The sequence below is a fragment of the Pseudoalteromonas sp. 31A1 genome (genome assembly GCF_011378815.1).
GTDB lineage: Bacteria > Pseudomonadota > Gammaproteobacteria > Enterobacterales > Alteromonadaceae > Pseudoalteromonas > Pseudoalteromonas arctica.
The window spans coordinates 192,612-354,188 of the sequence record NZ_WTKY01000002.1; the positions used below are offsets into that span (position 1 = coordinate 192,612).

Annotated in this window: 124 protein-coding genes, 1 tRNA gene and 4 pseudogenes (1 of these 129 cut by a window edge); 88 read left to right on the top strand and 41 right to left on the bottom strand. The window is 39.2% G+C overall.

The features are described 5' to 3' along the window. Both fghA and GQR52_RS03275 read right to left on the bottom strand, forming a co-directional pair. A protein-coding gene (fghA, locus tag GQR52_RS03270) for an S-formylglutathione hydrolase (protein ID WP_165727438.1) crosses the window boundary here: on the bottom strand, positions 1 to 575 show its 5' portion. It extends 268 nt beyond the left edge of the window; 575 of the gene's 843 nt are visible here — the first part of the coding sequence; its start codon is at positions 573 to 575; its stop codon lies off the left edge, out of view. Between the two features lie 72 nt (positions 576 to 647). Beyond that, entirely contained in the window at positions 648 to 1,769 is a 1,122-nt protein-coding gene (locus GQR52_RS03275) for an S-(hydroxymethyl)glutathione dehydrogenase/class III alcohol dehydrogenase (RefSeq protein ID WP_007375333.1), read from the bottom strand. 134 nt (positions 1,770 to 1,903) lie between these two features. On the opposite strand from GQR52_RS03275, the gene GQR52_RS03280 reads away from it, so the two are divergent. From GQR52_RS03280 to hflX, 7 genes are all read left to right on the top strand, one after another. After that, on the top strand, positions 1,904 to 2,776 hold the full coding sequence (locus tag GQR52_RS03280; RefSeq protein WP_197119183.1) for a LysR family transcriptional regulator: 873 nt from the start codon (positions 1,904 to 1,906) through the stop codon (positions 2,774 to 2,776). Between the two features lie 147 nt (positions 2,777 to 2,923). Next, positions 2,924 to 4,141, top strand: a complete 1,218-nt coding sequence (locus GQR52_RS03285; protein WP_165727440.1) for a lipoprotein-releasing ABC transporter permease subunit — start codon at positions 2,924 to 2,926, stop codon at positions 4,139 to 4,141. Then, a complete protein-coding gene (gene lolD, locus GQR52_RS03290; RefSeq protein ID WP_165727441.1) occupies positions 4,134 to 4,832 on the top strand; it encodes a lipoprotein-releasing ABC transporter ATP-binding protein LolD in 699 nt (232 codons plus the stop codon). The genes GQR52_RS03285 and lolD overlap by 8 nt, the downstream gene beginning before the upstream one ends. Continuing rightward, positions 4,822 to 6,066 carry a lipoprotein-releasing ABC transporter permease subunit gene (locus GQR52_RS03295; RefSeq protein ID WP_165727442.1) on the top strand — a complete coding sequence of 415 codons (1,245 nt, stop codon included), beginning with the start codon at positions 4,822 to 4,824 and terminating at the stop codon, positions 6,064 to 6,066. Before lolD ends, GQR52_RS03295 begins: the two co-directional genes overlap by 11 nt. A gap of 117 nt (positions 6,067 to 6,183) precedes the next feature. Further along, positions 6,184 to 6,657, top strand: coding sequence for a DUF1456 family protein (locus GQR52_RS03300; RefSeq protein WP_002960721.1), 474 nt, complete (start codon positions 6,184 to 6,186; stop codon positions 6,655 to 6,657). Between the two features lie 373 nt (positions 6,658 to 7,030). Beyond that, on the top strand, positions 7,031 to 8,383 hold the full coding sequence (gene gdhA, locus GQR52_RS03305; protein WP_165727443.1) for an NADP-specific glutamate dehydrogenase: 1,353 nt from the start codon (positions 7,031 to 7,033) through the stop codon (positions 8,381 to 8,383). A gap of 198 nt (positions 8,384 to 8,581) precedes the next feature. Further along, positions 8,582 to 9,931 (top strand): GTPase HflX, encoded by a 1,350-nt coding sequence (hflX, locus tag GQR52_RS03310; protein ID WP_010554468.1) that lies wholly within the window; start codon positions 8,582 to 8,584, stop codon positions 9,929 to 9,931. Positions 9,932 to 10,031: 100 nt separating this feature from the next. On the opposite strand, the gene GQR52_RS03315 is transcribed toward hflX, so the two are convergent. Both GQR52_RS03315 and GQR52_RS03320 read right to left on the bottom strand, forming a co-directional pair. Next, positions 10,032 to 11,765 (bottom strand): AMP-binding protein, encoded by a 1,734-nt coding sequence (locus tag GQR52_RS03315; protein WP_165727444.1) that lies wholly within the window; start codon positions 11,763 to 11,765, stop codon positions 10,032 to 10,034. Positions 11,766 to 11,949: 184 nt separating this feature from the next. Then, positions 11,950 to 12,396: a DUF3010 family protein gene (locus GQR52_RS03320; protein ID WP_007582681.1), complete on the bottom strand. Its 447-nt coding sequence runs from the start codon at positions 12,394 to 12,396 to the stop codon at positions 11,950 to 11,952. Positions 12,397 to 12,751: 355 nt separating this feature from the next. On the opposite strand from GQR52_RS03320, the gene thrS reads away from it, so the two are divergent. The 10 genes from thrS (at position 12,752) to GQR52_RS03370 (ending at position 23,414) form a co-directional block, all read left to right on the top strand. After that, complete coding sequence (gene thrS / locus GQR52_RS03325) at positions 12,752 to 14,662, top strand: threonine--tRNA ligase (protein WP_007582683.1); 1,911 nt, start codon at positions 12,752 to 12,754, stop codon at positions 14,660 to 14,662. Between the two features lie 59 nt (positions 14,663 to 14,721). After that, complete coding sequence (gene infC, locus GQR52_RS03330; RefSeq protein ID WP_002960714.1) at positions 14,722 to 15,282, top strand: translation initiation factor IF-3; 561 nt, start codon at positions 14,722 to 14,724, stop codon at positions 15,280 to 15,282. A 212-nt stretch (positions 15,283 to 15,494) separates the two neighbouring features. Continuing rightward, on the top strand, positions 15,495 to 15,695 hold the full coding sequence (gene rpmI, locus GQR52_RS03335) for a 50S ribosomal protein L35 (RefSeq protein WP_002960713.1): 201 nt from the start codon (positions 15,495 to 15,497) through the stop codon (positions 15,693 to 15,695). Between the two features lie 15 nt (positions 15,696 to 15,710). Next, on the top strand, positions 15,711 to 16,070 hold the full coding sequence (rplT, locus tag GQR52_RS03340; RefSeq protein ID WP_002960711.1) for a 50S ribosomal protein L20: 360 nt from the start codon (positions 15,711 to 15,713) through the stop codon (positions 16,068 to 16,070). 487 nt (positions 16,071 to 16,557) lie between these two features. Further along, positions 16,558 to 18,375: a M14 family metallopeptidase gene (locus GQR52_RS03345; RefSeq protein WP_165727445.1), complete on the top strand. Its 1,818-nt coding sequence runs from the start codon at positions 16,558 to 16,560 to the stop codon at positions 18,373 to 18,375. 1 nt (position 18,376) lies between these two features. Continuing rightward, complete coding sequence (locus tag GQR52_RS03350; protein WP_024592375.1) at positions 18,377 to 19,018, top strand: MBL fold metallo-hydrolase; 642 nt, start codon at positions 18,377 to 18,379, stop codon at positions 19,016 to 19,018. A gap of 107 nt (positions 19,019 to 19,125) precedes the next feature. Beyond that, on the top strand, positions 19,126 to 19,584 hold the full coding sequence (locus GQR52_RS03355; protein WP_007375323.1) for an Lrp/AsnC family transcriptional regulator: 459 nt from the start codon (positions 19,126 to 19,128) through the stop codon (positions 19,582 to 19,584). A 128-nt stretch (positions 19,585 to 19,712) separates the two neighbouring features. Further along, a complete protein-coding gene (locus GQR52_RS03360; protein ID WP_010554472.1) occupies positions 19,713 to 21,269 on the top strand; it encodes a SulP family inorganic anion transporter in 1,557 nt (518 codons plus the stop codon). 251 nt (positions 21,270 to 21,520) lie between these two features. Further along, positions 21,521 to 22,597, top strand: a complete 1,077-nt coding sequence (locus GQR52_RS03365; RefSeq protein WP_007582687.1) for a histidine kinase — start codon at positions 21,521 to 21,523, stop codon at positions 22,595 to 22,597. Then, entirely contained in the window at positions 22,590 to 23,414 is an 825-nt protein-coding gene (locus tag GQR52_RS03370; RefSeq protein ID WP_007582688.1) for a LytTR family DNA-binding domain-containing protein, read from the top strand. Before GQR52_RS03365 ends, GQR52_RS03370 begins: the two co-directional genes overlap by 8 nt. A gap of 68 nt (positions 23,415 to 23,482) precedes the next feature. Here GQR52_RS03370 and pyk read toward each other — a convergent pair whose 3' ends face one another. Next, a complete protein-coding gene (gene pyk / locus GQR52_RS03375) occupies positions 23,483 to 24,919 on the bottom strand; it encodes a pyruvate kinase (protein WP_007582689.1) in 1,437 nt (478 codons plus the stop codon). A gap of 377 nt (positions 24,920 to 25,296) precedes the next feature. On the opposite strand from pyk, the gene gndA reads away from it, so the two are divergent. Continuing rightward, on the top strand, positions 25,297 to 26,670 hold the full coding sequence (gndA, locus tag GQR52_RS03380) for an NADP-dependent phosphogluconate dehydrogenase (protein WP_165727446.1): 1,374 nt from the start codon (positions 25,297 to 25,299) through the stop codon (positions 26,668 to 26,670). Between the two features lie 69 nt (positions 26,671 to 26,739). Here gndA and ansA read toward each other — a convergent pair whose 3' ends face one another. Both ansA and sppA read right to left on the bottom strand, forming a co-directional pair. Then, positions 26,740 to 27,750 carry an asparaginase gene (gene ansA, locus GQR52_RS03385; RefSeq protein WP_165727447.1) on the bottom strand — a complete coding sequence of 337 codons (1,011 nt, stop codon included), beginning with the start codon at positions 27,748 to 27,750 and terminating at the stop codon, positions 26,740 to 26,742. Positions 27,751 to 27,832: 82 nt separating this feature from the next. Continuing rightward, positions 27,833 to 29,698 carry a signal peptide peptidase SppA gene (gene sppA, locus GQR52_RS03390; RefSeq protein ID WP_165727448.1) on the bottom strand — a complete coding sequence of 622 codons (1,866 nt, stop codon included), beginning with the start codon at positions 29,696 to 29,698 and terminating at the stop codon, positions 27,833 to 27,835. 219 nt (positions 29,699 to 29,917) lie between these two features. Here sppA and GQR52_RS03395 point away from each other — a divergent pair, with 219 nt between their 5' ends. The 7 genes from GQR52_RS03395 to GQR52_RS03425 all read left to right on the top strand — a co-directional run bounded on the left by GQR52_RS03395 (position 29,918) and on the right by GQR52_RS03425 (position 35,295). After that, positions 29,918 to 31,879, top strand: coding sequence for an NADPH-dependent 2,4-dienoyl-CoA reductase (locus tag GQR52_RS03395; RefSeq protein WP_165727449.1), 1,962 nt, complete (start codon positions 29,918 to 29,920; stop codon positions 31,877 to 31,879). Between the two features lie 93 nt (positions 31,880 to 31,972). After that, positions 31,973 to 32,656, top strand: a complete 684-nt coding sequence (locus GQR52_RS03400) for a DoxX family protein (protein WP_007582701.1) — start codon at positions 31,973 to 31,975, stop codon at positions 32,654 to 32,656. 130 nt (positions 32,657 to 32,786) lie between these two features. Next, complete coding sequence (locus GQR52_RS03405; RefSeq protein WP_165727450.1) at positions 32,787 to 33,335, top strand: NAD(P)H nitroreductase; 549 nt, start codon at positions 32,787 to 32,789, stop codon at positions 33,333 to 33,335. 203 nt (positions 33,336 to 33,538) lie between these two features. Next, the gene (locus GQR52_RS03410; RefSeq protein WP_007582705.1) at positions 33,539 to 33,916 is read left to right on the top strand and encodes a hypothetical protein; all 378 of its coding nucleotides are present in this window, start codon (positions 33,539 to 33,541) and stop codon (positions 33,914 to 33,916) included. A gap of 158 nt (positions 33,917 to 34,074) precedes the next feature. Further along, a tRNA-Ser gene (locus tag GQR52_RS03415) sits at positions 34,075 to 34,165 on the top strand. A 53-nt stretch (positions 34,166 to 34,218) separates the two neighbouring features. Beyond that, a complete protein-coding gene (locus GQR52_RS03420) occupies positions 34,219 to 34,605 on the top strand; it encodes a hypothetical protein (protein ID WP_165727451.1) in 387 nt (128 codons plus the stop codon). A gap of 69 nt (positions 34,606 to 34,674) precedes the next feature. Next, positions 34,675 to 35,295 carry an FKBP-type peptidyl-prolyl cis-trans isomerase gene (locus tag GQR52_RS03425; protein ID WP_165727452.1) on the top strand — a complete coding sequence of 207 codons (621 nt, stop codon included), beginning with the start codon at positions 34,675 to 34,677 and terminating at the stop codon, positions 35,293 to 35,295. A 158-nt stretch (positions 35,296 to 35,453) separates the two neighbouring features. Here the strand turns inward: GQR52_RS03425 and GQR52_RS03430 are convergent, their stop codons facing one another. Beyond that, positions 35,454 to 37,823 carry a TonB-dependent receptor gene (locus tag GQR52_RS03430; RefSeq protein WP_165727453.1) on the bottom strand — a complete coding sequence of 790 codons (2,370 nt, stop codon included), beginning with the start codon at positions 37,821 to 37,823 and terminating at the stop codon, positions 35,454 to 35,456. A 439-nt stretch (positions 37,824 to 38,262) separates the two neighbouring features. Between GQR52_RS03430 and GQR52_RS03435 the strand changes: the two genes are divergently transcribed. From GQR52_RS03435 to GQR52_RS03465, 8 genes and pseudogenes are all read left to right on the top strand, one after another. Further along, positions 38,263 to 40,590, top strand: a complete 2,328-nt coding sequence (locus GQR52_RS03435) for a beta-galactosidase (RefSeq protein WP_165727454.1) — start codon at positions 38,263 to 38,265, stop codon at positions 40,588 to 40,590. Further along, a complete protein-coding gene (locus tag GQR52_RS03440; RefSeq protein ID WP_240914447.1) occupies positions 40,577 to 41,350 on the top strand; it encodes an SMP-30/gluconolactonase/LRE family protein in 774 nt (257 codons plus the stop codon). The genes GQR52_RS03435 and GQR52_RS03440 overlap by 14 nt, the downstream gene beginning before the upstream one ends. Positions 41,351 to 41,394: 44 nt before the next feature. Continuing rightward, positions 41,395 to 42,669, top strand: coding sequence for a transposase (locus GQR52_RS03445; RefSeq protein WP_346774276.1), 1,275 nt, complete (start codon positions 41,395 to 41,397; stop codon positions 42,667 to 42,669). 80 nt (positions 42,670 to 42,749) lie between these two features. Then, positions 42,750 to 42,965 (top strand): annotated as a pseudogene (locus tag GQR52_RS20480) (SMP-30/gluconolactonase/LRE family protein); the annotation flags it as partial. Between the two features lie 316 nt (positions 42,966 to 43,281). Next, positions 43,282 to 44,391, top strand: coding sequence for a mandelate racemase/muconate lactonizing enzyme family protein (locus GQR52_RS03450; RefSeq protein ID WP_165727455.1), 1,110 nt, complete (start codon positions 43,282 to 43,284; stop codon positions 44,389 to 44,391). Between the two features lie 446 nt (positions 44,392 to 44,837). Next, a complete protein-coding gene (locus GQR52_RS03455; protein WP_165727456.1) occupies positions 44,838 to 46,010 on the top strand; it encodes a cytochrome P450 in 1,173 nt (390 codons plus the stop codon). A gap of 60 nt (positions 46,011 to 46,070) precedes the next feature. Further along, positions 46,071 to 46,379 carry a 2Fe-2S iron-sulfur cluster-binding protein gene (locus tag GQR52_RS03460; RefSeq protein ID WP_165727457.1) on the top strand — a complete coding sequence of 103 codons (309 nt, stop codon included), beginning with the start codon at positions 46,071 to 46,073 and terminating at the stop codon, positions 46,377 to 46,379. Between the two features lie 16 nt (positions 46,380 to 46,395). Beyond that, positions 46,396 to 47,673 carry an FAD-dependent oxidoreductase gene (locus tag GQR52_RS03465; protein ID WP_165727458.1) on the top strand — a complete coding sequence of 426 codons (1,278 nt, stop codon included), beginning with the start codon at positions 46,396 to 46,398 and terminating at the stop codon, positions 47,671 to 47,673. Here the strand turns inward: GQR52_RS03465 and GQR52_RS03470 are convergent. Further along, entirely contained in the window at positions 47,659 to 48,513 is an 855-nt protein-coding gene (locus GQR52_RS03470) for an AraC family transcriptional regulator (protein ID WP_240914448.1), read from the bottom strand. The genes GQR52_RS03465 and GQR52_RS03470 overlap by 15 nt on opposite strands. A gap of 36 nt (positions 48,514 to 48,549) precedes the next feature. Between GQR52_RS03470 and GQR52_RS03475 the strand changes: the two genes are divergently transcribed. The 4 genes from GQR52_RS03475 to GQR52_RS03490 all read left to right on the top strand — a co-directional run bounded on the left by GQR52_RS03475 (position 48,550) and on the right by GQR52_RS03490 (position 52,963). Beyond that, positions 48,550 to 49,659 carry a Zn-dependent alcohol dehydrogenase gene (locus tag GQR52_RS03475; protein WP_165727459.1) on the top strand — a complete coding sequence of 370 codons (1,110 nt, stop codon included), beginning with the start codon at positions 48,550 to 48,552 and terminating at the stop codon, positions 49,657 to 49,659. A gap of 11 nt (positions 49,660 to 49,670) precedes the next feature. After that, a complete protein-coding gene (locus tag GQR52_RS03480; protein ID WP_165727460.1) occupies positions 49,671 to 50,489 on the top strand; it encodes an alpha/beta hydrolase-fold protein in 819 nt (272 codons plus the stop codon). A gap of 11 nt (positions 50,490 to 50,500) precedes the next feature. Further along, positions 50,501 to 52,423, top strand: coding sequence for a beta-agarase (locus GQR52_RS03485; protein WP_165727461.1), 1,923 nt, complete (start codon positions 50,501 to 50,503; stop codon positions 52,421 to 52,423). A gap of 225 nt (positions 52,424 to 52,648) precedes the next feature. Then, positions 52,649 to 52,963 (top strand): hypothetical protein, encoded by a 315-nt coding sequence (locus tag GQR52_RS03490; protein ID WP_165727321.1) that lies wholly within the window; start codon positions 52,649 to 52,651, stop codon positions 52,961 to 52,963. On the opposite strand, the gene GQR52_RS03495 is transcribed toward GQR52_RS03490, so the two are convergent. After that, on the bottom strand, positions 52,934 to 53,320 hold the full coding sequence (locus GQR52_RS03495; protein ID WP_007586180.1) for a YkgJ family cysteine cluster protein: 387 nt from the start codon (positions 53,318 to 53,320) through the stop codon (positions 52,934 to 52,936). The genes GQR52_RS03490 and GQR52_RS03495 overlap by 30 nt on opposite strands. A 663-nt stretch (positions 53,321 to 53,983) precedes the next feature. Here GQR52_RS03495 and GQR52_RS03500 point away from each other — a divergent pair. Further along, positions 53,984 to 54,412, top strand: coding sequence for a hypothetical protein (locus GQR52_RS03500; protein ID WP_007586178.1), 429 nt, complete (start codon positions 53,984 to 53,986; stop codon positions 54,410 to 54,412). A gap of 136 nt (positions 54,413 to 54,548) precedes the next feature. Here GQR52_RS03500 and GQR52_RS03505 read toward each other — a convergent pair whose 3' ends face one another. Further along, entirely contained in the window at positions 54,549 to 55,532 is a 984-nt protein-coding gene (locus GQR52_RS03505; RefSeq protein ID WP_165727462.1) for an alpha/beta hydrolase, read from the bottom strand. A gap of 500 nt (positions 55,533 to 56,032) precedes the next feature. On the opposite strand from GQR52_RS03505, the gene GQR52_RS03510 reads away from it, so the two are divergent. Continuing rightward, positions 56,033 to 58,498, top strand: coding sequence for a ricin-type beta-trefoil lectin domain protein (locus tag GQR52_RS03510; protein WP_165727463.1), 2,466 nt, complete (start codon positions 56,033 to 56,035; stop codon positions 58,496 to 58,498). A gap of 140 nt (positions 58,499 to 58,638) precedes the next feature. Here GQR52_RS03510 and tnpA read toward each other — a convergent pair. Next, positions 58,639 to 59,034: pseudogene (tnpA, locus tag GQR52_RS03515) on the bottom strand (IS200/IS605 family transposase). A 38-nt stretch (positions 59,035 to 59,072) separates the two neighbouring features. On the opposite strand from tnpA, the gene GQR52_RS20485 reads away from it, so the two are divergent. Continuing rightward, positions 59,073 to 59,546 (top strand): helix-turn-helix domain-containing protein, encoded by a 474-nt coding sequence (locus GQR52_RS20485; protein ID WP_240914449.1) that lies wholly within the window; start codon positions 59,073 to 59,075, stop codon positions 59,544 to 59,546. Continuing rightward, positions 59,498 to 60,298 carry a transposase gene (locus tag GQR52_RS20490; RefSeq protein WP_346774277.1) on the top strand — a complete coding sequence of 267 codons (801 nt, stop codon included), beginning with the start codon at positions 59,498 to 59,500 and terminating at the stop codon, positions 60,296 to 60,298. The genes GQR52_RS20485 and GQR52_RS20490 overlap by 49 nt, the downstream gene beginning before the upstream one ends. A gap of 227 nt (positions 60,299 to 60,525) precedes the next feature. On the opposite strand, the gene GQR52_RS03525 is transcribed toward GQR52_RS20490, so the two are convergent. Together GQR52_RS03525 and GQR52_RS03530 are read right to left on the bottom strand one after the other, a co-directional pair. Further along, positions 60,526 to 61,629, bottom strand: a complete 1,104-nt coding sequence (locus GQR52_RS03525; RefSeq protein ID WP_165727464.1) for a 6-bladed beta-propeller — start codon at positions 61,627 to 61,629, stop codon at positions 60,526 to 60,528. Between the two features lie 77 nt (positions 61,630 to 61,706). Beyond that, positions 61,707 to 62,480, bottom strand: a complete 774-nt coding sequence (locus GQR52_RS03530; protein WP_007378079.1) for a phytanoyl-CoA dioxygenase family protein — start codon at positions 62,478 to 62,480, stop codon at positions 61,707 to 61,709. Between the two features lie 235 nt (positions 62,481 to 62,715). Between GQR52_RS03530 and GQR52_RS03535 the strand changes: the two genes are divergently transcribed. The 8 genes from GQR52_RS03535 (at position 62,716) to pbpC (ending at position 78,550) form a co-directional block, all read left to right on the top strand. Then, complete coding sequence (locus tag GQR52_RS03535; protein ID WP_165727465.1) at positions 62,716 to 63,483, top strand: IclR family transcriptional regulator; 768 nt, start codon at positions 62,716 to 62,718, stop codon at positions 63,481 to 63,483. Between the two features lie 251 nt (positions 63,484 to 63,734). Next, positions 63,735 to 66,506, top strand: a complete 2,772-nt coding sequence (locus GQR52_RS03540) for a TonB-dependent receptor (RefSeq protein WP_165727466.1) — start codon at positions 63,735 to 63,737, stop codon at positions 66,504 to 66,506. Between the two features lie 80 nt (positions 66,507 to 66,586). Further along, positions 66,587 to 68,140 (top strand): tryptophan halogenase family protein, encoded by a 1,554-nt coding sequence (locus GQR52_RS03545; RefSeq protein ID WP_165727467.1) that lies wholly within the window; start codon positions 66,587 to 66,589, stop codon positions 68,138 to 68,140. Positions 68,141 to 68,163: 23 nt separating this feature from the next. Then, positions 68,164 to 68,886 (top strand): SapC family protein, encoded by a 723-nt coding sequence (locus GQR52_RS03550; RefSeq protein WP_165727468.1) that lies wholly within the window; start codon positions 68,164 to 68,166, stop codon positions 68,884 to 68,886. 220 nt (positions 68,887 to 69,106) lie between these two features. Beyond that, positions 69,107 to 69,586, top strand: a complete 480-nt coding sequence (locus GQR52_RS03555) for a hypothetical protein (RefSeq protein WP_165727528.1) — start codon at positions 69,107 to 69,109, stop codon at positions 69,584 to 69,586. Between the two features lie 27 nt (positions 69,587 to 69,613). Continuing rightward, a complete protein-coding gene (locus tag GQR52_RS03560) occupies positions 69,614 to 70,207 on the top strand; it encodes a DUF1287 domain-containing protein (protein ID WP_165727469.1) in 594 nt (197 codons plus the stop codon). Between the two features lie 65 nt (positions 70,208 to 70,272). Further along, positions 70,273 to 76,197, top strand: coding sequence for an alpha-2-macroglobulin (locus GQR52_RS03565; protein WP_165727470.1), 5,925 nt, complete (start codon positions 70,273 to 70,275; stop codon positions 76,195 to 76,197). After that, positions 76,178 to 78,550, top strand: coding sequence for a penicillin-binding protein 1C (gene pbpC, locus GQR52_RS03570; RefSeq protein WP_165727471.1), 2,373 nt, complete (start codon positions 76,178 to 76,180; stop codon positions 78,548 to 78,550). Before GQR52_RS03565 ends, pbpC begins: the two co-directional genes overlap by 20 nt. 281 nt (positions 78,551 to 78,831) lie before the next feature. On the opposite strand, the gene GQR52_RS03575 is transcribed toward pbpC, so the two are convergent. After that, the gene (locus GQR52_RS03575; RefSeq protein WP_149605600.1) at positions 78,832 to 79,446 is read right to left on the bottom strand and encodes a GntR family transcriptional regulator; all 615 of its coding nucleotides are present in this window, start codon (positions 79,444 to 79,446) and stop codon (positions 78,832 to 78,834) included. Positions 79,447 to 79,617: 171 nt separating this feature from the next. Beyond that, positions 79,618 to 81,957, bottom strand: coding sequence for an agarase (locus GQR52_RS03580; protein ID WP_165727472.1), 2,340 nt, complete (start codon positions 81,955 to 81,957; stop codon positions 79,618 to 79,620). A gap of 326 nt (positions 81,958 to 82,283) precedes the next feature. On the opposite strand from GQR52_RS03580, the gene GQR52_RS03585 reads away from it, so the two are divergent. The 10 genes and pseudogenes from GQR52_RS03585 to GQR52_RS03630 all read left to right on the top strand — a co-directional run bounded on the left by GQR52_RS03585 (position 82,284) and on the right by GQR52_RS03630 (position 98,774). Further along, positions 82,284 to 83,879: an MFS transporter gene (locus GQR52_RS03585; RefSeq protein WP_165727473.1), complete on the top strand. Its 1,596-nt coding sequence runs from the start codon at positions 82,284 to 82,286 to the stop codon at positions 83,877 to 83,879. Further along, the gene (locus tag GQR52_RS03590) at positions 83,876 to 84,814 is read left to right on the top strand and encodes a sugar kinase (RefSeq protein ID WP_165727474.1); all 939 of its coding nucleotides are present in this window, start codon (positions 83,876 to 83,878) and stop codon (positions 84,812 to 84,814) included. Before GQR52_RS03585 ends, GQR52_RS03590 begins: the two co-directional genes overlap by 4 nt. 9 nt (positions 84,815 to 84,823) lie before the next feature. Continuing rightward, positions 84,824 to 85,906: a glycosyl hydrolase gene (locus GQR52_RS03595; protein WP_165727475.1), complete on the top strand. Its 1,083-nt coding sequence runs from the start codon at positions 84,824 to 84,826 to the stop codon at positions 85,904 to 85,906. Positions 85,907 to 85,918: 12 nt separating this feature from the next. After that, entirely contained in the window at positions 85,919 to 86,974 is a 1,056-nt protein-coding gene (locus GQR52_RS03600) for a UDP-glucose--hexose-1-phosphate uridylyltransferase (RefSeq protein WP_165727476.1), read from the top strand. Continuing rightward, positions 86,971 to 88,125, top strand: coding sequence for a galactokinase (galK, locus tag GQR52_RS03605; protein ID WP_165727477.1), 1,155 nt, complete (start codon positions 86,971 to 86,973; stop codon positions 88,123 to 88,125). Before GQR52_RS03600 ends, galK begins: the two co-directional genes overlap by 4 nt. Positions 88,126 to 88,135: 10 nt before the next feature. Beyond that, the gene (gene galE / locus GQR52_RS03610; RefSeq protein WP_165727478.1) at positions 88,136 to 89,164 is read left to right on the top strand and encodes a UDP-glucose 4-epimerase GalE; all 1,029 of its coding nucleotides are present in this window, start codon (positions 88,136 to 88,138) and stop codon (positions 89,162 to 89,164) included. Between the two features lie 67 nt (positions 89,165 to 89,231). Continuing rightward, positions 89,232 to 91,571, top strand: coding sequence for an alkaline phosphatase D family protein (locus GQR52_RS03615; RefSeq protein WP_165727479.1), 2,340 nt, complete (start codon positions 89,232 to 89,234; stop codon positions 91,569 to 91,571). A gap of 210 nt (positions 91,572 to 91,781) precedes the next feature. Further along, the gene (locus GQR52_RS03620) at positions 91,782 to 95,252 is read left to right on the top strand and encodes a TonB-dependent receptor (protein WP_165727480.1); all 3,471 of its coding nucleotides are present in this window, start codon (positions 91,782 to 91,784) and stop codon (positions 95,250 to 95,252) included. Between the two features lie 547 nt (positions 95,253 to 95,799). Beyond that, complete coding sequence (locus tag GQR52_RS03625; RefSeq protein WP_165727481.1) at positions 95,800 to 98,163, top strand: alkaline phosphatase D family protein; 2,364 nt, start codon at positions 95,800 to 95,802, stop codon at positions 98,161 to 98,163. A gap of 114 nt (positions 98,164 to 98,277) precedes the next feature. Further along, positions 98,278 to 98,774, top strand: a pseudogene (locus tag GQR52_RS03630) (helix-turn-helix domain-containing protein). A gap of 70 nt (positions 98,775 to 98,844) precedes the next feature. Here GQR52_RS03630 and GQR52_RS03635 read toward each other — a convergent pair. After that, positions 98,845 to 100,803, bottom strand: a complete 1,959-nt coding sequence (locus GQR52_RS03635; RefSeq protein ID WP_165727482.1) for a CRTAC1 family protein — start codon at positions 100,801 to 100,803, stop codon at positions 98,845 to 98,847. A gap of 290 nt (positions 100,804 to 101,093) precedes the next feature. On the opposite strand from GQR52_RS03635, the gene GQR52_RS03640 reads away from it, so the two are divergent. The 3 genes from GQR52_RS03640 to aldA are packed head-to-tail and all read left to right on the top strand — an operon-like array spanning position 101,094 to position 104,365. After that, a complete protein-coding gene (locus GQR52_RS03640) occupies positions 101,094 to 102,116 on the top strand; it encodes an alcohol dehydrogenase catalytic domain-containing protein (protein ID WP_165727483.1) in 1,023 nt (340 codons plus the stop codon). 31 nt (positions 102,117 to 102,147) lie between these two features. Next, positions 102,148 to 102,912, top strand: a complete 765-nt coding sequence (locus GQR52_RS03645; protein WP_033016439.1) for a 2,5-didehydro-3-deoxy-L-galactonate 5-reductase — start codon at positions 102,148 to 102,150, stop codon at positions 102,910 to 102,912. A 4-nt stretch (positions 102,913 to 102,916) separates the two neighbouring features. After that, positions 102,917 to 104,365, top strand: a complete 1,449-nt coding sequence (gene aldA / locus GQR52_RS03650) for an aldehyde dehydrogenase (RefSeq protein WP_165727484.1) — start codon at positions 102,917 to 102,919, stop codon at positions 104,363 to 104,365. An 87-nt stretch (positions 104,366 to 104,452) separates the two neighbouring features. Here the strand turns inward: aldA and yfaE are convergent, their stop codons facing one another. From yfaE to ubiG, 5 genes are all read right to left on the bottom strand, one after another. Continuing rightward, a complete protein-coding gene (gene yfaE, locus GQR52_RS03655; RefSeq protein WP_165727485.1) occupies positions 104,453 to 104,725 on the bottom strand; it encodes a class I ribonucleotide reductase maintenance protein YfaE in 273 nt (90 codons plus the stop codon). Beyond that, entirely contained in the window at positions 104,725 to 105,855 is a 1,131-nt protein-coding gene (gene nrdB, locus GQR52_RS03660; protein ID WP_165727486.1) for a class Ia ribonucleoside-diphosphate reductase subunit beta, read from the bottom strand. The genes yfaE and nrdB overlap by 1 nt, the downstream gene beginning before the upstream one ends. A 65-nt stretch (positions 105,856 to 105,920) precedes the next feature. Further along, positions 105,921 to 108,203, bottom strand: coding sequence for a class 1a ribonucleoside-diphosphate reductase subunit alpha (gene nrdA / locus GQR52_RS03665; protein WP_165727487.1), 2,283 nt, complete (start codon positions 108,201 to 108,203; stop codon positions 105,921 to 105,923). A 1,065-nt stretch (positions 108,204 to 109,268) separates the two neighbouring features. Then, positions 109,269 to 109,949 (bottom strand): HAD-IA family hydrolase, encoded by a 681-nt coding sequence (locus GQR52_RS03670; RefSeq protein WP_165727488.1) that lies wholly within the window; start codon positions 109,947 to 109,949, stop codon positions 109,269 to 109,271. Further along, positions 109,949 to 110,659, bottom strand: a complete 711-nt coding sequence (gene ubiG, locus GQR52_RS03675; protein ID WP_165727489.1) for a bifunctional 2-polyprenyl-6-hydroxyphenol methylase/3-demethylubiquinol 3-O-methyltransferase UbiG — start codon at positions 110,657 to 110,659, stop codon at positions 109,949 to 109,951. The genes GQR52_RS03670 and ubiG overlap by 1 nt, the downstream gene beginning before the upstream one ends. Positions 110,660 to 110,836: 177 nt before the next feature. On the opposite strand from ubiG, the gene gyrA reads away from it, so the two are divergent. The 10 genes from gyrA to GQR52_RS03725 all read left to right on the top strand — a co-directional run bounded on the left by gyrA (position 110,837) and on the right by GQR52_RS03725 (position 121,641). After that, positions 110,837 to 113,536, top strand: coding sequence for a DNA topoisomerase (ATP-hydrolyzing) subunit A (gene gyrA, locus GQR52_RS03680; protein WP_165727490.1), 2,700 nt, complete (start codon positions 110,837 to 110,839; stop codon positions 113,534 to 113,536). A 151-nt stretch (positions 113,537 to 113,687) separates the two neighbouring features. Then, positions 113,688 to 114,770, top strand: coding sequence for a 3-phosphoserine/phosphohydroxythreonine transaminase (serC, locus tag GQR52_RS03685; protein WP_165727491.1), 1,083 nt, complete (start codon positions 113,688 to 113,690; stop codon positions 114,768 to 114,770). Beyond that, entirely contained in the window at positions 114,770 to 116,047 is a 1,278-nt protein-coding gene (gene aroA / locus GQR52_RS03690; RefSeq protein WP_165727492.1) for a 3-phosphoshikimate 1-carboxyvinyltransferase, read from the top strand. The genes serC and aroA overlap by 1 nt, the downstream gene beginning before the upstream one ends. A gap of 106 nt (positions 116,048 to 116,153) precedes the next feature. Beyond that, the gene (gene cmk / locus GQR52_RS03695; RefSeq protein WP_165727493.1) at positions 116,154 to 116,864 is read left to right on the top strand and encodes a (d)CMP kinase; all 711 of its coding nucleotides are present in this window, start codon (positions 116,154 to 116,156) and stop codon (positions 116,862 to 116,864) included. Positions 116,865 to 116,960: 96 nt separating this feature from the next. Then, positions 116,961 to 118,628, top strand: coding sequence for a 30S ribosomal protein S1 (gene rpsA / locus GQR52_RS03700; protein ID WP_002961176.1), 1,668 nt, complete (start codon positions 116,961 to 116,963; stop codon positions 118,626 to 118,628). A 67-nt stretch (positions 118,629 to 118,695) separates the two neighbouring features. Then, complete coding sequence (ihfB, locus tag GQR52_RS03705) at positions 118,696 to 118,983, top strand: integration host factor subunit beta (RefSeq protein WP_007583054.1); 288 nt, start codon at positions 118,696 to 118,698, stop codon at positions 118,981 to 118,983. 21 nt (positions 118,984 to 119,004) lie between these two features. Next, positions 119,005 to 119,286: a LapA family protein gene (locus tag GQR52_RS03710; protein ID WP_024600249.1), complete on the top strand. Its 282-nt coding sequence runs from the start codon at positions 119,005 to 119,007 to the stop codon at positions 119,284 to 119,286. A 2-nt stretch (positions 119,287 to 119,288) separates the two neighbouring features. Next, the gene (gene lapB / locus GQR52_RS03715) at positions 119,289 to 120,425 is read left to right on the top strand and encodes a lipopolysaccharide assembly protein LapB (protein ID WP_165727494.1); all 1,137 of its coding nucleotides are present in this window, start codon (positions 119,289 to 119,291) and stop codon (positions 120,423 to 120,425) included. Between the two features lie 43 nt (positions 120,426 to 120,468). Continuing rightward, positions 120,469 to 121,173, top strand: coding sequence for an orotidine-5'-phosphate decarboxylase (pyrF, locus tag GQR52_RS03720; RefSeq protein WP_165727495.1), 705 nt, complete (start codon positions 120,469 to 120,471; stop codon positions 121,171 to 121,173). 93 nt (positions 121,174 to 121,266) lie between these two features. Next, positions 121,267 to 121,641: a hypothetical protein gene (locus GQR52_RS03725; RefSeq protein WP_165727496.1), complete on the top strand. Its 375-nt coding sequence runs from the start codon at positions 121,267 to 121,269 to the stop codon at positions 121,639 to 121,641. Positions 121,642 to 121,684: 43 nt separating this feature from the next. Here GQR52_RS03725 and GQR52_RS03730 read toward each other — a convergent pair whose 3' ends face one another. Both GQR52_RS03730 and GQR52_RS03735 read right to left on the bottom strand, forming a co-directional pair. Next, positions 121,685 to 122,518, bottom strand: a complete 834-nt coding sequence (locus GQR52_RS03730; protein WP_024590152.1) for a S1-like domain-containing RNA-binding protein — start codon at positions 122,516 to 122,518, stop codon at positions 121,685 to 121,687. Between the two features lie 2 nt (positions 122,519 to 122,520). Then, entirely contained in the window at positions 122,521 to 123,849 is a 1,329-nt protein-coding gene (locus tag GQR52_RS03735) for a DEAD/DEAH box helicase (RefSeq protein WP_165727497.1), read from the bottom strand. A gap of 208 nt (positions 123,850 to 124,057) precedes the next feature. Between GQR52_RS03735 and GQR52_RS03740 the strand changes: the two genes are divergently transcribed. From GQR52_RS03740 to GQR52_RS03750, 3 genes are all read left to right on the top strand, one after another. Next, complete coding sequence (locus GQR52_RS03740; RefSeq protein WP_165727498.1) at positions 124,058 to 125,065, top strand: rhodanese-related sulfurtransferase; 1,008 nt, start codon at positions 124,058 to 124,060, stop codon at positions 125,063 to 125,065. Between the two features lie 147 nt (positions 125,066 to 125,212). Beyond that, entirely contained in the window at positions 125,213 to 127,108 is a 1,896-nt protein-coding gene (locus tag GQR52_RS03745) for a DUF294 nucleotidyltransferase-like domain-containing protein (RefSeq protein WP_165727499.1), read from the top strand. 3 nt (positions 127,109 to 127,111) lie between these two features. Next, positions 127,112 to 127,822 (top strand): 3'-5' exonuclease, encoded by a 711-nt coding sequence (locus tag GQR52_RS03750; RefSeq protein ID WP_165727500.1) that lies wholly within the window; start codon positions 127,112 to 127,114, stop codon positions 127,820 to 127,822. A 258-nt stretch (positions 127,823 to 128,080) separates the two neighbouring features. Here GQR52_RS03750 and GQR52_RS03755 read toward each other — a convergent pair whose 3' ends face one another. After that, complete coding sequence (locus GQR52_RS03755; protein ID WP_165727501.1) at positions 128,081 to 129,661, bottom strand: BCCT family transporter; 1,581 nt, start codon at positions 129,659 to 129,661, stop codon at positions 128,081 to 128,083. An 893-nt stretch (positions 129,662 to 130,554) separates the two neighbouring features. On the opposite strand from GQR52_RS03755, the gene egtB reads away from it, so the two are divergent. Beyond that, a complete protein-coding gene (gene egtB, locus GQR52_RS03760) occupies positions 130,555 to 131,826 on the top strand; it encodes an ergothioneine biosynthesis protein EgtB (protein ID WP_165727502.1) in 1,272 nt (423 codons plus the stop codon). Then, positions 131,823 to 132,797 carry an L-histidine N(alpha)-methyltransferase gene (gene egtD / locus GQR52_RS03765; protein WP_010552853.1) on the top strand — a complete coding sequence of 325 codons (975 nt, stop codon included), beginning with the start codon at positions 131,823 to 131,825 and terminating at the stop codon, positions 132,795 to 132,797. The genes egtB and egtD overlap by 4 nt, the downstream gene beginning before the upstream one ends. 20 nt (positions 132,798 to 132,817) lie before the next feature. Here the strand turns inward: egtD and GQR52_RS03770 are convergent, their stop codons facing one another. The 6 genes and pseudogenes from GQR52_RS03770 to pxpB all read right to left on the bottom strand — a co-directional run bounded on the left by GQR52_RS03770 (position 132,818) and on the right by pxpB (position 137,912). Then, a complete protein-coding gene (locus GQR52_RS03770) occupies positions 132,818 to 133,723 on the bottom strand; it encodes a PhzF family phenazine biosynthesis protein (protein ID WP_165727503.1) in 906 nt (301 codons plus the stop codon). Next, the gene (asnB, locus tag GQR52_RS03775; protein WP_024598933.1) at positions 133,707 to 135,380 is read right to left on the bottom strand and encodes an asparagine synthase B; all 1,674 of its coding nucleotides are present in this window, start codon (positions 135,378 to 135,380) and stop codon (positions 133,707 to 133,709) included. Before asnB ends, GQR52_RS03770 begins: the two co-directional genes overlap by 17 nt. A 153-nt stretch (positions 135,381 to 135,533) precedes the next feature. After that, on the bottom strand, positions 135,534 to 136,202 hold the full coding sequence (pcp, locus tag GQR52_RS03780) for a pyroglutamyl-peptidase I (protein WP_165727504.1): 669 nt from the start codon (positions 136,200 to 136,202) through the stop codon (positions 135,534 to 135,536). Continuing rightward, a pseudogene (locus GQR52_RS20670) lies at positions 136,195 to 136,302 on the bottom strand (DUF979 family protein); the annotation flags it as partial. The gene pcp and the pseudogene GQR52_RS20670, both read right to left, overlap by 8 nt. Positions 136,303 to 136,324: 22 nt before the next feature. Further along, a complete protein-coding gene (locus GQR52_RS03790; protein WP_165727505.1) occupies positions 136,325 to 137,254 on the bottom strand; it encodes a biotin-dependent carboxyltransferase family protein in 930 nt (309 codons plus the stop codon). After that, positions 137,247 to 137,912, bottom strand: a complete 666-nt coding sequence (pxpB, locus tag GQR52_RS03795; protein ID WP_165727506.1) for a 5-oxoprolinase subunit PxpB — start codon at positions 137,910 to 137,912, stop codon at positions 137,247 to 137,249. Before pxpB ends, GQR52_RS03790 begins: the two co-directional genes overlap by 8 nt. 249 nt (positions 137,913 to 138,161) lie before the next feature. On the opposite strand from pxpB, the gene msrA reads away from it, so the two are divergent. Together msrA and GQR52_RS03805 are read left to right on the top strand one after the other, a co-directional pair. Then, entirely contained in the window at positions 138,162 to 139,451 is a 1,290-nt protein-coding gene (gene msrA / locus GQR52_RS03800) for a peptide-methionine (S)-S-oxide reductase MsrA (RefSeq protein WP_165727507.1), read from the top strand. A 139-nt stretch (positions 139,452 to 139,590) separates the two neighbouring features. Next, a complete protein-coding gene (locus GQR52_RS03805) occupies positions 139,591 to 140,367 on the top strand; it encodes an amino acid ABC transporter substrate-binding protein (protein ID WP_165727508.1) in 777 nt (258 codons plus the stop codon). 471 nt (positions 140,368 to 140,838) lie between these two features. Here the strand turns inward: GQR52_RS03805 and GQR52_RS03810 are convergent, their stop codons facing one another. The 9 genes from GQR52_RS03810 to GQR52_RS03850 all read right to left on the bottom strand — a co-directional run bounded on the left by GQR52_RS03810 (position 140,839) and on the right by GQR52_RS03850 (position 150,517). Beyond that, positions 140,839 to 141,720 (bottom strand): LysR family transcriptional regulator, encoded by an 882-nt coding sequence (locus GQR52_RS03810; RefSeq protein WP_165727509.1) that lies wholly within the window; start codon positions 141,718 to 141,720, stop codon positions 140,839 to 140,841. Between the two features lie 345 nt (positions 141,721 to 142,065). Further along, positions 142,066 to 142,722 carry a CoA transferase subunit B gene (locus tag GQR52_RS03815; protein WP_007580251.1) on the bottom strand — a complete coding sequence of 219 codons (657 nt, stop codon included), beginning with the start codon at positions 142,720 to 142,722 and terminating at the stop codon, positions 142,066 to 142,068. A 14-nt stretch (positions 142,723 to 142,736) separates the two neighbouring features. Beyond that, positions 142,737 to 143,435 (bottom strand): CoA transferase subunit A, encoded by a 699-nt coding sequence (locus GQR52_RS03820; RefSeq protein ID WP_165727510.1) that lies wholly within the window; start codon positions 143,433 to 143,435, stop codon positions 142,737 to 142,739. A 74-nt stretch (positions 143,436 to 143,509) separates the two neighbouring features. Beyond that, positions 143,510 to 144,406, bottom strand: a complete 897-nt coding sequence (locus tag GQR52_RS03825) for a hydroxymethylglutaryl-CoA lyase (protein WP_165727511.1) — start codon at positions 144,404 to 144,406, stop codon at positions 143,510 to 143,512. Next, positions 144,406 to 146,439, bottom strand: coding sequence for an acetyl/propionyl/methylcrotonyl-CoA carboxylase subunit alpha (locus GQR52_RS03830; RefSeq protein ID WP_165727512.1), 2,034 nt, complete (start codon positions 146,437 to 146,439; stop codon positions 144,406 to 144,408). Before GQR52_RS03830 ends, GQR52_RS03825 begins: the two co-directional genes overlap by 1 nt. A gap of 8 nt (positions 146,440 to 146,447) precedes the next feature. After that, positions 146,448 to 147,218, bottom strand: coding sequence for an enoyl-CoA hydratase/isomerase family protein (locus GQR52_RS03835; protein ID WP_165727513.1), 771 nt, complete (start codon positions 147,216 to 147,218; stop codon positions 146,448 to 146,450). 12 nt (positions 147,219 to 147,230) lie between these two features. Continuing rightward, positions 147,231 to 148,850 (bottom strand): carboxyl transferase domain-containing protein, encoded by a 1,620-nt coding sequence (locus GQR52_RS03840; RefSeq protein WP_165727514.1) that lies wholly within the window; start codon positions 148,848 to 148,850, stop codon positions 147,231 to 147,233. Positions 148,851 to 148,860: 10 nt separating this feature from the next. Then, complete coding sequence (locus tag GQR52_RS03845) at positions 148,861 to 150,036, bottom strand: isovaleryl-CoA dehydrogenase (RefSeq protein ID WP_165727515.1); 1,176 nt, start codon at positions 150,034 to 150,036, stop codon at positions 148,861 to 148,863. A gap of 46 nt (positions 150,037 to 150,082) precedes the next feature. After that, on the bottom strand, positions 150,083 to 150,517 hold the full coding sequence (locus tag GQR52_RS03850; RefSeq protein ID WP_024592405.1) for a MerR family DNA-binding transcriptional regulator: 435 nt from the start codon (positions 150,515 to 150,517) through the stop codon (positions 150,083 to 150,085). Positions 150,518 to 150,847: 330 nt separating this feature from the next. Between GQR52_RS03850 and GQR52_RS03855 the strand changes: the two genes are divergently transcribed. From GQR52_RS03855 to GQR52_RS03885, 7 genes are all read left to right on the top strand, one after another. Then, positions 150,848 to 152,029, top strand: a complete 1,182-nt coding sequence (locus GQR52_RS03855) for an acetyl-CoA C-acyltransferase (RefSeq protein WP_165727516.1) — start codon at positions 150,848 to 150,850, stop codon at positions 152,027 to 152,029. A gap of 124 nt (positions 152,030 to 152,153) precedes the next feature. Continuing rightward, positions 152,154 to 153,644, top strand: coding sequence for a CoA-acylating methylmalonate-semialdehyde dehydrogenase (locus GQR52_RS03860; protein ID WP_007376568.1), 1,491 nt, complete (start codon positions 152,154 to 152,156; stop codon positions 153,642 to 153,644). Positions 153,645 to 153,807: 163 nt separating this feature from the next. Then, entirely contained in the window at positions 153,808 to 154,965 is a 1,158-nt protein-coding gene (locus tag GQR52_RS03865) for an acyl-CoA dehydrogenase family protein (protein ID WP_165727517.1), read from the top strand. Positions 154,966 to 154,975: 10 nt separating this feature from the next. Beyond that, positions 154,976 to 155,767 (top strand): enoyl-CoA hydratase, encoded by a 792-nt coding sequence (locus GQR52_RS03870; RefSeq protein WP_024590175.1) that lies wholly within the window; start codon positions 154,976 to 154,978, stop codon positions 155,765 to 155,767. Next, entirely contained in the window at positions 155,767 to 156,909 is a 1,143-nt protein-coding gene (locus GQR52_RS03875; RefSeq protein WP_165727518.1) for an enoyl-CoA hydratase/isomerase family protein, read from the top strand. The genes GQR52_RS03870 and GQR52_RS03875 overlap by 1 nt, the downstream gene beginning before the upstream one ends. Positions 156,910 to 156,933: 24 nt before the next feature. Next, entirely contained in the window at positions 156,934 to 157,833 is a 900-nt protein-coding gene (gene mmsB, locus GQR52_RS03880) for a 3-hydroxyisobutyrate dehydrogenase (protein ID WP_165727519.1), read from the top strand. Positions 157,834 to 157,842: 9 nt separating this feature from the next. Then, the gene (locus GQR52_RS03885) at positions 157,843 to 158,613 is read left to right on the top strand and encodes an SDR family oxidoreductase (protein ID WP_165727520.1); all 771 of its coding nucleotides are present in this window, start codon (positions 157,843 to 157,845) and stop codon (positions 158,611 to 158,613) included. 75 nt (positions 158,614 to 158,688) lie between these two features. Here the strand turns inward: GQR52_RS03885 and GQR52_RS03890 are convergent, their stop codons facing one another. Then, the gene (locus GQR52_RS03890; RefSeq protein ID WP_165727521.1) at positions 158,689 to 159,651 is read right to left on the bottom strand and encodes an integron integrase; all 963 of its coding nucleotides are present in this window, start codon (positions 159,649 to 159,651) and stop codon (positions 158,689 to 158,691) included. Between the two features lie 233 nt (positions 159,652 to 159,884). Here GQR52_RS03890 and GQR52_RS03895 point away from each other — a divergent pair, with 233 nt between their 5' ends. Both GQR52_RS03895 and GQR52_RS03900 read left to right on the top strand, forming a co-directional pair. Then, entirely contained in the window at positions 159,885 to 160,304 is a 420-nt protein-coding gene (locus GQR52_RS03895) for a hypothetical protein (RefSeq protein ID WP_165727522.1), read from the top strand. Between the two features lie 571 nt (positions 160,305 to 160,875). Beyond that, complete coding sequence (locus GQR52_RS03900) at positions 160,876 to 161,319, top strand: hypothetical protein (protein ID WP_165727523.1); 444 nt, start codon at positions 160,876 to 160,878, stop codon at positions 161,317 to 161,319. The last annotated feature ends 258 nt before the right edge of the window (positions 161,320 to 161,577 follow it).

Below are 161,577 nucleotides of genomic sequence, written 5' to 3' on the forward strand. Positions count from 1 at the left end.
TTTCCTAAATAACCAGTAAATGCTTTTACACCCCAAGGGGATTCAATCGGGTTTACAATAGGGCTAAAAGCCGAGGCACTTACAAACGCAGTCGGGTTTTTAAGTGCAACCATTAATGCACCGTGCCCGCCCATAGAGTGACCACTAATTGCTTTTGTGCTTGTAATCGGAAAATGTTGTTCAATAAGTGCTGGTAATTCACTAACAACATAATCGTACATATTAAAATGAGTGTTGTAAGGAGCTTGCGTGGCATTTACGTAAAAGCCTGCGCCTTGTGCAAAGTCGTAGCTGTCTTCATTGGGGACGTTTTCGCCGCGCGGGCTAGTGTCAGGCGCTACAATAGCAATACTCAGCTCAGCTGCTTTTTTAAATGCGCCGGCTTTTTGCATAAAATTTTCGTCTGTACAGGTTAAACCTGATAGCCAATAAAGTACCGGTACTTTGTTTGTCTCACTTGCGCCAGGTGGTAAAAATACGGCAAAGCGCATAGTGCTATGTGTACTTTGCGAGCTGTGAGTATATTGTTTATGCCAACCGCCAGACACTTTTACACTTGAGATATTTTCTAACATACTTAATCCTTAAAAGCCGTAAACTTAAAAGTATTACGGCTTATTAATAAGCTATTTTACGAATGCAGTTTATTAGTAATGAATGACTGTACGAATACTTTTGCCTTCGTGCATTAAGTCAAACGCTTCATTAATATCTTCAAGGCCCATTGTGTGAGTAATAAAGTCGCTAAGAGCAAATTCACCCGCCATGTAACGCTCAACAATTTCAGGAAGTTGTGAACGGCCTTTAACGCCACCAAATGCACTACCACGCCATACACGCCCAGTTACTAGTTGAAACGGGCGGGTTGATATTTCTTGGCCTGCACCCGCCACCCCAATAATTACTGACTCTCCCCAACCTTTGTGGCAACACTCAAGCGCTGAGCGCATTACGTCAACATTACCGATACATTCAAACGAGTAGTCAACGCCGCCGTCTGTCATTTCAACAATAACTTCTTGAATTGGCTTGTCGAAATCTTTTGGGTTAATTAAATCAGTTGCACCTAGTTTTGTAGCTAAATCGAATTTAGTGGTGTTTATATCAACACCAATAATACGACCCGCACCGGCCATTTTTGCGCCAATAATCGCAGACAAACCAATACCGCCTAAGCCAAATATAGCAACAGTGTCGCCAGGCTTTACTTTAGCTGTGTTGGTAACTGCGCCCATGCCTGTTGTTACACCACAGCCGAGTAAGCAAATCTCTTCTAGTGATGCTTCTTTATTTACTTTAGCGAGTGAGATTTCTGGCAATACAGTGTACTCAGAGAACGTTGATGTCCCCATGTAGTGATAAATTGGTTGGCCATCTTTAAAAAAGCGTGTAGTGCCGTCTGGCATTAGGCCTTTACCTTGTGTTTCGCGCACGGCTGAACACAGGTTAGTTTTACCTGAAGTACACATTTTACATACGCCACATTCTGCAGTGTATAAAGGAATAACATGATCCCCAACTTCAACACTCGTTACGCCTTCGCCAACAGCATAGACAACACCAGCGCCTTCGTGACCTAAAATAGCAGGAAATATGCCTTCAGGATCTTGGCCTGATAATGTAAATGCATCGGTATGACACACACCTGTAGCGGTAATTTTTACCATTACTTCGCCTTTTTTAGGCATCATCACATCAACTTCTTCAACACTAAGTGGTTGATTAGGACCCCAAGCAATGGCAGCTTTTGATTTAATAAATTCAGACATGTGTTTTATTTCCTTTAACTGGCTATTAAAAAATAATTGTAGACCCAATTTGCTTGGGTGATGTGCTTATTGTATTTGTTTCTCAAATAATGATAATCTCAATTTTATTAAAACACTTTTACAGTATGGTAATAATGGCGCGTTGGGATGGAATAGATGAGTTTATAGCTGTAGGGGAGGAGGGTAGCTTTACTGCGGCTGCAAAAATGCTTGGGCTTTCGGTTGCGCATATTAGCCGCCATGTTACGGCGCTTGAGAAACGTTTAAATACCCAGCTTTTAACCCGTACTACTCGTAAAGTGGTTTTAACTAAAGAAGGCGAAGTGTATTTACATCAAATAAAGCACTTACAACATGCTATGGATGAGGCAACTCAAGGTCTTGCCACGCACCAAACTACACCAAAGGGTAAAATTAAGCTCACAGCCCCTGTTATGTATGGGGAAACGTTCATTATGCCTATAGTGCATAATTTTATGAAGGATCATCCCGAGGTAGAAGTTGTTGCCACACTAAGTAACGAGCAAGAAAACTTATTAGAGGGCGGATTTGATTTAGCAATAAGGCTTGGGCACTTAAAAGATTCGAGCTTAAAAGCGCGTAGGTTAAGTGCGCGGCGGTTTATTATGTGCGCGGCACCACAGTATTTAACGCGATTTGGTGAGCCGCATACTTTAGGCGAGCTAAACAGCCATGAATGTTTAATTGGGAATAGTAGCTACTGGCGCGTAAACGAAAATGGGCGCGATAAACACATTAAAATAGCGGGGCGGCTACAGTGTAATAGTGGTTGGGCGCTGGTGGATGGCGCAAAAAAGGGGCTCGGTATTGTACAGCTCCCAGACTACTACATTGAAAACGAAATTAACTCAGGGCAATTGGTGCCTATTTTAACACCCTATCAACCACAGCAAGAAGGGGTATGGGGCGTATATCCACCAAGGCAGTTTGTGGCCACTAATGTACGGGTATTGCTCGATTATTTAGTTAAAGGGCTGAAAACTTAACCGCGAATTAATGGTTAAATACATATTGCTGTAAATATAGCCAAGTATCAGATTTTTAAATTATTTCTTACATTTTACGCCATACCCAAAGGCACTTTTTTCGTGCTACTATTGCTCAATACTTTTACGATAAGTGTTAAAAATAATATGTTTCAACCGGTTAGCTTATTTATAGGGCTTAGATATAGTCGCTCCTCTAAAGGAAATGCGTTTATATCGTTTATTTCGTTTTTTTCTATTGCCGGTATCGCTATTGGTTTAATGGCATTATTTACGGTAAGCAGTGTAATGAACGGGTTTGAAAATAGCCTAAAAACCAATATGCTTGGACTTATTCCACATGTTGAAGTTAGCGCAGGTAAAAACACTGCCACCCAAATGAACACCCTTAAAACCGACCTCGAACAATCTCCTTATGTTGATCATGTAAGCTTATATCGCCACGGCGAAGCTATTGTGCAAACAAATAAAGACTTGCACGGCGTTTTATTACAAGGCCTTTATAACGACAGCGGTTCTTTGTATAAAATTACCGATAAAATAGTGCAAGGCGATTGGAAAACTGTATTAAACAAAAATTACAACATTGCTATAAGCCGTTATTTGAGTCGTAAATTAGGCGTTAGCGTGGGTGATAAGCTTCGCGTTATTATGCCTAATGCTTCAACGTATACACCTCTTGGGCGAGTACCCAGCCAGCGTTTATTTAAAGTTGCCGCAATATACGAAACCGGATCTGAGATAGATATGGCACTTGCGTTTACGAGTGGCGCTTCGCTACAACGGGTATTAAAGCTGGATAAAAACACCGCCCCAAATTTAAGTGTTTCATTGCACGAACCTTTCGAACTAGATGAATTTATTGAAGCAAGCCAACGTATTTTAAAAGATCACAATTACAGTGATTGGCGCAGTACCCAAGGTACTCTATTTGCAGCCGTTGCTATGGAAAAGCGCATTATGTCTATGTTGCTTGCCCTCATTGTATTGGTGGCTGTATTTAATATTGTATCGGCATTAACCATGATGGTAAGCGAAAAACAAGGTGAAGTAGCCATACTACAAACGTTAGGTTTAACACCTTCGCAAGTGCAAAAAGTGTTTATGGTGCAAGGCCTATATAACGGCGTAATTGGTACTGCAATAGGCGCATTTTTAGGTGTAATATTTAGTTTATATATAAATGAGCTACTTGCATTAGTGGGCTTAAACTTATTGGCGGGTATAGAGCTTCCGGTAAAATTTGATATTTTGAGTTTAGTAATAATAGCGTTTGCCAGTATTGCTATGAGCTTTTTAGCTACCTTATATCCTGCGCGTAAAGCCGCAAAAGTAAAACCAGCAGAGGTATTACGTTATGAATGATTTAGTAATTAGTTGTGAAAATTTAAGTAAGGTTTATCAAGATGGCAGCAACCAAGTTGAAGTATTAAAAGGCGTTGATTTAGCGCTTCAGCAAGGTGAAATGCTCGCTATTGTGGGGAGTTCAGGCTCTGGTAAAAGTACGCTTTTACACATACTTGGTACATTAGATACCGCAAGTTCGGGTAGCGCTAAAATCAAAAACCAAGAAGTTGCCAAGCTTTCGCGAACAGAGCAAGCCGCATTTAGAAACCAAAACTTAGGGTTTATCTATCAATTTCATCATTTATTAATGGAGTTTAGCGCGGTAGAAAACGTAGCTATGCCATTATTAATTAAAGGCTTAAGTGCAAAAGAGGCTAAAGTACAAGCGCTCGATATGCTCGAAAAAGTAGGCCTTGCACATCGCAGCTCGCATAAACCGTCTGCGCTTTCTGGTGGAGAGCGCCAACGCGTGGCAATAGCCCGTGCACTGGTTACTAAACCTGCGCTTGTGCTTGCTGATGAGCCAACCGGTAATTTAGATAAACAAAATGCGATTAAAATTTACGATCTAATTAACGAGCTAAACCAAAGTTTAAACACGAGTTTTGTAGTGGTTACACATGACTTAGAACTTGCCGATAAGCTGGGTAAAATAGCGTATTTAGATGATGGAAAACTAGCCATTAAAGAGTCGCAGCATGTTGCTTAGTGCATTTTTAAGTAAACGTTTTAGAGCCTATTCAGGCCACAAAGATGAAAAAAACGGCTTTGTTAGTTTTATCGCTAAAGCGTCGACTATTGGTATTTTATTAGGTGTCGCGGTTTTAATTGTGGCGCTGTCGGTAATTAATGGTTTTGAGCAGCAACTAGTACATAGATTGCTAAGTGTTGTGCCGCAGGTTGAATATGTAGCACCAAGTAGACCCATTGCAAATTGGTCGCAAAAAGTTGAGGATTTACAAACACAACCGCATGTAACAGGGGCTGCGCCATTTATTGCAGTGAATGGGATGGCGCAATATAAAAGCCAGCTAAAAGCGATAGAAATTCGAGGTGTTGAGCCATCGCTCGAGAGTAATGTATCGGCGGTAAACCAGTTTACCAGTGGTAAATTAGTGAGTCAGTTAGCCCTTGACGATGTAATTTTAGGTAAGCAAATAGTAAAACAGTTAGATGCAAGAGTAGGCGACAACATTACGTTACTTATTCCGCAAATAGGCCAAAAAGGTCAGTCATTATTAGCGCCTAAACGCGTAACACTTAACCTTGCAGGTGTTATAGAAATGGGAGGCCCCATTGATAGTACAGCTGCATTTATACATCTTAATAAAGCGCAGCAAACATTGGGTTACGATGAAACTCAAGTAACAGGGCTGCGGTTAAGTGTTGATGATGTGTTTTCGGCGCACCAAATAGCGCTAAAAGTGGGCCAAACTATTGACGACTACGTGTATGTTTCCAGTTGGTTCAGAACCCAAGGCAGCCTTTTTCAAGATATTCAAATGGTACGTACCATTGTTTATATTGTGGTGTTTTTAATTATAGCGGTAGCCAGTTTTAATATTGTGTCCTCTTTAGTGATGGAAGTACGCGAAAAACAAGGCAATATCGCAATTTTAAAAACCATGGGCGCGAAAGACAGTACTATTTTAGCCACCTTTGTAATGCAAGGCTTAATGCAAGCATTTGTAGGCGTGGCACTAGGAACACTAATTGGCGTGGTATTAGCGCTTAATATAAGTGAGCTTTTTACGTGGATAAGCCAATTATTTGGAGCCAATCCACTTGAGGGCGTTTATTTTATAGAGTTTTTACCAAGTAAATTAGTACTTGAAGACATTGGTATTACAGTGATTGTTACGTTTGTGCTTGCGATACTTGCCACTATTTACCCTGCATGGCAAGCAACGCGCGTAGATCCTGCCAAGGTGCTTGGTAACTAGGTATAAGAAGCTCAGATAAAAATTAATAGGGTGGTATTAGTAAACCTGTTAAACTAGGTGCTTATTTAAAATTAAGCAATAACTGCTTGGTTGCTATACCTCACTTTGGGATTTACTTTGACTAATAACGATATTTTACGCCGCATTCGCTACACTTTTAACTTAACTGATACTGCTATGGTCAATGTTTTTGCATCAGCAGAGCATACGGTCACCAAAGAGCAAGTAATTGCATGGTTAACTAAAGAAGGTGAAGAGGCTTTTACCCCAATAAGTGATACTGAGTTTGCTAGCTTTTTAAATGGGTTTATTAATACCCAACGTGGCAAACGCGAAGGTGAGCAACCAGAGCCTGAGAAGAAGCTAAATAATAATATTATTTTCATGAAGCTACGTATTGCTTTAAATATGAAAGCAGAAGATGTTATAGCAACACTTGCACTTGTTGATTTTGATTTAAGTAAACATGAGTTAAGCGCATTTTCTCGAAAAGTAGATAACAAACATTACCGTGTTTGTAACGATCAAATATTACGTTTGTTTTTAACTGGCGTACAAAAGCAGCACCGTCCAGAAGAGTCTGCTGAGTAACTGGTTTTAGCTAATTAGTTTTTAGTTAGTGGGTTTTTTGCGAGCGCAATGCAGTATAAAACCCATTAATTGTTATATTTTTAAACAAACCCACACCTAACCTAATACTTCTAAAATTCCCTTTTGAAAATATAAAAACTCACTTGGCACTGTTCCGTTTTTAAATTTGTGAATTTAAATTCATCTTTAATAAATAAAAATCAAACTTCCAATCAAAAATAATTCACGTAGCTCGCGTTAAACATCTCAATTTTTCATGCTAAGGTAATAGTTAATTATATTAAATTAAGACATTAAAGCATGAATCATAAACTTGATCACGTTTACTTTAACATCTGATAAATACTTTTATTATTAACACGGAAGAATAATTATGAATTATATCCATAGCACAATCGCACAATTAAAAAATAGTAGTCCTGCACAATGCGAGTTTTATCAAGCTGTTGAAGAAGTACTTGAATCACTCGAACCTATCTTAGAAAACTCAGAAAAATACAAAAAAAATGCCATTATACAACGCTTAGTTGAGCCCGAACGCCAAATTATGTTTAGAGTTCCCTGGGTTGATGACGAAGGCAATATTCAGGTAAATAAAGGCTACAGAATTGAGTTTAACTCTGCACTTGGCCCCTATAAAGGTGGCTTACGTTTTCACCCAAGTGTGAATGCCAGCATAATTAAGTTTTTAGGGTTTGAGCAAATATTTAAAAATGCTTTAACAGGTTTACCGATCGGTGGTGGTAAAGGCGGGGCAAACTTTGATCCCAAAGGGCGCTCAGATGCTGAAATAATGCGTTTTTGCCAATCATTTATGAGCGAGCTCTATCGCCATATTGGTCCTACAACCGACGTACCCGCTGGAGACATTGGAGTAGGGGCAAGAGAAATAGGTTACTTGTTTGGTCAATATAAGCGTTTGACTGGGCGCTATGAAGGTGTTTTAACAGGTAAAAGCTTATTGTGGGGTGGATCGCTTGTACGAAAAGAAGCCACTGGATACGGCGCTGTTTATTTTGCTGACTACATGCTGCTAGCGCGCGGCGATAGCCTACAAGGTAAGCGCTGCTTGGTCTCGGGCGCAGGTAATGTTGCTATTTATGCTATGGAAAAGCTTTATCAAATGGGGGCAACACCAGTAAGTTGCAGCGACTCTCGTGGCACTGTGTATCATGAATCGGGTATAGATTTAAATCTTATTAAATGTTTGAAAGAGCAATCGCGTGATTGCTTGAGCGTATATAAAAAAACTCACCCCGATGCTATTTATATTTCTGCAATTGACTACCCTAAAGATGGGCACGCTGTTTGGCGCTTTAATGCTGCCGCTGCTTTTCCGTGCGCCACACAAAATGAATTAACACAGGCAGACGCTAACGCATTATTATCCGGCGGTTGTTTATTAGTAAGTGAAGGCGCAAACATGCCTTCAACAAAAGAGGCTATTGATTGCTTTATTGCTGCAAAAATTGCGTATGGGCCAGGTAAGGCCGCCAATGCTGGCGGCGTTGCAACAAGCCAATTAGAAATGGCGCAAAATGCGAGCATGCAAAGTTGGACCTTTGAAGAAGTTGATGAAAAGCTAAAACAAATTATGAAAAATATATTTGTTACCGCTAACGACACCGCTACAGAATTTGGTGAGCCTGGAAACCTTTTATTAGGCGCTAACATTGCAGGCTTTAGGCGCGTTGCAGATGCAATGATTGAGCAGGGTGTCGTTTAATATTAAAGCTGAACAATAAGGCTTTAATATAATGTGATTTTAAAACTAGCCATAAAATTGAGTATATTATGGTTAGTTTTAAATATTAACGCCATTAGTGAACTATAACCCTATAAAGCTGGGCTATAACAGCGTAGGATCAAGTTACTTTCGAATGAAAATTAGGTTTGCACTTTAGGTGCATTAAGACAAAAAATTATGCAACTAACTGCAAAACCATCACTTCCTAATGCGTTACTTATTTCTATTAGTACACCACAATTTAAAGGTGACGAAGCAACAGAATCGCTTGCAGAGCTTGCTCGTTTGGTAACTACGTTAGGCTTTAAAGTAGTAGGTACACAATCGCAAAAGCAAAGTTCTACCCAAAAAGTTAATGTACTGGGCTCAGGAAAACTAGCTGAAATAGCACACCTTACCGGCAATAAAGGGATGGTTGAAAACGAGCAAGAAGATGATTTACTTGATGAAGACCCTTTAACCGAAATATCCTCAGAAATTCCATCAGACGAACTTGATTTTGCATGTGCTGATGTAGTGGTATTTGACTGTGATTTAACGCCTTCTCAACTGCGTAATGTTGAGAACCAGCTTGGTGTAGAAGTATTTGATCGCACCGGTATTATCATTGAAATATTTAGCCGTCATGCGCGTACTAAAACTGCAAAATTACAAGTTGAAATTGCTCGCCTTAATTATGTCGCGCCACGACTGCGTGAAACATCAACAGGTGATAAAGAGCGCCAAATGGGTAAAGGTGCGGGTGAAACCACACTTGAGCTAAATCGCCGTAAGGTGCGCGATCAGTTAGCAGAATTAAAGCGCGAACTTGTTAGTGTTCAAGATGTAATGATGGACAGACGTACGCAGCGCTCTGAGCTATTCTCAGTGGCTTTAATTGGTTATACCAATGCGGGCAAGTCATCAATGATGCGCGCAATTACAGGTAGTGATGTAGAAGGCGAAAATAAACTCTTTGCAACGCTAGATACCACTGTTCGCGCGCTGTATCCGATTACCCAGCCTCGTATATTGGTTTCAGATACGGTTGGTTTTATTAAAAAATTACCTCATGATTTGGTTGCTTCATTTCATTCAACGCTCGCTGAGGCACATGATGCGTCGTTATTGTTGTATGTTGTAGATGCTTCAGATCCTTCTTTTCGCTCACAACTTGAAGTAGTACATAAAGTACTGGCAGAAGTTGGGGTAGAAGGTAGCAAAAAATTATTAGTACTGAATAAGTCAGACCAATTAAGTACTGATCAACAGCAGTCGCTAATGGATGAGTTTCCTGATGCGATGATGACCTCTACGCGTAATCCAGATGATATTAGTAAATTGCACAAATATATTATTGGCATTGCTCATGAGGACATGATTGAAGAAGAGATTGTTATACCGTACACAGCCAAAGGTATCGTGGGCGAAATCCGATCGAGTATGAGTGTTGTTAAAGAAGAATATGAATACAGCCATATTAAATTAACAGTGCGCTCGAGTGCGATTGATTTAGAACGTTTAAAAAAGAGAATGTTAGATTTATAATAAATTTAGTATACAAAAAGCACAGCCAATTGGCTGTGCTTTTTAATCGTTACTTGAGGTAGATTTATTATTCAGAGTTCAGATTTTTTGTAGAGAAAAATTAGGAGAAGGCTTTGTCGCTTAGCTCTTCTTGCATTTGCTCACGCATTTTAAATTTTTGCAGTTTACCTGTTACTGTCATTGGATAGTTTTCTACAAAACGGATATGTCGTGGCATTTTAAAATAGGCTAGTTTGTCTTTTAAAAACTCACGAATTGCTTGCTCATCAAGCACAGCGTCTTCTTTTGGTTGGATCCAAGCGCACACTTCCTCGCCATACCTTTCATCTGTTATACCAAATATGGCAGCATCTTGAATGCCCGGGTAGGTGTAAAGCACTTCTTCTATTTCGCGCGGGTAAATGTTTTCGCCGCCACGAATAATCATATCTTTAATACGGCCAACAATAGTGACAAACCCTTCTGTATCCATGACACCTAAATCGCCAGAGTGTAGCCAACCGTTGTCATCTATTGTGGCTTTTGTTTTAGCATCGTCATTCCAATAGCAGCGCATTATACCTGCACCTTTACTACACACTTCGCCAGGTTGACCAATTTGTTGAATGTTACCCAACTCGTCAATAATTTTAACCTCGGTATGGGCAAGTGCGCGGCCAACCGTCGTTACTTGCCGCTCTATTGAAGAGTCTGTTTCGGTAATGTTGTTTATGGGGCTGCACTCAGTTTGCCCGTAAGCAATCAGTACTTGATGCATGTTCATTTGTGTTTGTACTTTGCGCATTACTTGCTCTGGGCATGTAGAGCCTGCCATTACACCCGTGCGTAAAGTACTTAAGTCATAATCGTTAAAATTACTTAGCTCAAGCTCACTAATAAACATGGTAGGTACACCGTGCAGCGCTGTACATCCTTCTTGTTGAACTACATCTAGTGTGGTTTTTGCATCAAACGAATCGTCTGGATAAATGGCTGCTGCACCTTTACTAACACACAACAAGCTACCCAATACCATTGCAAAGCAATGATATAACGGGATGGGGATACATAACTTGTCATCGCTCGTAAAGTGCATAGATTCGGCGACGAATAGCGCATTATTTAAAATGTTTTTATGAGTGAGCGTTGCGCCTTTTGGGTTACCTGTTGTGCCTGATGTAAATTGTATATTGATGTCTTGCTCAGCATTTAAGTTTGCACCTATTGCTTTTAATTCAAGCTCATGTGCTGATGTTGGCAAGTTAATAACATCATTAAAAGAGTACATACCAGGAGATGCTTCATCGCCAATGCGGATTATATTTTTAAGAGTGGGCAGTGCTTTTAAATTAAGTGTGTCTTTATCGCAAGTTGCAAGTTCTGGAGCCAAACCATTGAGCATTTCTAAATAATCACTGCCTTTAAAGTTTGATGCTGTGATTAGAGTAGAGCATTCAACACTATTTAAGGCGTATTGTAATTCGTTAGGGCGATATGCAGGGTTGATGCAAACCATTATTGCGCCAATTTTTGCGGTTGCAAATTGGGTTAAGCACCACTCAATATTATTAGGAGACCAAATACCAACACGCTCGCCTGGTTTCACGCCAAGTGCCAGCAACCCCATAGCAAGTTGATTAACTTCTTTTTGAAATTCTTTATACGTTAAGCGAATACCCTGGTGATGAACTACAACAGCTAACGCCTCTGGATTTTTGTCGACAATAAAGTCAAAGTACTCCCCGATAGTCGAATTTGTTAAAGGTGTGCTTTGTATACCTTTAAAATAGCTTTGCGATAACGGTAAGTGATTTGTTTGTTCTACTTCTTTTACCGCAATAGTGTGTGTGTGCATTGCTCTCTCCATGAAAATGTGTGTGAGTTATGTAAACTACAAAGTTAAAATAAACACATATTATCGACAAAGAGAAGTGCAGTTAGACTAATGTATTATTAGATTAATAAAATCTAATTATGTTTTTAGATACAAAAAAACGCGTCTTACACTGTAAGTACGCGTTTTTAAACGAGCAATAACTTTACATTTCGTCGCTGCGGTATGTTTTTTTCATTATGTAAACGTAAGCGTTTACAAATGCATTTTCTTGGTACTTTTTAAGACCAGTTTCTTCAAAATCAATAGGAATAGGATTACGCTTTACCTGTTCTTTAATTTCAGTTGTGGTAAATAAACGTACGTCTAAATTGTCGATTAATTGAATCGCAGTTTCCATTTTGAATCCCTTTGCGCTGCCAGCAAATTTACCTTTAGGCTGACGCTCACGGATTGCAACAGAATCAATTTGGTAATCTTGCATTAGTTTTGCAAAATCGAATTGAAATTTACGCATTACTTCAGTGTCGTTACCGTTACCTAAGGTAAAGCGTGTTTGGCGCACATCGCGAATATCAAATACGTCATTATCTTTACTTAAAATACAAAGTAGTACATCACTACCGGTAATTTCTACACCACATGTTCTCATGTCTATTCTCTAAAATAACTTAATTACGCAGTATTATACGCAACACACATTAAAATGCGAGTGTAGGTATAGTTGTAGGTGCGTAATTAGTGCGTTGATGCTTTTATATTTTAATGAAATTATTTTTTTTGCTCTAAAAGTTACATTTTGTGCTCAAAACGGGTGGATTTCACCCCTTAAAACTTGTAATTAAATGCGCAGCACGCGACAATATATCTTTGTAGTTGAATAGACTCTGCATCTACATTTATTAGTCAATGCTTATTCGTAAAAGCGTTGTCGAGTCATTCTCATTTAATTTATTAAAAATACACGTGATACATTGTAGGTGTCACCACTGTAGCAAGGATTTATAATGCCAGTTATTACTCTTCCAGACGGAAGTCAACGTAGTTTTGAAAACCCTGTAAGCACGCTTGATGTTGCAAACGATATTGGCCCTGGTTTAGCTAAAGCGACCATTGCGGGTCGTGTTAATGGCGACCGTGTTGATGCATGTGATTTAATTAGTGAAGACTCTCGTCTTGAGATCATTACCGCTAAAGACGATGACGGCCTTGAAATCATTCGTCACTCTTGTGCTCACTTAATTGGTCATGCAGTTAAGCAACTTTTCCCAGACGCAAAAATGGCAATAGGTCCTACCATTGATAACGGTTTTTACTACGATATCGATATGGAACATTCATTATCACAAGATGATCTTGAAGCAATTGAAAAGCGTATGTTGCAACTTGCAAAAACCAACTACGACGTAGTGAAAAAAACAGTAAGCTGGCAAGAAGCACGCGATACATTTGAAGCGCGTGGCGAAACATACAAAATAGAAATTCTGGACGAAAACATCGCTAAAGATGACCGCCCAGGGTTATATCATCACGAAGAATATGTAGACATGTGTCGTGGACCTCACGTTCCTAACATGAAATTTTGCCAAAACTTCAAAATAATGAAAGTTGCGGGTGCATATTGGCGTGGTGATTCAGAAAACAAAATGCTACAACGCATTTACGGCACAGCGTGGGGCGATAAAAAGCAACTTAAAGCGTATTTAAAACGCCTTGAAGAAGCTGAAAAACGCGATCACCGCCGTATTGGTAAAGCGCTTGATTTATGGCATTGGCAAGAAGAAGCGCCAGGTATGGTATTTTGGCACAACGATGGTTGGAGCATTTACCGCGAGCTTGAAGAATTTGTACGTGAAAAATTACGCGAATATGAGTACGAAGAAGTAAAAGGTCCAATGATGATGGACCGTTCACTTTGGGAAAAATCAGGTCACTGGGAAAAATATTCAGAAGCAATGTTTACCACTGAGTCTGAAAAGCGTGAATACGCGATTAAACCAATGAACTGCCCAGGACATGTGCAGATCTTTAACCAGGGTTTAAAATCGTACCGTGATTTACCACTTCGTATGGCTGAATTTGGTTGTTGTCATCGTAATGAACCATCAGGTGCACTACATGGTTTAATGCGTGTACGTGGCTTTACCCAAGATGATGCTCACATTTTCTGTACCGAAGAGCAGATAATGGACGAAGTTTCAGCGTGTATTAAGATGGTTTATGATACATATGAAACATTCGGATTTGAGAAGATTGTAGTTAAGCTATCTACTCGCCCAGAACAACGCATTGGTGAAGACCATATGTGGGATAAAGCAGAGCTTGCTTTAGCCGAAGCACTTAAGCTAAACGATATTGAATTTGATTATCTTCCGGGTGAAGGCGCGTTTTATGGTCCGAAGATTGAATTTACTTTATACGATTGTTTAGACAGAGCGTGGCAGTGTGGTACAGTGCAATTAGACTTTGCATTACCGGGTCGTTTAGGCGCTACTTATGTAGCAGAAAATAACGAACGTCGTACACCTGTAATGATACATCGTGCTATTTTAGGTTCTATTGAACGCTTTATTGGCATTTTAACTGAAGAGTATGCTGGTTTATTCCCGACGTGGCTTGCGCCAAAGCAAGTGGTAATTATGAATATTACCGATAAACAGGCTCCTTATGTTAAAGAAGTTGTACAAAAATTAAATAAACTTGGAATTAGAGCCGCTGCTGACTTGAGAAATGAGAAGATTGGCTTTAAAATCCGTGAGCATACACTGAAGCGTATTCCATACTTGCTTGTTGTTGGCGATAAAGAAGTTGAACAACAAGAAGTAGCAGTGCGTACTCGCACAGGTGAAGACCTAGGCAAATTTAATGTCGATGATTTTGTAGCTAAAATTAGCGAAGAAATTAAAAATCGACAGTAAAAATCGAGCGTGTAAGGCATTAACAAACAGCCAATTACACGCTTATATTATTGATATTCTTGGAGGAACGTACTATTAGAGGCGGCAAGAAAGGGCAACAAACAGCTCAAAAAAATCGTATTAACGAAGAAATTACAGCGCAAGAAGTTCGTTTAATTGACATTGAAGGCGAACAAGCTGGAATTCAGTCATTACAAGACGCGCAAACTATGGCCGATGCAGCGGGTGTTGATCTTGTTGAGATCAGTCCAAACGCTGAGCCGCCTGTTTGTAGAATCATGGATTACGGTAAGTTCATCTTTGAAAAAAGCAAAGAACTAAAAGAGCAGAAGAAGAAGCAAAAGCAAATCCAGATAAAAGAAATCAAATTCCGTCCTGGTACGGATGAAGGTGATTATCAGGTTAAGCTTCGCAACTTACGTAAGTTCTTAGAAGCTGGCGATAAAGCTAAGATTACTATCCGCTTCCGTGGTCGTGAAATGGCTCACCAAGAAATTGGTATAGAATTATTAAACCGTATCAAAGCCGATTTAGAAGAACTTGCAGTAGTTGAGTCTTTCCCAAATCGTGTTGAAGGTCGCCAAATGGTTATGATGATGGCGCCTGTTGCTAAAAAATAATTTTTAAGCGATAATACGCACCGAAATTAGCTCAGGTCTGCAAGTAATATGCGAATATTCACCTGAGTTAACCGGTATTAAAGTAAGATTGCGGCATTTATGCTGGGTCTTCACCGGAACATGGCAGTAAGTTAGGCCTAAAAGTGGAGCTATAGAAATATATCTCACGCCTGCTTACTAATTTAAAAGCAATACAATTTGGAGTTATTGCAATGGCTTATAAGCTAAAAAGTCACAGTGGCGCTGCTAAGCGTTTCAAAAAGACTGCTTCTGGCGGTTTCAAGCGTAAACAAGCGCATCTTCGTCATATTCTGACTAAGAAAACTTCTAAGCGTAAGTTACACCTACGTCCTAAGATGATGGTTCATAAAAATGACCATGGTCTAGTTTCACGTATGTTACCGTTCGCTTAATAGGGGTTTTTAGAAATGGCAAGAGTTAAACGCGGCGTTGTCGCACGTGCACGTCACAAAAAAGTTTTAAAACAAGCAAAAGGTTACTACGGAGCACGTTCACGTGTTTACCGCGTAGCTTTCCAGGCTGTTACTAAAGCGGGTCAATACGCTTACCGTGACCGTCGTGCGAAGAAACGTACTTTCCGTCAATTATGGATTGCACGTATCAATGCTGCTTCACGTCAAAATGGTCTGTCTTACAGCCGTTTTATCAATGGTCTTAAAAAGACATCTGTAGAAATCGATCGTAAGATCCTTGCAGATATCGCTGTTTATGACCAAGTTGCATTCGCAGCGCTTGTAGAAAAAGCAAAAGAAGGCCTAGCCGCTTAAGCTTTTTCATATAAGTATTAAAAAAGGAGCCTATGGCTCCTTTTTTTGTGCCTGTAATTTAATAACTTACACTTTTTTATAGCTGAGCTAAATTGGCTTTTTCAAATTAATACCCATCTACTTATATGAGCTCTATTTAGCGATAAAAAATTACGTTAGAGCAGGGCGAAATTCACTATTTAGTTGTTCTTGGCAATTGCTCCATCATTACTCACTCTCCTGGATCCATGCAGACGTATATCAGACATTTTTGACGCTGTTAGCGTCAGATGTAATCCCTTAAATTGATTAAGTATTTTTACGAGTTGGTATAAATAGTTATGTAATGAATTACTGTACATTAATAATGTTATATAGCCTTAAAAGACAGGTGTGAATGAGTGAGATGTAGTTGGCTGCATTTTTTTGTTGAATCACCGCAGTTTCCTCATTATAAAAAATTTAGTTGATATAATTTATATAATTAAGGCGTTTGTTAGAGAATTTTATGTTTGCAAGTTTACTATTTTTATCTGCAAGTGTGGCGTATGACGCACACTTACCTCCATTAATTGAGTGGCAGGGGAAAAGCGTAGAGCTTTTACAAAAACAAGGGCCGCTAACTACTGATTTTGAGCTGTCAGCAGGTGAAGCGTCGCCAGATTATGCAAATACAATGGCATTTGTTGATAGGTTAGTTGCTGCAAACCCTACTCAGTTTCAATCTCAAACCATTGGCTATAGTAATAGCAAGCGTGCAATAAAAATGTTGATTGCCAGTGAGCAAGGCTTTTTTGAAGCAAGGCAAATGGCTAATAGCACTAAGCCAACTATTTTTATCCAGGCAGGAATACATTCTGGTGAAATAGACGGTAAAGATGCCATGTTTATGTTACTCAGAGATATAGCGACGGGTAAGCGCCGTGACATTTTAAAAAAGGTAAACATATTATTTATTCCTATTTTAAATGTAGATGGACACGAACGTAGCAGTGCATTCAATCGCATCAATCAACGGGGCCCTACAAAAATGGGCTTTAGAACAAATGCTAATAACCTTAATTTAAATCGTGATTTTACTAAATTAGATACCCCAGAAGTTAGAAGTGTTCTAAAGGTTATTAACGACTACAACCCAAATTTATACATTGATGTACACGTAACCGATGGCGCAGATTACCAATACGATGTGACTTATGGCTACAATCCGGTATTTTCAAGCGAGTCGCCTGCGGTATCTGATGCACTAAACCAGTTTTTTAAACCTCTGATTGACGATACGCTAGCTAAGCAAGGGCACATGCCAGGGCCACTTGTTTTTGTTATGGACAAGCGCGACTTTAAAAAAGGATTAGCGGGATGGGTTGCTACGCCGCGCTTTTCAAATGGTTGGGGTGATTTAAAGTCATTACCGACTATTTTAGTTGAAAATCATTCATTGAAGCCTTACAAGCAACGTGTATTAGGAACTTACGTATTTTTAGATGGTGCTATTACTGCGCTATCAAAGCACAGTCATGAATTAGCTAATGCAGTAAAAAAAGAACAGGAATTTGTTCCTAAACAGTTAATAGTAAAGCGTGGCTATTCCAAGCAAGCTGATACGATTGCGCAGTTTAAAGGTATTGAGTATTCATCAAGCATGAATGCGCTCTCAGGCCAAAATGAAGTGAAGTATTTGGGTAAAGCACATACATATACCGACTTACCTATTTATTGGCAAAAAGATGTACAACATACAGTTGAAGTACCTAAAGCTTTTTTTATTCCGCCTGTATATCGCAATATTATTAAGAAACTAAAGTTACATGGTGTCTCTATTAATAAACTTGAAGGGGCAAACACACAGCCTTTAAAAGTAGCAAAGGTGGCAGACTACACGTTTGATAAAGCACCATTTGAAGGCCGTTTTAGAGTGTCAGCAAGTTTTGATTATGTCCCTGCTATAAATGTAGATTTAGATGGTTGGTATCAAGTCAATACTCAACAAAAAGCAGGTGAGCTTGCTGTGCATTTATTGCATCCTGAAGCACCAGATTCGTTTTTTGCATGGGGGGAATTTAATACTATTTTTCAGCGTACTGAGTATATGGAAAACTATGCACTAATTCCGTTTGCACGCCAAATGCTAAAAGACAATCCAAAGCTAGCGCTTAAGTTTGATGAAAAGCTTAAAGATAAATCGTTCGCAAGCGACGCTGATGCGAGACTAAACTGGTTATATGAGCAAAGTCCATTTTATGATCAAGCGTACTTAAAGTACCCAATATTGATGTCATTTGAAGAAGAAGTTGTTATTCCAGATCAAAAAAGTAAAGAAATCTAATATGCAAATTATAACCATACCCGTCACTGCATTTGCACAAAATAGTCGTATTATTTGGTGTAGTGAAACTAAACAAGCCGTAGTCATAGACCCAGGTGGCGACCCTGATAAAATAGTAGCTGCCCTTAATGAGCATAAACTAGAATTAAGTGCTATTTGGTTAACGCACGGGCATTTAGATCATGTGGGTGGGGCTGATATTTTACGTAATCAATTTAACGTACAAATTATTGGCCCACAAAAAGATGAGTACTTCTGGTTTGAAAACTTACCTATGCAAGCACAAATGTTCGGGTTTAAACCCATTGAGCCTTTTTACCCGGATATTTGGCTAAACCATAACGACACCGTTAGCGTAGGTAAACTTAGCTTTTTAGTGAAGCATTGCCCAGGGCATACACCTGGTCATATTGTGTTTTATCAACAAGACAATGAATGCGTTATTGTAGGTGATGTTATTTTTAAAGGCTCAGTAGGGCGAACTGATTTCCCTAAGGGGAATAGCGAACAACTTATAGAGTCGATTAAGACGCATATTCTAACCTTACCTGATAATACTAAAATATTGGCAGGGCATGGGAGCGACACTACGGTTGGATTTGAAAAACAAACAAATCCTTTTGTGAGTGGTAAGTTTGGTTAAGTTACTTATTTGAAGTTTGGTAAACTGCATAAAAATTAAAAATAAGCAGACTGAGTTTTAAAATGGTTGTATAATTTAACCAGTTTATTTGATAAATAAGAAATAAAATGTCTCTAAATCACGTAGATCGCCAAATATTGGCACTTTTACAACAAGATGCTAGTTTATCAACCGCAGAAATTGCTGATAAAGTAGGCTTGTCTCAATCTCCATGCTGGCGTCGAATTGCCAAGCTAGAGCAAGATGGTTATATAAAAAGCAAAGTGGCTCTTTTAGATGAGAAAAAACTTGGCTTTGATATGCTTGTATATGCACATGTGCGTTTATCAAATCACGGTAAAAAGAACCTTGCTGAATTTGAAAAACTTATAATGAGTTATGATCAAGTAACAGAGTGTTACACCATGGCTGGAACAATGGACTTTATGCTACGCATAATTTCACAAGGCATAGAAGGTTATGAGCACTTTGTACGCGATAATTTACTAAGCTTAGAATATGTACAAGAAGTACATTCTAATGTAACAATGACATGTGTAAAACGTAGTACTTCCCTCCCTTTATAAAAGCACTTCTTTTAAAAGCTAAACCTCTTTTAGTTTAGTTTAACCACATAATGACAATTGTTAACTGAGCGCTAATTTGGTAGAATTTAGCGCTTTTTTGATACCCATTACACCATTTGAGGAACTCAATGTTTAACTTACTCAGTAGGGCGCCTAGCTCTGCTAAAAACGATATTTTATCTGGATTAACTGTGGCGCTAGCCTTAGTTCCAGAAGCTGTTGCGTTTGCCTTTGTTGCAAATGTAGAACCTTTAGTTGGTCTATATGCCGCGTTTATCGTTGGTTTAATTACGGCTATATTTGGTGGCCGCCCTGGTATGATTTCAGGTGCAACCGGTGCACTAGCTGTTGTTATGGTAAGTTTAGTGCTTGATCATGGTGTTGAGTATTTATTTGCGACCGTATTGCTCATGGGCATACTGCAGATACTCGCGGGTGTATTTAAACTCGGTAAGTTTATCCGCATGGTTCCTCATCCGGTAATGCTTGGTTTTGTAAACGGCTTAGCTATTGTTATTTTTCTCGCTCAGTTAGGACAATTTAAAGTGCCTGATGGTATGGGCGGACAAGAATGGATGACGGGTAACCCGTTATATATTATGCTTGGTTTAGTGGCTTTAACGATGGCTATTATTCAGTTTTTACCTAAACTAACAACGGCTGTACCCTCTACATTAGTCGCTATTATTACAGTGACCGCTTTAGTTATTGGTTTGGATTTAGAAGCGCATACTGTAGTTGATTTCTTAAAAGGAATGACAGGCGACGAAGCTGCAACAATTGCAGGCGGTTTACCTCAGTTTCATATTCCTATGGTGCCGTTTACTTTCGAAACGCTACAAATTATTTTTCCTTATGCACTTATTTTAGCGGCTATTGGTTTAATTGAATCATTATTAACGCTTAGCTTAATTGACGAGATTACAGAAACTCGCGGTCATAGTAATAAAGAGTGTATAGGCCAAGGCGCTGCAAATATTACTTGTGGTATGTTTGGTGCTATGGGTGGTTGTGCAATGATTGGTCAATCAATGATCAACATTAACTCAGGTGGTCGTTCTCGCTTATCGGGTATAAGTGCTGCATTGATGTTGCTTGCGTTCATCATATTCGCTTCAAGCTTAATTGAGATGATCCCACTAGCTGCACTTGTTGGTGTTATGTTTATGGTTGTATTAGGTACGTTTGAATGGGCCAGCTTTAAAATGATGAAGCGTGTGCCTCTATCAGACGCTTTCGTAATAGTACTTGTATCGGGTGTGACTGTTATTACCGATTTAGCGATTGCAGTATGTGTAGGTGTTATTGTATCTGCATTAGTATTTGCTTGGCAGCATGCTAAGCACATATACACAACTAACTATATTGATGAAGAAGGCGCTAAAGTATATGAGTTACATGGCCCGCTTTTCTTTGGTTCAGTTAAAAACTTTGCAGAGTTATTTGATGTTAAAAATGACCCTAAAAATGTAATTGTTGAATTTAAGCATAGCCGCGTATCTGATCACAGTGCAATAGAAGCAATTGACACACTTGCTGATAAGTACACAAAAGCAGGTAAACAACTTCACTTACGTCACTTAAGTAAAGACTGTACGCAGTTGTTGCATAAAGCACGCGATTTGGTTGAAGTGAATGTGATTGAAGATCCAACATACAAAGTAGCATCAGACAAACTAGCTTAATTTACACAAAGCTATTTATATTTAAAAAGCGAAAGGTGAATAACCTTTCGCTTTTTTAGTGTATCTACTATTTGTTTGCGGTAAGACTATTAAAAAGCAAGGTAGGCTGTAGTGCTATGCAAACTCATAAATCTATATAATAAGACTATCTAATTTTATTAAAATTAGCCCTACATAGGTAAAAATAATAAAGAATAACAAGCGCCTATTTTATGGAATTAGTCTTTAACTATACGGAGTAAACATCTATTTTGAACTGGCAATCTTTAGTCGATAACAGACAGCGCTTTTTTTGGCTTTTGCAAATTGCAGGCTGGATTGGTTATGCGTTAGTAAATTATATTGGCTCTAAAGTATTTGAAATGCGTGATATATACGTATTTGTTATTTTATTAAATGCTTACGCTGGTTGCTTAATGACAGTACCGCTTAGGTATATTTACCGTAAAATTTGGAATGCCTCGCCTTGGGTATTAATGATTGTGGTATTTGGTGCCTCTTATGTAACAGGTACTTTATGGGCTGTCGTTCAAAAATTTAATTTGTGGGAAATATACCGCCATGGTTATAGACCAGAGGAGTGGTTTTATTACCTGCAGCAAGGTTTAGATTCGGTTTATATTATTTTATGTTGGAGTGGTCTGTACTTTGGCGTTAAATATTATCAGTTATTACAAAGTGAGCGACAAAAAGCACTAAAAGCCACAACTATGGCACACGAAGCGCAATTAAAAATGCTTAGGTATCAGCTTAATCCCCATTTTTTATTCAATACACTTAACGCTATTTCTACTTTAATTTTGGTTAAAGAAAACAAAGATGCTAACTTAATGGTAGCAAGGCTAAGTGACTTTCTACGTTATACATTAAATACCGATCCAATAAAGAAAGTACCGCTAGAGCAAGAGTTACATGCGCTCATGCTTTACTTAGAAATAGAACGTGTACGTTTTGATGAGCGATTAAAGGTAAATGTAGATATAAGCGAGCAAGCTAAAGAGGCTTTAGTACCGAGCTTAATTTTGCAACCTATTATAGAAAACGCGATTAAATATGCTATTGCCCATCTAACAGAAGGTGGAGTAATTGATATAAAAGCACAGGTATTTGCGAATGAGTTATTACTAGAAGTGGGCGACAACGGCCCAGGTACTGACATACTCGATGGCCAATTAGTTAACGCTCAAGGCGTAGGTGTCGCTAATACCAAAGATAGATTAAAAACGTTGTATGAAAATAATTATTCGTTTGTATTATCACATAATACGCCAAGTGGATTAAAAGTTAATCTGCGAGTACCTTTTGAGAAGGCTGTGAAAAATGACTAAAATAAAAACACTCATTGTTGATGATGAACCGTTAGCACGAAAAGGTTTAGCGGTAAGGCTCGAAGAATACTCTGATATTGAAGTAATTAAATTGTGTAGTTCAGGCGCTGATGCAATTGAAATGTGTCAAAGCGAGAAAATTGATTTGGTTTTTTTAGATATTCAAATGCCAGGTATGAATGGCTTTGAAGTAGCAAGAGCCCTTAGCGAAAGCTCAAAAGCATTACCAGCGATCGTATTTGTAACGGCCTTTGACCAGTTTGCTGTAAAAGCGTTTGAAATTCATGCTCTCGATTACATTTTAAAACCCGTTGATGATAACAGACTAAAACAGGCGGTAGAAAAAGTGCATACCTACTTAAAAACGCAGCAAGACAACGCCCATAAGAAAAAGCTAGCGAGTTTTGTAGCCGGTATTACTGGTAACAATTGCGAAGAAATACTTAAAAAATTAGCCACTGGCGATATGCTAACAGACAGACGTTACCCAGAATCGCTTGCTGTAAAAGAGCAGGGTGAAATTATACGGGTACCTGTAGCGACTATCCAATGGGTTGATGCAGCAGGTGACTATATGTGTTTACACTGTGAAGACGGACAAACGCATATTCTACGTAAAACAATGAAAGAGCTTGAGCAAGAGCTCGACCCTCAGTTATTTGTGCGTGTGCACCGCAGCGCAATAGTAAATACAAAACAAATTAGTAAACTGGTTACACAAGTAAGTGGTGAGTATTTATTAGTACTTGAAAATGGCCAAGAATTAAAAGTGAGCCGTAGCTACCGAGATAAGGTTAAAGCGGCATTAGCAAGTTAAAGCCAACGCTTTTATTACAGACACAAAAAATGCGAGCTAAGCTCGCATTTTTTATATTCGGCGTTTAATTACGCAACAGTTACAATTTTCATTGTGTTAGTTGCGCCCACAGTTTCCATTGAGTCACCGTGAGTAATGATTACTGTATCGCCAGACTGTAAAGACCCTTGAGAAACTAAAGTATCAAGCGCGGCTTTTACCATACCGTCTTTTTCAGTTTTTGTAGAATCAAAAAATACTGGGTAAACACCACGATAAAGTGCTGTTTGACCTAATGTACTGGCATGACGTGAAAGCGAGTAGATTGGTAAGCCTGAGCTGATACGCGACATTAATTTAGCCGTACTACCAGATTCAGTAAGTGTGATAATTGCTTTAACAGAATCTAAGTGATTAGCTGCATACATAGCAGAAAGCGCAATTGATTCAGCATTGTTAGAAAAGCGACTATCTAAACGGTGTTTAGAAACGTGCGTTTCTTTTTGCGATTCAGCGCCTAAACAAACGCGTGCCATAGTCGCAACTGTTTCTTCAGGATAATCACCTGCAGCTGTTTCAGCTGAAAGCATTACAGCATCTGTTCCATCAAGAACAGCATTTGCAACATCCATAACTTCTGCACGTGTAGGCATAGGGTTATCGATCATCGATTCCATCATTTGCGTTGCTGTAACTACAGTACGGTTTAATGAACGAGCACGACGAATAATTAGTTTTTGCTTGCCCATAAGAGCAGCATCACCAATTTCAACACCTAAATCACCACGAGCAACCATTACTGCGTCAGACGCTAAAATGATGTCATCAACAGCTTCTTGGGTTTCAACGGCTTCAGCACGTTCAATTTTAGCAAGTAACTGTGCTTTTGAACCAGCAGCTTCAGCAAGTGAGCGTACGTAGCGCATATCGTCGCCACTACGTGGGAATGATACGGCAATGTAATCTACGTCAATTTCAGCGGCAGTTATTAAATCTTCTTTGTCTTTTTCAGTAAATGCTGGAGCAGTTAAGCCACCACCTAAACGGTTAATACCTTTATTGTTAGATAAAACACCGCCAACAGTGACTGTACAATGCACTAAATGCCCAGCTACTTCATCAACACTTAATTGAATAAGGCCGTCATTTAGAAGTAGTAAATCGTTAGGGCTTACATCGTTAGGTAATTCTTTATAATCAATACCTACAGAGTTTATGTCGCCTTCGCCTTTTTCCATTTTTGCATCAAGGGTAAATTTTGCACCCACAGCAAGCGTTACTTTACCTTCTTTAAAAGTAGAAACGCGGATTTTAGGGCCTTGAAGGTCAGCAAGGATAGCAATATGCTTGCCTAATCTTTTTGCAATATCGCGTACAGCTTGTGCACGGTCTTTATGATCTTGGGCAACACCATGTGAGAAGTTTAAACGTACTACATTAGCCCCAGCGATAATAATTTTTTCTAAGTTGTTATCTCTATCGGTAGCAGGTCCAAGGGTAGCGACTATTTTTGTGCGTCTTAGCATCAATTTCTCCTGTTTGCTTGGTGAAAGCATGTTGACGTTATTTTGTTGACTTAAAATATCTATATTAGAATAAAATATTTTAGTTATGTGCAAACTTCAAAGGTTTGCCACTATTTTATACAAAACTATTGTGTCATCATTATGACACCGGTGTCAGAATGCGTCAATGATCTTAATTTCAATTAGCTTTGCTTTTAGTCACCCCGAGACCATTGATGTTTGATATAATTACGTAGCTTATTTATCTGTAATAAAAAAGCATGTTGTATAGACTCATAATTAGTATTTTATGACTGCATGAGTATAATGCACGCGGTATTATTTAATTTATACACTGAATTTTCTACCCAAATAGTTGTTACCGAGGAGGACACTAAATGCAAGTTGCATTAGTAGGGTTAGGCGTTATGGGGAAAAATCTTGCCCTAAACTTAATTGAAAAAGGGATAACGCTAGTCGCTTATGACAAAAACCCACATGCGGGTGAAGAGTTACTAAGTTGTGCTAAATCTCAAGGCATGGCTGATAGGCTTCACATTGTTTCTGACTTAAGAGACATGGTTAGACGTTTAGAAGCACCTCGTTCTATTCTGTTACTTGTTCCTGCTGGCGAATTAGTCGATTCTGTTTGTAATGAACTAGTTGAAGCAGGCGTAGAATGTAACGATATCATTGTTGATTGCGGTAACAGTAATTATAAAGATGGTATAACTCGCAAACTTAAATACCAAAATAAATTTGAATTTGCCACTATGGGCATTTCAGGTGGGGCAGAAGGCGCTCGCCACGGTCCTGCAATGATGGCAAGTGGTTCTGAGGGCGGTTGGGGTCGAATAGAACCTTGGTTCGAAAAAGCTGCAGCAAGCTTTAATGGCGAATCGTGTTTTGCACGTGTTGGTCAATCAGCTAGTGGACACTTTGTAAAAATGGTTCACAACGGTATTGAATATGCACTTATGCAACTTATTGCAGAAGTATATCAATTACTACGTATCGGCACAGGCCGTTCACCTAAAGAAGTTGCTGAGATATTTAATGACTGGTCAGAAGGTCAATTAAACAGCTACTTACTCTCTATTTCTAGTCATATATTGTCACTTGAAAATCATAATAATGTGCCGCTTGCAGATTTAATTGATAATAAAGTAGGCGCTAAAGGTACTGGCCTTTGGACTGCCCAAAATGCATTAGAGCTTGGCATTGCTGTGCCATCACTCGTTGCTGCTGTACAAGCTCGTCATTTAACTAATGCGTGTAATACAACAGCTGCACAAGAAATGTCATATGCGTCTAAATCAACTAACAGTGTTGAGATTGATCTAGAAGAGCTAAAAGAGGCCTTCTTACTTGCAAGTTTACTTGCATATCGTCAAGGTTTAGCGCTAATTAAAGGTGCATCTCGTACTCACCAGTGGAAAGTGGATTTATCTAAAACGCTTCAAACTTGGCGTGCAGGTTGTATTATTCGTGCTGACTACCTTGATAGTGTTGCACAAGGTGTTGAGTTTATTGATAGCCTTGAAAAAGAGTCTAACTCTTTGCGAAAAATTACCGGCCAAGCAATAATGACGGGTTTAGCATTTCCAGTCTTGGGTGCTACACAAACGTATTTAGCAACATTAACGACACCGAGTAATGGGCATTTAGTACAAGCCCAGCGTGATTACTTTGGTGAGCATGGCGTAAAAACCCACAGTGGTGAAACATGCCATTTAACTGACCTAGTAGATATTGACGCTAAAGTTAGATAATAAACAGTTGTTTAAAACGATAAAGGCACGCTATTTAGCGTGCCTTTTGTATTTTTAGCTTTGCGAGATTTAACGGCTTAACTCACCACGTAAATTGTCTTGCATTAAATGACGAATCGTCTCTACTTCTAGCTTTTGGCTAAATAAATAATGCAATTTAGTTAAACAGGCCTCAAGGGTCATATCGTATCCACTAATTACACCAATATTTAAGAGCGCATTACCTGTAGCATAACCGCCCATGTTTACATGGCCTTTTAAGCACTGGGTTAAATTAACAATGACGACACCGCGCTTGCTTGCATCTTCAAGTATTGATAAAAAATCAGGATCTTGTGGTGCATTACCCACACCAAAGCTAAGTAACACAAGCGCCTTAATACTGCCATTAACTAAACTTTTAACCACTTCTTGACTAATACCAGGGTATAAATAAAGCACACCAATAGGTTGAGGTGTAATAGGGGTTACTTGAAGTTCGTTTTCAACATAAGGGCTAAGCTGGCCTTTAATAAGCTCAATGCTAATACCTGATAGAGCTAAAGGATCGAGATTGGGTGAGGCGAATGCATTAAAACCATCAGCATGTGCTTTAGTTGCTCTATTACCTCTAAATAGCTGGTTATTAAAAAATAAGCTTACTTCAGCAATAGGGTAGTTGGCTGCTAAATACATGGCATTGAGTAAGTTAACTTGCCCGTCAGATCGCAATTGAGAAAGTGGTATTTGTGAGCCTGTTACAATCACAGGTTTAGTTAGATTTTCGAACATAAACGATAGTGCTGAGGCTGTATACGCCATGGTATCGGTACCATGGAGGACTACAAAGCCGTCATAGTCTTGATATTTGCTTTTAATGTCATCAGCAATAAGTTGCCAATGCTCAGGAGACATATCTGAAGAATCTATAAGAGGGCAGTATTCGTGAATATCAAATAAAGGCATTTCATCGCGGTTAAACTCTGCGTTATTAACCACTGTTTGTGTTAAAAAACCTTCAGCCGGAATATAGCCTCGGCTCGATTTTTTCATCCCTATAGTACCGCCTGTATAAGCGATATAAATGCGTTTACGTTTCATAAAAAAAGCCCAGTAAAAAAACTGGGCTTAGTATAACGTTAAGTAACTTTAAATACAGCTGCTTAGAGTAATAGGTGCACTTTTATTGTGCAACGTTACACACTAAACAACGAGCATATACACCTTGTGGATCGTTGTAATCTTTAAGGTTTTCTACTTCAGTGCTTAATTGATTAATAACACTTTGCAGGTTAGCTTGCGTTGCTAACACTGATGTTTTTTGTGTTTGTAAACCAAGCATCGATTTAATAGACGCGTTACCAAAAATGTCTTGAATCATTTTTTCTTGCGGGCTTAAATCTTGTTTAATAGTTTTAACTTCATAATGATTTAGTTTAGCAAGTGCAGCTGCGGCTTCAATTGCATCTTGTTTGTCGCCTAGCTTATCAACTAAACCAAGTTCTTGCGCTTGAGATGCTATCCAAACACGACCTTGGGCAATTTTATCAACTTGCTCAGGTGTCATATTACGCGCATCAGCGACAACATTTAAAAAGCGACCGTATGCTTCTTCAACACTCATTTGAATTACTTCACCCATTTTTTCGTTAAGCGGGCGAGTGATAGAAAAACCAGCCATTTCGGTGGTTGCAACGCCATCTGAATAAACACCAATTTTAGATAAGGTTTTTTCAAATGTCATGAACGTACCAAACACACCAATCGACCCTGTAATAGTACTCGGTGCTGCCCAAATTTCGTTTGCAGCAGAAGCAATCCAATAACCACCCGATGCAGCCACAGAGCTCATAGATGCAATAACGGGCTTGCCAGCAGCTTTAAGTGCTAATACTTCTGCACGAATAACTTCAGAGGCAAACATACTACCGCCACCTGAATCAATGCGTAGTACAACCGCTTTAACTTTGTCATCAAGGCGTGCTTTACGAAGAAGGGCTGCAGTAGAGTCGCCACCAATTTCACCGGCTTTACGCTCACCATCAACAATCGTACCTTTAGCAACAACAACGGCTACTTTTTCAGTAATAGGATTATCAAATTCAATAGGAGGTTTAACCAAGCTCAAGTATTCACGAAATGAAACTTGCTTAAACGTTTTACCGTCTTCTTGTGCGCCAACTAAATCAATTAACTGTTTGCGAACTTGTTGATTAGTTTTTAATGAGTCAACCCACTGGTGATCAAGTGCATATTTACCTGCATCGCCATCGGCAGCTTTCATTTTTTCAAGATATACGTCCATTGTTTCGTCAAAGTTTGACTCATCAAACGGGCGAACAGCGGCAACATCTTGTTTGTATTCACTCCAAAGAGCGCCTAACCAAACGCGGTTAGCTTCTTTAGCTGCATCAGACATGTCGTTACGAATAAAAGGTTCTACCGCTGACTTAAATGTACCAACACGGAAAATATGCTGCGTTACTTCAAGCTTTTCAAGAGCATCTTTAAAGTAAAGTGGGTACATGCCATAACCTTCAATACCTACGCTACCGTACGGGTGCATAGCTATTTCATCAGCATGTGATGCAATATAATATTGTGCTTGAGTATAGTAATAACCCGATGCAATTACTTTTTTACCTGCTTGTTTGAATGAATCAATAGCATTAGTAATTTGCTTGAGCTTATTTAAATGCGCTTTAGGCATTTCTTGTAAATCAAGCAGCATCACCGTAATACGGTCGTCTTTAGTTGCTTCGTTTATTACTTCGACAATATCGTCGAGTAAAATTTCGCTTGGCGCTTCAGAACCCGAGGTTGCATCGCTAATTGCAGCTTCGACTGGATCTATGTAAGTTTTTTCCTCAACAATAGGGCCATTAAGGTTAAGCCTAAGCACAGAGCCATTTTCTACAATTATTTTATCGTCGTCACTTGAAAGTGAAACGAAAAAAACGATGACCAGTAATAAAAACAGAATGTTGAGTATTAAACGGCGTGAAAAGTTGATTCCAGCCCAAATACCTTTAAATACCTTTGCTATCAAAATAGCTCCTTAATTTGGTACAGTTAATACATTAGTTCCATCTTAGCCTAGAATAAAAATAAATTTAACTGCTAAATCGTAACGAAGTGTTTATGAGATGGTATTAGCACATGTTTTTACAGCTATTTTTAATTAAATGAAGGCACATATTGCTTATTGCTTGCCATTAAAGCAGAATTAGCTAATGTATACAGGTTAGACCAGTTAACGGGGCACAGGATGTTAGAACAACAATTACAATTAAAACACACACAATTACGTAACCGCTTAGTCATGGGCTCAATGCATACGGGCCTTGAAGAAGGCTGGCATAACCGCAAGCGCTTGCGTGCTTTTTATGAAGCGCGTGCTAAAGGTGGCACTGCTATGTTAATTACGGGCGGATACAGCCCAAATTTACGAGGCAAGTTAACACCTATTTCATCTTCATTTAATAGCTATTACGATGTATTTAAACATCGCGCGTACACAGATGCGGTGCATAAGCACGGTGGAAAAATTTGTTTGCAACTATTACATGCTGGACGTTATGCGTACCATCCATTCAATCAGGCACCCAGTGCAATAAAAGCACCTATTAATCCTTATAAACCTAAAGCGATGTCACTTAGCTCTATTAAAAAAACAATTAAAGACTTTGCGCATTCTGCCTATATGGCTGAAAAAGCCGGCTACGATGGCGTTGAAGTTATGGGTTCTGAAGGGTATTTGATTAATGAGTTTATGGCGCCACACACCAATAAACGTGAAGATGAATTTGGTGGCAGCCTAGAAAATAGAATGCGACTTGCGCTTGAAATAGTTAAAGCTGTAAGAGCAAAAGTATCTGAGCAATTCTTAATTATTTTTAGATTGTCGGTCATTGATTTAATCCCAAACGGTTCAACACCAGAGGAAGTTGTCATACAAGCTACCGAGCTTGAAAAAGCGGGTGTTGATATATTTAACACAGGTATTGGTTGGCACGAAGCGCGTGTACCAACTATTGCGAGTATGGTGCCGCCAGGTGCATTTAAAGAAGCATCAAAACGTTTAAAAGACGTGGTGAGCGTGCCAGTTATTGCTGTTAACCGAATTAATACTCCAGAAATTGCTAACGATATTTTAAATGCAGGCGAGGCTGATTTAATTTCGATGGCAAGGCCGTTACTTGCCGATCCAGAGTTTTTTAATAAATACGCAAATAATCAATCTAAGCAAATTAATATTTGTATAGGGTGTAACCAAGGTTGTCTAGATCACGTATTTAAAAATAAACGTGCTACGTGTTTAGTTAATCCACAAGCTGCATTTGAGCTAGATTACCCGTTAGAGAAAGCAACCAAAGCTAAAAATGTATTAGTAGTCGGTGCAGGCCCTGCTGGTTTATCGGCAAGTTGTTACTTGGCTAAAAAAGGGCATAACGTCACGCTAATTGACCAAAAACCGCAAATGGGTGGCCAATTTAATTTAGCTATGCAAATACCAGGTAAAGAAGACTTTAACCATACTCTTACTTACTTCACTAATGAGCTTGAGCGATTAAAAGTAACTGTAGAGCTTGGTAAAGCTTATGACGATTCAATGCTTAAAAACTATGATGACATCGTATTTGCAACTGGCGTTAGGCCGCGTGAAGCCTCTATTAAGTGTAGCGATGATAAGCGTGTATTTGCTTATGACGAAGTTATACGCGGCGAAGTAGAGCTAGGTAAATCAATTGCTATTTTAGGTGCCGGTGGTATAGGTTTTGATATGGTTGCGTTTTTAAGCGAACATAAATCGCAAACTATTAGCGAGTTTAAAACGCAATGGGGGATTGAGTGTGAAGCCCAACCTCATAAAGACGAACGTCAATTGTATATGTTAAAACGCAGTGCGGGTCGTTTTGGTAGCGAGCTTGGTAAAACAACGGGTTGGATACATCGCCAAGTTGCTAAGCAGCATGGCGTTAAGCAAATTGCTGATTGCCAATACCAAAGCTTTGATAAAAGCGGACTAACTATTAATGTTGCTGGTGAAACTCAAGTACTGCCAGTAGACACGGTTATTGCCTGTATTGGCCAGGTTTCTAATAACGAAGTGCTAGAAAATTACACAGATAACGCAAAGGTACATGCTATAGGCGGAGCTAAACTAGCTGCAGCTATTGATGCTAAACGCGCTATTTTTGAAGCACTTCAGGTCGCTAGAAGTATTTAACCTTTGTAAATAAATTGAAATAGTTTATCAATTCATGCGGTCTTTGCTGTTTATAGTCTATAACTTAATAAACAGTGAACACACAGGATACGCATGAACAAACTAACCAATCTTTATGATGCAATATTGGGTAAACTATCATTTTTAGATGGTTTACCTGCATTGCTATTTCGCTTGATTTTAGCCCCTGTTATGATCATTGCAGGTTATAACAAACTTGCTATAAGCGGTGAGACAGAAGGTTTCTTTGATAACTTTTTAGCATCTCCAGATGTAGTTCAATGGTTTGGTAATAATGAATGGGGTTTAGGATTACCGTTTCCTGACTTACTAGCTTTTTTAGCTGGCTGGAGTGAATTTTTAGGAGGTTGGTTTTTATTACTTGGCCTTTTAACTCGCTTGGTCAGTATCCCACTTATGTTCACAATGGTTGTCGCTGCAACCTCAGTGCATTGGCATAATGGTTGGTTTGCAATAGCACCAACTAATCCAGAAACAAGTGCTGCGCAAGTGCTCGATTGGTTATCAATTCCGGGCGCTAAAGAAAGCCTTGAAAACTCACTAGAAGTACAAGACCGAATAGGTAAAATTCGTGGCTTAGTTGAAGAACACGGGTTTCCTGATTATCTATACGAAAAGGGCAAGCCGTCTATTTTAAACAACGGTATAGAATTTTCGGCAATTTATTTTGCTATGCTTCTTAGCTTGTTTTTTATGGGCGGTGGGCGTTTTGTTAGTATAGATTACTGGTTAAGGCGAAATATTGTAAAAGAATAACGTATTTAATCTACTTTACTAACGGCCGCATAGCTTAACCCTTTGCGGCCGTTTTGCATTTTAATTTCTCGGTATTTATTTTTTAAGGGTTTAAATGTTACTCTAGCGTTTTGAATTTTGAGGAATCGTTATGAACGCTATCGAGCTTTTACTTACCCGCCAATCAGACTCTAAACTAACAGAGCCGGGCCCTACGCCTGAGCAGCTCGACATAATTAAGCAAGCAGCATTACGTGTTCCTGATCATGGCTGTATAGCACCGTGGCAGTTCATTGTTGCTCAAGGTGATGCACGCAATAAACTGGGTGAAATTTACCATCAAAGTGCAGTGACAGAGCAACAAGAAGAAAAAGTAATTAACCGTGCTAAAGAGCTTCCCCTTCGTGCGCCTATGATTGTAATAGCAATTGCTAAATATCAAGAACACCCAAAAGTTCCTCGAATAGAACAAGTACAAAGCGCAGGCTGTAGTGTATTAGCGATGCAACAAGCTGCATTTGCCCAAGGGTTAGGCGGTGTTTGGCGCACAGGCTACTTTGCACAAAGTAGCGCGGTTAAAAAAGCGCTTAACTTACATGAGCAAGATGAAATAGTAGGGTATTTATATATAGGTACACCCGAAGTCGATTGTAAAAAGTCGCCTCGCCATAAGCCAGAAAACTATTTTAGTAATTTGTGAAATAGTATGAACTTTGCGCAACTTACATAGTCATAATTCATTAAGGTTACAAAGAGTATTATTTAAAAGTTAATGACTTGGCTGTAAGAAGCGCTTGGAAGCACTAAATTTACTAAATCTTCTTCAGTTTGTTTTTTAATCGGTTGTTTTTTGATACATTATGGAAAGTCTTAATAAAAATAACGATAAAGAAGACGAAAACTATGGGAAATTTATTTTTACGTGAAAAAGAGAATTGGCTAGCATGGTCAATTTGGGGAATCATTGGTGCTTTTGTAACACTGTATGTTGCAATGAGCACAAATGCATCACACTTTATAGCCGGTTCAGCGATGGGTATGCTTGTGTTGTTAACATGGTGGATGCACCAGTCCAAACGTTTCGACTTTGGGCGTGCATTTAAAGTATGTTGCTACGTTTTATCGCTTAGTGTGCTACCTGCTTTTATGTTTGTTGTAGTACCAAGTGATGATTTAAATCGATTCGATTTAATTTTTCAAGGCGTTACCTTTACCGCACTGAGTATATTGGCTTGTTTAATCTGCTCTTGGATTGCACGTAGACCTAAACAATATTATTAATGTGTTTAACTTTAGTCCATTAACTACACTTTTATTAAAGTGAAGAGCTTAACAAAAGAACAAAGTGGGTCTATTTTATCCAATATGTTAATATTTTATATTAATTTCTATTTAGCTCTTTACAAGTTATGTATTTAGCCATATTATTCGCGCCGTGCGGAGAGATGGCAGAGTGGTCGAATGCACCGGTCTTGAAAACCGGCATGGGTTTATAGCCCATCTAGGGTTCAAATCCCTATCTCTCCACCATTATTTAAAAAAAACCGCCTTATGGGCGGTTTTTTGCTTTGTGGAGTTTCTAAATGACTAAAGCAACAAACCTACCAACCTCGCAGAAATTAATAAAACATCTTTTATTATGGACGGTATTTGGTTACTGCTATCAAAGTGCTATTAGCTTATTAGTAAAAATGGCTATAGACGCTCAACCAGAGTATCCATTAATTACCGGTTTAATTTATGGTGTTGGTTTTAATGTTTTAGCTGCCCATCTTATTACCAAATACGATAAGCATTGGCCAGTTATTGGCTCTGTTTTTATTGGTTGTATAGGGCTCCTTGGCGTACCCTATTTACTGTTTGGCGAATCAGGATTACTAACAATGCCTCTACTTGTTGGAATTTTATTCAGTTTGCCGCTTTGTAGTTATATTGTTGGCCTAATTAAGCTAAAACTCAGCAAAAACTAGCCCCAAACGCGGTTTATTTTGTGATAGCATAGTCGCGTCTTTTAACTAACAAAACGTGAAAAACACATTATGTCAGATAATTTTACTACAGATGCTGAAAAAGCAAGTTACGGTATTGGCTTACAAATGGGTGAGCAACTTAAGTCTAATCCTTTTGAAGGCTTAAACCTAAATTCAGTATTTGAAGGCATGAAAGATGCGTACGCTGGTAGCGCATTTCAAGTTGAGATCCCTGAGATCCAAGCTGCATTTGAAAAAATAAACGAAGAGATTCAAGCTCGTCGTGAAGAAGAGTCACAAGTACTTTCTGCAGAAGGTATTTCATTCTTAGAAGAAAACGCAAAACGTCCTGAAATCACAGTAACTGAGTCTGGTCTTCAATACGAAGTACTAGCAACTGGCGAAGGCGAAAAGCCAACAGCTGAGTCTACAGTACGTGTTGATTACCACGGTACACTTATTAACGGTACTGTGTTTGATAGCTCATACGAGCGCGGTCAACCAGCTGAATTTCCAGTTGGTGGCGTGATCAAAGGCTGGACTGAAGCATTACAAATGATGCCTGTAGGTACTAAATGGCGTATCTACGTTCCTCATGAGCTTGCTTATGGTGAACGTGGCGCAGGTGCTGCAATCGCACCTTTCTCAACGCTTGTATTTGATGTTGAGCTACACGAAATCATTTCTTAAATTAAATACATTTTAATTTAAAAGTGTAAAAAGCCGTATTCAATTTGAATACGGCTTTTTTGTGTCTGTAATTTAAGAGCTTTATCTATTCTAAAAATAAAAAACCGCCTTAATAAAATGCGGTTTTTAAATATATAAACTAAAGAGCTTGTCAGCTATTAAAAGTAGCCACGGATACCAAAGCGGAAGTTTCTGCCAGGTAGTGGGGCTTTATCTTTAATAAATGAGCTATGCACAAAGCCTAACTCATCAGTAATGTTATCCACGTTTATATAAAGCTGTGCATCTACACTGCCTAAACCTAATTGGTAATTAGCTTGTGCATCAAATAACGTATAGCCGTCCGTTTTTGTTTCAAATGCAGTTACATCGTTTTGATCAAAGTAATGAGTACCTGTAAGCGTTAGTTGTAAGTCACCTAAATCGTACTGTAACTCAGAGCCTAATTTATTGGCAGGGATACGCGGTAAGTTGCCTTCGTCGTCTTTTAGTTTTGCACGAGTTGAGTCACCAAATACTTTAACCATAGCGCTTGGGGTTACTTGGTAATGTGCGTCAAACTCAATTCCATAAAGCTCTGCGTCTTTACTTGTAAACTGATAAACCGCAACAGCATCGTCATGTGCACCAATAGCTGATTCTAAACCATCTTCTTCATCGTAAACTAAACCTGTATTTTCTTGGAAATAAAAGTTCTTAATATCGTTATAGAAAAAGTTAACGGTGTAACCAAAATCACCGCTAAAACGTCTAAAGCTTAAATCTAGGTTTGTTGAGGTTTCTTGCTTGATATTCTCTGGCTCAAAATGTGCTTCATTACCCTCAATGTTATAACCAAGGCCAAGCTCATACGTACCTGTTGCAATGTGTAAACCATTTGATAAAAGCTCTGCAGAAAGCGGAGCTCTTTCTGAGTGAGAAATACTTGTCGCAATACTATGACCCGGCTTGTACTGCCAAATGGCACCGGCAGAGGCGCTTAAATTGGTAAAGCTTTTATTGTATCCAATAGCTTCTTCGTCGCTATGATCTATTTCTACTTCATCGTGGCTATGTTCGTGTGCCGTGATTTGGCTTTCAATTTTGTAATCTTCTACACGTGCACCAAGCTCTATTGTCACGTCGCCAAATTCACGCTCTTCTAGTAAATATAATGCGTTAGTTGTAGTTACACTCGCGGGTGTAAATGCTTCTTCACCAATTGCATCGTAGTCAGAATCGCTGTAGTGATAGCCCATCATTCCGTGCCAATCAGCAAACTTATGCTCTACATTTAAACGTGCTTCAGTCGTTTTATTTTTAAAAGTAGTACCAATTTCGCCATCTTCAATTTCGCTGTGTGAATAATCTGTATAGCCAACACGTAGGTTGATGGTTTCAATCCAGTTATTATGAAGAGCGTAACTTACAAGCCCTTGCCAGCGGTCTTGCTCTAAATGTGCGTAAACTGGCTCTTCAGCAGCTTCATCTTCATGTTCTGCATGCTCTTCTTCAGTTTCACCTTCGTGATCGTGATGATGCTCATGCCCAGGAATACCGTAATCAGTATCAATGCTACCGTAAGAAAAACCAATCGTTAAGTGATCGCCAACATAGCTGGTACCAAAGTTGAGTGTTTCGCTATCAATAAAAGTATTTTCTACCGAGCTTTCGGTTTCAACATCGCCATCATCGTCGGCAATAGTAAAGGTCGGTGTTTGGTAATCATCGCCGCTGCGCTTAGTACCATCAAAATGAAAGTTAAAGCCTTCATTACCTGTTTCAAGTTTTGCAGCTACGGTGTTTGAATTTGACACCGTATCGTGGCTGTATTCAGCAGCGCCTGTAAGCTCGTCGATATTGCTAGTAGGAATACGGTTATCAACCACGTTTACAACGCCACCAATTGCACCAGAGCCATAAAGTAGGGTACTTGGACCGCGCAACACTTCAATTTGCTCTGCCGCTAGGCTGTCGCTTGATGTCGCGTGGTCTGGGCCAATTCGCGACGCATCGCTGGCATCTAATCCATTTTGTGTGATTTTAACGCGAGGGCCATCTAAACCACGAATAATTGGGCTTGATGATACAGGGCCAAAGTAACTTGCATTTACGCCTGGTAAACCTTTAAGAGTTTCGCCAAGTGTTGGTTTAGATTTATTTCTTAATTCATCACCAGATAGCACACTTACAGGAGAAATCATTTCTAGGCTGTTCTTATGAAGTGCAGAGGCATAAACAACCACTGTTTCAACCGATGTTGGTTTAAGTGACACAGACAGATTATTTGAAGATTCGGTAACAGTAATACGAGAGTCTATGTAGTTGTCTTTACTAATATGTAATTGGCTGTTTGCATCTATATCGATAGCAAACTCGCCTAAATCATTACTTTTAACGCTTTGGTTTTTGCCATGGACATGGATAGAGGCATTTTTAATTGGTTGATTTTTATCATCCATTACTTTACCGGTAACGGTTGCAGCCAAAGCTGATTGAGAACATAAAACAGAAAAAATAGCAGAGGAGATTAATGTTAACTTTGTCATGGATATATTGGTTCGTGGTTATTATGTTGTGATATAATATAACACCACAAAATTAACGAATCAACAATGTTATAGTATAACCTTGTGTTTTGCGTTCAAACCACTAAAAGTGCCGATAAACTGTTTGCTTTACAATAGAAGTTAATCTGGCATTAACTCTACTTTACTGTAACAAATCTACTCGTAGTACCCTCAAAGAATATCTGCTAATGATTATGGAGAGTAGTGTTTAAAGTATTGAATTTTATGTTTTTTACCTATAATTTATATTTTTTAATAGCTCCCTCTATTATAAAACACTTCTAAAATCCATTACATTGTTAACAGTTAATTGTTTTATATCGTCGTTTGTGTAATTATCTTGTGTAGTTTTAACGCTTTTTAGCTATCAATTATTGCTCAAAAGTACACATTTAAACACGCACAATAGTAGGCCAACATGTTTCTCAATCCTTATAGTGTAAAATTAGCATCCTCGTTTTTTTGTTTATCGGTACTTGCAGGGTGTCACAATGCGAAAGCTTCAGATCAAAATTCAACTAAAGGAGCCACTCCATTAAAAAAAGAGCATATAATTTTTGATTTTGAACAGGATAATTACAGCCAATATATAAATACAATTAATGGCTTTAGTACATTAATAAAGGAAGGTGGAAACCATAAACTAGCGGTTACATTAAAATCTAAATCTAATGTAGAAAGTGATTTTGAATTCATTAATCCAAAAGGATGGGATTGGCAAGCAACAGGAAACTTTGCCCTTGCACTTGATATACAAAACCCTGATGAGGCTTCTACTCACCTATACATAAAGACAATAGACAAGTCGGGACAATTTCAAACTCGAAGTGTTGTTGTGCCAGCAAAGTCTCAAAATACGTATTACATAGAATTAAAAGGCGCAAATTTAAATGTTAATTCAGGTATTCGCTCAAACCCACCAAGTTGGAAAAGCAGTTATACGCCAATAATCTATAGAGGCGGACAAAAAAATATCGACGTTAGCAGCATTGTAAAAATATCATTTGGAGTAAAAGGGCTACTTGACGATAAACGAATTTTAATAGACAACTTACGCCTTATAAAGCCAACTAATTTTGATACTAACTATCTAAAAGGGTTAGTTGATAAATTTGGGCAAAATGCAAAATTAGACTTTACCAACAAAGTATCTTCAACAGAGCAGCTACAAGTTATTTCTCAAAAAGAGCAAATTAACTTACAAAACTCACCAATGAAAGGACGTTCTAAATATAGTGGCTGGAAAAACGGCCCACAATTAAAGGCAACGGGATATTTTAGAACTGAAAAATACAAAGGGAAATGGAGTTTAGTCGACCCAGAAGGTTATCTGTTTTTTTCAACCGGCATTGATAACGTTCGTATGGCAAATACTTCAACCATAACCGGTTACGATTTTGACCAAAGCTATATTAAGCAGCGCGAAGCTAATGATTTAACACCAGAGGATTCATTAGGATTAAATCCAGCTCCAAAAACTGCGTGGTCAACACGTTATAAAAGCTCAACACTAAGATCTGATATGTTTAATTGGCTACCCGAGCAAAATAACCCTTTAGCAGATAATTACGGCTACAGACGCGAAGTTCACAGTGGTGCAATTAAAAAAGGTGAAACGTTTAGCTTTTATCGCGCTAATTTAGAGCGAAAATATCAAACCCATAACAACAACGACTTAATGAAACAGTGGCAAAATACCACTGTAAAACGCATGCTTTCATGGGGCTTTACTTCTTTTGGCAATTGGATAGAAGAAGACTATTACCATACTAACCAATTACCTTACTTTGCTAATGCGTGGATCATTGGTAATTTCAAAACGGTAAGCAGTGGTAACGACTACTGGAGCCCATTACCTGACCCATTTGATCCATTATTCGTTGAGCGCGCAGATGTAACGCTTGCAAAAGTAGCCCAGCAAGTTAAAAACAGCCCTTGGTGTGTTGGTGTATTTATTGATAATGAAAAAAGCTGGGGGATGATGAATTCTGACGCCGCACGTTACGGCATTGCAATTAATACACTTAAAAATAATGCTCAAAATAGCCCGACAAAAGCGCAATTTGTAACCTTAATGAAAAATAAGTACAGCCAAATTAGCAAACTTAATAAAGCATGGAATACACGTATTTCCTCATGGGATGAGTTTGCTGCAGGCGTGACACTCACGCAGTTTAACGAGCAAACTAATATCGATTTATCAGCGATGTTATTTCATTATGCTAATCAGTATTTTGCAGTGGTTGACGCGGCTATAGCTAAACATCTTCCCAACCAGCTGAATATGGGAGCACGTTTTGCTGACTGGGGTATGACGCCTGAAATAAGAGCCGCCTCTGCCGCGCATGTAGATGTGATGAGCTACAACTATTACCGAGAGGGATTAAATGAAGATTTTTGGGCATTTTTATCTGATATAGACATGCCAAGCATAATAGGTGAATTTCATAATGGTGCGCTTGATTCTGGGCTATTAAACCCAGGCCTTATACACACTCAATCTCAGCAAGAGCGTGGTACTAAATACAAAAAATATATGAATAGCGTTATAGATAACCCATATTTTGTTGGTGCGCATTGGTTTCAATACATAGACTCTCCACTAACTGGGCGAGCATACGATGGTGAAAACTACAATGTAGGCTTTGTAAATGTAGCTGACATTCCTTACAAACCGCTTGTTGATGCAGCTAAAAGCGTGAATAAATCGTTATATGAACGCAGGTATAACAATGCTAAAAATTAAATATATACTAAGCGCATTGTGTGTTCTCTGTTTGGGTGTATCTGCTAAGCAAAGTAACACACTTTTATTCGAGCAAGGCCCCTACAAAATATTTAATGAGCAAGCGCTTGAAGTGCTTAACTTAAATAGCCATGTTAAAACCCTCGCTTCGGGTTATGACTGGCTAGAGGGGCCGGTTTGGGTTAATCAAGGAGGATATTTATTATATTCTGATATACCTAATCATCAGGTTTATAAATATACACCAGGTAAAGGTGCAAGTTTGTACTTAGCGCATAGTGGCTATTCAAATGGTTTAATTGTAAATAAACAAAATGAGCTTGTGCTTTTGCAATCGCGCTCACGTGTTATATCAAAAATGAAGACGCCATTAAGCACGCCTAAACCACAATACCTACAAATTGTAAGTCATTATAATGGACAAAAGTTTAACAGCCCAAACGATGGCGTTTTTAACGACCAAGGCATGCTTTATTTTAGTGATCCACCCTATGGTTTACCTAATCAATTAGATGATGAAGGCAAAGAGCTTAAGTTTCAGGGGGTATATTCACTTAAAAATACAGGGGAACTTACCTTATTGGATCGTGATGTTATTTATCCTAATGGGGTCGCATTATCGGCTGATAATAAAACGTTATATGTGGCGGCATCTAATGCTAATAAACCTGCGTGGTATCAGTATGATTTAAATGACAGTGGTGCAGTGGTAAGTAAATCTTTATTTTATCTAGGAGTACTTCAACAACTTTTGCCGTAAAACACCGTTCCTTTAGGTCGGTGATATAAGGCGATAGTCGCGAAGTGACTAAATGGGTTGTTCCTTTTTTATTGACTGTATATAATAACAGTATGATTATTCGCAAAGCTTATAAATTCCGCTTAAAAACAACACCCGATATTAACGCTAAAATGGCGCAATATGCGGGAAATTGTCGATTCTTGTGGAATAAAGCCTTAGCGATTAACTTATTTAAGTTACAGAATAAGCAAAAGATTTGCTACTACCAAGAGTTGGATTTCTTTTCCAAACTTTGGAAGAAAAGCGAGGAGTATGGCTTTTTAATACTATCGCCCGCACAAACTATCCAACAAACATTAAAACAGCTTGAACGCGCCTTTAAAGACGCATTCGATAAAAACCAACCACTCAAACGGATGCCTACTTTTAAGAAAAAAGGAGAGGTGAATAGCTTTAGTTTTCCTCAAGGCTTTAAAATCGACAAGAATGGGAAACGTATTTTTTTACCTAAAATCGGTTGGGTTAATGTTAGAAAAAGCCAAGCTATTTTAGGTAAAGCTAAAAACGTCACTGTTTCACAAAAAGGTAAGCACTGGTTTGTTTCAATCCAAGTTGAACAAGAAGTCGCACCACCTAAGCACCCATCAAACGCCATGATTGGCGGAGATTTAGGCGTGAAACGCCTAATTACCCTTTCTGATGGCAGTTTTGTGGAGCCGATAGATACCAGTAAACAGACAATCAGGATCAAACGATTACAGAAGAAACTTGCTAGAAAAGTGAAATTTTCAAGTAACTGGAAAAAATTAAAAGCAAAGATCACAACATTTCACACGAAAGTTGCCAATATTCGTCATGACAAATTACATAAGATCTCAACACAGTTGAGCAAAAGCCACGCAATCATCGTGCTAGAAGATCTTAAAATTAGAAATATGACGAAAAACAGCAAAGGCAACAGTGAGCAGTATGGAAAAATGGTAAAACAAAAATCTGGCTTAAACCGCGTCATTCTCAATCAAGGATGGGGAATGTTTAAAGAGATGCCGAAATATAAGCAGGATTGGCTCGGCGGTCAGGTTATTTTTGTTGATCCGAAACATACCAGTCAAACGTGTCCGGCGTGTGATCATCAATCAAAAGATAACCGATTAACGCAGTCTAAGTTTGAGTGTGTGAAGTGCTGTTATCAAAATAATGCGGATCATGTTGGCGCATTAAATATTTTAGCGCGAGGTCATCGCGTTCTAGCCTGTGGAGAGATTGACATTAGTCAGCTTGTTGAAGCAGGAACTTGCATTGTGAGTGATCACAAAGCCCCGATGGTTTTAAACTAATCGGAATCCCCCTCCTTTCCTGAACTTGTTCAGGCGCTTAGCGAGGTGGGGGAGGATGTCAAGAATTACCACCAGCAATTAAGCATGACCAAGGCTTACCAGATGGTTTAAAGGTACATAAAAGTGGGATTATATTTGCTACAGGTCCCAATGGGTTATGGTTATTTAATAAAAATGCTGAGCTACTAGCTCAAATTGAAATGCCAAATATTAGTGCTAATCTAACGTTTAACCAATCACAAAACCGCGTTTATATAACAGCGCATACAGAGCTATTGGCACTTGATTTAAAATAGTCTTGTTATTCTATTGTTAAATTAAAGCCCCTATAAGCACGCTTGATAGGGGTTATTTACTCTTTGTTGCCTACATGAATGAAGGTAAGGGGCGTGAGCAGGACGCGGAAGCTTTGCTCGGTTTTCACTTAGGCCACTAGGTTACAAATCTCACGCTGCGATTAAATAGCCTCGAGTTTGAACAAATTTTAATTCTCAAAGATCAACAGACCTTCGGATAATTTCGCTTAATTAAACAGATAACCTTTACAACAACAAACACCTGTTGTAAATTGTTAACAATGAACAGTGTCATGTAAACTAATTCGGTGGCTTAATGAAAGTATCATCACAAACAATCAAAAGTGTAAAAGTCGAGTATTACCAAATTCCGCTAGCAGAAGTGTTAAGTGATGCAAAGCATGGCGATCACACTCACTTTGAAGTTATTGCGTTGCATATTATGACTCACGACGGGTATGAAGGGATGGGATATACCTACACTGGCGGCAAAGGTGGTCGCGCAATTTATTCACTCCTTAACGATGAAATAAAGCCCGGATTAATTGGGAAAAATTCAATGTCTATCATGGCAATTTGGGACAAATTGCAGTGGGATCTTCATTATGTTGGCCGAGGTGGACTACTTAGCTTTGCGATTTCAGCAGTTGATATAGCGCTGTGGGATATTAAGTGTAAGCGCTTAAATGCACCATTATGGCAAGTTGCGGGTGGTAGCAGTGACCAAACAAAATGCTATGCAGGCGGAATAGATTTAAACTTTAGCCAAGAAAAACTGCTTAGTAATATAGATGGTTATTTAAATCGTGGCTTTAATGCAGTAAAAATTAAAGTCGGTAAACCCAACTTTAAAGAAGATATAGAACGTGTAGCCGCAGTAAGAGAGCTAATAGGTAAAGATAAAATACTTATGGTAGATGCCAATTACTCAATGACTGTTGAGCAAGCTATTCGTTTTGCTAAATCAATTGAAAAATACGACATAACCTGGTTTGAAGAACCGACTATACCTGATGATTACAAAGGCTTTGCTCGCATAGCACAAGCGACTTCAATACCGCTTGCAATGGGTGAAAATTTGCATACATTGCACGAGTTTGGTTATGCGATTGAGCAAGCTAAGTTAGGCTTTTTACAGCCTGATGCGTCAAACATTGGCGGTATTACGGGGTGGTTACACGTGGCAAGTATGGCATATACACACAACTTGCCAATTTGTAGCCATGGCATGCATGAACTACATGTATCACTGTTGGCATCTCAGCCTCACGCTGGTTTTTTAGAAGTTCATTCATTCCCTATAGATGAATATACAACACGTCCTTTAAGGCTTAAAAATGGCCAAGCATGCGCTCCAGATATAATAGGTACGGGTGTAGAATTTGACCCTCAACTAGTGAAAAAGCATTTAATTAAACAGTCGTAATACAAAAATTAGTAACAAAAGAAAAGAGTTGTTGTGTGTCCACAAATTCAGCGTAGAGATTATTTATCAAGGAATGAATAATTACCTCTTTGTCATAAGATTAAATTTATGAATACTGATTTTGTGGACGCTTTTATAAAGTTAAATTGTGATTAGTATTGCAACTATTGATTATTTTACACAAACCCAAATTGCTAAGTCTGCTGTAAACCCGATGGTTGTAATTAACGCCGAGAATAGTTTTATTTCAATGCTTTAAATTAATTAGTTAGGGGCTCTCACAACTCCGTCAAAAGCCAGCTTTAATTGCTGGCTTTTTTATATTTAAAATAGCAATAAAGAGCATTAAATTACCATTTTTAAGCAAAATCAGTGTATTTGTATAATAAAGTTGCGATTAAAATGGTGTAACAAAAATAGATTAATAATAGAAATTAGGTTTCATTATGACGTCAAAAGTAACTGGTATTAGCGAGTTTCCCGATGCGTTTGCACAGCAACGAAAAGTAACAGGAATGGGTCAAATGGATGACCAAAACGATCCTGTAAATATGATCTTAGGCTTAAAAGATGTACGAAAAGCAGCGCATAATTGTGCTGTTTTTCAATCGGGTGCTAAACCTGGACGTATTGTAATTCCATCAGAAGTGGCAATACGTGAAACACGCCAAATTCCGTTTGAAGTAGACCCGCCTGAGCACGGCGGTTTTCGTGAACTATTAAACCCTTGGTTTAAACGCCCATTAGATGAATGTTACCAAGCGCGTTTACAAACCATTATTGATGAAACCATTGAAAACGCCTTTAAAGCAGAGTCGTTTGATGTGGTGTCACAATTTGCTTTACCACTTCAATCTAAAGCGTTAACGCTTTTACTTAATACCTCAATGGATAAAGCACAAACATGGATAGATTGGGGTACTCATGTATTTAGAAGTGAAGGCAGTGACCTTGATGGCGATAAAGCCAATATTCTATACAACTACATTGATGAGCAAATAGAAAACGCCATTTTAAACCCTGGTGATGATTTATATTCAGTGCTTTTAAATTCAGAGGCGAACGGTAAAAAGCTGAGTAAAGAAGAAATAAAAGGTGTGATGATCCTCACCTTTGCAGGGGGGCGCGACACCGTTATAAACGCGATCACAAACTCTATTGCCTACTTTAGCGAAAACATCAGCGATTTAAAGCGTATTGATGATCAGCCTGAAATATTAAACAGGGCCGTAGAAGAACTAATTCGCTATTTTTCGCCGCTTACGCAAATGGGCCGTGTCGCTACGAAAGACACAAGCGTATGTGAGCACGCTATAAAAGCCGACACACGAGTTTCGTTATGTTGGGCGTCGGCTAATCGCGATGAAAAGGTATTCAAAGATCCCAACAATGTCGACTTCGATCGAAAAGTTAACCCGCATATTAGTTTTGGTTTTAGCCATCACAATTGTTTGGGCGCAACGCATGCCCGCCAAATTCTACGTCAACTAGTGTTATCACTTGCTAATAAAGTTGCTCAAATAGAGACAATAAAAGCAGATGAAAATATTGAAAAACTCGGTGAGTTTTCAAGAAAGGTAGGCTTTAACAGTCTGCACGTTAGCTTTAAATCAAAATAAAAACACCGTAGAAAATAGTTAAATAAATACAGTAACAAGTAAAAGTAGAGGATTAATACGATGGCGAAAGTAATATTTATAACCAAAAAAAACGATGCAGTTGAAGTAGAGGGCGACAGTGGCTCGCTAATGGAACTGGCATCAGCAAATGGTGTTGCTGGTATTGATGGTGATTGTGGCGGTGTATGTTCGTGTGCAACGTGTCATATTTACTTAACACCGGATGACTTTAAAAAAGTAGGTACACCCGATGAGGTAGAAAGCGACATGCTAGAGCTGGACGATAACGTAACGCAATACAGCCGTTTATGTTGCCAAATTGAGGTGTCTGAAAATATTGATGGTATGACCTTCAGAGTAGCCAATTAAAAGCGGGTACAGCATTATGCAAAACACACAATTAGAGCCAAACTCACTGCAGCAAAGCGTTGTTATTATTGGTGCAAGCCATGGCGGCGTTAACTTTGCATTTAACTTACGCCAGCAAGGTTGGCTGGGTAAAATTATATTACTCGATAGCGATCCTGAACTGCCATATCACAGGCCACCGCTGTCTAAAAAAACGCTGCAATCGTTAGAGGTAAAATCAATACCTTTAAAGGTGCAAAAATCCTACACAGATAGCCATATAGATTTATGTTTAGGTGAGCGTGTTACTGCAATTAATAAAGATAACAAAATAGTTACTCTTGAAAATAATAAGCATCTAGCATTTGATAAATTAGTAATCGCAACCGGTTGCTCAGCTTTTATTCCTCCAATTACAGGCCTTAGTGAAACTGTAGATGAATATGGCACCTCTCAATATTTCGCAATGCGAACACATAGTGATGCCGTAGCAATAAAAAAAGCGCTAAGTGCAAGCACTAACAAAGAAGTGGTGATTATTGGTGGAGGTTATATCGGCCTTGAATCGGCGTCATCCTTTATTGCACTTGGCGCTAAAGTAACGGTTATCGAAAAACAAGAAAAAATACTATCGCGAGTCACATCATCTGCTATGTCTAACTTTTTAACTGATTTACACAAAACGAAGGGGGTAGACCTGCAAACAGCAAAAGATATTGTACAAATTAAGCACACAAACAATAAACATTATGTGCAATGTAGTGATGGCAGTGAGTATCCCGCCGATTTTATTTTAATTGGCGTAGGTGTAAGGCTAAATACACAACTTGCAACAGATGCTGAGCTGGTGGTTGAGCAAGGCATAAAAGTAAATGACGTATGCCAAACATCACACCCTGATATCTACTCAATTGGTGATTGCACTATTCATTTTAATAAAATTTATAATCGTTGGATCAGACTTGAGTCGGTACAAAACGCAGTTGACCAAGCTAAAGTTGCTGCGCAGTTTTTAGCTAAAAATAATACGTCAGCTCCTGCACTCCCTTGGTTTTGGTCAGATCAATACGAATATAAATTACAAATAGTAGGTTTATCACAAGGCTATAACGAGATTATTAAGCGCCAAGAAGCTCCCGGTCAATTTTCACTTTGGTACTTTAATAACGACACACTGCTTTGTGTGGAAGCTGTTAATTATGCAAAGGCCTATGTACTTGGCACACAGGCTATTAAGCAAGGTTTAAAGGTAAACAAACAGGTATTGAACAATTTGACTATAGCACTTGCAAAACCTCAGTTATTTCAGGCGTAACTGCTGTCGATACTGATGCGGAGTCACTTTAAAGTGATGTTTAAACTGCTTAATAAAATACGACGGGCTAGAAAAGCTTAAATCGTAAGATATATCAGTCACCGAAACATCACTTTGCCCGAGTAACCGTGCGGCATTATATAACTTGTGCTGAATCAGGTAGTCGGAATAAGGCACTCTAAAGTGCTTTTTAAATACCCTTGAAAAATACGAAGGTGATAAATGGCAAAGGGCTGCGGCTTGCTCAAGTGACAGGTTAAGGCCGTTATTTGTTTTAAGCTCATTAATTACCGGAGCAAGCTTTTTAAAACTTGCTGAGCTACTTAATGACGTTTGCTGCTTAGATAAACTGCTTTTACCATATTCGCACACCATAGTGATTAAGCTATCAAACAGTTGAGCACAGGTTTTACTTTTAGGATTTTCGTTAAATTCGCTAAGCATCCAAGCGAGCAACTTATGAATCCTTTTTTGTATTTCAATGCTAAAGCTTAAATGCAAACCAGTTTTTAGTAATTCTATAAATTCTTGTAAGGCCTGATTATTAAGGCGTTCAGGCATAAATTGCACAATATACCAAGATTTAGGGCGCGGATTTAAAGCAAAGTCGTGGGTTTCCATAGCGGGTGTAAAAACGGCCTCAAAATCAGAAAGAATCGATTCACCTTGATGATAAAAATAAGTGCCGTCAATTTGTTCAAAAAATATAAATTCATGCACCTGATGAAAGTGCATAAAACATGAATAGCTATCGTGCTGAAAATAACTTACATGATGAATTTCGAAATCGTAACCGTCTTTTATACAAAACGGTTCACAGTAAATTGTCGGTTGCTTCATAACATAATACTTATATTTAGAGACTTAGGAGTCTACATGTACAAGGCAAAAGCTGCAATTGCAGATGGAAAAGGCGGTTTTTTCTTCGATATCGTTAATGTCGGAAAACCAAGTGCTGGCGAAGTAAAAATTAAAATAAAAGCCTCAGGTATTTGTCATACAGATTGGGATTCAATTAAAACGTGGAATAAAAAATTTATCATTGGTCATGAAGGCGCAGGAACCGTTGTTGAGTTGGGCGAAGGTATAACGGAATTTACTATCGGCGATAAAGTAATACTAAATTGGGCGATTCCGTGTGGTGAGTGTTTCCAGTGCCAAGAGGGTAATTTACACATTTGTGAAGTAAATAGCCCCGTAACTGGCAATGGTTTATGCGGACACGCAGGTAAACAAGCGTGTGAGCATAATGGCAATAGCTTAGAGCGCTCATTTCATTTAGGTACGATGAGCGAATACACCGTCGTTAAGGCTGCTGCAGTTATAAAAATACACAGTGACATTCCTTTTCCAAGTGCAAGTATTGTTGGTTGCGGCGTAATGACCGGTTACGGATCAGTAGTTAATGCAGCTAAAGTAAAAGCAGGTTCTTCAGTGGCCGTATTAGGCTGTGGAGGCGTAGGACTAAATGCAATACAAGGGGCTGCAATTTCAGGCGCCGCTAAAATAATAGCAATTGATTTGTCACCGGAGCGATTAACACAAGCTAAAGCATTTGGTGCTACACATACCGTACTTGCTAAAAAGTATGACCCTGATTTAGTTCACATGATAAACGAAGTTAAAGCGCTAACAAATAGTCGCGGAGCCGATTATGCCTTTGAGTGTACAGCAGTGCCGGCACTTGGTTCAGCGCCATTAGCATTAATACGCAGCGCGGGAGTTGCGGTACAAGTGAGTGGCATTGAGCAAAAAATAGATTTTGATTGCGAACTATTTGAGTGGGATAAAATTTATATAAATCCGCTCTACGGGCAATGTAATCCTAAGCGCGACTTTGCTCAAATACTAGACCTTTATGACGCAAAAAAGCTCAAGCTCGATGAGCTAGTCACAAAAACTTACTCGTTAGATGAGTTACAAACAGGCTTTGACGACATGCTAGCAGGGCGTATCGCTAAAGGTGTCGTCGTGTTTGATGATTAAAGGAGTATAAAATGGCAATTCATCGTTTAGAAATATCAAATAGCAGCTACACCGCTGATAACTTTGTAACGCTAACCGCGTATAGCAGCCACTTAAAAGGGCGAGGTGATATAAGCATTTACCAAGAAGCAACCAGTAATAAAAATGTACCTATAATTGTATTACTGCATGGTGTGTATGGTAGCCACTGGGTGTGGAGCCAGCTAGGGGGCGTACATAAAGTGTATCAGCAGCTTCGTAGCAGTGGCCTTAACGAGTTTGTATTAGTGATGCCATCAGATGGCGCGCACGCCGAGGGCAGCGGGTATTTGCCACTTAAAAATGCAGATTATGAAGCATGGATAGTTGATGATGTGATTAGCGCTGTTATTCAAACTCAACCAATGTGCTCGAGCTCATCAAATATTTATATTACGGGCCTTTCAATGGGAGGGTATGGAGCATTATGTTTAGGTGCAAAGCATCCAACTATTTTTAGCGGTATATCAGCGCATTCATCAATTACTGAGCTTGACGACTTTAATCACTTTGTTGATGAACACACTCTAAAGCCACTAAAAAAAACCACTGATAAGTACAAAGGCGACGTGTTTAAAACATTGAGCGCGAATAAAAAGACATTACCGCCACTGCGATTTGATTGCGGAAAAGACGATGTACTTTTTAGTGCTAATACTGCGCTTGCAAAAAAGCTAGTTGATGAAAATGTTCCTCATACGTTCGATATTTTTGCAGGCACCCATTGCTGGGAGTATTGGCACGAACATGTAGCTAAAACTATGATCTTTTTTGCTCAATTAGAAAGCAAAACTCACACACAATTAAAATAAGGAAATAACCCATGAAAGTCATTAGCTCACTTTTAATTGCATTTGCATGTACTGCATCAAGCAATTTAGTCGCACAGCCAGAAGTATCCGTAAATTTAAACGTAAAGCGAAGTATTGACGGCCTATCAACCTTTGATAGAAGCAAATATATTGTTATGCACTCGATGCTAACAACAACCGATTGGAAGGGGGAAGAAGATAAGCTCGACTACTTACTTAACGACCTTGATGTGTACTTTGGTCGTGATAACGGTTCTATGCCGTATTACGCGACTCAAGTTGAGCAAAACCCAAATAATCTAGGGTACGCAAGCCCTGAGAGTATCGCTGCTTATGGCAAAACTGCTCGCGAAGATTATTATGGTAAAACGTTGTCGAAGCTTCATAAATACGACAATAGAGCCCATGTAATGATAGGCGGGCAAATTAATCAGTTTTGGATTGGTAATCATAAAGGCAAAGGCGAATGGAGCTTTGCTAATACCGATGCCGTGGGTCAATACATGGGACATTTTGTAAATGAATTTTATCGAAATGACAACCAAGGACCGAACAAAGGCCCAGCACGCCCACAATACCTTGAAATACTTAATGAGCCACTTTACGAACTTGTTGATGTACATCACGGTAAGCCTATCGATACATTTATTTTTCATAACGAAGTAGCCCAAGGCATACGAAAAGTTAATACAAGTATTAAGATTGGTGGGTACACCACTGCCTTTCCATGGTTTGACGATAACAATTTCAATCGTTGGGATGAGCGAATGAAGCTATTTTTAGATACCAGCGGTGAATACATGGATTATTTTTCGATTCACCTTTATGACTTTGGCTACTTAAACCGCGATAAAGGCGTTGCTAACTTTAAAGGAGCCCGTATAGAAGCCACTATGGATATGATGGAGCAATACGAAAAGCTTAAACTAGGTAAGGTAAAACCTTTCATGATTTCGGAATACGGCGGGCGTGACCATAAAACAGAAGCAACGCCATGGACTGCAATAAATGACTGGCAAACTATGAAATCGTTTAGCCCTATGATGATGCAATTTATGGCTAAACCGAATCTCATACTTAAAGCCATTCCATTTAGTTTAGCAAAAGCAGAGTGGAGTGGTAATGAGGGACGCGATTATGCTTGGCGCTTACTACGCCACAATGACGAAAAAACAGGTGAAACAGGCGATGAATATGTATTCACCGACATTATTAAATTTTATCAATTGTGGTCAGATGTAAATGGCACACGTGTTAATACTGAATCAAACGAAGCCGACTTACTAGTAGATAGTTATGTAAACAATAACAAAGCATATGTAATTATCAGTAATTTAGAAACAAGTGCTAATAGCGCCTTGCTAAATTTAACAGAGCTACCAAGCAATCCGATTAATAACATTAAAATTAAGCACTTGCACTTTGCTAATGGTGAGCCAACACTTACAACAACATCACAAAATATTGGTGTAAAAAATGAGTTACCAAAAAGCATTAACATAGGCGCAGAAGCCACAGTAATTATTGAATATACGTTCAGCGACAATATAAAAATTATTGCTGAGTCTGACGAGTATAAATACTATGCAACAACCTACAAACAGGCAATTAAAGCCAATACAGCGCTTAAATTTAACATTAACGATGTAAAAATAAGTGAATATGGTAAAGGTATATTGCGTTTAAGTTTTGGTAGAGAGCATGATTTAGCTCAACAACCTATCGTTAAAGTAAATGACACTTTAGTTACTGTACCAACCGATTATGCCGGTGATGAGCAAGTATTTCGCCCACAAGTATTTAGTATGCTAGAAATCGAAGTACCAAACGAGCTGTTAAAAACCAATAATACAATATTAGTTACATATCCTGATGATGGCGGATTTGTTAGCAGCGTGACGCTCCAAGCGTTTGAGTACAGTGATGATATTTAATTTAAAAAACTAACTATTTGTTATGATATAAAAAGCAAGGTCACTAATTATTAGTGGCCTTAGTTGTTATTCGTCCGCTTTTTAAATTCATAGACAATCTTTAATTATCACAGAAGTCTTATTAAATTTTAAAAATAGATGGCATAATTCGTATGCATTAGTGATTGATCTTTATGTGTATTATATTTACTTGTGCTATTGGCCGAAAAGAAAACAGATGCCTTAATGGTTGGCGGAAGCTTATTTTATGTTTATCCCGCACTACTTGTTTATGGGGTACCAATATCAATTTTATTAAAAAAATTTAATGTTTTTAATTTACCTATGGTTCTTTTAGCGAGTGTAACTCCATTTATTATAATTATTCCAATGGGATGGAATGAGCCTATAATACCCTTATTTGTAATTTGCTTTGGCTCTATTGTTGTGGCTATAGGTTGTTGGTATACACGTTTACTCTTATTTAAAAATAAAAAAATAACCAATAACCTGTTGCAGTTTAAAAGAGAGTTACCGACTATCAATCATAAGTATATCTAGTTTATGTTGAGCCCTGGTTTGATTTTTTATGTCGATAGGTTCAATCATTTCGCATTCGTCTCTGATCATTTCAGGAATGAGGCTTGGGTAGTGGCGACAGTCCTCTGGGCGGTCGAGGTAAATACTGCAGGTATACATATTTTTAGCGAGAGGATCTTTTTTAGGCGCAATTTCTAAAAATGGGCACACTTGAAGTCTTAAGCCTGTTTTTGGGTCAAACCAAATTTCGTTGTTTTTAACGTATTCATAAATTTCGGGGTTAAAGAGCTCCCATAAATCTATTTCCTCTTTCGTTGCGCTTAAATCGCCGCCGCCATATTTAATACAGCATTTACCACACTGGTTGCATTCTTTCATAATTTGCTAATTTGGTTGGCTGTTAACGAGTTTAAGTTAGTTATTAGTGTAGCACCAAATTTATTATTAACGCTCTACTGAATTTACCCATCCTTTAATTTTTGGGTGTGTAAACAATAGTTAGATACAATAACTTAAGTTAAAACCCTTTGTTACATTTTATATAGTACAGGCTTTATTTAATGGTTTACTCTAAAGGTAGCGAAAAATATTACAAACCCCGCTTGAGCAACTGTGTGATTGTTAAATGTTGCTGAGCGCAGATACCTAAGCAGGGCGTTATTATGAAGGAGGCTGTCACTAAGTTAAAAACAGAATTTAATGCAAAGCTATTGTATTGGAACAATCTTAAAAGTAGCAAAGCCAAAGCGGCAATCATCCTATTATTTTTAGTTGTCATTGCACTTAAAGTCTTTACGACCATTTTTACGTTGGATTGGGTTGCAAGTTTATTCAGCGTGTAAGTTTACCAAGAGTAATTGCGATAAAGTTTAATCTCAGAGTGTTTAACGCCTACGCGATGTTCATTATTAATGTATTATTACGCTATACACCAAATTAAATAAATCAGTTGTTTAAATACGTTTTATAATGACTGTAATGATACATTTTAGCTAAATTGAGTGAGTAAATGAGTTTAGCTGCATTAAAGGATAACCAGTGATGATGAATACAAAAGTATATAAAGCGGTACATGATCTAGCAGAAGATTTAATGGCGGCGGCTAACAAAAATAACCGTGAAAAGTTTGAGTCGTTATTTGCTCAATTAAAAGCTATTTGTATTGAAAACGAAAACACCTCAAAAGATCACCCTGTACAATGGGAAACTTTAGCTGATTTTACCGAAGAGTTAGAAGAGGCAATTACTACTTACGAAAAAGCATTAGAAAAGTCGATTGCGATTAATAACAAAGATCACATGTCGTCGGTTTCTTTTTCAATGGCTACATTACAGCTTGAGCTTGGCCAAAAAGATGAAGCTATTAAAAACCTTCAAAATGCTAAAGTCAGCGCCAATAAAATTGAAGACAAAGAGCTTAAAGCTGAAATACACGACCTACTAGAGTCGCTTATTGAAGAAGAAGGTTAAATACATAAAAGTATAACTTATCCATATTAAATGTGATTTTTGTGGATTTAGCTTGAGCTTAATAAAGCGCTGATGGTTTATACCCTCAGCGTTTTTTTATGTTCGCTATAAATACTAAACCAAAATAAAAGGCTTACTATTGAGCTAGCTTATTCATAAAGTCGATAATGTACTTTGCAATTTCTACTGGTTTTTCTTCAACGCTAAAGTGCCCTGAATCGAGTAAATAGAGTTCAGCGTTCGGTACATCTTTTAAGTATGCTTTAGCGCCTTCGGCTATGAATGCTGGGTCGTTTTTACCCCATACAATTAACGTTGGTGGTTGGTACTTGCGTAAATAAGCTTGCCACTTTGGATAGTCGAGAAGGTTGTTGTAGTAATCTTGTAGCAATTGCACTTGAATTACTCTATCGGCTTTGGTTTGTAAAAAGTGAAGATCGTGCGTCCAGCTATCTGGGCTCATCACTTCTGGGTTACTTTGTACGTCTCGTAAATACTGCTTATTAATAATGGCTTGTTCAGACGTGAACGAATAAATTTTATCTTGCTGAGCTTTCGAACTATCTTCATTCGCGGCTTTAAAAAATGCTTGCCTCGGTAGGGTTAGCCCCTCTAAATACGCATTACCATTTTGTACAATAAGTGCATCAAGTTTATTAGGATTATTTAACAGCATTCTAAAGCCTACGGGCGCTCCAAAGTCTTGTATATATAGGCTGTAGCGCTTTACTTTAAGCGTTGTGAGTAACCCTTCAACGTATTGAGCTAGTAATTCAAAAGTATATTTTTGAGTTTCTGGGTTTGGGCGGTCGCTATAACCTGAGCCTAAATAATCAGGTGCTATCACATGATAACGCCCAGATAAAAGCGGAATAAGCTCACGGTAGCTATGTGATGACGACGGATAACCATGTAAAAGTACAATTGTTTGCTCATGTTGCTTGCCTGCTTCTCGATAAAATATTTTTTTACCATTTACGTTTGCATATTTGTAAGTGGTTTTTGAAGGCCATACAGCATCTGTGGCGGTAAGTGTAGACATAGATACTAATAAAAACACAATAAATGAGGCGATGTGAGCAGGTCTTATTTTAAGATTGTTTTGTATATCTGGGTGCATAACTAAACTCGTTAATGTTTTGGTAATACTGCTTTATTAACAAATTAGACCAGCCATCTTAATAATTACATTCATTAAAACTTCCAATTTACTTAAATGTCTAAGTATAAAATATAATAATTGTTAACAGTTTAACCTCTAAAATATCAATTCGAATCTGTCGTAAAAAAATATATTCTTAAAAAACTAAGTGCATATATAAAAATTTAATTCTTGTACTTATTTCATGCCGATAAATTAAAAAGTATTTAGTAACATATGCTTACGGTTGTTTTTTGTCGTGTGTGTTATAAGTGACTATTATTTGTAACTATAAATATTGTGTTCATGTTGTTCATTTAAACTTTAAATTCACGTGCCTATTTATGGTACTAAAGCGTGAAATTTGAACAAATCATTAATTTATTGTTGCATACAGTTAATTGTTAACATTATATTGATTGTGAATTCGATGCCTTTACACAAAGGATTAATTTTCACACCAAGATAGGTAACAAAAAATGAAAAAAAGCTCATTGTATTGCGCGATTTCGAGCGCGCTATTACTTTCAAGCGTTTTTAATGCACACGCTGGCACTGTTATTAAACAAACGTCTTCACAAATGTGTTTTAGAACCGCTGATAATGCAGTAAATGGTACTCAAGTAGTATTAAACAATAACTGTAGCGGTGATGCAGCAGGGTTTAGCTGGACATCTGGTGGGAGTATAAAGCACGTTAAGTCGGGTTTATGCGTCCACCCTGGCGGCTTAGCAAACCCCGTCGATGGACAGCAACTTGTTTTGTGGTCGGGTTGTGACTTTGATAACCGAGTGAAGTTTACTAAAACGTCGGCTAATGCTATTAAGCATGTATCAGGAGGTAAATGTGTTCAACCAACTAACACATCAGACGGTAGTAATTTAGTTGTTAAATCGCAGTGTGGTGCAAATCAAAGTAAGTTTGTTGTTGAGCAACAAGTAAATAGCGGTGCAAACGTTAGTAACGATACAGTCAAGGTACAGTTTAATATTGATACTAAGCATGCGGTGGGTCAGTTTGATAGTTTTGATCGTCGTAAGTTTATTACATTGCACTCATCTAATACCGAAAGTGACTGGTTTGGAAATAATGCTCAAAGTTTAAATGCGCCTAATGCTGATCCTAATTTAATGACGAACTTTTTAGAAAATTATGATGTATATTTTGGCCGCGATACCGGCAGCATGAAATATCAATTAACACAGTTACCAGAAGATTCGGCTAAACCAGGTTATGCAAGTGCGGTAACGGCTACAACTAATGGTGGCGGTGTTAAATGGAATTACTCCAATATTACCACAGATGAAGCTAAAGCAATGCGAAAGCATGAAGGGCGTAACAGTGATTTAATTGTCGCAGCACAGCAGCACCCTTATTACCCAGATGGTACTAAAATTGGTAACCAAAACTGGTCTTTTTCGCAAACTGATACTGCCGGCGAACCACTAGGCACCGCGCTTGGTGATTATATGGCGCAGTTTTTACAAAAGTACTTTAAAGCTGGCGCATCAGATACTCTAGGTCAAAAGCGCCCAACATACCTTGAAGTTATGAACGAGCCACTATTTGAACTACACGACTTTCCTCATAAAGGTTATGACAAAGAAAGTCTATATGACATCTTTAGGCTACATAACTCAGTTGCAGATGTAGTTCATAATAATTCAGCATTGAACGATGTAAAAGTAGGCGGTTTTACAGTGGCATTTCCTGATTATGAAAAAGGGGCAAACTATTTTGATAATTGGAAGCAACGCGACAAGGCATTTCTAGATATTGCAGGAGATAAAATGGATTTTATTTCGATGCACTTATACGATTTTCCAAACTTTCCAGGCGGCCCTGGTGGTCAACATCAAGAGCAATACCGTAAAGGTAGTAACATGGAAGCGACTCTTGATATGGTTGAGCAATACATGGCTTATAAATGGGGGAGTATTAAACCAATAGTCATTTCGGAATATGGATCGCAACTGCAAGGGTCTTTTGGCACTAAATGGACACCGCAACGTGATTGGCTATGTTTAAAAGCAATGAGCTCTATGCTTATGAGCTTTATGGAAAGGCCTAACCGTATTGATAAAGCCATACCGTTTATTCCATTAAAAGCAGAGTGGGGCCGTATAAGCGATACCATTCCGTATTACTGGCGTTTACTACGTCAAGCTAAAGAGGGAGAAGGTGAAACCGGCGAGCAGTGGGTTTACACCGAAATGGTTAAGTTTTACCAGCTTTGGTCAGATATTAAAGGGACGCGAATCGATAGCTGGGCGAGTGATTTGGATATACAAGCAGATGCTTATGTTGATGGCAAAGATGTTTATTTGGTATTAAACAGCCTTGAAAATTCACCAACCAATATTGATTTAAGTGTTTTAGGCGGTGGTTCTAATAGCGTTACTGGCGTAAACATTAAGCATTTACATCCTGATGCTCAAGGTAAACCAGTCCTTGATGATAACGATAGTACAGTATTACCTGATTTAGTTAATTTGGGTACAGAGTCAACGATGATCATTAAAATTAGTCATCAAAGTAATGTGATAATTAATAATATTAATCAAGAAACTAAGCACTACGCAAGTGCTGTGGTTAAAGATATTGTTGCTAACTCAACTCAGTTTTTTACAATTAATAACGTTGATAAAGGAACTAATGGCGAGGCAGTATTACGCTTAGGTGTTGGTCGTCCTCATGGTAAGTCGCTTACACCTACGGTTACTGTTAATGGTAATAAAGTCGCTGTACCTACTGATTTTAGAGGGTACGACCAGGTTAATGGAGGGTTAGGACGCGAACGTTTCTTTGGTGTACTTGAAATACCGGTACCTTATAGCGACCTTGCAAAAACGAATAGTATTGAAGTGACATTTCCAGACACTGGCGGCGCTGTTAGTTCACTTACACTACAAAACTTTAAAATGAGTAAACGTATTACTCGCTAAAAAGGTGTAATAAAGGTTAAGTAATAAACAAACTGCGGGTTTATCTATATAATAGATTCGCAGTTTTTATTTTTATCGAATCTTTCCGAGAAAACCCATTGTTCGACGCGAAGCGGCGTCGATGGGATGAATCGGAATAACTAGCCCTGATCTTGAATGTATTTTCGAATTGTATCAGCAGAAGCATTTCCAACTGAGCAAGCAAAATACCCGTCAGACCAAAAGGTTTTCTCGATCCAGAATTACTTTTTCAACTACTTAAATCTCGACCATAGGCTTTGTGTCGTTGATTGTTTAATTCTACGAACATAACTCGCAACACAAATGGTCGGGGAAATCGTAAGCAATATGTGTATATGATCTTTGTGTACCTCGATCTCTTCAATATTAAATTCTGAGCGCTCTGCAATTTCAGAGATTTTTTGTTTTACACATTCACCTAAGTTACCTTGTAGCAATTGCCTTCTATATTTCACAACTAAGATTAAATGTAACGCTATTAGATAGTTGCAGTGTGATTTAGTTTCATATTCCATCTTGACAACCCTTTCATATACAGTAGTCTATACAGTATATGAACAAGACGCTTAGATACAATTACAGACTGAATCCTACGCCAGAACAAGAAGCTAAACTCATAGAGTTTGGCGCGACAGCGCGTGGTATTTGGAACTTATTGCTATCTGAAAATAGGCGTCGATATGAGTTCGATAAAACATTCTTGTTCTACAAAGATATGGCCTCGCTTCTTAAGGAAATAAAGCCTTTTGAAGAGTTTACGTGGATTAAATCTTTTGACTCGGCAGCAGCTCAGCAAGTTGCTCGCGACTTAGAAACAGCGTTAAAGAACGCAATCTCGAAAGGCCGTTTGCAGCGCTTTCCAAAGCATAAAATCTCATACAAACAGAAAAAACTTCACAACGATTCATTTCGAGTGGTAAACAATTCTAATTGCATCCGTATTGAAGATGGCCTATCAGTATTCCAAAAGTTGGTAAAGTGCCTATCATTTTACATCGCGAACTGGCGAGCAAAATCAAAACGGTAACTATTCAGTATCGCCACGGTAAATGGGAATGCAGTATTACTCAAGAAGTGGAGTGCAAAACAGCGCTTCGCGTTTTAAAAACAATCACAGGTTTTGACATTAACTCAAAGCAAACGGTAGTTGGCTCGAACGGCTACGTGGGCGACAATCCAAAGTTTTTAAAGCAATCAAAAGCAAAATTAAATCAATTGCAACGTCAGCTTGCTCGCCGAAATAAAGGCTCAAATCGCTGGCACAAAACAAAACAGCGCATCAATAAATTACACGGTAAAATCTCAAGGCAAAGGCTCGACTTTGCACACCAAATCTCACGACAGATAACCAATGGAAATGACATTTTAGTGTTTGAAGATTTAAACGTAAAAGCGATGCAAAAATTCAATGGCAGCATGGTGGCCGACAATGTGATGGCTCTGATAACTCAGCTTTCAAAATACAAGGCTGAGCTTGAAGGCAAGCTCTATCATGAAATTGGTCGATTTGAAAAATCGACTGGGATTTGCGCAGAATGCGGCCAGCACCATGTTTTAACATTGAACGATAGACATTTCATTTGTGTGGCTTGCGGAGCGAATCAAAATCGCGACCTTTCAGCGGCTAAAAGCATAGCGAACACAGGTGAGTTAGACTTAATAGCGGCTGGAATCGTCGCAAGGGTTAATCCCACTTCTCAGCGGAAAGCAGCTAATAAAATAAAAGTCTTCGAGCTATCGAAGTTTGCTGTTGGATCTGAGAAAAAAGAAGCAGCCTAGCATTCAAAAGCTAGACTGTAGAAGCCGATTGATCGACACGTAGTGGCGTCGATGGGTAGTTCACTAGTATGGCTACAACCACCTAACACGATACAAATAAACTAATACTAAATATGCGAGAAATGGCTTTAGGTGTATTTTTGCTGTTAAGCCTGTGAGTTTTATGCTTCACAATGAGTACAAGGTACTCATTATTAAAAATAAACACTTTTCTCAGAGCGTTAAACTTAGCATGGTTGTTTTATTAATTTAATGGGGTATGTTTTAGAGGAGTTCCACTGGCCAACATACAAGTTATCGTCTTGATCTACGCAAATACAATGCACGTGATTAAAAATGTCCCCGTTACTTTGCATCGGTTGTAGTTCACCGTTTATGTACTGGGGTTGCGGTGCTCCTAAATTAGCTATGAGCGTGTTATTTTTATCAAATATACTAATAAAGCCAGAGTCGTCAGCATTTTTATTGTCAATATGCGACCAGCAAACAGGTGCATAAAATAGTTCGCCTTTGAACACGGGACCGCCAATATATGCCCCATTAGCGCTAATTCTATCAAGGTACTTACCATCAAACGAAAATACTTTTAAACATTGCTCAAAACGAGAGCTTACTATTAATGTGGGATTTGATGGATCGCGTAAGTCTACTTCAATACCGTGGGTGTTGTGTAAATTGTAATTTTCGTCATCATTATGGTGACCGCCCCAATGGTTTATATAGCGGCCTTGTTTATCATAATGCAGTAAAAAGTCGCTACCATAACCGTCGGTTACGTATAAGTCCCCATTGGGGGCAATGGCAATATCAGTAGGGCGAAAAGGTTGCTCGGGTTTATAAGCACCGCACGTTTGTGGATGGCCAATACTGTAAATCAGTTTGCCATCTAAGGTCATTTTGGAAATAAAGCCAGCCTGTGGAATGACATTGTTAGTAGGGCTATCCCATTGCTCTGTGCTGTGACCATCCCAGTGGCGATTAACAATCCAGCCACTATCTACAACGTATAAAAATTCTTGCTCGCCTTCTTTTACAATTTTTATAGCGTGTCCACCAGGAAAAGAGCTTCCAAAAGCGTCAAGTAATTCACCGTTTTGGCTATAAACTAAAATATTATTAGTCGTGTTATCGGTGATCATAAATATTCTCCCTTGTGAGTCCATCACCATCGCATGACAATTTTCTATAGGGTATTTATTTGGGTTTAACTTACCCCAGTGGGCGTCTATTTTGTATTTAAATTGACCTTGGCCAATTATTTTCCCGTGCGGGTCTTCGTCATTTTTAGGAGTAGCGTGAGGTATAAGGTGTTTTTGCTCTGAGGTTAACATACAGAATTTTCCATATAAAAAAACCAGCTTATGCATTGGGCTATAATGCATAAGCTGGTTTAGGCTAGAAGGTTACTTTAAGTGCGTTCTTTTGCTTTAAAATTTAAAATAGCATCATCGTTAACGCGATTTAAAGGATAATAAACAGCTTCGTTTTCTTTAAATGGTTGGTTGCTAATCGCATTGTAAGCACTGATCATTGACCAACGAGGTTCTGCAGCACGGTTTTGATTTGATTTATGCAGTAAATTACAGTGGAAAAACAGTACATCACCTGGTTCAAGTTCTACATTGATAAGTTCATGGTACTTCATTGCTTCTTCTACAAACTCTAAACAGGCGCCTTTTTGGTCACCCGTTTTACTGTGATCCAATCGTCCCAAATGATGTGAGCCTTTAAGTACTTGCAAGCAACCATTTTCTTGCGTCGCTTTATTAATGGCGACCATACAGCTAATTGATTTTGGATAAAGCATGTAGTTATCACGATGCCAGTAGCCAAAATCTTGGTGCCATTCCCAGGCACCACCTACAAATGGTTCTTTCATCATAATTTTAGTGCTGGTGTGGTACACCTCTTCGCCAATAAGTGTTTCGCATACTTCAATTAAGCGACGACCGCGAGAAAACATACTGTATAAATCGTCGCCTGTTTTTTGCCATAAACAGACTTTACTTACAGCGCCGTCGGCGTCTTTTTTGTCCCATGCTCGCTCATAGAGTGTATCGTCATTAAAAGCAGTTTGTTGTAATAGCTCAATTTCATCAGCGCTGTAGTAATTTTTGACAATAATATAACCATCACGGTGAAAATCAGCTATTTGTTGTGGTGTTAAATAAGTGTGTGACATAAATATATTTCCATTTTCTCTTACAGTTGTATATTGTTAACAATGATTGCTCGGTTAAGCATTTAGGTCAAGCGTAATTTATATAAAAATATAGAATTCATATATGAATGGGTTTTGTTTTATTAAGTTATTGATTTTAAATTATTATTGAAAATTTCAAACTAAAAAAAAGTTTTAAATTTATATATAAATAAACGTATTGTTTATCAATTTTAAAAGGCATAAATAAGTACAAATGAACGATAAATCAAAAACTAAATATGCAGTTCCTGCTTTAGATAAGGGGTTGGATATATTAGAATTTTTAGCAAAAAATAAAAGGCCTTGTACACAAAGTGAGATAGCGGCTGGTATTTTAAAAACACCTAACGAAGTCTATAGAGTACTTGTTGGGCTTGAAAAGCGCGGTTATCTAATTCGCTCTGAAACCTCTGGTCGATATCATTTGTCATTAAAGTTGTATAATTTATCGCGAAGTATTTCACCAATGGATAATGTACTAAAATCGGCCTTGCCACATATGGAAGATCTAGCTGTAAATATTGAACAGTCATGTCATCTAAGTATGCTTTATCAAAGCCAAGCTATGGTGGTAGTGCAAGCGCGTAGCAAAAGCCCTATGCATTTGAGTATTGCAGAGGGGGCTTTATTTCCACTTAGTAGCTCAAGCGCGGGTAAACTGCTTTTAGCCAACAGTAATGACGAAGTGCGGCAAATGCTTATCGAACACGATGAAATTTACAGTGCTAGTAAAGACGCCTATAAAGCATTATTAAATGAGCTAAACACAATCAAAGTGCAAGGGCACATAATGCAAAGCAATCCACTTATCGCCGGAGTACACGATTTTAGTGTCTTAATTGGCAAGCCTAATGCAAATTTAATAGCTGCATTGACCATTTCTTCTTTTGACTCAACCCTAAACACTCACGCTAATAAACACAGTGTAATTAGCGAGCTTAAAAATACCGCCAAAAAAATAACCTCGTTATTAGAGCGCTAATACCAACTGGCGCTTTTGTAGGAAGCAACCCGCTCAACAATCATGCATAAGTCTCAGTACTTTACTGCTTGCTTACAATATCGAATAAAAAACCAACGCTAACTGTAAAATAAATGGTCAATTTGTTTGACTTAGTTAGCTAAACTAATTTATTGTAAAGTTAATTGTTAACAATATTATGGTAACAATAAGCATCCCGTAAATAATCCGTCAACGATTACACGTAATAAACACAATATTTAGGTGCAAAAATGACTAACACACAATTTAAATTAAATGCGATTTGCGCAGCAATGCTGATAACTTCTCCTGTAAGTTATGCCGCACAGGAAAACGAGACAACTGTACAAAGTGATGTTGAAGTTATCCAAGTAACTGGTATTAGAAGCGCATTAAGTAAATCTGCGTCAATAAAACAAGACTCATCGGGCGTGGTAGATGCTATTTCAGCTGAAGATATTGGTAAGTTACCAGATACTAACCTAGCTGAATCGCTGCAACGTATTAGTGGTGTATCAATCGACCGTGCAAATAATGAAGGCAACCAAGTTAGTGTCCGTGGTTTTGGTCCAGGTTTTAACCTTGTTACCTTAAATGGCCGCCAAATGCCTAACTCTTCTGTATTGCAAGAAGCGGGGGTTTCGCGCAGCTTTAACTTTAGAGAAATAGCAGCAGAAAGTGTATCGGGTGTGTCTGTTTATAAAACAGGTAAAGCGAATGTAGCCTCTGGAGGGATTGGCGCAACCATTAATATAAATACAGCAAAGCCGTTTGATTTTGATGGCTTTAAAGCCTTTGCTAATGCAAAAGGAATATTAGATACCAGCTCTGAAGATTCTAATTTAACACCTGAAATTTCGGGAATGGTTAGCCAAACATTTGCAGACGATACGTTTGGTGTTTTACTTGCGCTGTCGCATTCAGAGCGAGAAAGTGGCCGAGAGCGCGTAGGTACATCGCAAGGCTGGGTACGTAATCGCGCTAACCCCACAGGAGTAGATAGCAGTGCAATTGATACAACAGCTAATCCAACTGGTACTTATTGGGTACCTTGGACGCCAGAAATGGAGCGATTTGAAACTAAGCGCGAGCGTCAAAATGCGCAGCTGGTTTTACAGTATGCTCCAAGTGATAACTTAACGGCTACGCTTGATTACACTTTATCGCGCTTTGAAGAAACTAGTAACACAAATAAAATGGCATTTTGGTTCGATAATCCAACCGGTACAACTGATGCCAACGGTACGTTAGTTGATATTAAAAATGCAAATGATGAGTTGAATTTTTGGGCGTGGGAACTCTACGAAAAAAAAGAAAATGATTCACTAGGCCTTAACTTAGCGTGGCAAGCCAGCGATTCATTGAAACTTACGTTTGACGCTCATAACTCTACATCGCACTCAAACCCTGATGGAGATACTGCCGAAACGATTGCTAACTTAAAAAATGTACCTGGTTCTGTTAAATCAATTGGTGCTAACTTTTCGGGTGATATTCCGAGTATTACTGTCGATGACTCTACATTGCCAGGCGGTGCATACGATCCTGCTAATATCGTATCTGATTTATATCAGCGCCGTGGCTATGAAATGAAAAATACCATTAAGCAGTATCATGCAAGTGGACAATGGGAGAATTTGAAGAGTGGGGCACTCAGCGCTATTAATTTTGGTGTAATGTATACCGATTACCAAATTGATACTTATCTTTCTGAGCAGTTTTCATTTGTCGATATTCCCCTAGACAACCTAGGGCTAACCTTTGATGAACAAGGTGACTTTGCTGATGAGTTTTCAGGTTCGGATCAGCTATTTCCATTTATTCCACGTTACAGTGCCAACGATTTTGTAGATATTGTCAGAGATGAAGGATTATTTATTGAGCCAAATATTTCTACAAATGGGGTTGAGGAGCAAACGCTCGCGATATATGTATCATTTGATCTTAAAACCGAATTTAACGATATTCCAATTGATATGAATGTCGGTGTGCGCTACGAAGACACCGATGTAACAGGTTATTCAGTCAAGCCTGGGGTTGTTGCTTTTAACTATCGTCATGCTGAAGAGCTTCGCCCTGTATTTGCTGCAACAGCAACACCGCAGGAGCTTGAAGGTGGTTATACACGTATATTACCAAACTTTGATATAAGCGCCGACTTAGATGACGGCTTTAAAACTCGTTTTTCATATAGTCGTACATTAGCCCGTGCAGGTATTGGTGGTATGTTCCCATCAACTACCATTAACGCCCGTCCTGAAGGACCATTTAATGCATCGCAAGGTAACCCTAACTTATTGCCAATTACGTCAGATAACTTTGATTTTTCAGTTGAGTGGTATGGAGACGACGGAAGCTATGCATCGGTTGGTTACTTTAAAAAGTTTGTTGAAAACTTCATTGGTGCAGGCGTAGTGCAAGGTACGCTAAATGATGTAAATGGCGAGCCGTTGCGCGATCCAAGTGTTAACCCTCGGCCTGGTTGTCCTGATAGTTCAGATACACCTAACCCAGCATGTTTAAGCCAAGCGTCAGACCCGATTGTTACATTTGATATTGCAACGCCAGATAATCTTCAAAATCGTGAAGTAGATGGTTGGGAATTAAATGCGCAGTACATGGTGCCTGATACAGGCTTTGGCGTCGTTGCTAATTATACGATAGTTAATAGCGATGAATCGTTTAAACCGTATGATTTTGACCAAACAATTGCACTAGCAGGACTAAGCGACTCAGGTAATTTGGTCGGCTTTTACGAAAACGGTGATTACCAAGTACGTTTAGCCTATAACTGGCGCGATGATTTCTTACTGTCTTTGGGAACTGAGCCTACATTTACAGAGGCGTATGGTCAGCTAGATTTTAGTTTTAATTACACCATTAACGACACCTTGGGTGTTAGCTTTGATGCACTTAATTTAACTAATGAAACAACACGCCGCCATGGTCGTTTTGCAGAGCAATTAGTATCTGCTGAGCAATATGGTCCTCGCTTTAGCATTGGCTTAAGTGCTAAATGGTAAATGATAAGTTAGTTTTTGACAAATAATACAAAACGACAGCTCAGCGCTGTCGTTTTTGCCTTTTAACTAACGAGGTTGCTATGAACGATGATATTAAATCAATAGTAATAGTTGGCGGTGGAACAGCAGGATGGCTAAGTGCAGGAATAATTGCAGCTTATTTACAAAAGCATCACAGTAAAAAAATAAATATTACGCTGTTAGAGTCATCTGATATTCCAACAGTGGGAGTAGGTGAGGGGACGTGGCCTACTATGCGAAGAACCCTTAAAGATATGGGAATACGTGAGAGTGAGTTTATTCAAAAGTGTAATGTGTCGTTTAAACAAGGCGCCAAGTTTGCCAAATGGATTACAGGTGAAGAGGACGACTATTACTATCACCCGCTTGAACTACCAACAGGGATGTATGAACATAACTTAGCTACTAGTTGGCTAACTAAAAACGAGCCAAAACTTCCTTTTGCCCAGTATGTAAGTGCGCAGCAATCAATATGCGAAAGCGGATTAGCTCCCAAACAAATCACCACACCCGAATTTAGTGCAATAGCAAATTATGCTTATCACTTGGATGCAGGCTTATTCGCTACATTCTTAAAAAACCACTGCATTAATAATCTTAATGTTAAACACATTGTAGGCACTGTCGTCGGTGTAAACAATTGCACAAATGGCGATATTAAAAGCGTTAGCCTTAATAATAAAATAGAGATAGCTGGGGATCTATTTATTGATTGCAGTGGCTTTAAATCGTTATTACTAGGTGAGAACTTAGGGGTGGGGTTTAAATCTTGTAAAGATGTATTATTTGCTGATAGTGCGCTTGCCATACACATGCCATACAAAGATGACGAACCAATATGCTCGCATACTTTATCTACAGCACAAACATCTGGCTGGATTTGGGATATAGGGTTACAAACACGCCGTGGAGTAGGGCATGTGTACTCTAGTAAACACATTAGTGATGAAGATGCTAAGCAGCAATTATTTGATTACTTAAATATTAATAAAGATCAGCAAAGCGAATACAAAGTTAAAAAGCTTAGTTTCGAACCAGGACATCGTGAAAAATTTTGGCATAAAAACTGTGTCGCAGTAGGCCTCTCAGCTGGTTTTTTGGAGCCACTGGAAGCCTCTGCTTTATTATTGGTAGAAATATCAGCCAATTTTGTTGCCCAGCAATTTCCGGCCAATAGGCATGTAATGAATATAACTGCGCAGCGTTTTAACCGCACATTTAGTTATCGGTGGGAGCGAATAATCGACTTTTTAAAGTTGCATTATATGTTGAGTAAACGAACCGACAGCCCATTTTGGCAAGCACATTGTAGCCAAAATACTATTCCACAAAGCTTAAAAGATAACTTATCACTTTGGGAATTTCATACACCAAGCGATAACCACTTTGATCATTCACAAGAAGTGTTTCCAGCAGCAAGCTATCAATATGTGGTGTATGGCATGGGGTTTACAGGCTCAAGCGAACTGTATGGCAACTCAGAAAGTTATTTTAAAAAGGCCATTGCGCTTGTTAATAACAACCAGCAAGTCACCCAAAAATTACTTAATAAATTACCTACAAATAAAGAATTATTAGTGCAAATTAATCAATTTGGTATGCAGCAAATATAGTTAAAACATAAGAGCGACACACTATGACAAACTCAGTATTACTCGATAAAAATACACATAAGTACACTCGCATTAAAACTGAGCGAGGTGCACAGTACGGTGAGGCAATAAACTACATTCCGGTTGTTGCCGATGAGCTTTCTCAACTTGCATTAGACTACCCAGTCTATTTTATGAAAAATAATCAGACTGGGCAATTTGAGCTGTTTGCTTTAACCGGTTTTGATGAGGGACAAAATCTATTTTTACAAAAGGATATCTGGCAAGCTACTTACGTGCCATTTCACATTCAGCGACAACCATTTAAGCTAGGCGTAGGTAATAGGCTTTCAAATAATAGTGAGCAAACCCAGTTAGCCGTTACAATTAACGAGCAGCACCCAAGAGTAAGTAATAGCGAAGGGGTACAATTATTTGATGAAAATTCAGAGCCAACTGCTTATCTAACTAATGTGAGTGAGCAGCTAATTAAGCTTATGAACGGCGGCGAACGCACAACCGCGTTTATCAATACCTTACTAAAACACGATTTAATTGAAGCAGTGCAGCTAAACATCACTCAACCAAATGGCAAAACACAAGGCTACAATGGCTTGTATTCTATTGCCGCAGATACACTACAACAACTACCGACAGAAACACTAAACGTTTTGCACTCAATGGGTTACATACAAGCTTGCCATTTAATCTTATGTTCAAGCGGGCATATTCAAAAATTAGTAAAATGGTTACACGATTTAAAATAAGTTTTATATTAATTAGCGTTACTTACCCCCACTGGTTTACGTGTGCATTAGTTAATGCTCATACCTATGAAATAAGGAATGAACTACAACTCGAGACTATTATGTGTTCACTTCTTAGGTTTTGGAGTTCGATTATTCGCCTTGGTTTTGGTATCATTTAACTTATCGGCTTATATCGCAATGGGAAAGGTCAAGCCAGTAAACATTGATGATTAAGAGAATGGACGTGCTCGAACAAATAGAACAATGGATTGATGCAACAAATATTAAATATAAAACCCAAAGAATTAGCTGTGAGAAATTTGCTAGTGAGTTTGCAGGGTTTTATCCTGTCGAATTTTTAAAAAATGCCTTTTACGTTAGTGTCGATGAAATACCCAAACCTAACTTTCCTTTTTTGCGTGAAATGGGATTAGGCGATTTTATTGACATGGATGCGGCAGGTACTACATACAAAAACACTTATTACATGCTTCCTTACGTGGCTGATAATTTAGCTGTGCACTTTCATGAACTTGTTCACGTGGCCCAATGGAGTGAACTTGGCGCAGAGGCTTTTATGCTGCGTTACATAACCGAAATTCAGCAGGTTGGTTATGCAGCTGCGCCACTTGAAGTCATGGCGTATGGTCTTGATAAGCACTTTACAAATAATGGCAAGAAAATAAACGTGCCTGAACACGTAGTTCAAGCGCTGTAGTTAATTAATATTTTAAAAAGGATTGATATGACACGCTTTACAGTTTTTTTACTGAGCTTACTTAGTGTAAATGCGTATGCCGCATCGTTTGATGACGATATTGTGGCTGCGTTACTTGAAAGAACAACGCACAACGTTACTTACGATGGTGCTTATCGCTCCATTGCATATCCTGGTGGCGATGTGCCCGCTAATGTAGGGGTTTGTACCGATGTTGTTATTCGATCATATCGACTTTTAGGTATTGATTTGCAAAAACTTGTGCATGAGGACATGCTAAAAAGCTTTGAGCTATATCCCTCTAAGCGTATTTGGGGTTTATCCAAACCTGATAAAAATATAGATCACCGCCGTGTGCCAAATTTACAGGCTTACTTTAAAAATCATGGTCAAGTGCTCACTAAATCAAGTAACGCGAACGACTATAAAACGGGTGACATTGTAACGTGGATGCTGCCAGGTAATTTGCCGCATATTGGGATGGTTGTGAATGAGTTAGCAAAAGACACAGGGAATCCATTAATTGTTCATAATATTGGTCGAGGACCTGAAAAAAGCGACATGCTTTTCGATTTTAAAATTACGGGGCATTACCGTTTCGTCCCACAAGAATATAAATAACCAGATTATAAGTATGAGTTCTCTCATTTATTGATATTGCAGTATAAAGAAAAAGGATTTTGAACGTGAATACAAAAACCGATTCAAAAGAGGCTAACCCAAAAGAGGTTAATCTTAAACAAAGTAAACTCGCTCCCAAAATAGCTAGTTTATTTATGAGTATTGCTTTTTCAGCGATAGGAACGGGTTTATTTAGTTTGGTTGCAAGCTTACTTGGCAACGTGAATGTAACCGAAAAAACAGTTGGCAGTGTGTGGATTTTACTGACCACATTTTTTGTTATTTTAAATGTATTTGGTGTCATTATTTGGCATAAACCGAAATGGTTAATTACTGCTATAAATAATGTGCTTAGGTTTGCTAAAGAGCGCAAAACAGCATTTTTTAGCGCCGTGCTAATGCTGATATTAATTATAGCAGGCTATTGTTTTTTTCTTTCCTTACCACAGCCAATTAGTTACAAAGCAACTCACTCTACACCTGCTGTTACCACTTTATCTGATGTTTTAAACCCTGAACCGCTTTATATAGATTTTGCTCCTGTTTTAGATGATGTAGAAAACACGGATGCAGTGTCTTACTCTGTCGCAAAGCTTGCGGTTGTTGGCAAAGTGATTCCCACAGGTATAAAAGTCACGCCTGAGCTAATTGGACAGTGGTCTTGGAATAGTGAAAGCCAGCTTAAATTTATCCCAAAACAAGATTGGTCAGCAGGGCAAGAATATAAGGTACGTTTTGATTCATCTATTTTTAAAAGTGATATACATCTAAGTGATAATGAGCATGTATTTAAAACTCCCAACTTTGAACTAACACTAAGCTCGCTCGCTTTTTATCAAGATCCTAACGTTAAAAAAAGTCACAAGGTGGTTGCAACATTAAAAGCGACTCACCCAACAGATATAAACACCATAAAAAATAATTTAAAGCTGACTCAATCACTTGAGCAAGATGGCAAGAACGAACTCGCACAATATAAATTTGATGTTACTTACGACAAGCATCAACGAGAGATTTACATTACTTCAGAGCAAATACGTATTCAAGATACCGAAAGCTATCTGTATTTTGTTATTAATAACGGTGTAAAGCCGGTTATGGGTCCTTCTCAAACAACAGTAGAGATCAAAGACGCCGTGTTGATCCCAAGTGTAAATAGCTTTTTTAGAGTAAATACGGCCAATGTGTTGATGGTAAAAAATACGCAAGGGGAACCCGAACAAACACTTGTTTTAGACTTCACAGATGATATTTCATCGCAAGATGTGGTTAGTAAAACGGTTGCTTACGTATTACCGACTAAAGATTCAAAAGGTAACTATAAGTACTTCAGTAGCCCACGAGAAGTTACTGATGCAGTGCTTAAGCAATCTCAAAAAGTTAAGTTAAATGCGATTCCTACCGCGCAAGATACAACTAAGTTACACAGTTTTACGTTTGACGCCCCTCAAAACCAGCAAGTTTATATCGCGATTGATAAGGGATTAAAGTCGACGGGTGAATTTACAATGGTGAATAAATACGACACTATTTTAGATACGCCGGCGTATCCGACACAAGTAAATATTATGTCTAAAGGGTCTATATTATCAAAAAATGGTGACCATAAATTGTCATTTTTGACCCGTGGTGTAAACGCACTTCAAGTTAAAGTAGGTAGGGTAGAAGCCAATCAAATTAACCACCTTATAAGTCAAACCAGTGGTGATATTTCTAATCCAGAATTTAATAATTATTACTTTACAGAAGAAAACATAAGTTCAATTTTTACCAGACAAGTTAATTTAAAACCACAGCACCCTAAAAAAGCGGTCTATTCATCTATTGATTTGAGTAGTAAGTATAATGAGTCAGTTGGTTTAGGCTTATTTTTTATAAATGCTCAAGCGTTAAATACAAAAGATAATTACGTATATGGACCCCAAGAAAAACGACTTATCCTTATTACTGATTTAGGTATTTTGGTAAAAAATAATGCAGATGGATCTCGCGATATATTTGTCCAATCTATTGAAACAGGAAAACCGGTAGCAAAAGCGAAGGTGTCGTTATTGGGTAAAAACGGATTAGTTATTTTAAATGCTAAAACAAATTCTGAGGGGCACGCATTTTTCGACAACACAACGTGGTTTACTGATGATCAAACTCCCGTTGCTTTTGTAGTAGAAACTAAAAGTGACATGTCTTTTATTCCTTATAATCGCTATGCTCGAATGGTTAATTACTCTCGGTTTGATACCGGCGGTGTAAGTTCGGGGCTCAGTGGCAGTAATAAAATAGATGCGTTTGTTTTTTCTGACCGTGGAATTTATCGACCAGGCGATAGCGTTAAACTTGCCACGATTGTTAAGCAACAAAACTTTGCAAAACTGGGCGATATACCGCTTGAGCTTATAATTACCGATCCTAAAGGGGCAACTGTTTATAATAAACGAGTGAGCTTGGATAAGTATGGTTTGCTTGATTTTGACTTTAAAACACAAAATAGCGCCAATACCGGAACGTATTATGTATCGGTGCAACTTATTAAAAATAATAATAGCCGCGATCAATTAGGCAGTACTGAGTTTAAAGTTGAAGAGTTTGTGCCTGATAGATTGAAAATTAGCAGTCAATTTTCTCAGTCATCTGCTAAGGGCTGGGTAAACAGCTCAAAATTTAAAGCATTGGTGAGCCTTCAAAACTTATTTGGTACACCTGCTCAAAATAGACGTGTTACCGCTGATTTACGTTTATCGCCAGCTGGTTTTTACTTTAATGAATACAAAGATTATGTGTTTTCTGATCCCCACAGTGAAGGGAGAAATATTAGACACAGTAATGAATCATTAACCGAAACCAAAACTGATGAACAAGGCAAGGCAGAGTTTGATATTGACTTAACCCGCTATGAGGCAGGTACTTATCAGTTAAATTTTGCAGTACAAGGGTATGAAGAAGGCGGTGGTAAAAGTGTTCGTGCAAGCAGCTCGGTGCTTGTTTCACCCGTTGAGCAGTTAGTTGGTTATAAAGCCGATGGCGATTTAAGCTACATATCAAAAGAGTCAAAACGTGTTGTAAAATTTATTAATATTAATTCAGAGACTGAGCAAGTTGCGCGTGATGACTTATCGATAAATTTAATAGAACAACAATATGTGTCTACGTTGGTGCAACAAAATAACGGGACTTATAAGTACCAATCGGTTAGAAAAAACAAACAGGTATCAAGCAATCCGTTTTACATTAAAGAAGATGGCGTAGACTACGAATTACCCACAGCTGAGCCAGGTGATTACTTAGTAGAACTCGTTGACGGCGAAGGAAATACCGTCAGTAGAGTATCGTTTACTGTAACCGGTACGGGTAACATAGCGGGTAAGCTTGAAAAAAATGCTGAACTGCAAGTGCAATTAAATAAACCGGATTACAAACCTGGCGAAACAATTGAAATAAGTATTGTAGCGCCTTATGTTGGCTCGGGTTTAATTACAATTGAAACCAATAAAGTACACGCTTTTAAATGGTTTGAGAGTAAAACAACAAGTAGCATACAAACAATAACGCTACCTAAAGGGATAGAAGGCAATGCGTATGTTAATGTTTCATTTGTTCGAAGCCTTGAATCGAAAGAAATATTTACAAGCCCACTAAGCTACGCAGTTAAACCATTTGCGATTGATCGTAGTAAACGTGCAATAGATTTTGACGTAAACATACCTGATAAAGTAAAACCAGGTGACGATTTAGTCATTTCATATAGTGCTAAATTACCGTCACGTGTTCTTTTGTTTGCTGTAGATGAAGGCATTTTACAAGTGGCGAATTATCGGACGCCAAAGCCGTTAAATCACTTCTTACAAAAACGTGCTTTAGAAGTTAGCACTATGCAAATTGTTGATCTTATTTTACCTGAATTTAAACTAGTGCAAGAGCTTGCAGCTGCCGGTGGTGGTTATGCTGAATCAATGGCATTGAACCGCAAGAGCAAGCAACTTAACCCGTTTTCTCGTAAGGTAAAAAAACCAGTCGCATTTTGGTCTGGTATTTTATCGGCTGATGCTAAAACAAAAAAGCATACGTTCACTATTCCAGATACTTTTGCAGGTCAGGTACGTGTAATCGCGATTGCCGTAAATGACGAGGGTGTTGGTGTTAAAGAAAGTACAACACTAGTAAAAGGGCCTTTTGTATTAAGCCCCAATGTATTAACGACAGCGGCACCTGGCGATGAGTTTGATATTGTACTTGGTATTGCCAATGGCGTTGAGGATTCAGGTAAACAACTGCCAATTACGGTAGAGGCGCTTGCTTCAAGCAACATTGAAATAATAAGTGATAAAAAACTAACGCTAAATATTGATGAAAACTCAGAAGACACATTAATGTTTAGAGTAAAAGTGCTCGATAAGCTTGGCGCTGCATCAATTACATTTACTGCGCTGTCGGGTGAAAATGTTAGCCAACGTACGGCTACGTTAAGTGTGCGCCCTGCGGTTGCATTTGTTAGTAGTTTTGAAAGTGGCTTTAGTGAATCAGGTAAAAAAGAAATAGCGGTTTCGAGACAGCTATATCCTAATTTAGCACAAAATAATATTACCGCTTCACAAAGCCCGTTAGCGCTTGTTGATGGTCTTATTAGTTATTTAGATAACTTTCCTCATATGTGTACCGAGCAAGTGGTGAGTAGTGTGTTTCCGGTGCTGAGTTATTTAGAACACCCAAGTTATATGGGCGATGTATCTTATAAACATGAGCGTATAAACAACTTAATAGACACCCTTCGTCAACGTCAATTACCTGATGGCAGATTTATGTTATGGCCGGGCAATTCTAGTGCATCTATTTATTCTTCTCTTTATGTTATGCATTTTTTATTAGATGCAAAAGAAGCGGGCGTAGCAATACCTTATGATATGTGGAACAGTGGTTTTGAAGGTGTGCGTAGTATAGCGAGCGGATCTTTAGAGACGAATGACAGAAACCGCGCTTATGCTATTTATTTGCTAACACGACAAGGTGAGGTGACAACTAATTACTTATCTGATTTAGAAAAAAGCGTAAATGCGAGTAATAGCAAAGTATGGCAACAAGATATAACGTCCGCGTTTATGGGCGCAACTTACCAGCTATTACGTGCAAGCGATAAAGCGCAAGCACTGATCAATAGCTATAAAATTGGGCAAAATACGCAACACGATAATTGGGGCGCTTACGACTCTCGTCTAGCTCACGACGGACAGTATATTTATTTGTTATCAAAACATTTTCCGGCTCGCTTAAAGCAGTTAACTAAAGATGATTTGTTTACTGTAGTTGACCCTATTTTTAAAGGAGACTACAACACGTTGTCGTCTGCTTGGTCTGTACTTGCTATGACGGCATACTCAAAAGTTGCGTTATCACAAGCCCAGCCTGAAGATGTAAAAATAATGGCAACAACGACAAAGGCAGATAAAAAGGCATTAGACGTAACTTATGCACCTTATCCTAAAGCCTCGTTTTTAAATGACGTTAAAACGCTTGATGTATTAGCGCAACCTCGCTCATTTTACATGATGAGCCAAGCTGGTTTTGATACAAACGTGCCACAAAAGTCATTAAGTAATGGTTTAGAAGTTGTCAGAGAATACCAAGACGATAAAGGTAATGTGATAACCACCGCTGTTCAAGGTCAAGAGCTAAACGTTGTATTACGAGTGCGTAGTACAACGGGTAAAAATATTTCGGATGTTGCTGTTATTGATTTGCTACCTGGTGGCTTTGAAGTGCTCAGAGACAGCGTTCGCAATAGCTATAACCGCTGGACCTCTGACTATAAAGATATACGAGAGGATCGCGTTATATTGTATGGCAGCTTTGGCGATAGCATGACTGAGCTGACTTACAAAGTTAAGGCTACTGCATCTGGCAGCTTTGTAGTGCCATCGGCTTATGCTGAATCTATGTATGATTTAAGTATTAAAGCGCACTCAAAATCGGGTCGTTTTGATGTTACCGCCGCTAAATAAAAAGTTTAGTTTTATAATAAAAACGGCTTTTTTTACAACAGCACTGCTTGCAGTGCTGTTGTATTTATTTACTCCAAAGCCTGATATTACTCAGCCTAATGCTTACTCAACGGCTTTTTACGATAGCAGTGGTAAATTACTTCGTTTAAATTTAGCCGCAGACGATAGATATAGATTATGGACGCCAATAGATAAAATCCCTTTGAGCGTTCAACAAGCGACTTTATTGTATGAAGACCAAGACTTTTATGAGCATACTGGTGTCGATTTTATTGCTTTAATAAATGCGTTTTATACTAGCTATATTAAAAGAAGTCACCGAGTTGGTGCCTCAACAATAACAATGCAAGTAGCCCGGTTGCACTTTGGGATGAACACGCATGTTATTTTTGGAAAAGTAGAACAAATACTTCGAGCGTTACAAATTGAGCGACACTACAGTAAAAACCAAATACTCGAGGCGTATTTTAATTTAGCGCCTTATGGATCAAATATTGAAGGTGTTGGTGCAGCCAGTTTAATTTACTTTAAGAAACCAGCCATTGATCTTAATTTACCTGAGTCATTATTACTTAGCTTAATTCCGCAAAACCCAACCAAACGAAATCCCATTAAAAAGTCGGCTAAATTGGTATTGCTAGAAACAAGAAAAAAACTGTTTACTCGTTGGCTTGAAAAATATCCAGAGGATAAACATTGGCTAGCAGCTATGCAATTACCGATAAAGGTATATGCCTCTTCAGACTTACCTTTTGAAGCCCCACATTTTATTAATAATTTACAAAGCGAGTACCCGCACCTAAAGCCGGGAGAATATAAAACGTCGATAGACCTTAATTTACAAAACTTACTTCAGCGCCATGCAAAAAATTATATTAATCGTAGGCAAAGAGACGGGCTTAGTAATACGTCTGCTATTTTACTAAATTATAAAACTATGGAAGTAGTTGCAGAATTAGGCTCTGTGGATTTTTTTAATAATGACATTAGCGGTCAAGTAAATGGTGTAAGAGCTAAACGGTCGCCAGGTTCAACCCTTAAACCATTTATTTATGCGCTTGCTATAGACGAAGGGTTAATTCATCCATTAACGCTTGTAAAAGATGCCCCCAAACGCTTTGGAGGATATACACCAGAGAACTACGATCAACAGTTTTTAGGCCCTATATCAGCTACTGAATCGCTCGTGTTGAGCCGTAATGTGCCTGCCGTTAATTTGATGTATCGCTTACAAAAAGTGGGGTTATACGATTTACTCGTTGCTGCCGATGTTAAAAAGCTTCAGCCTAAAGAGTTTTATGGTTTAGCGCTTGCGCTGGGCGGCAGTGAAGTAACGATGCTAGAGCTCGTCAAGTTATACGCCATGTTAGCTAATTTAGGGGTGTATAAGGATGAAGTTATATTAAAAAAAGACGCCACTGGTATTAACCAAAACAACCCAAACAAACATATCAAGCAACTCATCAGCCCAGAGGCAGCCTACCTGACTTTACAAATGCTAAGTAAAAACAGTGCAGTTGATGAGATCTCATTTCAAAAAGAAAGAAGGCAAGCATACCCTGTATATTGGAAAACCGGTACTTCATTTGCTTTTCGTGATGCATGGTCAGTAGGTATTGTTGGTCCGTATGTTTTAGCTACATGGGTTGGTAATTTTTCAGGAGAAGGGCACCCATCTTTTATTGGGCGACAAGCAGCCGCGCCTTTGTTTTTCGAAATAATTCGTTCATTAGATAGTTACGGCTTAATCAAAGGCGATATAAAACCAGGTGGTTTAAATATTACAGAAGTAGATATTTGCTCTACAACCGGTGATTTACCTAATGTGCATTGCCCTAAAACAGAAAAAGGGCTTTTTATTCCAGGTAAGTCACCAATTAAAGTGTCCGATGTACATCGTGAAATTTATATTGATAAAGCATCGGGATTACGTGCTTGTCAGTATGATGAATCTACAACGACAAAAGCAGTTTATGAATTTTGGCCATCTGACTTAGTCAGATTATTTAAACAAGCAGGCATCGTTAAACGCCAACCTCCACCTTATTTAGATTCATGCTTAATTAATGATACGAGTACACAAGGCTCAGCACCGACTATTACATCCCCGAGTAATTTAATTAGCTACACGATAAGAGCCAGTAAATTAAAGCAAGAAAGCCTGCCTTTTAGTGCAACCACAGATACAGACTCACGAATTTTATACTGGTTTGTAGATAACAGCTTTGTTGGTAAAGTAGAGCGAGATACGCCTTTTTTCTGGCACCCGCAAGTAGGCGAATTTGACGTAAGAGTGGTTGATAATTTAGGGCGTAGCGCATCAGTTTCAATGCGTGTAAAGCTCGTTCAGTGATATTGAGTGTTCATGCATTTAATGTAATAAATAAAGGGTAGTTTTTTATAACTGTAATTTATATAAACGAGAGCGATTTACTCTTTCTTACCTACATGGATGTGGATGATGGTAAGGGACGCGGAGCTTTTGCTCGGTAGCCCACTAGACTACAAATCTCGGGCCGCGATTAAATCGGCTCCTAGATTGAAAAAATTTCAATCTACAAAGATCAACACGCCCTTATGACTTCATAGCCGCTAGTTTATATAGCGGAGTATCAAAATGACTTCGAAAGTACGTTACTTAATATTATGTTTTACTGCTTTAACTGCTGCGGCGCTATCTTGTGCTTTTAGTGCTTCTAAAATAGCGCGGTGCTCGTTTACACATTCAGAACTTGAAGTAATTCGCTTATAGTTTAAGCGCATACGCATTACGTACGGGTACCAAATATTAACAAGTTCTTCGCCACCAGCTTGGTATATTAAATACTGATGAAACGAAATATCAATTTTAGTTACTTCGGTATAATCTTCTCTATCGAGCGCGTCTTCTAAAGATGCTAAAATGCCTTCTAGTTCAGCAATGTTTTGATCAGTTAAATTACCGTTTAATTCAGTGATTGCGTACTCTTCAATACTACGGCGAAGTTTTATCATTAAGCGTTGTAATTTAGGCTCTAAAACACTATTTACAGACGCACCACAGTTATTGCGAGAAATAAGTAAACCTTCTTTTGTAAGCTGTAATATTACATCGCGAATAGGGCCGCGAGAAAGACCAAATCGCTCTGCCAGCTCTTTTTCATTTAACTTAGTTTGTGGTGGCATTTCACCAGAGATTATATCTGAGCGTAATTGCTCAGCTATTTGATCTTTTACAGATAAAATTTTAGTTGCTCTGTTACCAGCCATATTTATTCCTAAATTTGATTAACTTTATCTGACCCTAACATTAATTAATAAGCTTTGTTAATTTAGTCAAGATCATGTACTTATCTCAGTGTATATAAAAAAAGTGGAATGGTCTATTGTCAACACATTACAATAGACCAATAAATGTACAATTAATGGCTGTATTTACGATTATTTTTTAAAACGTCGTTCATACATAGACTCATTCATTGCTTTAGCTGCTTCAACCATTTCAGTATAGGGGCGATCTGTAACGCTAATAAAGCCAACATTATAGTTTTCGCCATCGTAGGCTCTACCAGTAATTGGCGAGTCGATATATTGAAACCAATGTGCGCCAATAAAGTAAGGGTTGTCGATGACTGAGTTCATGTAATCTGTATACATTTTTGCTCTGTCTTGCTGGTTAGCTGCATGTATTAACCCAGGGTGAAACAAACCCGAGTCAGATGCGCCAATATGAAATTCGCCAATAATTGCTGGTTTATCAAATTGTGATAAAAATGCCCATTTATCTTCTCTTAAGCCTTCTTTGTATGCATTAAAGCTTATTACATCTAAATACTTAGCAGATGCTTTAACCACTTCGATTGGCATGCCCCAATCCGGAAAACGTGCACCTAAATACATATGATTTGGCAGGTATTTATCCATAGCAGCATCTACAACACTAAAATACTTGTCGGCATAGGCTGTAAGTAAAATAGCAAAATCACTCAGTTGTTCTTCATTTTTTATATCAACCGTTACACCTTTGTCAAACTCAACCCATGAGGCTAAGTTTAAGTGCCATACCTTATTAAGTTTAGCGACATCGGTATATTTTTCTTTCATTAAACGAGAAAATTCAGCTTTAGTAGGCACTGTTTTAGCATCACGGCCTAAGGTATTAATAACAATACCATAATGGCTTTTAACGGAATCAGGGCGGCCAAAGCTTTTTTCGTTATCAATAAATACGCCTACTGCCCAAGGCGAATTTTTAACTTCTTTTGCAACAACACTAACAGTTTCGTTAGCACGCACTGTAAATTCAGGGTCGAATACATCCGGCATGGCTCCCCAAAAATCGCTTCCGCTTGATACGGTTTTAAAATCACCTATAATCCAACCATTGGCAAAGTAGGGCACTTTTTGATTATCGTAATAACTCGGATCAGTCCAATTACCCAGTGAGCTAAAGCCCCATGTGATCATTCTATCAAGAGTCACTTCTCGCCATTTTTGCATGTAATCTGCATTATTTTGACCATATTTACGTTCTAAATTAGCTGCGTAAAAGCTATATGTTTCGCCGTGTTCTAACGGACCCGAATGCGCACTTTTACGATAGCCAAAATGTTTACCTAGAGGCTCATTATAATCAGGTAGCCATTCAAATAAATTTTTACGCACTTGTGACGCTACAAAGCGGCTTTTAAGCGCTTCTTTATTTACTTGGTTTAACCCTTTTGAATCCTCAGGTGTTACACCTGCATTAGCTGGTTTAGCCAACAACGCTTGATCAAAATCGTAACCAGTTAGTGTGGTTGAGTTTGCAAGACGAATGATATCAATACCGGTTGCAAGGTATAAATAGCCATCAGGGTCGACTAATGACCATTTATCATTATATTTAGCCGTTCTAAAATAACCAGTAGCTTCTAATTTTGGACCTTCTGCCCAGCCACCAAAGCGTGAGCGATTAGTAGGGCGTTTAGAAAGTAACTGTGCTGCTTCTTGTTTTTTGTCGCTCAATAGCTCGGCTTCTGAATGTACCTTCCCTGAAAATTCTTGTTTGGCATTTTGGCCAAATTCATCAACAATTTTGGTTAAAAAAGCAGTATTAAATTGAGGGTTTTTACGAAGTGAAATAGATTTTATTGCCAGCTCTTTGTCATGCAATGTACTTTGCACGCTAATTGCTATTTTAGCGATGCCTTTTAAGTTAAGATTTTTTTTACCCCACATAGAAATAAACTGTACCTCATCAGACTCCCATGTATCAGGGTTTGAACGAAGTCCTGAGGTAAAGTTAAGTTCTACATTTTCTTTGCCATCGGGCGTTGCAAGGTCGTGGCCGTCAAGTTTTGCGTAATACGTGTTGTATCCACCTACCGGCACATTAACGCTACGCGTATAGTTAGCACCGTCAATATCGGAGATATCTAAATAGATTTGTACAGAGTGTGTTCCTGGGTTTGCCAATTCAAAGGCAAGATTAAAATCACTAAATTCACTCCAATCCCAAGGTTTTTCCGGTGAAAAAACAATACTAGCGTACGAATTTTTCTTAGATTGAAATGTCACATCTAATACAGAGTTTTCTGCCTTTACAGTGGCTGCATTACTTTTGTATTGAACTGGGGTTAGCTGTGTGTGTGCAGCATCAGCAAATAAATACATTAATGTATCTGCTGAATTAACCTCTGTAGGCTCATTGGTTGGTTTTTCAACCTTGATTTCTTGTTGGTTACAGGCACTTAGCGCAAGTAAGAGCGATGTGAGTAGTATGTTCTTTTTATATTTCATTGCTGTTCAACCTTTAATTACAATTTAACATACCATACAACAAAAAAACCAAATTGAATATTGTTGACAATATGCAATTTTTGTTTTTATGTGTTATTTATAATAAACTTTTGATTTTGTTTAACTAATTTTTAATGTTAATTGTAAAAGAGTTTAAGTTAAAGCATGATTTCTTAAAATAGATGTTGCAAGTGCGTTAATTTTGAAATAGTCTCGAAGTTATTACTCATGGTTAATTGTTAACAATGTTGGGTTTTGACACTAGCACTCGCTTTATTCTCTATATAAAGCAACACACAATGATAACAACAAAGTTGGATAGAAGTATGAATGGTAGCAAACGTAATGTGTTTTTCTTTGCATTTATCGTCGCCTTTGGTGGCTTTATTTTTGGATTAGACGCTGCTCTTATTTCAGGTACGGTTCGTTTTGTATCTGCAGAATTTAATTTATCTGACATCCAAATAGGCACTGTAGTAAGTGCGCCTGGTTTTGGTGTGCTATTTGCTTTAGTCATTACCGGTTACATATGCAATATGTTTGGCCGAAAAAATACCTTAATAGGCATTGCGTTTATATACATACTGTCGGCAATTGCATCGGTTTTCGCGCCAAGTTACGAGCTATTAGTTACTGCTCGTTTTATAGGTGGATTAGCATTCACGTCTTTATCGGTCGCTGCTATGTATATAGGTGAAGTTGCACCGTCTAAGTACCGTGGTAAATTAGTGTCTATGATTCAAATAAATATTGTTGTTGGATTATCCGCAGCGTATTTTGCTAACTACTTACTTGTTGATTTAGCTCACAGTAATTTTGAGTGGGTAACACAGTGGAATGTACAAGATAATTTATGGCGCTGGATGCTAGGCGTTGAGATTATTCCTGCTATTTTATGGTTTTTATTATTATTTACTATTCCCCAAAGCCCGCGTTGGTTAGTTATGAAAGGCAACGAAACACGCGCTATAACTATCTTGCATCGTTTAAATAAAAATACTGAATTGGCCCAAGAGCAACTTAAGAGTATTAAAGAGAGCTTGGTTGATTACAGCGAAACAGGTGGGTATTTTTCTTCATTTAAACAACTACTCGAAAGTCGTGTTCGCACAGCTGTCATTATTGCTTTTACTATTGCTATTGTGCAGCAAGTGACGGGGATTAACGCCATAATGTTTTATGCTCCAACGGTGTTTGAACAACTGGGAGTCGGCACTGATGCTGCTTTTTTTAACGCTGTTTTAATTGGTTTAGTCAGTATTGTATTTACTGTGGTAGCTATTGCTTTGATAGATAAGTTAGGGCGCAGACCCCTTGTTATTTGGGGATTAGCAGCTGCAACAATTAGTTTGTTTATGTGTTATTTAGGCTTTAGCCAGGCAGAATATAGTTTGTCGGCTGAAGATATAACCTCGTTTTCAGCGTTAAACTCTATTACAGGACTAGAGCACATAATTGGTACCGTGTATCACAGTGATATTGAATTTAAGCAGGCTTTAGCGAGCGTACTTACAGCTTCGCAACAGCAATTATTTGAAAGCGATTTAATTTCACGCGCAGCAACTATAAACGCGCCACTTATATCATTTGGTATAGCGGGCTTTATTGCAGCCTTTCACTTTTCGATTGGGCCAATTATGTGGGTAATATTTTCTGAAATATTCCCGACTCGTATTCGAGGTGTGGCCATTCCTACCTTTGCATTTATAGCCAGTGTAATTAGCTATTTTGTTCAGCAGTTTTTCCCATGGCAGCTAAGTAATTTAGGCGCTGCAAACATCTTTTTACTTTATACCGTATCGGGTGTAGCCGGCTTTGCATTGTTATTTAAGTTTATGCCAGAGACTAAAAATAAATCGATAGAAGAAATTGAAGTCTACCTAGAAGGCCTACACACTAAAAAAGTACAGGAGGGTGTGTGAGTACTTTACTCGCTATTGGCGAATGTATGGTTGAGCTAGTACCAACAGGTATTAGCGAATGCAAGCAGTCATTTGCGGGCGATACTTACAATGCTCTTGTGTATGCAAAGCGTTTTGCTAACACACTAAATTGCGCGCTATTTACAGCTGTAGGTAGCGACGTCCTGAGTGCCAATATGCTCAAATGTTGGCAACAAGAAGGTATTAATACACAAAACGTGATTACAACAGCAGACTATAACGTGGGTATTTACGCTATTTCAACGGATGCTGATGGTGAGCGAAGCTTTGATTATTGGCGTAATCAATCAGCAGCGAAGCATATGATGAGTTTATATACTCAAAAGCCATTTAATTTAGGTTTGAAAGAATCAGACTGGGTGTTTTTCAGTGGCATTAGTTTAGGTATTTTAGATGATGAATCTAAACAAGGTTTACTCACATTATTAGCTGCTCTTAAAAAACAAGGCTGCACAATTGCGTTCGACCCTAATTATCGCGCGCGTATGTGGCAATCAAAAAGCCACGCTATTGAATGGCTAGAGCGTGCTTATGCGCTTAGTAATGTAGTTTTACCAGGTCTTGATGATCACCGTGTGTTATTCGGTCATTCAAGCATTGAAGAGATTGTTCAGTACTGTACACAATTTGATATCGACGAAATTGTTATTAAAGCTGGTAGTGCCGGGATGCAGGTTTATTGCAAAGATGATCTTAAAGCGTCATGTCCGTTTACACCCGCTGCAAAGCAAGTTGATAGTACAGCGGCAGGTGACTCATTTGCCGGAACCTACTTAGCCGCCAGAATGTGCGCACAAAACCCTCAAAATGCATTAGAAATGGCTGACAGTGTTGCCTCACAAGTTGTGCAGCATCAAGGCGCTATTTTACCTCTTGACGTATACCAGTCGCTAAATATAAGCCTAGGTAAGTAAGGAATTAACATGTCTGATAAAAAATTAAGTTTAGCAAGTAAGCGTGCAATAGAGCGTGGCTACGATAAATATGGCCCGCAGTGGCTTACAGAATTTGATATAGAACCGTTGCTGGGTGATTTTGCCTATGAAGAAGGGGTTATACGTCGCGATCCTTCATCTGTTTTATACATTGATGGTGTTTACCATTGTTGGTACACCAAAGGTGAGGGGGAAACGGTTGGTTTTAACTCTACTAATCCGAATGACAAAGTATTTCCATGGGATTTAACGCAAGTTTGGCATGCCACCTCAAAAGACAGTATTACATGGCAAGAACAAGGCTTAGCTGTAAGCCCAGGTAAACCAGGTGATTACGACGACAGAGCAATTTTTACACCTGAAGTGTTTGAACACCAAGGTCATTATTATTTGGTTTATCAAACAGTACAAACACCTTATACAAATCGTCAGTACGAACATATTGCAATAGCTCACTCTGAATCTGCATTTGGGCCGTGGATAAAATCACCAAAACCGATTGTAAGCCCAAGCAAAGATGGTAAATGGCTTGGTGATGAAGACAGTCGTTTTGCAGTAACAGCTAAAGGTAGTTTTGATAGTCATAAAGTACACGACCCATGTTTAGTATTTTTTAATAATAAATTTTACTTGTACTACAAAGGCGAAACCCAAGGTGAAGGAATGAACTTTGGTGGTCGTGAAATAAAACACGGTGTTGCTATTGCTGATGATGTATTAGGTCCTTATGTTAAATCGCCTTATAACCCTATTTCAAATAGCGGTCATGAGGTCGTTGTTTGGAATTATAAAGGGGGTATTGCTAGTTTGCTAACAACCGATGGCCCTGAAAAAAACACCATTCAATTTGCTCAGGACGGTATTAATTTTGAAATTATGGCGCATATAAAAGGCGGTCCAGAAGCGATAGGCTTATATCGACCAGCGCAAGGGTTTGAGCAAAATCCAGCACCTGGAATTAGCTGGGGGTTGTGCCATAAATACGATGCCAGTTGGAACTGGAACTATATTTGTCGTTTTACTCCTCGTAAGCAAGTGCTCGACGCCGGTACCTTTCAAAACAGTAACTAGGGAAAGTAAAGAATGAGTGAGCAACAAAATCAATTTGACCCGACAGAGCATCCACACCGGCGTTTAAACCCATTATTAAATGAATATGTGTTGGTGTCGCCACACCGGGCTAAACGCCCATGGCAAGGTCAAGAAGAAAGTGTAGATATTGAGGTTAAACCAGAGTACGACGAAAGCTGCTTTTTATGTAAAGGCAATACGCGTATTAACGGTGAAGTAAATCCAGATTACAAAAACACCTTTGTGTTTACTAATGACTTTGCCGCCTTGCGTGAAGGTGTGCCTGATGTGGAGCAAACCGATCCCCTATTTAGTATGCATACAGAGCGTGGCACTGCGCGTGTTATTTGTTTTTCGCCTAATCATGCAAAAACACTACCAGAGCTTAGTGTTTCGCAAGTTACAAATGTAGTAAGCACATGGCAAGAGCAATGCATAGAGTTATCAAAAACTTACAAATGGATTCAGGTATTTGAAAATAAAGGCGCTGTAATGGGGTGCTCTAACCCACATCCACATGGTCAAATTTGGGCACAAAATAAATTACCTAGTTTGGTTGCGCGTAAACACGAAAACCTCAAACGATATTACGAAAAGTATAAAAGTAATTTACTGCTTGATTACGCAAAACGTGAAATTGAAAAGCAAGAACGCGTGGTTTGTGTAAACGATGATTGGCTGGTGGTTGTACCTTATTGGGCTGCATGGCCATTTGAAACACTGCTATTGCCTCGGTTTGCGATTACTCAAATGATACAGCTGACAGACGCTCAACAAAGCAGTCTAGCTGAAATTATTAAAAATATAACAACTCGTTACGATAACTTATTTCAGTGTTCATTTCCGTACTCTATGGGCTGGCATGGCGCGCCTTATGATGGTCAAAGCCACTTATTTTGGCAATTACATGCGCAGTTTTTACCGCCATTACTACGATCAGCCAGTGTTAAAAAATTTATGGTTGGATACGAAATGATGGCCGAAGCACAGCGTGATATTACACCCGAGCAAGCTGCCACTATTTTGAAGAAACAATCACTAACGCATTATAAAGAGAACACTAAATGAATGTTGAACAAAGCGCACGGTTAGCTTTTTCAAACCACTTTGGACGCGATGCCGACTTTGTTGTCAAAGCCCCAGGGCGTGTTAATTTAATTGGTGAGCACACCGATTACAATGACGGTTTTGTACTGCCTTGTGCCATTGAATACGCTACTTACATTGCTGTGTCCCCTCGAACAGACGATGTAGTAAATGTACTTGCACTTGATTGCGATAACCAAACTGACAACTTTTTAGTAAATAAACCGCTTAATAGCCACAGTACGCAAACGTGGAGTAATTATGTTCGCGGCGTAGTTGATGAACTGCAAAAACGAAATCATAAACTCAGTGGCTGCGATATATGCATCACAGGTAATGTCCCGCAAGGAGCTGGTCTTAGTTCATCGGCTGCACTTGAGGTAGGTATTGCTTATGCATTTAATCATTTATGTGAATTGTTTATTGAGCGAAAAGACATAGCTCAAATTGCACAAGCCGCTGAAAACAATTTTGTGGGCTGCAACTGTGGAATTATGGATCAGCTTATATCGGCGTGTGGTCAGCAAGGACAAGCATTGGGTATAGATTGCCGCTCACTTGATTTAATTGAAGTGAGCATTGACCCAAAGATGACTATTTTAATGGTTAACTCAAACGTTAAACGAGGCTTGCTTGATAGCGAATATAACTTACGCCGAGAGCAATGTTATGCAGGGGCAGAAGCTTTGTCTAAACCGAGCTTGCGCGATGTAAGTATTGATGAGTTTGAGGCAAAAAAACATACATTAAGCGTTGAAGTAGCCAAGCGTGTAGAGCACATTGTGTATGAAAATGCGCGCACATTAGAAGCCATGCAAGCCTTTAGTAATAACGATATAACCAAACTAAGTACACTAATGGCACAAAGCCATGCCTCTATGCGTGATTTGTTCGAAATAACCACCTCCCAAATCGACACTCTTGTGAATATTATCGCAAAAGTAATTAATGAACACGGCGGCGTAAGAATGACGGGCGGTGGCTTTGGTGGTTGTGTAGTGGCGTTTGTTCCTAATTTTTTGGTAGAGAATGTAATTAGTGCTATTGAAACGCAGTACGAGCAACAAACAGGATTAAAAGAAACGATTTACACAAGCGTACCTTCAGCTGGTGTATCACTTATAAGAGCATAAGGACAATCTAATGAAAAAAGTACTGGTAACAGGAGGCGCGGGATATATTGGCAGCCACACTGTTTTAAGCTTATTAGAAGATGGTTTTGACGTAGTAGTAATAGACGATTTAAGTAACTCGAGTCGTGAATCGCTAACTCGCGTAGAAGCGTTATCAAAGCGAAAAGTTGAATTTATTCACGCCAGTTTACTTGATAACGACAAGTTGTCTGCCACGTTTAGCGAGCATAAATTTGATTCGGTTATTCACTTTGCAGGTTTAAAAGCGGTAGGCGAATCCATAGAAAAACCACTTGAGTATTATTATACCAACTTGGTGTCTACCTTAAATTTATGCCAATGCATGCTTAAATATAATGTTGATAAACTCGTGTTTAGCTCATCAGCTACAGTTTATGGACAAGGCGCATCGGTGCCTTATACCGAAAGTTTACCTCTAGGGCGTGCAGCAAGCCCGTATGGGCAAACAAAGGTAATGATTGAGCAAATACTACAAGAAATAGTCGCCTCAAATACCGGTTTGCAAGTAGCCAGCCTGCGCTACTTTAATCCTATTGGCGCAGATATTAGCGGCCAAATAGGAGAAGACCCATTAGGTATTCCTAACAATTTAATGCCCTTTATTGCTCAAGTTGCTGTAGGTAAACGTGACAAATTAGCTATTTTTGGAGGCGATTACCCTACTGAAGACGGTACATGTGAGCGTGACTATATACACGTTAGTGATTTAGCCAATGGTCATATTAAAGCCCTTAAATGGCTTGGCGAGCAACACCACAGTCTATATGAAGCATTTAACCTAGGCACTGGTACTCCTTATTCTGTGCTTGGCATAGTAAAAGCATTTATTGAGTATACCGGAGTTGATATTAACTTTGACATTGTAAAGCGCCGAGATGGCGACTTAGCTGCCTTTTGGGCCGATTCATCTAAAGCCCAGTCTGTTTTAGGCTGGCAATGTCAATATACCCTCGCAGACATGATGAAAGACACATGGCGCTGGCAAAGTAATAACCCTAATGGCTATCCAAATGTATAACTTCCTTATGTAAAGCACTGTCTACACAAGGCGCCCTAATCCACACACAATAATAAAGGTGATTAAAATGAAACGGAGAAGTTTTTTAAAACTCAGCGCTGGTCTACTAAGTTCAAGCCTGTTAAGTGGTTGCAGCGGATTATTTGCATCATACCGAGGTGACTTAACCTCAACTGCGCCATTAGATAATACGAATTTTAGTAAGCAGGTGTGGCTTGGTAAGCATTTTTGGGGCAACAGACTACAAGATTGGCAGCGTATAGGTAATGAGCTTTTATGTACCCGAGAAGGAAAAGATTTTGAAGCGCGTACTGTATCGTTACTCACCAGGCAACTTAATGGCTCATTACAAAGTGGGCGTATAAAAGCCACCGTACGCAATTTAACACCGAATGAAGAGGGCTTTTGTGGATTTTTATTAGGAATTGGCAAAGGTGAGCTATCAGCTAAAGGTGCTGCTTTAGCACAGCGAGCTGGTGGCGAAAATGGCGGAATAATTGCCGCCTTTGACAGTTTAGGTAAATTATCATTTAGACAGTTTGATGATGAAAGCAAAGCGCTTGATTTTACTATTATTAATCGTGCTCCATTTAATATACAACAATATAAAAGCGGCGATAAAATAACACTCGATTGCCATTTAGACCCAATAGATGCACACCATTTTGATATTCGTCTTGTGGCAAGTAACACAAATACAGCCCAGGAGTTAGGATTTGCAGTACTTCACAAAGTACCCGCAGATCAACTGCAAGGGGGGATTTCGTTATTAAGCTCCTCAGAGCCTTTTGTAGCAGGCGCACGTTGGGGGTTTAGTGATATTGAAACCGGTGGCGGTAAAATAACTCTAAATAATGCCAATACCTTAGGCCCGGTTATGGGGTGTATGTATAGCGTTAATAAACAGGTCCTCAAGTTATCTTGTCAGTTAATGCCTATTAATATTAAAGAATTTTCACGCGTAGAGCTGCAATATAAGTTTGAAAACCAATTGGATTGGCAGCATGCAGGCACAGCAAAAATTGAAGATGGGTTTGTAGCAAGGTTTAGGTTAAGTAATTGGAACTATTTAAAACAAGCTCAATACAGAATTGTTAACCCACAAAAGCCTGAAGACACTTTATACTTTGGCACTATTGCTAAGGACCCACAAAATACTAAAGAATTCACGATTGCATTGTACTCTTGTATTATTCCTACTTCTAAAAGCTTAGACAACACACATTACACACGCCTTATTAGTAGCGAGCGCGATTTAGGACGTTACACCAAAGACAATATTTTATTTCCTCACACTGAACTTGTAGAAAATGCTAATTACCATAACCCTGATATGTATGTCTTTTGTGGCGATCAGTACTACGAAACATACCCGACTCGCTATGGTCGCCACACCAAAGATGCCAAACTAGATACCTTATATAAATGGTACTTATGGTACTGGGCGTTTGCCGATAGTATAAAAGATAAGCCTACACTTGTTTTAGTTGATGACCATGATGTGCTGCAAGGTAACTTGTGGGGCGATGGTGGCGATCACTCCGATATGCTAAAAGAGGAAGACGGCGGTTATAAGTGGGACAAAGACCTTGTTAGAATGATCTACCGTATGCAAAATGGGCATAATCCGGACCCTTACGATCCCACACCGATAAAATATGATATTCCGGTTAGTTATGCTGCATTTGAATATGGCGGTATTAGTTTTGCGATGGTTGAGGATCGTAAATTTAAAACGCCACCTGACTACAAAGCTAATAAGCTTGCCACAACGGGTGAGTTATTAGGTAAACGCCAAGAAGCCTTTTTAAAAGACTGGCAAACTATGCACCCGGGTAAACCTAAAATATGTATTACAGCTTCCATGTGGGGGTCGCCTCAAACCGATGAAAATGGCAAAGCATTAATAGATTACGATGCAAATGGCTACCCGGCTGATGGGCGTACACGCGCAGTAAAACTAGTAAGTGACGCTAACGCATTAGTAATTGCGGGAGATCAACACCTCGGGTTGCTTGCCTACCAAGGAATAAATACCTTTGATGATGGCAGCTTGTTTTTTGCAGGCCCAGCTAGCGCAGCATTTTGGCAGCGATGGTTTGAACCCTACGCACCTTTACCAAATCAGCGAAACAACGACAAAAACACCGGTGATTTTACCGACACGTTTGGCAATAAAATGCGAGTTCTAGCGGCAGCTAACCCAAAAGTTACGCATAAACTTTTTGCTAAACAAAATACAACGTGGGGTAAGTTTTTAGCTGACAGAAACTTAAAAAGTGAAGGTTATGGAATTATTAAAATAAACCATGCAAAAAAATATTATCAATTAGAGTGCTGGGAGTGGAATACAGATCCATCAACAGAAAAGCAGTTTACTGGTTGGCCGTATATAAAAGAATTTTGATTAGGCTAGAACTATTGACGATAAACTCTGTGTAAATATTTACTTTAACACTGTTACTTAAGAGCAATTTAATGCTTACGCATTAAGTTGGTTTTTTATAATCAAATAAATATTGTTAACAAAATACAGTTGACAATTGTTTGGTTATTATATTATTGTTTACAAAAGATTAACCTGACAACATAATAATACCTTAGAAAGGGAACACACATGACAATCATCAACAAAGCGTTCAAGTTGAGCGCGATTACAGCTGCAGTACTTGCAACACAATTGGTTTACGCCAAGCAAGACGAAAGCACACAAGAAAAACCGAAAGTAGAAGCCGATATTGAAATAATTGAAGTCAGCGGGTTAGCCGCCAGTCTTAAAAAATCTATTAATGATAAGCGTTTTGCTGAAAACGTTGTTGATTCGATTAACGCGGAAGATATAGGTAAGTCTACCGATCAAAATATTGCTGATGCGCTTTCGCGTGTAACTGGTGTATCAGTACAATCCGTTGATGGTGAAGGTGCACGAATATCTGTGCGTGGTGCTAACTCACAACAAAACAATATTAGCATGAATGGTGTGCAATTAGGTTCTACAGGTTTTAGCCAAGGCGTAGACTTATCGCAGTATTCATCCGATATTTTATCTAAAATTGAAGTGGTAAAAACACCGAGTGCAGATCATGAAGAGGGTTCGCTAGGCGCAAATATCAATCTTTCGACTACAAAGCCGCTTGATTTAAATTATGAAATTTCCACTATGACTTTAGAAGGTAGGTACAACGATTTATCTGATAAAGAAAATTATAAAATATCGGGTACGATGTCGAAAAAGCTTTTTGACGATACCTTTGGCGTGGTTTTTACTGCAGTTAAAGAGACTAACGAATACCGAAAAGACCAATACTCTGCTACAGAGTGGACAGCAGTTCAGTCGCCTTTAGCAACAGATACAAATGGCAACGTTGTTGAAAATGCGGTAGGTATTACACCTCGTTTAGTTAATTATCAGCTTTTTGATAGTCAAAATGACCGCACCAGTATTAACTTAGGTTTGCAGTGGCGAGCAAGTGAAAACACAGAGTTTAACTTTAACGCAAACCTTGCAAAACAAGATGTTAATAACTCAATGCATGGTATTAATACGCGCTCAATGGAAACTAAAAACTTAGTTGAAGGTGAAGACCCAGGCCTTTCTGGCGTGACAGCTAAATTTACTGATCCTGAAGCTAGCTGGCGTACCATTGATTTAAAAACGAATACATTTACTAAATTTATCAACCGCTTTGGTAACGGTGGTTTAGTGCAGTCAGAAGGTGAATTTGAAAATAAAAACCAAGTTTACTCACTTGATATGAATCACGGTTTTAGTGACTCATTTTCGATGGAAGCTGGCGTTGGGTACTCTAAAACGCAGCAAATACCAGAAAACTCAGTGTACGTTGCACTGCAAAATTTTGCCAATATTAGTGCATGGAGTTTAAAAAATGTGCCACCAGAGGATATGGAGCCTGTTGGTTATGACTGTACAGCAGGCGGTCCGTGTAAATTAGTTACAGGCACCGGCTTAATTGATTACGGCGAAAACGACACTTTTGGTGACCCAACAAATCTATGGGATAACTACAGCACCACGGGATTTAATCCGGATGAGCTAAAAGCGCAGCATTTATCGTACATGGGCAGAACCCTCAACGAAGTCGAAGATGAACAAAAATCGCTCTTTGTCGATTTTGATTACGTGCTTGACACAAGCTATGTACGCTCAATTGAATTTGGTGCAAAATGGTCAAAACGTACAAAATATGTAGATGCTCAGCAAGGTGCCTTTAATAGTGTAGGCGAGGGGGTTGTAGTTATAAACCCTGCAACAGGCCAACCTGCAGTACTTGGTAGCGGTTTAAGAGATATTTCTGGTGATTTAATAACCAACGGTGAAGGGTTTCCTGTTGACGATTTTATGGCTGATTTAGGTTATGGCCGCGACAATGTAACCGATGGGTGGAATCGATTTTCGGCTTTTAAAGCATTTGAAGTAGCTTTAGGGAGTCCAGAAGTTGCTTTTGCCACAGACGATTCAAACACTCGCAATACAGAGCTAGATAACTTAGCATTTTACACCAAGCTAAATTTTGAATTAGCAGATGGACGTGTTACAGGTGATGTGGGTGTGCGTTATGTAAAAACGACTGTAGAAGTGCAAGGTGCATCGGGTGTACAGTTTGCATTTGACCCTTCAAATAATGCTCGTTTAATGGACCCATTTAAATTAGCAGAGTTGCGTGATACTAGCTTACCACTGTGTGCTGCAACGCAATTTTATGGTGCAGATTACAACGAAGAAATACGCTGGTCGAGAACCGATGGTCTAGGCTACGACACAAAAGGCACTATTGATAAATCAGACGATGTGGCTATTCCTGCTCAAGGCGCGTGTCATGATCCTAACGCTGTACGTGGTAATCCAAATGAATCTGAGTGGTGGTTATGGCGCCATTCTGATGTATCAACCGAAAAAAACTGGATATATGGCGAGCGTAAATTTGATGCAAATGGAAACTTATTACCAACAGAAGACAGAAGCTTACGCTCGTTTGCAGTAACTGGTGAGCACGACTACGATTTGTTTTTACCCAGTATCAATATTAACTACTTGCAAAGTGAAGACACCATTATTCGTTTTGCAGCATCTAAAACAATGGCACGCCCGCAAATTGACTCGCTTCGCCCTGGTTTTAAAGTAAGAGAAACACAATGGGGCGGTGAAAACCGTAACAACTCAATTACGCTTACCAATCCTAAACTCGATCCACTTGAATCAATAAACCTTGATTTATCATATGAATGGTATTTCAACGATTCGGGATTATTAGCAGCATCATTATTTTATAAAGACATGACAAACTTTGAAGAGTCTGAAACGATTGTTACCTACATGGATGACCTACGTGGAGTGGGACTCGAAGAGGGCGAATCTTATAACCCAGACGATTTAGTACTTATTGCAGGCCAAGATAGCTTAGAAAAATGTATGCCTAAGCGTTTTCAAGGTGGCCAGGATTATCAAAAAGAGTGGATGTATTCGGGCGACTTAGAGCAAATGTGTGCCAAATTTAACACCACCCGAATTAAAAATGGTAAAGGGGCAAGTATTAAAGGGTTAGAGCTTCAATACATGCAAACCTACGATAACTTACCGGGTATTTGGTCCGGCCTTGGCTTGCAGGCTAACTATACATATCAAGACAGTAAGTACGATCAAGAAGTATCATCGATTGATAATAATGTAAAAATTCCTTCATTGGCGGTTGCCTATACGCCAGAGCATAGCTACAACGTAACGGGTTTTTGGGAAAAAGATGGTCATCAATTACGTCTATCTTACCAAGGGACAACCGATCAGCTAGTACAACGCTCATGGGAAAACGGATCGCTGTGGGAAGAGGGACGTAAAACGCTCGACTTTTCTGCAAGTTATAAAGTAAATAACTACATGACGGTATCACTACAAGTTGCCAATGTAACCGACGAAGGCGTAAGACAATACTTTACCAGTCGTTTCTTAAATGCTGGTGGCCAAACGTTTTCTGAAGGCAGCCCGCTTGAAGGCGATGCAACTAAATCACGTACTGTTTACGCATATAAAACAGGCCGGACATTGAGACTTAATACCCGTATTAATTTCTAAATTTTTAATCTAATAAAAAGCCCGCAGCATTTCTGCGGGCTTTTTGGCTTTTGTTACTTGTCTCGTCCTGAAATGTGTTTACACATTTAGGACTTATTATGACCAAGTCAAATAATACACCGATTAAAAGAACACACCGATTAAAAGAACACACGAGATTATTCATTAGGCTTTAAATTGCAAGTTGTCGACGCTGTAGAAAAAGGCGATATGACTTATAAACAAGCCCAAAAAATTTATTAACTGAAAGTGGAGAATCTATCTCATTTTAGAAATTGTTACTGTAGTTTTCTCATAGTGGGAAGCTCTAATCGGTTATCTAAACAAAGCTTTATATAGGGCGGGTTAAGAAAACTATCTGCAATAATACCTTTTTATAACAAGCTAGCTAAAATATTTAGTGTCTAGGTAAACATCTCTGATAATACTTGCAATTAACTTTTATCAATTTGTAACCGTTTTTAGAAAAAAAAAATGCTGATCTTTAGTAAAAAATCAAATATAGTTTGTTTACTGTTAACAATATTTGATTTGTGAGATTAAAACTATGAACAAAAACATATCTCGTCGTTCAGTCCTCAAAATGCTTGCTGCTGGTGTTGCTGCTACAGGAATTTCTGGTTGCACTAGCAGTTTTGGGACAGTGGCTTCAACAACTACCCGCGGTACTAAATCTCATCATGATAATTGGTATAAAACGTATGATAGAGTATGGCTTGGAAAACAATATTGGGCTAATCCAATGGAGGATTGGCGCGTAGTTAATGGTGCTGCTGAATGTAGAAGTAGAGGTGGTAATCGTAGTGTTCATTCACTCACTCACCAAATAGCGCATCTTGACCAATCTTTTACAATGTCGGTGCAAGTGTCTCGCTTAGAGCAAAACAGCAACGATGGTGGCGCGGGTATTCGTCTTGGTGCTAAAAGTGAATTAAATGAATACCGTAGTAATTGTTTTGTACAGCAGGGTTATGACCTTGGTATTAAAAACAACGATTTAGTGTTAGGCAATAACACCGTGCCTATATCGATTCCGATAGAGGATCAAGCTGTTACTTTAACGCTGACTGGAACACCTCAATCAGGTGCCATGGCTTTAGAGTTAACGGTTAGTTTAACGTCGTCAGGAAAAGTGATAGGTACTCTCACTCATTTGGCTGCAGCCACTGAATTATTAGGCAATGTGGCGTTGGTGAGTAACTTTTCGATTCCATCCGTCACATATGAAAATGCACCTGAAGACAAGTTGGGCGCACGATATAAATTTAGTAATTGGACCATGCAAGGTGAAGCATTTTCAGTAATAGATGAACAAGCGTTTGGTCCGATACTTTGGACTATGTATTCGTTAAACGATACATTGAGTGATGAAGGCTTTGTGATGAAGTTGAGTGCTTACACAGGGCCTATAGGTGAACAAGATAATCAGCAAATAGAACTACAAATACAGCGTGATGATCAGTGGCTCGCTATTGATTCGCAAGTCATAGACCATGATGGCTGGTTGGCGACCTTTCGTATTGCTAATTGGGATGAAACACGCGATACGCCTTTTCGGGTTGTATACCGTGAAAAACACACAGATGGTACACAAACCCCAGATATATATTCAGGGATTATAAAAGCGAACCCAGCGAGTGAAAAATTACGAATGGCCGCGCTCACGTGTCAAAATGATTATGGTTTTCCGTACCAACCTGTTGCTCAAAATGTCGAAAAACTAAACCCCGATTTGGTGTTCTTTTCTGGTGATCAAATTTATGAAAGTCATGGCGGATTTGGTGTAATTCGTACTCCAGATAATTTAGCGATTTTAAATTACTTACGCAAATTCTATCAGTTTGGCTTGGCTTTCAAAGAGGTAATGCGTAATCAACCGACAATTTGTTTGCCCGATGATCATGATGTACTCCAAGGTAATTTGTGGGGGGAAGGTGGTGCAAGGATGGAAAACATTTCCAAAGACCCTTCAGCAAGTGCATTAGGTGGTTATATTGATTCTGCACGCGTGATAAATATGATACATAAAACCACTCTCAACCATAATCCAGATCCTTATGATCCAACGCCAACTAATGGTATTAGCTCGTATTATGGCACTATGCTATATGGCGGTGTCGGTTTTGCGATTCTTGCCGACAGACAATGGAAAAGTGGCCCAGAGCGTATTAATGTTGCGGTTGGCGAAACGGGACAAGATGAAGACCCACTTTTTTATAATCCTATATTCAATCCCCCCGGCTTAGACCTGTTAGGAAACCGCCAAGAGAACTTTCTTATAAAGTGGGGTAATGATTGGCGTGGGCATAAATTAAAAGCGGTATTAAGTCAAACGGTGTTTGCTGCTATTTCTACTCATCAGCCCCTACCTGATCGCTTCTTGAAATATGATTTTGATTCGAGTGGTTGGCCTGCATCTGCACGTAACCGTGCGATTGACGCAATGCGTGACTCTATGGCGTTACATATTTGTGGAGATACCCATTTAGGTTCTTTATCGCAATATGGCGTAAACCAGCAAAGAGATAGCAATTGGGCTTTTTGTACGCCAGCTATTTCTGCCGGTTGGCCAAGATGGTGGAAACCTGATTCGATGAGCATGCCTTACCAAAACCGGCCAGCACACGGCCTTGGCGAAACTGGCGAATATAATGACACTTTCGGTAATAAGATTTATGTCTATGCGGTAGGAAATCCACAGGTTGGTAAATCCAGTAATCGTTATGTAAAGGCACATGAGAAAGGGAGTGGTTTTGGCTTTATTACATTTGATTCTGAAAAGCTGACATACACAATGGAAGCATATAAGTTTTTAATAGATATAGCCGATGGTAAAGCAAGTAATCAGTATCCAGGATGGCCAGTAACTATTCATCAACAAGAGAATAAAGGCAAAAATATATTAAGTTAACTTATATGTATTAGTTCAGACAATATCTGACAATTCAACTTGAAAAAGTGAGAGTTACCCGTTTTGATAAAGGTGTCGAATCTTTAAATCAAAACAAACAAAAAGGTAACTCTCATGTTGCACACTAACAACCCAACCATAAAACACAAAGCCGGTTTACTTAACCTTGCTGAAGAACTAGGCAATGTATCAAGAGCCTGTAAAGTCATGGGCGTATCACGAGATACATTTTATCGTTATCAAGAACTCGTTAATGAGGGGGGATTGATGCGTTAATCGAAAAGAACCACCGTACACTAAATATAAAGAATCGCGTTGACGAAGAAACAGAGCAAGCCGTCATTAAATATGCAGTTGACTATCCTGCTCACGGCCATCATAGAAGCAGCAATGAGCTTCGTAAATTAGGCGTGTTTTTTTCAGGTAGTGGTGTTCGTTCAATTGTTAGCTATACGCTTAAGGAAGAACTATAAAAAGATCTGGACGAATGGATGGATTACTACAACAATGATCGGACTCATCAAGGGAAAGTATGTTGCGGTCGAACACCACTTAAAACATCACTGGATGGAAAAACGGTTTGGGCAGAAAATAATTTAGCTCAAATCTAAACTAACAGTCATCATTAGAAAAATGGGTAACTGTCAGATCAAGCCTGAGCTAGTACATATTAAACAGGACTTACTTAAATTCTCCCACTTTTATTAGTGAGTCTACCTTAACATTAGTGAGCGTTTTTTGGCTGCCATCTCGCCATGTAATTACAACTGATGAAAGCGTATCAGCTTGTGCTAATCCAAAATGCACAATATTAAGTAAGCTTTGCGAGTGAGTAGCACTTTGTGAGCCAATAACTTGATATTGGTTCGCAGTTGCTGTTTTAATTTGTACTTTTGCACCATACGGATCAACCCCACTTTTTGAGTATCCAACTCTAATAAGGGTGAAGTGGGCGTGACTTAACTCAGTGGTATTTTTATATAAATGCCATTGGCCGTTATCTTCATCTCCGCTTAGTAGGTCGAGTTTTCCATCTAGGTTAAAGTCAAATGCGGCTCCCATATCGCCGTGTGAGTCTAAGCCACGTTCGGTATCAGCGTTGTGAGTGATTGTTGCTTTAAATTTGTAATCACCTTGGTTAATGAGTAAAACATCAGCAACTCGCTCTTTTAGTTCGCCAAAGCGATAGACCATAAAGTCTATTTTTGTGTCGTTATTAAAATCGCCGGGTACAACTCCCCAGTTATTACTGTTTGTTAATGCATCTAATTTAGATGAAATATCAACCAGCTTACCATTATCGTTACGTAGTAATACATCAGGAAGGGCGAGATTTTGTGGTTGCCAATCGCTTTGATAGTTTTTTACATTTTTGAATGATGCGCGTACATCCCATGCAAGGTTGTCGGTAAGTACCCATTCCACTCGCCATTTATTATTCCCTAAATACCCAATGTACCAGCCGGTTTTATCAAGCTTAGTTGGAAACCCTTGCGCTTTTTTCTGGCTAATGGTGGTGTTTTTACTAGGTGTATTTATTAGTTCTTTTTTCTCACCTATGTATACATCCATTTGGCTTAATAGCTTGGCACGCGGGAAGTGATAAAAGTCACTTAGTATAAGACTTCCTGAGTTTGTGTTGTCGGTAATGAGTGTTATGCCATCGTGGCTTTTATTACCTTCATCACGCAGGTCTAGCCGTTTGCTGCCTTTATTAAACGATAGACTGTTATTAGCGATAGCGTAGCTTAGCTTTCCGCGAGCAAGGTAGTAGTCCATATCGCCGTCGTTATCTATATCAGCTTGTGCAACTGCGAGCGTGCCTTTGTAGGCTTCACTATTTGCACCTAATAGATCTTTAGTAACATTGGCAAAGGTAAAGTCGTTATTACCTTGATAAATAGTTAAATCGTTGTATCCATCAAAAGCAAAAATATCGAGTATGTCATCGTTATTGTAATCGGTTAATAATACACGCTCGGCTTTTATATTTTCAAAAGTAGCTGATGGGTGATAAGTAAACTTTCCATTACCGAGATTTTCAAAAATGATATTGCGTGGTGAGTTTTCGTGAATTAATTTTTCGGCGTTTACTTGTATAAAATCAAGATCACCATCGGCATCTACATCAACCCAGCGCACAGAGCGCCCGCGAGCCCCCATTTTAGATAAGCCAGCTTCAACAGTTTTATCTTCAAATTTACCATTATTGTTCTTAAGTAGTCGCTGGGGTTGAGGTGTGGTGCCATTTCCACCGCCTAGTGCAATAAGTACATCGAGATCGCCATCGTTGTCGTAATCACCGGCCGACATACCGTGTAGATCTGCTCGTGGAAAAATATCGTTTTGTAGTGTGTATGTGCCATCTCCATTTGCCATAAATAAACGAATAGGGGTGGTGTCGTGATTTGTTAGCAGCAGATCATAATGACCATCACTGTTTATATCGGCAATGGTAGGGCCGCCATACTTCCAGTTTTTTTGTGTTATTAAACCTGCTTGTTCAGATACGTCAGAAAAGACTACGTTGTTATTTGTTTTACTACTGGGCGTGTGTGTTTGTATGTTTTGACTGCATCCCGCTAAGTTTAGAGCGCTGATAATCACTACGCTAAGCGCAGATTTTTTGTTTTTAATCATTATTGTCCCTCTTTACACTGTGTTAATTGTTGACAATATATGTTGATATTAAAACATACAAGTAAATTTTAATAACTATTCTTAATGCTTTTTAACGTATTGGCTTTTGCGCTCTAAAGTTATATTAAATTTTGATAGTGGCTTTACAAACAACATACCTAGGTGTAAATTGTTAACAATAAACCATATCAAGGTATGATAGTTCACTTTGATATTCCTCGTATCGGCATTGTTTTAATGATGCTTTACTTGGTTACTATTTAATTAAACATTCTTGAAGGTATAAAAATATGCAAGCTGCACAATATATAGGTAACAAGTCATTTAACATTGTTGAAGGCACATCTATTAAACCTAAAGCGGGTGAGATTAGATTGAGTGTTGGATACGTTGGTATTTGCGGTACAGATATGCACATATACCACGGCGTAATGGATCAACGAGTGTCTATTCCGCAAACAATTGGCCATGAAATATCAGGTGTTGTTGCAGAAATAGGTGAAGGCGTTGAAGGCTTTGCTGTAGGCGAAAACGTGGTAGTACGTCCATTAGATTGGTGTGGCGATTGTCCTACGTGTAATGCAGGGCATACGCATATTTGTCAAAACTTAAAGTTTATGGGAATAGATACGCCAGGTGCTTTTCAGTCAAGCTGGACAGTTAAAGCGCGTACTTTGCATAAATTACCAGCAGGCGTTGATTTAAAACAAGGCGCATTAATAGAGCCGTTATCGGTTGCGTGCCATGATGTACGACGCTCGCGCTTACAAGCGGGTGAGAAAGTGGTTGTACTTGGTGGCGGGCCAATTGGGCAATTAGTTGCTGCGGTTGCTAAAAGTGTTGGTGCAGAAGTGCTCGTGTCTGAGCCTAACGAAAGCCGCCGTGCTTTTGCCAATGAGCTAGGTGTTAAATCGGTTAATCCCATTGAAGAAGATTTAGCTGCCTATGTAGATAGCTGGACGCAAACAAAAGGTGCAGATGTTGTATTTGAAGTATCAGGCGTAAAACCCGCAATAGAGGCTATGACCGAAATATCAGGGCGTCGGGGTCGTATAGTCATGGTGGCTATTCACAGTGTTAAACCTGAAATCGATTTATTTCAATTCTTTTGGAAAGAGTTGGAGTTATTAGGTGCGCGCGTATACGAAGCGGCAGATTTTGATTGGGCAATAGAGTTAATTTCATCGGGCCAAATAGATCTTAAACCTTTTATTAGTTCGGTTAGTTCGTTAACTGATATTGGTAGTGCATTTTCGAGTATGGATGGAAATCCAGAAGGCATGAAAGCGCTTGTTGAATGTAATCCACAATAATAAAAATTATAAAGGTATTAAAATGAATAATATGTTAGAAAAATTTAGCTTAGAAGGCAAAGTAGCCCTTGTTACAGGTTGTAAGCGCGGTATTGGTAAAGGTATTGCACTAGGTTTAGCACAGGCTGGCGCTGATATTATTGGTGTGTCTGCAAGCTTAGAGCTTGAAGGCTCAGAAGTAGAAAAAGAAGTTAAAGCTCTTGGCCGAAACTTTAAAGCCTATCAATGTGACTTTGGTGATCGTGATGCGCTTTATTCTTTTATTAATGATGTTAAAAGCGATTTTCCTAAAATTGATATTTTAGTCAATAATGCAGGTACAATCCTACGTGCTCCTGCGGCTGAGCATGGAGATGATTTATGGGATAAAGTGATTGAAGTTAACTTAAATGCTCAATTTATTTTAAGCCGCGAAATAGGCAAACAAATGATAGAACATGGCGAGGGTAAAGTTATTTTTACAGCTTCTTTGCTTACCTTTCAAGGTGGTATTACAGTACCAGGTTACGCAGCTAGTAAAGGTGCTATTGGGCAATTGGTTATGGCGCTTTCTAACGAATGGGCAGGTAAAGGCATTAATGTAAATGCCATTGCGCCAGGTTACATTGATACCGATAACACTGAAGCATTACGCAATGACAAAGAGCGTAATGCAGCCATCTTAGCGCGCATTCCACAAGGTCGATGGGGAAATCCTGAAGACTTTAAAGGGCCCGCAGTGTTCTTGGCTTCTGAGGCTGCTAGTTATGTAAACGGCGCTATTTTATTGGTTGATGGCGGATGGATGGGGAGATAGTTCAATGAACTTCCATAATAATGTAAATTTTATAAACGGTGAATATGTTGCGTCTAAAGCGAGCGGCATCATTGAAATACTAAGCCCCTCTACGGGTAAAAAAATTGGTGAAATACCAAAAGGCTGTATAGAAGATGCGCAGTATGCACTTGAGTCAGCGAATGTAGGCCAGAAAAAGTGGGCTAAATTGACAGCTCGCACACGTCAAAATATATTGCGCGTGTTTGCTAATAAAATTCGTGAAAATAAAGATATTCTTGCACCAATGCTTGTTGCAGAGCAAGGTAAATTGCTATCAGTTGCACAAATGGAAGTCGACGTAACAGCGACTTTTATTGACTATGCATGCGACCATGCACTTACTATTGAAGGCGATATTTTACCTTCAGATAACGAAGATGAAAAAATATACATTCATAAAGTGCCGCGTGGCGTAGTTGTTGGTATTACTGCGTGGAATTTTCCGCTGGCATTGGCTGGTCGTAAAATTGGACCTGCGTTGATTACAGGTAACTCTATTGTATTAAAACCTACCCAAGAAACACCTTTAGCAACCACCGAGCTGGGTCGTTTAGCAAACGAAGCGGGGATTCCTGCTGGCGTGCTAAACGTTATTAATGGATCAGGTTCTGTTGTTGGCCAAGCATTGTGTGAAAGCCCAATTACTAAAATGATCACCATGACAGGCTCTACTGCGGCAGGTAAGCAAATTTATAAAACTAGCGCAGAATACATGACGCCTGTAATGCTTGAACTTGGCGGTAAAGCCCCGATGGTTGTTATGGCAGATGCCGACCTTGATGAGGCTGTTGAAGGTGCGCTTTGGGGTCGCTTTGCTAACTGCGGGCAAGTATGTACCTGTGTTGAGCGTTTATATGTTCAAGAGTCTGTGTACGATGCATTTATGGCTAAATTTATACCAGCAGTAAAAGCACTTCGTGTTGGGGATCCTATGAACCCAGATACACAAATGGGGCCTAAATGTAATCAACGTGAAATAGACAACATTGATCACATTGTTCAACAAAGTATTAAGCAAGGTGCAAGCATTGCCACTGGTGGTAAAGTTGCGTCTGTTGAGGGTTTCGAAGGTGGTTGTTGGTACGAACCAACGTTACTTGTAGACGTTAAGCAAGATAACATTGCAGTACACGAAGAAACTTTTGGCCCAGTACTCCCTATTGTAAAAGTTAAAGATATGGATCAAGCAATACAGTACTGTAACGACAGTATTTATGGCTTAAGCGCTTATATATTTACGCAAAACTTTTCAGATATTAATAAAGCCATTAACGAATTAGAAGTGGGTGAAGTTTATATTAACCGTGGTATGGGTGAGCAGCATCAAGGTTTTCATAATGGCTGGAAACAAAGTGGTTTTGGCGGTGAAGACGGTAAGTTTGGTTTAGAGCAATATCTAGAAAAGAAAACCGTTTACTTAAAAGAAAAATAATATGATAAAACAACAATCTCCCTGGGTCGTTGATTTATAAATAACAAAGCCGATAATTTATTATCGGCTTTTTATTTTGTTCATAAATTATTTTAAATTTATGCTTATGTCACCATTAGGCTTGCAGCAGCACAGGAGTATTTCGCCTTCGCGCACAAACGCCAGTGGCTCTTCGTTATACTCGACGTTACCTGAAACTAACGTTGCTCTACAGGCGCCGCAGTAACCTTCGCGGCATTGGAATGCAACGTCTATTTTCATGGATTCTAAGCACTGTAAAACAGAAGGGCAGCCAGTGGTAAATTCTATACACTGGCTGTTTTCTGTAAGCGTTATGCTTGCAGCAGACTTGTCACTCATTATAAATCAAAGTCACCAAATTCAGAGGCATCTACTTGCGAGTCGATTTGACCAACAAGGTATGAGCTAATTTCAGCTTCTTGTGGTGCTACTTGCACGTTATCAGACACTAACCATGAATTAATCCATGGAATAGGGTTACTGTTATTTTCAAACTGTGCTGGTAAGCCAATAGCGGTCATACGTGCGTTAGTAATGTACTCAACGTACTGACATAAAATATGCTTGTTTAGACCAATCATAGAACCATCTTTAAATAGGTACTCTGCCCATTCTTTTTCTTGCTCTGCGGCTTCTACAAACATTTTAATCGCTTCGTCGCGGCACTGAGCTGCAACAATTGCCATTTCTGGGTCGTCTTTACCGTCTTGCATAATATTTAAAATATGCTGAGTACCCGAAAGGTGAAGTGCTTCATCACGCGCAATAAGCTTAATGATTTTAGCGTTACCTTCCATTAATTCACGCTCAGCAAACGCAAACGAACACGCAAAGCTTACATAAAAACGAATGGCTTCAAGAATATTTACCGACATCATGGCAAGGTAAAGTTTCTTTTTAAGTTCGAACAAATTAACGATCACTGTTTTGCCGTTAATTTCGTGTTTGCCTTCACCGTAAAGGTTGTAAAGCGACACTGAATTAATTAAGTCATCGTAGTATGTGGTTACAGCATCGGCACGTTCGCTGATTTTATCGTTGCTAACTATGTCATCAAAAATAAGTTCAGGGGCTTGCGTAACATTACGAATAATATGCGTGTACGAGCGGCTGTGAATCGTTTCACTAAATGCCCACGTTTCTATCCATGTTTCAAGCTCTGGTAACGATACAATAGGAAGTAGGGCAACGTTAGGTGAACGACCTTGTACGCTATCAAGCAAAGTTTGATATTTTAAGTTACTTAAAAATATATGCTTTTCGTGATCTGGTAATGCTTGAAAGTCTAAACGGTCTTTGCTTACATCTACTTCTTCAGGACGCCAAAAGAAAGATAGTTGCTTTTCGATTAACTTTTCAAAAATTGGGTATTTTTGTTGGTCATAACGAGATACGTTAACAGTTTGGCCAAAAAACATTGGCTCTAGCATTTGGTTATTATGGTTTCGGCTAAATGTAGTATAAGACATGTTTATCACTCAAAAAACTATCAGAAAAAGCGGGCTAAATGCCCGCTTAAAATAAAAATTAATAACTATATTTTACACGCGCCGCCTTCACAATCATCATCTTCCACTTCTGGAGTATCTTCTTGCATATCTGAGGCACCATCGCGAGTGTTGTGGTAGTACAAGGTTTTAACACCCAGTTTGTACGCAGTTAGTAAGTCTTTTAATAAGACTTGCATAGGTACTTTACCGCCTTCGAATTTATTTGGATCATAATTTGTGTTTGCCGATATAGTTTGGTCAACAAATTTCTGCATTATGCCCACAAGTTGTAGGTAACCATCGTTTGATGGAATATCCCATAATAACTCGTAGTTATTCTTTAAACGTTCGTACTCAGGCACTACTTGTTTCAAAATACCGTCTTTACTTGCTTTAACGCTAATGTGACCACGTGGTGGCTCAATACCATTTGTTGCGTTAGAGATTTGCGACGATGTTTCTGAAGGCATTAACGCACTTAGTGTTGAGTTACGCATGCCGTGCTCTTTAATGCTGGCACGTAATGTATCCCAATCAAGGTGAAGTGGTTCATCACAAATTTTATCTAAGTCACGTTTGTACGTATCTGTTGGCATAATGCCCTGTGAATACGTTGTTTCGTTAAACTTAGGACATGCACCACGTTCTTTAGCAAGCTCGTTTGATGCTTTCATTAGGTAGTACTGAATCGCTTCAAACGTTTTGTGAGTCAGTGCATTTGCGCTGCCATCTGAGTAACGCTTACCGTTTTTAGCTAAGTAGTATGCGTAGTTAATTACGCCTATGCCTAGTGTACGACGACCCATAGTCGCATTTTTTGCAGCCGGTACTGGGTAGTCTTGGAAATCAAGTAAGTTATCAAGTGCGCGAACAGCAAGCTCAGCTAGTTCTTCAAGCTCGTCTAGTGACTCAATGGCACCTAAGTTAAACGCAGACAGTGTACAAAGGGCAATTTCGCCTTCTTCGTCGTTTACGTTGCTTAGTGGCTTAGTTGGCAATGCAATTTCTAAACATAAGTTAGATTGGCGAATAGGCGCAACTTTAGCAATGAACGGGCTGTGTGTATTACAGTGGTCCACATTTTGTAAATAAATACGACCTGTACTTGCACGCTCTTGTGCAAACATAGAGAAAAGCTCAATCGCTTTAATACGCTTTTTACGAATAGATTCGTCTTGTTCATATTTTACGTAAAGCGCATCAAATTCTTCTTGGTCTTCAAAAAATGCATCGTAAAGGCCTGGCACGTCTGATGGGCTAAATAACGTAATGTAATCGTCTTTAATTAAACGAGAGTACATTAATTTATTAAACTGTACGCCGTAATCAAGGTGGCGAACACGGTTGTCATCTACACCACGGTTATTTTTAAGCACAAGTAGGTTCTCTACTTCTAGGTGCCAAAGCGGGTAAAACAATGTTGCTGCGCCGCCACGTACACCACCTTGTGAACAGCTTTTAACAGCTGTTTGAAAGTGCTTATAAAAAGGAATACAACCTGTGTGGTACGCTTCGCCATTACGGATGTGGCTACCTAGCGCACGAATACGACCTGCGTTAATACCAATGCCCGCACGTTGTGATACGTATTTAACAATCGCAGACGATGTAGCATTAATTGAATCAAGGCTGTCGCCACACTCAATTAATACACATGAGCTAAACTGGCGAGTAGGCGTACGTACACCTGCCATAATAGGCGTAGGTAATGATATTTTAAATAACGAGACTGCATCATAAAAACGCTTAATGTAAGAAACGCGTGTTTCACGTGGGTAGTCAGAGAATAAGCTTGCCGCGACTAAAATATATAAAAACTGTGCACTTTCGTAAATCTCACCCGATACACGGTTTTGAACAAGGTATTTACCTTCAAGCTGTTTTACAGCCGCGTAGCTAAAATTAAGATCGCGAGAATGATCGAGGTATGCATCAAGCTCGTCTAACTCTTGCTCAGTGTAATCTACAAGTAAGTGAGCGTCGTAGCGTTTATCGCCAACCATTTTTGTTACATGGTCGAATAAACGTGGTGGCTCAAATTGGCCGTACGCTTTTTTACGTAAATGGAATACAGCTAAACGTGCCGCTAGGTATTGGTAATCAGGCGATTCTTTTGAAATTTGATCTGCAGCAGCTTTAATAATGGTTTCGTGTATGTCTTTAGTACGAATACCGTCGTAAAACTGAATGTGTGATTTTAATTCAACTTGCGAAACCGATACGTTTTTTAAACCTTCGGCGGCCCATTCAATAACGCGATGGATCTTATCAAGATCAAGTGGCTCTTTACGCCCGTCACGTTTGCTTACAGATAACTGTTGGTTCATTTGCCTGTATTCCTTGGGAATTATGTATTTTGACCAATGCGTCATACCTCGCAATGGCAAGGTAAGTACTCATTTATTATAAGTTTCACCGTAATGGCGAATTTAATTGAATAACATTTGGCCACAATATCTGGTGTTGTTCAATTTAGAGATCACAAGATAGTGTGGTCTGAGTTGTTTTGCAAGGGACATAATTGCCCCTATTTGTGGATAACTTTGGGATAACGCATTTGTGTTAGTAGACACTCACCTTCGAACAATCATTTAAGTTAGAATATGCAGAAATCAACTAATGATCTGCTAAATTTACGCATTTTAAAAATAAATTTTGACTGCTTTTTTTATCGACAAGCTTTGTGTGAAAACTAACACAATCACAATATATAGTGTTTAATAATTAACATGGCACTATATATGGTTTCAGTGCACTATCTAAGTGAGTTGTTTAGTGTTCATGGTTGAACGCTTTTATAAATAAAAAGCATAATTAGAGGGAAGATATAGAAATGGGCTAAAAGATAGCCCATTTAAGTTTATACAAAGAGCATGCTGCTCAGTGTAATAATTTTAAAAATACCTATTATTACACTTTCTGATATTTCTATAGATAAACTGAACTTCAATTTTAGTTATCCTAAATCTGAGTTAGTCACTTGCTGAGAATATAAGAATAAGTTACGCTCAAACTTCCAAACTTGGGCACTTTCTTAAAACTCGAGCAAGTGTCTTTGCTAACATCATATTCAAAATTTGAGTATGGTGTTAGCCCCTCCACTTAATTGAAATATCAATCCCATCAAAGTGTTAATAAAACTCTAATGTGGTCTGAGTTGTTTTGCAAGGGACATAATTGCCCCTATTTGTGGATAACTTCGGTATAGCGTATTTGTGTTAGTAGACGCTCACACTTAAACGACCACTCAACCAAAGGCGTTTAAAAAGTAAACTAATGATCTGCTAAATTTACGCATTTTAAAAATAAATTCTGACTGCTTTTCTTATCAGCAAGCTTTGTGTGAAAACTAACACAATCACAATATATAGTGTTTAATAATTAACATAGCACTATATATGGTTAAAACCATCAATTGGGCTTAGCCAGTTAAAATTGGCTTCCCAAGCTATCGCTTCATCTTTACTTGGGATGTAACCCCAAAGTGCCGTTGCGGTATGCATACCTGCCGCTTTGCCTGCTTGTATGTCACGTTGTGCATCACCAATGTATAAACAACGGCTTGGTTCTACCTGCATAAGCTTTGCACAATGTAGCAGTGGTAGAGGTGATGGCTTCGCTTCAGCTAATGTGTCGCCACTTATTATCACACTGGCATTTTTTAATGCGGGAATAGCTGCCACTAAAGGATCGGTTAAAAACCCTGGTTTATTAGTCATGATCCCCCATTTGATCTTTTTCAGATCAAGGGCGATAAGTAACGATTCAACACCAGAGAAGCAATGCGTGTGCTTTGCTATGTTTGCAGCGTACTCGTCAACTAATTGCTTTATAAGCTCGCTTTGGGGTTGTTTAGCCCATAATTCTTTAAAACCAGCCTCTAATAATGCGCCTGCGCCGTTAGATGCTGCAGGGCGGTATACATCACTACTAACAGGTGTGATTTTATTACTTATAAGCACTGCGTTTAAAGCGGCGCCTAAATCATCAGCGGTATCGAGCAGGGTGCCGTCTAAATCAAATAAAAATGCATCGTACTCAATAAGAGGCAGTGGGGCTTGAGAGCTAGCCATTAAGCTAACTTCTCAAAATAAAGTATGTAATTTACGCTAACGTCGTTATTAAGCGTATATTGCTTTGATAGTGGGTTATAAGAAAGCCCTGTACTTGCACGTACTTTTAAACCCGCTTGCTCCGCCCATACAATAAGTTGCGCAGGTTTTATAAACTTTTTATGGTCATGTGTACCTTCAGGTACCATTTTCAACAGCTTTTCGGCGCCAACAATCGCGTATAAATATGCTTTAGGGGTTTTGTTCAGGGTTGAAAAAAACACGTCTGCACCTGGTTTGGCAAGTGCAGCTACAGCATGAATGATAGAAGCTGGGTCGGGTACGTGCTCAAGCATTTCCATACACGTTATTACATCAAAGCGCTCAGGGTACTGCGATGCAAACTCTTCGGCAGGTACTTTTATGTAATCTACATTTACGCCTGTCTCTAAACTATGCAATTTAGCAACAGTTAAAGGCTCTTGCCCCATATCGATACCGGTTACTTTAGCACCCATACGCGCCATGCTTTGGCTTAAAATGCCGCCACCACAGCCAACATCGAGTGTTTCTTTATCGAATAAGCCTTGCGTTTTGTTTGCTATAAAATCTAAACGTAACGGGTTAATTTCGTGAAGAGGTTTGAATTCTCCGTCTAGGTCCCACCACCGCTCTGCGATGGCTTCAAATTTTGCTATTTCTGCGTGATCTACATTTTGATGTTCGGTCATAAAATACTTCCTCGTCAATCTGAGGCCATTATATAGGGCTAAATTGATAAATCGCAAAGTTTTGCGCCTGTAAATTGAAATTAATTGTGATAGCATGGCTATTAGTAATAATAACAAATACTCTTAATACCCAATACCGGGTTGTTGAGAGCTGATACTGAAGGAATGTGATATCAAATGACTGATCTCGCCAATGAAATTCTGCCAGTCAATATTGAAGACGAGTTAAAAAACTCCTACTTAGATTACGCAATGAGCGTAATAGTAGGACGTGCATTACCAGACGTACGTGACGGTTTAAAACCTGTTCACCGCCGCGTTTTGTTTGCAATGAACGAGCTTAGTAATGACTGGAACAAGCCTTACAAAAAATCGGCCCGTGTGGTCGGTGACGTAATCGGTAAATACCACCCACACGGCGACAGTGCAGTTTATGACACGATAGTTCGTATGGCTCAGCCATTCTCACTACGTTATATGCTTGTAGATGGCCAAGGTAACTTCGGTTCGGTTGATGGTGATTCAGCAGCGGCAATGCGTTATACAGAAGTACGTATGGCAAAAATGTCGCATGAGTTATTAGCCGATCTTGAAAAAGAAACGGTTGATTTCGTTCCTAACTACGATGGCACAGAGTTCATCCCTGATGTTTTACCAACGAAAGTTCCTAATTTATTAGTGAATGGTTCGTCGGGTATTGCAGTAGGCATGGCTACAAACATTCCACCACATAACTTAACTGAAGTTGTGAACGGGTGTTTGGCACTTATTCAAAATCCTGATTTAACTATTTTAGAGTTAATGGATTATATCCCTGGTCCTGATTTCCCAACGGCTGCAATTATCAACGGTAAGAAGGGCATCGAACAAGCCTACTTAACTGGCCGTGGTAAAGTGTACATGCGTGCACGCGCCGACGTCGAAACCGATGAAAAAACAGGCCGTGAAACAATCATCGTTCACGAAATTCCTTATCAAGTTAACAAAGCTCGCCTAATTGAAAAAATTGCTGAGCTGGTTAAAGATAAGAAAATTGAAGGTATTAGCGCGCTACGAGATGAATCAGATAAAGACGGTATGCGTATCGTTATTGAGATCAAACGTGGTGACGTAGGCGAAGTTATTCTAAATAACTTATATTCACAAACTCAGTTACAAACTGTGTTTGGTATGAATATGGTTGCTTTAATTAATAACCAACCTAAGTGTTTTAATTTAAAAGAAATGCTTGAAGAGTTTATTATTCACCGTCGTGAAGTAGTAACTCGTCGTACCGTGTTTGATTTACGCAAAGCCCGCGACCGTGCACACACGCTTGAAGGCTTAGCGATTGCACTTGCAAACATTGACCCAATTATCGAGCTTATTCGTAAATCTCCTACACCTGCTGAAGCTAAAATTGCTTTAACAGCGCGTCCGTGGGAACTAGGTCATGTACAAGGCATGCTTGAGAAAGCGGGTGAAGATAATGTAGCTCGTCCTGATTGGTTAGCCGCTGATTTAGGTATTCGTGATGGTCAATATTATATTTCTGAGCAACAAGCTCAAGCAATATTAGATTTACGTTTACATAAGTTGACTGGTCTTGAACACGAAAAAATTATAAGTGAATACCAAACCTTATTAGATTTAATTGCTGATCTTTTATATATTTTGGCTACGCCTGAGCGTTTAATGGAAGTTATTCGTGACGAACTAGTAGAAATTAAAGAGCAATATGGCGATGAACGTCGTACAGAAATTAACGCCGCAGCTCACGATATAAGCTTAGAAGATTTAATTACTGAAGAAAACGTTGTAGTAACGCTTTCTCACGAAGGTTATGTGAAGTATCAGGCATTGTCTGATTACGAAGCGCAGCGTCGTGGTGGTAAAGGTAAGTCAGCAACGAAGATGAAAGATGAAGATTTCATTGAACGTCTGTTAGTTGCAAATACGCACGATACTATATTGTGTTTCTCTACAGCGGGTCGTTTATATTGGCTTAAAGTTTATCAGTTACCACTAGCAAGTCGTGCAGCGCGCGGCAAGCCAATTGTTAACTTGTTACCACTTGAAGCTGATGAACGTATTACAGCTATATTGCCAGTACGCGAGTACGCAGAAGATAAATACATCTTTATGGCAACTGCATTTGGTACTGTTAAGAAAACACCATTAACGGCTTACAGTCGTCAACGTGCAAGCGGTATTATTGCTGTTAACTTAAATGATGGCGATAGCTTAATTGGTGTTGATATTACCGATGGTAGCAACGAAATTATGTTGTTCACAGATGCTGGTAAAGTAGTACGCTTTAAAGAAGCTGAAGAAACAACCGTTGTTGATGAAAACGGTAACCCAGTACTTGATGAAGAAGGCAACCCTGAGATTCGCTTCAAAGGTGTTCGCCCAATGGGTCGTACTGCTACCGGTGTTCGTGGTATTAAAATGCCAGACGAGCAACGCGTAGTATCGTTAATTGTACCAAAAACTGACGGTGCTATTCTAACGGTAACTGAAAATGGTTACGGTAAACGTACACAGCTTGAAGATTATCCATCTAAGAGTCGTGCAACACAAGGTGTTGTATCTATCAAGGTGAGTGAACGTAACGGTGCTGTTGTTGGTGCTGTGCAAGTTGATGACAACGATGAAATAATGATTATTTCTAATCGTGGTACCTTAGTACGAACTCGCGTTAATGAAGTTTCTACGGTTGGACGTAACACGCAAGGTGTTATTTTGATCAGAACTATTGACGGAGAGCAAGTAGTTGGTTTACAACGTATAGAAGAGATTGAAGTTACTGAGAGTGACTTAATTGATATCGAAGACGTTGAAACAGTTGATACGGTTATTGAAGAAGTAGTGGATGACAATCCTCCTTCTGAATAATTGAAATTGAAAAAGCGGCTAAGGCCGCTTTTTTTAATCTTGTTGAAAAAAATTAATAGGGTGTGAAATTATACTCATTCATTAAAGTTTTAGTGAGTTGGTATTATACGTTCATGCTTAGTAGTTAAATTACTGGAATGAGGCAAAGGTAATGAGTAAATATAATTTTTGTGCGGGACCGGCTATGCTTCCGCAAGCGGTGATGAAAAAAGCGCAAAAAGAGTTCCTAGATTGGCAAGGTTTGGGTGTTTCTGTGATGGAAATAAGCCATCGTAGTAAAGAGTTTTTAGCGGTTACTGCAAAATGTGAAGCTAGCCTTCGCCGCTTAATGAATATTAGTGATGAGTTTGAAGTGTTGTTTATGCATGGTGGTGGCCGAGGACAATTTAGTGCTGTACCGCTAAACTTACATCAAGAAGGTAAAACCGCTTTTTATTGCGAAAATGGCGTATGGTCAAAAAGCGCGAGAGATGAAGCGAGTAAATTTACTCAAACGACTTTTACCGACATACGTAATGATGCTGATGGCGAGTTTTCTATTAAAGCGGTTGCTGACTGGGATTTACCAGCAGATGCAGCGTATATCCACTATTGCCCTAACGAAACCGTTGATGGCTTAGAGATTTTTGATGTGCCTAGCCACCCAACAGCACCAATTGTTGCTGATATGTCGTCAACTATTTTATCGCGCGAAATAGACGTTAATAAATTTGATTTAATTTATGCCGGTGCACAAAAGAATATTGGTCCATCAGGTATATCAATCGTTATTGTGCGTAAAACATTACTAGAGCGTGAAGGTTTAGCAAAACCTGGTATTTTAGATTACGCACTTGAAGCAAAGCAGGGCAGTATGTTTAATACCCCACCGACTTTTGCTTGGTATTTAGCGGCTGAAGTATTTGAATGGCTTGAAAGCAATGGTGGTGTAAAAACCATGGAAGCACAAAATATTGCTAAAGCAGATTTACTGTATGATTTTATCGATAACTCTGATTTTTATTCAAATATTGTTGCTAAGCATTGTCGCTCACGTATGAATGTTCCTTTTTGGTTGAATGATGAAAGCTTAAATAGCAAATTTGTTGCTCAATCTAACGAAGCGGGTTTACTTGCTTTGGAAGGTCACCGAATAGTGGGCGGTATGCGCGCCAGCATTTACAACGCAATGCCACTTGAAGGTGTTCAAGCACTAGTTGACTTTATGGCTGCCTTTGCAAAGGAAAATAGCTAATGGAGCAGCTTCGTTTAGAGCCCATTTCTCGTGTAAATGGCACAGTTACCTTACCTGGGTCAAAAAGTTTATCAAACCGTATTTTATTATTAGCAGCGCTTGCTAGTGGTACAACTGTTGTAGAGAACTTACTTGATAGTGATGATATTCGTCATATGTTGGGTGCTCTGAAGCTTTTAGGTGTAAATGTAACACTTAATGAAGAACGCACTGTAGCCACTGTAGAGGGTGTTGGTGGTGTGTTTAAAACACCGAGCGAACCATTATTTTTAGGTAATGCAGGTACTGCCTACCGACCTCTAACCGCCGTACTAGCTGCTGTAAGTGGTGAGTACGAGCTAATAGGCGAGCCGCGTATGGAAGAGCGTCCAATAGGGCACTTAGTTGATGCTCTACAAACGCTGGGTGGCGATGTTACCTATACAAAACATAAAGATTATCCACCACTTAAAATCGTAGGCGGCCAAATCAACGGCGGTGAAGTTGAAATTGACGGCAGTATTTCAAGTCAATTTTTAACTGCCTTGTTAATGGCAGCACCTTTATTTAACGGCGATACAAATATAACTATTAAGGGTACTTTAGTATCTAAACCTTATATTGATATTACGTTAGGTGTTATGGCGCGCTTTGGTATTGATGTTGAGCACAGTGACTATGCAACTTTTAACGTTAAAGGTGGTCAACAGTATCAATCAATCGAGCGTATTATGGTTGAAGGTGATGCTTCATCGGCTTCTTATTTCGTTGCAGCCGCAGCGATAGCCGGTGGCGAGATAGAAATTAAAGGTGTTGGCGCTAAATCGGTTCAAGGTGATATTGGCTTTGCTAAAGTTATGGAGCAGGTTGGCGCTAAAATTGATTGGTATGATGAGCGTTTAGTTGTTCGCAAAGGCGAGCTTAATGGCGTAGATATAGATGCGAATGCAATTCCTGATGCAGCAATGACACTGGCAACAGTTGCTTTGTTTGCTAAAGGTAAAACCGCTATTCGTAATATTTATAACTGGCGCGTTAAAGAAACAGACCGTTTGTACGCAATGGCAACTGAGCTTAGAAAAGTAGGCGCTGAAGTTGTAGAAGGGCATGACTTTATAGAAATTACACCGCCTAAACACTTCAACGATGTAGCAATAGACACTTACGACGATCACCGTATAGCTATGTGTTTTGCTATGGTTGCCGTAGGCGGAAAGCCAATAACGATTAATGATCCAAAGTGTACTTATAAAACATTTCCTACATTTTTCAATGTTTTAGCATCAGTCAGTGAATAAGCTATTTAGAAGTAATTACAAAAGTTACACACTAATAGCAGATATATTTTAATAACTGACGTATAATGTCGCGGTTTATTTAGGTGTGCATTGCAGGAGGTTTTAAATGCAGGCGTTATTAATGCCCGTGATCACCGTTGATGGCCCAAGTGGTTCAGGTAAAGGAACTGTTTGTCGCTTGTTAGCCGACAAGTTGGGGTGGGATGTACTAGATAGTGGTGCGATTTATCGCGTTTTATCTTTAGCTGCACTTCATCACCAAATTGCATTAGACAATGAAGAAGGGCTTGTCCCTCTTGCTGCAAATTTAGATGTGCAGTTTTTGGTAGATAGCCAAACTAATGCAGGAAAAGTTATTTTAGAAGGCGAAGATGTAACGACTACTATTCGTAATGAAGAAGTAGGCGCTGCAGCGTCAAAGGTTGCAGCATTACCTCGCGTTCGTGAAGCATTATTACGCCGTCAGCGTGCATTTCGCACTGAAAATGGCTTAATCGCCGATGGTCGTGATATGGGCACTGTGGTTTTTCAAGATGCACCGTTAAAAATATATTTAACAGCAAGCGCAGAAGAGCGTGCTCGTAGACGTTTTGTTGAGTTGAATACGCGCGGTCTTGATGTTACACTAAGTGGTCTATTACAGGATATTCAAGCTCGTGATGAGCGCGATATGAATCGTGCCATTGCTCCGCTTGTGCCTGCAGAGGATGCTATTGAGATCGATACTAGCGAACTTAATGCACAGCAAGTGTTTGATAAAGTAATAACTTTATTAGATATTGCTATCTCTGAAGGTAAGCTTCCTAAACGAAGCTAAAACACATTTTATGCGCCAGCAGGATGCCAGTGCTATTTTAACAACCCCATGCAGCATGGTTGCTTATTGGTATAATATATAGAGACGTATATTCGTATGTCAGAAAATTTTGCGCAGTTATTTGAAGAAAGCTTAAAGGGTTTTGAAGCAGAGCAAGGCTCTATCGTTAAAGGTACAGTAATCTCAATCGAGAACAACATTGTACTTGTAGATGCTGGTCTTAAATCAGAAAGTGCTATCCCTGCTGAGCAGTTCAAAAATGCTGCTGGTGAACTTGAAGTTGCTGTTGGCGACGAAGTAGATGTTGCACTAGATGCAATTGAAGACGGTTTCGGTGAAACTATTCTTTCTCGTGAGAAAGCTAAGCGTCACGAAGCATGGATCCGTCTTGAGAAAGCATGTGAAGAGCAAGAAACTGTTACTGGTGTTATCAACGGTAAAGTTAAAGGCGGTTTCACAGTTGAAGTTGATTCAATCCGTGCTTTCCTACCTGGTTCACTTGTTGATGTTCGTCCAGTACGTGACACAACTCACCTTGAAGGCAAAGAGCTTGAATTTAAAGTAATCAAGCTTGACCAAAAACGTAACAACGTTGTTGTTTCACGTCGTGCAGTTATCGAATCTGAAAACTCACAAGAACGTGAAGAGCTTCTTGCTAACCTTGTTGAAGGTCAAGAAGTTAAAGGTATCGTTAAGAACCTTACTGACTACGGTGCATTCGTTGACCTTGGTGGTGTTGATGGTCTACTACACATTACTGATATGGCTTGGAAGCGTGTTAAGCACCCTTCAGAAATCGTTAATGTTGGCGACGAAATCGCAGTTAAAGTTCTTAAATTCGACAAAGATAAAACTCGTGTATCTCTAGGCCTTAAACAGCTTGGTGAAGATCCATGGGCAGCTATCGCTGGTCGTTACCCAGAAGGTTCTAAACTTTCTGGTCGTGTTACTAACCTTACAGATTACGGCTGTTTCGTGGAAATCGAAGAAGGCGTTGAAGGTTTAGTACACGTTTCTGAAATGGATTGGACTAACAAAAATATCCATCCTTCAAAAGTTGTTAGCTTAGGCGACACTGTTGAAGTTATGGTTTTAGAAATTGACGAAGAACGTCGTCGTATTTCTCTTGGTCTTAAGCAATGTATTGCTAATCCTTGGCAGGAATTTGCTCGTCTACAGAACAAAGGCGATCAAGTTACTGGTAAGATCAAATCAATCACTGACTTCGGTATCTTTATCGGTCTTGACGGTGGTATTGACGGTCTTGTACACCTTTCAGACATTTCTTGGAATACACCTGGCGAAGAAGCTGTACGTGAATTCAAGAAAGGCGACGAAATCACTGCTATCGTATTGCAAGTTGACCCAGAGCGTGAACGTATCTCTCTAGGTGTTAAGCAAATCGAAGCTGACCCATTCAATAACTACCTTGATGCAAACAAAAAAGGTGCTATTGTTAAAGGTAAAGTGACTGAAGTTGATGCGAAAGGCGCAACTGTTGAACTTATCGAAGGCGTTGAAGGTTACATCCGTGTAGCTGATATCGCTCAAGAGCGCGTTGAAGATGCAACTACTGTTGTTTCTGTAGGCGACGAGATTGAAGTTAAATACGTTGGTGTTGATCGTAAGAACCGCACTTTAAGCTTATCTGTAAAAGCTCTTTTCGAAGCAGAAGAGAAAGAAGTACTAGAGAAGCTTAAGAAAGAAGAGCCAGTGTTTGAAAACGCAATGGCAGCTGCTTTCGCAAATGCACAAAAAGACTAATATATAATTAGTTTTTAGTTGGAAGGGCATTTTTTGCCCTTCCTATATCTCTTTTTAAGGAAACGCTATGACTAAGTCAGAACTGATAGAAACACTTGCGGAACAACACGCACACGTTCCAGTGAAAGATGTTGAGAATGCTGTAAAAGAAATTCTTGAACAAATGGCCGGCTCATTATCTACTTCAGATCGTATTGAGATCAGAGGTTTTGGTAGTTTCTCTTTGCATTTCCGCGCTCCTCGCACAGGTCGTAATCCTAAGACTGGCGATACAGTTGAGCTTGAAGGAAAGCATGTACCTCATTTTAAACCAGGCAAAGAATTACGCGACCGCGTAAATGAAAGCATTGCCTAGTTAACTTAGTGGAGTAGTTACTTGTTCAAGGTATTAAAAATTATTCTGGTTGCACTATGCCTTATCAGTGCATTTGTATTAGGGTCACAAAACCCACAGTTAGTACAAATAAATTATATTATAGCCAGTAATACATTACCTTTAGCTGTAATAATAAGTATCTGCTTTTTATTAGGTGTTTTGATTGGTTGTTTTATTAGCTTTAAATTGTTTTCGCAATTAAAGTGGCAAAACTACCGTTTAAAAAAGCAATTAGCGCCTGAAAAAGATAAAAAAAAGCTTGCCGCGAATAAAGACACCTAACTATGATTGAGCTTTTGTTTTTACTATTACCTGTTGCCGCCGGTTACGGTTGGATTATGGGTAAAAACAGTGCTAAAAACCAAGCTCATCAACTTAATCGTCAGATCACTTCTGAATACAGCAAAGGCTTAAAGTTTCTACTCGACAGAGAAGAAGATCAAGGCTTAGAGCATTTAATTAACTTACTTGAAGTGTCAGCCGACTCGGTTGAACACTATTCTACACTTGCCGCTATGTTTCGTCGTAGAGGTGAATTAGACCGCGCAATAAAAATTCATGAACTTTTATTAAAACACCCAAGCTTAAATGAACAACAAGCTGCAACAAGCCGTTTAGAACTTGCCGAAGATTACATAATGGCTGGGCTACTAGACAGTGCGGAAGAGCACTTAGTTTGGTTAGTTAAAGCAGGGCATGTAGAAGCGCTAGATCCTATTATTACTTTATACTCGCAAACCCGTGAATGGGAGAAAGGCATCAACATGTTTGAAGCCCATAGCGAGCTATTTTCAAAAGAACAACAATTTAAAGCGATTGCTAATTTTTATTGTGAGTCGGCTTTAAGTGACAGTACCCCCCAACTAATGAGAAAAGCGATTAGCTTAAATTATAAAGCTGTGCGTCCCCTGTACGAATTAGGTTTAGTTGCTTACGCAAAAGAAGATTACGTTAAAGCTATTTATTACTGGCGTGAACTTGTTACTCAATTCACTTTGTTTGCGCCTTTATTTATTGATGAGCTTGCCCACAGTTATAAACAATTAAATTTAACGCATCAATTTCATGAATTAGTCAGTGATTTATTAGAAAAGGGCGGTGTATTAATTAAAATAAAACATTGCCAAGCCTTACTTGAACAAGGGCATACAAAACAAGCCTTTGAATTTTTAACTGATAGCTTAAAACGTCAACCTACTATTCGTGGTTTCAGTTTTTTACTGCAATTGATGGGCGATCAAAATAAAAATACCAAAGAAGTACTTAACGAAATTGATAAACTTGTAACCTCTTATATTGCTACAAAGCCTGACTTTCAATGTCAGCATTGTGGTTTTACAAGTTATACAATATATTGGAATTGCCCTTCTTGTAAGCATTGGGAAACCATTGTTCCAAGTCGAGGCTTAGACGGATTTTAATAACCCCATATTAATAATTTTACTGCCATACATTAGGATAGTCATGTCTTTCGAACACTCAAAAAAAATTCTTATAGCATTAGATTACGATGATCAAGAAGTTGCCTTAAACTTTGTTAAACAACTTTCTCCTAATACATGTCGTCTTAAAGTCGGCAAAGAGATGTTTACTTATTTTGGACCTGCATTTGTTAAAGAGTTAATTGATTTAGGTTTTGATGTTTTTCTAGATTTAAAATTTCATGACATCCCAAATACAGTAGCTAAAGCTGTTACTGCAGCTGCGAAAATGGGTGTGTGGATGGTAAACGTTCATGCTTCTGGTGGTTTTGAAATGATGAGCAAAGCTAAATCGGCTCTAGAACAATTTGGCGATAAAGCGCCATTACTTATCGCGGTTACTGTATTAACAAGCATGGATGAAACAGAACTAAAGCGTTTAGGCGTTGATAAATCTGCTCAAGAACAAGTTATATATTTAGCTAAGCTTGCAAAGGAAGCAGGGCTTGATGGCGTTGTGTGTTCTGCGCAAGAAGCTAAAGCATTAAAAGCAGAGTTAGGTGAGAACTTTAAACTTGTAACACCAGGTATACGTCCTGAAGGCAGTGATGCTGGCGATCAAAAGCGTATTATGACTCCTAAGCAAGCAATAGATGCAGGAAGTGATTATTTAGTAATAGGCCGACCTATTACTCAGGCGGATGATCCCGTAAAAGTTCTTAGTGATGTTAATAGTTCTATAGTATAAATTAACAAAAAGCAGCAATATAGTGCTAATAACCCTTACCTAATGTGTGTTTTATGTTACATTATTAGAATGAAGATGAAGTAGGGGTTTGTTTTGAAGTTATTATTTGGTTCATTAATAATTATTGTTGCGGGATTTAGCGTAAATAAATATGTTTTTTCTAACAAAGCATATGACGGTGTAACAACCGTTACAGATATAATTCAAACATATCCAATCAATATGTTTGATTTTAAAAAAACAATGCAAGATTATGCTCATCACCTGTGTTACAAAAATGAAGATACACTCATATCTCAGCATGTAAGTGTGAGTGAATGCATATCGAAACTTGATGATAAAAAAACAGAATGTGAAAAAAAGGTTTTTCGTTTAGCGCCACTCAATATTGAGTCGAAAGGTGAAGTGCTTGATTATTCTAGGCAATATACGCAATGTACATTGCCTTATAAGTATATTTTAGGTTAATTACCAACAGATATTATTGGTAATTAAAGCCTATTATTTATGACTAAGATCTTAAGCGAATGGATTTCGCTTCAATATCTATTAACTCTTGTTTAAACAATCCACCAATCGCTTTTTTATAATTAGCTTTACTAGTAGAAAACATCTTTTTAATCGCTTCAGGTTCAGACTTATCGCCTAATGGAATAACTCCACCTTCGTTTTTAAGTTTTTGCATAATAGTTTCACCAAGGTCACTTACTTTACCCATGCCTGGCTTTTCTAGTACAACATCAATTTTTCCGTCTTCACGTACTTTTTGAATGAATCCTTTAAGCTTTTGGCCTACAAATAAACTTTTAAATACCATATTGTAAAAAACAACACCGAAGTGCGATTCTTCAATTAATACCTTGTAGCCAATATCTGTTTTGCCAGCGACGATTAAATCCACTTCTTGTAAGTGAGTATATTGCGGCTCATCTTTAGATAAGAAACGATTAAAGTTGTTTGATGCACAAATACGTTGGCTTGCATTATCAAGGTACAAACGAACTAAATATGAATGACCTTCTTGCATGCGTGGCTTTTGTTCGTTGAACGGAGTTAGAACATCTTTTTCAAGACCCCAATCTAAAAATGCACCAATACTATTAATTTCTTTAACGCGAAGTAGGGCATATTCACCTACTTGTGCGTGTGGCTTTTTAGTTGTCGCAGTCGCTAAATTAGCATTATCTAAAAAGATAAAAACACTTATGCTATCGCCAGCTTCAAGCTCATGTTTAATTTCTTGCTTTGGTAAAAACACTTCACCTAAATCATGGCCGTCTAAGTAAGCACCTTCGTTACTCACTTCTTTTACAAATAATGTTTGTGTGGTTCCTAGGTAACTCATAATTATTCCTGCTCAGTCTTTTTTTTACGGCGCATTGGTGTATCGCCATCAATGTTCATTGGTGCTTTAATTGGTGCAGTTGGCTTTTTAGGTTTAGCTTTGCGTTTAAATACAGGCTTTTTAACAGCAGCTGCTTTTTCCTTAGATTTATCCCACGTTGTCTCAGGTTTTTTCTCTTTTAAACCTTTAAACTTAGCTTTTAAACCCTCTACACTCGCAAATTTTAACTCGTCATTTAAAAATGCTTTAATAGCTAAATAACTTGCCCAATCTTTAGGACCAACTAATGAAATTGCGTTACCTTTAAAACCAGCACGCCCAGTACGACCTATGCGGTGTACATACTCTTCTGCGTGTTTTGGTAAATCAAAGTTAATAACATGCGTTACGCTTAGTAAATCTAAACCACGAGATGCAACATCGGTTGTGATTAATATTTTAAAGTTTTCGCGACTAAACGAATCCATAATATCTAAACGTTTATTTTGTGTTAAATCACCAGCAAGCGCTACAGACTTAAAGCCTTTAGCATTAAGCGCCTCACTCAAACGACTCGTGTCAGAACGTGTTGCTGTAAAGATAATGCACTGGCCAACATCATCTTGATTCAAGAAATGCTCTAAAAGCGCTTCTTTATGATCAAGGTGATCGGCAAGATATAACGTTTGTTTAATATCGCTATGTTGCTCGTTTGCTGCACTTAGCGTAATTTGCTTTGGCTTTTTTAATAGATTACGTGATAGTGCATCTACTTGCGCATGGTCAAGTGTTGCAGAAAACAATAACGTTTGACGTAAGCGATGATTCGCTTGCTCGTTAATCATTTTTAACTGCTCGGTAAAGCCTAAATCTAATATACGATCGGCTTCATCAAAAATAAGCAGTTCTAGTCCACTCAATTGTAGTGAGCGTTTTGTAATGTGATCGGCTAAACGCCCAGGTGTAGCAACTACAAATTGTGGATCGTTTCTAAGTGCTTTTATTTGGTCATTAAAGTTTTCGCCGCCAAGTATTTTTACGGCCTTAATGGCTGTACCTGCAATTAATAAACGCAGTTGAGTAAATACTTGCGTAGCAAGCTCACGCGTAGGAGCAACAATAAGTACACGAGGATCGCGTTTACTGAGTGCTTTTTGTTTCATAACCCTTTGTACAGCAGGTAATAAAAACGCCAAGGTTTTGCCCGACCCAGTTTTAGACTGAGCGAAAATATCATACCCCGCAAGTGCTGTAGGCACCGCATGAGCTTGAATGTCGGTGGGCTGGGTGATCCCTTGATGTGCTAATTGTGTTTCAAGGCGTGTATCAATCCCAAGATCAGTAAACTGCAATGTGTGTTTCTCCAAAATGAGCAAATTAAGTCTATAAATTTATCAGCGCATTATAGCTTACACAGATAGGTCGCTAACAGTAAAAACCAATCTATAGCGCTATTTTTTGCAATTAAATTAAAAAAGCGTAAAATACGCGCCCCATATGCGCCGGATTTACGATTCGGTAAACGCCAATACTGGCTAAAAAAGCAAAATAGGAAATAAAATGACGGCTGTCCATAAAGATAATGTAACAAATGAGCACTTTGTAGTGTGTGCGATGTATAAGTTTGTTGGTTTACCTGAATTTGAAGCTATCCGTAAGCCGTTGCTTGAAGTGATGGAAGCAAATGAAGTACGCGGTACTTTACTACTCGCTGCCGAAGGTATAAACGGCACTGTTTCTGCAAAACGTGAAGGGATAGACAATTTACTAGCATGGCTTGATAAGCAACCAAATTTAAAAAACATCGTAACAAAAGAATCTTACGATGATGAATGCCCGTTTTATCGCACTAAAGTAAAGCTCAAAAAAGAAATTGTAACGATGGGCGTTGAGGGAATTGACCCTCTAAAAGTTGTGGGTAGCTATGTAAAACCAAAAGATTGGAATGCGCTTATTTCTGATCCAGAAGTTATTTTAATTGATACACGAAACGACTACGAAATTGAGATTGGTACTTTTCAAAATGCAGTCGATCCAAATACAACGACATTCCGTGAATTTCCACAGTGGGCAAAAGAAAACTTAGACCCTGAGAAACATAAAAAAGTAGCAATGTTTTGTACCGGCGGCATTCGCTGTGAAAAATCGACAGCCTACATGAAAGAGCAAGGTTTTGATGAGGTTTATCATCTTGAAGGCGGTATTTTAAAATACCTTGAAGAAGTGCCAAAAGAAGAAACCATGTGGGAAGGCGAATGTTTTGTATTTGATAATCGCGTTGCGGTTGATCACGACTTACAAAAAGGTTCTTATGATCAATGCCACGCGTGCCGTATGCCAATTACAGAAGAAGAAAAGTTAAAGCCTGAATACATGGAAGGTGTATCTTGTCATCATTGTATTGAGGAAGTAACAGACGAGCAACGCGCGCGATTTGCTGAACGCCAAAAGCAAATAGAACTAGCACAAGCCCGTGGTGAAGGTCATATTGGCAATGAAGCGCAAGCCGTTTTACAGCAACGTAAAGAAGCTAAAAAAGCACAAAAAGACGCTCAGCGCGGTAAATAAATTTTTACAATAAGTATTACATTTAAAGAGTCTATCTGGGCTCTTTTTTTGTGCCCAAAATTGTGCAGTAATTGTTTTCACGCTCCGATGATAGTGTTAATCTGCAAACATATTTAGTCATTTTAATGCGCATACAGGAAGGGATTTATGCAAGCCGAACAAGTTGAAATCGCACAATTTTTAGCACAACATCCTCCTTTTGATGACTTACCTCAAAAAGCGCTTAATGAGCTAGCTCAACAAGTAGAAGTTGCTTATTTTAGAGCAAAAACAGACATTTTAAGTTTTGGACAAGACATATCTGATCTGTATGTGATTAGAAGTGGTTCTGTAGAAATGTATCGCCGAAATGGTGAGCTATACAATCGTTTGGCTATCGCAGGAATATTTGGTCAAATGGGTTTATTGATGAACCGTAAGGTCCGTTTTCCTGCAACTGCTCTTGAAGATACGTTAGTTTATTGCATAAATGTTGAACTATTTAATCGTTACTGTGATGAGTTTGATGCATTTGCTGACTACTTTGAAACAGATGGTAACGTGCGTTTACATCAAGCTATTGTTGAACAAGCTGATGGCAATGACCTTACAACTGCGAAGGTAAAATCATTAATTCACAGAGATGTAGTCACCGTAGATGCAACGTCTACAATACAAGATATTGCAAAATTGATGACCGAAGAGGCCGTTTCGTCAGTTTTGGTAACTGATGTAAATAAACCTATAAATGATGACCCTGAGGAAGATGATGGGCAAGTCGTTGGCATAATAACCGATAGGGATTTACGCTCAAAAGTAGTGGCTAAAGGACTTGATTTTAATACTCAAGCAAAAGAGATTATGTCGACTAACTTAGTGCTTTTAGATGCTAATGACTATATTTTCGAAGCCGTACTGGCCATGCTTAGAGACAACTTACATCATTTGCCTGTAGTACAAAAAAGACGTCCTATAGGAGTTATATCACTCTCTGATATTTTACGTTATGAATCGCAAAGCAGCTTATTACTTGTGCGCGGCATACTTGCTCAACAAACAATTGAGGATTTAGCGCATTATGCACGCCAATTACCCAATGTATTTGTACGCATGGTTAATGAAGATGCAAATTCACACATGATTGGTACTGCCATGGCTGTTATCGGGCGTACATTTAAGCAAAGATTACTCGTATTAGCTGAAGAAAAATTTGGCCCACCTCCCGTTCCTTATTGCTTTATTGCACTGGGCTCAATGGCTCGCGACGAGCAACTTATTGTAACTGATCAAGATAACGCATTAATTTTAGATGACAGTTACGACGACGAAAAACATAATGAATATTTTCAAAATATCTCAGACTTTGTTTGTGATGGCCTAGCGCAATGTGGTTATACCTATTGTGATGGCGAAATAATGGCGTCGTTTAAAAAGTGGCGTAAAACTCGCTCAGAGTGGTTTGATCAATTTGCTGATTGGATTGCTCAGCCAAAACCACAAGCGCTGCTTAATAGTTCTATATTTTTTGATTTAGACGGGGTGTGGGGTAAAACTAAGTGGGCTAATGAGCTTAAAATATTTATAGCGAAACAAAGTAAAGCGAATCGTATATTTCTAGCTAACATGGCAGCAAATGCTCGAAATAGAACACCGCCACTTGGTTTTTTTAAAGGCTTTGTTATGGAGCATAATGGCCAGCATAAACGTTCAATGAACTTAAAGCGAAGAGGTACAGCACCGCTTTCTGATGTTATACGCGTGCATGCGTTAGCGATTGGTTCGCGTAAACAAAATTCGTTTGAGCGTTTAGAAGATATTATTGAAGCTAAACTATTACCGCAGGGTAAAGCCCAAGATTTACGTGATGCACTTGAGTATATTGCTATGATGCGAATTCGTCATCAAGCGTGGCAAATAGAGAAGGGCGAAGAGCCTGATAATGACTTAGATCCACATTTATTGTCTCCGTTCGAGCAGCGAAATTTAAAAGAGGCGTTTGCTATTTTAGAAAAAGCACAAAGCTATTTAAAATTTAGCTACACAGCAAATTCTGGTGTGAAGTAGCCTATGAATCCACGTAATTATAAAGTACTTGATTGGCAAGCTAGATATAACGAGCTTGCCAACAACACCAAAAATAAATTGTTAAAACACTTTTATGCAGGTGCTTATAACCAAGATAAAGCCGCAGTAGAAGATGTGCCTTTTGTAGCAATGGACTTTGAAACAACAGGTTTAAATAGCCAGAACGACGATATTGTGAGTGTTGGCATAGTGCCATTTAATTTAAAGCGTATTTATTGTAAGCACAGCCGGCATTGGGTTGTTCAACCTAGACGTAACCTGCATGAAGAGTCTATTTTAATCCATGGAATAACGCACTCTGAGGTGGATGACGCTCCTGACTTTAACCGAATTATTGAACCTTTACTTGAAGCGCTAAGTGGCAAAGTTGTCGTGGTGCATTACGCTGCAATAGAGCGCCATTTTTTAAATAATGCGTTATTACTGAGGCTTAAAGAAGGTATTGAGTTTGCACTTGTTGATACAATGGAGTTAGAAAAAAGAGCACTAAAAGCAAGGCAGGGAGTATTAGGTCGATTGTTTAACACAAAACTTGGCTCACTCAGATTAACAGATTGCCGTGCGCGTTATTCTTTGCCCGCGTATCAAAACCATAATGCATTAACAGATGCTCTTGCTACCGCTGAGCTATTACAAGCGCAGCTGAGTCATCATTACCGTGTAGATACTCCAATTTCAGAGTTGTGGGTATAATACCAATTAGATCACTTTATTAAGCGAATTGATAATCTTAAATAGTTATACCAACCTGCATAAATCTTTGATCAATTTAACGAATTAAATTTCACTATAACGTCGTTAAAAATTTTTGCCTAGTTCTAGCATAATTTTCTTAACGTTAAATAGACCCTATATAAGCAGATTGGTATTAAACAAATAAGCGCCGCAAAAAATTGCGACGCTTTGTTACTAAGTAAAAGTACTACTAAGTAAAAGTGTTACCTAAAAGTATTATTTAATTGGGCGAGGCTCAGTTCGTAAACCTAAAACTAAGCTTAAACACATAAATAACAATACAATAGTGAAAGGTAAACCTGCCGATACAGAGCCAGCTTGAAGTGCTTGAATCGCTTCAGTCCCGCCTATCCAGAGTAATGCAGCGGCTACCGCACCTTGAGTAACAGCCCAAAAAATACGCTGTGGTACTGGAGCATCAATTTTGCCACCGGCAGTGATTGAATCAATTACCAAAGAACCAGAGTCCGATGACGTAATAAAAAATACTAATACTAGTACAATCGCAATAAACGATAAGATATTAGATAGAGGTAATGCATCAAACATCTGGAACATAGCTAGAGGTACTTCAGTTAAGCCATTAGCACCTAATTCACCCACACCATTAACTACTTGGTCAATAGCAATGCCGCCGTATATCGACATCCATAAAATAGTAACAGCAGTAGGGACAAGTAATACCGCAATTAAAAATTCACGAATTGTACGACCACGTGAAACACGCGCGATAAACATACCTACGAATGGTGACCAAGAAATCCACCACGCCCAATAAGATACGGTCCAACCGTGCATCCAAGTTTCATCTTCACGACCATGAGGATTACTTAGTGGAATTATATTTTCTATATAGCCCATAACAGTAGTCGGGATATTACCTACAGAAACAGCAAAGCCTACTAAAAAAACAAAGATAAGCAAAACTAAGGCGATTAGCATATTGGCATTACTAAGTACCTTAACGCCGCCATCAATCCCACGAACTACTGAAACAATAGCTAAAAGTGAAACACCTATAATGACTAAAATTTGTGAACCAACTCCGCCTGAGGTACCAAATACATGGTCTATACCTGCAGAAGCTTGCTGTGCCCCAAGGCCTAAAGAAGTAGCAAGACCAAACAGGGTTGCAAGTACGGCTAAAATGTCGATAAGGTGACCTGGCCAGCCCCATGCTCTATCACCTAAAATAGGATAAAAGATAGAACGAATAGAAAGCGGTAAGCCTTTATTATAAGTAAAAAATGCAAGCGAAAGTCCGACAACTGCATAAATAGCCCACGGGTGAAGGCCCCAGTGGAACATAGTCGCACCCATTGCTACTTTTGCTGCATCGGGTGTATTAGGTGTTACGTTCAGTGGTGTTTCAAACCAGCCTGTATAATATGCGAGTGGTTCAGCAACGCCCCAAAACATTAAGCCAATACCCATACCAGCAGCAAATAACATAGCTAGCCATGAAATACGTGAATGAGTCGGTTTAGCATCATCACCACCTAAACGAATGTTACCGTAAGGTGAAACAATAAGCGCTAAACAAAAAACAACGAAAAAATTAGCAGCCCACATAAATAAGGCGTCAAAGTTATTGATGATATCTGTTTTTATACCATCAAGCGCAGATTTAGCCGTTTGTGGATCGGTAACAAGAATGGCGATTAAAAAAATGACAATCAGTCCGGCACTTATGCCGAAAACAGAGTTATGTATATCAAGCCCCCATTTTTGTACGTTGTCTTGACCTACAGTGTAGTCTGTACTGTCAATACTATATTTGTCATGATTTTCCTTCATGCAATACCTCTTTAGTTGTCCTAACAAGCCGAAAATAAATTCGGCGTCATATCGAATTACATTAGCCTTTAAATATTAAGTAAAAGTAATACCGTAATTATTTGAAGACTAACTAATTTGAAGAGTGATCATACAGCTAGTAGTGTATGAGTTAAATATTAAATGTAAATGAATTTGTATTTAAATCGCTGTTTATATGGCCAAATTCATGATTCTTTTGTTTAAAAGCTTTAAAATTATAAATTCAGTGAACGTTAAAAATTAGTTTGCTATTAAAAGTATTAATTTACTTGGTTAAGTAAAAAAAGATCACTTTTAAGCAACTTAATTAATGCTTAAATACTAGGGCTTGTTGACCCTTTAGGATTGAAATTTGTTCTATTTAGGAGCGATTTAATCGATCCTAAGTTTGTAACCTAACGGTGCTGTTTCAAATCTGCGTTATTCTACATGCTTACATACACGTGAGAATAATTAAAAGCTGAGCAGTAAAGAGCAAATTTCCCTCCAGGGCTAGTATAAATTTATAAGCTGATAAGCATCTTTAATCAAGTTGTAATATGAATATGATTTAACACAACATTAGGGCATGTTGAATTTTGGCGATTGAATTTACAGTAGTATGTTTGGTTTTTAGGCAAGGCAGAGCCTATGTAGTGTGGTCATTCCCCATAAATAGGCGATAACGCAGCATAAATACCAAACATACACTGCCCTTTGGGTTCTTTCTAGGGACGATTAACTCTTTGTTACTCGGTTTTTACTTAGCCCGCTAGGTTACAAACCTCGTGCCGCGATTTAATCACCCCTAGATTGAATAAATTTCAATCCAAAAAACTCAGCATGCCCTAAGCTATATTTTATAAATAGATAGGCAAAGGATTAATACTATTATGCGTGAATGCGCTTTAAACAATACCAATCAAAACGAACTTGTTAAACGCTTTTGCAGCGTTAGAGGCGAAAGTCTGGCTATTATTGAACCACTCACTGTAGAAGATTGCCAATTACAAGCTATGGCAGATGCCAGCCCAAGTAAATGGCATTTAGCGCACACCACCTGGTTTTTTGAAACGTTTTTACTTAGTGTTTATTGCAAGCAGTACACTGTGTTTAACTCTCACTATAGAATGCTTTTCAATTCTTACTACAATGGGATTGGAGAGCAATTTAAGCGCGCGCACCGAGGTAGTTTATCTAGGCCTAGTTTAGTTGAAGTGCTAGCTTACAGAGAGCATGTAGATAGCTGTGTGGTTGAATTACTTAAAACTGAAGTTAGCCCACAAATTAAAGATATTATTGAACTTGGGTTACACCACGAGCAACAGCATCAAGAACTAATGCTTATGGACATCAAATATAACTTTTCAGTAAACCCATTATTTCCACAATATCAAACATCACTTTTAACTAATCAAAATAAACCAATTCATATTAAGCCTCTTAATTTTATAAACTTTGAGCAAGCCATTATTAATATAGGCACAAATGCCGACGATGAATTTGCATATGATAACGAGCTACCTAAGCACCAAGTATTAATTCATCCATTTAGCTTTGCTAACAGGTTAGTCACTAATGGTGAATATTTAGAGTTTATAAATACCGGTGGATATAGCGACCCACAGTATTGGCTGAGCGATGGTTGGGCAAACATTCAAAATAACAAATTAACACAGCCATTATATTGGCATTGCATAAATAACGAATGGTTTGAGTTTACACACTATGGGTTGCAGCCTCTTAATTTAAATGCACCCATCTGCCATGTTAGTTATTTTGAGGCCAGTGCCTATGCTAATTTTGTAAAAGCTCGCTTGCCTACAGAGTTCGAATGGGAATATGCAGCTAAAAATACTCCTTCAAAAGACACTAATAATCACTACCTAACACCACAGCAAGCAAAAGGTGATACTAAAATAAATCAGTTAACTGATTCGTGTTGGCAATGGACGAACAGTGCATATTTACCATACCCCGGTTTTAAGCCTATTGAAGGAATAGCAGGGGAATACAATGGTAAATTTATGAATAACCAAATTGTGTTACGTGGTGGGTGTGTGTTTACCCCTCAAAACCATTTACGACAAACATACCGTAATTTTTATTACCCGCATCAAGCGTGGATGTGCAGCGGGATAAGACTAGCTAAGGATATAGTATGAGCCAAGTAACAGCGATTAAGCAAAGCAACATAACCGACACTGAATTTCTAAACGACGTGATAAGCGGATTAACTCAACAACAAAAAACGCTTCCGTGTAAATATTTTTATGATGATAAAGGTGCTGCATTATTTGAGCAAATAACAACCTTACAAGAGTATTACGTAACACGTACGGAGCTTTCTATATTAGAGCAACATTCGAAGTCGATTGCTCAAATGCTACCTGAAAACCTCTCTATTATAGAGCCCGGCTGTGGCTCGGGTAAAAAGGTAGCCTATTTATTAGCGCATATGGCAAACGTTAAAACCTTTGTACCGTTTGAAATATCTGAGGAGATGCTCAGTTATTCACTTGCACATTTGTCACCGTTATTTCCAGATTTGGCAATTTCGCCATTATTAGGAGACTTTACACACAGCCAAATGGTCAAACAGTTAACCAAAGACACCGCTTTAGACAGCCAAACTAATTTGGTGTACTTTCCGGGCTCCACTCTTGGTAATTTTGCCCCAGTTAAAGCCATAGAAATTATGAATAATTTCCATCGCTTATGCGGTGTAAATGGTTATGTATTAATTGGGGTTGATTTAGTAAAAGAGCGCCAAGTGTTACTTGATGCATATAACGATAAAGCGGGAGTTACCGCTGCTTTTAATAAAAATTTACTACAACGTATTAATAACGAGCTAAACGGCACATTTAATATAGATAACTTTAGCCACGAGTCACGCTTTAACGAGCAACATAGCCGTATCGAAATGCATTTAGTAAGTAATCGTACTCAAAGCGTGATTATAAATGATCAGCAAATAGACTTTATAGAAGGCGAAAGTATCCATACAGAAAACTCTCACAAGTACACGCTCGAGTCGTTTAAGCAGCTTGCAGCGCAAGCTAATTTAAAGTTAGAGCAAACATGGCAAGACGATAGTAACTATTTTGCTTTGTGCTTATTAAGGCCTCTTTAAACAGTTACTTACCATATGATTTAGTAAATCAAAACTTTAGCATTGTTAAATTCATAGTTTAGCAGTGCGCCATTATTTGATTGTTGGATAAGTTTGGCTTTATTTAAACCGTACAGTCTAAAAAGCAATGGGGCAATAACCGATAGAGCAGAGCCAGTAGCACTGTCTTCATTAACACCAAACTGAGGGGCAAAGTATCTAAACTGCACTATGGCAGTTTTCTCATTTATATTTTGTATATTAAGTGTAATAACTGCATTTTTATGGGCTTTACTCAAAGCTTTAAAATCAATGTATAAATTTTTTAAGTCCTGTTTTTCATCGGGGTTTTTATAAAATCCTTTATTAAATCCTTTATTAAATTCTTTATTAAATTCTTTATTAATAAATAATACAACAGTGTAACCGTTTTTATCACCGGTGCTATAGGCTGCTTTTATTGCTAATGAAAACACGTTTTGTAACTCATCTTTAGCCAATTTGCTTTTTTGTGGCTCTATGCTTTTTAGTAATAGCTGAGCGCGTTGTTTTTTTTCTTTTATAGTGAAACGCTCATAACTTGTTGAGATGAACGCTTTAGGGCAATAACCAAAATGATCTATTAAAAAATTAGCGGCTGCTAAAGTGCCATGCCCGCAGCGTTTAATTTCACTTGTTTGATTAAACCAACGAATTTTACAATGACGTTTAGTTATTTCATTTTGATTTAAAAATACGGTAGCAGGGTGAATTGATTGTGATGCAATATATTGCATTTTTTTTGATGTTAACCCATTTTCATAAATAACAATTAAGGCGCTTGAGCCTTTTAAGTTATTTGCAGGGCTAAAAAAAACAGATTGGGTGTAAGTGTACTTTATAAAGCGCACCGTGAGCCATAAAGGCCTACGCTGCGATATACAAAAAGTGTTAACCTTTGCTTGCATATGCGTCGTTATGAACGCCTGCAGCACGACCTGATGGATCAGCGTTGTTTTGGAACGATGCGTCCCATGCAAGTGCTTCAGGAGTCGAGCACGCTACCGATTTACCATGTGGTACACATTTAGCTGATGCATCACCTGGGAAATGCTCTTCAAAAATTGCACGATAGTAGTATGCTTCTTTTGAATCTGGCGTATTAATAGGGTATTTAAATTTAGCATTTGCAAGCTCTTGATCGCTTACTTGCTCGTTTACAAACTCTTTTAATGTATCAATCCAGCTGTAGCCAACACCATCTGAAAATTGCTCTTTTTGACGCCATAAAACTTCATCAGGTAAGTAGCCTTCAAAGCCTTCGCGTAAAATGTGTTTTTCAATTTTTCCATCTTTACACATTTTAGCTTCAGGGTTGATACGCATAGCAACATCAACAAATTCTTTATCAAGAAACGGTACACGTGCTTCTACGCCCCATGCCGCCATTGATTTATTAGCACGTAAACAGTCAAACATATGCAGTTTTGATACTTTACGGTTTAACTCTTCATGAAACTCTTGTGCGTTTGGCGCTTTATGGAAGTATAAGTAACCACCAAATAGCTCATCAGCACCTTCACCCGATAACACCATTTTAATGCCCATTGCTTTAATTTGGCGAGCCATTAGGTACATAGGTGTAGAGGCACGAATTGTTGTTACATCGTACGTTTCAATGTGGTAAATCACTTCACGAAGTGCATCAATGCCTTCTTGAATAGTAAAAATGATAGGGTGGTGAATAGTACCAATCATGTCAGCTACTTTTTGTGCAGCAGCTAAATCTGGTGAGCCTTCAAGGCCTACTGAAAAAGAATGCAGCTTAGGCCACCATGCGTCACTTTCGTCGTTATCTTCAATACGTTTTGCGGCAAAGCGCTGCGTAATAGCAGAGATAACCGATGAGTCTAAACCACCAGAAAGTAATACACCGTAAGGTACATCACACATTAGCTGGCGTTTAACGGCCGCTTCTAATGCATCTTTAACGTCTTGCGCTTCTGCGCTGTTATCTTTAACTGCATCAAATGTTTCCCAATCACGTTTGTAATAAGGCGTCATTTTGCCATCTTTGCTGTACAGGTAATGCCCTGGAGGAAATTCTTCAATATGCTTACAAATTGGAGAAAGTGCTTTTAGCTCAGAAGCAACGTAAAAGTTACCGTGCTCGTCGTGACCGGTGTAAAGCGGGATAATACCAATATGGTCACGGCCAATTAAGTAAGCGTCATTTTCTTCGTCGTATAAACAAAATGCAAAAATGCCGTTTAGGTCATCTAAAAAGTCAGGCCCTTTTTGTTTATATAGCGCTAAAATAACTTCACAGTCTGATTGAGTTTGAAAAGTAAAATCAACGTCTAACTCTGCAGCAAGTTCTTTATGATTATAAATCTCGCCATTAACCGCTAAAATATTTGTTTTTTCTGGGTTGTATAAAGGCTGTGCACCGCTTGATACACCAACAATAGCTAAACGCTCATGTACTAAAATAGCTTTTTCAGATGCATATACACCAGACCAATCCGGACCACGGTGTCTAAGCAGCTTTGACATTTCAATTGCTTGGGTACGCAATTGAGTGGGATCAGATTTAATATCTAATACCCCAAAAATTGAACACATAGTAACTCCTCATTCCTATTATGTGTGCAGCAGAGCTAATTTACTGTACTGCGAAACATTGTTTTATCAGAAAAAATTACTCAAGTCACATAGCTTTTACAATTAATTAAGAATAATTTATGCACCAACTTAGATGTAACTGCACCGAAATGGTTAATGCGTGGTGCCTGCTGCTATTTTTACATCACTATTGTTGTTCAAAGCTTGTGCGATCATGACCTTTAAAGCGTTAATAATGGTTTCTTCACTCATGCTTGGTGCGCCATTGTGGTGCACCGCTTGGCTTGGTAAATAAGGGACATGTACTAAGCCACCTTTCATCACCGCGCAGTGATCGTTTATATAATGCATAAGGCCATACATAACGTGATTACACACATACGTACCTGCCGTATTTGAAATAGCAGCAGGGATATTACTGTTGTGCAATGCTTGTAACATGCGCTTTATGGGTAAGTTTGTGAAATAGGCATCAGGGCCATTTTTTTCAATTGGCGTATCGATAGGCTGCTTACCTGCATTGTCTTTAATGCGTGCATCGTCAACGTTTATTGCAATACGCTCGATTGATATTTCACTGCGCCTACCAGCTTGTCCTATACACAAAACAACCGCCGGGTTATGCGACTCAATGGCGTTTATAAGCTGACTGATAGACGTATTAAACTCACAGGCAAGTTCTAGTGTGCATATTTTGTGTTTCATGATGATAGTTTCATCAAGTTTTTGCACTGTTTGCCAAGAAGGATTGATAGTTTCGCCACCAAAAGGAGCAAAACCGGTTATTAATACACACGGCATAGTAGAAGTTGATTTAGTCATTAAACACCAAGCTATACATTAAAATAATATTAACGGCGAGTAAGGTAACTGCCGTCGGAATTTGGGCCTTTATTACATGGTACTTATCTTTTAAGTCTAGGGCGTGTTGATTCTAGAATATTTTATAGGTTATTTTTAAGTGCAAGGCTCAATTGATGTAGGTGCCCGTCAAGTTTCTGCTTTGCCTTTGCTGCTTCTTCAAACGTTACATATTTAAATTCAACTGTATCTAAAGGTCTAAATTGTGCAAATTGATGTAAGTCGGCTTCAATAACTGTTCCTAAAAGAGGATAGCCCCCAGTGGTTTGTCCATCGTTAAGTAGCACAATAGGATCACCATTTGGTGGTAGTTGAATGCTCCCAGGACTCACCCCTAGTGATGGCAAAGAGTGCGAATGCACCAAGCTATTCTTATTATGCTCAAGCCTTACGCCCATTCGATTACTGTTAATACTGACTTTGAATGCAGTAGCTGCAAAGGTATCCAATAATGGCTTACCCAGTAAGTTAGCGTGAGGGCTCGGGTACAAGCGTATAATTTTGCGCTGAGGTGGAGCAATTGCACCTACTTTTATAAACTTTCCATAATAAGGAGTAATAGGTATTTCATCACCTGTGGTGAGAGCTCTACCTTCAATACCACCAAAACGTGCATTTAAATCTGTAGATTTAGAGCCCATAACCTCAGTATTTTGTATACCGCCTTTCACCGCAAAATAAGCTCTTAAGCCCGCTCTACCTGTACCAAAGCTAAGCACTTGCTTGTTTTTAACTGCGTATGTCCAACCAGGGTAGATTGCTTGCCCATCAAGGGTTGCTTGCAAATCTGCACCATGAAGTGCAATTACTGTGTCGCAAGTAAATTCAAGTTCGCACAAACCAACGGTTATTTCTAAAACGGCATCATTGTCGTTATTGTTAAGTAATCTATTAGCAATTATTTGCGCAAAGGGGTCTAAGCTGCCCGCTTTGCTTACACCTAAATGGCGGTAGCCATTACGGCCAAAATCCTGAATTGTAAGCAATACACCACTTTTAAGTACTTTAATCATGAGTTGCTCCTTTATTAACTAGCGGAACAAATTCAAGCGTATCGCCAGATTGAATTAAACAAGGTTGCGCAGAGGTTGAATCAAACAAAGAGGTATTTGTATGGCCTATTATGTGCCAACCGCCAGGGGTATCTGCGGGGTAAATTCCGGTTTGTGCAGCACCTATCGCAACAGAGCCTTTAGGAACCCTAGTACGTGGCTCATCACGCCTTGGGGTATGTAATTGCTCATCTAAGCCGTGAAGGTAGGCAAAGCCGGGCTGAAAGCCTAAAAATAATACGTGGTACTTGGCTTTACTATGAATATTAATAACCTCATCAGCGCTTAAATTATGATAGTTAGCCACGTAATTAATATCCTCGCCATTGTATGTGGTTTTAATTAAGTGATGCTGCCCCTTAAAAGTACTGCTTTTAATGTCATCCCACAACGAGGGCAATGCTTGTAGCCATTTATTTAAGTGTTTATCAGATTTTAAATAAAGTGTGAGCGAGTTCATAGCTGGGACTAAACCGGTAAATTCATCAGTGCTTTTACAGTGGTTGGTTAAAGCCCAAATTTTCTTTTGAATGGAGAGTTTATCTTTTGCGTCTAAATGCGATGCATCAAACAGTAAGCTACTGTTTGTTAATGCATAAATATGAGGAGTTGGCTTCATTAAATAAACCTATTTGTACAACATAATTTAAACGTAACACAGTTTTATTAATTTATTTACACCATTGCGACTAAGTGGTTATTTTTATTTGCTCAGCCTGGTTTAAGAGTGTTTTTATATTTAATTAATCGTATTTAACTTATTGAAGAGCAAAACTAAATGCACTTCGTATTAAATAAGTAATTAGGTTGAAATGAAAATTAAGGTAAGGAGGTCTTAATTAGCACGCACTTGTTTAAGAGGTACATTATGAAACACCAGCATTTATTATATTTATCAGGCGCTGCTATTATATTTAGCGCAGGTAGCTTTGCTTTATCTATGGAAAAGGTCGAGCACAGCAATATAGAAGCCACCATGCATGTAGAAACCATTGTACTTGGATCAGGTTGTTTTTGGGGGGCTGAAAAACGCTACGAAGCGCTTAATGGCGTTATTGATGCCGAGTCAGGCTATGCAGACGGCAATGGCTTTAAAGCAACATACAGAAACATTACTGATCAGTCTCGTCGCTTTGACGAAAACAACTATGCTGAAGTTGTACAGGTTATGTATAACAGTAATATAATTTCGGCTGAAGATTTACTAAAAAACTATTTTGAAAGCCACGATCCTACGCAAAAAAATCGCCAAGGTAACGACATCGGTACGCAATATCGCTCAATTGTATTAACCACTACTGATGCACAAGCTAAAGTAGCTGAGCAAGTTAAATCGCAATATCAGCAGCTTTTAACTGATGCGAGCTACGGCAAAATCGAAACGGTTATTAAACCACTTACAGGTTTTGTATCGGCAGAAGAATATCATCAAAATTATCTACAAAAGAACCCTAATGGCTATTGCCCAGATCATTCAACAGGCGTTGTTTTTAATAAAAAACCCGTAGAAAAAGTCGATAACAGTGACTTACTCGCAGGTAAGCAGATCGTAGTCTTAGATTCACGTGAATACTGCCCATACTGTGAAAAATTTAAAAAAACAGTCGCAAATGATTACAAAGGGACTATACCAATGTCGTTTCGCCATGCTGACCAGCTTAAAGGTTTAACTATTAAGTCAGCCACGTGGGCAACACCGACTATTTTGTTTTTAGAAAATGGCATTGAAGTATATGGGCGTCAAGGTTATGCAACACCTGAAGAATTTTATAAAGCATTGGGTGCATTTAAGTTAGGTAAAAGTGACGCTTATAAAGTCGCATTTGATGCAAGAACAGATAGACCTTACTGTAAAGAGTACAAGGAGTTTAAAAATACACCTGATGGCACTTTTGTTGATAAATTAAGTGGAGAGCCACTATTTGATACACGTGATAGATTTAATTCAGGCACTGGTTGGTTGTCGTTTAAGCACCCAGTAAAAAGTAGTGTAACGCAGCATGACGATAGCAGCTGGGGAATAACACGTATTGAGCTTCGCTCTAAAAGTACAGGTATTCATCTTGGCCATTTATTCCCAGGAGAAGGCCCTAGAGGCACAGACCGCTACTGTATAAACGCAACAGTACTCGATTTTGTACCAAGAGATAAAAGCTAAACCTTTTACTTTGTAAAGCCTGATTTTAATCAGGCTTTTTTTTTGCATAAAATAAAATAGATTTATCATATTTTTTGCAAATTTGTTAAAATTAAAGCGTTCAGCTACACATCAATCAATAATATTACTTAGGTTATAAATGAATCAATTTATAAAAATAACAACGCAGTTAATGTATTTGCCTTTAGCTTTATTAATTTTTATAACCGATGCTAAGTCGGCAACGCACTATGTCGTCGGCGTAGAGAATATAGAGTATCTACCTTACTTTGATGGTAGTGGAGCAAATGGTGCTGACTATTATGGCTTCAGTGAAGAGTTGCTAACTTTGTTTGCACAGCAGCACGACTTTAAATTTGAGTTTTACACGCTGCCAATTAATCGTCTTTATAAAGAATTTATTGATCACCATCATGTTGATTTTAAATATCCAGATAATCCTCAATGGAAACCAAGTTATAAAGCTTCCTTTGATGATTTAAATGAAATTATTTATTCGCAGCCAACCGTTGTGACTAAAACGGGTATTGCGAGTTTAAATAAAAATATCACTATTGATGAATGCGTTAGTTTTGCAACGGTGAGAGGGTTTACGTCTCAAAGCTTTAAACCTTTAATGAATAACGAAAACGTTGAGCTAATTGAAACCGCTAATGTAATGGAATTAATAGAAATGCTTTTGAAAGAGCGAGTGGAGTGTATTTACATATCTAACGATGTATTAAACTATAATATTGTTAAATATTTCAAATTAACCCGACCCGTTTATTTTCAAAACGAATTGCCGACAGATTTACAAGCCTTTTTATTATCGTCCATTGACTACCCTGAGGTAGTTAAGAAATTTGATACATTTTTGCTTTCACATAAAGCGCAGATACGTAAATTAAAAAAAGAATATCAAATAAAAAATTAACTAAAAAAGCCCCGTAAGTTATAACTTACGGGGCTTTTTACAAAGGTATTTAACCTGTATATAGCTATATTATGTATGTGGTTTAATAATAAAAACAGTTCAAGCCAAGTCACCACCTAACTTGAACCGTTTTTCACACTGACAACATCTTCACACACAATATAAAGATTCTTTTCACTGCAAGGTTTGAGTCACTAAAACTCAAAAGGTTGCATTTATTACTCTTAATAAACAATTAAACTTAACTGTTTCGAGCCGATAAAGTAACTTTAATATTTAACTCTATTTTCGACAAACGATAAAAATGAAACCAATGAGTGAAAAAAATTAAACTATAGACTTTAGTCTAATGCTCGGCGTTAAGTTTATGTATTTAAATAAAAAATATTATTAAAAATTGCAGAGAGGTTTAGACGAGTTCAGTAATAAAACACAGAGTGGGTTGTATTACTGAACTCGTCTAATAGGGGATTATTCTTGGATTTTTCTAAACGTATTTACAACCCACTTCGCAAATAAATCAAGCGGGTGATTAGGCGTGCTTGATTCGTGCTGCACTAAATAGTATTTATCTTTAGTTGTTAAAGGCTGCTCGAATAATTTGTACAGCCATTGCTCATCTAACCAGCTTTGACTAATAGGCAGTGGAATAAGCGCAATGCCCATGCCTTGCTGCGCTGCACGCGCTACACCAAACATGCTATCTATTTGAATAATCTGCGAAGGAGAAAAGTCATCAATACCCGCTTTTTCGGCCCACTGGTGCCATGCCCAAGGGCGAGCTTTGTGGAGGATCAGCGGAACTTGGTTAAGCGCTTGACGATGATCGTCTTTCCATTGATCGAGCAATTTTTTATTACATGCAGGGATGTATTCAAGGTTAAATAACTCTGTCGCTAACCCTTCAGTAGGTTTACCTGAGGACAATACAATAGATAAATCGCTATGACGCGTTAATTCTTTGCGCGTTTTAAGCGTGTCCATTTGCAGGTTTATATTAGGATGCTCTGACGTCCACTCACTTAATTTAGGCATGAGTAGCTCGCTGGCAAAAAACTCAGGCAACGTAATTGTCAAATTTGTATTTTGCTGCATCTGACTAAACTCGTTAATGGTGCCCTCTAACATTGTGATGATAGGAGACACTGCATCAAAAAAGTTTTTACCCGCTGTGGTTAAGCTAATTGAACGCGTTTTACGTTGAAAAAGTTCAATACCAAGTTGTTCTTCAAGTTGTTTTATTTGATGGCTTACCGCAGACGGCGTTAAGTACAGCTCATTAGCTGCATGCTTAAAACTTAGGCTTCTTGCGGCAAAGCAAAAAGAGCGAAGGCCACGAATAGGAGTTTGCATGTTTTCCAGAATTATTTAATTTATTGAGACGCCTTACTTAGGCAAAATTTGAACCAACTATTTAATATTTAAATATCAGTAGGTTAAAAATAAATTTAACGCTAGTTCACAAAAAAGGTGCAGACTATCCACAAAATAGTGCAAAGAATCTAAGCGCTTACATTTAATTTATATTTGTATTATAGATAAAATTTACTACAGATGTATGAATGACGGTAAAAATAATGGCAAAAGATAAAAAAAATCCCTCGTGAGAGGGATTTTGGGTAACTCAGCGCCATTGGCACTGGGAATGAGGTCGGTACAGGGTAAAGCGTTATTTTAAGTTAACTTGTTAAAAAGTTCCTAAAAAACCATTTCTGGTACTTCACCGTCAACAAGTAATTTACCTGCTGTTTTACTAATGATTTCATCAACAGTTACGCCCGGAGCGCGTTCTAATAAATGAAATGCGCCGTCTTTAACTTCTAGTACGGCTAAATCTGTCACTATTTTTTTAACGCAATTAACGCCAGTAAGCGGTAAAGAGCAGGCTTCTAATAGTTTAGAGTCACCATGCTTACTTGCATGGGTCATAGTAACAATAATGTTTTTCGCGCCAGCGACTAAATCCATCGCGCCACCCATGCCTTTAATCAGCTTTTTAGGGATCATCCACGATGCGATGTTGCCGTTCTGGTCAACTTCAAATGCACCCAGAACAGTTAAGTCTACATGACCACCCCGTATCATGGCAAAACTATCTGCACTATTAAATATGGCTGCACCTTTAGCTGCTGTCACGGTTTCTTTACCCGCGTTAATCATATCGGCATCTAGCTCTGCTTTAGTAGGGTACGGGCCCATGCCTAAAAGGCCATTTTCGGACTGTAACATAACTTCAATATCATCCGGTACATAGTTTGCGACGAGTGTCGGAATTCCTATACCCAAATTTACGTAATAGCCGTCTTGAAGTTCTTGTGCAACGCGCATTGCAACTTGTTCACGTGATAATGCCATAATTATGCTCCTGCTTAATCTCGTGTTGTTACACGTTCAATGCGTTTTTCAAAGTTGCCTTTAATAACGCGATTTACAAAAATACCCGGGGTATGAATTTGGCTTGGTTCAAGCTCACCCGGCTCTACAATTTCTTCTACTTCGGCAACGGTAATTTTACCCGCCGTTGCTGCCATTGGATTAAAGTTCATGGCGGTGTGTCTAAACACTAAATTACCGTAACGATCGGCTTTCCATGCTTTTACTATGGCAAATTCACCTGTTATAGACTCTTCTAAAATATACGGGCGACCATTAAATTCTTTTACGTCTTTGCCTTCTGCAACTGGAGTACCGTAACCGGTTGCTGTGTAAAATGCAGGTATACCTGCGCCACCAGCACGCATTTTTTCAGCCAAAGTACCTTGTGGCGTAAGTTCTACATCAATTTCGCCACTTAATAACTGCTGCTCGAATAGGGCGTTTTCGCCAACGTATGAGGCAATTACTTTTTTAATTTGTTTGTCTTGTAATAAAATACCTAAACCAAAGTCATCAACACCACAGTTATTAGATACCACGGTTAAGTTTTTTGTTTGCATCTGCTTAATTTGTTTAATTAAGCCCTCAGGAATACCACATAAACCAAAACCACCGGCAATAATAGTATCGCCGTCTTTTAATCCTTCCATTGCAGCTTCGTAACTAGAAACTACTTTATCAAAACCGGCCATGAGTCTCTCCTCATTGTGTGCTATTTGTTGTTAACTATCTTGTATTAGTAGTGAGTTATCATTTTATAAGATAGCTATTTAGTGTGTAGTGCCACAGATACTTTGCTCACAGGTTGTTTGCCAAGTGCTTTGGTTATCTCCCATCCAGCATCACTTAACCTTTGTAAATCAATTCCGTGTTCAATGCCAAGCCCTTGCAGTAAGTAAACTACATCTTCGGTGGCAACATTTCCTGACGCACCCTTAGCATAAGGGCAACCACCAAGGCCTGCAACTGCCGCGTCAACCGTTGCTATACCTAGGCTTAAGGCTGCGTAAATATTTGTGAGCGCTTGGCCGTAAGTATCATGAAAATGCACGGCCAACTTGGCTTTATCAATGTGTGTTAAAAGTAATTCTATTAGCTGCGTTACTTTTTTAGCGGTGCCAACACCAATGGTATCGCCAAGACTTACTTCGTAACATCCTAAATCTAACAGCTTTTGCGATACACTAAGTACTGCTTGTGGGTCAATCTCACCCTCATAGGGGCAACCTAGCACACAGCTTACATAACCACGTACGCGAATATTATTCGCTTTAGCAAACGCCATTACTTCGCTAAAACGTTCAATACTTTCATCTATTGAGCAGTTTATGTTTTTTTGACAAAACGACTCACTCGCAGCGGTAAATATAGCAAACTCTTTAATGCCAACAGCATGCGCTGCTTGTGCACCTTTTAAGTTGGGTGTAAGGGCACTTAAATTTACGTCAGGTAAATCTAGCGCTGATATTACATCCGCTGAGTCTGCCATTTGTGGCACCCATTTAGGGGAGACAAACGCGCCAGCTTCAATATTTTTTAAACCTGCAGCGCTTAGGGCGTTAATAAGCGCTACTTTATCGGCTGTGCTTACTGTTTTTTCGTTTTGTAAGCCGTCTCGCGCGCCAACTTCAACAATACGTACTTTACTTGGAAAGGCACCCATTATGCACCTTCCTCAGTCGTATCTTCGACTATCGCAAGCAGGGCACCATGCGTTACCAATTCACCTTCACCAAAACAGTAGCTTTTTAAAATACCGTCGTGAGGCGCGTTAAGCGTGTATTCCATTTTCATGGCTTCGATAATAACAACCGCATCACCTTTGGTTATTGTGCTACCAATTTCAATTAAGTGCTTTACTACCGTGCCATTGAGCGGGGCGGCAAGGGGCAGTGCTTCGTTTTCGTGCGAACTAATATAATGTTTATCAACTAGTTCAAGCTTAGTTTGCAGTGCTTTATTCATCACCGTCACACTATTAGCTACTGTACTATTGCTCACGGTACTATTGCCCACAGTATTATTACCTAACGTAGTTACGTGTGCGCTGTGTTTTTCGCCGTTAATAAATACAGTGCATAGGCCGTTATTTAATGTGCCTTGTAGGGTAAATACGTGCTCGTTATGCGTAATACTATAGCCCTCTGTCGTTTTTATAGCGCTTAGCTGTAAATCGGCAAAAGGAATTTTAATTGCTTGCGGCGCATTGAGTGTAAAACCGCTTAGTTGTTGCCACGGACTTGCGCTGCTTGGCGCATTTTGTGTGTTAGTTAACGATTCTAAATATGCAAAAGCACCAATAAGTTGGCTTGCTTGCAACAGCTGCTCATCAACCGCTACTAACGAGTCACCTTGCTCTGCAATAAAGTGCGTACTGGGCGCACCTTGTTTAAACGTAGGGTGGCTTGCTAAATTATGTAAAAAACCAATGTTAGTGCTAAAACCCGCTAAATGAAATTGCTCAAGGGCGTGTTGTAAACGGCCCAGTGCTTGTTCGCGATTATCGTCGTGCACAATCAGCTTTGCAATCATCGGGTCGTAAAATGGGCTGATTTCATCGCCTTGTGCAATACCTGTATCAATGCGTACAAATTCACTGTTAAGCGGTGTATGCAGTGCTTCAATAGTGCCCGAGCACGGGATAAAGTCGTTAGCTGGATCTTCTGCGTATATGCGCGCTTCAAAGCTATGACCCTGCAATTGAATATCACTTTGTGTTAGTGGCAATGTTTGCCCACCCGCAATATTAATTTGCCAGTTGACTAAATCTACACCGGTTACCATTTCGGTCACGGGGTGCTCTACTTGAAGGCGGGTGTTCATTTCCATAAAGAAAAATTCATCGCCACACAGTAAAAACTCAACCGTACCAGCGCCTCGGTAATTTATAGCCAGTGCACAGCGTACAGCTGCTTCGCCCATTTCTTTGCGTAGCTCGTCAGATAAACCCGGAGCAGGGGCTTCTTCAATTACTTTTTGATGACGGCGTTGCAAAGAACAATCACGATCGCCTAAATAAACACAGTTACCGTGGTTATCTGCAAATACTTGTACTTCAACATGGCGAGGCTGGTTTACGTAGCGCTCAAGCAATACTAAATCGTTACCAAAACCGGCAATAGCTTCGCGTTGCGCGCCTTGTAGTGCACTCATAAAGTCTTTTGCTTTTTCAACTACGCGCATGCCTTTACCACCGCCACCAAAGGCGGCTTTAATAAGTACAGGGTAGCCAATTTTTTCAGCTTCAGTTTGTAAAAAAGCAGGATCTTGTTTATCGCCGTAATAACCTGGTACTAACGGCACATTAGCAGCTGCCATTATTTCCTTAGCGCGGGTTTTAGACCCCATAGCTTCAATACTGCTTGCTGGTGGCCCTACAAAAGCAATGTTGTTCGCTTCGCAGGCTTTAGCAAATTCGCTGTTTTCAGATAAAAAACCATACCCTGGGTGAATACAATCAGCGCCGCAGTCTTTGGCTACTTGTAAAATTTTGTCTGCCACTAAATACGAGTCTTTACTTGGCGCAGCGCCAATATGGTAAGCCTCATCAGCCATTTTTACGTGCTGGGCATTTTTGTCTGCATCAGAATAAACCGCGACCGTGGTTAAGCCCATTTGTTTTGCACTGCGCATTACGCGGCACGCAATTTCTCCACGATTGGCAATCAGTATTTTTTGTAATCGTTGTGTGTTCATAATTAATCCTACAGTTGCCAAGCGGGTGGACGTTTATCAAAAAAAGCAGTAAGCCCTTCTTGACCTTCTTCAGATACACGAATTTTTGCAATACGCTCAGCGGTAAGCTCAATGAGTTCATCGGTAATTGGCTTATTTGCGACATCGTTAATTAATGCTTTTGCGGCTTTTACTGCAACAGGCCCGTTATCAACCAGTGTTTGCAACATGTTATCGAGCGCACAGTCTAAATTACCGGTTACTTGATGAATTAAACCCAGTTGCTTAGCAGTATGCGCATCAAATACTTCAGCCGTTAAAAAGTATCTGCGAGCAGAGCGCTCACCAATGGCTTTAATTACATACGGGCTAATAACAGCCGGAATAAGGCCAAGCTTTACTTCGCTTAAACAAAATTGCGCATCGTCTTTACTAAGGGCTATGTCGCAACAAGCTATTAAACCCAGTGCACCACCAAAAGCAGCCCCTTGCACGGCGCAAATTGTAGGGTGCGGCGAGCTTGCTAACACTTGCATTAATTTAGCTAATTGCATTGAGTCAGCTAAATTATCGGTGTAGTTGTTATCAGCCATTGATTTCATCCAGGCTAAATCGGCACCAGCTGAAAAATGTTTACCTTCTGTTTTTAAAACCAAAGCACGAATATCAAGCGTATTTGCATGTTCAATACACTGAATCAGCTCGTGTATTACTTCGCTATTAAATGCGTTTCTTTTTTCTGGGCGGCTTAACACAAGTACAGCCACATTAGATTTTGTTATTTGTAGTGTTACTGACATTTTGCGCTCCGGTTACATTCTAAATACGCCAAATTTTGAATCACGTTTTGGTGCGTTGTTCGCAGCCGTTAACGCAAGCCCTAAGACATTACGCGTGTCGGCAGGGTCTATAATGCCGTCATCCCACAAGCGGGCGCTGGCGTAATACGGGTGACCTTGCTCTTCGTATTGATCAATAATTGGCTTTTTAAAGTCAGTGATTTCTTGCTCGCTCATGCTTTGACCTTTGCGTGCTAAACCATCTTGTTTAACTTGCGCCATTACACCGGCTGCTTGCTCGCCGCCCATTACCGAAATTCGGGAATTAGGCCACATCCACATCATGGTGGGTTCAAATGCACGGCCACACATTCCGTAGTTACCTGCGCCGTAAGAGCCGCCAATAAGTACTGTAAATTTAGGCACATCAGCACACGAAACCGCCATCACCATTTTAGCGCCGTGTTTTGCAATGCCTTCGGCTTCGTATTTTTTACCCACCATAAAGCCGGTAATATTTTGTAAAAACACTAAAGGAATATTGCGCTGAGCACACAGCTGAATAAAGTGCGCGCCTTTTTGCGCCGACTCACTAAATAAAATACCGTTATTAGCCACTATGCCAACGGGGTTGCCATAAATGCTGGCAAAACCGGTGACGAGCGTTTCACCAAAATAGCGTTTAAATTCATCAAATGATGAGTCATCTACAGTGCGGGCTATTACTTCGCGTACATCAAACGGCTTTTTAAGGTCGGTGCCTACAATGCCGTAAAGCTCGTTAATATCGTAACGCGGTGGTTTTACATCTTCTAGCTCTTGTTTAAGTAACGGCGCAGTAGGGCGTGTGTAGTTAATGCGCTCAATACATTGGCGCGCAATAGACAGCGCATGAGCATCGTTTTCAGCGTAGTGATCGGCAACACCTGACACTTTACAGTGCACATCGGCACCGCCAAGCTCCTCGGCTGTTACTTCCTCGCCTGTTGCTGCTTTTACAAGCGGCGGACCTGCTAAAAATATAGTGCCTTGATCTTTTACAATAATGCTTTCGTCTGCCATTGCCGGTACGTATGCACCACCTGCGGTACATAACCCCATTACCACGGCAATTTGTGGAATACCTTTACCCGACATACGGGCTTGATTGTAAAAAATACGACCAAAATGCAGCTTATCCGGAAATACATCGTCTTGCTCAGGCAGGTTTGCACCGCCCGAATCTACAAGATAAATACACGGTAAGTGGCAGCGCTCTGCGATGTCTTGTGCGCGTAAATGCTTTTTAACAGTAAGCGGAAAATACGTACCACCTTTAACCGTGGCATCGTTTGCAATAATCATGCATTCAATGCCTTTAACACGGCCAATACCGGCTACAACACCGGCGCACGGTATTGCTTGTTCGTACACACCAAATGCCGCAAATTGTGAGATTTCTAAAAACGGTGAGCCTTCGTCAATTAACGTACTTATACGGTCGCGTACAAATAACTTACCACGGCCTTCGTGGCGCTCTTTTAATGCGGCGCCTCCGCCTTGGCTAATAGTGGCTACTTTACTGCGTAAATCATCCACCAGCGTCGACATGTTTTTATGGTTTTGCACAAACGTTGGATCGTGAGGATTAACGCTCGATTTTAAAATCGTCATGGTTTAATCCTTAACGGCTTTCAGTGAAAAGTTCGCGGCCAATAAGCATGCGGCGTATTTCTGATGTACCTGCACCAATTTCGTATAATTTGGCGTCACGCAGCAGGCGGCCTGTTGCGTATTCGTTTATGTAGCCATTGCCACCTAAAATTTGAATCGCATCTAGCGCCATTTTGGTTGCAAGCTCTGCGGCGTATAAAATTGCACCGGCGGCATCTTTACGGGTGGTTTCACCTCGGTCACAAGAGCGAGCTACCGTGTATACATATGAGCGCGCAGCATTCATTTGTGTATACATGTCGGCTACTTTGCCTTGAATTAACTGAAACTGCCCAATAGGGGTGTCAAACTGTTTACGCTCATGAATGTACGGTACTACTATATCCATACACGCTTGCATTATGCCAAGCGGGCCTGCTGCAAGTACTACGCGTTCGTAATCAAGGCCACTCATAAGTACTTTAACGCCTTCGTTTAAGTTACCTAGAATGTTCTCCTCGGGTACTTCGCAGTTTTCAAATACCAGCTCACAGGTGTTTGAGCCACGCATGCCTAGTTTGTCTAGCTTTTGCGCCGTAGAAAAACCCGGAAAGTCACTCTCTACAATAAACGCGGTAATGCCTTTAGCACCAGCATCTAAATCTGTTTTAGCGTAAATAACTAATGTATGTGCGTCTGGGCCATTAGTGATCCACATTTTGTTACCGTTTAAAATGTACTTATCGCCTTTTTTCTCAGCTTTAAGTTTCATTGATACAACGTCAGAGCCTGCATTAGGCTCACTCATTGCAAGGGCACCAATGTGCTCACCACTAATAAGCTTAGGTAAGTATTTTTCTTTTTGAGCTTGTGTGCCATTACGGTTAATTTGATTAACACACAGGTTTGAATGCGCGCCATAGCTTAGGCCAATAGAGGCACTGGCACGGCTAATTTCTTCCATAGCAATAACATGTTCTAAGTAACCTAACCCCGCGCCACCTAACTCTTCAGATACGGTCATACCCAGTACGCCCATTTCGCCCATTTGTGCCCAAAGTTGATTTGGAAAAGCGTTATCTAAGTCAGTTTTTTCAGCAAGCGGGGCAATTTCCTGACTCGCAAAACTGTTTACGTGGTCGCGGATCATATCGGCGGTTTCGCCTAGGCCAAAGTTCATTTCTTTATATAGTGAAATAGTGCTCATGATTCATTCCTGTGTGTCGTCAGTGTGTTGTTATTCTTAAAATAGGCTACTCGTCTATTTTGTTAAGTGTGTCTCTGCAGCGGCGTTCGGCCGTCACTAATTCCATAAGAACAACTTTAATGTCGTCCATTTGTTGAGATAGGTCAGACTTTTTATCGGCAATTAAATCAAGCATGGTAACCAGCTGCTTAGCACTCGACTTATCAGCGTCGTACAGTTCAAACAAGCGGCCTGTTTCAGCAAGCGTAAAGCCCAATCGTTTACCACGTAATATTAGTTTTAAACGCACTTTGTCGCGTTTTGAATAAATACGTGTTTGACCATTACGATCAGGCGTTATTAACCCTTGGTCTTCGTAAAAGCGAATAGAGCGGGTTGTAATGTCAAATTCTTTAGCGAGTTCGCTAATGCTGAATGTTTGTTCATTACTGGCCGGCATTTTGGCTGAGCTTGCAAAGTTTGTTTGATTATCTGGTTTCATAATTGTATTTACCTCATTCGAATAACTCCAATATAAGTGAAGTTTACGTAAAGGTAAAGCTTGGTGTGTTTTGAAACTATTTATAAAGGAGTGTTGGCGCGAAGAGTTGACTTATATTATTAATTTTCAGTAGGTTAATTTTATTTCCTCAGTGTGGCCTAACAGCTGGAAAATAATGCTTACACTTATAAAACTAAAAATTAAGCTGTTTTTAGTTGACGTTGGCGTAAACGTTAGTATTGTGTGTAGGTATTAAATAATAAATGAATACTAAATTAATAGAGCAAATATACTAACAATTATTTGCATTAAATTACAACGGAGTTAGTTATGACTTTAGAATCAGTGGTAATTGTAGCAGCAAAACGCACCCCAATGGGTGGTTTTATGGGAGCGTTAAGTGATGCGCAGTCTACCGAGCTTGGCGCTACCGCCATTGCCAGTGCACTTGCACAAACTGGTTTAGCTAATGATGCAATAGACGAAGTAATTATGGGCTGTGTATTACCAGCAGGGCTTGGGCAAGCGCCTGCACGCCAAGCAATGTTAAAAGCAGGGCTTGCACTTAGCACTGGCGCTACAACAATTAATAAAGTGTGCGGATCTGGTTTAAAAGCAGCCATGCTTGCAAACGATTTAATTAAAGCCGGCTCTATTCAATCTGCTATTGCCGGTGGCATGGAAAGCATGACTAACGCACCGTACTTTATTCCAAAAGCGCGTGGCGGAATGCGTATGGGCCACGGCGAAATAAAAGATCACATGATGAGCGATGGCCTTGAAGATGCTTACGACAACAAAGCAATGGGCTGTTTTGCACAAGACACGGCCGACGAATACGGCATTGGCCGCGAGCAAATGGATGCATTTGCACTGGGCTCATTGAGTAAAGCAAAAGCCGCTATACAAAATGGTAGCTTTGATAACGAAGTTGCGCCGCACACTATGCAAACACGAAAAGGCGATGTAACAGTATCGATTGACGAGCAACCAGGTAACGCCCGTCCTGAAAAAATTCCAAGCTTACGTGCAGCCTTTAAAAAAGACGGCACTATTACTGCCGCTAATTCATCGTCAATTTCAGACGGTGGCGCAGCGCTTGTATTAATGAGCGAATCAAAAGCAAAAGAGCAGGGCTTAACACCGCTTTGTAAAATTGTAGCGCACAGCACGCATTCTCAAAAACCAAGTGAATTTACAGTAGCGCCAGTAGGCGCAATAAGCAGCGTGCTTGAAAAAGCAGGTTGGGCTGTAAACGACGTTGACCTTTGGGAAATTAACGAAGCATTTGCCATGGTAACCATGCTGGCTATTAACGAGTTAAAACTTGATGAAAGCAAAGTAAACGTGAATGGCGGTGCATGTGCATTGGGTCATCCAATTGGTGCAAGCGGCGCGCGTATTTTAGTAACGCTTATTCATGCCCTTAAAAACCGAGGCCTTAAAAAAGGCATTGCGTCTTTATGTATTGGCGGCGGTGAAGCAGTTGCGATGGCCGTAGAAGCGTATTAACTAGGTATTAAATAGTTATAAGAAAGCTATACGAATAACTATAAAAGCGCTGCACTCATAATACTAACAAAGCGGCGCTACCAATTTTAAAGAGAACACACAACTCACACACTAGGATTTAATTATGCACCAAGTTCCACTACTTATTAATGGCGAATTTATTCAATCAGCGTCTAAAGAGCTTATCGACGTTATAAACCCAGCAACTCAAGAAGTACTTGCACAAGTGCCATGCACCACCGAGTCAGAAATGGACGCGGCAATTGCCTCAGCCTCTGAGACGTTTAAAACATGGAAAGACGTACCCATTACTGAACGTGCACGCATTATGATGAAGTACGCTGCGCTATTAAAAGAACATCACGATGAGCTTGCTACCATTATTTGCCACGAATTGGGTAAAACATTTGAAGATGCAAAAGGCGATGTTTGGCGTGGTATTGAAGTAGTAGAACAGGCAGCGAACGCACCATCATTAATGATGGGTGAAACAATGGAAAACGTAGCGCGTAAAATCGATACGTATTCTTACATGCAGCCACTTGGCGTGTGTGCGGGCGTTACTCCGTTTAACTTCCCTGCAATGATCCCACTTTGGATGTTCCCGCTGGCTATTGTGTGTGGCAACACCTTTATTTTAAAACCGTCTGAGCAAGATCCACTTACACCAATGCGCTTAGCAGAGCTATTTATTGAAGCCGGCGCACCAAAAGGCGTATTACAAGTTGTTCACGGTACAAAACCACAAGTAGACCGCCTATTAGAAGATAAAGCAGTGCGCGCTATTTCGTTTGTTGGCTCGTGTGGTGTAGGTGCTTATATTTATTCTAAAGGCACACAAAATCTTAAACGTGTGCAAGCGTGTGTTGGCGCTAAAAATCACATGGTTATTATGCCTGATGCAAGTAAATCGCACGTTGTAAACAACCTAGTAGGCGCATCGGTAGGTGCTGCTGGTCAGCGTTGTATGGGTATTTCGGTTGCTGTATTTGTAGGTCAAGCAAGTCAATGGGTAGATGAAATTAAAGCAGGCTTTGAAAATGTACGCCCAGGCGTGTGGGATGATGCAAACGCGGCATACGGTCCACAAACATCAAAAGCAGCAAAAGCACGTATTTTATCACTTATTGCTGGTGGTAAAGAGCAAGGCGCTACCTGTTTAATTGATGGCTCAGACTTTACAGTTGAAGGGTACGAGCAAGGTAACTGGGTTGGACCAACGTTATTTACTGACGTAACCAAAGAGATGGATTTATACAAAGAAGAAATATTTGGCCCAGTACTAGCGTGTATGTTTGTAGACACGCTTGATGAAGCAATCGCACTTATTAATGACAGCCCTTACGGTAACGGCACCTCGTTATTTACCTCAAGCGGCGCAGTGGCTCGTAAATTCCAACACGAAATTGAAGTAGGGCAAGTGGGTATTAATGTGCCAATTCCGGTGCCACTTCCGTTCTTTTCGTTCACTGGTTGGAAAGGCTCATTTTACGGCGATACGCATACGTACGGTAAGCAAGGTATTCGTTTTTACACAGAAACTAAAACGATTACCTCACGTTGGTTTGAAGACGATATTGCTTCGGGTCCAAACATGAGCATTAACTTAAAGTAATCATGATTAAAACGAATAACTAAATAACTAATAATAAAGATGGGCGCGAAGGCTACTTCACACACAACACACACATAAGCCTTCGCCGCTCGTCACGATATCCCCGTAACGGGAAACGCTAACAACACAACTAACATAACTTACACAATTAAAGAGGTCTAACATGGACTTTAACTTATCTGAAGATCAACAAGCCTTTGCGCAAACAGCACGACAATTTGCCGAGTCAGAACTAGCACCTTATGCAGCAAAATGGGACCGCGAACATATTTTCCCTAAAGACACGATTAAAGCAGCAGGCGAGCTTGGTTTTTGCGGTTTATACACGCCAGAGGAAGCCGGCGGCCTTGGTTTATCTCGTTTAGATTCGAGCATTATTTTTGAACAGCTTGCTATGGGCTGTACAGCAACCACGGCCATGTTGACCATTCATAATATGGCCACGTGGATGGTAGCAAGTTTTGGTACCGATGCAGTTAAAGACCAATACGTAGAGCAATTAGTCATGGGCGAGCTACTTGCCTCTTATTGTTTAACAGAGCCAGGCTCGGGTTCAGACGCCGCATCACTTAAAACAAAAGCTGTGCTTGAGGGCGATGAGTACGTTATTAACGGCTCAAAAATGTTTATATCGGGCGCTGGCGAAACCGAAGTATTAGTGGTAATGGCACGTACAGGCGGCGAAGGCGCTGCAGGTATTTCGGCATTTGTAGTGCCTGCCGATGCAAAAGGCGTTGAATACGGCAAAGCAGAAGAAAAAATGGGGTGGAACGCACAACCTACACGCCTAATTAGCTTTGAAGATGTACGCATTCCTGCGCACAACTTATTAGGGGCTGAGGGCGAAGGCTTTAAATTTGCGATGCAAGGCCTTGATGGCGGCCGAATTAACATTGCCACATGTTCAATTGGTACAGCGCAAGCAGCGCTTAATACCGCCCGTGAATATTTAAAAGAACGCACGCAATTTGGTAAGCCATTGGCTGCGTTTCAAGCATTGCAATTTAAAATTGCCGATATGAACACCGAGCTGGTAGCTGCGCGCCAAATGGTTAGGCTTGCTGCATTTAAACTTGATAATAACGACGTTGAAAAAACCACTTACTGCGCTATGGCTAAACGCTTTGCTACCGATGTGGGCTTTACCGTGTGTAACGACGCGCTGCAAATTCATGGTGGTTACGGTTATATAAAAGAATACCCGCTAGAGCGCCATGTACGCGATGTACGCGTTCATCAAATTTTAGAAGGCACTAACGAAATCATGCGCGTAATTATTGCGCGCCGTATTTTGGCTGAGTCTGCAAGCGACGTTTTATAAGGAGCAATGTATGTCAGAATCTAAATCTAATCCGAGTATTGAGCTAACAACCGAAGGTCATGTTGCAATTTTAACGATGTCTAATCCGCCAGCAAACACCTGGACAAAAGACACTTTAGTTGATTTAAAAAATACCGTTAACGAGCTAAACAATAATAAAAATATTTATGCATTAGTGCTCACTGGCGAAGGCGAAAAGTTTTTTAGCGCCGGTGCCGACCTAAACGTATTTGCTGGTGGCGATAAAGGCGTAGCCGCCGACATGTCTCGTGTATTTGGTGAAGCGTTTGAAGCACTTACTAATTTTAGAGGTGTGTCGGTCGCTGCTATTAACGGTTATGCAATGGGCGGTGGCTTAGAGGTTGCCCTTGCGTGCGATATACGTATTGCGGAAGAGCAAGCACAAATGGCGCTACCTGAAGCTAAAGTAGGGTTATTACCGTGTGCGGGTGGCACACAAAATTTAGCATGGCTTGTAGGTGAAGGCTGGGCAAAACGCATGATTTTATGCGGCGAGCGCTTAAAAGCCGATAAAGCCCTGCAAATTGGCTTAGTAGAAGAAGTAGTACCACAAGGGGAAAGCTTTGCTGCGGCATTAAAGCTTGCCAACCAAGTGGCCGATCAAAGCCCTACCTCAGTAGCAGCGTGTAAAACATTGATTCAAAAAGGGCGCCATCAACCAATGGCAAGTGTATTGCCTCTTGAACGTGAATTATTTGTTGGTTTATTTGATACCGAAGATCAACAAGAAGGCGTAAATGCCTTTTTAGAAAAACGCCGCGCTAACTGGGTAAACGGCTAATGAGTGCTTTAACAGTATTAAATAGCGCCGATGAGCCCGTGATATTCGAAACCGCAACCGCAGAAAACGGCAGTTTAATAGGGCTTATTACACTCAATGCGCCAAAAGCGTTAAATGCACTTAATTTTGAGATGATCAAATTACTTGAGCCGCAATTGCGAGCTTGGCAAGATGATGATGCTATTGCAATGGTATTGTTAAAAGGCGCTGGCGATAAAGCATTTTGTGCTGGTGGCGATGTTGTAAGCCTTCATCGTGCAATGGCGCAAGGTAAACCAACAAGCCTAGTTGAAGAGTTTTTTACGCTAGAGTACAAGCTTGATTACCTTATTCATACCTTTGATAAACCAATCCTTGTTTGGGGTAACGGCATAGTAATGGGCGGCGGTTTAGGGTTAATGGCCGGTGCTAGCCACCGCGTCGTAACCGAAACATCTCGCATTGCCATGCCAGAGCAAACCATTGGTTTATACCCAGATGTAGGCGGCAGTTACTTTTTACATAAAATGCCACAAAGTGTTGGATTATTTTTAGGGCTAACGTCGGCATCAATTAACTGCGACGACGCGCGTTTTGTATCGCTTGCCGATCACTTTATCGACAGCACTAAATATGATGCCATGCTTGCGCAAATTTTAACTGTCAAGTGGGGAAAAACGGCAAGCCTAAATCATGACAGGTTAACCGATTTACTCACCGATTTAGATAACCAGTCGGCGCGTATGCCTAAAGGCAACGTAAAAGCTAACCTAAAAACGATTCAAAAACTGGGTGAGTTTACAACCTTGCAGGAGCAGGTTGATTACATTTTAGGGCTAACTACTGACGATAAATGGCTACAGCGCGCTCAAAAATCACTTAAGCATGGCTGCCCACTAAGTTGTGCACTTGTAAGTGAGCAATTAAAAACAAGCCAAGGCAAAAGCTTATTAGCGTGTTTTAAAATGGAGCTGGGTATGTCGGTTCGCGCTGGCGAAGTAGGTGAGTTTCAAGAAGGCGTAAGAGCGCTACTAATAGATAAAGACGGTGCGCCAAATTGGCAATACAAAACACTTAGTGATGTACCACAAACAATAATAGATAGCTTTTTTGCTAACCGCTTTGGCGAAAATCACCCGCTCAATGAGCTTGCTGTTAAGTAAAATTGGTATTTAAAAGGAACAACTATGAGTAAATTAAACATAGGTTTTATTGGTTTAGGTAATATGGGCGGCCCAATGGCGGCTAACTTAATTAAAGCTGGACATACTGTTAGTGTGTTCGATTTAAACCAATCGGTCGTAAATGAACTTGCAAGCAAAGGCGCAAAAGCAGCGGTTGATGCAAAGCAGTGCGCAACTAATGCTGACGTACTTATTAGTATGTTACCTGCGGGCAAACATGTTAAATCGCTTTATTTAGGTAATAACGACGACAGCGGTTTAATTAAAGTGCTAAGCAAAAATACTTTAGTAATTGACTGCTCAACAATAGATGCAGAATCAGCCCGTATTGTAGGCAGTGCGCTTGGTGAACAAGGCATAAGCTTTGTAGATGCACCGGTATCGGGCGGCGTTGCAGGCGCAACTGCTGGCACACTTACTTTTATTGTAGGCGGCGAAAAAGCAGCGTTTAATAAAGCAAATACAGTGCTGAGTGATATGGGTAAAAACATATTCCATGCAGGCGATATTGGCGCAGGGCAAGTTGCCAAAATATGTAACAACATGCTGTTAAGTATTTTAATGGCAGGCACCAGCGAAGCCCTGCAAATGGGTATTAATAACGGCCTCGATCCTAAAGTACTTAGCGACATAATGACCGCAAGTTCGGGCCGTAACTGGACGCTTGAACTTTACAACCCATGCCCAGGTGTAATGGATACCGCACCTGCAAGTAACGATTACAAACCAGGCTTTATGGTTGATTTAATGGCTAAAGATTTAGGGCTTGCCATGGAAGCCGCGCAGCAAAGTAATTCATCAACCCCAATGGGTTCAATGGCTAAAAATTTATACACTATGCTACAGCACCAAGGTGCGGGTAGTGATGACTTTAGTGCCATTTTTAAACTGTTTTCTAAGTAGGAGCAACGCGTGGAAATTAAAAATAACACGGTAGTAATAACCGGTGGCGCACAAGGTTTAGGCTTTGCAATGGCGCAAAAGTTTGCACTTATGGGCGCAAACATTGCTTTAATAGATATGGCACAAGACTTATTAAACAACGTATGCGAGCAGTTAACGCAACTTGAAGGTGTCACAGGCAACATTAAAGGTTATGCCGCAAACGTAACCGCCGAGAGCGAAGTAGAAAACGTATTTAATACCATCAACAGCGATTTTGGCCACATTGGTGTGCTTATAAATAACGCCGGTATTTTACGCGACGGCATGTTTATAAAAGCTAAAGACGGCAAAGTCGTTAAAAAAATGTCCCTTGAGCAATTTCAATCAGTTATTGATGTAAACCTGACAGGTGTGTTTTTAGCCGGGCGCGAAGCGGCAAGCCACATGATTGAATCAGGTAAAGGCGGCGTAATCGTTAATATGTCGAGCGTAGCGCGCGCAGGTAACATAGGCCAAACAAACTATGCGGCATCAAAAGCAGGCGTAGTGGCACTTACCACCACATGGGCTAAAGAACTTGGCCGCTTTGGTATACGTGTAGGCGCTATTGCACCAGGTGTAATAAGCACCGCCATGACCGACGCCATGAAGCCCGAAGCCAAACAACGTATGCTTGCAGTAACGCCAGTAGGGCGCTTAGGCGAAAGCGACGAAATTGCCCATACCGCACAATACATAATCGAAAACGACTTTTTTACCGGCCGCGTAGTTGAAATAGACGGCGGTATTCGTTTGTAAAGTAAGTAGTTTTACGGTTGAATTTAAAAAGCATGGCGCTTGTGGGCTGTGCTTTTTTGTTTTAAATAGGGAAGTTTATAATCTTGAAAAAGGGCTAATAACACCGTTGGCACCTTGTTGTAGTACATGGGTATATATTTGTGTAGTACGCACATCACTATGACCTAGCTGTGTTTGTACTGTGCGGATATCAGCGCCGCTTTGCAGCAAATGCGTAGCGAAAGAGTGACGCAAAGTATGTGGGGTAACGTGTTTATTAATATGTGCATCAAAAGCGGCTTTTTTAACAGCGCGCTGTAATTGCTTTTCATCGATATAATGGCGCCTTAATTGCTTACTCTCGGGATCAAGACTTAATTTATGTGATGAAAATAAATATTGCCATCCCAGCTGCTTATTATGGTTTGGATATTTTTTACGTAACAAATGCGGCATATAAGCGCCGCTATATAAGGGGTTTTTCAGATCTAATTGCAGGTAACTATCAACTAATTGTATTTGAGAACGTAATTGCGGTATGAGCTCTACTGCAAGCGTTACAACACGATTTTTACCTCCTTTGCCATCCCAAATTCGAATGCAGTTATAGTCAAAGTCAATATCTTGAACTCGTAAACGCAGTACCTCCATTAATCGCATACCACTGCCATAAAGTAATCCACAGGGTAAATAATGCTTTGCTACACAGTGTTTAAATAGCGCTGAAACTTCTGTTTGAGTAAGCACAACGGGTAGTTTTCTTGGGCGTTCACTTTTTACAAAGTCTAATGATAATGAAAGGGGGCTCTTAATTATTTCTTTATATAGGAAACTTAGCGCATTTAGTGCCTGCGCTTGTGTGCCTTGCGCTACGTTTTGCGAGTTTACTAAATGGTTCAAATACGATTCTACTTGAGTGTCTCCCATAGAGCTTGGGTGCTGCATATTATTAAAGCGGATATAGCTAGCTATCCAAAAAAGATAAGCTTCAATAGTGCTCTTTGCATACCGTTTGCTATACATATGGTCTTTAATCATGGTTAGAAAGAGAGATTTCATAAATGATATTCAACTTTTAAAAACGTACTGTATATATAGACAGTTGTTCGTGTTTTGTCCAATAACATTATTAAAAGTCGTTTTGGTGTATTTTAACAACAATAACTTTACAAAATACGTAATTACTTGTTTACATGGAAGTTGTTTAGTGGAATTATTAAGCAATGTAATATACGCCGTTTTGGGGTGTTATAAACCCCCAAAGTGGTGTTCAATAAGCTGTTAGGTGCAAAATGAGATTCGTGCTTATATTTCTATTTTTTCTTTCTGGGTGTGGCGCATTAAAGTCACCAAAATATTCAGAAGAAGCGTTAGTTACTACTTTTGGTGATAAATGTGTTTTAGTGATTGAGGCCGAGTGGCCTGAAATGGCTCATGGGCCAATAACTCTATTAATTAGTGGCACCCAAAAAGTTAAAGGGCTTTTTACTATACCTCGCATAAAAGGAGTCATAAAACCTAAAGATATATTACTAGAATATAACTATATTGGTGCATCAATTGATAAAGTTGAAGTACATTTAGGGCAAATTGAATTTACAAGTGAGCATGTAATCATAAACCTTCATCAAGACTTTGGTGAAGGAGAAGGAATTCGAGAAATATCATTTAATGGTAAATATCTATTAACTGGTCGTGATAACTGCACCTAACAAGACATTCAAGCAGGACAAATAACAGTTGGCTATTTACTCCTTCGTCGCTTATTTTAGCCAACTATTATTTGCCTCTTAATGGGGCGTTATATGCCTAAAGGGATTTTGTGTTTACATTTCTATATTTATTTTCAAATTTAGTTGGGTATTTTTTTAGCTTTAATTTTATTCTGAATAGGCTAAAAGTTAGCGAGCAACGAAGAAAGAGAGCTGCTTATTTAAGTTTGTTATTACTAGGCATTCAATTAGTTAGCTCTACTTTATGTGAGCTAGTTGCTCTTGACGATTTAGCGGCATTGCTGTTAACTATTATTATCTTTTTAGCTGTCATACGAAAGCTTCTAAAGTTAACTGTTTGGCAAACTATATTAATTCCCATAGTTGTACCAATAATAGGGCAACTTTGTTTTGTTATCATATTTGCTTTAAGTATCAAAGTTTTCGGGCCAATTACGGTGTAGTCGGCATATAACAAGCCATTCAAAAGGACAAAAAACAGTTTGCTGTTTTCGTTCCTCAACATTTTAGCAAACAATTTTTAGCCTCTTAATGGGGCGTTAGGTTTTTTATGAAGGTACGAAGTTTATTCAAAAATATATTTGCCACAATCGGGTTTTTTACTTCGTTGTGTCTAATTTCATATGCATATAACTTCTTTAACCCAGAATCTGTAAACATCCAAAGAGATCTTTTTGATTGGACTATTGTTGGCGAGTATCCGAATGAAAATAACTCTGTGGTTGCTGTTCTAGAATATGGAGTTACAAATACAGGGGCAAATACAGCACCTTTTTATAGGCTAAAACTCAAAGTTCAAGAAAACTCAGAATATTGGCTAAATAATCAAAATGTATGGAATAGCCAAGTTCAAGTGCAACCAATTATAACTTGGCTTAATGCTACAACAGTCGAGTTAAGCCAATACCCCAGTACTATTTGGGATTACAATCCAAGCATTAAGTTAAATGAACATTGGTATAATTTACAAATCAAGGTGTTACCAAAAACCTAACAAGAAATTAAACAAGGACAAAAAACAGTTGGCTTTTTGTTCACTACGTTCACCTATTTTAGCCAACAATTTTTTGCCTGTTAATTAGGCGTTGAGGCTGTAGAATTACTCTTTTTAGGAACGTATTCTACTATTTTGAATTGATTGCTTTTTAACCTTGAATCCATCCGTTCGCTGTGATCTAATAGATATTATTCACCCACGGTAAACTGTTATGGCTAACTATAAGCCTGACTTATCCTGTCAAAATAAATTCAT

What these genes read in the sequence shown, in the direction of transcription:
- GQR52_RS03395 (WP_165727449.1), top strand. Translation starts at nt 29,918, where the DNA reads ATGTTAGAACAACAATTACAATTAAAACACACACAATTACGTAACCGC.
- gdhA (WP_165727443.1), top strand. Translation starts at nt 7,031, where the DNA reads ATGAATTATATCCATAGCACAATCGCACAATTAAAAAATAGTAGTCCT.
- GQR52_RS03810 (WP_165727509.1), bottom strand. Translation starts at nt 141,720, where the DNA reads ATGCAAACTCCTATTCGTGGCCTTCGCTCTTTTTGCTTTGCCGCAAGA.
- pbpC (WP_165727471.1), top strand. Translation starts at nt 76,178, where the DNA reads ATGTTACCGCCGCTAAATAAAAAGTTTAGTTTTATAATAAAAACGGCT.
- nrdA (WP_165727487.1), bottom strand. Translation starts at nt 108,203, where the DNA reads ATGAACCAACAGTTATCTGTAAGCAAACGTGACGGGCGTAAAGAGCCA.
- GQR52_RS03820 (WP_165727510.1), bottom strand. Translation starts at nt 143,435, where the DNA reads ATGGCCGGTTTTGATAAAGTAGTTTCTAGTTACGAAGCTGCAATGGAA.
- ansA (WP_165727447.1), bottom strand. Translation starts at nt 27,750, where the DNA reads ATGAAACGTAAACGCATTTATATCGCTTATACAGGCGGTACTATAGGG.
- GQR52_RS03490 (WP_165727321.1), top strand. Translation starts at nt 52,649, where the DNA reads ATGGTTGGCGGAAGCTTATTTTATGTTTATCCCGCACTACTTGTTTAT.
- GQR52_RS03450 (WP_165727455.1), top strand. Translation starts at nt 43,282, where the DNA reads ATGAAAGTATCATCACAAACAATCAAAAGTGTAAAAGTCGAGTATTAC.
- serC (WP_165727491.1), top strand. Translation starts at nt 113,688, where the DNA reads ATGAGTAAATATAATTTTTGTGCGGGACCGGCTATGCTTCCGCAAGCG.
- egtD (WP_010552853.1), top strand. Translation starts at nt 131,823, where the DNA reads ATGAGCCAAGTAACAGCGATTAAGCAAAGCAACATAACCGACACTGAA.
- ihfB (WP_007583054.1), top strand. Translation starts at nt 118,696, where the DNA reads ATGACTAAGTCAGAACTGATAGAAACACTTGCGGAACAACACGCACAC.
- GQR52_RS03580 (WP_165727472.1), bottom strand. Translation starts at nt 81,957, where the DNA reads ATGAAATATAAAAAGAACATACTACTCACATCGCTCTTACTTGCGCTA.
- GQR52_RS03350 (WP_024592375.1), top strand. Translation starts at nt 18,377, where the DNA reads ATGCAAATTATAACCATACCCGTCACTGCATTTGCACAAAATAGTCGT.
- egtB (WP_165727502.1), top strand. Translation starts at nt 130,555, where the DNA reads ATGCGTGAATGCGCTTTAAACAATACCAATCAAAACGAACTTGTTAAA.
- pyrF (WP_165727495.1), top strand. Translation starts at nt 120,469, where the DNA reads ATGTCTTTCGAACACTCAAAAAAAATTCTTATAGCATTAGATTACGAT.
- GQR52_RS03755 (WP_165727501.1), bottom strand. Translation starts at nt 129,661, where the DNA reads ATGAAGGAAAATCATGACAAATATAGTATTGACAGTACAGACTACACT.
- GQR52_RS03500 (WP_007586178.1), top strand. Translation starts at nt 53,984, where the DNA reads ATGATGAATACAAAAGTATATAAAGCGGTACATGATCTAGCAGAAGAT.
- mmsB (WP_165727519.1), top strand. Translation starts at nt 156,934, where the DNA reads ATGAGTAAATTAAACATAGGTTTTATTGGTTTAGGTAATATGGGCGGC.
- GQR52_RS03485 (WP_165727461.1), top strand. Translation starts at nt 50,501, where the DNA reads ATGAAAGTCATTAGCTCACTTTTAATTGCATTTGCATGTACTGCATCA.
- GQR52_RS03285 (WP_165727440.1), top strand. Translation starts at nt 2,924, where the DNA reads ATGTTTCAACCGGTTAGCTTATTTATAGGGCTTAGATATAGTCGCTCC.
- GQR52_RS03525 (WP_165727464.1), bottom strand. Translation starts at nt 61,629, where the DNA reads ATGTTAACCTCAGAGCAAAAACACCTTATACCTCACGCTACTCCTAAA.
- GQR52_RS03405 (WP_165727450.1), top strand. Translation starts at nt 32,787, where the DNA reads ATGAACGCTATCGAGCTTTTACTTACCCGCCAATCAGACTCTAAACTA.
- GQR52_RS03645 (WP_033016439.1), top strand. Translation starts at nt 102,148, where the DNA reads ATGTTAGAAAAATTTAGCTTAGAAGGCAAAGTAGCCCTTGTTACAGGT.
- GQR52_RS03440 (WP_240914447.1), top strand. Translation starts at nt 40,577, where the DNA reads ATGCTAAAAATTAAATATATACTAAGCGCATTGTGTGTTCTCTGTTTG.
- GQR52_RS03315 (WP_165727444.1), bottom strand. Translation starts at nt 11,765, where the DNA reads ATGCACACACACACTATTGCGGTAAAAGAAGTAGAACAAACAAATCAC.
- GQR52_RS03560 (WP_165727469.1), top strand. Translation starts at nt 69,614, where the DNA reads ATGACACGCTTTACAGTTTTTTTACTGAGCTTACTTAGTGTAAATGCG.
- GQR52_RS03495 (WP_007586180.1), bottom strand. Translation starts at nt 53,320, where the DNA reads ATGAAAGAATGCAACCAGTGTGGTAAATGCTGTATTAAATATGGCGGC.
- rpmI (WP_002960713.1), top strand. Translation starts at nt 15,495, where the DNA reads ATGGCTTATAAGCTAAAAAGTCACAGTGGCGCTGCTAAGCGTTTCAAA.
- asnB (WP_024598933.1), bottom strand. Translation starts at nt 135,380, where the DNA reads ATGTGTTCAATTTTTGGGGTATTAGATATTAAATCTGATCCCACTCAA.
- GQR52_RS03825 (WP_165727511.1), bottom strand. Translation starts at nt 144,406, where the DNA reads ATGGGTGCCTTTCCAAGTAAAGTACGTATTGTTGAAGTTGGCGCGCGA.
- GQR52_RS03410 (WP_007582705.1), top strand. Translation starts at nt 33,539, where the DNA reads ATGGGAAATTTATTTTTACGTGAAAAAGAGAATTGGCTAGCATGGTCA.
- GQR52_RS03505 (WP_165727462.1), bottom strand. Translation starts at nt 55,532, where the DNA reads ATGCACCCAGATATACAAAACAATCTTAAAATAAGACCTGCTCACATC.
- GQR52_RS03295 (WP_165727442.1), top strand. Translation starts at nt 4,822, where the DNA reads ATGTTGCTTAGTGCATTTTTAAGTAAACGTTTTAGAGCCTATTCAGGC.
- GQR52_RS03790 (WP_165727505.1), bottom strand. Translation starts at nt 137,254, where the DNA reads ATGATTAAAGTACTTAAAAGTGGTGTATTGCTTACAATTCAGGATTTT.
- gndA (WP_165727446.1), top strand. Translation starts at nt 25,297, where the DNA reads ATGCAAGTTGCATTAGTAGGGTTAGGCGTTATGGGGAAAAATCTTGCC.
- GQR52_RS03550 (WP_165727468.1), top strand. Translation starts at nt 68,164, where the DNA reads ATGACAAACTCAGTATTACTCGATAAAAATACACATAAGTACACTCGC.
- GQR52_RS03470 (WP_240914448.1), bottom strand. Translation starts at nt 48,513, where the DNA reads ATGAAGCAACCGACAATTTACTGTGAACCGTTTTGTATAAAAGACGGT.
- GQR52_RS03815 (WP_007580251.1), bottom strand. Translation starts at nt 142,722, where the DNA reads ATGGCATTATCACGTGAACAAGTTGCAATGCGCGTTGCACAAGAACTT.
- GQR52_RS03430 (WP_165727453.1), bottom strand. Translation starts at nt 37,823, where the DNA reads ATGACAAAGTTAACATTAATCTCCTCTGCTATTTTTTCTGTTTTATGT.
- GQR52_RS03530 (WP_007378079.1), bottom strand. Translation starts at nt 62,480, where the DNA reads ATGTCACACACTTATTTAACACCACAACAAATAGCTGATTTTCACCGT.
- GQR52_RS03890 (WP_165727521.1), bottom strand. Translation starts at nt 159,651, where the DNA reads ATGAAATCTCTCTTTCTAACCATGATTAAAGACCATATGTATAGCAAA.
- GQR52_RS03595 (WP_165727475.1), top strand. Translation starts at nt 84,824, where the DNA reads ATGTCTGATAAAAAATTAAGTTTAGCAAGTAAGCGTGCAATAGAGCGT.
- GQR52_RS03360 (WP_010554472.1), top strand. Translation starts at nt 19,713, where the DNA reads ATGTTTAACTTACTCAGTAGGGCGCCTAGCTCTGCTAAAAACGATATT.
- rplT (WP_002960711.1), top strand. Translation starts at nt 15,711, where the DNA reads ATGGCAAGAGTTAAACGCGGCGTTGTCGCACGTGCACGTCACAAAAAA.
- GQR52_RS03535 (WP_165727465.1), top strand. Translation starts at nt 62,716, where the DNA reads ATGAACGATAAATCAAAAACTAAATATGCAGTTCCTGCTTTAGATAAG.
- GQR52_RS03900 (WP_165727523.1), top strand. Translation starts at nt 160,876, where the DNA reads ATGAAGGTACGAAGTTTATTCAAAAATATATTTGCCACAATCGGGTTT.
- GQR52_RS03635 (WP_165727482.1), bottom strand. Translation starts at nt 100,803, where the DNA reads ATGATTAAAAACAAAAAATCTGCGCTTAGCGTAGTGATTATCAGCGCT.
- lapB (WP_165727494.1), top strand. Translation starts at nt 119,289, where the DNA reads ATGATTGAGCTTTTGTTTTTACTATTACCTGTTGCCGCCGGTTACGGT.
- galE (WP_165727478.1), top strand. Translation starts at nt 88,136, where the DNA reads ATGAAAAAAGTACTGGTAACAGGAGGCGCGGGATATATTGGCAGCCAC.
- ubiG (WP_165727489.1), bottom strand. Translation starts at nt 110,659, where the DNA reads ATGACCGAACATCAAAATGTAGATCACGCAGAAATAGCAAAATTTGAA.
- GQR52_RS03280 (WP_197119183.1), top strand. Translation starts at nt 1,904, where the DNA reads ATGGCGCGTTGGGATGGAATAGATGAGTTTATAGCTGTAGGGGAGGAG.
- galK (WP_165727477.1), top strand. Translation starts at nt 86,971, where the DNA reads ATGAATGTTGAACAAAGCGCACGGTTAGCTTTTTCAAACCACTTTGGA.
- hflX (WP_010554468.1), top strand. Translation starts at nt 8,582, where the DNA reads ATGCAACTAACTGCAAAACCATCACTTCCTAATGCGTTACTTATTTCT.
- GQR52_RS03640 (WP_165727483.1), top strand. Translation starts at nt 101,094, where the DNA reads ATGCAAGCTGCACAATATATAGGTAACAAGTCATTTAACATTGTTGAA.
- GQR52_RS03670 (WP_165727488.1), bottom strand. Translation starts at nt 109,949, where the DNA reads ATGGCTAGCTCTCAAGCCCCACTGCCTCTTATTGAGTACGATGCATTT.
- msrA (WP_165727507.1), top strand. Translation starts at nt 138,162, where the DNA reads ATGAAACACCAGCATTTATTATATTTATCAGGCGCTGCTATTATATTT.
- GQR52_RS03615 (WP_165727479.1), top strand. Translation starts at nt 89,232, where the DNA reads ATGAAACGGAGAAGTTTTTTAAAACTCAGCGCTGGTCTACTAAGTTCA.
- GQR52_RS03730 (WP_024590152.1), bottom strand. Translation starts at nt 122,518, where the DNA reads ATGAGTTACCTAGGAACCACACAAACATTATTTGTAAAAGAAGTGAGT.
- GQR52_RS03620 (WP_165727480.1), top strand. Translation starts at nt 91,782, where the DNA reads ATGACAATCATCAACAAAGCGTTCAAGTTGAGCGCGATTACAGCTGCA.
- GQR52_RS03475 (WP_165727459.1), top strand. Translation starts at nt 48,550, where the DNA reads ATGTACAAGGCAAAAGCTGCAATTGCAGATGGAAAAGGCGGTTTTTTC.
- nrdB (WP_165727486.1), bottom strand. Translation starts at nt 105,855, where the DNA reads ATGTCTTATACTACATTTAGCCGAAACCATAATAACCAAATGCTAGAG.
- GQR52_RS03745 (WP_165727499.1), top strand. Translation starts at nt 125,213, where the DNA reads ATGCAAGCCGAACAAGTTGAAATCGCACAATTTTTAGCACAACATCCT.
- pxpB (WP_165727506.1), bottom strand. Translation starts at nt 137,912, where the DNA reads ATGAAGCCAACTCCTCATATTTATGCATTAACAAACAGTAGCTTACTG.
- GQR52_RS03895 (WP_165727522.1), top strand. Translation starts at nt 159,885, where the DNA reads ATGAGATTCGTGCTTATATTTCTATTTTTTCTTTCTGGGTGTGGCGCA.
- lolD (WP_165727441.1), top strand. Translation starts at nt 4,134, where the DNA reads ATGAATGATTTAGTAATTAGTTGTGAAAATTTAAGTAAGGTTTATCAA.
- GQR52_RS03460 (WP_165727457.1), top strand. Translation starts at nt 46,071, where the DNA reads ATGGCGAAAGTAATATTTATAACCAAAAAAAACGATGCAGTTGAAGTA.
- GQR52_RS20485 (WP_240914449.1), top strand. Translation starts at nt 59,073, where the DNA reads ATGAACAAGACGCTTAGATACAATTACAGACTGAATCCTACGCCAGAA.
- GQR52_RS03740 (WP_165727498.1), top strand. Translation starts at nt 124,058, where the DNA reads ATGACGGCTGTCCATAAAGATAATGTAACAAATGAGCACTTTGTAGTG.
- GQR52_RS03600 (WP_165727476.1), top strand. Translation starts at nt 85,919, where the DNA reads ATGAGTGAGCAACAAAATCAATTTGACCCGACAGAGCATCCACACCGG.
- aroA (WP_165727492.1), top strand. Translation starts at nt 114,770, where the DNA reads ATGGAGCAGCTTCGTTTAGAGCCCATTTCTCGTGTAAATGGCACAGTT.
- GQR52_RS03830 (WP_165727512.1), bottom strand. Translation starts at nt 146,439, where the DNA reads ATGAACACACAACGATTACAAAAAATACTGATTGCCAATCGTGGAGAA.
- GQR52_RS03855 (WP_165727516.1), top strand. Translation starts at nt 150,848, where the DNA reads ATGACTTTAGAATCAGTGGTAATTGTAGCAGCAAAACGCACCCCAATG.
- GQR52_RS03860 (WP_007376568.1), top strand. Translation starts at nt 152,154, where the DNA reads ATGCACCAAGTTCCACTACTTATTAATGGCGAATTTATTCAATCAGCG.
- GQR52_RS03750 (WP_165727500.1), top strand. Translation starts at nt 127,112, where the DNA reads ATGAATCCACGTAATTATAAAGTACTTGATTGGCAAGCTAGATATAAC.
- GQR52_RS03770 (WP_165727503.1), bottom strand. Translation starts at nt 133,723, where the DNA reads ATGCAAGCAAAGGTTAACACTTTTTGTATATCGCAGCGTAGGCCTTTA.
- GQR52_RS03275 (WP_007375333.1), bottom strand. Translation starts at nt 1,769, where the DNA reads ATGTCTGAATTTATTAAATCAAAAGCTGCCATTGCTTGGGGTCCTAAT.
- GQR52_RS03845 (WP_165727515.1), bottom strand. Translation starts at nt 150,036, where the DNA reads ATGAGCACTATTTCACTATATAAAGAAATGAACTTTGGCCTAGGCGAA.
- GQR52_RS03480 (WP_165727460.1), top strand. Translation starts at nt 49,671, where the DNA reads ATGGCAATTCATCGTTTAGAAATATCAAATAGCAGCTACACCGCTGAT.
- GQR52_RS03320 (WP_007582681.1), bottom strand. Translation starts at nt 12,396, where the DNA reads ATGAGAACATGTGGTGTAGAAATTACCGGTAGTGATGTACTACTTTGT.
- rpsA (WP_002961176.1), top strand. Translation starts at nt 116,961, where the DNA reads ATGTCAGAAAATTTTGCGCAGTTATTTGAAGAAAGCTTAAAGGGTTTT.
- yfaE (WP_165727485.1), bottom strand. Translation starts at nt 104,725, where the DNA reads ATGAGTGACAAGTCTGCTGCAAGCATAACGCTTACAGAAAACAGCCAG.
- GQR52_RS03875 (WP_165727518.1), top strand. Translation starts at nt 155,767, where the DNA reads ATGAGTGCTTTAACAGTATTAAATAGCGCCGATGAGCCCGTGATATTC.
- GQR52_RS03850 (WP_024592405.1), bottom strand. Translation starts at nt 150,517, where the DNA reads ATGAAACCAGATAATCAAACAAACTTTGCAAGCTCAGCCAAAATGCCG.
- GQR52_RS03510 (WP_165727463.1), top strand. Translation starts at nt 56,033, where the DNA reads ATGAAAAAAAGCTCATTGTATTGCGCGATTTCGAGCGCGCTATTACTT.
- GQR52_RS03345 (WP_165727445.1), top strand. Translation starts at nt 16,558, where the DNA reads ATGTTTGCAAGTTTACTATTTTTATCTGCAAGTGTGGCGTATGACGCA.
- GQR52_RS03555 (WP_165727528.1), top strand. Translation starts at nt 69,107, where the DNA reads ATGGACGTGCTCGAACAAATAGAACAATGGATTGATGCAACAAATATT.
- GQR52_RS03540 (WP_165727466.1), top strand. Translation starts at nt 63,735, where the DNA reads ATGACTAACACACAATTTAAATTAAATGCGATTTGCGCAGCAATGCTG.
- GQR52_RS03840 (WP_165727514.1), bottom strand. Translation starts at nt 148,850, where the DNA reads ATGACGATTTTAAAATCGAGCGTTAATCCTCACGATCCAACGTTTGTG.
- thrS (WP_007582683.1), top strand. Translation starts at nt 12,752, where the DNA reads ATGCCAGTTATTACTCTTCCAGACGGAAGTCAACGTAGTTTTGAAAAC.
- GQR52_RS03835 (WP_165727513.1), bottom strand. Translation starts at nt 147,218, where the DNA reads ATGTCAGTAACACTACAAATAACAAAATCTAATGTGGCTGTACTTGTG.
- pyk (WP_007582689.1), bottom strand. Translation starts at nt 24,919, where the DNA reads ATGCTAAGACGCACAAAAATAGTCGCTACCCTTGGACCTGCTACCGAT.
- GQR52_RS03435 (WP_165727454.1), top strand. Translation starts at nt 38,263, where the DNA reads ATGTTTCTCAATCCTTATAGTGTAAAATTAGCATCCTCGTTTTTTTGT.
- gyrA (WP_165727490.1), top strand. Translation starts at nt 110,837, where the DNA reads ATGACTGATCTCGCCAATGAAATTCTGCCAGTCAATATTGAAGACGAG.
- GQR52_RS03625 (WP_165727481.1), top strand. Translation starts at nt 95,800, where the DNA reads ATGAACAAAAACATATCTCGTCGTTCAGTCCTCAAAATGCTTGCTGCT.
- GQR52_RS03865 (WP_165727517.1), top strand. Translation starts at nt 153,808, where the DNA reads ATGGACTTTAACTTATCTGAAGATCAACAAGCCTTTGCGCAAACAGCA.
- pcp (WP_165727504.1), bottom strand. Translation starts at nt 136,202, where the DNA reads ATGACTAAATCAACTTCTACTATGCCGTGTGTATTAATAACCGGTTTT.
- cmk (WP_165727493.1), top strand. Translation starts at nt 116,154, where the DNA reads ATGCAGGCGTTATTAATGCCCGTGATCACCGTTGATGGCCCAAGTGGT.
- GQR52_RS03455 (WP_165727456.1), top strand. Translation starts at nt 44,838, where the DNA reads ATGACGTCAAAAGTAACTGGTATTAGCGAGTTTCCCGATGCGTTTGCA.
- GQR52_RS03370 (WP_007582688.1), top strand. Translation starts at nt 22,590, where the DNA reads ATGACTAAAATAAAAACACTCATTGTTGATGATGAACCGTTAGCACGA.
- GQR52_RS03545 (WP_165727467.1), top strand. Translation starts at nt 66,587, where the DNA reads ATGAACGATGATATTAAATCAATAGTAATAGTTGGCGGTGGAACAGCA.
- GQR52_RS03805 (WP_165727508.1), top strand. Translation starts at nt 139,591, where the DNA reads ATGAATCAATTTATAAAAATAACAACGCAGTTAATGTATTTGCCTTTA.
- GQR52_RS03465 (WP_165727458.1), top strand. Translation starts at nt 46,396, where the DNA reads ATGCAAAACACACAATTAGAGCCAAACTCACTGCAGCAAAGCGTTGTT.
- GQR52_RS03400 (WP_007582701.1), top strand. Translation starts at nt 31,973, where the DNA reads ATGAACAAACTAACCAATCTTTATGATGCAATATTGGGTAAACTATCA.
- aldA (WP_165727484.1), top strand. Translation starts at nt 102,917, where the DNA reads ATGAACTTCCATAATAATGTAAATTTTATAAACGGTGAATATGTTGCG.
- GQR52_RS03420 (WP_165727451.1), top strand. Translation starts at nt 34,219, where the DNA reads ATGACTAAAGCAACAAACCTACCAACCTCGCAGAAATTAATAAAACAT.
- GQR52_RS03870 (WP_024590175.1), top strand. Translation starts at nt 154,976, where the DNA reads ATGTCAGAATCTAAATCTAATCCGAGTATTGAGCTAACAACCGAAGGT.
- GQR52_RS03575 (WP_149605600.1), bottom strand. Translation starts at nt 79,446, where the DNA reads ATGGCTGGTAACAGAGCAACTAAAATTTTATCTGTAAAAGATCAAATA.
- GQR52_RS03355 (WP_007375323.1), top strand. Translation starts at nt 19,126, where the DNA reads ATGTCTCTAAATCACGTAGATCGCCAAATATTGGCACTTTTACAACAA.
- GQR52_RS03585 (WP_165727473.1), top strand. Translation starts at nt 82,284, where the DNA reads ATGAATGGTAGCAAACGTAATGTGTTTTTCTTTGCATTTATCGTCGCC.
- GQR52_RS03425 (WP_165727452.1), top strand. Translation starts at nt 34,675, where the DNA reads ATGTCAGATAATTTTACTACAGATGCTGAAAAAGCAAGTTACGGTATT.